Source organism: Wolbachia endosymbiont (group A) of Volucella bombylans (assembly GCF_964026965.1).
Lineage (GTDB): Bacteria > Pseudomonadota > Alphaproteobacteria > Rickettsiales > Anaplasmataceae > Wolbachia > Wolbachia pipientis.
In genome coordinates this window covers 461,371-692,056 of sequence record NZ_OZ034717.1, presented here as the reverse complement: position 1 = coordinate 692,056, position 230,686 = coordinate 461,371, and the positions used below count along the sequence as shown (strand labels likewise).

Genomic DNA, 230,686 nt, shown 5'->3' with positions numbered 1-230,686 from the left:
TTATTTTCTTTTTCTTCGTAACTGGTGTATTTTGTTGTACCATTATTATCCTCACGATAAACTAAATGTTCTTTATGATCAGCATGAATATTTTTATTTTCACAAACCTTTTCAGGATCGTGCTCAAGTACTTTTCTACCAACAATCAATAGCTTATAAGAAATTTCCTATGATTCCTTTTAAGCGAGTTTTGAATTTTTGAAATGTCATGACATTGTTGATACGGTTATCAAGAAACGATAAAGTATCCACAAAATCTTCTGAATAATCATTGATAAAAAAAAGTATCGTACTTAAGTACACTCCAGCTAATATTGCTCTTTTTGTATAGTAGTTAAAATCTGTTGATTGGTCATAAATGCCATACCAAATCGCACTAACAGTTCTGTATAAAAGTTTACTAGAAAAATATGTATTTTTTGGTGATACAGAGAATAATAAAACATTTTTTAAAAGTTCTCTATAATTTGGTAGCTTAGCGTAATTTGAAAGGCGTATTTGAATGGCTAACTTTACTCGCTCTCGCACTTTCATATCTTCTAAATTAGAATTCCTTAGTTCAGCTTCCATTGAGCTATTTAAGTCCTCTGCTATGTGCTCCAAAGCGCTATATATTCCATTCTGAAATTTGCAAAAGCTATTAGCTAGATTAAGGTCAGTGCACACCTTTAATAGGGTTTCATCGCTTATCCCTTCAAATGGAATAACCCTAATTAGCTTATCTATTATTAACTTTTGTTCCACGCAACATCATACTAAACAGCATGTGTGATTGTACCTGAGATTTTCAAACATTCTACAAAATGCTTCACCACGTTCCTCGAAATTTTTCCATTGATCAAAAGAAGCACACGCGGGAGAAAGTAATATTGTTACTTCTTCTGCGCTATTTAAGGCCTCTTCAAAAGCCAATCTGAATGCATCTTCTAGATTGCAACATTTAACATAATCTACTTTATTCTCCATAACATTTGCAAAAGCTTCGGTTGATTCTCCAATAAGAAAAGCTTTTCTAACCCTTGTAAAATGCTTGCTTAATGATTCTATTCCACCTTTTTTGCTTCTTCCACCAGCGATCCAATTTATGTTTTCATAAGATAAGATCGCCTTTTCGCTCGATTTTGCATTAGTTGCTTTGCTATCGTTCACGAAAAACACATTTCTTATTTTGCCAAGCAGTTCATTCCTATGCCTCAGTCCTGAAAAGGACTTGATTCCATTGATAATAGTGTTGCTATCTACTCCAAGTACCTTACATACGGCATATGTGGCTGCTATGTTTTCTGCGTTGGATATTAGGTTTATTTTCACGTCGCTTACTGATAAGCTATGATTCTCTAGTTTTAACGAGATCTTCTGGATCCCAGTGCCCCTTTTGTCATCCAAGTAGCTGACACTGGGATCCAGATAATTTCGATCTATACCAGTAATCTGTTCACTATAATCAAGCAAATTGTTACCTGCCAATGATATTAGATCTCTTGCACCACCTTCTGTCATCTGAGTAGTTGGCAATGGTTTTTCTTTTCTGGATTCCAGCGTCACGCGCTGGAATGACATCGGGGAATATGTTACTGAGATTGGAATTTTGTCTCCAGTGAATTTGTTGAATATATCAGCAGTAATCTCATTGTCACATCCTATTACGGCAACCTCACTACCGTTTATCAGTTTTAATTTAGTTGCTATGTAGTTCTCCATACTTCCATGCCTATCTATGTGATCTGGTGTAATATTGAGCAGTGCTGAAATGTCCACGTTAATTTCATTCATCAACTCCAATTGAAAAGAGGAGAGTTCGATTACATAAATTTCTGCATCTCTTTCTAGATCCAAAACAGGAACGCCTAAATTTCCACCAATAGCTACTTTTTTCCCTGCAGATTTTAATATGTGCCCTATTAGTGATGTAGTGGTTGATTTACCATTTGTTCCTGTGACGCCTATTACCTTCTGGTTCGTAGTTTTAGCTTCAAGAAATAGCTCAATGTCTGATTTTATTTTGCAATCAAATCTCCTTGCAAGTTTTACTATCCAATGTGGCTCTGTTGGCACTCCAGGGCTTAAAACCAATGCACTGATCTCATGCCAATTGTATTCCTTGGGATGAATAAAATTACATTTTTTATTCATCATTTTTGCATTTGCTATTTGCTCTTCATGATCATCCCATGCATATATTCTTGCACCACTCTTTGTTAGAGCGTTAATGGCGGATAAACCAGTTTTACCAAGACCAAAAACCGCGACGTTTTGATTTTTGTATTTGTTTAGTTGCACTGCTAGATAACTTATGCGAACCATTTTATAAAGATATCGTACAAATTACAACAGACTTCTTTCGTAGGTTACAACTGTCATTCAATAGAAACAAAAAACTTCCTTGACAAACTCCGCCAGCCCCCTTATCATGATAGTGAAGCTATTGTATTTGCTTTCGCCAATCTGCAGATTAAAAGGTAAGGATTACTTAATGTATCGGCGTCTTATGTTCAATTTTTTGCAGTATATAGATACTGTATGTCTTTACAAAACTTCATCTACATCTAGATTTTTATCTAAATAAGCTGAACGCGCTTATAAAGCGTTACAAGACATCAAAAAATGCCAATACTCGACAGAGATAGTAAAAGACTAGCTAACTCGGGGGTCCTTTGTCTTTTTTTCTGCTTAGTAAATTTCTTAAACACTTGCAGCGTAGGTTAGTTGCAATTAAAAGCAGCTGAATTTCGCTTGTCAAGCGTTTAAAACATAAAAAACGCCAATATTTTAAAGCGGATAATAACCCCAGGGTTTCTTTTGCCTTTTTTTTTATTTGGTAAATTCCTTAATATTTATGGCTAAACGACAATCGTCATCCCAGCGGGATCTAGAGATACCGCGGCAGTATGACGGTTAAGTGGGGTGTCATCCCAGTGTCAGCTACTCGGATGACAGGAGAAGGAGGCTACTTGCATGACACCATTCTTTTTTCTGGATCCAAGTAATCAGGGCACTGGGATGACAAGAAGAGGGCACTGCCGTCATAAAGGAACCAGTGTCAGCTACTCGGATGACAACAAAGAGCTACTTGGATAACAAGAAATATAGGTACTGGAATTGTAAAGAGTTTGCAAATATTAGTTATTACCTGTAGGATATAGAGAAATTAGTAAGGATTTTAATAGGAATAATATGCCATCTGTTACTTTTATTTTACCTGATGGGAGTAAGAAAAGCTATGAAGCTGCAGAGGGAGAAACTCTGCTCAATTTAGCCCACAGAAGTGATCCAGATCTGCTTGAAGGTGCATGTGAAGGTTCTCTTGCTTGCTCTACATGCCATGTAATTGTTGATCCAAAGTTTTATAATGCTGTAGAAATACATAACCCTATATCTGATGAGGAAAATGATATGTTAGACCTAGCTTTCGGCTTAACAGAGACGTCGAGGCTTGGATGCCAAATAAAAATCACAAAAGATATCGACGGCTTGTGTGTAACCATACCAAGGGGTACAAGAAACATATCATTAGATAAACAGGGGAATCATGCGTAAGATTTTTATCTATATTATCATCTCTTTACTTTTGTTTATTCCTGTAGCGTATAGTGGTTTTTGGTATTTTTCTGCATGTAAGGTAAAAAATCTTTTAGCTGAAACAATACTATACATTAACGACGAAAAATTTGATATTTCACATGATTTTAGTGGATTTCCTACTAACCTAATTTTCCGTGTGACAAACCCAAAATTTTCCAATGAGCAATTAACCATCTCATCTGATGCTTTATTGATAAAAAATAGATTGTTTGATAAATCAGTATATATCTACATACCAAGCAATGAAGTCAACATTGCTGTTCATGATGATGAGAAAAAGAATATAAAATGCCACACAAACGATAGCAGCCACTTTGTTGTTAGACTAAACGATTTACCATCTTCATTGCGATTCAACAGAAATAGTACCGTGATAGACTATATAGGTACACTTCGTTACGAAGATTATGGATTAAAATGTGATGTTTCAGAAAATCAGCAAAGTGTTATAACTGAAGTGAATGATAAAAGTAATTACATTCAATTTTACCTCGATAAAGAACTGAGTGGAAATGCTAAGCTAGGATTTGATTTGTATACTTATCGGTATAAAAATACTGCAAGTCCTGAAAGTTACCTTAGTATCGATACTAAATTTGATTATGAATTTGTAAACGACATCTCGGCTTCCAGAATTAATTTCAATATAGAGAAATTTTTGATTCAAAGTAATAATTTTTCTTTTGCTGCAGATGGTGGGGTAAACAATTACAACTTAGTTACTTATTCATTTAAAGACAAAATCAACGTGGCTATATCAAATTATAAAGAATTAATCTCGTTTATGATTGGTGACTCAAAAACTTCAGATGCGTTTGAAAAATTAATGTCTTCCTTATCAGAAAAAACAACTGATGATGGCATTCAATTTTCAATAAAGTACGATGATGATGTAGGGTCAAGTTTTATTGGAAAGTTATCCACCACTGATTTTATGAACCAGCTCAGTAAAATAACCCAATTAACCAAGGATGAGAGCAGTAGTTAGTTTACTTTTCATATTGATATTCCACTCAGGCGTAAACGCTTTTACTCTGGATAATAAACTCAGAGATAAAAGCATGGAAAAACGAGCAACAAGTTTATTTGAAATAATAAGGTGTCCAATATGTTCTGGCGAATCATTGTCTGAATCTGGATCTCAGATCGCGTATGATATGCGAGAAGCAATTCGTAAAAAAATCAATGATGGATACACAGATGAAGAGATAATCTCAGAGTTAAAAAATTCTTACGGCAATTCAATTATAATCGTACCGCCTATAAAATCTAGCACTTACATTTTGTGGTTTATTCCACTTACAACTCTGCTTATTGGGTGTTTTTTAATACAAAGATACATCAATACAACCACTTAAACCTTTTATATATAGCTAAAGTGACTTAGAGGTTGTCCGGAAACTAGTAAATTCAAGCATATTCCCTCTTTAACATAACCCTACTCATAGCTAGGTATATGAAATTCTCAGTGGATGTTGTGAGTAAATCATACTCCTTCGGTAGCCTTCTATTCCTATTAACCCAAGCAAAAGTCCTTTCTACAACCCATCTTCTTGGCTGTACTTTAAACCCTTGTTCTCTTGTTGGTAGTAGCTCAGGTGGCGTATCTTTGTGCACCCAAAATCTACATGGAGGCCTTGTAACAATTTCAATATCTATGTCATATTCTTCCTTTATGTGATTCTTTAAATTTCTTCCTTGGTATCCCATGTCAGCCCACATTTTTTTAACTTTAGTATATTTTGTTCTCATATTGTTTAATGCTATTTTAATACCATCTCTATCATTTTCGTTAGCAGCGCCTACGTAACAACCTAGTATAAAACCCTGAGTGTCTGTAATTATATGCCTTTTTCTACCCTTTACTTTTTTACTTCCATCATAGCCTTTGATCCCCCCTTTTCTGTAGTCTTTACAGATTGACTATCTACTATACAGGCACTCGGCTGCTCATTCCTTCCTATTTTTCTTCTACTATATTTTGTAATTTCATAATTCATTTTCTCAAAAATTCCCTGCTTCTTCCATTGCCTGAACTGCTCATACACAGTCTTCCATAGCGGAAAATCATTTGGTAAATACCGCCATTGACACCCTGTACGCAATACATAGAAAATTGCTTCTAATATTTCTCTTTTGCTATACTTTGGCGGCCTTCCTCCTTTCTTGTATGATACTCTGAAGTGTTTTTCTATTCTTGCCCATTCCCTTTCGCTTAGATCTGTTGGATACTTTTTTCTCATCTTTACCCCGTACTAAAATTTCAGATATTATAGCCTTTTACTTGTTTCCGGACAACCTCTTAGATGATAAGTGCAGAAATAAACTCTATAATAAGCAGCAGTCAATTAACAATAATGTAACTGCTTATGTAAAATATTCTTCTTATTCAAATCTCTTAGGAGTTCTTTTAGTATCCTTCACATCAATTGCATTTTTAATAATTAATGGTATTTCTTCTAATGTACCAATAGCAGTAGGTTTTCTTGCTCCCTTGTTAGCAGGATCTATTTTGAGTCTAGCTGTTAAGAGCATTTATACTAGAAATGGGAAAGAGTTTAATCATCAGACTAATATTTTATTATTGTTTAACTTTGACCAAGAATGCGAAAATTTTTCAAAGAGTGATAGGACTAAATTAAAGTGGCTAAAAAATTCAGTTATTTTGAGCAACACAATCTGTACATCTTTAATGTTTTTCGGTGTGGGATTAGATTTAGTTGCCAACGGCTTTGGTATAACTAACTCTATGATGTTATCCGGCTTATTACTTTCATTACCATTCACGCTTTTAATTGTTACTTCACCTATTTTAAATGCTGCAAGTAATTATATTCTCAAAAAGACAGCTATAAATTCAATTGAGGAGCAATTTAAAGGTGATGATCAGTTTATAGAAGTCGATAACGAAAAGCCAAGCAGTACTATGAGCAATCAAAGTTATTTCCCCATCGGTCAGTTAATATCATCAAAGTTAGCTATTCTCCATAGCGAAGTCTCTAGCTAGGAACAATGAGCCACAGATCAGTATGGTTTTGACGTTTTGGATAGAGGCTTTTAATATGTGATTTGATATTGCATCGCCAATTGACTCACACTCCATTGCTTTTATTCCTATGTTATTGGCTTTTTCCCTAATCAAGTTTGTATCTGTTGCTTTAGGCTCAGATTTAACACAAACCGCACATAATAACTTGATATATGGTTTTAAGTGTTCTAAGAACTCTTCTACATTTCTGTTACGAGTAACACCAAAAATTATATAGACATCTTCAGCAAAGTTATCTCTTACCCACTGAAATAGTACTCTAGCACCATCATTATTGTGCGCACCATCTAAAAATAATTGCCAATCTTTTGGTAGTAAAGAAATTAAATTGCCCTCTTTTATACGCTCCAGTCGTGCAGGCCAATAAGTGCACTGTAAACCTGAAGTGATATCCTCTTCTCCAATATCAAATCCATATTTTCCACTCAAAATGCTACATGCTGCAATAGCATTGCCTGCATTGATTATTTGGTGATCACCCTTTAAAGACGGCAAAGGAAATTCTATTGATTGAATAGCTGATTGGAAAACCATTTTGTTGTTCTTTTTTTTGCAATTCCATTCAAAACCTCCTCTATACAGAGGAGATTTCTTATTTATTGCATGGAATTCTAGTGTATTCATTATAGATTTTTCTTGTGGTGCTATTACGCAAGGAACATTAGGTTTCATTATTCCAGCCTTTTCACCTGCTATGGTCTCTACAGTAGGGCCAAGATATTCCGTATGATCAAGTGCAATGGAAGTAATTATTGTTAAAATCGGACTATCTATAACATTTGTTGTATCAAGTCTCCCACCCATACCCACTTCAATTAAAGTTATATCGGCTTTATGACGAGAAAAAGCTAAAAAAGCTGCAATAGTTGCAGCTTCAAACAGAGTGATAGGTTGTTCTGCAATTACGGCACGGCATTCTTCTAACAAGCTATATAATTCATTATCGTCGATATAACTGCCTGCAATAACTATTCTTTCATTAAAATTCACCAAATGTGGAGAAGTGTATGCGTGTACCTTATACCCTGCTGCTTGCATTATATATCTTATAAATGCTAGTGTTGAGCCTTTCCCGTTAGTTCCAGCTATATGAATTACGGGAGGCACTTTTTTCTCGGGATTATCTAGTTTACTAAGAAAGCTTTTTATGCGATCAAGAGAAAAATCATTCGGCCTGCTACCAAGTGGCTTAGGCCAATGAGGCATATATATCATAGATTATTGTTACATTTTAATTCACCTATCACACTTGCTATGCCATGCGTGTCAATCTTCTCACTAAATTGAGAACGTTGATTAATAGCAATACTTATTCCACTCATTACAACATCACTTATCAAGAAAGAACTGTGATTTTTAGTAACTTTAAAATCAATATTTGTAAATTCTTCATCACCGTAAGAGAACCTTGTGCCAATTAAGCAAGTTTCATCGTCAACTGCTTTTGTACTCATTATGATCATTTCACTATTACTCATGTATTTAGATAAAATTTTAACGCACAAACGTGTAAGATACACTTCATACTCTCTTAAGAAATCTTCCCTTTCCTTCTGGGTAGTCAAAACCCCATATTTTCCCATGACAAATCGAGATATTTCTTTGAGGTTAACATTATTCTGAATGACCTCCTGAAGCTTTTCGTGTACATGCTCTAGGTTTTTTCTATTTCCTTTTGTAGATATGCTGTCTACTTGTTGCTTCATAGTATGCACAAAAATTTTGTGATCTGTACAACTAGTGTAAGCTCTTGAAGAAATTACAATAAAAACAATAATGATTAAAACTTTAGTAATATTCATAAGATATACTTAAAATGCAAAGTTTGATAAAGATTAAATAATAATCGCTGACTTTTAATATACCTATAGACATGCCCTGTGTAAATCATCTATAATTCAAGTAGGGGTCTGTGCTATGCGTTATGAGTTAAGTTAAATTTCCCGAGCGATAATTTCTAGAGAAGGGAATTGCCTCTGCTGGTTTCGTTGAAACTAATATGCGATGCCCACCTTAACTTCAGGTCTCAGGAATCTACTAAGGCTGACGGTAGATACGGATCCTTTTTTGATTGGTACTAAATTTATGCTTCATCAATACAGAGAACAAGGTACCTTCCTATGTTCGCCTAATGAAGTATTCCAAATTGTAATTGATGTTGAAAGGTATCCTGATTTTGTTCCTTGGTGCAAAGCCGTTTATATAAAAGAAAAAATTGACAATCAAATGGTTGTGGACCTTCTAGCAGCTTTTCATGGAATTAAAGGAAGATATACATCAGAGGTAACCTTTCTTTCTCCAAGTAGAACAAATGAAGGTTGGATAAAAGCTGTATCATCAAATGGAATATTTAAACATCTATGCAATAAATGGCAATTCATTCCCATAGATGAAAATAAAACTATGGTAAAGTTTTATATAGAGTTTAAGTTTAAGTCCAACTCATTTTCAACCCTATTAAACTCAGTATATAAATATACACAAAGTAAAATAATTGCTGCATTTAAAGATAGGGCTGAAAGCCTTGCTAAACAAAAGTTATCTTGACATTATTAATATAAATGTATAATTTTTTTTAGTAAGTTAAGTGTTTAGATTGTAATGATTTTTAGACTATTGTTTTTATTAATTTTCATAAGTGTTAATTCTTATGCAGTTGTTAAGCAAGATTTATACGATAGCCAATACATTCAAAAAAAACCCAATGAAATAACATCAAATGAGCTATTATCGCCATTACCTGATGATAAATTATTAGGAGATCCAAAAGCACCAATTCTAATGATAGAATATGCTTCATTAACTTGCTATCACTGCTCTCTTTTTCATAGGAATGTTTTTCCTAAAATTAAAGAGAAATATATAGACACAGGTAAGATGTTATATATATTTCGTCATTTTCCTTTGGATTACAGAGGGCTAAAGGCTGCAATGCTAAGTCATTGCTACGAAAAACAAGAAGACTACTTTAATTTTAACAAAGCTGTTATACCAATTCTCATTGTTGTCCAGTCAAATAGGAAACATTGCAGAGTTGTTTAATTGTGGAGCTGGCAAGAGAAGTAATAAATTTGCACAAAGCACCCTCAAGTAGAGCAATTGTATCGTATATTTTATTGCGCAAAATGTTCTGTTTTATATATAACCAAAGCCTCTCAACAGGATTTAGCTCAGGTGAGTATGGAGGTAGGTATATAATGTCGATATTTTTAGGTACCTTTAAATTTTTTGACCTATGCCAACTAGCACAGTCCATAACGAGAAAAGCCTCTCGTGTTTCTAGATATTGCGAAATTTGCTCAAGAAATATGTTCATGCAATCAGTGTTGACATTTGGTGCAAATAAGCTAGAACTCTCTCGATTTCTAGGATTAACTGCACTATAGAGATAGAAATTTTGCCTACCTAATTTTGTTTTAACCTGTGTTCTAATCCCCTTTTTAAACCACCCATGTCCAACTTTTGAATGTGTGCCAAACCATGATTCATCAAAGAAAAATAGCTCTTTTTCTGGATACTTGCTAATAGCTCCATTGAGATTTTTTTTTGAATTCCTCTTGTTTGCTTTTATCTTGTCCATTATGAACTGGTCTTGGTGTAATATATGAGAATTTCATCTTTTGCATATGGCGGTGTACTGTAGATTTGCTGATATTTAATCCGAACTTTTCCTGGATTCTTATTCTCATTTCTTTAATGGTGATATTAGGATTTTCTTCTATCCACTCTTCAATTTGCTGTAGTTGAGCCTGATTTAATTTAGTTTTTCTACGACGTTGTGAAGGAGCAAACAGTTTTTCTTCTCTGCCAATTTTCAAGAGTTTTACCCACGAAGTTAGTGCGCTTCTTGAAATGCAATATATTTTTGCTACAGCCGTTATACTGTACTTTTTTGCTGCAATTACAGCATTTAGTTTTTTTGAAACATATGCATTATTCCTTACTTTCTTCAGCATTTCTTTTGCTGATTCTACTACTTTTTCATCCAATAATTTTGATCTTAATGCCATTTAAACCTCGCTATTTTACTTACTTCAGTATGGCTTTTCTTCCATCATTGTCCATCTGTTTGCCCTGTAATGGGAATTGGTATCAGAGGTTGTCCGGAAACAAGTAAAAGGCTATAATATCTGAAATTTTAGTACGGGGTAAAGATGAGAAAAAAGTATCCAACAGATCTAAGCGAAAGGGAATGGGCAAGAATAGAAAAACACTTCAGAGTATCATACAAGAAAGGAGGAAGGCCGCCAAAGTATAGCAAAAGAGAAATATTAGAAGCAATTTTCTATGTATTGCGTACAGGGTGTCAATGGCGGTATTTACCAAATGATTTTCCGCTATGGAAGACTGTGTATGAGCAGTTCAGGCAATGGAAGAAGCAGGGAATTTTTGAGAAAATGAATTATGAAATTACAAAATATAGTAGAAGAAAAATAGGAAGGAATGAGCAGCCGAGTGCCTGTATAGTAGATAGTCAATCTGTAAAGACTACAGAAAAGGGGGGATCAAAGGCTATGATGGAAGTAAAAAAGTAAAGGGTAGAAAAAGGCATATAATTACAGACACTCAGGGTTTTATACTAGGTTGTTACGTAGGCGCTGCTAACGAAAATGATAGAGATGGTATTAAAATAGCATTAAACAATATGAGAACAAAATATACTAAAGTTAAAAAAATGTGGGCTGACATGGGATACCAAGGAAGAAATTTAAAGAATCACATAAAGGAAGAATATGACATAGATATTGAAATTGTTACAAGGCCTCCATGTAGATTTTGGGTGCACAAAGATACGCCACCTGAGCTACTACCAACAAGAGAACAAGGGTTTAAAGTACAGCCAAGAAGATGGGTTGTAGAAAGGACTTTTGCTTGGGTTAATAGGAATAGAAGGCTATCGAAGGAGTATGATTTACTCACAACATCCACTGAGAATTTCATATACCTAGCTATGAGTAGGGTTATGTTAAAGAGGGAATATGCTTGAATTTACTAGTTTCCGGACAACCTCTTAGGCGGAAGTGGACGGCAACATATTTACCACGAAGTCTAACTAAGTTCTTGCTTGTCCCTTCCATCGGCATTGCTATCTTTATTTTCAATAAAATTATTGTCCTATGCTCTTTTGATGTTTATTGATAATAAAATTCTGTTTTATCAACCAACATCCTATGCATAATTACAGCTAATTTTCTTGCTACTGCTACGATTGCTTTTTTCATTCCTTTTTTCTTCGCAACCCCAGTTTTTTAATTTAAATGTCCTCTTGGTAACTGTAAGCATTGTTTGTGCAGCTTCATATAACATACTTCTACATTCCGCTGGTCCCATCTTTGATATGCTGCCATGCCGATCAACTTCTCCAGAAGAATATTGCCTTGGTGTCAACCCTATATATGCTCCAACTGTATCAGATTTCTCAAACCTATGTGGGTTATCAATTGCAGCTTTATACGTCATTGCTACTATAATCCCCACTCCTGGAACAGTAGTTAACAATTTACAATCATCGTCTTTTTCACCTTGTTCTGAAAGCATTTTGTCAAGCTTTCTTAATGACTTTTCTATTGCTTCCAAACTACAAACTAACGCTTCAATTGAACTCCTACTGATTTCATCCAAATTATTTATTGCCTCTTGTATTCTTAAAGCGAAAGTTTCAAATTTTGATCCTTTATCGACCATGTATCTTCAACAACCCTCTTATTGTTCCAATAACCTGCTGTTTGCTACACATTAGCTGTCTTCTGCTTCCAAGCGCTATTTTAATTTGACAACTGATTTTACTAACACTTCTCATCATCTGCGCTATACCCCTCGCATCGTTTTTATCATTCTTATTGATTCTTGCAGACAACGCTGCTGCCATATGCCTTGCATCTACACAAATTACTGGTAATCCAAAACTCCTTAACTCTTTGCACATTGATATTGACAACTATCCACTTTCTATTCCTATGGGTTCGTATTTTTTGCCTTGGCTAATCTGCTATTGCCTTACTTTCGCTTGCAACAACTTCTTCCTTAACAACTTTTCCTTTCTCATCAACGATACTTATAAAAGTTTCTTTTAATGAGATCGCTATAATATTTCATGACCTACTGTAAAAGTTTAAATTATTTTTGAAGAACCAATTCATTGAATTTGTTACTTCGTGCTAAAATAATGGAGTATGTCTCTCCATCATTCAATAGCAATTACAGTATGTTTAGCTATAATTTGAAAAACAAAAATTCGTCATTCCGCTACTAGTTAGCGGGATCTAGAGATACCGCGGCGGCATGACGTAGGATTGCTGTCATCCCGCTGCTTGTTAGTGGCTAAGAGATACTGTGAATAAATCACGGTATGACGGTTAAGTATCCCGCTACGTGTTAGCGGCTGAGATAACGCGAATAAATCGCGGGATGACGTGTTGCTTGGGTCAGCTATAGAAGCAAAACTCATCATTTTGAAAGAGGAGGAGATTTTTCCGGACCCTCAGCGGAGATTGATTTTGGATCTGATAATTCTGTATTTACCTTGATTGGCTCTAATGGAGTTTTCTGCTCTTCTGGTTTATCGTCTGGAATTGGAACAGGCCAATCCATAATGTTTTGCGGTATAATTTCTGCTTCTTTAGCTTCTTTTTGACCTGTTGAAGATGATGCATCAACGCCTGCATTTTTGGTAACTTCTTGTTTTAGTTGTTTATTTTCTTCTTGCAGTTGCTTTAAATTTTTCTTTAACTCGTCAATCTCTCTTATTTTTTGTTTTAATTGTTCAGATATAGTTAGTTTGTCTCTAGTCAATTTTTTGTTTTCTTGTCTTAACCCACTAGCTATTCTGCTTGAGTTGTTGTTTACAGCTTGTATACCTTGGTCTTGCTGCTGCATGCTTGTTCCTCTACTTTCATATTCAACTTCAGTTTGAGTTGCCTGACCTTTTTCCTGCTGTAATATGTTCTGCAGTTGCTCTAGACTCTCTTTGACAGATGCTAGCTCTTCCTGTGTACACGTTAACATCCCTTCCTTTTCCTTAAGCTGACGTTGAAGCTTTTCTATTTCCCCCTTCGTATTTTCTTCGCTTAGCTCATCTGCAAGTGATCTTCCAGGTTCAAGTTGTCGAATTTCCCTCTCTAAATCTTCCTTTTCTCTCTGTAATTCATTTAATTCTTTAGACAATTGGCTCGCCGTTTCAGCCAATGTATTGTTTTCCTTTTTTGTTTCCATTAACTGTTCTGCCAACTGCTTTTTATGATCATCGTTTAAACCTTCCACTATTTTCTTCAGGTCATTCTCCAAATTTGCATTCTTTTCCTTTAGTACAGTTAAATTAGCTTCACTTTGCTTCAATTTTCTCTGTAATTCTTTATTTGCCTCATTTGTTTCACCTTCCTTATCTTTCAACTTATCATTTAAGCTTTCTATTACATCATTTTTATCCTGCAGTTCTTTCTCTATCTTTTGTGTTAACTGCTCAATATTTTGATTCTTCCAAGCTAATTCTTGCGTCATCCTTTTTAATTCAGCTTTAAGTCTTTCAGCTTCTTCTTCCCCAGTTTGCTTTTCTTCACTTAATTCGCTTATTTGTGTATCACCTTCTTTTTCTATCTTTTGATTAAGTTCTTCTAATTTTTCGAGTTTCTCTATAAGTGACTTAATAGAAGCATCTTGCTCCTTTATTCTTTGATCTCTTTCAAATATCGCTCGCTGTTGTTCATTAACTTTATCTCTCAAGGAGTCACGTTCTAATCTTAGATCCTCAAGCTGCTTTGCCTGCGCTGCAAAATGTTGAGCAAATGTTTCTTTTCCTTCCTTTAATTCCTCAATTTCGTTTATAATTTCATCTACTTTATCTTTTAATCCTTCTTGCTCATACTCTTCTTCATCACCAGACATATCATCCTCAAATATTTCATCTTCATCACTAAATTCACTGCTGGTGGATATAGAACTTCTACGTGAAGAAGGTGTGCTAGGAGAGGAATACCCACTGCTGCTTGGTGTAGGCAATTGCGATGATAGATCTTGTGTGGGCTCGAGACTGTCCATATCTTGACCTATATCAGTAAAAGCTTGATACAGAGTTTTTCTGTTGATAAAAACTTCTTTATTTTGTCCAACTAACTTTAATACTTCTTCTGAACTCGTTATTCCTCCAAATTTTGGCTCACCAATAACACTCTGTATACCACCAGCATCCAATTTTACGGTCATGCTACAGTCTATGCTGTTACCTTCAGAATCCTTAGCCTGCCAATTAATGGTCATTTCACATGAGCTTGAACCAGTAAAATCATAGTGCCTCTCATTGCCATTTTTCTTGCTTGCGGTTATTTGACTATCTTTCCCTAAAGATATATTATAAACCTTACCTTCACTGCTGGTCCTTAAAATATTGCTAATTTCTATTGGTTTTTCTTCATTTTCAAATCTAATTTTGAAGTCATTATCCTTTGTTGGATACACTAAGAAATTTTGATTTGGTAAAGATGCTTCAAATTCTCTATGTGTTTCATTTATTGATTGCTCAAATTTTTGGAACTCCTTTTCCCACTTTAAATTTATCTGTCCTGTAATGTTCTCATCTTTGCGTAAAGGGCCAATAAAATACCAGATTAAATTTTTTTCCTCCAATTGTTTTATAGTCTCTTGAAAGCTGCTACAAGATTCAATCACATCTAAAATATCCTTTTTCTGCTGTTCATCTACATCTAAACTTTGACTTTCAGCTATAAATACATTTTCGTTTTCCTGTGGCATAATTTTACATTTTAAAAAATATACTATAATATTAACAGATTTCTTTAAAAAGTCAACTAATTGTTGGATAAATAAACTTGAGCATTTGGCCAAAATGTTATATAGTAGTCACTTCAAGAAGTACAGTATGGACAATACCATTATAAGAAAATACGATATTAGAGGTATAATAGGCAAAGACTTACAGATTAATGATGGGTACGAGATAGGTAGAAAGTTTGGCCAAACCGTAGCTAGTGTTTGTGTCGGCTACGACAGCAGAATAGATTCACCAGGTATAGAAAGAGAATTAATTAGGGGCTTAACTTTATCCGGTGCAAATGTTATACGCGTTGGACTATGCTCTTCACCTATGCTTTACGCTGCAACACAAATCACACAGGCGGATCTTGGTATCATAATAACTGCCTCTCATAACCCCAGCGAATATAATGGCTTTAAATTTTTTAGTAATAAAAAAGTCTTCTCAGATCAAGAGATAAAGGAAATTATAAGCAGTCCAATTAAAAACAGCACAAGAATTGGAAGCTTAATTAACATAAATATATATAGTGAGTACATTCGCATATTAAAAAGTGCAGTGAAGAATAATACTACACAGAAATTAAAAATAGCCTGGGATTGTGGAAATAGTCCAGCAAGTGGAATCATAAGGTATATTGAAAAGATCTTGCCTGGTCATACGCACATCGTAACCAATAATTCTATAGATGGGACATTTCCACTGCATGATCCAGATCCCATAGAGGAAAAAAATCTCGCTCAATTAATTGACGTTGTGAAGGAGTATGGATGTGATCTTGGCATTGCGCTAGATGGCGATAGCGATAGGGTGCGCTTAATTGATAATAAAGGCAACGTTGTTTCCAATGACCATTTATTTATAATTTTTGCACGTGAAGTGTTGGAGGAATATCCAGAAAGCAAAGTTATTGCCAACGTAAAAATGAGTATGAAAGTGCATGATTTTGTTAGTAAGTTAGGAGGGCAAGTTATTACCTGCGCTACTGGACATTCACTAGTTAAGAAGAAGATGGTAGAGGAAGAGGCAAAGTTTGCTGGTGAATTAAGCGGGCACTTCTTCTTTTCTGAGCTAGGTTTTGATGATGGGCTATATTCTGCTGTTAAAGCAGTTGACATTTTGCTTAAGAAAAACCAAAGCCTATCTCAGGTAATTGAGGATTTACCGAAGTTATATATCACTCATGAAGTAAAGATTGTAGTGAAAGATGAGAAAAAATTTCAAATAATTGAATCAATAAAGAAAACACTGGAGAAGCAAAATATTGTATTTTCAGATCTTGATGGTGTTAAGGTAACCGATAATAAAGGTTGGTGGCTTCTTAGGGTATCAAATACGCAAAACTGCATTACAGCAAGATGCGAAGGAGAGACTTTAGAGGGTTTTGAACTTACTAAAAAGGTTTTGTTCCATTACATTGATGAAGCAAGGTCTTTAAATTGTAGCTACTCACAGAAATAAATTTGATTTATAAAATTGACATGAAAGTATAAAGATAAATAGGCTAAATGTACTTATCACCTGGTCAGGCTGCAGCATTATTTCGTGTAACCGTTTGCGGGTCCACTTAATTCTGCAATTCTTTGATCTCACTCATGGAGAGGCCAGTAAACTTAACAATAGTGGTGACATCAACATTATTAGCCAGCATTGTTTTTGCAATTTCAATTTTTCCTTCCTTTTTAGCATCATCAAGTTTTTGTTCAAGAACAGCCCGTTCATCACGAATACGTTTTATTTCCTGTTCGTAGGCAATAAATTCTTTCTCTGACCAGTTGAATCTATTTAGTTCTTCATATGCCTTTTTAATTATTACATCACTACCTATTATCTTTTCCAATTCTTCTTCGCTAGTTTCATCTGCATATTTAAAATAATAGATCCATTTTTCAACTATACTCTCCAATTGGTCTTCTTTAGTTTTAGGAAATTTTGGTAACTCGATAAATGTAAAATAAAAATCTTTTAAATCATGTTCATAGCTATCTTTGTCTAACATTACATGATCTGACTTATACTCAGATTTATTAGGAAAGAGAATACAATCAGCAATAGCTATAAAAATGATTTCTTTAAGATCCTGATATTGATCACCTTTATCAGCTTGCCTTGAATAAGCTTTAGCAGCGTAATATTGAGCGCGTTTTTCAAAGCCTTTAGTTTTGGCAACTTGGTTAGGTAAGGAAGTAGTATTGCTACTACTCCCTCCCTTAGAAACGCAGCATGCAGGTTTCCCCACACTACGCTTGAGCCCCTTATCTAAGTCCTTCTTTTCTCGAACCGGCTTGTCCTTCATGATTCCTCAGAAAACATCATTCTTAATGGTGACACCAACAGTAGAGAACCTTCTCTTGAGAAAGAGCTTGCTAACATTTTTGTTTGTTTCACTCTTTCATCAAAATACTTTTTCCATTTTAAGTCAAGTGGATTTGCATCCGCCCTGATTTTAACATGTCGTCTGATAGGTATATCAATCAACCTAAGCAGTCTTAAATACCTTATCTCTTTCGGTTTGTTCTTGCATATGGGTGCAGCAAAGACCCATTGGCGTTGTTTCATTACCTTGAAGTAACGATTCTTTATCCAACGTAATCCTTTACGAGGATGTCTTTTCTTTGCCCATTTCCATAGAGCACACATAATTTCATGGTCTATTTTGTTAAAAGCTCTTTTCGCACACACATGGCTGTAGTAATTTCCCCATCCCCTTAATAGGGAATTGAGCAACTTGATTAGTACGGCCTGAGTGTTCGCTATGTTTGCCTTTATCAATGTACGTGCTTTATTAAGAAGTTTCTTAATACTTTCTTTTGAAGGTTTTATAATTAACTTCTTATTATACCTGCGTACATTACAACCAAGAAAGTCAAACCCTGTTGTAATAGATGTAATTTTTGTTTTCTCTTCGGAAAGGATAAGACCTCTCTCCTGAAGAAAGGACGATACTAGAGGTTTTACTTCATTTTCCAGTACTTCACGTGTGATTCCTGAAATGATAAAGTCATCTGCGTACCTGATTACATTTACTCCACTTCTGATTTTGCTTCTTCTTTTACTGCCAAGTTTACCAAATTGACTTTCCAATGATTTTTCAAGTCCATTTAGGGCTAGATTTGCTAGTATTGGAGAGATGATACTACCTTGTGGGGTACCTGCAGTTGTGGAATACAGAGTTTTTGATTCTAGGAAGCCAGCTTTTAACCAGCTATGAAGAATTTTCTTCTCCATAGGAATATGCTTCATGAGCCATTCATGGTTAATGTTATCAAAACACCCTTTAATATCACCTTCGAGTATCCATTGTAGTTGGTTACGGCTTGCCAGTAACAAGTGACAAGCCACAGTAGCGTCTGCGCAGGATCTTTTTGGTCTAAAACCATAAGAGTGACGATCACTGATCGTTTCAGCTATCGGTTCCAAAGCAAACAAGTATAATGCTTGCATGGCTCTATCTTTTATCGTAGGGATTCCAAGAGGTCTTCTTTTGCCATTAGACTTACTGATGTATATCCGTTTTAGCGGAGAAGGTTTGTATCCTCTTTGTTTTAATAGCTTTATTCCTTGAAATTTTGTGTTGCAAGTTGACCATATTTGACGATCTACACCTGCTGTGTTTTTTCCTTGGTTTTCAGTTACTCTCTTAACCGCCAAAGCTTTGCCGCTAAAAGAGCGTGTGAGAAGGTGTTGTAAAGTTTTCACCTTACCCCATCTGCCTTGTTGGACAGCCTTAACAATACGCCTCTGTAGCCTCATAACAACTTTTTGGCATTTCTTCCAGGGTAACTGGTTCCATGCTTCGGAGTTATTGGTAGGTGCACTTACAGTTGTACTTGTAATCATCTGCTTTCCTACCTTAAGTGGTTAACAAAGTTTCTTGTCATGAGGGACCAAATGGAAGTCTGCTCGTTTTCACGCGAATTAATGTTACAAATTCTATCCATTTCGTTACAAAATGGCATTCGCTTTCTCCATTATCCTTTACCTGCACATCCATCAGCATTCCTTGCGGGTTGCCTGCCATATAGGCGAAAATACAGGCTTATCCTGTTCCTTTTGTCATACAATAGTGGGTTAGGTGGCTTCTCTATACCGGTGGAATTATTATTTGCGTACATCCAGAAATGAAAAATGTAACTCATCCACATTACCTTTTGGTCGGAGCTTATCAGCATCTTTAGCTCTTTAATCGTTACGATACTTATGAAGCTTCACTTACGTTCACCATACCACTAAGCCTAGCCCTCCAACCACATGATGCTTGTAGTTTATGCTTTCTCTCACGATTGAGCATCTTCTTTATCAAGAGGAGGTTCATTGTCCGCGTCGCTCGGCACCAACTGGTTACCCAATTCGCACTGATGCGTAGACTCAGATGGCAAAACATCTGGTTCAATAAGCTTTAGAATCCTTTCAGTTTCTTTCTGAATGAATTCCTCTCCTTTTAAACAATATGACCGAAGGCTTTCAGGTCGCACCATTTCGACTATTACTTGCACCCCATTTTCATCCCTGCAAAGAACATCAACGATACTTTGTTTTTTAGAGGCAATTTCAGCATCTTGAATAGTGCTGAGGAATTCTATTTCTTTTATTTCATCTTTGCCAGTGAACCCCAAAATATCATTGAGAAAGTGAATGAGGATGTCTTTATTTTTTTCAGTACCAAAAATACGCCGGAACGCAACATCATTCTTGGGGTCGAGAAATTTAGAAAGAGCCATAAAAAAATTTTTAAATGTATCTTTATATTATATATTCTTATTGATAATAATTCAATAATTTGTCATCTTTTTTGTTAACTTTACTGATGTTGCCAGAAGGAACGTTGTTGCAAAATTTTGTAAAATTTATTATCCTAAGGTTTCAAGTTCTCACAGGTTTATTGGAACTATATGTACAATGTGTTTATCAGTGAAAATCCGGAGAAAATGATGGGGGAAAAGTTAATACATTACTTTAGCCAGGGTAAATGCGAAGGCAATGCAGAAATGAAAAATCTGCTGGGAGGAAAGGGGGCAAATTTAGCAGAAATGTGCAATGTTGGCATTCCTGTTCCACCTGGTTTCACAATTTCCACCTCTGCTTGCGAAGTCTATTATCAAGACAATAGATCTTCTGTTATCCAAGTAGCTGACTACTCGGATCCAGAAAAAAATGTGGTCACGCACTGGAATGACATATGTAGTGGAATCAAAAACTACATGGCGATGCTCGAAAATGACATCGGTTGTAAATTTGGGGATTTAAATAACCCCTTATTAGTTTCAATACGCTCTGGTAGTGTTAGTTCAATGCCGGGCATGCTTGATACTATTTTAAATGTTGGTCTAAATGATGAAACCGTTGTTGGGCTTGCAAAAAAAAGTGGCGAACGTTTTGCTTACGATAGCTACTGCCGTTTCATCATGATGTACTCCAATGTTGTACTACAGCTTGATCATCACCTATTTCAAGATGTTGTTGATAATAAGCAGCAAAAGAGTGGAGCAAAAAGCTTAGCTGATCTTGATGTTGATGTTTTAAAAGAAATTGTTAACAATTTCAGAAGGATAGTACATGAAAAAACAGGAAAACATTTTCCGCAGAACGTTGAAGAGCAATTGCTCAGCTCAGTGAATGCAGTATTTGCTTCTTGGAAAAATGATAGGGCTGTTTCCTATAGAAGAATACATAATATTCCTGAAAACCTTGGAACAGCGGTCAACGTGCAAGCAATGGTTTTTGGTAATTTAAATGATAATTCTGCAACTGGTGTGATATTTACACGAAATCCTTCAACTGGAGAAAAAAAGCTTTTTGGTGAGTTTTTGGTTAATGCTCAGGGTGAGGATGTGGTTTCTGGTGTTTATACTCCTATGCCAATTGACGGAGAGCAAAAAAACACCATGGAGAAGTTGCTGCCAAGTGTCTACCGAGAATTATGCGTGGTATGTGAAAAACTTGAAAGGCATTATAAAGACATGCAGGATATCGAATTTACTGTACAGGACGGTAAGTTATGGATTTTGCAAACTAGGTCTGGCAAGCGCACGGCTGAAGCTGCTATTCGCATAATAGTTGATATGGTAAACGAAGGAACGATTACAAAAGAAGAAGGAATATTGAGAATTGATCCAAAAACCTTTGACAATTTATTGCATCCAGTTCTTGACGTTAAGGGTGACCAGAAAGTAATAGGGAAGGGACTGCCGGCTTCTCCAGGGGTTGCTTCTGGATATGTAGTGTTTAGTGCAAGTGATGCTGAAAAAGCTGCAGAGCAGGGTAAAAAAGTGATTTTAGTAAGGTCAGAAACGAGTCCTGAAGATATTAATGGAATGAATGCTGCAAGTGGCATAGTAACAGCACGGGGAGGGATGACCTCGCATGCTGCTGTTGTAACCCGTGGAATGGGTAAGCCATGCATTTGCAGTGTGAGTGGACTTTATATCGATAAAGATGGAACTTTCTTTTCTGTAGGGGATACAAAAGTAAATAAAGGTGAACCAATTACCATCAACGGAGGAACAGGGGAGGTTATGCTTGGCATTCTTCCTACAATTTCACCTGAATTATCGCAAGAATTCAAAACGATAATCAACTGGATAGATGAAATCAAAACGATCAAAGTGAGAGCGAACGCTGATACTCCAAAAGATGCAAAAATTGCAAAAGAATTCGGTGCAGAAGGTATAGGCTTATGTCGCACAGAACATATGTTTTTCGCTAGTGATAGAATCGAATTCATTCAAAAGTTGATAATAGCTGACGATGAAAATGAAAGGGCAAATGCGCTCATTAAACTGGAAGAAATGCAAAAGTCTGATTTCAAAGAAATATTTTCTATTATGGAGGGCAGGGAAGTCACTATACGTTTGCTTGATCCACCTTTGCATGAATTTTTACCCAATAATCAGTCTACTATAGAAAAAATCGCCAAATCGCTTAGTAAGTCAGTTGAATCAGTAAAAAATAAAATAGCACAGTTATCAGAAAAGAACCCAATGCTTGGCCATCGAGGTTGTAGACTTGCCATTTCTCATCCTGAAATATATAGCATGCAAATCAGGGCAATACTTAGTGCTGCAAATGAGCTGAAGGAAGAGAAAAAGGTAGAAGTTAAGCCTGAAATCATGATTCCTTTTATCATGAGTGAGAAAGAGTTTGTTCTGATATGCGAGCTAGTGAAGAAAGAATTTTCTGTCATCTCAGCTAGGATCAAGAAGCGGATTCCAGCGTCACGCGCTGGAATGACATCAGACAAGGCTTATTCAATTGGAACGATGATAGAACTGCCACGAGCGGCACTGATTGCTGATAAGTTAGCAAAACATGCAGAGTTTTTTAGTTTTGGCACTAATGATTTAACGCAAACAACCATGGGACTTTCAAGAGATGATTCAGTTAATTTCCTCGATTCTTATAAGGAAAGCAACATATTCGGAAACGACCCATTTGAAGTGCTGGACATCGAAGGGGTAGGGGAGTTAATCAAGATAGCCATTGAAAGAGGCAAAAAAACCCGAAAAGAAATAAAACTGGGTATATGTGGAGAGCATGGAGCAGATCCAAAATCCATAGAGTTTCTCATCGAATCAGGGGTGGATTACGTTTCATGCTCACCCTATAGAGTACCGGTTGCAAAGTTAGTGGCAGCACAGTTTAGTGTTAGATCTAAATTTGCTAGGTAAGTATAGTGGCAGTGTTGGCTACTCATATGGTTTGAGCCCACCAGAGGGTGTCATTCCAGCGCGTGACGCTGGAATCTAGTTTTTATTATGGCCTTTTGGATCCCAGTGTCTGGGCACTGGGATGACATCCTGTTACATGTTCAACTTCATTCTCTCTCATCGTATCCGTTCAGCGGAGTGGCAGAATAAGGTAGACAAGGTGATCTAAAAAGATAATCATAGAGCAAAAGTGAAATAATATGGTAAACCTTTTAGAACTTTGCAAAAATTTACAGCAAAAAATAGAAAGGTTAGAAGCAAAAATAGAAAGATTGGAAAAAGAGAATGAAAGTTTAAAAGCAGAAAATAAGGCTTTAAAGATAGAAAATGCTGAGTTAAGAGAAAGACTCGGTTTAAGCTCAAAAAATTCATCAATACCAAGTTCCAAAGAGTTGTATAAAATAAAAAAGAATAAGCCGAAAAGCGAAAGGAATATTGGCGGTCAGGTTGGTCATAAAGGAAGTTTTCGCGCCAACATGGATGCAGATAAAGTAGTAAAGATAGAGTTGCCTAATACTTGCGAATGCGGAGGAGAAATTGCAATATGTGAAAAACCATATATTCATCAGAAAGTTGATCTTCCAGAAATCAAGCCTTATGTAGTGGAATATCAGTTAGAACATGGCCGTTGTCGGAGATGCGGAAAGAGAAGAAGTAGCAAGTTACCGGAAGGTGTTACGCCAGATACATTTGGTCCAAGGGTTAAGTCAATAATTGCAGCGTTCAGCGGATTCTACAAAAATTCAAAACGCGAAATAGCGAGTGTCGTAAATGATATCTTCAATTTGAACATAAGCGTCGGTAGCATATCAAATAGTGAACATAGAGTTGCTTCAAAATGCAAAAAAATGTATGAGCAGATCGAACAAGAGATAAGTAGGAGTAAAGTTCTACATATTGATGAAACGAGCCATTATAACAAAGGTAAACTCGCTTGGTGTTGGATGTTTGCAAGCAATACGGCAAGTTTTGTAAAATTTACAGAGTCAAGAGGAATGAAAGTTTTACAAAATAGTAAATTCTGCAATCGCAATAGCTTGGTAATAACTGACAGGTATGCAGCATACAATTATTTTGCCGATAAAAACAGGCAAATCTGTTGGGCACATTTATCAAGAGATTTTGAAAGATTAGCACATAGTTGGAATATTGAAGTTAAAGTTCTGGGTTGTTACTTGAGAAACGTGGCCACTGAATTATTTGCACTAAAAAAAGCTTTACTAAAAAGTGAGATAGATGTTTTGAGGTTTGTCAGACGTGCCAGAAAATTAAGAAAACGTACAAAGTATTACTTGAAGGAGATATCTCGTTTACCTGAAGCAATTGGAGCCTCTCGAGTTGCAAAAAATGTTCTGAGATCTGAAAGAATGATGTGGAAATTTTTAGATGACCCAGAAAATATTCCGCTGACAAATAACCACGCTGAACGGCAAATTCGGCATTATGTCGTTTATCGCAAAAACTCATATTTTACACAATCAAAGCGGGGAAATACATTCCTTGAGCGGATAATTTCATTATACTTAACTTGGAAACAAAGGGGTCTCAATCCTTTCCAAAATCTCCTATCTATTGTTTCTTAAACCACTCTCCTGAACGGATACCTCTCATCTCCCTATAACTTGGTAATGTAGAATTTTTTACATGCAACCCGGTATATATTGCAATCAAAGCAGCTATGACACTGCAAACTACTGCACCAGCTACAAATGGAACCATCACAGCAGCAGTAATGAATAATCCTGTAATAACAACTCCAACAACATCTTTTGTCAATGAGGTGTAAAAATCCTTTTTGCTCTCTTTATATTTAGTTTCTTGTTCATTTGGCATAGAAAATTGAGCATCTACAAAGCCGTTAGCTTTATTATCATTATTTGGTGTGGCAGTTTGGTCAATCCCTGTTACTACAGGCGTTTTATTTTCGTTATTATGATGCTGACCGTTACCACTATTTGGTGTAACAGTTTGATTGGTATTTGTCTTCTTTGTTAATATAGAAGGCACTGTTACTACAGGCGTTTCATTTTTGTTATTATGATGCTGACCGTTACCACTATTTGGTGTAATAGTATGATTTGATAGACCATCGCCGTGAGTTCTTATATTACTAGACTTATCATTACCGCTTGACATAGCGGATGTGCCGGCGTTTGTTGATACTACAGGAGATACTGGTTTATTAATAACACTCCTACCGTTACCACTATTTGGTACAGTAGTTGGATTTGTTTTTTTTGTTGATGTTGCTATAGATTTACTAGTGGCATTACTATTACTGCCAGATCCTACTTTAATTTCCTCATTAGATATTTTTTGCTTTTCTTGTTTCTCCTCTATCGCTGACACGAGTAACGTAACAAGTTTTTCATTGTTTTTGTCTATAGCCTTATCTAACGCATTACTCTTTAATTGTTGACACAACTTGTACAGCTTGCTTTTAGGTATTAGCTTTGATTGTTCTGCGTTAACATTTTGTAAGAGTAGATCTAAAATTTCGGTATTACCAAAATGGACAGCATAATTTAATATAGATTGACCATTTATAGTTTTGGGAATATGGCATGTTTCTTCTTGTTGGGAAATGATACTAATAATTTTTAGCTCATTTTTAAAGAGAAATTTTATAAAATCTAGATTACTTTTTTCAATTGCAAGTGCTAATAGTAAATCTCCCAACACACAGCCATTATGAAATTTTTGCTTTAGATCAATTCTTGCATTTAGCTCTTTACTTAATTCTTCAAGACTTGCTTGAGGCTTCTGTTTTACAGTCTCATTTATATTTAGATACAACTCTCTAATATCATCATTACTATATATCATAACTAACCCTACTACTATATGTTAGTTTATTATAGCAACTTTCCCACAACCAGTCAAGACATATTGCAGTTTCAAGCAGCATGATATATATTGAATATAGTTCTTAAAGCAAATGATGGAAGATTTAGCCTATAAATTAGTTAAAGTGACCGAAGCTGCAGCACTTGCTGCGTATAAATTGGCAGGCTTTGGTGATGAAAAAAGGGCTGATCAGGTTGCAGTTGATGCAATGCGTACAGTATTAAATTCAATGGAAATAAATGGTACTATCGTAATTGGTGAAGGTGAGAGAGATGAAGCGCCGATGCTATATATTGGCGAGAAGGTTGGCACTGGAAATGGTCCTGAAATCGACATTGCCGTTGACCCACTTGAGGGCACTACGATTTGTGCTCATTACAAACCAGGGGCAATGTCTGTTCTTGCTGCAACGAAAAAAGGTAATTTTTTACATGCACCTGATGTTTATATGGAAAAAATAGCGGTAGGAAAAAATCTTCCAGAGGGTGTAGTCTCACTAAAAAATAGCATTGAAAAGAATCTAGACAATTTAGCCAAGGCAAAAAAGTGCAAAGTGAATGATCTCGTGGTAACTGTACTTAAACGTGAAAGGCATAGTGAATTAATAGAGAAAATCAGGAAATTAGGAGCAAAAATTAAACTAATAGATGATGGTGATGTTGCGGCCATAGTTTCACTAATAAATGGCAATCATGATATGTATATCGGTATAGGAGGAGCACCAGAGGGAGTGCTTGCGGCTGCAGCGCTAAGCTCTATCGACGGACAGATGGAGGGAAGATTAGTACTTGATACGGATCAGTTAAGAGAAAGAGCAAAAAATTTAAATATTGATGACCCAGAAAAAGTCTACGCCGTAAAAGATATGGCAAGAGGTGAATCAGTGTTCATTGCAACTGGAGTAACAAGCGGAGAACTTGTGGATGGAGTTAAATTGAATCATAATACCTATTCAACTAATTCTTTAATAATTCTGCCTAATAGGCTGATAAAGCTGCAAACAATGCAGAACTTATGTTAGCTTTTTTAGTTTCTAATTTTAGCTTTACAACATTTAGCATTAAGATATAATTAAGTTTACTTATAACAATAGAGGTGTGAAATGTTTTCTAGTATTGTAAATCTATTGAATGGTTTTTACAAAAATTCGAGTACCAAGGAAAGTGAAGAAAAGTTGACTCTTCTATCTCCTCAAGCAAATCTTCAATTCGATGAGACTCAGGTACAAAGTGTGCTCTCAGATTTTGAGAATTGGAGTTTAAGGATAATAAGTGTTTTGACAAAATAGCAGACGATTATGAAAAGAAGGGGAAGAGTTCCCTCTTTAATTACGTGATATTGAATAAGCGGAAAGAAATAATTGATATATTAGATAGGAATCTTCCTCTTCTCGAAGAACAGGAGGAGTTTAGAAAGAAATATAGTCAATATGTTTTTCAAATTGACAAAGGAATGAGTTATGGAAAAGAACTTCAAGATAGACTTCGGTCTTTTAAAGATAGGGCAGAAGAAGTGTTATCAGATTTTGAAAAATTGAATTTCAATTTTAAGGATAATAAATGTCAAGATTCTTCTGATTCTGTAAATTATAATAACGGCCGGCCAGCAGATCCATTTGACAAAATAGCAAACTATTATCGACGGGAGAAGGAGAGCATTTTCCTTTTTAACTATGTGGTATTAAGTAAGCAAAGAGAAATAATGGATATATTGGATAAGAAGCTTACTTCTAAAGATCAGGAGGAGTTAAAAGAAAATTTTAAAAAGAGGTTGGGTAGATATCTTCTTCGAATTGACGAAGGAATGAATGATGCAAAAGAATTTCTAAACAAAGATGATCTAATTGGTTTCTTTGATGGATGTTATTGGCCAGACAAAAAGGCAGGACATCTTGTTAATCATTATGATAATCTTAGTATCAACATTACTAAACCTGGACAGAGTTTAGAAACTAGTCGTCTTTTTAGCGAAAAGACTAAAAGGATGGAAACAATTAAAAATGAGGCACAAAGAGTAAAAATATACAGTAATGATAAAAGAATAGTAACAATTGAGAAGAATGAGAAACAACAGAGGAACTACTCCTTTACAGAATTTGCAATATGTGACATCGAAATTAGTTGGGGTGCAAAAGATGAATCTGGAAAAGACCTTAACTGCGCTGTTGTTCTAAATATAAATTTAGGTCAAGTTAGTATTAAAAAATCAACTATTGACGGTAAAGATGTTGAACCAAAGGAAATTTTAGAATTAGCTAAGCAAAACGAGGCTGTGCTTATAAAAGGTAAAGCTTTACATGAAGTTTTAGCAGCACATTTCATTAAGCAAATACCATATGAGGAAAAGAAGAGTACGCAATCGCACGAAAATATTGTTGTACCTGGTTCCGGTGCACCTCGCTCAGCTATTGATGAAAGAGTAACTGTAGAGTGTTCGTTCAAGAGAGAGTCCGTTCAAGAGAGTAGCAAATAAGGTAGACGAAACAGGATAATAAAGATAATCATAGAGAAAAAGTGAGGTAAGATATTTTAGAACTCTGCAAAGATTTGCAGCAAAAAATAGAAAAGAGAATGAAAGTTTAAAAGCAGAAAAGATAATTTCATTATACTTAATTTGGAAACAAAGGAGGCTGAACCCTTTTCAAAACCTTCTATCTATTGTTTCTTAAACCACTCTGCTGAACGGAGACAGTTTAGGCGTATCCGTTCAGCGGAGTGGCAGAATAAGGTAGACAAGGTGATCTAAAAAGATAATCATAGAGCAAAAGTGAAATAATATGGTAAACCTTTTAGAACTTTGCAAAAATTTACAGCAAAAAATAGAAAGGTTAGAAGCAAAAATAGAAAGATTGGAAAAAGAGAATGAAAGTTTAAAAGCAGAAAATAAGGCTTTAAAGATAGAAAATGCTGAGTTAAGAGAAAGACTCGGTTTAAGCCCAAAAAATTCATCAATACCAAGTTCCAAAGAGTTGTATAAAATAAAAAAGAATAAGCCGAAAAGCGAAAGGAATATTGGCGGTCAGGTTGGTCATAAAGGAAGTTTTCGCGCCAACATGGATGCAGATAAAGTAGTAAAGATAGAGTTGCCTAATACTTGCGAATGCGGAGGAGAAATTGCAATATGTGAAAAACCATATATTCATCAGAAAGTTGATCTTCCAGAAATCAAGCCTTATGTAGTGGAATATCAGTTAGAACATGGCCGTTGTCGGAGATGCGGAAAGAGAAGAAGTAGCAAGTTACCGGAAGGTGTTACGCCAGATACATTTGGTCCAAGGGTTAAGTCAATAATTGCAGCGTTCAGCGGATTCTACAAAAATTCAAAACGCGAAATAGCGAGTGTCGTAAATGATATCTTCAATTTGAACATAAGCGTCGGTAGCATATCAAATAGTGAACATAGAGTTGCTTCAAAATGCAAAAAAATGTATGAGCAGATCGAACAAGAGATAAGTAGGAGTAAAGTTCTACATATTGATGAAACGAGCCATTATAACAAAGGTAAACTCGCTTGGTGTTGGATGTTTGCAAGCAATACGGCAAGTTTTGTAAAATTTACAGAGTCAAGAGGAATGAAAGTTTTACAAAATAGTAAATTCTGCAATCGCAATAGCTTGGTAATAACTGACAGGTATGCAGCATACAATTATTTTGCCGATAAAAACAGGCAAATCTGTTGGGCACATTTATCAAGAGATTTTGAAAGATTAGCACATAGTTGGAATATTGAAGTTAAAGTTCTGGGTTGTTACTTGAGAAACGTGGCCACTGAATTATTTGCACTAAAAAAAGCTTTACTAAAAAGTGAGATAGATGTTTTGAGGTTTGTCAGACGTGCCAGAAAATTAAGAAAACGTACAAAGTATTACTTGAAGGAGATATCTCGTTTACCTGAAGCAATTGGAGCCTCTCGAGTTGCAAAAAATGTTCTGAGATCTGAAAGAATGATGTGGAAATTTTTAGATGACCCAGAAAATATTCCGCTGACAAATAACCACGCTGAACGGCAAATTCGGCATTATGTCGTTTATCGCAAAAACTCATATTTTACACAATCAAAGCGGGGAAATACATTCCTTGAGCGGATAATTTCATTATACTTAACTTGGAAACAAAGGGGTCTCAATCCTTTCCAAAATCTCCTATCTATTGTTTCTTAAACCACTCTCCTGAACGGATACGTGTTTCTTTACTTAGATCCGATTCATTAGACGAAGAAGATAGTAGTGGTGGTCATTATAGTGCAATGAACACAGATGTGTAGAGTAATGCAAGAAGTCTACTCAATGTAAACCAGTTTCTCACACACACATTTTACTACGTGATCAGCACTGATATTAAAATGCTCATAAAGTGTTTTATAAGGTGCTGATTCTCCGAAGCTTTTCATGCCAATAAATATACCGTTTGAACCTATGTATTTATGCCAACCCATTTCACTTCCGGCTTCAATTGCAACTTTAATGCTGTCATTATTTAATATTGCCGCTTTATATTCATCGCTTTGCTCGTCAAAAAGCCTCCAGCATGGCATAGAAACAATCTTTGTACCTATACCCTTTTCCTGCAATTTCTCCCTTGCTTCAACTGCAATTTCAACCTCGGACCCCGTAGCAAATATCGTCACTTTTAATTCTTTTGAACATTCACACAAAATATATGCACCAAACTTCGATAAATTAGCAGATTGATCGATATCAGAGTAGAACTTGCGCATGTAACTTACGTTTTGCCTTGAGAGCGCAAACAGTGCTGGAGATTCTTTCTTTTCGAGTGCAATGCTAACACACTCCAGAGTTTCAACTGCATCGGCTGGCCTAAAAACATATAGATTTGGTATAGCACGCAAAGAGGCTAAATGCTCTATTGGCTGATGAGTTGGGCCATCTTCTCCCACTCCAATTGAGTCGTGAGTCATGACATACATAACCTGCTGCTTCATCAGAGCTGAAAGACGTATAGCAGGACGACAATAGTCGGAAAATACCAAAAAAGTGCCGCCATAAGGAAGAATCGCGCCGTGAAGTGCCATACCATTCATACATGCTGCCATAGCGTGCTCTCTCACTCCATAGTGGACATAAGAGCCACTATAATTATTGCTATTTATTACCTGCATGTGCTTATATTTAGTGCAATTTGACCCAGTAAGATCAGCAGAACCGCCGATTAATTCCGGCATAGACTCAGTTAAAAGTTCCATTACTCTGCCGAAAGAAGATCGAGTAGCTTCGTTTGGCATTAGCTCACATATTTGTTTCTTCAGGTCAGCTAAAACACCAGCGATATTATCTGGTAGATGTTTATCTAACCGTCTTTGAAGTTCTGCATGATACCCTGTCATCCCAGCATTCTCTTCTGTCATCCCAGTACTCTCTCTTGTCATCCCAGTGCTTGACACTGGGATCCATTCTTTTTCTTCTTTCCTGGATTCCAGCGTTACGCGCTGGAATGACATCGTGTAGTTTTGTTTTGCTCTCTCAACAGTTTTCTTCCAGGCATTTTTCACATCTTCTGGTACATGGAATGGTTCATAATTCCAGTTTAATTTCTCTCTCATCTGTTTTATGTCTTCCTCCGAAAAAGCACCACTGTGAGCAGAGGATGTGCCAGCACGGCTTGAAAATTTTCCGATAATGGTTTTGCAGCAGATCATTGTAGGTTTACCAGACTTTTTTGCTTGCTCTATTGCAAAGGATATGGCATCAAAATCGTGGCCATCAATTTTGTCAACATTCCATCCATACGCTAAGAAGCGTTTCTCTACATCATCAGAGCAGGAAAGGCAAGTAGCGCCATCTATAGAGATATCATTATCATCAAAAAGAGCTATGAGCTTATTCAATTTAAGATGCCCAGCAAGTGATGCTGCTTCATGGCTTATTCCTTCCATAAGACAGCCATCCCCTAGCATCACGTAAGTGTGGTGATTGATTCTGAATTGCTTTTTAAGGATTGATTCAGCAAGTGCCATGCCAACAGCAGCGGCAAACCCCTGACCGAGCGGGCCTGTTGTTGCCTCTACCCCGGAAGTCAAGCCGAACTCTGGATGACCTGGGGTCTTGGATCCCATTTGCCTGAAGTTTTTTAGCTCATCTATGCTAATATAACCTGTCAAATATAATATTGAGTATAGTAACATTGACCCATGACCGTTTGATAAAACAAAGCGATCTCTATTGAACCATTTAGAATCATCAGGATTATGATTCAGATATTTAGCAAACAAAACAGTTGCAACATCTGCCATGCCAAGTGGCATACCTGGGTGTCCAGAGTTTGCTTTTTGTACTGCATCAATTGATAAAAAACGGATGGCGTTTGCCATAGATTTTAAATGTGAATGATTCATGTGTTAATAGAAAAACTTAAAAATGAAGTATAAAAGATTATATCAGCAAAAACAAGTTGACACTGAGTGCTAAAATCCTTAATAATCTAAAGTTAAATCGTGAGAGTTTTTATATGACAACTGTTATCACTAGAAAGTATAGGATTAGCCGTAGACTTGGTGTAAATTTATGGGGTAGAGCTAAAGACCCAGTAAACAAAAGGAAATACCCTCCAGGTCAACATGGTATTCTTGGATTCAAGAAGTTATCCGACTTTGGTAAGCAGTTTGCTGCGCATAAGAAATTTAAGTTTTACTATGCGATTTCAAGTAAGCAGCTCAGACGTACATTTTTAGATGCTTATAACAGAAAGGGTTATACGGCTGATAATTTTATCGGTATCTTAGAATCGAGATTAAGTTCTGTTTTATACCACTCTGGTCTTGTTCCAACAATTTACTCAGCAAAGCAGCTCATATCTCATAAGCACGTTACAGTTAATGATAAGGTGGTTAACATATCGAGTTATCGAGTGAAGCCAGGTGATATAATAAAAATAAGAGAAAGGGCAGCAAAAATCCCTGTAGTAGTAGAGGCTGAACAAAAACAAGAGCGCAAGGCTCCGGATTATTTAGAAGCAGATAGTAAAGAGCATTCAGTGAAGTATTTGAGGTCACCTCAATATTCTGAGGTTCCTTATTCAGCAGACATGGAAGTCAATTTAGTAGTAGAGTTTTACTCTAGATAGATAAAAAAAGCCCGTGTGGCGGAATCGGTAGACGCAGCGGACTTAAAATCCGTGGGTTTTGCGACCTTGGGAGTTCAAGTCTCCCCATGGGCACCAATTTAACTTAGCAGATAAATACAAAAAAGTATGAAATGGTTTGATATAGAAGATATTGTAGAAGCTCTGGAGGAAAAATTTCCAGATGAGAATATAATTAGTATCAGATTCACTGAGCTTAAAAAAAAGGTCTTGAGTTTAGAGGAATTTGATGATGATGAAAAACGCTGTAACGAAAAAATACTCGAAGCTATTCAAGCAGCTTGGATTGAGGAAAGATTAACCGCATAGCAATAAACCATACGCAAACGTGATTTCTATTACAATTTGCATATTGATTATGCTATTTTTTGGATCTAGCCTGGCAAATTAATAATAATTTAACCAATTACAATTAAAACAGCTATAAGGTTAATTATGAGGCAAAACAAAAATTTTTGAATGGAACGACTTACTTGACAAGTGCTACGTTGAGATAAATTTTACATAAAAATACTGCTTTTATGGTGTGAGGCTAGAGGTTTGTAAAGCAGTTAGAAGGTTGTCATCCCAGTGTCAGCTACATAGCTGTACGAACATTTATTTTTGTTAAACACAGCAAATGGTGTCATGCCAGTGCTTGACACTGGCATCCAGCTTTTGATCGAAAATGTTGTATAGTGCACAATCAATTTTTCTCGATCCAAGTAGTCTGAGCACACAACTGTACGAACGTTGTAGTTTGGGAGCAATTCCCACCAGTGGGGTGTCATCCCAGTGCCCAGACACTGGTTCTATGCAACTTAATTAAAAACGTTTATTTTAGCGTAAGACAACTACCTTTAGCTCATCAGCTCAGTTATAAGCAAAATTTCTGGATTCCAGACTGGAATGACACCATTTGCTGTGCAATTTACCTTCAAAAATGAATGTTCGTACAGCTATGTGTCTGAGCACTGGGATGACATCCTCCCTGGTGGACTCAAATTACAATGTTTGTGCAGTACGCACTGGAATGACAGGGCTTTAAGAAATCCAATGTAGTGGTAAACCTTACTTATTTAGTTATACTAGAAACAAAACAGAAAAATGCTCAAACACAGCGGTCCAAAAAAATTAAAGTCTATAATTGAAAACTATGCATTAAAATGCATGAAAAATAAGATTAGTAAAAATGAAATACGTCTGATTTTAAACTGGCGAAATATAGTAGGGAAAGAAATAGCAGAGTGTACAAAACCGAAAAAGATCTCATATGCACAGAATATAAATTCGGGTGTGTTGCATCTGGTAGTAACAAATGGCAGCAAAGCATTGGAAATTCAGCATATGATTTCTCTTATAATAGAAAAAATTACGATATTTTTTGGCTATAAAGCAGTATATGGTATAAAAATTAAGCAAGAGAGTATTGACTATTTGACTATATAAGGTAATCTAAGTACATAGAATAATTTGGTATATTGAAGTGAGTAGAGTTTGTGAATTAACAAATAGAAAAAAATCTTTTGGTAATAAGGTATCACATTCGAATCGTAAAACAAAGCGTACCTTTCTTTTAAATTTACATAAGGTTACGTTGACAAGTGATATATTAAATAAAAAGTTTAGATTTCGTGTGGCAACAAGAACTTTGAGAACTATAGATTACAAAGGTGATTTAGATGCTTTTTTGCTCAACACAAGAACGATTAAACTAAGTGAGAAAGCGCAGAAGATAAAAAGAAGGTTGAAAAAAGTTTTAGTAAAGCAAGAGGTAGAGTTAGCCGTTTCAGATGCATAACAAACCTCAATGGCTCAGAGCAAAAGCTCCGACCGGTGAAGTATTCAATGAGACCTTAAACATCGTTAAACTGCATAACTTGCATACAGTGTGCGAAGAGGCTGCATGTCCAAACATTGGTGAATGTTGGAATAAACGTCATGCTACTGTAATGATTCTCGGTTCTGTTTGCACTCGTGCTTGTGCATTTTGCAACGTTGCAACTGGCATTCCTGATAAACTAGATCCTCATGAACCAGAAAATTTAGCAAAAGCAATAAAAAAGTTAAACTTAAAGCATGTTGTTATTACTTCCGTTGATCGTGATGATTTGCCAGATGGTGGCGCAAATCAGTTTATACAGTGCATAGAAGAAATTAGAAAGATAACTTCAGAAACAACAATAGAGATTTTAACTCCTGATTTTTTAAATAAGAAAGGAGCATTTGAAGCAATCGCTGTTGCATCACCTGATGTCTATAACCACAATATTGAAACAGTGCCGAGATTGTATGCAAAAATAAGACCACGAGCTCGCTATTTTCATTCACTATATTTACTGAAGATGGTAAAGCAGATTAATCCCAAAGTTTTCACAAAGTCAGGGCTTATGGTCGGTCTTGGAGAAACAAAAGAGGAAATACTGCAGGTTATGGACGATTTGCGCAGTGCTGAGGTTGATTTTATTACAATTGGTCAATATCTACAACCAACTCCAAAACATGCAAAACTTGATAGGTATGTTACCCCAGAGGAATTTGAGCATTATAAATATATCGCTTACTCCAAAGGGTTCCTAGTGGTTGCATCAAGCCCACTAACTCGGTCATCATACCACGCTGAAGAAGATTTTAACAGGCTCAAGGCCTGTCGTTGACATTTGTGTTAATTCAAATTAATTTTTACTAATTATAAAGGAGTTTTTACGTAATGTCTACTATAAAAATCGAGAAGAAATCACAATTAGTTAAAGAGGTATTCGATTCCGTGGCAAGTCGCTACGACACCATGAATGATATAATGAGCCTCGGAATGCACAGATTATGGAAAGATAAGATGGTAAATAGTGTGCATTTTACAAAAAACTCTCAGGTTTTAGATGTTGCTGGAGGAACTGGAGATATAGCAATAAGAGTAGTAAGAAAAGAGCCAAGTGCTAAGGTTACAGTATGCGATATAAATCAAAACATGCTAAACAGAGGACGTGATAAAGCTATAAATTCAAACCAAATTAATTTTGATTGGGTATGTGCAAGTGCAGAAAGTTTACCATTTGAAGACTCCGAATTTGATTATTGCACAATAGCTTTTGGTATTCGAAATGTTTCTGACCGCAAGAAGGCTTTAAATGAGGCGCACAGGGTATTAAAACCACATGGGAAATTTATCTGCTTAGAATTTGCCCCTATGCACTATCAAAATGAGATATTTACCAAACTTTATGACTTATATTCATTTAAAGTAATTCCTAAAATTGGCAGCATAGTTGCTAAAGACAAGAGTTCTTATGAATATTTAGTGAAGAGCATTAGAGAGTTTCCAACTCAGGCTGATTTTAAAATGGAAATTGAAGAGGTAGGTTTTAAGAATGTTGAGTTTCATAATATGAGCTATGGAATAGTGGCATTACACATTGGAACAAAATGAATATTAAACTCTGGTATAGAACGCTGGATTATTATCTCATCCTTCCAGTGTTTTTTTTGCTCACTATAAGCTTCATTCTTGTTTATTCAGCAAGCCCTGTAATTGCGCAGCGTCTTTCTTTACCACAAGATTATTTTATACGGCGCCATACAATTTATATAGTCCTGTCACTAATTACCTTGGTGACATTTTCTTTTCTCAACACAAGAACTATACTTAACCTCTCATTCGCAGGTTTCGCTTTATTTACTATTCTAGTAGCAACTGCGATAATACTTGGTATAGAGGTAAAAGGTGCGAAACGATGGTTACATATTGTCAAAATTTCAGTTCAACCATCTGAGTTCGTAAGGCCATTTTTTTCTGTTGTTATAGCTAGTATCTTGGCCAGCGAAATGAAGTTTAAAATACACATATCAATCATAATATTTCTGTTAGTTTTTGTGTTGTTACTTTTGCAACCTGATTTCAGTATGTCTATGCTTTTAACATATTCTTTTATTGGTCAAATGTTTATTGCATGTATACCACTTTTATACTTTCTATGCATAATAGGAATGGCCACAACTGGAACTACAATAGCTTACTTATGCCTCCCACATATAAAGCAAAGGATTTACAATTTTGTCTTTTTTACGCAACGCGATAACTTTCAAGTCACAAAATCATTAGAAGCATTCAAAAGAGGTCAATTAACTGGAGTTGGACCTGGTGAAGGTAGCGTAAAAGCCTCTCTTCCTGATTGCCATACAGATTTTGTGTTTTCTGTTTTAGCAGAAGAATTTGGTTTGATTACGTGCTTAGCCACATTGATGTTATTTGGCATCATTTCCGCCCGCTTGCTTTACATTGCATATAGGGAAAATGAATTATTTAATCTGTTGGTGATTCTCGGTATCTCAATTCAATTCATCACACAATTCATAATAAACATAGGGGTAACATTGAGTGTTTTTCCAACCACCGGCATAACCCTGCCATTACTTAGCTATGGTGGTTCTTCTCTTTTATCTTCGAGCATCGCACTTGGCATAATGCTGTCTTTCAGTAGAAACCAAGCTATCGCATTAAAGTTTTGTGAGCGTGTTATGCTTGGAAGGTATATGGACTAAACTTGTACCGCTCACAACTATTATTGGTATCCCTCCAAAATGGGTATCTGTTCAGATGAGTGGCAAGAGATATTATGAAATCTGAAAGAGTTATGTGGAAATTTTTCAGAAAATATTCCACTGACATGCTGAACAACAAATACATCACTATGTCGTTTATCGCAAAAACTTATATTTTTCGTAACCATTCACACTTAATTCTGCAATTCTTTGATCTCACTCATAGAAAGACCAGTAGTTTGAGCTATAATATTAAAAGAAACACCTGCTTTAAGTAGATTCTTTGCGACTTCAATTTCCCTCTCTTTTCTACCTTCCTCTTTAGCAAGATCAAGTCTGTATTCAAGAATGGCTTCTTCTTTGCGCAGATCCATTATTCTTTCTTCATAAGCTATTAGATCTTTTTCATTCCAGTGAAACTTATCTAATTCATCATATGCTAGCTTTATTATTGGTGATTTTTCCGCAATTTTTCTGAGATCTTCGTCCATTGTTTCATCTGCATATTTGAAAAAAAATAGCCAACGGTCTACTACACTTTCTAGTTGTTCTGCTCTACTCTTAGGAAATTTTGGCAGCTCTATGAAGATAAATTGAAAATCTTTTAAGTCATGTTCATTGGTTTTCTCATCTCTTATGGTATGGCTAGATCTAAGTCCTTCTTTTCTCGAACCGGCTTGTCCTTCATGATTCCTCAGAAAACATCATTCTTAATGGTGACACCAACAGTAGAGAACCTTCTCTTGAGAAAGAGCTTGCTAACATTTTTGTTTGTTTCACTCTTTCATCAAAATACTTTTTCCATTTTAAGTCAAGTGGATTTGCATCCGCCCTGATTTTAACATGTCGTCTGATAGGTATATCAATCAACCTAAGCAGTCTTAAATACCTTATCTCTTTCGGTTTGTTCTTGCATATGGGTGCAGCAAAGACCCATTGGCGTTGTTTCATTACCTTGAAGTAACGATTCTTTATCCAACGTAATCCTTTACGAGGATGTCTTTTCTTTGCCCATTTCCATAGAGCACACATAATTTCATGGTCTATTTTGTTAAAAGCTCTTTTCGCACACACATGGCTGTAGTAATTTCCCCATCCCCTTAATAGGGAATTGAGCAACTTGATTAGTACGGCCTGAGTGTTCGCTATGTTTGCCTTTATCAATGTACGTGCTTTATTAAGAAGTTTCTTAATACTTTCTTTTGAAGGTTTTATAATTAACTTCTTATTATACCTGCGTACATTACAACCAAGAAAGTCAAACCCTGTTGTAATAGATGTAATTTTTGTTTTCTCTTCGGAAAGGATAAGACCTCTCTCCTGAAGAAAGGACGATACTAGAGGTTTTACTTCATTTTCCAGTACTTCACGTGTGATTCCTGAAATGATAAAGTCATCTGCGTACCTGATTACATTTACTCCACTTCTGATTTTGCTTCTTCTTTTACTGCCAAGTTTACCAAATTGACTTTCCAATGATTTTTCAAGTCCATTTAGGGCTAGATTTGCTAGTATTGGAGAGATGATACTACCTTGTGGGGTACCTGCAGTTGTGGAATACAGAGTTTTTGATTCTAGGAAGCCAGCTTTTAACCAGCTATGAAGAATTTTCTTCTCCATAGGAATATGCTTCATGAGCCATTCATGGTTAATGTTATCAAAACACCCTTTAATATCACCTTCGAGTATCCATTGTAGTTGGTTACGGCTTGCCAGTAACAAGTGACAAGCCACAGTAGCGTCTGCGCAGGATCTTTTTGGTCTAAAACCATAAGAGTGACGATCACTGATCGTTTCAGCTATCGGTTCCAAAGCAAACAAGTATAATGCTTGCATGGCTCTATCTTTTATCGTAGGGATTCCAAGAGGTCTTCTTTTGCCATTAGACTTACTGATGTATATCCGTTTTAGCGGAGAAGGTTTGTATCCTCTTTGTTTTAATAGCTTTATTCCTTGAAATTTTGTGTTGCAAGTTGACCATATTTGACGATCTACACCTGCTGTGTTTTTTCCTTGGTTTTCAGTTACTCTCTTAACCGCCAAAGCTTTGCCGCTAAAAGAGCGTGTGAGAAGGTGTTGTAAAGTTTTCACCTTACCCCATCTGCCTTGTTGGACAGCCTTAACAATACGCCTCTGTAGCCTCATAACAACTTTTTGGCATTTCTTCCAGGGTAACTGGTTCCATGCTTCGGAGTTATTGGTAGGTGCACTTACAGTTGTACTTGTAATCATCTGCTTTCCTACCTTAAGTGGTTAACAAAGTTTCTTGTCATGAGGGACCAAATGGAAGTCTGCTCGTTTTCACGCGAATTAATGTTACAAATTCTATCCATTTCGTTACAAAATGGCATTCGCTTTCTCCATTATCCTTTACCTGCACATCCATCAGCATTCCTTGCGGGTTGCCTGCCATATAGGCGAAAATACAGGCTTATCCTGTTCCTTTTGTCATACAATAGTGGGTTAGGTGGCTTCTCTATACCGGTGGAATTATTATTTGCGTACATCCAGAAATGAAAAATGTAACTCATCCACATTACCTTTTGGTCGGAGCTTATCAGCATCTTTAGCTCTTTAATCGTTACGATACTTATGAAGCTTCACTTACGTTCACCATACCACTAAGCCTAGCCCTCCAACCACATGATGCTTGTAGTTTATGCTTTCTCTCACGATTGAGCATCTTCTTTATCAAGAGGAGGTTCATTGTCCGCGTCGCTCGGCACCAACTGGTTACCCAATTCGCACTGATGCGTAGACTCAGATGGCAAAACATCTGGTTCAATAAGCTTTAGAATCCTTTCAGTTTCTTTCTGAATGAATTCCTCTCCTTTTAAACAATATGACCGAAGGCTTTCAGGTCGCACCATCTCAATTATATACCTGTTCCCACTAGAATCCCTGCAAAGAACATCAACAATGCTTTGTTTATCAGAAGCAATTTCAGGGTCCATAATGGTGCTTAAGAATTCTACTTCTTGTATAGTGTTGACTTCAGTACATCCTAAAATATCGTTCAAAAAATGAAAAAGATTAATAATTATACACTATTATTAACAACTATTCAACCATATTTTTAAGTATAGCTATACCGCCGTGGCGCTAACACGTAGCGGGATGACGAGGTTATCGTCATACCACCGCAAACCGTCACACCGCCGTGGTATCTTTAGATCCCGCTAACACGTAGTGGGATGACGAGCTTATCGTCACGCCGCCACGAACCGTCATACCGCGATTCATTCGCGGTATCTCTAGATCCCGCTAACACGTAGCGGGATGACGAGGTTATCGTCATGCCGCCGCGAACCGTCATACCGCAACGAACCGTAATACTGCCGCGGTATCTCTAGATCCCGCTAACACGTAGCGGGATGACGAGCTTATCGTCACGCCGCCACGAACCGTCATACCGCGATTCATTCGCGGTATCTCAGCCGCTAACAAGAGATCCCGCTAACAAGCAACGGGATGACGAGCTTATCGTCACGCCGCCACGAACCGTCATCCCGCTAACACGTAGCGGGATGACGGTTGTCGTTTAGCCATAAACATTAAGAAATTTACCAAACGAAAAAAAAGGCAAAAGAAGCCCTAGTCATTGTCTATTTTCAGTATTGGCGTTTTTTAAGTCTTAAACACTGCAATTTAGCTGCTTTTAAATGCAACTCACCTTAGTTTAAATGTTTAAGAAATTTACTAAGCAGAAAAAAAGGCAAAAGAAACCCCGTGTTAGCTAGTTGTCACTCTCTAATCCTGCAAATTGGCGTACTATACTGTCTTAAACGACTTATAAGCGCGTTTCAGCTTATATAGGTAAAAACCTAGAAATGTTGTGAAGACATAAGGTGCACATAGTGCAAAAAATTAAAAATAAGGCGCCAACTACGTTGTTTTCTTGCTGTTTAATCTGCACAGATGAAGATAACTGAATACCTTCAATACCATGATAAGAGGACTGGCGGAGTTTGTCAAGCAAGTTTTTCGTTTCTGCGGGCTACTACCCTTTCTTGGTGGACTATAACAGCTGCAGAACCTAAATTGCTTCATACTACACCTTTCCCCTTTCCCCTGAAACTAAAATCTATATACTTAACTTTAGAAACTTTAAAATAAGATGCGATCTAATATTAGGCAGTTATTTTACTATATAAAGCCTAATCTATCCTATTTTGTCATAGCTTTTATTGCAGTTTTATTTTCAGCCTTAACGATCCTCCTCTTTGGCAGAGGCTTAAGCAATATAATTGATTCTGGCACAGAGCAAGATTTTACTACCAAACTATTAGTTGCAATACTTATAGTTTTAGCCATTTCTCTCACTGCATTTACTCGGTTATATTTCATTGGCATTGGCAGCGAGAAAGTTATCGCAAGAATCAGATATGACTTATATAGCAGTATCACTAACTTGCAACCAAGTTTCTTTGAGAACACAGGCGTACAAGATGTTATCTCAGCGTTAATTACTGATACCTCTGTGCTGCAATCAATAATAAACAGCAGCTTACTAACCATATTACGAAATTTTGTGATTCTGATTGGCAGTGTTGCTATGTTATTATATACAAATATACAACTAACTGCGTATGCAGCCGCAATAATACCTATACTACTCATTATCATGACCTCACTTGGAAAAAAAGTGCGTAGCTATGCACGCTTTGCTCAGGATAAATTAAGTGAGCTTGCGTCATTTAGTGAGGAAAATTTTAGATCTATAGTGACTATCAAATCGTTTGTACTCGAGGAAAACGAAAAAATCCGTTTTAAGGAACATTTAAACTCAGTATCAAAATCATACGTAAAATTAGTACTCTTGCGTGCTATTTTAGTAACTCTAGTTATCACGTGTGTGATAGGTTCACTAGTTGTTTTGCTCTTTTTTGGTATTAAAGAAGTCTTAAGCAATAATATAACTATTGGAGAACTCTCCTCATTTGTGTTTTATTCAGCGCTCGCAGCAGGAGCTATAAATAATTTGAGTGATAATATCAGTGATTTACAACGAGGTCTTGGAATAGTAGAGCGTTTATTTGAATTTAAAAATATGAAAAGCTCTATAGCAGATCCCGATGATCCTATAAAAATTTGTAGTGTTCAAAAAGGAATTTCGTTTAATGGTGTAACATTTTTTTATGAATCTCAGTCTGATAAGCCAGCGTTAAATAACGTATCATTTTCTATAGAGGCAGGTCAAGCAGTATCAATTGTTGGACCATCTGGCAGTGGTAAAAGCACCATTTTAAAGCTTCTGCTCCGTTTTCATGATCCAAACAAAGGTAGCATTACTATCGATGGGCACAACATTAAGTCAATTGCGCTAAATGACCTCAGATCGTTGTTTGGCTTAGTGCCACAAGATCACATGATATTCTCTTGCTCAATAATGGAAAATATACTATATGGCAAACCAGGTGCCGAATATGAGGAAGTGAAGCAAGCAGCCATCAGCGCTTATGCGATGGAATTTATTGATAAGCTGCCTGATAAATTTGATACATTTGTAGGAAAAAGAGGATTAAAACTTTCTGAAGGACAAAAACAACGTATTGTAATAGCAAGAGCCATACTCAAAAACCCTCAGGTTTTAATACTGGATGAAGCAACCTCTGCCCTTGATTACAAAAGTGAGAACCTCGTGCAAAAAGCATTGAGCAAGTTAATGCAAAACAGAACAACAATCGTAATTACACACAGGCTATCAACCGCACTCAAGACTGACAAGATTATAGTAATTAATCATGGAAAAGTAGAAGAAGTAGGCACTCATGACTCTCTAATAAGTAAAGACGGGCTATATGCAAAACTGGCGAAGATACAGTGGAATTGAAAGAAAATTTAAATCATACCGTTAGTTGATATGCTAGATTTATAATTAAAATTATTAAATTTTTAATTTTATTATTTTATAATGGTTCCATAGTTATCCGGAAATTTCGTGATCTGTAGTTTCTTTCATTCACGTTATATTCATAGCTTGTTCTATCTTAATGTAATTCCAATTTTGACTGTATAGGAGGTCTCTATGTTAAAACATAACTATAGTGATAAAATCAATAATCGCTATTCATATACTAACAAATTTTCTTATAGTGATGAGGGTGTAGACGAGACGATCAAGGATAAAATCACAACTGAAGATCAGGTAGTAACTGATGATGTTAAAGAACCTGATGCTGGTAATGATGGTTACAGTGAAGGTATGGCTTTCTCTTACCATGGTTACGGCAACGACTTAATATAAACTCTGATCCAGGAAGATAAAATAGTTAAGATAAACCTTCAACTAGCCCCACTTATTCGCTATATTGTTGGAGGTTTTCATAGTTTTTCTAGTTGATGAACATTTTCAAAAGGGCTTCTTCCTTAATTTTGAGTAAATTAAACGAGTTGAAGCAAAGGGGTATTATAAATACAGATACAACAAACTTTATCGTAGAACCCCCAAGTAACAGAGCACATGGAGACATTTACACAAACGTTGCTATGGTGCTCGCAAAGCATGAAAAGAAGAATCCCATTGAAATTGCAGAGGTTTTAGCCAAAGAATTTGAACTTTTTGATGAAGTTGCAAAAGTGGAAATAGCGGGCCCTGGTTTCATCAACATACACTTAAAAATAAAAGTATGGCATGGGATTTTAAAACAAATAAATGAGCTAAAAACAGAGTTTGGCACCCTAGATATAGGGAACAATCAGGCCATTAATGTTGAATTTGTATCTGCAAATCCAACTGGTCCACTGCATATTGGTCATGCAAGAGGGGCAGTATTTGGTGACGTTCTGGCAAATTTATTGAAAAAAGTTGGTTATAAAGTTACTAAGGAATACTATATTAACGATGCTGGAGCGCAGATAGATACACTAATAAAGTCAGTGTATCTTCGATATAAAGAAGCTCTGGGAGAGAAGATTAGCATCGAAAAAGGTTTATACCCAGGTGAATATTTGAAACCGATAGGGGAGGAGTTGGCTAAAAAATATGGCAAGGAGCTTCTAAAAAAGCAAGATAATCAGATAATTAGAGACTATACTTTAAGTTCTATCTTAGAACTCATAAAGGAAGACATGAACTTACTTGGAGTAAATCATGATGTTTTTACTTCAGAGTATGAGCTACAAAAAAGTGGCAAAATCGAAGAGAGTATAAAGATATTGTCTGACAAGGGTCTAGTGTATGAAGGGTACCTGGAGAAACCAAAAGGCAAAGAAAGCGAAAATTGGACTTCCAGAAAAGAGATGCTATTTCGCTCTACAAAATTTGGTGATGACGTTGACCGTGCATTGAAGAAAGAGGACGGCAGTTGGACTTATTTTGCCTCGGATATCGCTTACCATTTTGATAAGATATCACGTGGTTTTAACAATATGATTGTAGAGCTTGGTAGTGACCACGGCGGTTATGTCAAAAGACTTAAAGCAGTCGTCTCTGCGCTCAGTGATGATCAAGCAAAAATAGAGGTAAAACTGCATAATATTGTGAATTTTTTCGAGAACGGCAAACCTGTTAAGATGTCCAAAAGATCAGGAAACTTCCTAACAGCAAGAGATGTAGTGGAAGAAGTTGGCAGGGACATAACTCGTTTTATAATGCTAACACGCAAGAATGATATGGTCTTGGACTTTGATTTTGCTAAAGTTAAAGAACAGTCAAAAGACAACCCTATTTTTTACGTGCAATATGCGCATGCTCGTGCTCATTCGTTAATGCGTAATGCTCCAAAAGAGCTCCCAACAGCAGATCCTTCACTTTTAAGGACAGGTGGAGAGCTCTTCCTCATAAAAACCTTAGCAAAGTGGCCAGATGTGGTAGAAATTGCAGCAAGGCTTTGTGAGCCACACAGAATTACTTTCTACTTACTTGAAGTTGCAGAAGCGTTTCACGTTTTATGGGGGTATGGCAAGAGTGATTTAAACATGCGTTTCATACTGGAAGACAACTTAAACCTCACCGCTGCAAGAATGTTTCTCGTGCAGGCCTTAGCACACGTCATCGCTTCTGGACTTTCTATCTTTAATATAGAGCCTTTGGAAGAGATGAGTTGATTTTTTTATGCAAGATTGTTTTTTCAACGAATAGAGAAGTTGACAAAATTAAGTAAAAATGTTATAGTTTATAGTAGTATTTTCTGGTTAATATATGGCTCACAGTCAAAAAAAGCTCAATGTTAATGTAAGTTTTGACAGTAAATTGGCTCAGTATCTTACAGAAATGGCAGAGACTCAAAATAAAACTATTCCTGAAGTTTTAGTAGATTTAGTGGAAGAAGAGTTCGAAGAAGATGTAGAGCTATCCAAAATAGCTGACGATCGCCTCTCTGAAGGTGAAGAAGAAGTAGAGGATGATGAAAACATCTGGAAATAAAACTTACACTATAAAATTCTTAAAAAATGTTATTGAAAAAGAAATTCCAGCTCTTCCGGCAAAGATTAAATTAATGGTTCAGGAGGCCATAAAGAAACGCCTTACAGTTGATCCTTTTAATCTAGGAAAGCCTTTATGTCATAGCTTTAGAGGGCAATATAGGATAAGGGTTAGCAACTACTGTATAATTTACAGCATAAATCATTCAGAGCGCAGAGTACTTATTACTGCAGTGGGGCATAGAAAAAACATTTACAAACACAGGAGATTACACAATTAAAAATATAAGAAGACAACTTAAACCTTACCGCTGCAACTTGTCCAAGCCTTAGCACACGTCATTGCTTCTGGACTTTCTATCTTTAATATAGAGCCGTTAGAAGAAATGAGTTGATTTTTTTTGTTACAATATGTAATGATCAAAATATTATTCAAAGTAGGGTAAAGTTATGACAATCAGTTTTAGGGAGTATTCAACTGTATTCACTGAAGTTGCGGAACAGACAGATTTAAATGGAAATAACATAATTGAAAGAATAAAAGGGCATTAGCATAGATCCCGCTAACAAGCAGCGGGATGACGGTTGTCAGGGTGTCAGGCTAGTACCTTCTCTTGTCATCCCAGTGCCCAGACACTGGGATCCAGAAAAGTTTGCTTGTTCACAAGCAAACTAGCATGGAAAGTGGTTACAACATTTTCGATGAGATTATATGGAAAACTGTATTCCAGTGTCAAGCACTGGAATACATCACAGGGGCACTGGAATGACACCCTTTACGGGCTCTTAAATTGTAACTATAAATGTTTAAGAAATTTACCGTATCCGTTCAGCGGAGTGGCAGAATAAGGTAGACAAGGTGATCTAAAAAGATAATCATAGAGCAAAAGTGAAATAATATGGTAAACCTTTTAGAACTTTGCAAAAATTTACAGCAAAAAATAGAAAGGTTAGAAGCAAAAATAGAAAGATTGGAAAAAGAGAATGAAAGTTTAAAAGCAGAAAATAAGGCTTTAAAGATAGAAAATGCTGAGTTAAGAGAAAGACTCGGTTTAAGCTCAAAAAATTCATCAATACCAAGTTCCAAAGAGTTGTATAAAATAAAAAAGAATAAGCCGAAAAGCGAAAGGAATATTGGCGGTCAGGTTGGTCATAAAGGAAGTTTTTGCGCCAACATGGATGCAGATAAAGTAGTAAAGATAGAGTTGCCTAATACTTGCGAATGCGGAGGAGAAATTGCAATATGTGAAAAACCATATATTCATCAGAAAGTTGATCTTCCAGAAATCAAGCCTTATGTAGTGGAATATCAGTTAGAACATGGCCGTTGTCGGAGATGCGGAAAGAGAAGAAGTAGCAAGTTACCGGAAGGTGTTACGCCAGATACATTTGGTCCAAGGGTTAAGTCAATAATTGCAGCGTTCAGCGGATTCTACAAAAATTCAAAACGCGAAATAGCGAGTGTCGTAAATGATATCTTCAATTTGAACATAAGCGTCGGTAGCATATCAAATAGTGAACATAGAGTTGCTTCAAAATGCAAAAAAATGTATGAGCAGATCGAACAAGAGATAAGTAGGAGTAAAGTTCTACATATTGATGAAACGAGCCATTATAACAAAGGTAAACTCGCTTGGTGTTGGATGTTTGCAAGCAATACGGCAAGTTTTGTAAAATTTACAGAGTCAAGAGGAATGAAAGTTTTACAAAATAGTAAATTCTGCAATCGCAATAGCTTGGTAATAACTGACAGGTATGCAGCATACAATTATTTTGCCGATAAAAACAGGCAAATCTGTTGGGCACATTTATCAAGAGATTTTGAAAGATTAGCACATAGTTGGAATATTGAAGTTAAAGTTCTGGGTTGTTACTTGAGAAACGTGGCCACTGAATTATTTGCACTAAAAAAAGCTTTACTAAAAAGTGAGATAGATGTTTTGAGGTTTGTCAGACGTGCCAGAAAATTAAGAAAACGTACAAAGTATTACTTGAAGGAGATATCTCGTTTACCTGAAGCAATTGGAGCCTCTCGAGTTGCAAAAAATGTTCTGAGATCTGAAAGAATGATGTGGAAATTTTTAGATGACCCAGAAAATATTCCGCTGACAAATAACCACGCTGAACGGCAAATTCGGCATTATGTCGTTTATCGCAAAAACTCATATTTTACACAATCAAAGCGGGGAAATACATTCCTTGAGCGGATAATTTCATTATACTTAACTTGGAAACAAAGGGGTCTCAATCCTTTCCAAAATCTCCTATCTATTGTTTCTTAAACCACTCTCCTGAACGGATACAATTTACCAAATAAAAAAAAGGCAAAAGAAGCCCCATGGTGGTTGGCTATTTACTATGTACTAAAATATCGGCGTTTTTTTTATTCTAAAACGCTTGATTAAGAGCGATTTAGCTGCTTTTAACTTGCAACTAACCTACACCGCAAGTGTTTAAGAAATTTACTAAGCAGGAAAAAAGGCAAAGAAACCCCGTAGTAGCTAGCATTCAAATTCTCCCTTGTCAATTTGACGTTTTTTGCTGTCTTAAACGCTTTGTAAGCGCGTTTCGGCTTATATAGATAAAAACCTAAAAATTTTTAAAGACATGCGATGCACGTAGTGCGAAAAATTAAACATGAGACGCCAAATACCCTAAGTTTTTTGTCATTAACCTGCACAGATTGCGAAGATAAATAAATAGCTTCAGTTTCATGATAAGGGGGTTGGCGAAGGGTGTCAAGTAATTCCGTTCCTTATGGGTAAAAAAAGAGAAACTCTAAGTTGCAGCCGCACAATGTTTCTCTTTTCTGCTGTTGATGATTATTTCGCCTATTGTAACTGCCGCTAGAATAAAGCAATAATATACCTGTGTTAATAAAGAAATAGGTGATACAAAAGCTATACTCCCTGCTAGCAATAGTTGGGAACCATAAGGTAAGATACCTTTTGTAGCACAAGCAAAAACATCTAATAAGTATGCGCTGCGATGTGGCGCAATACTGTGTTTTTGTGCAAGCCTTTTTGCAATGCCACCACTTAGTAAAATAGCAATGGTATTATTGGCAACTAAGGTAGTAAACATAGACGCAATTCCTGCTATCACAAATTCAGCTTTAGTTTTTGTGATATTGCTTTCATCGATGAGTTTATGCAACGCTTTTTGACCTTGCTTGTACATTATATGGCTCAATCCACCGATAAATAGAGCAAATATCACTATTTCGTTTACTTTTTTGAAACCGTCATACACGTCATGAGGAAATTGAATGATAGCATAGTCAAAAAAAGTTATTCCTAGCACACCAGCAATAATTATGTTTATAGTTATTGTTACTAAAGTGGCGACTTCAAGCAGCCCCATGATTATTAAAGAAATGTAAGGAATAATTTTTATTATAGAATAATAATCTAAATTTGATATAGAAATAATTTTTGTACTATTTGAGGCAACTGCTAGGTAGATGAGTGTTATAATGCTGGCAATAAGTGCAACTTTAGAGTTCATTTTAAGTTTATCTTTTGCTGAAGCTTCCTGTGAAGAAACAGATGCAATGGTGGTATCAGATATCATCGAAAGGTTATCGCCAAACACGGCACCACCTACTACAGTTGCAGTTCCTATTTCGAGACCAAAAGCTCCACTTTTTGCCAGATTAACAGCTATAGGTACCATCAGAGCAACAACTCCCATAGATGTGCCAATTGCAGTTGAAATAAAAGCAGAAGCCAAAAATACTCCAGGCAGCAGTAATCTTGCTGGAAGGAAATTAAGAATTAAATTAGCAACAGTGTCTGCGCTACCGATTGATTGAGTCACCGCAGAAAATGCTCCAGAAAATAAAAAAATTAAACACATAGTAAGGGTGTTTTTGTCACCCATGCCCTTGATAACAGTATCGATGTTATGCTGAATTTTATTTGTACCACGTGAGACAGCAAAAAATAGTGCTGGTAATAAGCAGATTACTGGTGAAACCTGATGAAGTGGATTATCAGTTCCGATAAAAGAAAAATAAGCACCACTTCCAAGATACAAGATTAAAAAAATAATCAAGGGGACAAAAGCTGTCATTTTACTGTACCTAAACTTATAACTATAACTAATTAAGTGGTTTTAAGCAAGTTTGGTTTTCACTAGTTCTACAGGAAGTCAATAGCAGAGTTTTAAACTTCATATTTAATCTACTAAATAAATAGCACATGTAGCTTATTGCTTGACAATAGGATCTAATTGTTGTCTAGATTCCAGCATCACGCGCACAACTGTACGAACATTTGTTTGCGAAGAAATGTTATAGCTGGTTTTGCTTCAAACACAAAGATATCATCCGAGTAGCTGAATACTTGGATCCAGAAAATTTTGCTGCGAGTAAGCAAATTTGTTTGGTGAGCATAGAAAGTGGAATGTGTAAGCGCAGCCTCAACAGGTTGTCATCCAAGTAGCTGACTACTTGGATCCAGCTGAGTTGGTGAGTATAAAAGTATAGCTAACGCGAGCTCTACGTCATACCGCCGCAGAATAATTAACCGTCATACCGCGATTCATTCGCAGTATCCCTTCGCGGTATCCCTTAGCCGCTAACAAGCAGCGGGATGACGAGCTTATCGTCATGCCACCGCGAACCGTCATACCGCGATTCATTCGCGGTATCTCAGCCGCTAACAAGAGATCCCGCTAACAAGCAGCGGGATGACGAGCTTATCGTCACGCCGCCACGAACCGTCATACCGCCGCGGCGCTAACAAGAGATCCCGCTAACACGTAGCGGGATGACGGTTGTCGTTTAGCCATAAACATTAAGGAATTTACCAAATGAAAAAAAAGGCAAAAGAAGCCCCGTGGTTGGCTAATTACTTACATTATACTTTCAAGTATGGCGTTTTTTTATTCTAAACGCTTAATAACCGCGATTTAGCTGCTTTTTAATGCAACTAACCTTTAGTCATAAATGTTTAAGAAATTTACTAAACAGAAAAAAAGGCAAAAGAAACCCTAGGGTAGCTAATTATTCACTATCCATTTTTTAAGTTGGCGTTTTTTGATGTTTTAAATGCTTTATAAGCGTATTTCAGCTTGTATAGGTAAAAACCTAGAAATTTGATAAAGACATAGAGTGCACATAGTGCAAAAAATTAAACATGAGACGCCAGATACGTGAGTTTTTTTGTCATTTAATCTGTACAGAGAAGATAAATAAATAGCTTCAGTTTCATGATAAGGAGGCTGGCGGAGTTTGTCAAGTAAGTTTTTATTTCTAGCGGTTGTTGCCAAAAACTATACAAGAAGTCTATTGAAATCGCGTATATCAATCGTTGTAAAATCACACAATTGCTCTGTAGAGCTATGCCCTGTAATAATTACTATACCATTTTGCTCAGAGCGTATTGAGATTAGGTTCAGCACTAATTCACACGTTGCACTATCAAGATTACAAAATGGTTCATCTATCAGCCAAACGCTTGCATTAGAAATCAAGAGGCGAGCAAGTGCAACTCTTCTTCTCCAGCCTGCAGAAAGTTCGCCATATCTAATATTAAGTACAGGCTGCAACTGCAAACAACAAATAGCTGCCACAATCAGTTCTCTAGTATTTCGTATTCCTGCCCAGAATTCTACGTTTTGAGCAACAGTTAAGCTGTCCTTGCAGGCATTCTTATGGCCTATATAGACCATAGAAGATATATAGGATTTTGGATCATCATATATATCTTTTCCGCAGTGCCTTATATTGCCTGATACCGGCGGTAAAAGTCCAGATAAACTTCTAATTAAGCTGGTTTTACCACTACCATTTGGACCAGTGATTAGAATCTTTGATTTTAGCTCAGCTTTAAAACTGAGATTTTTAAATAATACTTTGTTATTACGAGCGCAGGATAAATTTTCACATTCAAGCATGGATTATCTGCCCTTCCCCTTATGTTTACCTTGAGTTGAAGCCTGAGCTTTAACAAACAGCTCCCAAAATCCTTTCTGTCCGCCTTCTCTATGTATCAATTGTGCAAAACGCTGCATTAAACCATTACCCATCATAACCATCTTTGTCCATTTACCTACCGGTTTTGCTATGTCAACTATTTCTGGATCTTCTTTATAAACTTGCACATCTTTTTGTTTCTCGCGTAGCGTTTCTTGTTGTTTCAGCAACTCTTTTTGCTTATTTTTTTGATATAATTCATTGAATTTTCTGTCTTCTTCCCACTCTTCTTTAAAAACTTTTCTAGGAAATATGATTTTTCTAATGCGATTTTTGTATATTTTTCTCAAAAAGAGAAATACTGCAGCTACAGCAAGTAATGTTACGCTATATAATATGATCTGTGTAAGTGGCATTTCCTGTATCTAATTCATTAAAAATACCCTTGCTGTTATACCATAATTATAGAAATTGTGCAATTTTTTTGCGGGTAAAGACAATATAAAAGCAGTACTGCTCTATTTCGAAAATTGCGCAAATATCTGACGAACGGGCTTGTATGTAATAAGGTTTATTTCTATACTTCTTAAAGAATTTAGAAGTAAAACAAATATGAACTGCTGTAAAACTCATACGTGCAATGAACTGAGGAAGAACGACGTAGAAAAGGAAGTTACCCTTTCTGGATGGTTATATCGTAAGCGCGACCATGGTAACCTAATTTTTGTTGATTTAAGGGACTTCTACGGAATCACTCAGCTAGTATTTAATAATGACAAAGACTTTTTTGATGAGATATCAAATTTAAAATTGGAGAGTGTAATTACTGTTACAGGAATAGTTGAAGCTAGAACTGAAGATACGGTAAACAGCTCTATTTCTACCGGAGAAATCGAGGTGATAGTCAACAATTTGCGCGTTGAGTCGGAAGTTGAGTTCCACTTTGATGAAGAAATAGCAAAAGAAGAAAGAAGTATATTGGCAAGCATTACCGGCGAGCAAGAATACCCAGAAAACATGAGATTTAAATATCGATTTCTTGACTTAAGACGTGAAAAAGTCCGCAACAATATTATTTTGCGCTCACAAATTATTGCAGAGCTCCGCAAGCTCATGATAGAGCGAGGATTTTTAGAGATTCAAACTCCAATACTCACTGCTTCCTCTCCTGAAGGAGCACGCGACTACCTAGTGCCAAGCAGGCTAAATCCTGGCAAGTTCTATGCATTGCCACAAGCTCCGCAGATTTTCAAACAGTTGCTCATGGTCTCAGGGTTTGATAAATATTTCCAAATCGCACCGTGTTTTCGTGATGAAGATGCAAGGGCTGACCGCTCTCCTGGGGAATTTTACCAGCTAGACCTTGAAATGTCTTTTGTGACTCAAGAGGACATATTTGACGTTATTGAATCTGCTTTATATAAAGTGTTCGCCAAATTTTCTCGCAAGTCTGTCGATAAAGATTTTCCACGCATTACATACAAAGAGGCAATGCTTAAGTATGGTTCTGACAAGCCAGATTTGCGTAATCCACTATTAATCAGCGATGTTACAGAAATTTTCCGTGATTCAGGGTTCAATATTTTCAAAAGCAATATTGAGCGTGGTATGGTAGTGAGAGCCATCCCTGCACCTAAAACAGCAGAGGAACCACGCAGCTTCTTTGATAAAAAGATAGAACATGCGCAAAAAGAATTCGGTGCTAAGGGTCTCGGATATATAACGTTTGATAAAGATGGAACTGCGAAAGGCCCAATTGCTAAATTTCTTGATGAAAATAGGCTAAACCACATAAGAGAAGCAACAAACATAGAGCCAGGAGATAGTGTATTTTTTGCTTCTGACAAAGAGAATGAGGCGGCAAACATTGCAGGAAAAGTACGCACTCTTTTAGGGTCAGAACTCAGTCTTATAGATGATAATATCTTCAAGTTTTGTTGGATCATTGATTTTCCATATTTTGTATATGACGATAAAAGTAAAAAAATAGATTTCTTTCATAACCCATTTTCTATGCCACACGGTGGTCTGAAAGATTTAGAGGAAAAGAATCCACTCGATATCCTTGCTTACCAGTATGATCTTGTTTGCAATGGAATAGAACTATCAAGTGGGGCAATTCGCAATAACAAACTGGATATCATGTATAAAGCTTTCGCCATTGCAGGCTATAGTAAAGAAGAAGTTGATACAAAATTCGGTGCACTTGTACGTGCATTCAGATTTGGTGTTCCTCCTCATGGTGGAATAGCACCAGGGGTTGATAGAATAGTTATGCTGCTTGCTGATGAGCCAAATATTCGTGAAGTAATCTGTTTTCCTATGAACCAGCAAGGTGAAGATGTTCTAATGGGTGCTCCTTCCAAGGTGGAGGATAAGCATTTACGTGAATTATCCTTGAAGGTTATTGAATGAAAAATTTTATAGCAAGGAGCACCGGTTAATGATATATTAGGTTATGTTAAATTGAAAGACCATGAATAATATCCAAAAAGCAATACTATCGGGCATGATCTGTAACATGATTGTGTGGTATGAACTCACTCTTTTTGGAGTATTAACAGATACAATCATCAACGTTTTTTTCCCATCAGAAGATCATTATTTGAGTACACTCAAATTCCTTGGTGTTTTTGCAATTGGTTTTGCGTTTAGACCAATTGGTGCAGTAATTTTTGGTTATATGGGAGATAAGTATGGCAGAAGAAAGACTTTACTTACTTCAGTAATATTAATTTCAATATCATCCACAATTATGGGAATTATACCTGGGTATAAAGAAATAGGGTTGCTTTCACCTGTATTGCTTGTGTTTTGTAGAATAGTGCAAGGAATAACTGCAGGAGGTGAAACAAGCATTAATACAGCATTTACGATAGAGCATTCAAAAGATAAAAAAAATCTAGGTTTCTTAGGAAGTATGAAGCCCTTTAGCGGAGCCCTTGGAACGCTCTTATGCATAACAATGATATTTATCTGCAAAAGAGTTACAGGTGAGAACTATGAAATATGGGGATGGAAGTTGCTTTTTTATTTTTGCTTTTTTTTGGGGACAATAGGTTTTTTAACTAGGTACATATTAAAAGAAAGCTTAGCATATAAAACTAATAAGTACGCTAATAATTTAGCACATTCACCATTGTTAGAACTAGTAAGAAACTATAAAAGACCGCTTATTATTTCAATCAATCTGGGAATTGCTCAGAATGCAATTGTCTACGCAGCAATAATGTTTTATAATATATCAATAAAAGAGCTAGTTATTTTATCTATTAGTGTTAAAGATTTAATGAGGATAGTAGTACAGGTTGTATTTGCAGCATCTGCGGTACTTTTTGCAATTTTATCTGATAAAGTTGGAAGAAAACGCGTAATGATTCCTGTACTGATTATGCTATCTCTGATTGGTACATGTGTATTACCATTATTATCTTCCGTTAACCACTATGTCGTAATAATAACTTACTTATTGATTACTATACCAGTAGGTGCATCTTTTGGAATATATGGCTCTGTTATTTGTGAACTGTTTCCAACAAAAGTAAGATGCACTGGCGTAAGCTTAGCAAATAATATATCTGCAGGAATTTTTGGTGGCCTTTCTCCATACATATGCATGTGGCTTATAGAAAAAACCGAAACAAAACTTGCAGCAGGCATTTATCTTACTGCCTGCGCATTAATTAGCCTAATATCTGTGCTTCAAATTAAAGCCAAAGACAGAAAAGTTGATTGGTGAAATCGTTTCAGTCGAAAAATAGCGCTTCAATGGATTTTTCGATGTGTTTAGTGATAGGAGCGGTGATAGTGATTTCTTTATTGTTTGGCAGTTTTAAAGATAAAGAATGCGAATGAAGGTGAATTTTATTTGCTATCCCATCAATAAAAGCTTTTTTACCACCATATTTACCGTCACCAAGAATAGGGCAATTTATATGAGCTAAATGTGCACGTAACTGATGGGTTCTGCCGGTAATTGGTTGTAATTTTAAATAAGCAACATTGTGTTTGGATTTTGCTATAATTGAAAAATGCGTAGTGGCATTCTGAGGTGAATTTTCATCAACGACCACTTTTTCTTGACCTGAAACATATTTTTTCACCAATGGATAGTCTATTGTTCCACTATCCTTGCTCGGTATGCCAGAAGTTAATGCTAAATAAGTTTTTTTTACTCTTCGTCCTTTAAATTCTTCCATAAGGTATCTGGCAACATTAGCGTTGCGTGCGAATATTATCACTCCACTCGTATCTCTATCTAGCCTATGGACAATTTTAAATGTTTCTCCCTCTCTTATTTGGTCAAGCAAATCACTCATGCTAATCTTTACTTTTACGCCACCTTGAACGATGACCCCTGCGGGTTTGTTTATAGCTAGTATATATTCGTCTTCATATAATATGTTCTCTCTTAGTAGATTCACTAACTTTTCATTATATTTGCGATCAGAATTAGCGTTTTCAATATAATTCAAGTGCTTCAGCGTTATAGTTTGCCCAGAATTTACTCTATCACTGGACTTTGCTTTGCAATCATCAACTTTGATTAATCCTTTCCTTAAAGATTTTTCAATTACAGATTGCTTTAGATCAGGAAAGATTCTTCTGATGTACCTATCCAGCCTAACGTTATCGTCTTCTATTAATATGGTTTTTATACTTTGTAGCATTCCATTATTTATAATGAATATCTAGTGAAATGTCAATTATTGGTGTCATTCCAGTGTCAAGCACTGGAATGACACCGAAGGGGCTACTGCCGTCATAAAGGAACCAGTGTCAGCTACTCGGATGACAGGAGAAGGAGACTACTGAGATGACAGCTAGCCTGACAACCGTCATCCCGCTGCTTGTTAGCGGGATCTAGAGATACCGCGAATGAATCGCGGTATGACGGTTCGCGGCGGCATGACGTAGAGCTTGCGTTAGCTATACTTTTATACTCACCAACTCAGCTGGATCCAAGTAGTCGGAGCACTGGGATGACAAAAAAAGGAGGGCACTTGGATGACGGGAGAAGGAGCTATTTGGATGACATCGTTTACTATACAATGTTTGTACAGTTCTGGATAAAAAAATTAGCTAACAAATTTATAAACATCAGTATACAGCTCATCAACGCTTGGTTCTTTACTATTTTTGGCAAAATCTTCCGACTTTTTTACTAAATCACGTATTTCCTTATCAATTACTTTGCACTCTTCTTCTGAAGCCATTTTATTATCTGTCATGTATTTCTTTAAAGTGCTTATAGGGTCATGATTTTGCTTCATATCTTCAACTTCTTCTTTTAAGCGATAAGTAGCAGGATCTGACATTGAGTGACCGCGATATCGATATGTCTTCATTTCAAGCAGGATAGGCCCTTTTCCGCTGCGTGTGTGTTCCGCTGCTTCGCTTGTAGCCTCATAAACAGAGAAAAAATCCATTCCATCAACTTGTTTTCCAGGAATACCAAAACTTTCTCCTCTTTTATATAACTCTGTTACTAAAGTTGATCTTTGCACGGAGGTTCCCATTGCGTATTCATTATTTTCTATGATGTAAACCACAGGCAACTCCCACAAAGATGCCATATTAAACGATTCATATACTTGTCCTTGATTTGCAGCACCGTCGCCAAAATATGTAAATACCACATTATCTTTTTTCTTATATTTATTAGCAAATGCTATTCCTGTGCCAATTGGAACTTGTGCTCCCACTATTCCATGCCCGCCGAAGAATTTTTTTTCAACGTCAAATACGTGCATCGAACCACCTTTACCTTTCGAGCATCCTGTTTCTTTGCCGGTAAGCTCTGCCATTACAACATTTGGATCAGAATCACATGCGAGCATTAAGCCATGGTCTCTATAACTTGTGATAAAAGCGTCACCTAATTTTGATGCAGCTTGAGTTCCAACTGCAACTGCTTCTTGTCCTATTGATAGGTGACAGAACCCGCCTATTAATCCCATCCCATATAATTGTCCTGCTTTTTCCTCAAATCTGCGTATGAGTAGCATTTTCCTGTAGAATCCAATTATCTGTTCTTTAGTGAAATTTTCTGCTTTCATATCGATTTCTTTTTCATTAAACTAACACAATACCAGGAATTTTAAATTTTTGCTAATGAACTATTACCACTGGCTTGAGGCTTTTCATGTTATCTCTGTTATCATGTGGATGGCAGGTATGCTTTATTTACCCAGGCTTTATGTCTACCATGCAACTGTAAAACCGGGATCGGAAAATGATAGCTTGCTTCAAACAATGGAAAAGAGGCTACTTAGACATATCATAAACCCTGCAATGCTTTTCTCACTTGGTCTTGGAATTACACTAATGGTTATTAGGGAAGCATATCGTGAAGGATGGTTTCATGTAAAAGCATTTGCAATACTTTTGATGTTAATTATTCATATGCTACTTGCAAAATATAGGAAAAATTTTGCAATGGGTTCGAATAAGAAGTCACATATTTATTTTCGCGTTTTAAATGAAGCAGTTACAGTATTGATAATAGTTATAGTTATTATGGTTGTTGTAAAACCTTTTTGACTGACCTTACCCAAAAAAAAGCAGAAAGCTCGTATCTGTTCAGATGCATGGCTAATGTACAATACTGAAATAAAAATTCCAGTGCTCCCTTTCTTGTCATCCCAGTGCGTGACACTGGGATGGCTTTGTTGCATCGCTCTTCGGATAGTAGGTAACGTACAATAAATTCATGAAGCTATCTCAAACTTAGCCATGCCTATTTCAGTAAATTTGTTAAGCAAATAACACTTGAGTAGCAGTTCCTTCTCACGATTAATTTCAGATTTGCTCCTAAAACTAAACCCAAATATTCGCTTCAACCTTGAGAAAAATCCTTCAATATACGATCTTTTTCCGTAATTTACTTCTTCTTTCCATCTTTTTATACCATTCTCACCATGTAATTTCATTAACTGAATAGCGGCATTTCTATCAAGCATATAATCCAATTTTGGATGCTCTGCTGCGTTGTTTTTCGGAGGAATTTTCGTTTTTATACCATATTGATTACACAGCTTATAGAGCTTTTCTCTGTCATATGCCCTATCTGCATATAGTACTTTTATGACATACTGAAAATCGACTTCTTTTAGCAAATCACAAGCTCCATAGTGATCAGACCGTTACTGTATTTTACAGCTATGGCTTTTTTGCTGTTTGTATTCAACATTACATGCAATTTTCTTGTCTGTTCATAGCTGCGATACTTTCTATCTTCGCTATTTTCTTTGCTATGACCAGGAGTGTTGTTGTATATACTAATTCCTGTACTGTCTATAGCAATTTCGATATCTTCCATATTATTTTTATCAATTCTGCAATCATTGATCTTAATATTGAGTTTCTTAAACCTTCTTGATGATTGTGAATAGCTGATAACTTGCAAATTTTTCCCAATTTGCTCAAGGTATCCTGCTATAAACCCAACTGTTTGCCTCAGGCCTATTCTAAATAAACAAGTTATTATGTGCACCAAAATTACAACTTTATCGCTATAAATATTGTTGCCACCTGGTATTTTTGGACCATTCTCGTACCACTTTTCTATGGCTTCGTTGATATAATGAAAAATATTTCCTCTTTTTTCTAGAAATTTGTTATATTCGCTATGGTTACTGACCCTCATTTTTTGTGGCATATTTTTTCTTTCAAGGTTAAATGGCTATTTTATAATGAATTTTGTCAGTAGCCACCAGATTTTTCAGTTGCTATGCAACAAAGCCCACTGGGATCCAGCTTTCTTTACAAATTCACCAAAAGTGCTTCATTCTATAACGCAAAACCCATACTCACCAAACTCAATGCATTACTTGCAATTAAGTTTCCTGGATGCCAGTGTAAAGCTACTCGGATGACACCATTCTTTTTCCTGGATCCCAGTGGGCTTTGTTGCATCGCTAGCTATGATGGATTAAAGATAAAAAAGATGGAGAATATCAGTAGCTTATTATTCTGGTATTTATAACAAGAACGGTCAGTGAATACCTAAATTTGAGTAAAAGAAATTTCACTACCACTCACTAATCCGGCTAAAATTCAAGAATTTCAATGCTTTAGCTATTTTCAATAGAATTAAATTTATTAATGTAAATAATAAATTACTATTCTTAAATTTGATCAGATTGATTGCAAAAAAACAAGATTTTCAATAGGTTACTTATAATCCTAACTATAGTTAGCCTTTCATAAGTAGCGATGCAACAAAGCCATCCCAGTGTCAAGCACTGGGATGACAAGAAGAGGGCACTGCCCTCTTGGATGGAAGCCAGTGTTAGCTACTTTCATGACACCCTGACAACCGTCATCCCGCTACTTGTTAGCGGGATCTAGAGATACCGTGATGGTATGACGTAGGGGTTGCCGAGAACTTGTCATCCCAGTGCTTGACACTGGGATCCAGTTTTTCGTATAATTTTGTCAAAATCTATTGTGCTAGCAAGTTCACTAGCGTCACGCGCTGGTCTGTTAGACATTTACGTGTAGGGTGAAGAAATTTTGAAAAAGACATACCAAATATGAAAGGCCTATATATTAAAACTTACGGCTGTCAGATGAACGTTTATGACTCCGTTTTAATGGAAAATGTAATTAAACCTTTGGGGTTCAACGTTGTTAGTGATGCAGGGAAAGCCGATTTAGTGATACTGAATACTTGTCACATTAGAGAGAAGGCAGCAGAAAAACTTTACTCAGAGCTTGGGAAGATTCATTCGTTACGAAAAGAAATGACTATAGTGGTGGCTGGGTGTGTAGCGCAAGCAGAGGGAGAAGAAGTGTTCAGAAGGGCTCCTTTTGTTGATATTGTTGTTGGTCCGCAGAGTATCGCTACCTTACCGGAGCTGATAGTCAAAGCAAGCAGAAGTAAAGGTCATGTAATAAACACTGATTTTCCTGAAGTTGCAAAGTTTGATAAATTGCCAGATGAATGCTATGGCAATAGCCAGGGGTTTTCTGCGTTTCTTGCCATACAAGAGGGTTGTGATAAATTTTGTACGTTTTGTGTAGTGCCCTATACTCGTGGAGCTGAGTATTCACGGCCAGTGAATGAAATATTTCATGAAGCATTGAAATTAGTTGCAAATGGGGCAAATGAGATCAATTTGCTTGGTCAGAACGTCAATGCTTACCATGGGGAGTGCGAAGGGGAAGTGTGGGATTTAGGAAAATTAATTAGTCATATTGCTAAAATTGAAAAGCTAGAGAGGATTCGTTATACAACTTCTCATCCAAGAGATATGCATGAATCTCTCTACTTGGCACATGCGGAAGAGCCAAAGCTCATGCCGTTTGTTCACCTGCCTGTGCAGTCTGGTTCGAATAAAATATTGCACGCGATGAACAGGAAACACACTGCAGAGGAGTATTTGGAAATAATAGACAGATTTCGCAAATTGAAACCTGAAATCGAATTTTCTTCTGATTTTATTGTTGGTTTTCCTGGAGAAACCGAAAAAGATTTTGAAGAAACTATGAAATTAGTAGAAAAAGTTAGATATGCTCAGGCTTATAGTTTTAAATACAGCCCAAGACCAGGCACACCGGGAGCGGAAAGAAAAGATCAAGTACCAGAAGAGGTTAAAACAGAGCGCCTTCTTCGTTTACAGAAATTAATTAGTAAGCAACAACTTGAGTTTAACCAGAGTATGGTAGGTAAAACTATACCTGTTCTGTTTAGCGATAAAAAAGGTAAACACCAAAACCAAATTATTGGTAAAAGCCCATATATGCAATCAGTGTGCATTGATGATTCTGAAGATAAATACAGGGACAAAATAGTAAATGTGAAAGTGTTGGAAGCTCGGCAGAGTAGTTTGCTGGGGTGTGCATTTCACTGATTTTAAGCAGCGTTAAATATAAATCTTAAGCAAAGAGTATTGAAAAAATGCAATCATAATCTTTTTCAAAAGTTACAAAGTTTAATTGCTACCTCTGCTGAACGGGTACCTTAAACCTACAAATTTGAGCTTACCTATATCAATTTTTTGTACAAGATGAGTTAGTAACAACTTTATGTATAAAATTGAAGAAGAATAAAAATACAATAACGAGCATTAAATTAAATATTCCCACCTTTAAAAAACCCTCTTTATATATTTCTAAAGATTCTAAATAATTTATTTTACCGTTTACTGAAGGAACTGACATAAATTTTGATATTGCAACTCCGGCTAGGTTAGAAAATGCTAACGACATCGTTGTTATACCCATTACTACTCCTTTAAAATTTGGGGGAGCTAGTGCAGTTGATTGTTCTAAAACTAAGGGAGCAATGCATAATTCTCCCAGTCCCATAAAGGAGATAGCAATTATTAAATATAAGTATTCTACTTTACCTTCGCTGTTAGAGTTTAAACATCCTATGTACAGTGTGAAAAAACACATAGCCATTGTCAGAAGGCCAAGGGTAAACATGGAAGTTGCATATTTTTGCTTAAACTTCATGTATGTTCCAAAAAGAAAGCCAAGTATTATAATTGATAAAGGATTTATGGCTTGAGAAACTGAAGCTGGAATTGTTATACCTAATACATTGTTAATAACGTTTCTTTCGGTGAATAAGTTAACCAAAGAGCCAAGCTGCATTTCTAAAGCAAAAAAACACAAGAAAAATACCACAAGAATAGATAATGCCACTAATTTTCGTCTTTGTTCTGCTGATAATTTAGATATTATATAAATAAATATGCCTAGAGCTGTTATTCCAACAAATATGAGCATATTAGTAAAAAATTCACTATGTATAAGCATTTTAGCAATTATTGATGATGACAGAAAGCTTCCTATCAATACTATACCAAAGATTTTAATCCCTAATATGCGCTTATTCATAAGCTCTGGATAAGGAGAAAGGCCGCTATCTCCTAAAAGACTCTGAAATTTGAGAAAAAAGATTAGCCCTATAGACATCCCAATGCCAGCTAAACCAAAGCCGTAGTGCCAACCAAATAAGTGGGCTACATAACCACATGAAATAGAAGCCAATATTGCTCCAAGGTTTATACCTACATAAAATAAAGTAAAGCCTCTGCTACGTTCAGGATCGTCTTTGCCATAGCATGAACCAAGTAAGTTAGTTACGTTTCCTTTAAACATACCAGTACCTACGGCTATTAGAGATAAACCTAAATATAATAAACCTGGTTCAAACTCAACCAATGACATGCAGGCATGACCTGCTATCATCACTATCCCTCCAAGCAATACCATGTTGCGGAATCCCATCAACTTATCAGCTAAAAAACCTCCAAGTATTGGTATAGCATAACCTGTTGCAGCAAATAATGAGTAAATAGTAAAGGCCCTCTCATCAGTGAAACCTAAGTGAGAAGTCAAAAATAGGACCAAAAGTGCCCTCATTCCATAGTAAGAGAAACGTTCCCACATTTCAACAAAGCACAACATTTTTAAAAATTGTGGAAACTTATCTGTCTTCTGATCCATAAAATACCCCTAAAGCTTGGGTTAATGTTAAGTAAAACAATAAAAACTGCAAGTAAAACTTAAAAAAAGGTATTGGAAACTCGGCAGAATAGTTTGTTGGGGTGTGAGCTACGGAAATATTTTTGAATTTGTAATTTTTCAGAAAGCCCTATATTCTTTAGTTTTACATAGCGAACATGAAGTCAAAGCATTATCCTGATACAGTAAGTAGTCCTGATTTTTCATCGTTAGAAAAGGAAATCATAAAATTTTGGCAGGAAAACAAAGTTTTTGAGCGGTCAGTTGAAGAACGTTCCAAGGATAATTGTTTTGTCTTTTACGATGGGCCTCCGTTTGCAAATGGACTTCCGCATTATGGACATTTACTCACTGGTTTCATCAAAGACGCATTTGCAAGATATCAAACTATGCTTCAAAAAAGGGTTGAACGTAGATTTGGCTGGGATTGCCATGGATTGCCGGCTGAGATGGGTGCAGAAAAAGAACTTGGAATATCTGGTAGAACTGAGATAGAGAAGTTTGGTATAGATAAATTTAACGATCATTGCCGTACTTCTGTGATGAAATTTTCATCAGAGTGGGAAAAATATGTCAATAGACAAGCAAGATGGGTAGATTTTCACAATGACTATAAGACCATGGATAAATCATTCATGGAGTCGGTCATGTGGGCATTCAAGCAGCTTTATGATAAGGGTCTAGTGTATGAATCAGTGCGCGTTGTTCCATATAGCTGGGCGTGCGAAACTCCATTGTCTAATTTTGAAACAAGACTAGATAACGCGTATAGAGAAAAGACTAGCAAAGCTGTAACTGTTGCATTTGAGCTTTTAGAAAACCCACAGCAGTTTAAAAGTGTTAAACGAAAGTGTAAATTACTTGCTTGGACTACAACTCCCTGGACGTTGCCGAGCAACTTGGCTTTAGCAATAGGAAAAGATATTAAGTATTGTGCAGTGTCAGTCCACCCTTTGATGTCATTCCAGCGCGTGACGCTGGAATCTATTTCTGGATCCCAGTGTCGAAGCACTGGGATGACAGGGGAGGGGGCTACTGGGATGACAGGGGATAATGCAAAAGATCTAGTTAACGATGAAGTTTACATCTTCGCTGAAAGTTATTTAGGGAAATTTGTCAGCCACTGTGAACAAAGCAATATTCCATATGAAAACTGCAATATAAAATTTAAAGCAGATGATCTTGTAGATCTTTCCTATAAGCCGCTGTTTGATTACTTTAAAGATACAAAGAATGCATTCCGTGTTTTTGTTGCTGATTATGTTACAGGAGAAGATGGTACTGGCGTTGTACACACTGCTCCTGGATTTGGTGAGGAAGATTTTTACCTTTGCCAAAGTCATGATATTCCAGTTATTTGTCCAATTGATAACAGTGGAAAATTTACTGCTGAAATTTCAGATTTGGCAGGGGTTCATGTTTTTGATACCAATGATACAGTAATAAAAAAATTAAAAGAGCAAGGGAATTGGTTTAAAACTGAACAATATATTCACAATTATCCACACTGCTGGAGAACTGACACTCCTTTGATCTATCGCACTATGCCTTCTTGGTATGTTGCTGTTACAAAATTCAAAAGCAGAATGGTAGAGCTAAATAAGAGAGTTAATTGGATACCAAACCACATTAGAGATGGTCAATTTGGAAAATGGCTTGAAGGGGCACACGACTGGTCAATTTCACGCAATCGATTCTGGGGTACGCCAATCCCTGTATGGAAATCAGATGATGCGAGATATCCAAGAGTAGATGTATATGGTTCAATAGAAGAACTGGAGAGAGATTTTAATGTTAAAATAGACGACTTGCACAGACCATTTATCGATACTTTAACAAGACCAAATCCTGATGATCCAACAGGAAAATCAGTTATGCGCCGTGTACCTGACGTGTTTGACTGCTGGTTTGAATCTGGCTCGATGCCATTTGCGCAAATCCACTATCCGTTTGAAAATAAGGAGTGGTTTGAATCTGCGGATTTTATCACTGAATACATAGCGCAAACCAGGGGGTGGTTTTATACGCTCTTTGTATTGTCCACTGCTTTGTTTGATAGGGAACCATTTAAGAACTGCATATGCCACGGTGTTGTTTTGGATGTAAAAGGGCAAAAGTTGTCCAAACGTTTGAATAACTATGCAGATCCAATGGAGGTTTTTGATAGATATGGTTCTGATGCACTGCGTTTTCTTATGCTTTCTGGATCTATTGTTTGTGGTGGTAATTTGCTGCTTGATAAAGAGGGAAACTCAATACGAGATGTTCTGAAAAACGTAATAAAACCTATTTGGAACAGTTATCACTTTTTTACTATGTATGCAAATGCAGATGGAATTAAAGCTGAAGTTTGTAAGGATTATCAAAGTACTATTGATCACTACATGATTTCCAAATGTTTTGAAGCTATAGAAAGTATCCAAGCTTCTATGAATAGCTATAACTCCCAAGAGGCTTGCAAAATTTTAATGAACTTTTTTGAAGTGCTAAATAATTGGTATATTCGTCGCAGTCGCGAGCGTTTTTGGAAAAGTGATTTGGATCAGGATAAAACTGATGCTTATAATGTTCTATATACGGTTTTTTATTACATACTAAGAGCTGCAGCTCCTTTGTTGCCACTTATAACAGAGAATATATGGCAAGGGCTTAAATATGAAGAAACATCTGTTCATTTGGCTAATTTTCCACAATTAGAGAAGTTTGATAGTCAGCTCATTGCCAAGATGGATCTAGTGAGAGAGGTGTGCAACTCTGCACTTTCGATCAGAAACACTTTTAATATACGTATCAGACAGCCGCTTGGCAGTATGATCATTTATCATCAGTCTTCCTGTAGTTTTCTTGAAGGTGAACCGCTTTCTGTCATCCCAGAGTTCTCTCCTGTTATCCAAGTAGCTGACACTGGGATCCAGTGTGCTGCAGATTCAAATGAGTACCAGGAGATGATAAAAGATGAGGTAAATGTAAAAAAGCTAGAGTTAGTAAACAGGCTCGAAGGTATTGCATCACTAGAGTTAAAATTAAATTTTCCTGTGCTTGGAAGAAGAGTTCCAGATAAAATTAAGAAACTAGTTCAATATGTCAAAGAGGGGAAATGGTGGCAAGTTGAAAATGAGCAAATATTCCTCGGAGATGAAACAGAGAACTATACTATAAAAAAAGGCGAATATGAACTATTGTTAAAAGCAAACAGTGAATTTTCCTCCGTGTTTGATAATAACAGAGGAATTGTGATTCTGAACACCACTTTAAATGATGAATTAATTCTAGAGGGGCTTGCAAGAGATGTCGTGAGACTTATTCAGGAAACTAGGAAACAAGCTGATTTTCATATATCTGATCGAATTAAGGTGATCATAAAAACAAAAGATGAGAAAATTAGGAAAGCGACAAGTAAATGGAGTGAATACATAAAAGAGCAGACTCTTTCCTTATCTTTAGAAATTAATACAGAAATTGGAACTAACTTTTATTCTAAGGAATATCAGGATTTAAGTGTTGGTATTAAGTTAGATTGTCAGTAGTTGAAAATCGTCAGTGTTTGTGCTATACTTAAGGTAATTGGATAAGGTTATGGTATGAATGCTGTTGTAGATTGTAAGAAAGTTGTTGACTTAAATAACAATAGTGATGATTTAGGTAAAGTAGAATCTATTTCCAATGTTACTTTGGAAGAGGAAGAGTCTTTTGATGCTATGGAAGCTGTTTCTAATGTAGAAGAAGGGAATGATTTAGGTCTTGCTACTTCAGAAGAGGAAGAAGAATTTTTTGATGCTGTGGAAGAACAAGAGCCGTTAGCTAATTTTAACGTTCCACTCAGTATATTTCATTATAAAGATTATAACTCTGATTTTTTTACTTCTTGGTATAATATATCAAGTAGAATATTTAAAGAGGTAAATCGAGCTTGCCCGGAGAAGAAAGTATTAAATTTAGCTCTATCAGTTTTAATGTTTCCTTATATAGTTTTCACTGCGTTAGGATTAGCCGTATATAATAAATTAAAAACAAATGATAAGACACAAATCAGTTCAGAGGAGAATAAAACAAAAAAAAGTGAAGTAAGTGAAAGTACAGCAAAAAGACTGGCATATGGTGTTCTTGCTGCAATAGTGATTCTTGTTAATATAGCTATGCTTGCAGCATTACTTATTCCTGCAACAATTGCTTTGGCTACTTTTTATCTTTTAAATAGAGATTTATCTCACTCTTTAGTTACTGCTCTTAAAATAAGTATGGGGCGGTATTCTAATAAGCATCAAAATATTGAGGTGTCTTTTCATGAAAAGGAAGTTACTGGACCAAATATTGCGTGGGATATGGAAATAGAATTTCCACCGCAATTTAAACGATTGCTTAGAGATTTGTATGAAAATGAAAATAACAAGTGGTTTGATGTGACGCGGGATTCAGAGCATAGCATCGTACTGAAATTGTCAACTAACATCAATTTAAAAAATGGTCTTAAGCCCTTACGCAATGAAATCAAGGATGTGCTTGCAACTTCTATTCAAGAATTTGCGAAGACTATGGAAGAACTGATAAAGCTAGAAAAGAAAGAGATTACATATGATAAATTGAAGGAATTGTTGGACGAATTCAGGTTAAAAGTGGTAAGTAGCATAGATTTTAAGTTGACAACTCACTTAATATACAACGCCTATCAAGTTGCCTTTATACAAGCAGTTAGGTTTCAGCTGGATAGACGGAAAGAAGGTTTTTCACTGGAAGATGAGATAAAAAATTCTTTAGTGAGACAGGAATTAGAGAGTCAAGGTAAGGAATTACCAGGTGAGAAAGAAGTGATAATAAGAGATCTGAAAAAAGCAGGAGCAAAAGTACCGGATGTTTTAGATGATAGTGAGCTTCCTATATTTAAAGCAGAATGGAAGCGGCTTAAAGAAGAAGGGAAGATAGCTAAGAGAACAATTATTGATGTTTATAAATATATACATAGTAGAGAAACAGAGACAGCTCTAGGTAATGCTAAAGAAGAGATTAATCTTTTAAAAAAAGAAGGACAAAAAAGATATATTAGGATACATGAAAAATTGAAAGAAATATATGGAGATGTAAAAAAGAATAATTTAGCAGGTGATGTTTTAAGAAGAAGGTTAGAAGGTCTTTTTAAGTTCGAGTATGATGATCAAGAAGTTGAGCAAAGGCTAGTAAAATCAGTAATGAAAAAAGCCAAGGGTGAGTTAGGCCTATTAGGCATGCTCAGCTTAATAGACCAGTTTCGGGATTTAGAAAAGGAGATAAAAGGTTCTTTGAGTGAGAATTTAAAAGAAGCTTCAGATAAAGTAAATGCTTTTGTAGCAAAGATATATTTAGAAATAACGAAATGCAAAAAACAAAATGTACTCAAAGGCCAAGCAAAGGGTATAGAGGATTCATGTAAGCTGTTAGAGGAAAAGGAGCCGGATTTAGTACAGAGGATTAATGCGCACCGAGCGGAAATTGCAGAATGCTTAGAGCAACCTATATCGTTAAGGAAAGTAATAGAAGAAAATGAGGATTTAAACAAATATTTAGAAGGTGAGCGAAATAGGAAAGGAGAACAGCATCCAAGTACAAAATTAATAGAGAAGCATTTGAAAAATAACCAAGAAATTCTCAAAGCATTAAAACAGTTAGAATTAGAAGAAAAAGGATTGTTGATAAATGAAGAAACAAAAAATGATTACATAGAAGAACTAGAATCTCGCGAAAAAATAAAGTTTGCAATAATAGAGGATGATTTACTGAAGGAGTTCGAGCGTGAAACTTTTAACGAAGAAGCAGTTAAGAAGTTGTTAGAGGAAGCGGAACTTGAATACTATTTGGCAGAAAAATGCATAAAAAGTCCTGTGATAAAAACAAAAAATAATATCAAGCACTTTTATCAAGGTTTATTGTCTCCTTTGATAGATAATTTGACAAAAGATATAATAAATAATATACCAGGAAATAGTGAAGGTTGTATACAGAAAGTTAAGAACTGGAGTAAAGTTATGTTTGGTGCAATAAAGATTGGAGCATCAAATGTTTATAAAGAGACTACAGAGAGAGAAGCGTTAAATGTGGCACATAATACTTATAAAGAAGGAGAGACATTTCTTCAATGTTTTCAGTCAAATTATGAAGGTATTGGAGCCTTTTTAGGTAATTTATTTTCTGATGATGGGGTAACATTTAAAAATGGTGTGTGGCCTAAAATAGAAGAGCATTTGCATGGAATGTGGGATAGATTTTTCAAGGATATTGAATTCAATATTGGAAATAAATTGGATGAAGTAAGTGTGACACAGCAACGGCAGGAAACTATGATTGTGACTCAACGATAAGTTCTCAAAGTTCCTTCGGTATTTTCACATACTAAATTAACTATAGCACTTGATTCTTTTTGGATCTCTTTTTCAGTTAAAGTGTGAGTTGGAGAGCAGAAAGTAACTGACAATGCTATAGACATCTTATTCGATTCTATATTATTTCCATGGTATACGTCAAATACTAAAACTTCTGTGATGAGCTCTGAGCTTTTTTTTACCACATTGATTATGTTACCTACTTTCACATCCTTATTTACAATAAATGCAAAATCACGTTTTACACTTTGGTATTTATAATCGATAAATTTCTTTCTACTTACAGGTAAATTTTCAATATTTTCTAATATCACCTCAAAACCTACAACTTTTTGCTTGATATCAAAAAGATCTAATATATTAGGATGCAACTCTCCAAAATAACCTGCTACTTTATTCTTAAAAGAGAGAGTGCCTGACTTTCCTGGGTGATAATGTTCTTTTTCTGCTCTCTCTATCGTTAAATTATCACAATTGACGTTAAAAAACTCCAAAGCTGCTATGCAATCAGCCTTTGCGTCAAAAACATCTACTTTTCTATCAGTATTATAATGGTTTCGCGGTAAATTATTTCCTGTTCTTATCCCACTTAAAACATGTTTAGACCGAGCTTCACCATCGTAAATCGGCCCAATTTCGAAGATTGCAAGATCAGATATTCCATGGGCAATATTATCAGCAGTAACTTGCAATAAATTTGGCATAATACTTGGTCTCATTATATTAAAGCTATTGTTAAACGGATTATCGATGATAAATAACTTATTCGAGTAACCAAATTTTTCAGCTGTTGATTCACTCATAAACGACCAGGTTAGCACTTCATGAAACCCTCTGTTTGTCATCAAAATACGCAAATTGTCGTATGTACTATCTACTTCTTCAACATTATTTGGTAGTGGTTCTTCTTTTATTTTGTCATAGCCGTATATCCTTGTTACTTCTTCGATTAGGTCAGCAGGTATTGTCACGTCCGGTCTCCAGCTTGGTACTTGTACATTCCAATTGCCTTCGGTTTTTTTATCAATACTAAACCCTAGTTTCGTTAAGATATCAAGCACCTCATCAGGCGATACAGACACACTTCCAAACTTGTTCACATCCTGATAATCAAAGCTCACCTTGGTGTCAGCACTATCTAAACTGCCAGCAGACACTACGCTTGAGGTTTCTCCACCACATAAGTCCAGAATCATTTTAGCTGCAAGGTTGAGTCCATCAAAAGTAAATCCAGGATCAACTGAACGTGCAAATCTGTAACTAGCGTCTGTGGAGATGCCGAGCTGCCTTGAAGATTTAGTAATAGAGATGGGATCGAACCAAGCAGACTCTAAAAAGATATCAGTAGTTTCAAGAGTACATTCACTGCACTTACCACCTATAATTCCAGCAATTCCATGAATATTTTTATCACCTGCAATAACGCTTATGTCTTTGTTTAATAAGTATTCTTTACCGTTCAAACCAGCAAATTTTTCTCCGTCGTTTGCTTTGCGTACTGTGAGCTCTCCTTCTATTTTTTTTGCATCATACGCGTGCATTGGGCGGCTGAAAGATATCATAATATAGTTCGTGATATCAACTATTGCAGAAATGGAGCGCATTCCTATCGATTCCAGCCTATCTTTTAACCATTTTGGGCTTTCTTGATTTTTTACATTGGCGATGTATATTCCACTAATAAAACTTTCCCCGTCAGTAACTTCAACATCGATTGGTGAATTTATGGAGCTGGTAAGTTGTGGAATGCTTAAAGTCTTTAATGTCCCAATTCCAGTTGCAGCAAGGTCGCGAGCTATTCTATAAATGCCTAAGCAATCTCCACGGTTTGGAGTAACATTTATATCAATTACAGGGTCACAATTGAAAAATTTATCCCCTACTTTATAATCATCGGAAAGCTCGATTATTCCTTCACTTTCCTCTTGAACCAGCGCAAGTTCAGAAGCAGAGCAGAGCATCCCTTCACTTAGCATTCCTCGTATTTTTGTGGACTTAATTGTGAGATCACTTTCTGGCAACGTGCTACCAAGAGATGCAAGTACAGTTTTCATACCTTCTCTAACATTGTTTGCTCCACAGACTATTTGTAGAATTTTACTTCCATCATTTACTTTACATAATTTTAATTTATCAGCATTTGGATGAGGTACGACTTCTAATACCTCTGCAACAATAAACCCAGTCAATCTGGAATTATCGATCACATCTTCTACTTCTAACCCTATGTGAGTTAATTTATCGGTAATTTCTTCTAAACTAGCATTGGTTTCTAAGTGTTCTAATAACCAAGATAATGTGAATTTCATGGACCTAAAAAGAAGTGAAAAAGTTATTGTAATGTAAAATGTAGTGATTTTAAAGCTTATTGTAGTGGAATGAAAAGTGACTTCTGTATCACAAGCAATGATGCAGAAGTTTTTGTAACTTTATATCTTCTTGTAAAGAGAATTTATCTTCTTTATATCACCTTTTAAATCTATCTCCGTAAAGGATTTAAGATTCATATTGTGGGTATCTGCATGGAAGCTATGAATGTAGCCATCTATAGTTAAGTCTCCTATCATATTATGGCTTTCATCTAGTATTTCGCTTCCTATTTGATAATGGCCAGTATATTCGTTAAAGGAACCATCTGTCAATTTGATGTATCCGTTACCAAATTCCTGCTCTAAATTTAAAGGATGATTAGCGTTAATAAAATCTATTTCGTTCATTATATACCTCACTAAAAATTAAATTATAATTAAAATAAGATGTTAAGTTAAATAATTTAATAAGATTAGTAAATTTTAAAATACAGAGCTGACTGTAATTAACACTCTAATTACATATTTTGTTAATGTATCAATGTTATAATAACACAGAGCTTTATCTTAACCCTTGACTTTGTCCTATAAAATTCATACTTTATTTACTGTTATAGTTCAAGTACATAGGGTCAAAATGGCGTTAAATCCGCTAGAGCAATTTAAAGTATATACAATAATAGAGTTACCTAGGTTATTTGGGTATGACGTAAGCTTTACCAATTCATCTTTTTTCACGATGATTTCGGTGATATTGATGATACTCTTTTTGCTTTTTGGAATAAAGAAGGGGTCAGTAATACCAGGATATTTGCAAGCTGCAGTTGAGTATGTATATGATTTTGTTATTTCAATAATAGAAAATAACACTGGAAGCAAAGGCTTGCAGCACATTCCATTGATATTCACAGTATTTATTTTCATTTTATCGTGTAATTTAGTTGGTGTTCTTCCTTATAGTTTCACGGTCACAAGTCATGTGATAGTCACCTTCGCTTTATCGATGGTGGTTTTTATTTATATAACGATTGTTGGATTTAAAGAAAGGGGAGTAGAATTTTTACGCATATTGCTACCAAAAGGAACTCCTTCGTGGCTTGCACCTATAATAATTATTATTAAGTTGTTTGCTTATTTAGTAAGGCCGGTTAGCCTATCAATAAGGCTTGCAGCAAATATGATTGCTGGTCATACAATCATCAAAGTGATAGCAGGGTTTATTGTAAATATGAACATATTTTTCACTCCTGCGCCGTTTTTGTTCATAATTGCATTGATAGGATTTGAAGTATTTGTTGCAATTTTACAAGCTTATATATTTACTATATTAACATGTGTATATTTGTCAGATGCAGTAAAGTAATTGACTTCCTTGTAGAATATTTTACAATTATATTATAAAGAAAAATTAAAGGTAATATATGGATTTAGTAGCTTTAAAGTTTATAGCAATTGGTTTAGCTGTGTTTGGAATGCTCGGTGCTGGTTTAGGTATAGCTAATATCTTTTCTGCTATGTTAAATGGGATTGCGAGAAACCCTGAATCAGAAGGTAAAATGAAAAGTTATGTTTATATTGGTGCTGCCATGGTTGAAATCATGGGATTGCTTGCGTTTGTACTTGCAATGTTATTAATATTTGCTGCTTAACAGATGCCACAGCTTGATGTTTCAACCTTCTTTTCTCAAGTTTTTTGGTTTTTAATTTTTTTCTCTTCACTTTTTTTCGTGGTAAGTTGTTTATTTTTACCAAAGTTAGATAAAATAATAAGCACTAGAAGTAAAGAAGTATTGGGTTCTTTTAATAGTTCTGTTCATCTTTTAAGACTCACGGAAGAGCAGATTGCCAAGTATAATGCCGCTTTAAACCAAGCTAGAATACAGGCAAAAAAAATCATAGATGATGCACTTGCTCAGGTAGAAGAAATGAGAGCTAATGTTAAGAATATATTAGAAGAGGAAGACAAAAAAAAGAGCAAGCTTATTGAAAAAAAAGTGGCAGAATTTAAATCTGAATATACTGATCAGTTAAAACAAATGGCTACTAGTATTGCTTTAATTTATTATACTAAATTGACTAATTCTGAAATTGAAGAGGAATTTATTGCTGACTTGGTGTCCAAAGAATTTTAGGGGTTTTTATGTCTACATCACTGATTATCGGTCTTGCCTTCTTGGTAAGTTTTGTCCTTTCGTATAAATTGCTAAAGAAAGTGATAAAAAATGCGCTTAACAATAAGCGTAACAAAAGCAAATTTTCAAGTGAAGAAACTGAAAAATTCAGGAAAGATATGTTGGAGTATTACAAAAAATCTTCTAAAAAATACAAAGAATTAGATGCAGAAGTTAATAAAATGATGAATGAAGCACTTGATAAAGCTAATAGTATCATTAAGCACAATAGACAGCAGCTAGATCAGACATTAGATGACAATGCCCATTCTAACTTGAAGAAAGTCACTGACCAAGTTGAAAAAGCTCTTGGGGATTTACAGACTAACACAGTGAATATAGCTGCTGATGCTGTAAAAAAAATAATGCATGAACGTAAAGATGATAAGCGTAGTAGCGAGGTCATATCTTCATTTTCACGTGACTTAAATAAAAAATTGCATTAGGTTCAATGCAACAATTGCCTATACTTCAAGCTGATAATGTAGAAAAAATTAAGTTTGATTCTAGTTTGTGCAAAGAGCCAGAGAAACTTTTTTACTATAAATTTAATATAATTCCTTGGCAAAAATTAAATAATACTACTTTTTTTATGGTTGAAGACACAAGCCGAGATATCAACCGTTGGGTCGAAGCTCATTACGGTATTGACTATGTATTAATAAAAGTGGATAGCGAACAGATTTTAAATCTTCTTAACTCGCACTTTGGTATTTCAGAATTTGCAAGCAACTACTTATATTACAAGAATCCTAATTTTTCAGCTAAAAGCATTAAACTAAGCTCAATATTTTTTGCTTCTTTCTTTATTGTAACTTCAATTTTAACACTAACAGAGAAATATACATATTTTGCTTTGATGTTGATATTTATAATCGGATGTTCTAGTTATTTATTCAAGTTTATAGCTACAGTTTTTAGCTTATGTGAAACCTCCAACCAAAAAGTGGATTATAGTAAGCTGAATGAAGAAGATTTTCCTATATATACTATTTTATTGCCTGCTTTTAAAGAAAGTGCAGTGATAGAGCAATTGATCGAAAGCATTGAAAGTTTGGATTATCCAAAATCAAAATTAGATGTGAAGCTTCAGGTAGAAAGTGATGACCAAGAAACGCTAGCAGCTATAGAAAAGTACACTTTACCGCAGTATTTTGAAGTAATAAAAGTGCCTCATTCTTTGCCTAGAACAAAAGCCAAGTCATGCAATTATGCTATGAGCTTTGCTAGAGGAAAGTATGCAGTAATATATGATGCGGACGATAAACCAGACCCATTGCAGTTAAAAAAAGCACTGATTGAATTTAATAAGGACGACGATAAGCTTGCCTGTGTACAGGCGAAATTAAATTACTACAATTGTGATTATAATTTTCTCACAAAATTCTTTTCTCTGGAGTATATGAACTGGTTTCAATACTTATTGCCTGGATTCCAAAAAATGAACATGCCGATGCCTTTGGGTGGTAGCAGTAATCATTTTTCAGTAAAAATTCTAAAAAAAGTGTTTTTCTGGGATGCTTACAGTGTTACCGAAGATGCTGACCTCGGTTTGAGACTTGCGCAAATGGGATATAAAACCAGGATGATTGACTCAGAAACATTGGAAGAGTCACCAATTGTTGTATTTGCTTGGATTAAGCAAAGAGCGCGCTGGATCAAAGGCTATATGCAAACTTATATTGTTCATTTAAAAAATATAAAGTCACTTTATAAACACACTGGATTTAAGGGAATTTTGCTATTGAATCTTTTTGTTGGCTCTGCAGCTTTTATATTTTTTACTACTCCATTTTTACTGCTTTCATTGATATTAACTAAAGTTTTAAATGAATTATTTTTGTACTACTTTGTAGTGGTATACGTTACTAACCTGATTCTTTTGGTAATAGCTGTCAAACAGCAAAAGATGCCTTTTTATTTTTATATAGTATCGATATTTTTTCCGGTCTATAGTCTGCTACATAGTGTTGCAGCTTTTCTTGCCTTATGGGAATTTATTCTTTACCCTGAGCGATGGAACAAAACTCAGCATGGTTTATGGAAGCAAAACCTGTAGCTATTTGGCTTTTTCTCTGCTCGGTCATGGTAATTCTCATGGTAGGGATTGGTGGATTTACCAGACTTTCAAAAGCAGGATTGTCAATCACAGAGTGGAAACCAATTACTGGAACATTACCACCACTGAGTGAACAAGACTGGCTACAAGAAAAATTAAAATACGAAGCTACACCTGAATATAAAGCACTTAACTATGGTATTAGTATGGAGGAGTTTCGCGCTATATACTTAATAGAATATGTACACAGATTGGTTGCAAGACTAACAGGTTTAGTTTTTGTCCTGCCATTTATATATTTCATATTAAGAAGAAAAATATCTAAAAAGGTAGTAATAAAGCTATGTGTGGCATTATTATTTGGAGCTTTACAAGCTTTTGCTGGTTGGTATATGGTAAAAAGCGGCTTGGTAGCCAAGCCTCATGTTAGCCACTATAGGCTCGCACTTCACTTATTATTAGCATTAGTTATCTTTGCATTATTGTCATATCAATTTTTTGATTATCAGATAAGGCCACAACAAACAAAACTTAAGGTTAGTGGTAACACTATATACTACGCAAGGATGATTTTGGTCCTAATTGTAATACAAATAATTTTCGGTGCATTTGTTGCAGGATTAAATGCTGGTTTGATTTACAATACCTTTCCACTAATGGACGGACAAATCGTTCCAGAAGATTTATTTTTCTTACAGCCTATATGGCTGAATATCTTTGAGAACAGAGCGACAGTGCAATTTATACATCGAGCACTGGCATTGCTAATACTAACTTTGGTAGTAATACTCACAATAAAAAATGCTAGCATAAAACCGGTATATATTATGCTGCTCTCCGTCGTCATTCAGATCATTTTAGGTGTAATTACTCTATTATTGCACATACCGATAGCCATTGCCATAGCTCATCAAGTGTTTTCATTTATCTTGTTTGGGTCAAGTTTATACTTCTTGTGTTATTTAAGGAAGCAGACTACATCACCAATCTGCACATTTTTTCCTTCTTGAACGGGAATATTTTTTATCACCATTGCTGCTTCAGCACATATGATATTTTCCATTTTCATTGCCTCCACCACAAATAAAGGTTGTCCTATTTCCACCTGATCTCCTACATTTACGTGCAATTTAACTAATAAACCAGATATTGGGGATTTTACAGCATCTGCTGAAATCCCTTCTGTTTCATTATTTAGCATTAACTTACTTAATTCAGCTACATGAGGTTTTAATATACAACACTCAGCTTTCATACCTGCATGTCTTATGAAGTACTTGCTGCCTTGTCTTTCTATTTTAAGTGCTATATTGGTATCGTCATTAATTGTGATATATAGCAATCTATAACTTGATTTCCACTTGCCTATAACGGAGTATTTATTGTGATTATATACCGTTATTAATATATTATCTTGGTATTTTGCATTTACGGAGTACTCATTGTCATTTATATTCACTATGAATAAATCTCTTGCACGGTCACCTGCCATCCGAGTAGCTGATACTGGTGCCCCTTCTTTTTTACTAGATTCCAGTGTCACGCACTGGAATGACACCTGAGATGTTTCATTCACTGCTTTATGATGGTACCTTTCTTCATTTTCCAAATGAACATATAACGCAGTGAAAATAAATATTTTAATATACTCCTCTGTAACAAAATCGCCGTGAAACCCACTAGGGTAATGATCTGGAATGAATCTCGTATGGAGCTTTGCTGCGATAAAATTTGGGTGATGGAAGATGGATTCTAGAAATTCTATATTATTTGTTACTCCTTCTATATAGCATTCAGACAATGCTTTTTGCATTCTGCTGATCGCTTCTACTCTATCTTTTCCATATGTTATCACTTTGGCAATCATCGAATCATAGAACATGCTAATTTCTGAACCTGCAGCAACTCCATCATCTATTCTTACATAATCATTTTCACCCGGTTTATCGTAATATTTTATTCTTCCGCTGGAAGGGAAAAATTTCTTCGATGGGTCTTCAGCGCAAATTCTACTTTCTATTGCAGAACCAGTAAGTTTAATATCATCCTGATTGAATCTCAATTTCTCTCCACAGGAAGTTCTAATCATTTCTTCTACTATGTCTATTCCAGTTATAAATTCTGTTACTGGATGCTCAACTTGCAATCTCGTATTTACCTCAAGAAAATAGAAGTTTTGGTCTTTATCTACAACAAACTCAACAGTGCCTGCTGAAAAATAGCCAACTTGCTTTGCCAGAGAAACACATTGAACATACATTTTTTGTCTTACTTCTTCACTAATGAATGGACTTGGCGTTTCTTCTATTATTTTCTGATTATTCCTTTGTATCGAGCATTCTCTTTCTCCAAGACAAACTATATTGCCATATTTATCTGCTATGATTTGTATTTCAATATGTCTTGGCAACTCTATATATTTCTCTATAAAGATACTGCCATCCTTAAAACTTTTCTCTGCTTCATTTGTGGCTGATGTAAATGCTAGTTCAATTTCTTTTTTGGAGTTTACAATTCGCATTCCTTTGCCACCACCGCCTGATGCAGCTTTAAGCATAACGGGAAAACCGATCTCTTTAGCAACTTGAGCTGCGTGGGCAACATCGCTGATCTTACCCATATATCCTGGCACTACATTCACTCCAGCTTTTTTTGCAGCTTCTTTTGCTGTTATTTTGTTGGCTGTAACTTCTATTGTTTCTGCACTGGGGCCGATGAAGTCTATATTATGTTTTTGAAGAGCACGTGGAAAATCTGGATTTTCTGCTAAAAAACCATAGCCAGGATGAACCGCCTCAGCACCTGTTTCAACTGCTACTTCACATATTTTTTCAATGTTTAAGTAACTGAGGCAAGATGGCGAAGGGCCGATATATCTTGACTCATCTGCTTGTCTTACATGCACAGAATTTACATCTGCATCCGAATATATGCATACACAAGATATACCCATCCTACGAGCAGTTCTGATAATCCTGCAGGCAATCTCTCCTCTGTTTGCTATTAAAATCTTACTGTACTTCTTTTCCGTCATCGTATGAGTATACTTTCTTAAGTTGAGAAAGTAAATTATTGCCTGCAAGTAATTTTTAGCTTCATGCTACAGCTAAATCACTATTTAAAAGTTGCATAACATCAGGATCTGTCACTATAGTACTTTCATCATACAAGCCGTATATCCCGTTACATGCCTTAAACAACAAACATGTAGATCCTCCAGAAGCTACTGTAGCTACTGAAGCTAGTGCAAGAGATTGAGAAACCAAAAATAAAAAGTACAAGGATAAACATAAGGCAGCAATACACGCTATAGCTCCTATTATGTATAAGCACAAATGAAATTTGCTATTACATATAAAACCGCCCTTTATACCTGCAATTTGCTTAGCTTCTTCCCGTTCTGCAGCATTTAAAAAATAAAGAGGAGCTACCGCTACTCTCCCATGAAGAATGCAGCTTTTATCACAGAGTGCTTCTTTAATATATCTCTTATTATCCTTAAGTTTCTCTTTTAATCTTTCTGATTCTTTCCAATTTTTAGCTTCTTCTGCTTTTTTAACCTTACTCTTAGTACCTTCTTCCAAATTTCTCATAATCTCTTTGAGTGCAGGTAGCAGAATTTCTTGACTTGCTGCTATATGAAATGGGTTCCCATTTTCATCAAGCCTATGCTTAGCTGCATAAGCAACATTCTCTGTGCAAATTCTGACAAATTCATCTTTATTTCTTGCTTTTGCAACTTCAAATAAGTCAGCCATAACATACCTCGCTATATTTAACCAACACTAAATTATACAACATAACTTACGAAAAACAAGTAGATTTTATCTCTCAGAATAAATAAATTCTAAATTGTTACAAACATAAATTTTAGCTATCATCATTTATATTATTGTAATAGACAAATATGCCAGACGTAGTCACTAGATTCGCTCCATCACCCACAGGGTTTTTGCATATTGGAGGGGCCCGCACTGCGTTATTTAATTGGCTCTATGCAAAGCATCATGGTGGCAAGTTTTTGCTGAGAATTGAAGACACCGACAGAAAACGTTCAACGCAAGAAGCAATTGATGCAATTATAGAAGGGCTAAGATGGCTCGGTATGAGCTATGATGGGGAAATAGTATATCAGTCAAAAAGAATAGAGCGGCATAAAGAAGTAGCAAACCTTTTAGTTGAGAAGGGTAGGGCGTATCACTGTTATTGCCCTGAGACAGAAAGGAAAATAAAAGCGAGAGAAGAAGGAAAAATATATAAGCACAAATGTATTAGTGTGACATCAAACGTAAAGCCTGTTGTCCGCTTTAAAGTGCCAGACTCGCAAGAGATCGTCATTGATGATAAAATATACGGCCAAATCAAAGTAAGTAGCGAGCAGCTTGATGATATAGTGATCTTACGCTCTGATAACACTCCAACATATATTTTTGCCGTAGTAGTTGACGATCATGATGCTGGAATAACTGATATAATACGTGGCTCTGACCATCTCACTAATACCTTTAAACATCTGCTAATATACCAGGCTCTTGATTTTGACATTCCACGCTTTGCACATGTGCCGCTTATCCATGGGGAAGATGGGAATAAGCTATCCAAAAGGCATGGTGCCACAAGCGTTTGCGATTATGAAAAGATGGGAATATTGCCAAAAGCGATGCGTAATTACTTGCTGAGACTTGGCTGGAGTCACGGCAACGATGAGATTATTAGCGATGAGCAAGCAATAGAGTGGTTTAATTTAGAAAGTATTGGTCGTTCACCTGCACGGCTCGATTTCAAAAAACTGGAGCATTTGAATAACCACTATATTAGTAATATGAGCAATGAAGATATTCTGACTCTAATGCTTAGAGAAAATACTCTAACTGACAAAAAAAAGGGCTATTTACTGCAGGGACTGACAGAGCTAAAAAAAAGAGCAAACTACCTGACCGAATTATTGGATTTAGCAAAATTTTATATTCAAGATCCGCCACTTGATTTAAGTGAAGAAGCTTGTCAAATTGTCAAATCTAACCTCAATATAATTAAGTTACTCGCATCATTTCTGTCAAAGATCGGTGATGAAAATTGGAATAAGGGTTTTTTATCTTCTCAGATCAAGGAATGTGCAAAATTGCACGATATGAAAATAAGCGATGTATACCACTCATTACGCGCCCCTATAACTGGAGTAATGGATGCACCTGGAATCATTGATATCATGGTGATTCTTGGTAAAGATGAGTGTATAAGAAGGTTACAAGCAATTTAAATGAAATAAGAAAATTACTTGACATCCTTCGCCAGCCCCCTTATCATGAAACTGAAGCTATTTATTTATCTTCGCAATCTGCAGATTAAAACGACAAAGGGAACTTTGTATTTGGCGTAAATCATGCTTAATTTTTTGCACTATGTGCACCTCATGTCTTTATAAAACTTCTGGGTTTCTACCTATACAAGCCGAAACGCGCTTATAAAGCGTTTAAGACATCAAAAGACGTCAAATAGAACAAGGGAGAATTTGAATACTAGCTACCCTAGGTTTTCTTTGCCTTTTTTTTATTTGGTAAATTTCTTAAATATTTATAGCTAAACGACAATCGTCATCCCGCTGCTTGTGAGCGGGATCTAGAGATACCGCGAATGAATCGCGGTATGACGGCTAAGTAGGGTGTCATCCCAGTGCTTGACACTGGGATGACATCATAGAGGCGCTGGGATGACATCATAGGGGCACTGGGATGACACCCTGACAACCGTCATCCCGCTACGTGTTAGTGGCTGAGATACTGCGGCGGTATGACGTAGGACTGCTGTCACCCCGCTACGTGTTAGCGGGATCTATTATGAAATACCGCAGCGATATAGCTACAGAAAACTTGTATAGATTTTTTCTACTTCTGTGATATCATAAGCCTGTAATGATAAAATAAGTAAATATGGATAAGTCAGCGTATGAGATCATAGAACATGAGTATGATGTGGTAGTAGTAGGTGCAGGTGGAGCAGGGCTCAGAGCAACGCTTGGGATGGCTGCAACTAATTTTTCAGTTGCCTGCATTTCTAAAATTTTCCCTACACGAAGTCATACAGTTGCAGCACAAGGCGGAATTAGTGCAGCTTTAGGTAATATCGGTGAAGACGATTGGCGCTGGCATGCATATGACACAATAAAAGGTTCAGACTGGCTTGGTGATCAAGATGCAATAGAATATATGTGTAAAAACGCTGCTAAAGCTGTTATTGAACTTGAAAATTTTGGCGTACCTTTTTCTCGTACAGAAGATGGCAAAATATACCAGCGTTCCTTTGGTGGAATGACAACTCACTTTGGTAAAGGAAAATCAGCTCAACGCACTTGTGCGGCGGCAGATAAAACTGGGCACGCAATCCTTCACACTCTATATCAGCAGTGTCTTAAATTCAACGCTGAATTTTTTGTTGAATACTTTGTGATTGATTTAATTATGGATAGCGAAACCGGAGCATGCTGCGGAGTTCTTGCTTGGTCGCTATGCGACGGCACATTACATAGATTTCGTGCGCATAGAGTGGTGTTAGCAACAGGTGGATATGGACGTGTTTATTTCTCTGCAACAAGTGCGCATACCTGCACAGGTGATGGTAATGGCATGGTAGTAAGGGCTGGATTACCACTTGAAGATATGGAATTTGTACAATTTCATCCAACAGGAATATATGGCTCAGGGTGCCTGATGACAGAAGGATGCCGTGGTGAAGGGGGGTACCTCGTTAATTCTCAGGGCGAGAAGTTTATGGAACGTTACGCACCAAAAGCAAGAGATTTAGCTTCCCGTGATGTGGTAAGTCGCGCAATAACAATTGAAATTAGAGAGGGAAGGGGAGTTGGACCGAAAAAAGATTACATGTATTTAACTATAGCGCATCTTGATCCGGAAGTAATAAAACTCAGATTGCCGGGCATCAGCGAAACCGCAAGAACTTTTGCTGGAGTTGATGTCACTAAAGATCCAATACCGGTCATTCCGACTGTTCACTACAACATGGGTGGCATTCCAACCAATTATCATGGAGAAGTGATTACGCTGAAGCAAGGTAAGGAAGAAGTGGTAGATGGACTATTTGCAATTGGAGAAGCTGCGTGCGTCTCTGTGCACGGTGCAAATCGACTTGGTTCTAACTCGCTTCTTGATCTTGTGGTTTTTGGCAGAGCTGCAGCGCTCAGAGCAAGAGAGAAACTAAAATCCGGTACACCACATAAAAAATTGCATTCAGACTGCACAGACTGGATAGTAGATAGATTCAATAAAATGCGATTTGCTTCTGGTGGGCTAAAAGTAGCAAAAATACGCAGTGAAATGCAGAACACTATGCAAAAATACGCATCAGTTTTCCGTGTTGCTGAAGTTTTAGAAGAAGGCAAAAAAGCTATAAAAAAGGTAGCAAAAATGATGCCTGATATTTCACTTGAGGATCGCAGTATGATGTGGAATAGTGATTTAGTTGAAGCACTGGAGCTTGCTAACATGATCCCACAAGCGGTTATTACCATGGAATGCGCAGCTAATCGCGAGGAAAGCAGAGGTGCCCATGCTCGTGAAGAATTTCCTGAACGTGATGACAAAAACTGGATGAAGCACACTATAGCGTGGCTTGAAGAAAAGAAAGGGCAAATTAACGTAAAAATTGATTATAAAAAAGTGGCTGAAAAAACTCTGAGCGGTGAGATTGATTTCATAGCGCCAGAGAAGAGGGTTTATTAGTCAGCCCATCTAGCTTATTCATGAATTGACGTAGTATTGATACATCGCTCATTTTAGTAGCTGGGTTTTCTGTATGCTCTGGTTGATTTGGTGACTCTTGTACTGCTTGATTTTTAGTCTCATTTCTTAAATTCTGTTGATCATTATTAACAAGGTTCTTCGAAGCTTGATTCTGCTCTGTTGTTGAATTAGAGCGGTTTTTGTCGTTAAATGTGTCCTGTGCTTTGTTGGTTGATTTTTCAAAAAGTTTCTTAATACCACTAAATCCTAAAGTTAAAGTAAGGCATATAACTCCAGCAACAGCTATGATAGGAATGGCTGCTCCAATTGCCATTTGACCCTGAAAGAAAGCAAATGTTACCATTGCAATAACAGTAATCGTTATCGTGATTGCTAACAGTTCGCGGGTCCTTTTTGCTGGATCTATGAATCCTGCTACAGCAGATACTCCTTTTTTTATACCAGAACCTGCTTCTTTAATGCCAGACTTGCATTTTTTTGAAGCAGTTTTACAGTGGTATTTTTCTTCAAGCTTCTCTTTTAGTTCTTTAGCTTTCTCCTGTGCTTTCTGTGGAGTCCCTGAATAATCTTTTAGATCTCGTAAAGTTAAATAGTACTTTTTAGTATGGAATTTTGGATCTTTCAGCTCCAGAGAACAGGGATCAGCGCCTATTTCTAGCAGCATTGTACAAAATTTTGTTGTATTGTCATAAGCAGTTGCTGTATCAAAAATTGTTCCTTGCGGTAGGTATTCGATACTTCTTTTTTCTGCTTTTTTCTTTAATGCCAATTCTAGGGGTGTGTTCCCTTCTCCATTCTTAGCATTTATAGCTTTACCTAATTTATCTTTAGATATTGTTCCATTTTTTACTAAACCTAAAATCAATTCCAAACATGTAACTTTTTGTTCTCCTTTGAATGAAGCAATATAGTGCAGAGCATTTTTTTCATCTTTATCTTGCACAGTAATATCTGCACCATTTTGTAGAAATAACTCTAAGGCTTTATACCTATTTGTTTTTTCAAATTTTCTATCTGTACATGATCGATCCTCATTCTTTCCTTTTATATGCTGAAGCAGCTGATGAAGAGGTGTTTGTTCTTCCTGATTTTCACTATTAATGAGTTGTGCTAAATCTTCCTCGGTGACCGTTTTTATTAGGGTACCTAGAAACTTGCATTTCTGTTTCTTTTCCAATGGCACGATAAGGTGTAAAATATTATTTCCTTTTTTATCTTTTATGCCGTTAACATTCGTACAATCTTTTAGATATTTTTTAAATTTCCTGTTATTTCCATTTTTGATCGCTTTTAGTAATTGAACATTATTATTCGTTATCCCGTTTATTTTATGATCATCTTCAACATCACTGCCGTAGCCACTTTCTGCTTCACTATTCCTACGATCATTTTGGTTACAATATCTGCTATTACAAGTAATTTTAAAAATTACTTGCTTTACTCGCTCTTTTGTTTCATTTGGTATTTTTTTCGATCGTTCTATTACTTCATCTAGCACTGGAAGAAAGCATTGGACATAATACCTATAATATTTTTCTTGTTCTCTAAGTGATTCTTCTAATTTAGTTAATACTTCAGGGCTAGCACCTTCCTTGAATAACCTTTTACACTCCTTGAGAGCTCCATCTTGACCTCTTGGTTTTTCACGCTTGTGTTCTTCTTTTTTTACCTTTCTCTCTATAATGCCATACAATTGTTCGTCTTTTCTATCCCGCTCTTGCTTTTCATTTTTATCTATGTATTCATCTAATTTTTTTGCATTAGTAGTTAGTGCAGTTATATCTATACCCATACTAAAACCTCAATATTAAAAGCTATTTAAGTTGTCAGCACTAAACTAACAACCAAGAAGTTTGACTTTTAAATTGAGCTAAACGTTGTATATGTATAGGTGGAAAGGCAGAAAACTAGTTTCTATTAGAAAATCTGTTATCATAGTCAAATCCTCACTTGAACAGTTGCTACTATTTTAACCATTTAATCTTAAAAAATAATAAATATAGCTAAACTGTGAAACGTGCTATTGGCTAAAATAGGATAAGAAACTATAGCTGCAAATATCCAAATTGATTTTTTATAAATCTTCCAGGCTTGGTTTTTCTTCTGATTTTTTAAGTCTTTCTTTATTTAGTATGGAGCTTATCTCTTCTACACTTTTATCAATATCATCATTGATTATTACATAATCATATTTATCACGTTTGCTTATCTCTTTTTGAGCTTCGGCTAATCTGCGCTCTATTTCGCTTGCATCATCACTATTACGCTTTTGCAAACGCAACCTAAGCTCTTCCATTGAAGGGGGAAGTATAAAAACACTTACAACTTTTTTTCTCATGAGCTTGAATAAGTGAAATGCTCCTTGCCAGTCTATGCTGAGTAAAACGCTTATTCCATTGCTTAAGTTTTGCTCTATAAAATTTCTTGGTATACCATAAAAATTCTCAAAAACTTTGGCATATTCAAGCATTTGGCCAGCTTTGCATAACTCGTGAAATTTTTCTTCGGTAACGAAAAAATAGTCTTTTCCATTTATTTCGCCGGGGCGAGGCTTGCGCGTAGTCATAGAAACAGACCTAACTAAATTAGTTGATCGCTCAAGTAATTTTGCTGATATAGTAGTTTTTCCAGCTCCAGAAGGGGAGGATAGAACCAATAATACGCCCTCACTTTTTATGGTCATTTTTCTTTGCATTTTTTAACATGGTGCTTTTTGGATCAGAGTTTAAAAAGCTAGAACCTTCTAAATTAGAATTTGATAAGTTGGTGCCAATGAGAGAAGAGTTATCAAAGACAGTATAGCGCAAATCGGTCTTTTCAAAATTTGCCTTATTCAAATTAACGTTTACAAACTTTGCTCTACTTAATGTTGAATTAGAAAAATCGGCATTTTCTAAATTCATATTCTTAAATTCAAAGTAAGAATAATTTACATTAAATTTTTCACCCTGTGATATTTTCTCTTGCAAATCTTTAATCGAAGTTATAGCATTTTCTGAACCTGCAAGTTTTTTCTGTCCTTTATTGTCAATCAAAATTGAATTATCAAATTTGCAACCTGTTAAGTGAGCATCAACAACTGAACTTTTATATATGCTTGAAGAGAGAAAAGACATATCACTAATTGTTGAATTGCTCAAATTGCTAAGAAAAAAGCTAGTTTTCCTAAAGGCATTAGCGTGAAGCAAAGAAGATCTGAAATCGCTTTCAATAAAATTTGAATTAGTTACTTTTAAATTAGACCAGCTTGAATTATCAGCTAATAAATTAAAGAATGTTGAATTTTCTATTTCACTGGAATCAATATTATGGCGAGAAAGTGTACTGTTATAAACTTGAGAGTCTTGGATTTTTATCTTATACATTGAAGTTGTAGAAAGGTCTGAATCTTCTATCTTCGCAGAGGTGAATAGTGAATGGTCAAAAAATGAGCCATTCATGTTAGAATTCGCAACTTTAGTATTATGAAACTTTCCGTGACGAATGTCAGCATTAGAGACATTAACTTGATGCAGTTCACTAAAACTAAAATCAATATTGGATAAATCAGCATCCTGAAGATTTGCTTCAGAAACATATGTATGCTTTATCTTGGAACCATTTAGTATAGATTGAACAAAACTTGAATTATCGTCATTCACATAGGAAATTTGTGTGTTGCTTAAATTAGTTTCGTCGAAGTTACTGTTAATTATGATAGAAGAATTAAGGTAGGCAGCGGAAAGATTGCTACCTGTAAAGTCTGATTCTTTTAACTCTGCACCATATATGTTAGCATTTTTTAATGAAGAAAATTGTATCTTTAATTTATATGCATCCACTCCAAAGAAACTTGCATTATCAAGGTTGTTTTTCTGCATAACAGTATCGTTTATTTCACTATCACTAAAATTTACGTGGCTAACATTCGAGTTTGATAAGTTGGAGAAATTCATTTTCACATTCGAGAAATTAGTATGCAAACCAATTACGTTGTGCATACTCACTTTTTTGAGATCGGAACTGATAAAATCAGCATAACTAACATTAGACTGATCAAATACGATATCTGTTAAGTTTGCAGAAACAAATTTTGTAAAACTCAAATTTGTACCTTTTATTTTAATGCCATGTAAATTAGCATTGGAGAAATTAGCACCACGTAAATCAACATCAATGAAAGACACGTCGGATAAATCGGTGTTAGAAAAATCAGCACCAATCAGACTTACTCCATCAAAAACAGATTTACTTAGGTACAGTTGGTTAAAATTAGCTCCATTTAAGTTAGAACCAAAACCTTTCTTAAAATCTTCTGGCACGCCCTCTTTGTGGCACTGCACCAAAAATTCAGCAAAGTCTTTTTTACTGTAAGATACGTATTTTGCATCACGCAAAGCGTTTAAAAAATCACTAATCTGATTTTTTTCATCATTTGTTTCGTTTCCATAACATAAATGACCAACTAAAATTAATATCAAAAATCTAATCATCTTGCTTATCGCACTGTATTTCTTTCGTTTTCACAGCCCAATCGTACATTGCTGAGCTTTCTTTATTGTCTATTTTTCTATCCTCCAAAAGATGTGGCATCATTTCGGCAATCGCATTTATTATATTGATCTGCTTTTTTTCGATTGCTATATCAATTGGGGATTGAAAATTATTGTTAACTACTCTAAGATCAGCACCTTGTAATAAGAGAAAGCGCACTATGTCTACCTCACCTTGTTTAACTGAATAAATGAGAGGAGTATCACCCAATTTATTTCTAAACCTTAGTATCTCTTGAATTGTTAATCCAATTTTTTCTAGCTTACTTATTACTCCTCTTAAGCAAGTTAAGTTGTTCTTCTTAATGCAGTAAAAAAATTGCTTACTGTAATCATCAATAAACACAGTTGTAGGAAGATGCTCATTAAGGCTATCATATTGTCGTTTATATATTGACTTGCTTTGTATGTCTTTATGACCCCATTCTTTTATTGGTTCTCTGTTTAGCTTTGTCCATTTTTGTAAACTTTTCTTTTCACTTTGCTCTTCTTCATCTTTTTTAGTTATAGGTTTTACTCTATTGCGGTCCTTGGAATTACTGTTTGTTTCTTTCACTTTTTTTTCTTCAGACTGATTCTCTACTTTTTCTTTTTTTCCCTCTAATAATTGACTCGCATCACTTTTTGAAAGTTCATTATCTTTTATATCAATCTTCTGATCAGCTTGTAGATTTTTTTGCGGGTTAGCTGTATTCTCATTTAAATCAGCACTTAAAGGCAAAGGCTCTGGTTTCAAATCTTTATTCACTTCTTTATTGGCCACATTTGGTAAATTTTGAGCAAATTTGTCTGTGCTTCCTTCTAGCTGGTCATTTGGCAAATCTTTATCAATCCTTTCACCTTCACTTATAGTTTTTTCAACCACGAAAGCTTTGTTCTCGTTGTGTTGCAGTTTCTCTTTATCGGTAGTGCCGTCTAATCTTTTGCTCTCAGCCTCTTGTGTTTGTTTAGCATCGACGTTGCTTTTTAACTCATCTTTTTGATTTGTGCTATCTTGCTTCCTTACACCTACATTTTCGTTTTTATGAACTGATTCAATTTTCTTTTCTTCAAATTGCTCTACAGCAAATAGGCTCAGTGATCCGAATACAACAGCTAATAATATAAAATATAAAATATTTTTCATAAATATCCCAAGCATAAGCTTAATTAAAATGATACTATAATCAAATGATTAATCTACAGTAAAAAATGCCTTAGGATTTAATTTATAAAAAAACAATAGATTTTTTGTATCTGTTCAGGGGCATCGCAAATATTGAAGCAAAGTGGTCAGTGCTTACTGTACGAACATTGTGATTTGAGAGCAATCTCCGCTAGGGAGGATGTCATCCCAGTGCTCCTTTCTCGTCATCCCAGTGCCCAGACACTGGGATCCAGAAAAAAGAATGGTGTCATGCAAGTAGCCTCCTTCTCCTGTCATCCCAGTGCCCAGACTACTTGGATCCAGAAAAGTTTGCTTGTAAGCAAGCAAACTAGCATAGAAAGTGGTTACAACATTTTCGATGAGATTATATGGAAAACTGGATCCCAGTGTCTGGGCACTGGGATGACAAAGGAGGACGTTATTCCAGTGCCAAGCACTGACCATTTGCTGTGCAATTTACCTTCAAAAATGAATGTTCGTACAGCTATGGAATGAATCGCGGTATGACGTAGGACTGCTGTCATTCCAGTCTGGAATCTAGTCTTTACTGGGGAGAAGAAACTCTCCTTCTACAGTGTATCCGTTTAGGGGAGGTATCTGTTCAGATGTATGGCTAATGTACAAATATTGAAACAAAAATTCCAGTGCTCCCTTTCTTGTCATCCCAGTGCCCAGACACTGGGATCCAGAAAACTTAACTTTAAATAAGTGGCTGCATAATAAACTACACATTAAACCTAAAGTGCATTATATCACCATCTTGCACGATGTAATCTCTGCCTTCAAAGCGAATTTTTCCTGCGTCTTTGCAAGCTGATTCACTTCCATACTTTATGTAGTCTGCAAAGCTTATTGTCTCTGCTTTTATAAAGCCTTTCTCAAAATCAGTGTGGATTACACCTGCTGCTTTATCGGCTGTTGACCCTATTTTTACTGGCCATGCCCGTGCTTCTTTGGGGCCCACAGTAAAGAAAGTTATCATACTCAGCACTTCATACATAATACGCGCTACTCCATCAAGGCCTGATTCTTGTAAGCCAAATTCTGATAAAAAACTCTGTTTTTCCTCTTCACTATCAAGATTTGCAATATCTGCTTCGAGTTTTGCTGAAATGCAATAAAATTTGCTTTTATTTTCCTCCGCCATCCTCTCTACCTTTTTAGATAATTCATTGCCAGTTATAACATTTGTATCTTCAACATTGCAAACGTACATAACGGGCTTTGTTGTCAGCAATTGAAGCAACTTCATCTCATCTTCATTGATATTCTCCAAACTTCTTGCAGGTTTACCTAATTTTAAAGTAGCTAATACCTCTTGCATTAATTCAAGTTGTCTCTTTAGCTCTTTATCACCTTGCTTTGCTTTCTTTTCCAATTGAGGAAGCCTTTTTTCTATGCTATCAATATCAGCTAGGATTAATTCCATTTCTACCACTTCAGCATCTGATATTGGATCTATTTTACTGTGTATATGGCTGATATCGTCATCCGTAAAGCACCTGAGCAGATGAACGATGGCATCAACTTCTCTGATATGGCTTAAAAATTTATTGCCAAGCCCTTCGCCTTTGCTCGCACCCTTTACCAGACCTGCAATATCTACAACTTCTAATTGGTTGTAGATTACCTTCTCTGAGCCTGCAATTGCTGCGATTTGTTTCAAACGTTGATCTTTTATCGAAATCTTGCCTATATTTGGCTCGATTGTGCAAAAAGGATAATTTGCAGCTTCGGCTGCACTTGACTCTGTAAGCGCATTAAATAAGGTTGATTTTCCTATGTTTGGTAACCCAACTATACCGCAGTTAAAACTCATATTTGCTATGTAAAATTATAACTATTGCATAATTTAAAAATTTCTGCTATACTTAATTAGTCGCTTATTGACAATTTTGTTGGTATAGTAATATATAGCTTAAATTAAGGTAAAACTATGACTACAGCTAAGAAACGGAAACTACCAAGTGACTTTCATGATGTTGAGGTTGGAATAAAAAGGCCCAGGATCTCAGGGCAAGAAATAACTCTTTTAAATAGTAACCCTTACCCTGACAATTTCTATGTAGGACAAGCAATTGGTAATGGAAGCTGTTTTTTTGACTCGTTCAGGCAAAGTCTAGAACAACAGACAGGAGAGCAAGTTACTGTCGAAAAATTAAGAAATGATTGTAGGGAATTTGCGCAAAAGAATCCACCAAAGTGGTTTACAAATGCAATTGTCAATAGTCATGATAACAATGGCCAGCACCGTAGTGAAACTGTAGATGATTATACAGCAGACATTATGCGTAACAGTAGGTGGGGTGATCCTGACGTTGAAGGCAGAATACTTTGTGAAAAGTATAAGGTAAAGCTACATGTTATAGAGAACCAGACTGTTGATAACCAAGATCTGTCTTTGCATGAATTAATAGACAATTCAGGTTCAAAAAGTGCAGGTGAATACAATAAAGTTGATTATGATGATAGTAGTATTGTGCATATAATAAACAAAGGCGGATTGCATTTCGAACCATTGCTTGATAGAAATAAAAGTTTAGCAAAACAACTGCAAGAGGAAACCAAACTTAAACAAGAGCAAGAACAAGAAGATTTCCTATTAGCAAAAAAACTGCAGCTAGACGAGATCTTAGAATATTGTAACCTTTCAAAGGATATCTCTGAGAGAGCAGAGGTTGAAAAGGGATTTGATAAGTTATTGGCAGAAAATGCTGATGGAAAAATTGGTGATGTTGTAGGGCAGTGCGTTAGTGATATAAAGCAGCGCATAGAGCGCTCTGAGAAGCAAAACCCTTCAAGCTCACCAAGATGTAGTATGGAGGAATCAAGAACAGAAAAAACATTTCATCAACAACAAATATCACAATTGGAAGTGTAAAATAAATCTTCATAGCTCTGTATATTTTTATATAGGGCTTTTGCAAGCATTTCATATAATATGAACTTGCAGTACGTACTAACCTAAATGCAAGTTGACCATGAGACTAGTTTAATTATTGATGCCATAGAGGAATTTGGCGGTGAGGCTAGGCTTGTCGGCGGATGTGTGAGAGACTCAATTTTGCAGCGTGATGTTCACGACATCGATTTAGCTACTAATTTGCTTCCCAATCAAACGATTAAAGCGCTAAAACTCCGTAATATAAAAACTATTCCAACTGGCTTAAAACATGGAACTATCACTGCGGTTCTAAATCAAAGATCTTTTGAGATCACAACACTAAGGCATGATGTGAAATGTGATGGTAGGCATGCAAAAGTAGAATTTACCAATAATTGGCAAGCGGATGCTTCAAGGCGCGACTTTACATTTAATGCTCTGTATGCAGATAAGCATGGCCATATATATGACTACTTTGGTGGTATAGAGGACTTAAAAGCGCGAAGGTTAAACTTTATAGGCAACGCTGAAGATAGAATTAAAGAAGACTATCTACGTATTTTAAGAGCATTTCGTTTTCATGCAAAAATATGTGCCGGAGATTTGAGTGATGAAATACTAAGCGTATGCAAAAAGCATTCGCATATGATTCAAAACCTCTCTGGAGAGAGAATAAGAGATGAAATACTTAAATTGCTGGAGTGCAATGATCCTTTTCCAACACTTAAGAGCATGCAAGAATCTGATGTTTTGCAAAAGATTATCCCAAAAGAAGTAAAATGCGAAATTCTGTCTTCGTCACTTCTTTTGGGCACTGATGCACTAGTAAAATTAGCGTTACTTCTTAGGACCACCAAAAATGACAGGCTAAGTCTTGGAGAATATGTAAGCAAATTTTTACGTCTTTCGAACAAGCAAAAGAAAAAGCTGCTATTTTTACTATCCAACGATATCAAAACAGAGCTTTCGGAAAAAGAGCAAAAAAAGTACATATCTTTATTTGGTAGAGAACTATATTGTGATTTAATAAAAATTTGTGGTGTTGAGTCTGGAGAAAATATTGACAAATACATTTCATTTGCTAATACATTCAATATTCCAAAATTTCCTTTATCTGGCGATGATTTAATAAGTATAGGTCACCAGCCAGGAAAAAGTTTAGGTAAAAACTTAGAATTGCTAAAACAACATTGGGAAGACAGCTCCTACACTTTAACAAAAGAGGAGCTGGTGCTTTATGCTAAGAGCCTACTTTAACTTGCTTTCCGACTGTTCAATGAATGTATGCTTACAGTATTAGTGTGACTCATCGAGGAATTAGGTGTGTATTCTTTTTTAGCTTTTTCTGTTAATTGGTATTCGTTTACTCCTCCTTGAGTTTGATTACACATTCCCTGATCTGTAGATAAAAATTTATCTCTTATGCTTGATGTCAGTTGTAACTCTTGAATCTTATCTAAAAAAAATCTCATTCTAGCTTCTACTAGCTCTTTCACAACAATTTCTTTAAGTAATTCTACTGAGTCGTTATTATTATTATTCTTGCTATTAAAGCTGTGCAAGATAGAGTCTACAATCTTATTTACCCCTTCTTGTTTGTTAAATTCTAATTTTTTTACGCATTTTCTAACAGAAGGTGACAACTTGGCTTTTAACGTGTCATCTCGTAGTTCTTTACCCATATTTTTTCCAATGTTACAATGTTCGTTGACAACTTCTTTAACCTTAGCTTCTATGATCTCCCTTGCGGATTGTTTCAAATTACTTTCTAATAATTCAAGCAGCTTACTGCTTTCAAATTTGCCATCATCTTGATTTGATAGAGACTTTATAGTTTCATTAAGCACGTTATGGCAAAAGTGTTTCTCTTTAAATTCAGGAAAACCTTTTTTTAACTCCTCGTTTTTCCCAGATAAAAAGTTATTGAGACCCTTATCCCTAGAAAGCTTATTGGGCAAGTTTCGTAATTTTGAAAGAGTTGATTTTGCAGTAGATACTGTACTCACTGCACCTGCCTTTTTAGCCAATTGACCTTCTTTTGCTTCCTGTAGTTTCTTAGTGTCAGCTTTCAATTGACCTTCTAAATCAATCTCCAATTGTTGTTTAGATTCTTGAACACTTTGTAATTGCTTCCCCAAGTTCTCCATTTCACCCAATTGAGCAGTCAATGTATTCACACTTAATCGTAGAGCTTTGTTTTCATGACCTAAGTCACTGACTTTATTTTCTAATTCAGTATTTTTGTCTTTAGCCTGACACAATTTATCAGTCTGTGATTTAAGTAAAGCCACTAATTTGCTAGCTTGCCATTGTTGATTCAATTCAATTAATTTATCCTCCTTGTCCTTTAACCTACTCTTAAGTTCTATTATTTGTGCTTGCAGACTTTCATTATCTTTCCTAGTAGCTTCAATTTCTTCTCCTTGCTCTCTTATTATCATGTATTGATCAAATATAGTTTTCTGTTGTTCATCAACTTTATCCTGCATTGCTTTTTTATCTTGTTTGTATTTGGTTAGTTCCTCTTCTCGTTCGCCTGCATCTTCTGTAAGTCCCTTATAACTCTTTTCAAGTCCTTCAATTGCAGATCGTAATTCTCTATTTTCTTCTTTTAAGGAAGCATTTTGTAAACGTTCAAGTTCTAATTCCTGATTTATGCCCTCCAGCTGTTCTTCTAATGCTTCATCATCTTCCTCTGTTATCAATGCTACTCCATCAGTCTGAACCCCTCCATCTTTGTTTATCACTACACTTTGGCTCTCTTTCTCTACAACTTCAGGTTTTAAGTCAACTTGAACACTTCCATCTATTGTCTTAAAAGCATCAGTTTGAACTTCATTGTTTGCAGTAGTTTTATCGTAGTACAAAATATTTTCTGCCCATCTATTCCATCTCTTGGGCAATATTCGTCCAATCGTTTTTAGATATAACCAAGCAAATACAGTAGACCAGCTGTATTTTTTTTCCTTTCGCTTAATATTAATTTCATAATTAACCTTATTATTAATATTTAGCATAAAATTACCTCATTTTTTAACTTTAATTTACAGAAAATTTTAATAGTAATAAAGTTATATATATTAGTATAAATGTTAAACAAATACTAACACAGGTGTCAAATTATGGTAAAGTCTTTGCCCGCCTAATACACTTTAAGCAGAAATGTACATGTCTGCAAGTACAGCATTTGCTTTTTCTATCGCTCTTGCTAACACTTCCTGTTCATTGTTCTGATTTTTCACATTGATTACCTGAGCAGCCAAGTTTGCAGGAAAAGTGACCAAACTGACTTCCCATAATTCCACTTGTTTTAACACTCTAGCTCCGCTTTTATGATCAACATCATACTCTATAGGTATATAGCCGATGGAAAGTCCATTGATTACTCCAGTTTTGAGCATTAAGTACGCTTCCTTTGCTTTTTGGATGCCCAAAAGTAAGTGTGCGGTTATATACAGGCCAACATCATTTTCGCAAATATCTATGATGCTACCTATAGGCTCACCTGGATTGTGCTGCCAAAGGAGTTTTATTTTATTTCTGTTTAAATTTTCCTTAAATGCTCCAGGCAATATCAGATCATTTTGTTTATCAACTATATTAAAAACGCTAGCATAACCAGAAAATACACCGTTTTCTTCTATACTTTTTATTGACAATGGTGAATAGAGAAATTTCTTATTCATAAAGCCTCCTGTAGTATTGGGAATTTTGTTTCGCAATGCACTGCGATATAATTCTATTATATGCAGTGCTCTAAAAGGGGGAAGCACTTTTCTTAGTTACTAAAAACGCTAACTAGAATCCAGATTGGACACTGGGTTATAAAATTCTACGTCATACCACCGCGGCGCTAACAAGTAGCGGAATGACGATTGTCAAGGTGTCATCCTAGTGCCTCTATGATGTCATCCCAGTGCCCTGACTACTTGGATCCAAGAAAAAGAATGATGTCATGCAAGCCCCTATGATGTCATTTCAGTGCTTGACACTGGGATCTCATTTCACTCTATAATAGCAGTGCTCCTTTCTTGTCATCCGAGTAGCCTCTTTTTTGTCATCCCAGTGCGTGACACTGGGATCCAGCCTTTCCATAATCATCAAAACATTGTATTGTAACGTAAAATGGCTACTTTTATGCTTACCAACTTAATAAAATTCCTGGATCCCAGTGGGCTTTGTTGCATCGCTAGCTATGATGGATTAAAGATAAAAAAGGTGGAGAATATCAGTAGCTTATTATTCTGGTATTTATAACAAGAACGGTCAGTGAATACCTAAATTTGAGTAAAAGAAATTTCACTACCACTCACTAATCCGGCTAAAATTCAAGAATTTCAATGCTTTAGCTATTTTCAATAGAATTAAATTTATTAATATAAATAACAAGTTACTATTCTTAAATTTGATCAGATTGATTGCAAAAAAAACAAGATTTTCAATAAGTTGCTTATAATCCTAATTATAGTTAGCCTTTCATAAGTAGCGATGCAACAAAGCCATCCCAGTGTCAAGCACTGGGATGACACCCTACTTAGCCGTCATACCGCGATTCATTCGCGGTATCTCTAGATCCCGCTCACAAGCAGCGGGATGACGATTGTCGTTTAGCTATAAATATTTAAGAAATTTACCAAATAAAAAAAAGGCAAAGAAAACCTAGGGTAGCTAGTATTCAAATTCTCCCTTGTTCTATTTGACGTCTTTTGATGTCTTAAACGCTTTATAAGCGCGTTTCGGCTTGTATAGGTAGAAACCCAGAAGTTTTATAAAGACATGAGGTGCACATAGTGCAAAAAATTAAGCATGATTTACGCCAAATACAAAGTTCCCTTTGTCGTTTTAATCTGCAGATTGCGAAGATAAATAAATAGCTTCAGTTTCATGATAAGGGGGCTGGCGGAGTTTGTCAAGCAAGTTTTTAGCCCTGTCTCCTTGCTATAATGTTCATATCGATAGAAAAGCAAAAGAATAAAATGAAATATCAAGTGATATCCTCTATAATTAAATTTTTTGAATGAAGAGATGACGATTCGTGTAGGAATTAATGGTCTGGGTAGAATAGGCAGAGGCGTATTGCGTGCTATTTTCGAAATAGAAGAATATAGCAAACAAATAGAAGTTGTAGCTATCAATGGATCGCTCAGTGCAAAGCAGCATGCACATTTGATTAAATATGATTCTGTTCATGGCAAATTCAGTGGTGATATTGATTTTAATGAGTCTCAAAATTGGCTATCCATAAATGGCAGAAAGTTTTCTTTGTATAGAGAACGGAGCCCTGAAAATATTCCTTGGAATGTTGATGTAATACTTGAATGTACTGGTGCATTCAACAAACGTGAAGAAGCAATAAGGCACAATGCAGAGAAAGTAATTGTCTCTGCTCCAGTTCCAGATGCTGATGTCACTATAGTTTATGGTGTGAATAACGATATGCTCGAAAAAGAGCATAAAGTGATATCAGCAGGTTCTTGCACTACAAATTGCCTTGCTCCGATTGTGAAAGTCCTACATTCTAGTTTAGGCATAAAAAGCGGTTTTATGACTACTATACATGCCTACACGAATGATCAAAATGTTCTTGATGGTAATCATAAAGATTTGCGTAGAGCAAGGGCTTGCGGATTATCTATGGTGCCAACTACAACCGGGGCAGCAAAAACAATTGGTTCTGTCATCCATGAATTAAAAGGAAAACTAGATGGCACTTCCGTCAGAGTTCCAGTTAGCAATGTTTCTATGGTTGATTTTAAATTTACGACTGATAAGAAAGCGACCGTTGAAGAAATCAATGAAATATTTAAGGATGCAGCTCTCTCCTCTACGTCATTCCAGCGCGTGACGCTGGAATCTAATTTCTGGATCCCAGTGTCAGCTACTCGGATGACATCAGAGGGTACTAGGATGACAGAGGGTTATCCAATGTCAAATGTACTTTCTATATGCGAGGAACCTTTAGTCTCAATAGATTTTGTGCATAACCCTTATAGTGCAATTGTGGATTTAACTGGTACATATGTTACAGGTGATATATGCAGGGTTGCAGCGTGGTATGACAATGAGTGGGCTTTTTCGCTGAGAATGTTAGACATAGTATTATTGAGCTATAGTAAAGTATGAACTGGAACTCAAACAAATACGCCTCATTTTATGAGCACTTTGCGGAACTCAGAAAAAGAGTTATCTTTTGCTTTCTATTTTTTTGCGTTGCTTTGGGTTTTTGTTATTACTTTAAGGAAAATATATACCGTTTTTTACTCGCACCTTTAATAGAAGCAACAAAAGGTAGCGAAGGTTTTTCTTTAATTTACACAGACTTAACAGAGGCATTTTTTGTGTATCTTAGAGTTGCAATGATGAGTGCACTTTTGCTCTCTTTTCCTGTGTTTGCATGGCAATTCTATATGTTCTTAGCACCTGGGTTATATAAAAGTGAAAGGGCAGTGTTGTTGCCATACTTAATTGCAACACCGGTTTTATTTGTAACGGGAGCTACTGTAGTCTATTACTATATATTTCCTTTAGCCTGGAAGTTTTTTATCAACTTCGAACACAGTGGTAAATCCTTCGATATACCGATAGAGTTTATGCCATCAGTTAGCGAATATTTAGACCTCGTTCTCCAATTTATGTTTGCATTTGGCACTGCATTTCAAATTCCAGTCATACTCACATTAATGGTGAGAGTTGGGCTACTGACTGCACAAAGTTTGTCAAATAAACGTAGAATCGCAATAGTGGTAATTTTTATTATTGCTGCAATCTTAACTCCACCTGATGTATTAAGCCAAGTAGGGCTTGCAATACCTATGCTGATTCTATATGAATTGTCCATTCTGATATGTAGGTATATTGAAAAAAAGAAGACAAAGATTTAAACAAAGAAATCCCTCTTATCTCCTTTATATCACATTTTTAACTTACAACATTCTTATTCAGGACTTAAATATGGAAATGTTTCATAAATTGATTGTAATACTTTGTTAAGTTCAGCCTTACTTTTGATGATCAATAATACTGTATCATCACCTGCTATAGTTCCTATAATTCCTATGTTTTTGCTATTATTTAATGAATAAATAACATATTTCTGATCTAGAAAGTAAGCCAGACTGCTAGCTTGTCCTGGTTGAGTGTGTAGTACTATTAAACCAAAATCCGAAATTTGCATATTAAGTATTAATGGTAATCGATATTGGTTGATGTCAATTACTTTATACATACCAGCAACTTTGGCAATTTTAAGTTCTTTCAATTTTCTTGATAAAGTAGCCTGAGAAATGTTATACCCTCTTTTTTTGAGTAAGGTCTGTAAATCGCTCTGTTCTAAAATTTCATGATTTTGAATAATATTTAAAATATGTTCACCTAGTGTGTTGTCATGCATTATGCATTTTCCTCATATTGAATATGTAATAAGTATATTTGAAATTATATTCATTATTTCTTGACTATTCAATTTTTAATGTCTATATTCACAAGATGAATAAAATATGAATATAAATTAGTAATATGAAAAAATACATTTTAAATGCTATTATAGCGATAAGTATTCTATTAACAGGATGCAAGGAAGATAAACACGATAATATCATTAGATTTGCAATTTCTGCAGATTATCCACCTTTTGAATATTATGAAAATGGTAAATTTACTGGCTTTGACATTGAGCTTGCTCAATTAGTAGCAAAAGAGTTAGGTAAAGAAGCGATATTTAAAGATATGCAGTTTAGTACTATATTTGCAGCATTGCAAAGTAATTCTGTAGATGCTGCTATATCTACTATTGGTAGCACAGAAGAGCGTGAAAAAAATTTTGATTTTTCAAATAGTTATTATACAGGGGAATTTGGTATTCTATATCACAAAAATAAACCCATAGCCGGTATAAACAACTTAACTCACAAGAAGATAGCCGTTCAACTAGGAACTGTCATGGAAATTTGGCTAAAAGAGCATGTTCCTACAACAGCTCAAATTATTGCTATAGACAATAATAATCAAGCTGTAGAAACATTAAAGTCTGGTCATGTTGATAGCGTCCTAATTGATGAATTCCAAGGTAAAGTATTTAGCAAAAAAAATCCTGGTCTATCATGGTCAGCCATCGCTAAGTCAGATAATGGTTATTCTATTGCTGTGAATAAAGGATCTGATTTAAAGGATAAAATAAACGAGGCGTTAAAAAGTTTAGAAAGTAAAGGTGTAATACAAAAGATAGCAGAAAAATGGCTAGGAGATAACTGATGCAAGAATTAATTTCTAATTTCTTGTTTGTTGGAACAGGCCTTGCCTTTACTTTAAAATTATTGATTGGAGGACTGCTTTTAGGTATGAGTCTAGGAGGGTTATTTTCAGTACTCAGATATAATAAGATCTGTATTCCATTAATTAATGGAATTATATCTGTAATACGTGGCACCCCCCTTATATTACAGTTAAGTGTTGTTTATTTTATGACTCCAACCATTGCAGGAACTAAATTAAACATATTTAGTGCTGGCATTATAGCATTTGGTCTAAATAGCTGTGCTTATATTGCTGAGATTTTACGAGCTGGTATTGAAACTATATCAAAAAACCAGTTTGAAGCAGCTAAAACTTTACAAATACCTAGTTTCTATATGTGGAGAGATATTATATTACCACAAGTTATTAAAAATATTCTTCCTGCAATGATAAATGAGATCATTGCACTCCTTAAAGAAACGGCATTAATCTCTACTATTGGTGGTGTTGATATTATGCGCTCTGCGCAAATGCTTGCAGCAGAACAATTTACTTATTTTATACCACTTTGTCTTGCTGGGGCTTATTATTACGCTCTTGTATTACTAATTGAATATATAGGCAAAAAGATTGAACAGAAAGGTATATATGATAAAAATGCATAATGTTTGTAAATTATTTAATAATATTCCAGTACTTAATAATATTAACCTGATTATAGAACAATCTATAGTTGGTCTTGCTGGTCCTTCTGGTAGTGGTAAATCAACATTGTTACGTTGTATACAAAAACTCGAAGTTTTAGATTCTGGTAGCATTGAATGCAATGATAGTACTGGTTTTGTATTTCAGGATTTTCAACTTTTCCCACATATGACTGTCTGGGAAAATCTTACATATGCTCCCAAACTTAAAAACAAAACTCAGGATCAAAGTGATTCACTACTTGAGTCTTTGGGTATTGCCTCTAAAAAAAATGATTACCCTAGTAATCTATCCGGTGGGCAAAAACAGCGGGTTGCGCTTGCCAGAAGCTTAATGATGAATCCAAGGATTCTATTATGCGATGAGCCAACGTCTGGTTTAGATGTAGCAACAATAGTCGACGTTGTGGAACTACTACAATCAGTTAGAGATATGGGTATTACTATGATTATCGCTTCTCACAATTTGGATTTTTTAACAAAAATATCAGATCGGATTATTCTGTTAAAAAACGGAAAAATAATTGTAGATATCAATCCTAAAGAAATTGATGAACCAACAAACTATTTAAAAAATAATTATTAAAAGAGAATCACTCATATCATACTGAGAGCTATAACAGATCTTAGCATCGAAAATTACATAATGTATATTATGGAAAATAAATTACATAATATAAGAAGCAACGCTAAAAATAAAATCACATAATATAGCAAACTATAGCTAACCCAAGAAAGGTTTTCCTACGTCATACCGCCACGATATCTCAGCATAGATTCCGCTAACAAGTAGCGGAATGACGAATTTTTGTTTTTCAAACTGTCGGTAAATCTAAGTCAGTTTAGCTATATGTGTCAAGCACTGGGATGACACCCTCCTGATGGGCCAAAATCACAATGTTCGTACAGTTATGGAATGAATCGCGGTATGACGTGTTGCTTTGATCAGCTATAAAGATGATGCTGCGGAAGTTTTTAGTACTTGCTCGCAACTTTCAACAATTTAATAGCACTGGTGTTTACAACCTCTCCGCCGACACGCTTAGTGACAAAAAACCTCACATAAGGTTTATTCGTATAAGGGTCTCTTAATATTCTCATTCCTCTGTTATCTACAATCTTATAAGCTTGTTTGAAATCTGCCATCGCAATTACTGGTAGCTGATTGTTTGGCGCTGGTGGCATATCGGCAGATTGATATACTGGTATTCCCATTAAGGTATCTGGGGCTTTAAGCGACAAACTTGGTTGCCAGAGATATTGACCTGTTTGAGCTTTTAGTAGCCTAATGTCCTTCAACGTACTCCTGTTCATCAAAAATGACGCATTTTTGGAATAATATTCGTCCAGAGAGTAATACAACATCATTATTGAATCACTATCTAATTTTTCAGTTTTAACTTGCTCTATTTTATTATAACTGTTTCCATTTTCATAAGCTAAAATTCCTTTTGGTTGAAAAGTGCCCTCACCCTTAATGAAGGCTTCGCTTTCTTCCTTACTAAAAGTCTCGGCAATCTTTTCCACCAGCCAACTCTCAACATCGACAAACGCATCATCGAGTAACTTTTGTGATATTTGTGGTTGAGCATATAACTCGTAAGTTGTGACGGAAATCTTTTGGATTTTGGGCGTGTCCGTATCTTTTGCAAAATCATACTTAGACTTATTGCCACCGTCCTCATCATCTACTGTTTCACTGCTCCAACCTGCACCGGCGCGGTCAAAATCTTCTATAATGTAATCCAATGTTTCAGTAGAGATTCTTTGACTGGAGCATATTTGTCGCATTGGGGACGAATCAGTTACGCGCTTGTTTATGCGTTTTACAATATGCGGAGTAACTAGATATCCCCCGATATCACTGTCATCTCCACTGAGGGTTTTGTGTGATAAACCGCTTTCCATTCCCTTGCGGATATAATCAGAAAAATATTTATCGCTTGTGCTAAAATCTGTATTTACTTCTGGGCGTTGAGCTGCAGTTTCGATCAAGTCTAAACGCTCTTTGCAACTATCAATGGCATTATTTACCTTGCATAGCTGCTCAATTGTTGCAGAATCAGCACGCCCTTTGCTTTCAATTTCTTTTAGTTTGCGATCATTTATTAATTTAAATTGCTCCCATGATGAAGCGAGTTCATTGATACGGTGAGCGATATCGGTAAGTGACATAATAGCCTCCTTTGAAAATGAAATAAAAATGGAAATAAGGTAATAGGAATGGCATCCATAGATGTTTCCCACAGTTGTACGAATATTGCAATATGGTACATAGTAAACGATGTCATTCCAGTGCTCCCTTTCTTGTCATCCCAGTGCTTGACACTGGGATGGCTTTATTGCATCGCTAGCTATGATGGATTAAAGATAAAAAAGGTGGAGAATATCAGTAGCTTATTATTCTGGTATTTACAACAAGAACGGTCAGTGAATACCTAAATTTGAGTAAAAGAAATTTCACTACCACTCACTAATCCGGCTAAAATTCAAGAATTTCAATGCTTTAGCTATTTTCAATAGAATTAAATTTATTAATATAAATAACAAATTACTATTCTTAAATTTGATCAGATTGATTGCAAAAAAACAAGATTTTCAATAGGTTGCTTATAATCCTAACTATAGTTAGCCTTTCATAAGTAGCGATGCAACAAAGCCCACTGGGATCCAGCTTCTATGCAACTTAATTAAAAACGTTTGTTTTAGCGTAAGACAACTACCTTTAGCTCATCAGCTCAGTTATAAGCAAAATTTCTGGATTCCAGTTTCAAGCACTGGAATGACATCATCTGTTGTGCAATTTACCTTTAAAAATGAATGTTCGTACAGTTATGTGCTTGGCACTGAAATGGCATCATTTTTTATCTGTTGAAAATGTAAACCGAAAAATAGCGTGGCACTTTGTGCCACGCTTAGTACTGTAAGCTTAATCGAGTAATTGAATTAAGCGAGGTAAAATAAAAGATAATGACACTATATAATGTTCGTTCTTTTATGTCAAGCACTTTTTTGAATTTTTTTGGTGATAATTTTTATCCAGTTATTTTATTATTGTAGTATAATTTCAATGCCAGATACTATCATTATGATCACTATCTAAATTTCAATCGTAATTATCATCAAATTTATATATCCCCTCCATCTCTTCTCTATGCAATTCATGTGAATCACCTAAAGCTTTTTGATTAGAAACGTCAACACAATACTGTAACAGTGCTCTTAATGCTCCAGCACTATCTTGATCTAAATTAAAATTGCTAAAATCAAATTTCTGCATATTCTCCACATGTCCTTCTCTACATAACCTACATATCTTAGCAAAAGCCCTTTCACTTTCTCGACTCCAAGCATTAAGAAAGTAAGGATCTACTACTTTGCTAAATTGTTTCTCTATCTCTTCAAGAGAGCTCTCTGGATTAAGTTCTAATATTACTTTGAAAATCCCACTGCCATGGAATCTATAAAATTTACTAGATAAGCTATCTTTTACAAAATTAACTGCATCATCTATTGTAACACCAGAGCGAGATTCAAATATCATCTCAAATGCTCCATAACAACTATCAAGACCAAAATTAATTATTTTTTCCATAAAATCAATTACCTCTTCTAAGGAAATTTGTGGCTTATTCCTCAAGATAACTTCTAAACTCTTGACAAAATTATGCCCATGCTGATCCATAGCATGGGTTTTCCCATTTATTGTATAATGATATAGCTTCTTATTTTCTATTATATGCTTATTGCACTGGTAGATATGTAGCTTATTCAATTTGCCAGAATATTCCTCTATTTCCTTATCTGGTAATTTTGAGCGGAATTCCTTGATTACTTCGCGTATTATTCTATTGATATTACTCATGCTTATTCCTAATTAATATGTTAGTATTTTTATAAATTAAGTTATTATATTAAAATTCTTTCATGGATTTCAATATTAGCTCCGCACTACTTGTAGTTTTTGTAATGGGTCTGCCAATGACGATATAATCAGCTCCTGAATTTATTGCTTCTTTTGGCGTTGCTGTTCTTTTTTGGTCGTCATGACCTGGATCTATACGAATTCCTGGAGTAATAATTTTAAAGTCTTCACCGCACTCTCGGCGCACTTCTTGAGCTTCTAGTGCAGAACAGACTATTCCATGGAGTCCAATCTTTTTTGCAAGCTTTGCAAGCAAAATTACCTGTGATTTTGCCTCTCTTGCTACTCCAAGCTCGTTTAAATCCTCATTGCTCATACTAGTTAGCACTGTCACTCCAATCAGCTTTATTTTTGTGCCTTGCACTACACTTAGCGCTTCTTCAAGCATTTTTGTCCCACCGCTGATGTGCAGAGTTAACATTTCAACGTTCAGAACTTTTATTACTTCAACTGTTTTGGCTACAGTGTTTGGAATGTCATGCAATTTCAGATCTAAAAAAATTGGTACATTGCATTTTGCAACTTCTTGCACTCCAGAAAGACCTTGAGCAGCAAAAAATTCTAATCCCAGCTTTACCATGCCAACTTTACCACGCAGAGCATTAGCTAGAGAAATAGCCTTATTTAAGTCTTGTGTATCCAGTGCGCATATTATTGGGTTCATTATCTTGCATGATTTATCTTATAATAAGACTCATTGTTGTGTTTTGCAAATACTTTCACTCTGATTGAACTGACTGCGTTCATAAGATTCTGTCAATAGTGAATTTGGCAACTTGGTCGGGGTGGATGAGCGACTGACAAATAATGATTCATATCCAAGATCTTCCAGCGAAGAAGAAGGCGTTTCGTCTGGCAAAAGCCGTGCAATTTCTCCTTGTAACGCAGACTTTAATATTTGAATCGTATCTAATATTGCTTTTCCATCATTATTTCTTATTGGTTCTTCTATATTGTCTGTTACGCATCTTATCAACAGTTGCGCAAAATTCACTTGTTTTTCTTTCTCTTTCAAAAAATCTTCTATTTGACTGTCTCGTTCTAAAAGTGAATTTCTTAAACTTTTTACTTCATTATTACAATCTTTTCTTATCCCATCTAACTCAAAAGATTGATTTTTAATTAAACCATTTGCTTCATCTAACTCTTCAAATTTCTCTTTTAATTCTTTAGATAAATTTTTCTTTTCTTTGTTGACCTCTTTAATTTTACATTGTAGCTTATCTAAGTTTGCATGCAGCCTTTCTTGTTCTTCACGTAATTCCTCTACTTCTTTAGAAAGTTTATTTTTTTCCTTATTCAATGCCTCTACTTTTTCACTAAGTTCATGTTTTTTCTCACGTAGTGCCTTTTGTACTTCACGTAACGTTTCTATTCTATCATTCAACCCCTTATTCTCTAGCTCTAAATGTTTATTATCATCCACTTCCATCTTCAGCTTTGCAATAAATCTACTTCTTTCTTCCAACTGTTTCTTCAAACATGAGATTTCAAGTTTTAATTTCTCTTCCTGCTCATTAAGCTTACCTATTTCCTTTCTTGTTTTGTCCAATTCATTGTCTATTTCAAACGTACGATTCTTTGCTGTTTCTAATTTTTTCTCTAAAGATTTTTTTTCTTCAAGAAGAGATTCTCTCTCAGCTTCTGACTCATTTACTTTCTGATCCAATCTTTTTGCTCTCTTGTCTAAATTTTGCTTCTCTCTAGTTAATTCATGTAATTGATTCTTCACTTCTTTGTTTGCAGCTTCTTCAGCTTCTTTTTCCAGAGTTATTTTATTTTCTAACTCTTGCTCTTTCTGAGCGAATTTATTTCTCTCAACCTCTATTTTTTTATTATTACTAATTATTTTATACGAAAGTGCAAGCACCAAAATAGATAATGTAGCTAAAGCAAGAATTAGAGGAAGAGGCACATTAGAAGTTACAATAAGCGCTAAAGATGTAAGTAACGTAAGAGTAGCTAAGGAACTAGCTACAAAATAAAATGCATTAGCCTCACTAAGCAAATTGCTCATTACTCCCCTCCCACCACGGACAAAACTCCAGCAGTCTTGTATATATTTATTAAAATTCTCTTATCTGTGGAGGAATTATAGTGCTGCACCTACAACAAACTTTCCTTTTTCAGCCTGCTAGCTAAAAAATGACTTAGACCTTGTGTATCGAGTGTACCATTGTACTTATAATGTCTAGTTAGCTATTGATCGGGGTAGAACATATACTGGTATATCCAGAATCACATGAAGCATCATTCAGCTTTTTACATGGCGATCTTATTGGAGTGGATATATAAGGTGGTTTTGGTTTCGGGAACTGTTTATTAACAGACTCATTTTCACCTATTCCTTCAAGTTCTGATAAATGTTCACTGCTTATATCTGAAGAAATGGAATGACTTTGCTCGTCTTCCTGCTCAATTACTGCTTGCAGACGTTTAACTTTTCTTTCCAAATCAGAATTACGTATTCTTAATTTACTGCATTCGTCATCCAAATCTTTTTCGCTACTTTTCAACTGACTGTTATTATCGCGCAACTTTTCATTAAGTTTTTTTAACTCTCTGATCTTATCAAGATTTTTAGTTTTTTCCTCTTCTAATTCCTTGCATAGTTTTTCTTTTTGTTCTAAATCTTTAGCTGGCTGGATCGTTTCTTGCACTTTTTTACTTAACTTTTCTTTCAATCGTATTTCTCTTTTTACTACTTCCCCTAATTCAGATTTTAAACAAGAAGTTTTGTCTTTTTCTAACTGCACTGCTAATTCTCCTACTTTTTTCCTTCTCTTTTCTAAACATGTTTCCAATTCTGTTATTCTTTCTTTTAATAAAAGAGCTAAAATTCCTTCATATTTTAATTCATCTAACTGCCTTTTTAAGGAATCTATTTCTTTTTGAGGTTGAGATAATTCCTCCATTAAAGAATCCACTCTTTCATTCAATCTTACATTTTCATCATGTAACTCTTGGTATTCAAGAGAAAGCATCTCCTCCTTATGTTTTAACTGACCTTTTACTTTTGCACTCAATTCTGTATTTTCATCGTGTAAATCTTTGTTCTTATTATTAAGGGCACCTATCTTACCCTCTAATTCTCGGATTTGATTACCTTTATTATTTAACTCTTTTGTAGCATCATCTAATTTTTGCTGTGCATCATCTTGTTGTTTCTTTAACTGCTCTATTTCCTTATTTAACCCTGCAATTTCGCTTTCCAAATCTTGCTTTTCTCGAGTTAATTGATCTTTTAATTCCTTCACTTCTTTATTTACAGCTTCTTTAGCTTTTTCTCCCAGAGCTATTTTACTTTCTAACTCTTGTACCCTACTCTCTGATTGTTGTTTTACGCTTTCTAACTCTTGCTCTTTTTCAGCAAATTTATTTTTCTCAACCTCTATTTTCTTATTATTACTAATTATTTTACATGAAAGTACAAGCACCAGAACAGAAAGTATAGACAAACTCAAAGCAACAGGAAGAGCTACATTAAAGGCTGCAACTGAAGACAAGAACTTAACATAAGGGGCAACAGCAAGTGTCCCAGACGCAAGCAATACCAAAGTAGCAAGAGCACCAGCTATAAGATAAGGTGCATTGGCTTTATTATATAAATCCCCTATTATTATTCCCTCATACTAATAATGATTACAATAGCATGGATATTAAAGGAAGTAAAGCTATAAAAATCAGTATAAGTCTATATTCACTATGTATTTTCCGTCTTCAGTTTCAAGCTCAGACTGCATCCACTCTATCGTTTCCGCATTGCAAACTGCCTGCAAATCATCCTGTGCAGATTGATTCAATTTATCCTCTCGTAGATCTGCTTTTATCATCAACTTTTTTATCAGATGCTTAACTGATACATTATTATCTGCCTTTATCTTTCTGATAATGTTTAATATCTGAATAACATTATCTCCCATTTCCTCTGAATATTTATCGTAGATAAGTTCTTCTTTGCTCGGCCAATTACTTTGATTGTGTACAGAATTATAACTATACAACTGGTGGTATATCTCTTCTGTAATGTAAGGCAAGAAAGGTGCAAATAACCGCAAAATAATATTCAGTACATATGCCAAACTTTGCTTTGCACTTAAGTTTGTTTCGCTGTCTACTTTATCTCCATATGCGCGCTTTTTTGCTAGTTCCAAGTAGTTATCACAAAAATCCTTCCAAAAAAATTCTTCTACTGCACTCAAAGCTTCGCAGTATTCAAACTGTAATAGGTTGTTCGTTGCTCTTTCTATAACTTTGTATAACTTAGACAATATCCACTTATCCATTGTCTCGTGAGCAGAATTTATGCTCATCACTTGATGCTTTTCCATGAACATGGAAACGAACTTGCTAGCGTTCCAAAGTTTTGTAACGAGGCGCTTGCCAATTTTGAATGTATTTTCAGAGTAGACTGTATCAACTCCAAGCCTTGAGTTCGCTGCCCAATAGCGCACTACATCAGCTCCATAAGTTTCAAGTATTACATGAGGAGTGATGATGTTACCCTTTGATTTACTCATCTTTTTCTTATCATCGGTTAAACACCAACCGCTGATCATAATGTTTTTCCAAGGTAAAGAATTTGCATGATAATGTGCCTTTAAAATAGTATAAAAAGCCCAAGTTCTGATTATCTCATGGCTCTGGCTGCGCAGATCTGCAGGAAATATCGTATCATAGCGATGATTTGGTAAACTAAACTCACTGTTTACTGCCAGTGCACTCAGTTGAGGAGTAATTGAACTTGTGGCCCAAGTATCCATTACATCTTGATCTGGGATAATCTCTTCTTTGCTATACCCTTTTGGCAAATCTTTGAGTGGATCAATAGGTAGGGCCTTTACTTCAGCTAGAATAATTTTACCTTCTTCTCCCTTACGTTTAGAATACCACGCTGGAAATGGCACACCAAAATAGCGCTGCCTTGAGATGCACCAGTCCCAATTTAGCCCTTCTATCCACACTTCCATACGTTTACGCATAGTAGCTGGATGCCAATTGCATTCTTTTACTTTATCTAATACTTGAGCTTTTTGCTCTAAGGTCTTGATAAACCATTGATAAGTAGGTAATATCTCAAGTGGTGCACCAGATCTTTCTGCGCACTTAACAGAATGAGAAATGTTAGTGCTTTCTATCAAAAGTCCTTTTCCACTCGAGATTTCAATCATCCTCTTTCTTGCTGCTGTAACTTTCAATCCATTTATTTCATCGTAGATTCCAGTGTCAGCTACTTTCATGACGCCGGGGTGTGGTGGAATGACATCATCTAGGTTCATCCTCCCATCCTGATCGATGATAATTTTCATCGGCAGGTTATGCTTTTGCTGCCAATATATATCGAGTTCATCACCGAATGTACAACACATAACAAGCCCGGTGCCTTTATCTATTTTAACCTTATCATCTGCTATTATTGGAACTTTCTCCTCTGTTATTGGCACTACCGCTGTTTTTCCGATCAGATGAGTGTAGCGCGTATCCTCTGGATGACAAAAAACTGCAACGCATGCTGGAAGTAGTTCAGGTCGCGTAGTTGCAATATTGATCTGCTCATTTTCTTGAGTAGAGAAAACTATCGTGTTTAAGGATGACTCAAAAACTTTATCTTCTATTTCTGCTTGCGCAATTGCTGTTTTATCAACCGGGTCCCAAAGGATAGGCTGCATTTTTCTATATGCATATCCCTTGTTATATAGATCAATAAACGACATCTGTGAAAGCGTCACAGTTTCCTTGCTGATCGTGTGATATTCCAAATCCCAGTCATAACTAATGCCGACCGATTTAAATAGTTCCTTGAATTCTTGCTTTGATTTTTCAATAACCTCATGGCACATCTCTATAAATTTTTCTCTGCCAACTTCTTTTGCACGGGTTTTATAGGTTTGTTCAACCAATCTTTCAGTGGGAAGCCCATTATCATCAAACCCAATTGGATAAAACACATCTTTTCCCAGCATGCGCTGAAACCTTGCAATAAAGTCTGTATGGCAATAGCTGAATATATGGCCAATATGGAGTTTTCCCGATATTGTCGGTGGAGGCGTGTCTATAGTGAAAGTGTTATCCTTTTCACCATTCCATTTATAAACTTTACTGCCTTCCCATAATATGTTGCATTTGTCTTCAATTTCTTTAAAGCCGTATTTTTCTTTTAACATAAATATTTCTCAATTTTAAACCTTAAGCTAGCAACGTCATACCGCGATTCATTCGCGGTATAGATCCCGCTAACAAGCAGCGGGATGACGATGGTCGGTAAACCTAAATTACTTTAGCTATAGCACAATTAAGCAAATACGGCAATTTTACGCCAAAATTTTTTGTTTACGAACATAAATTTTCTATGCTATGATAAAAATATTACTTGACCTTAGGTTCTAAGGGTATTATGTAATGTTAATTATATATATTGGGGTTTAATATGTTGAACTCAAATGAAAATCAAAATTCTTCACCTGGAGCAACTTCACCAACTGATATAACATCTGATCAAGAAGGAACTATAAATAAAAACTCTATTGAATCAGGAACAGAGCAGTCGTTACAAGGTTCTTCAGTTGGTAATCAAGATTCTTTAAATGATTATGTTGATGCGAGTAGCACGCCTGTGTCTGAAGGGATTAATGATACAATGCAGGTTGCCGATGATAATGAGGTTACGTCGGGCAATAAAGGTAATCGAAGTGTTGTTTCTAGTGATAGCACGCCGTTAAGTGAAGGTTCTGTTAATGAGCAAGAAGATGTTACTGAGTCAAAAAAAAGAAGAAGATCAGCAAGTAGAAGACTACAACAGAGTAAAGAGCTTGTTAACAGCTTAGAGCAACAGTTAAAAGCTAAAGACGATGAAATAAAAGATTTACAAGAACAGCTAAACAACCAACCAAATGCTACTCTGTTAAAAGCTAAAGACGATGAAATAAAAGATTTACAAGAACAGCTAAACAACCAACCAAATGCTACTCTGTTAAAAGCTAAAGACGATGAAATAAAAGATTTACAAGAACAGCTAAACAACCGACCAAGTGCTGCTCAGTTACAAGCTAAAGATGAGGAAATAACACAATTAAAAGCTCAAGTTCAGCAGTTGCAAGCTAAAAATGCTGAAGTTGTGGAGTTAAATAAACAATTAGAAGAGAGTAAAAGTCTTGTTGATAAATTACAGAAGGAAAAACAAACATTAGAAGATAAAAGCAAAACAACTGAGCAACCAAAACAAGGCAATGGAGCGAAGTACACCGCTACTGTTGGTGTTGGTCTTGCTGCTGGACTGATAGCATTTACTGCACTTGAACATACAGTTAGGTTAGAGATGTTAGTAATAATTGGTATAGCAGTAACATCTGCACTCGTAGCTGGTGGTATTACATATGCAGTATTACCTAGTACTCAAGTAGATGGGGCAAAAGAACAAGAAGTAAATGAGATGGGAAAAAGAAGTAACAAGGGTTAAGCCGAAATGTACGTGTCAAGTAAAACACTTGACGCGAACTTCAGTTTTTGTATTCCTTCATTAGCATAATATAATTTTGTGCTGATTGTGTAATATGTTTAATTTCTTCATTCGACATTTTTTTGAAGAATTTTGCTGGCCTGCCAGCCCATATTTCCCCACTTTTTATCACTTTTCCGTGTGTTACCAGTGAGCCAGCAGCTACCATAGCTTCAGGCTCCACAACTGCATGGTCCATCACGGTAGAGCCCATACCAATAAACGCCTTATCATGCACCGTGCATGCGTGCAACACACAAAAATGTCCCACTGTTACCATGCTGCCAATAATTGTGTCACCACCTGGGTTTCTATCCACATGAATTACCGTTCCATCTTGAATATTTGTTCCATCACCTATTTTTATTGATCCAACGTCCCCTCTGATTACACAATTAAACCAGATGCTTGCATCTCTTCCTATTTCAACCTTGCCTATGATATGCGAACCACCTGCGATGAAAGCACTTTCGTCTATTTTTGGTTCATAATCTTTATATTTTAAAATGTGATACATATTAAGCCCAAAGTCTTATGCATATGTTAATCAAAATAAGGTAAGCAGTAAATACATACTTAGAGGTTGTCCGGAAACAAGTAAAAGGCTATAATATCTGAAATTTTAGTACGGGGTAAAGATGAGAAAAAAGTATCCAACAGATCTAAGCGAAAGGGAATGGGCAAGAATAGAAAAACACTTCAGAGTATCATACAAGAAAGGAGGAAGGCCGCCAAAGTATAGCAAAAGAGAAATATTAGAAGCAATTTTCTATGTATTGCGTACAGGGTGTCAATGGCGGTATTTACCAAATGATTTTCCGCTATGGAAGACTGTGTATGAGCAGTTCAGGCAATGGAAGAAGCAGGGAATTTTTGAGAAAATGAATTATGAAATTACAAAATATAGTAGAAGAAAAATAGGAAGGAATGAGCAGCCGAGTGCCTGTATAGTAGATAGTCAATCTGTAAAGACTACAGAAAAGGGGGGATCAAAGGCTATGATGGAAGTAAAAAAGTAAAGGGTAGAAAAAGGCATATAATTACAGACACTCAGGGTTTTATACTAGGTTGTTACGTAGGCGCTGCTAACGAAAATGATAGAGATGGTATTAAAATAGCATTAAACAATATGAGAACAAAATATACTAAAGTTAAAAAAATGTGGGCTGACATGGGATACCAAGGAAGAAATTTAAAGAATCACATAAAGAGGTTGTCCGGAAACTAGTAAATTCAAGCATATTCCCTCTTTAACATAACCCTACTCATAGCTAGGTATATGAAATTCTCAGTGGATGTTGTGAGTAAATCATACTCCTTCGATAGCCTTCTATTCCTATTAACCCAAGCAAAAGTCCTTTCTACAACCCATCTTCTTGGCTGTACTTTAAACCCTTGTTCTCTTGTTGGTAGTAGCTCAGGTGGCGTATCTTTGTGCACCCAAAATCTACATGGAGGCCTTGTAACAATTTCAATATCTATGTCATATTCTTCCTTTATGTGATTCTTTAAATTTCTTCCTTGGTATCCCATGTCAGCCCACATTTTTTTAACTTTAGTATATTTTGTTCTCATATTGTTTAATGCTATTTTAATACCATCTCTATCATTTTCGTTAGCAGCGCCTACGTAACAACCTAGTATAAAACCCTGAGTGTCTGTAATTATATGCCTTTTTCTACCCTTTACTTTTTTACTTCCATCATAGCCTTTGATCCCCCCTTTTCTGTAGTCTTTACAGATTGACTATCTACTATACAGGCACTCGGCTGCTCATTCCTTCCTATTTTTCTTCTACTATATTTTGTAATTTCATAATTCATTTTCTCAAAAATTCCCTGCTTCTTCCATTGCCTGAACTGCTCATACACAGTCTTCCATAGCGGAAAATCATTTGGTAAATACCGCCATTGACACCCTGTACGCAATACATAGAAAATTGCTTCTAATATTTCTCTTTTGCTATACTTTGGCGGCCTTCCTCCTTTCTTGTATGATACTCTGAAGTGTTTTTCTATTCTTGCCCATTCCCTTTCGCTTAGATCTGTTGGATACTTTTTTCTCATCTTTACCCCGTACTAAAATTTCAGATATTATAGCCTTTTACTTGTTTCCGGACAACCTCTAAGAAATGTATAATGAAAAATAAAAGCTCAAGTTTAACACTTGCAGTTATTTTTACACAATTAAGTAATCATAAAAGTTAGTGTAGGACGAGGTTATACAGTTTGATTTCTTTTAATATATGTTAATTGGTATAATATAAATATAGTTAAGGAGGCGTATTATGACTGGAAGTTTGGCTAAGGAAGAAAAAACAGCAGAGGCAGGAAAAACAAGTAATCAGTCAGAGAATTATGATGTTGAATCAGTTATAAGGGTAGCATCATGTGCTTGGAATGCAATACATTGCTTGTTGGCATCTTATGAATACGATCTATATTCGTCATGGCTTGAATCGCATTTTACATCCCTCAAGGACTGTATCAATAAAATGGAAAAAGACAATTCTTTCACTAAGGACTCTGCTATAATAAAGTTCTGCCGCTCAATTGCAGAAAATAATAAATTATACAAAGAGTTAAAAAATTTAAATAATCCTGCTGAAAATTTTTCTCAATTAGAGAAGATAATAACAGGCTTTAAACTAAAAGACCTAGAAGACAAGGTAAGCTTCTTAATGCTTTTGAAAGAAGAAAGTGACTTCACTGCTATACAGAAGGCTTATAGAGATGAGTGGAGTTTTTATGACCTAATAAATGATAGAGATTTTAAAAAAACGTACATAGATAAAGCAGTAACAGAGTCTGCTAATAAGAGCTTTAAGAAAGATATAGATAAATGCATAAAGTTGGCAGAGCAGGGAAAAAAAGCTGCAAGTAAATATCTTGGAAGGAAAGGCGTAGAGCTTCAAGCTTATTACACAGAAACTGATAACGCTTATAGAGTTTTGAATATCAACTCTATTAATTACAATAGAAGTGAGCCAACCAGGATTAGTGACATTTTACAGCAAGAGAAAGATATTAAAGAGCTGAATATCTATTGCAATAAAAAACATGAAATACACGCTCATCGGAAAGGTAAGGAAAGATATTATGAATTTAAAGAGGGCGCATATTATGAAATGAAAAGCACTTGGCCTGTAAAGGATGGATCCGAAATGTGTACCATGATTATGAATGTGAGTAGCGATGGCATAACTGAAGTACTAAAATTTAATGATGAAGATTTTGTGCTATCGGATGAGATCTTAGAATTAATAAAGCAAAACGATGAATTATATATTCAAGGTCTCTCCTTATATGATGCTGTACTAGAAAAAGGTAAGGCTGCTGATGTTGTACCTACTGCTAATAATAATTTTCAAAATGAGTCTATAGCGGCCTATCGCGAGGAACCAGAGGGGGAATTAGACCCTAAAGTTGATGCTGACAATAGCCTTCCTCCTTCTATTAATAGCAATGCATCAACTCAAACGGAAGTCAATTTACAACACACTGAAACTCAAACAGAAGTTGCTTCACAACAAATTGAAACTAAAACGGAAGTCAATTTACAGCACACTGGAACTCAGACAGAATTTGCTTCACAACAAATGGATGAATTGATTTTAAATAATCAGATGCTGTCCGAAAAAAACGTTGAATTGAAGCAAGAAATGTCAAATTTGAAAAAAGAAGCTGTTGAATTGAAGCAAGAAATAGAAGCAGGGTTGCAAGTGATAAATAAAAAGCACCATGAATTAATACAAGAAAATCAGCGACTACAGGAGAAACTAGAAACAACCCAAGCAGAAGCTAATCAAACAATTGTAAAGTTAGAGAAGCAGGATAGCAATTTACAAGATACACTTGGAGAAGAGAGACTAAAACTCAACATTGAAGAGCTAGAAAACGAGTACGAGGAATTTCCAGGAGATAAGGTGCTTACACTTGAACTCACTAAAGATGAAGATAAAGTCGAAGAGTTAAGAAACGAGCTAGAGCGTGAGAAAGAAAAGTGTAAACAATTATTAGAAGAAGAAAATGAATGGGGTGATGAATTGGTAGGAATACTTGATGGACTGGAAGAAAAAATTCGTGCTGATGAACAAAGGAGCTTCAACAATCAATTAACGGGAGAAATTTCTAATGAGTCTGGTAATGCTCCACGACAGAAGAAAAGGTTATCCAAATCTTCAAGCGTTGATAATGAGTCTTATGTTCCACTGAGAGAGAAGACAACATTACTCAGATCTTTAAGCGTTGATAGTGGACTTGATAGCGATGAAGAAAATTGTGATAATGATTTATCTTTCAACATAAGTCCTATAAGTTCTATTGAGAAGGTGGCAGAGAGTAGAAACGTAGGTAGGGTATCATTGTGAAGATGGTTGGGGTTAAGTTGCAACTTAAGTGGGGCGCAAAAGGTCTTTTGTGTTGATAATAATTTAAAATCTATAGTAGACTAAAAAAGATTATTAAATTATAATATAACATATGATAAAAGACGAGAAATCGAAAACAATTTTTGAAGTGGAAGGGGCAGTAACTGCTTTACTACCTGCAGCAGAATTTAGAGTGAAACTGGACAATGAACATGAGATTATCTGTCATGTATCAGGGAAAGTGAGAAGAAGTAAAATACGCATCATTATAGGGGATAGGGTGTTAGTTGAGATGAGCATTTACGATAGGAATGCGAGAAAGGGTAGGATCATTAGAAGGCTTAAAGGTACAAGTGACAGAACGATCTCTAAATAATCTTATTCTTGCTTCATCATCGAAAAGGCGTATAGCTTTACTAAAACAAATAAACATTGAGCCAGGTTTAATTTTGCCAGCAGATATAGATGAAGCCCCTTTAAAAAAGGAACTTCCGAAGGATTACTCAATCCGTATGGCAAAAAGTAAAGCGGAGAAAATACAAAGCTCAAATCCAAATTACTTTGTGCTTGGTGTTGATACAGTTGTTGCTTGTGGTAGAAGGATATTGCTCAAAGCTGAAAACGTTGAGCAAGCAGAAAAATGTATCCGCTTGTTATCAGGAAGAAGGCATAGAGTATACACCAGTGTATGTCTATTAACTCCCGATCAATCTAAACAACATATCAGGACTGTGGTTACAATAGTGAAATTTAAACGTCTCAGTGAACAAGAAATTAAGTATTATTTAGCATCAGAAGAGTGGAAAAATAGGGCGGGGGGATGCAATATACAAGGCCTAGCTGGAGTGTTCGTATTGTTCTTACGCGGCTCCTACTCTTCCGTTATAGGGTTACCATTACATGAAACCTATTGTTTGCTAAGCAATTATTTTAACTTCAATTTATATTGAAATACCTTTATTAGTATCTTTTTTTTGTTGTGACTCAGCAACCTGTTTAGCCCAATCTAGTGGTCTTTTATTTCTGTTAGCTAATGCAATTCTATTGCGATCATAACCATCAGTGTGTTCTGTTAAAGTATCTCCTCTTTCTTCTTCTATTACTCCAGCTTTCAGTTGTGCTTCATCTTTCTCTAGTAATTTATATAGTTCGCTATTTTTATCTACAGTTGGATTAGTGTCATTATTTTCTCGTTCTGCCACTGTTTTTTCTAACCACTTACGTATAGGGTCATATTGTTTACCTTCTCCTATCTTTTCTAAAATGTTTTCTGAGAATGAATCTTTAGGAATATTTTCTTTAGTAGCCTGTTGTGCCGGTTCTCTTAACCCTTTATCCGGGTTTCCCAATGCTCCTTTTAACTCACTCGTATCTCCGATTTCTTTTGGTTCAATGTTTTCTAAGCTCTTCTTTAACTGTTCAGGATTTACTTGAGATTGTTCATTATTGTCATGAGTTGGAGATGAATAGCCCGAATCGTTTGCTTTTATGTCTGTTGAGCTGTCTTTTAGCAACCCAACTTCTCTCAAGCGTTTTTTAGTTTCTTCGCTAATCTGACTCTGATCAGCTGGTTTTAACCCGAGATTTTCTTGACCTAATGTATTTTTAAGTTCTTCAAATAGAGTTAGATTACTTTGTCTAATATGTTCTTCTAATTTCCTTCCTACCTGTTTTAAATCTGTTTGAGATTTACTATCACTATTAGTTGGAGATATATAGCCTGAATCACTTATACTATTTGGTGTTGAAGCAGAGACACTAACAGTTGGACCTTCCACTATTTTTACATCTGCTAAATCGTCTTTTTGCAATCCATCTTCTTTATCTTGTGACAGTTTATCAGTAGGATCAACTTGCCTTAATCCTCTATTATCCTGCTGTGATCTATCTCTGATTTCTTTAAGAAGATTTTCAGGTGGAGTTTGATCACTTTGTTCAATGTTCTCTAAGCTCTTCTTTAACTGTTCAGGATTTACTTGAGATTGTTCATTATTGTCATGAGTTGGAGATGAATAGCCCGAGTCACTTTTATTATTGAGTGCTGTAGCAGAGAGCGGCTGTTCACTTTCTTTCCACTTAGCATCACTAGCATCTTGGTTATCACTGTTATCTGGAGAAGATGAATAAGGAATTATGTCCTTTAATGTCTCTAACGGTGATGGGTTATTTTTTCTACTTCCTGCAATTGATGCTTTTCTATCATCAACATCAATGTGCCGTAAGTTGTTTTTCTTGAAATTTCTGATGTCTTGTAACAGATCGCCTTTGCTATTTCCTTCTTGTTGCTGGGTTTTAGGTTGTTGCTGATCATTAGGTGTTTGCTCACTTCTATCTGGTTTTTGGCTTCCAGGTACAGCATGTCCAAATGTAGGATTGTCATACCGTTCATCTTCTTGCCTATTATCTTGATTGTGGCTTACAGACTTGGTGAAAGTAGAACTATCTGAAGAATCAGAAGTTGCACCTTTTTGCTGATTATTAGGTGTTTGCTCATTTTCGCGCAAGTCATCTGGTTTTTGGCTTCCAGATTTGGCTCCCCCTTGCTCATCGAAAACACCTTTTTTAGGTGGTAGTGAACTAGTTCTAGGTGGAAGTGGCGGAGGAGTTTTTTTGTTCTGAGGATTCTCCTCAAAAAGCGATTGTAGGTTATAAACTTGACCTCCCGAATTTGCTTCTCGTGCTGCTTGTCTAAGCTCACGCTTTTCTTTAGCCTCCTGAGAATTAATTTTATCGTCAAAATCTTTTCCAATTCCGCTATCGTAAGACTGCCTTCTGCTGTTAGATTGTAGTCCAAAATGTGAATGGTGGTCTTCTTTTTTTTGAGTTATATCAGTAGCTTGAACGCTAACACCTCTATTAACATCAATTCTTGTTGTAGTTTCAGATGATAGCTCGTTACTGTCTTTATTATGTTGCATCTCATTCGCTTTTCCTTGTCCTTTCTCCCTGAATTGTATTTCATGCAAGAATAAACCACCTATTTTTACATCTCTGTTTACTTCTAACCGTTCTAGAGAAAAATCATCACCTTTAACAAGGTCTACACCGTTAGCATCAATCTTAATTTTGATCTTACATTCCTTCCCCTCCGCATACCACTTTAAAGTCATTTCATATGAACCATCAGTTACGACATAATGTCTTATTTTTTTCCCTTCTTCCTCGGCAACAAAACCATGCATTCCGCTCTTTCCATCACTATGCAATGTTGAAAATCCCGAGATTTCATTCTTCTCACAAAAATCACTGTTTAAAAATTCGCTGATTTTAAACTCTTTTTTGTTATTTCCCAGCGTAATACTTGCGTGATTACCGTATATTGAAACTCCTGCAACATCATCAACATACTCTTTCAACCTTTCTTTAACTTCACTTTCAAGGTCTTGTCCAGCTTTCTTTGTCTTGTCGCATTTCTGAAGAATAACTCCATATGCTTTATCTTTGTTTTCTTCTTCGTCCCAATTCCAGTTGGCGTGTTTTGTTAAAAACTTTACTGTGTTAATATCAACTCTAGCATTATAAATTGGGTCGTCTTCCTTTTTTATTTTATCAAATAAAGGAAAAATTTCTTGAATGCGCTCATTATAAATGTGTTCTTGTTGTGTATCGTTAGTGCCCATATATCCCTCACTAATAACCCTCTGCCTTTAGTTCTAGCTAATACTAGCTAATATAATTATCACAAGCATTGGTTGAATTTTTATTAAGGAAGGTTGTGTTACTAATGTGATGACACAAGCTATTTTATGGTAACATCAAACGATTTAAGTTGTCATTCCAGTCTGGAATCCAGCCTTTCACGAACCCCATCAAAAATGTTGTGTTTTAACATAAGATTAGCTACTTTTATGCTCACTAACTTAGTGCCAATCAAGATTCCTGGATCCCAGTGTCTGGGCACTGGGATGACATCCTTCTTGGCGGAAATCACTCTTATATCACAACAGCTGCATAGCCTAAATTGCTTTAGCTATAGCTCTGTTTTTGCAACTTCAAATATCTGCTACTCATAGTAAACACTTCTGGATCTTGAGAGGTTAGCTTGAGTATAGCGAGTATGTTGATAAACAACAAAGCAGCAATCGAGATATCAGCAACATCCCATAGCAACCGGACTTTACCTATCGCACCAAGCGGAATGATCATGGTAAAAATTACAATCCAGATTTTAGTGTATTTATTATCCATAGACACATAGCGTATTGTCTGTTTTGAGCAAAAAAACCAAGTAAAAATAGTAGTAAAAGCAAAACAAAACATTATGGCCATAATTAAATAGTCAATATAAGGCCAATTCATTGCCTTTCTAAAAGCAAATATGCACATGTTAGTGCTCTCTAAATCAGTGACCCAAGAATCTGTGACAAGCAGTACCATTGTTGTAATAAACACTATAAACGCAACTATAAAAGGCGATATTATCGTAATTAGACTCTGCTCAATAATAAATTTATTATTATTTTTCTTAGGAACAATTGAAGAATGTACGATTCCTTCAAGGCCAAGCCCTATATCTGTTGCAAAAATACCTCGCAAAGTTCCGACTTGAATAATAGTCAACATTTCTAGAATCAAACCTAGAGATAAACCAGAGTTAAAGCTACTGGTTGTAAAAAAACTGCTTGTTATTAGTTTTAGAGAAGGAAGAATATTTTCACTAAATTTAAATAATATGATACCGCAAAGTGTGAGGTAACTTACCGTCATTATCGGTATCATAGCCGATATAAAAATTTTAATTTTTTTTAAGCTGAGAGCTGCAACAACAAAAAATATTATGGCCATTACAATGCCACCAACAACTACAGGCACATCTATCATATTAAGTGGTATTGATAGAGAATTTACCTGAACAAGGTTACCAACTGTTATTGAAACCATCATCATGATAACTAGAAAGACAATTGTGGCCTTCCTAGAGTTAAACGCATCAGTCATGTAGGCTACAGGGCCACCTATAAACCTTTCGTTCTTTTCCTTTCTGGTTTTTATACTTAGATAACAAGTGACATATTTTATCACAGAAGTGATAACAATAATTATTGCCATCCATAAAATAGAGCCCGGTCCTCCGGTTTTTAGAGCAACAGCAGTTCCTGAAATATTTCCTACTCCTAAATTTCCCCCTAAAATTGTAAACAGAGCGGCTATAGAAGAAAATTTATTTTCTCCTTTTTTAGCTCCAAGGAGTGAAAGGGCGTATGGTAATCTAAATACCTGTAGCCATTTTAGTTTAATCGATAGGTAAACACCAGCAACTAGCATGAGTAATATTGTTGGCAGTAATAAAACAAACTTTACTGTATCCATCTGTAAAAGTGAGATTTTTATTTGAGTATACAACAAAAATTGAAAATACCTAACCTATTTTCTATGTATGACTTCGTTTCCGTCATTCTAGAAACCTTTTCTTGTCATCCAAGTAGCGTGACACATAACTGTACGAACATTGTAATATGGTACAATGTTAAGACGATGTCATTCCAGTGCTTGACACTGGAATGGCTTTGTTGCATCGCTACTTATGAAAGGCTAACTATAGTTAGGATTATAAGTAACCTATTGAAAATCTTGTTTTTTTGCAATCAATCTGATCAAATTTAAGAATAGTAATTTGTTATTTATATTAATAAATTTAATTCTATTGAAAATAGCTAAAGCATTGAAATTCTTGAATTTTAGCCGGATTGGTAAATGGTAGTGAAATTTCTTTTACTCAAATTTAGGTATTCATTGACCGTTCTTGTTATAAATACCAGAATAATAAGCTACTGATATTCCCTATCTTTTTTATCTTTAATCCATCATAGCTAGCGATGCAACAAAGCCCACTGGAATCCAGCTTTTAATGCAACCCCTCACCAAAAATATTGTGTTTTAACATAAGGTTAGCTACTTTTATACTCACCAACTTAGTGTCCAATCTGGATCCCAGTGGGCTTTGTTGCATAGCAGCAGAAAAATTAGTGATTACTGACAAAATTCATTATAAAATAGCCATTTAACCTTGAAAGAAAAAATATGCCACAAAAAATGAGGGTCAGTAACCATAGCGAATATAACAAATTTCTAGAAAAAAGAGGAAATATTTTTCATTATATCAACGAAGCCATAGAAAAGTGGTACGAGAATGGTCCAAAAATACCAGGTGGCAACAATATTTATAGCGATAAAGTTGTAATTTTGGTGCACATAATAACTTGTTTATTTAGAATAGGCCTGAGGCAAACAGTTGGGTTTATAGCAGGATACCTTGAGCAAATTGGGAAAAATTTGCAAGTTATCAGCTATTCACAATCATCAAGAAGGTTTAAGAAACTCAATATTAAGATCAATGATTGCAGAATTGATAAAAATAATATGGAAGATATCGAAATTGCTATAGACAGTACAGGAATTAGTATATACAACAACACTCCTGGTCATAGCAAAGAAAATAGCGAAGATAGAAAGTATCGCAGCTATGAACAGACAAGAAAATTGCATGTAATGTTGAATACAAACAGCAAAAAAGCCATAGCTGTAAAATACAGTAACGGTCTGATCACTATGGAGCTTGTGATTTGCTAAAAGAAGTCGATTTTCAGTATGTCATAAAAGTACTATATGCAGATAGGGCATATGACAGAGAAAAGCTCTATAAGCTGTGTAATCAATATGGTATAAAAACGAAAATTCCTCCGAAAAACAACGCAGCAGAGCATCCAAAATTGGATTATATGCTTGATAGAAATGCCGCTATTCAGTTAATGAAATTACATGGTGAGAATGGTATAAAAAGATGGAAAGAAGAAGTAAATTACGGAAAAAGATCGTATATTGAAGGATTTTTCTCAAGGTTGAAGCGAATATTTGGGTTTAGTTTTAGGAGCAAATCTGAAATTAATCGTGAGAAGGAACTGCTACTCAAGTGTTATTTGCTTAACAAATTTACTGAAATAGGCATGGCTAAGTTTGAGATAGCTTCATGAATTTATTGTACGTTACCTACTATCCGAAGAGCGATGCAACAAAGCCATTCCAGTGTCAAGCACTGGAATGACATCACAGGGGCACTGGAATTTTTGTTTCAATATTTGTACATTAGCCATGCATCTGAACAGATACTGTAAATTAGCTATATTACATTAGCCCATCAGATGAGTTGTAATGGTTATAATTGTCTGATAAGTGATCTCTAACATCGTGACCTAACTCATTGGCATCAGGCTTAACTTCGTGATCTAACTCATTAGCATCGAGCTTAAACAAAGAAGGATTATCATCAGATTGTTGATTAGACTCTTTCTCTTTCGACCCAAATAACCATGAAAAGAGTGATGAGATAGAATCAATAATGGATTTAATTGCTGAAAAAATATTGGATAAGAAATTACTGGGTTGCTGAGTGTCTTGCTGGCTACTTTTTTCTTCTTCTACATTACTTTGTTCTACTTCATTTGATTTTTCCACATCTTGTTCAGGTTTACTTCTGCTTATAAATGTCTTATCTAGCTGTTTGAATATATTTTTGTCGGAGTTTTGAAAATACATTCGACTTATCTCCTTATTTTCATCAATGTAAATCACTAAAGTTGTATTATCGTTCCCCAATCCATCACATTCACTAACGAGCGATTCATGAGAGTTCTTAATGTCTTTGATAAATTGAAATTTTTCTTCTTCTGAAAAGTCCTTGCATCTTACGTTATAAGTGGTGCCTTTGTATTTAAAACTAAATATCGATCCACGATCTTCATATTCATCTAGTCCAGAATTCTTGACACGTTGTATAATTTGAAATTTCTCTGCTTCTGAAAGATCTTTGCGGTATATACTACCAGTTGTGTCCTTATATTTAAATTGAAACATCCATCCACGGTCTTTATATTCATCTACACCCATCTGCTTGCAAATAGCTTTATAATTTTTTTCTTCTACCTCAAGTCCAATTGCATTTGCCATCAGCTGACTATTTTTATAGTCCAATTCTCTTACTTTTGTTGGGGAAAACTTGAATTGAAATACGTGACCAAATTCATGGGCTAAAACGTTGTCCGTATAAGCGTTTTTATAGAGCAATACGCTTTCTCCATTTGTCATCCCACCAGAAATATTGAGCGAAGATTGATTCCATGAAAACCCAGGAACCAAAGTGCCATATCCCTTATAATCATATTTATTATTAAAAACATAGGTATGCACAGTCACTTGAGTATCACTATCCATACAAAACTTTGCTTTATATGCCTCATAGGCATTTTGAATATCAAGCTTTATTTGATCTTGCTCCCGTTGCGATACATTGTCATAATGTATTACGCAATTCAACTTTCCATATTCAAAATTGAATTGATTAGGTAATACATCTTGTAATCCTACGTATTTTGTATTCTCACCAAAGTTTTTTGATTGTGCAATTTTATATAAATTATTACGGTATGTAATAGAGTTTCCGTTAGGCAACTTAGGTATCTGCGCAATCGCTGTTCCATTACTATCATAGAAGAAAATATCAGAATCACCAATCCTAAAATCCTTTATAGATTGCCCGCAAGTGCCATCATTTGCACAATCGTGATGATTTGGGTCAGTCTTCTTATAAAACCATGCGTTAGTGTATTTTCCCATTTTGATACCTCACTACCAAACCTTACTATATTATTATCTTGGTAAAAATCATAATAATTCGTTAACTTGTATTTTAAATCTGTATCAAATGTGCTTTTCTCGTAAGGTATCAATTGTGAAGTAATTAACTTTATTTGTTTAAAATTTTGCTAAAATAGCTCTTTTTATACTATGTTTTATATAGCTAAACTGACTTAGATTTACTGACAATTTGAAAAACAAAAATTCGTCATTCCGCTACTAGAGGTTGTCCACAAACCAAGGAATACGTAGTATATAAAGAAAGAATATTGAGGTAAGAGATGAGGAAAAAATATCCAACAGATTTAAGTAAAAGGGAATGGGCAAGAATAGAAAAACACTTCAGAGTATCGTACAAGAAAGGAGGAAGGCCACCAAAATACAGTAAGTGTGAGATAGTAAATGCAATTCTTTATATACTGCGCACAGGATGTCAATGGCGCTATTTACCACACGATTTTCCGCCGTGGAAGGCTGTGCATGAACAGTTTAGAAGATGGAAAAAGCAGGGAATTTTTGAGAAAATGAATTATGATATCACTAAATATAGTAGGTCAAAAATGGGAAGCCGAGCGCATGCATAGTGGACAGTCAATCGGTAAAAACCACGGAAAAAGGGGGGGCAAAGGTTATGATGGTGCGAAAAAGGTAAAGGGGAGAAAAAGACATATAATCACAGATACTCAAGGATTTGTGCTTGGTTGCTATGTAGGAGCTGCAAGCGAAAATGACAGAGATGGGGTGAAGATGGCATTGGACAATATGAAGGAAAAATACAGCAATATTAAGAAAATGTGGGCTGATATGGGATACCAAGGAAAAGATTTAAAGGATTACGTAAAGAGAGAATATGGGATAGATATTGAAATTGTCAAAAGGCCTCCATGTAGGTTTTGGGTGCATAAAGATACACCACTAGAACTATTGCCACAACGGGATCCTGGATTTTCAGTACAGCCGAGAAGGTGGGTGGTAGAGAGGACTTTTGCTTGGATCAATAGAAATAGAAGGCTATCAAAGGAGTACGATTTACTTACAACATCTACTGAAAGTTTCATATATCTGGCTATGAGTAAAGTTATGTTAAGTAGGGAATATGCTTGATTTACTGGTTTGTGGACAACCTCCTATAGTATTTTCTAAAACGAATGATAAACGTCTAAAATGGTATTACCAACTAAAAGGTGTAAGTCTGTACATTGATGCATTAGAGGTCTGAGGCGACTTTTGATGGTGTGCCAACAATGCTCTATCGGATTTAGATCTTACTATTACCCACAAATATAAATGTTTGTTGCATAGCTCTTAATGGCATAACTTTTGCTTGAAATAACTGTTTATATGGTGCAATTTACAGCTTTTAGTTGCTAAAATTATAACTCTTAGTTTAATAATTTTAATCTAATAAGCTTTCAGGTTAATAAAATTAAATTATTTGAGTAAATACAATACTATGTTTTTATTTGTGGGTAATAGTAAGGCTTAAAGCAAAATGTAGTACGAACGGTAGGTGGATCTAAAAGATCGAATTACAATCCTGTATACAGCATTTTGCATTATTGTTTGATTATATTTATAGGTACAAAAATGGCTAGAATAATTTTCATGGGAGTAGATGTTTCCAAGGAAGCATTGGACATCTCAATTAATGGCAAGCATAAGCGCATAGCAAACGTGAGTGATGCTATATCTAAGTTTATAGAAACAAATATAGTCGATTTACCCATCAAGTTATATGTAAACTGGTGGCTATGAAAAGCTCATTATAAAATTGTTGCAAGATAACTGTCCATAAAGCTCACCCGAATCGGGTATATGCATTTGCCAAAGCTTGCAATCATTTTGCAAAAACTGACAAGTTAGATGCTAAATTACTGGAAAAATACGCTGAATTTGTCAGTAAAGACGGTGAAGTAAAAGGATGTATAATTTCACAAAAGCAAGAGGAATTAAAGGAGCTGGGGGCAGTTGAGCGTAATTTAAATGATGCAATTCATGCAAACAAGTGTCGCCTGCAAAGTGCGACGGGAAAAGCTAGAGAATACATAGAAAGACAGATAGGGTTTGCTGAAAAACAATTGAAAGAAATTAGGCAAGACATAGAAGACGCAATAGCTGAATTGAAAGGAAAAAATGAGCTTTTAATCAGCTATAAAGGTATTGGATCAAAGACGGCGAGCGTTCTACTGACAGAGGTGCCTGAGCTTGGTAGATTAGAGAATAGAGAAATTGCATGCTTAGTTGGAGTTGCACCTAAAACTAGTGAAAGTGGAAGAAAAGTTGGCAAAGCTCAAATCAAAGGAGGCAGGTTTTATGCAAGGAAAGCACTATACATGTCAGCTCTTGTTGCTATGCGCCACAACAGAAAAATGAAAGCGTTTTATCAGCGTTTGGTTGATTCTGGCAAAGCTGCTAAGGTTGCATTAGTTGCTGTCATGAGAAAAATTATCGTTTGTTTAAATGCCATGATAAAAAATAACAACTTTTATCTTGACTCTTAAGACGGTAGATGACAGACCATTGATTGTATGGGTTCCATCTGTTATATATAATCTTTTTGAGTACGAAGAAAACTGATGAATGAGTATGATATTACGGTTATAGGTAGCGGTCCTGGTGGTTATATAGCGGCAATTAGGGCGGCACAGCTTGGGTTTAAAACTGCAATTGTGGAAAAAGAAAAAAATTTAGGCGGTATATGCTTAAATTGGGGATGTATACCAACAAAATCACTGCTTAGAGCATCTGAGGTTTATAGGCTAATAAAAAGATCAAAAGAGTTTGGTATAGAAGTAAAGGGAGCGAATTTTGATATACAATCAATAGTGAAATACTCAAGAAACGTTGTTGATAAATTGTCAAGCGGTGTTGCATATTTGATGAAAAAAAATAATATCAAAGTTCATCAAGGTTTTGGTAAACTTGCAGGCAATGGTACTATAAAAGTTGCTGGCGATAAGGAAGAACAAGAAATTGTTTCCAAGCATATCATTTTAGCAACAGGCGTGAGGGCACGGAATCTGCCTGGAATAGAGGCAGATGGAGATTTAATATGGAATGCGCAGCATGCTATGATGCCGGGCAAATTACCAAAATCACTACTAATTATAGGGTCTGGTGCAATTGGAATAGAATTTGCAAGTTTTTATAGTACTTTGGGGGTTGATGTAACAATCATAGAGATAAAGAGCACTATTTTGCCGCTGGAGGATAAAGACATTTCAGATTTAGCACAAGAAATATTCACAAAACAGGGGATAAAAATATATACAAATAGTAGCGTAAAAGCTTTGACTAAAAATAAAGACTCTGCTCAAGTGCTACTAAGTAGTGGTGAGAGCAAAGAATTTGATAGGGTGATTGTTGCGGTTGGCATTCAGGCAAATACTGAAAATATAGGTTTAGAAAATACAAAAATTAAATTAAGCCCTTCTGGTTTTATTGAAATAAATGAATGGTATGAAACTAGTGAATCAAATGTGTATGCAATAGGTGATGTAGCTGGCCCACCATGTTTAGCACATAAAGCGAGCCATGAAGCCGTGATCTGCATTGAAAAGATTGCTGGTAAAGGTACTCATGCGTTAAAAAAAGAGTGCATACCAAATTGCACTTATTCTCATCCACAAATAGCGAGCATCGGCCTTACTGAGGAACAGGCAATAAAAGGTGGGTATGATATAAAAATAGGAAAATTTCATTCTAACTTTAATGGTAAGTCTGTTGCACTCAGTGAAACTGAAGGGTTAGTGAAAACGATTATAGATAAAAAAACCGGAGAAATTCTGGGTAGCCACATGATAGGTGCAGAAGTAACGGAGTTAATTAGCAATTTTGCTCTTGCAAAGCAACTAGAAGGAACAGACTTCGACATAAAATCTACGATTTTTCCTCATCCAACCATTTCAGAGATGATACATGAATCAGTGCTTGCTGCAGATGTTAAATAGTTGAACTAACGTTCCATCGTTTTAGAGTTGTCAATGTCTTGAGTAGTAGTTTGATTAGGCACTTTAGTTTCAATAGATTGATTACCACCAGCATCAGAATTCTGTAACTCTTCTTTCAATCCCTTAGCTGCTTCTTTAACTTCAAGCTTTGCCTTTGGATGAAGATCTTCTGGGCCTTTTCCTTTAGTATCCAAACCTTGTTGTAGATTAGTGCTTTTCATTTTATTATGCTGCTCGTGCTCAGGTAGGTCAACGACCGAATTGAAAAGAATTTTTATTATATTTTTTAGCAGTTCTAAAAAACCTCCGCTTCTGCCTTCTCTTTGTTCTTGAGGTTTATTTTTCTCATTAGGTTCTTTTTTACTATTACTTTTAGGCATTTTTAACTCAACTATCATAACGCTTAATAAAATTCTACGTGCAAATTGTTAAATAACAGTTAACAATCTAGGATTTATTATTTACAGATGGATATTATTTTAGCAACAGGTGGCACAGGTGGGCATATCTTTCCGGCCATAGCTTTAGCAAAAGCACTAAAGACACAAGGATACAATTGCATATTATTCACTGATAAAAAAACAAATAAAAATACCGACATAGAAAGCTACACCTTACCATTACGTAGACCAAGCAGCAACAAATTTAAGTTTTTCCTTTTCTTGATATACAGCTCTATGTTAGCACTGTATCAAGTAAGAAAATTAAAACCAAAATCGGTCATTGGTTTTGGTAGCTATGCTTCTTTTCCAACTCTTCTTGCAGCAAGAGTTCTTTCTATACCTATAATTTTACATGAACAAAACACAGTTTTAGGGAGAGTAAATAGATTCTTTTTCAAGAGTGCAAAATTAATTGCAACCAGCTTTCCGGAGACTAAATATGCAGAGGGCAATAAATGTATTTTTACAGGAAATTTTGTTGATATAAAAGCACAGAGCCATTCTAGCACTGAGAAAATCCTAAATATATTGGTCATAGCAGGCAGCCAAGGTGCAAATTTTTTTGATGATGTAGTAAGCAGCGTAATTTGTGATTTACCTATTAAAATGAAAAAGAAAATTAGAGTGACGCAGCAATGTACGAAGAAAAATGTAAACAAGGTCAAAAGTCTATACAAAAGTGAAAAGATCGATTGTGAATTGAGTGAATTTTTTGATGATATGGAGAATAGACTGGCCAATGCTCACTTGGTAATTAGCAGAGCAGGAGCAACTTCAATAGCAGAGATCACTCTTGCTAGGCGTTCTGCTATATATATTCCTTACCCTTACTCAAAAGATAATCACCAATTTTATAACGCAAAATATATTGAAGACTCGAGAGCAGCTATAATAGTTGAGCAGAATAGTGAAGCAAAAAAAAATCTAACAGAGGTACTATTTGATCTATTAAATAATTCTCAAAAATTGCGTGATATGACCAATAGTACAGAAAAAACAGGGATAAAGAATGGGACTACTGAGTTTGTTAAGGTGATTGTTCACAGGTTTAGTTGATGGCTGCTTGCTTTTTCTTCAAACACGTCCCAAAGATCCTTTTCTAGCGATATATTATACAATTTATTGATATAAACTACTCCCGTGGGTGAAGTTGTGTTAATTTCGAGCAGGAAGTCATCTATAATATCAATACCAACAAATATTAGCCCTCTTTTCTTTAATTCAGGACCAATTTTGTTACATATTTCATTGTTTCTATCGTTCATTTGAGCGGGCTCAAAACTTGCTCCAAGTCGCATGTTTGTTCTGATCTCTCCACTGATTTTTGGAATTCGTTTCATTACACCAATTGGTTGGCCATAAAGTAGCAATATTCTTTTATCTTTATCTATGTTTTTACAAAATGATTGTGCAATCACAGGGCATTCGTATTTTGCTATCATGAGATCCACTACTACTTGAATACTATTCTCATCTTGTATTCTTATCACATCGTTTCCTCCATAACTATACAATGGCTTCAGAATAATATCTTGATAGTTGTAGTAGAAATCTCTAATCATTGATATATTTTCAGTAATCAAAGTTGGCGGAATTAGCTCTGGAAATAATGAAGTTATCAATTTTTCAGGACAATTTCTTATTTCTGTTGGATTGTTAATTACCAATGCGCTGGTTTTTTCTAAGATATATGTTGTTGTAATATAACGCATATCAAAGGGTGGATCCTGTCTGATAAATATGATGTCCATTTCATTCAAGTTGATTGCTACATCCTCTTTAGAGATAAAACTAAAATCATCAACGCTGACTTTCTGAGCCAGAGCAATTGGATGGTTTAGCTTTAGTGCTAAATTGTTAGGAGCATAGACAAAAACTTCGTGCTTCCTCCTTTGTGCTTCCTTTATTAGCACGAATGTAGTGTCAGTTTCAAAATTTATATTTTCATCCATCTGAAAGGCAATTTTCATTTATGTTCTCTACCTATTGTCACAACTGTACAAATGTTATAATTTGAAAGCGATTTTTGCCTAATGGCGTAACTTACTGTACCTGTATCGTACATAACTTACAACTTGTTTTACTCCCTTTACTTTTCTTGCAATTGCTATTACAGCTTTTAATTCCGCTTTATTTTGGGCTATACCCATCAAATAAACAACTCTATCAACCGTATTAACGCTATAATTAATTGACTTAATATTTCTTTTTCCCAGGAGTCTTGTTCTTATTTCCGCTGTTATCATGCCATCTACAGTGGTGTCTAGCATGGAAGCCATTTGAATTGGTATTACTCTTATTTCATTTATCACTTCTTTAATTTCTTTTTGCTGCCAAGCTATTTTTTCTGCTGTAAGTTGTTTTTCAGGAGTGTCAACACTTCCAATGAGCAATACTCTTCCTTCACTTACTTTAACCTTTATGGATGAAAATAGCCCATGTTTTAAGAGCCCCTTATTAATTCTGATGACCATAGTCGTATCATCAATGATATTTCCCAAGGATTTGTCCTGCATTGTTATTGCTGTTGCTGTAGCCACCACACCACCTATTATAAGGGTTGTGCAACCACTTTGTGTAATCAAAAAAATTGCGAGTAAGAAGCTTGTTATTAATCTCATTATTGATTTTCATGGTTTAGAGCTTTCATTAAGAAATGTTAATAAGCTTTTTTGATTGTGTAAATACCATAAATTAAGTAAGACTTTAAACCTTGAATATTTTTAATGGAATACCTATAATAGGGTACTGAAAATTTCTTGCGGATATGGCGGAATTGGTAGACGTGCCAGGTTTAGGTCCTGGTGAGCTTGCTCGTGGGGGTTCAAGTCCCTCTATCCGCACTTTAAAGTCATGTAACTTAGGTTTTAAGGGAAAATTTATAATCACTAAATACACTTTTGTTTGTGTAAAAACCTGTTCTTAAGGATTGTGTTTAACTTAAATTCTGGTAAAATGACTCTATTAAGATATGAATTAAAATGTTAATAAATGAATTATGATGTCTAATAATATACCTCAAAATACAGTCGAAGTAAGTAGCGTATATACCTACAAAGAGCTTAGTATAGATAAACTAAAGTATGAGTATGAAATCACAGTTGGTAGTGATTATATAAAACAAAAGGTAAATTCCAGGTTGCAAGAGATAGCAGAAAATGCAAAATCACCTGGGTTTAGGGCTGGAAAGATGCCCTATGACCTTGTTGTTGCAAATTATAAAAACGAGGCTTTGGAATATGTGATAAATAATACAATTGATTATTGCTCAAGTGATTTGATGAAAAAAATTGAAGTCAAGTCTCACATTTATCCTAAGGTTGATGTTATATCATTACCAGATCTGGGCAAAGAAAATGAGGAGGGCAATTTTGTATACAAGCTATCTTTTGAGTCGATGCCTGAAGTACCAGTGATAGATCTTGACAAAATAAACTTAAAGAAAATTGAAGCAAAGATTGAAGAGGAAGATATAAAAGAATTTATTGATTCTATTAAAACAAAGTTCCCCAATTTCGCCTCTGTTGATGATGCTTCTTATCAAGCGAAAGATGGGGATAAATTGATAATTGATTTTGAAGGGCGGATTAGGAATAAGCTCTTTCAAGGTGGAAGTAGCAAAAATTTTGCCGTTAATTTAGGGTCTGGCACATTTATTAATGGTTTTGAAGATCAATTAACTGGTATGAAAAAGGGAGAAACAAAGAACTTTAAGTTGAAATTTCCTGAAAATTACCAAGCCATTTCCCTTGCAGGACAGGAAGCTGATTTTTCTGTGCGAGTTAATGAGATTCAAATTGCCAAAGATTTTGAAAATGATGATGAAATAGCTAAGAGTATTGGGTTTAAAGATTATTCTTTGCTAATAAATCATGCAAAAAAAATGATTGGTGATCAGTGCACCGAAATGAGAAATCTCTTAATTAAAAAGGAGCTGTTTGATTATTTGGATGCTAATTATAGTTTTGATTTACCCACAGACATAGTAAAACAGGAGCAACAAAGAATGGAAGGAGAATTGGGTGCTCAAAATGATTCTCGTAAAGAAGCTGAAAAACGTGTAAAGCTTGCTATGTTATTTATGAAATTTAGTGCAGAACATAAAATATCATTAACTCAAAATGATGTTTTGAGTGTTATTGTAAATCAATATGTCAGTAAAGATGTGCAATTTGACAGAGTACTTAAGCATTTTGAATCAAATAAACAATTTCAAGAATTAGTTAGAGGGCAAGCGCTTGAGTATAAAGTGACAGATTATATAATAGAAAAAGTTAGTAAAGAAGAGCAGATTGTTTCTGTGAAAGAATTAAAGGAATTATTTGATAATATTTAATAGGAAAAGGTATGACTCTTATACCAATTGTAGTTGAACAAACTAGTCGCGGTGAGCGCGCTTATGACATATATTCAAGACTAGTGAAAGAAAGAATAATTTTTGTAACAGGTCCTATTGAAGACAATATGGCCAGTGTAATAGTAGCACAGCTTTTATTTTTAGAATCGGAAAATCCCGATAAAGACATTTGTATGTACATCAACTCACCAGGTGGTGTTGTAACTGCTGGTTTGTCGATCTACGATACAATGCAGTATATAAACCCAGACGTTTCAACTTTATGTATAGGTCAAGCTGCGTCTATGGGTTCTTTATTGCTTGCAGCTGGTACAAAAGGTAAGCGCTACTCTCTACCTCATTCAAGAATTATGATACATCAGCCATCTGGTGGTTATCATGGTCAAGCAACTGATATAGAAATACATGCTAATGAAATTTTGCGGGTTAAGAAAAAACTAAATCAAATTTATGAAAAACATACTGGAAATTCACTGAAGAAAATTGAAGGAATGATGGAAAGAGATAAATTCATGGATCCTGAAGAAGCAAGGAAAATTGGCTTAATTGACAGGGTGATAGCTGAGCGTACAGATATTGAAATTGAAAATATTAAAGTTAAACAAAAGGTGGGTTAATGGATAACAATAATGATTTACACTACTGTTCTTTTTGCAACAAGGCGCAAGATGAAGTAGATAAATTGATTACTAACTCTTCGGATGGTTTAAAGGTGTTTATTTGTAATGAGTGCATAGAATTATCTCATAAAGCAATAAGTCAAAAGAAAGATAGATCTTTTAATTCAGATCGTATATCTGATATGAAGCTATTACTAAAGAAACCTGAGGATATAAAAAACTTTCTCAGCAAGCATGTTGTAGGTCAAGAACACGCGCAACACGTTTTATCTGTAGCTATGTATAACCATTGTCAATCCATGGTACAATTTCATGCTATAAGTGATATTGAAATCGAGAAGTCAAATATAATGCTTATTGGTCCCACTGGTTCTGGTAAGACTTTGCTAGCCAAAACACTTGCTAAAGTTTCAGATGTGCCATTTGCTATGGCTGATGCGACAACTTTAACTGAGGCAGGTTATGTGGGTGATGATGTAGAAAGCGTGTTGTCGCGTTTATTACAAGCTGCAAATTATGACGTTGTAAAAGCACAGCGTGGTATAGTGTTTATAGATGAAATAGACAAGATTACAAGAAAATCTGAAAGCACTTCAATAACCCGTGACGTTTCAGGTGAAGGGGTCCAGCAAGCTCTGCTTAAGATTATGGAGGGTACAGTTGCTTATGTTCCGCCACAAGGAGGGCGAAAACACCCACAACAAGAGTTTATACAAGTGGATACTAGTAACATACTGTTTATTTGTGGAGGAGCTTTTGAAGGCCTCGATAAAATTATTGAAGCGAGAAAAAAGGGAACGTCAGTTGGCTTTGGAGCAGATATAAGTCAGTCTAAAGAGCAAAAGAAAAAGAATGCTTTACATGATGTTCAACCTGAAGATTTAATCAAATTCGGTTTAATACCCGAATTTGTAGGGCGGGTTCCAATAACTGCTGTTTTAGATGAGCTGGATCATGAAGATTTAATACATGTGTTGACAGAGCCAAGGAATGCACTAATAAAACAGTACAAAGCATTGCTTGCGTTTAGCAAAGTAAACCTTGAGTTTTCAGATGAAGCAATATCAGCTATTGCTAAAAAGGCTATAAGCTACAAAACAGGTGCAAGAATGTTACGTGCTATCTTGGAGTCACTTTTGCTTGACATTATGTATACATCTGGAAACGGAGGCTTTGAAGGTAGCACTATAGTAATCACTAAGAAAATGGTAGAATTAGGAAAAGCAACGGTTAATCATAATAACAATGGCAATGTTATAACGGTTAATGATTAATTTGAGGCATATATTATGAACATTGAACGTGCTGTAAGCTCTAGTTTTACTGCATTGCCAGTATTACCTTTAAGAGATGTAGTAATTTTTCCAAATATAATGGTGCCTTTATTCATAGGCAGAGAAAAATCTGTTAATGCACTAGAGTATGCAATAAGTAGTAGTAATCACCAAAATGAGATTTTTCTTGTAGCACAGAAAGATGGCTCTGTTGATAATCCAGAGCCTGAAGATCTTTATGAAGTAGGTGTGTTAGCAAGCATTGTACAACCGTTAATAAAATTACCTGACAATGCAGTAAAAGTTATAATCCGGGGGATAAGAAGGGGAAGAGTTGTAGAATATATTAGCTCTCATACTTTATTACAAGCCAGGGTAGAGTTAGACAATCATTATAAAGAAGATGAAGACAATATTGATTTAGAAGCTTTAAGGCGGTCTGTTGTAGACGCGTTCGATAGCTGGTGTAAGCTAAACAAGAAAAATCAGCCCGAGGTTGCCATTAACTCCATTGATCAAATCAAAGAAGTTGATCAACTTGTAGACACGGTAGCTTCACATTTAAATATAAAAGTATCAGATAAACAAAGCATACTTGAGGCTTATGACCCAGAAGAGCGTTTAAAAAAAGCTTTTGCTTTTATTGAGAGAGAAATGAGTATTTTGAACGCACAAAACCGTTTATATAAGACAATTAAATCGCAAGTTGAAAGCACTCAGAAAGTTTACTACCTTAACGAACAATTGAAAGCTATACAGAAAGAATTAGGCGAATTTGAGAATGGTGATGAAGGGAATATACTCAATGAATTTGAAAAAAAGATAAATGAAACAAAGCTTTCTCAGGAAGCAAGAGAGAAAGCTATAACTGATTTGAAGAGATACAAGAAAATGAATCCCATTTCTCCTGAAGCTACAGTTATATCTAGTTACTTGCATTGGTTGCTTGAGTTGCCATGGGGAAAGTACAAAGATGCAAAAATTAACTTAAATGCAGCTAAGAAAATCTTAGATGAAAATCATTATGGCATAGAGAAAGTAAAAGATAGAATAATAGAATTTTTAGCGGTATTAAAAAGAGTAAAAGAGATAAAAGGTCCTATATTTTGCTTAGTTGGACCGCCAGGTGTTGGTAAAACTTCTTTAGCTAAGTCTATGGCAAGAGCAGTAGGAAGAGATTTTGTTCGCATAGCTCTTGGTGGTGTGCGTGATGAGTCTGAGATACGAGGGCATAGGAAAACTTATATTGGCTCAATGCCTGGTAAAATCATTCAACACATGAAAAAAGCTAATTCATGCAACCCGCTTTTTCTGCTTGATGAAATAGATAAGATGGGTTCTGATTCGCGTGGCGATCCTGCATCTGCATTACTTGAGGTTTTAGATACTGAGCACAATAAACACTTTACGGATCATTACTTGGAAGTTGAGTTTGATCTTTCAAGTGTAATGTTTGTAGCTACGGCAAACAGCTTAAATTTACCACATCCTTTGCGTGATAGGATGGAAATTATACAATTGTCCGGGTATACTGAAGATGAAAAAATCAGTATTGCTACACACCACCTTATTCCGAAGTTAAAGAAGGAGCATGGTTTGTATCAGAAGGAATGGGACATAACTAATGAGGCGTTATACGAGTTGATACGTTTATATACACGTGAAAGTGGTGTGCGGAGTATGGAAAGGGAGCTTGCAAAGCTCATGAGAAAGGCAGTTAAAGAAATATTGACTGATAAAAATAAGAAAATATCCGTAGGGGTTGACAATTTACAAGATTATTTAGGGGTACGTAAATATACCTTTGGCATTGCAGAAAATGAGAGTTTAGTAGGAATAGTAACTGGGCTCGCCTATACTGAAACAGGTGGTGATATTTTGATGATAGAATCAGTCCTAATTCCGGGCAAGGGAGAAATAAAATACACAGGAAAGCTTGGAGAGGTTATGCAAGAATCTATAAAAGCTGCGTATAGTTATATTCGATCAAATTGTTTGTTTTTTGGTATAAAGCCCGAAAAATTCCAAAATAATGATATACATTTACATGTACCTGAGGGTGCAGTACCAAAAGATGGCCCTTCTGCTGGCGGCGCGGTATGTACGTCTATTGTTTCTCTTATGACAAATATACCAGTTAACAAAAATGTTGCTATGACAGGCGAAGTGACATTGCGTGGTAGAGTTTTAGCTATCGGGGGCTTGAGAGAAAAATTGCTTGCAGCGCTCAGAGGATCAATCAAAACTGTGATTATACCAAGTGAAAATGAGAAAGATATGCAAGAAATTCCGGCAAGCATCAAAGAAGGGATCAACGTAGTTTTTGCTAAGAATATTGATGAAGTTATGAAAGTTGCTTTAATGCACCCTACTACTCCAATTAATGGTGATGATAATCAAAATAGTGTGCCTTCCTCTATAGAAAATAAAGATGATACTTTTCCTATGTCGGAAACATTGAAGCATTAGATTAAAAAAATATTATCAATCTCCATTTCTCTTTTATCCGGCAAAAACCCACCAACTTGTGTGTCCCATAAGGATATGACTTGCTTTGTTGTTATGTCATTCATATTTTTTACTTATTCTATCTCCCAGTTTTATTCAAGTAGATGATATATTATAATAGTCCTTTTCATGGAAACCTTTTCTGGTAGATTGCTTTCTAGAAAAACCTTGGTCAAGGTGCTAACTGTGGTTTATAATAATATAAATCATATCATAGTTGATTTGCGTTTATCAGAGCTGGAGTAGAGGTATGTTTTATCTTACAAATTTTTTGCCTATTTTACTGTTCCTATTTCTTTTTGTAGGAAGTGGTATATATTTTACTGTTCTTGGCGTGTCAAATGCTTTTTATCAGTTATCTCCACTGGTAGCCATTGCTCCTGCCATAGCTCTGGGCTGGATTTTATACAAGGGCAATACTGAAGAAAAAATGTATGCCTTTCTAGATGGGGTAAGAGATCGTAATATTATCACTATGTGTATCATTTTCTTACTTGCAGGTGCATTCAGTGAAGTAACTAAAGCAATCGGTAGTGCTGATGCCACAGTTAATTTGGCTCTTTCATTTATACCAACACAATTTTTACTCATAGGATTATTTTTTGTAGCAGCTTTCATCTCCACTGCTATTGGTACATCAATGGGCACCATTGCAACAATTGCTCCTGTTGCAGTTGAACTGACACAAGCTGGGATTTCTTCTTCCTTAGGAGTGGCAACCGTTGTAGGAGGAGCAATGTTTGGCGACAATTTATCTATTATCTCTGATACTACAATTGCATCTGTGATGTCTCAAAAGGCTGATATAAAGAAAAAATTAAAACTGAATGCAAAAGTGGCACTAATTGCTTCTATATTCACAATAATTATATTATTTTATAGCTCAAGCAATAGTGCTGCTATTTCAGTTAAGGAGTATTCTTTATTGCTTGTGGCTCCTTACATCATACTTATATTGCTTGCAAACTTTGGAATAAATGTATTTACGGCATTGGTTTTAAGCATAACTTTTGCTGGAATCATTGGATTTATAAATAACAACAATTATGGTTTATTGTTTTTAAGCCAAAACATCACTAAGGGGTTTATGAGTATGCATGAAATTATGCTACTGTCATTGATGGTTGGCGGGCTTTCAGGACTGGTAGGTAAAAATTCTAAGGAGTTTGCAGATAAACTTTCATCTTGGGTTATGATACAACGTGGTGGACAAAAAACTGCGCAATTATTTATTGCAAAAATAGTCAGCATATTTGATATTTTACTTGCAAATAACACCATCGCTATAATTTTTAGTGGTGAAATTGCTAGAGATATTGCTAAGAAATATGAAATACCGCCTCACTATAGTGCAGCATGGCTAGGCATATTTTCTTGTGTATTTCAAGGATTAATACCGTATGGCGCTCAATTGCTTTTGGCTAGCACTATTGCTGGAGTTTCACCTTTGGCAGTCGTGCCACACGTATACTATTGCTATGTTTTAGGTATTATTGCAGTGTTATATATTGTATTGAACAAAATTGAGAAAAAAGATTGTGCTTAATATACAAGACAACGCTCCGCTCTGTAGAAAATGGATGTTCTTGGCAGTATGTGCTCTTGCTTGCTCTGGGTTACTGTCAATAATTGTTATTTTTCTACGATTGCCTTTTATCTCCTCTCTTGTTCCTTCTGCACAATATATTTTTGATAATGCGCTGGTAATACACGTGAACTTGTCAATTTTAGTGTGGATGTGCTCTATAATATCTCTGCTCTTTATCATAAACCTACAAAATACCAATAGTTGGTTTAACTTTTCATGGGTTCTATCAACCCTTTCGATGCTGCTCATGTTTATATCTGCATTCGTTCCAAACACTGAAGTTATCAAAAGTAACTATATTCCCGTATTACAAAACAAATTATTTTTACTTGGACTCAGTTTATTTATTGCCAGTATATTAGTAAATACAATGCTAGCATACACATCAAAAAAAGAGGTTTCATTTCTCTCTGTTGGACAAATTGGGCTAGTTATTATACTTGTATCGTCATTTCTTTGCTTTGTTTTAGCATATAATAATATGCCTCCAGGTCTATATCACTCAGATAATAATTTATTTTACGAATATCTCTTTTGGGGAGGCGGACATTTATTGCAGTTTGCTTTTACTCAAGGAATGTTTTTAGTCTATTTAATAATGCTAAGTTCCAATGATATTAGTTTAGCTTCAAACAATAAAATTACTATTTTACCACTATTTATAAACACGATTTTAGCTGTAGGCGCACCGTTTGTATATTTTGTTTATCCAGTTGATAGTGCCAAGTTAATACAGTTTTTTACTTGGCATATGAGGATTGCTGGAGCAGTTTTGCCGTGCTTTTTGATAATATTAGTGTGCTACAACATCAGAACTTTTATTAATGATAAAAGCAACTATTTATTACATTCATTTTTGTTGTTCACTTATGGAGATGTGCTCGGAGTGTTGACTATTGAAGGGAATGTCACCATTCCCGCTCATTATCACGGTTCTGTAGTTGGGATCACTATAGCTTTTATGAATTTCATTTATTGGCTGTTACCCAAATTAAACTTTAAAGAGGTAAAAAACTCCATGGTAAGATTACAGATTTATGCCTACAGTGTAGGGCATTTTCTCCATATTACTGGCCTTGTTTGGCTTGGTGGGTATGGTGCTTTAAGGAAGGTTGCAGATCTGCCAAGTATTTCATCAATGTTAGCACGCACGTGCTTCATTATAGGTGGCGCTATATCAGTTGTTGGTGGAATGTTGTTCGTAATAATTGTGCTTTTACATCTGTTAAAAGGCAAAGCGCGTACCAACTGACCCATAGAAACGAAAAAACTTACTTGACAAACTCCGCTAGCGCCCTTATCATGAAACTGAAGCTATTTATTTATCTTCTCTGTACAGATTAAATGACAAAAAAACTCAACGTATTTGGCGTCTCATGTTTAATTTTTTGCACTATGTGCACCTTATGTCTTTATCAAATTTCTAGGTTTTTACCTACACAAGCTGAAATACGCTTATAAAGCATTTAAAACATAAAAAAACGCCAACTTAAAAAATGGATAGTGAATAACTAGCTACCCTAGGGTTTCTTTTGCCTTTTTTTCTGTTTAGTAAATTTCTTAATGTTTATAATTTAGATTAGTTGCGGCTTAAAAGCAACTAAATCGCGGTTATTAAGCGTTTAGAATAAAAAAACGCCATACTTGAAAGTATAATGTAAGTAATTAGCCAACCACGGGGCTTCTTTTGCCTTTTTTTTCATTTGGTAAATTTTTTAATATTTATACGGAAGGTAGCGCGTGACGCTGGAACCCCAAAAAAAGGATGACAGGAGAGGGAGGCTACTTGGATGACATCATAGGGGCACTGGGATGACACCATTCTTTTTCCTGGATCCAAATAGTCAAGGCACTGGAATGACAAAAAAAGGAGGCACTGGAACGACAAAGTGGAGTGTCTGCTTCTGTCATCCTATGATAGCTAAAAAGACCTGGTCACGCGCTGGAATGACACCGAAGGGGCTACTGCCCTCTTGGATGGAGACCAGTGTCAGCTACTTAGATGATACCTTTTTTCTACTTAGTTTAGGTTATGCAGAAGTCTAATACAATTATAGAACAAGCTTAAAAATTCTGGTAAAGTAGTTTTATTTACAAAGAAAGAATATGCTACTTGAAATTGAAAAGCGCAGCATAACAAATGCATTGTGGAAGTTGCAAGAAGCAGATCAAAGGCAAATCTTAACTCTTACACAGAGATTTGAGTTACCAGAAATATTAGCAAGAATATTGGTTACTCGTGGTGTTAACATAGAAAATGCAAGCGACTTCTTATATCCACTAATCAGATCGCTATTACCAGATCCCTTTCACCTTCTTGATATGGATAAAGCTGTTTCTCGTATAATATGGGCAATAAAAAATGATGAAAACCTTGCAATATTTGGTGACTATGATGTTGATGGTGCAACGTCGTCAGCATTGATTAACAGGTACCTGAGAGCAATCGATATACACTCTATAATCTACATTCCAGATCGTGTTGATGAGGGTTATGGATTAAACACAGATGCTTTATTACAACTTAAAAAGAATGGAATTGATTTATGTATTTCCGTTGATTGTGGTACGCTTGCATATCAACCAATAGAAGATGCAAAGGCTTTTGGTCTTGATATTATAGTTGTTGACCATCACCTTGGTACGGAAAAATTACCAAGCGCCGTAGCAGTTGTGAATCCAAACCGCCTTGATGAGAGCTCTCCTTATAATAACCTAGCAGCAGTTGGAGTGTCATTTCTGCTAATTGTTGCTCTTAATAAAAGCCTACGTGAGCAAGGATTTTTTACCAACAAAAAAGAACCAGATTTATTTGATCTGTTGGATTTGGTTGCCCTGGGAACTGTCTGTGATGTTATGCAGATCACAGGCCTCAATAGAGCACTTGTCTCACAAGGATTAAAAGTTATGTCAACAAGAAAAAACGTTGGCTTGCGTGTTTTATTTGATGCTTTGGGAATCCTTGAAAAACCAAGTGTTTCTCGATTAGGGTTTAGTATTGGGCCATGCATAAATGCTGGAGGAAGAATTGGAGAAGCATCGCTTGGTGCAAGGTTGCTTTCCACCGATGATGATGAAGAGGCACATTCAATCGCGCTAAAATTAATAGATTTGAATAATGCAAGAAAAGTGTTAGAAAATGAGGCTCTCTTGGAAGCTACAGCACAAGCGGAAAAGTCTGCCCAATCAGGTGCGAATTTTATAATGATAAGTGGCAATTGGCACCAGGGAATAATTGGTATAATTGCATCAAGGCTAAAGGAGCAGTTTCACTTGCCAACAGTAGTGATATCTTTAAATAATGGAATAGGAAAAGCAAGCTGTAGATCAATTTTGGGAGTTGATATCGGTGCTGCAGTCCTTTCCGCAAAGTTTATAAATTTGATTATTGAAGGTGGTGGCCATAGTATGGCGGCAGGATTTTCAATTAAAGAAGACAAAATAAATGATTTGCATGATTTTTTTACTGAAAGATTTTCAAATTCTATAAATGAGAAAACTTTAAAAGCTGATAGTATAGTAACTGCTAAAGCAATAAATTTGTCTTTATGGAATCAATTGCAACGCTTGGGACCATTTGGAGTTGGAAATCCTGAACCAAGGTTTATTATCCAAGGAGCAAAGATAAGAAAGCCTGAAGTTATAGGAGTTGACCATATAAAATGTTTTATTGCTGATGATAATGTTATGGTAAGAGCTATTGCATTTCGTTCTGCAAATACTCATCTTGGCTCTGCTATCATGCAGGGTAATGTTAAAGCTATTTTGGGTAAAATCTCTATGAATTACTGGAATGGCAATGAATTTGTACAATTTTTAATAGAAGATGTATTGACCATTAGTTGAGTGTATCTGTTCAGCAGAGTGGCAAAATAGGTAGACAAGATAAACCAAAAAATCAAGAAGAAGTGAGTGTGCACTTGTCCGTAAAGTCTTTCCATTTCTCCCATTTCTTCGATTATTCTCTTCACTTTCAGCTAATAAGTGATTTTCTATTTCACCTTCCAAACTTGCCTCCAGCAGCTTTTTTATAAATGGTGTAAATGCTCCATCCCTTCCTGTTAATGGTCTGCCTTCCCTTATTGATGACAGTATATTTGCTTCCAGTTCTTTGTAATCTACCAAACCGGTAGTTCTGTTTACTACTTTCTGACTCATTGTCAAACCTCCATTTTTTTATATCAATTTATTACTTTTTTTTCGGTTTGACACACTTTTTTGAACCATACGCGTCAAGTTAAGAGATTGTGAGCAAATTTAGAGAGGTTAAAGTGGATACTCTAGCCCTTCTACGTTTGTCTTTTAATGAAAATCGCGACCAAGTTATAGTGAGTTTTTTAAGAAATGCTTTTAAACTATTAATCTTGGTTAATACTAAAAATAACTCTCTAACCCGTCTTTTTAGCTCAATAAATGCCTTTGTTAAGCTAAGTTCTGTATTCTTTTTCACTTCTGTGCAACCAACTATGCCGTGAAATATAAGAATTGCGCACAATTTAGCATATAGTTCACATAATACTCTGCATGGCTTTCCTTTTAGCTTATCAAGTCTGATATGGCTTTTATACAATTTAAATAATTTGCCACCTTACTCTGTAAATCGTTAATACTTGCTCAGCACTAATTTTATTTTCTGGAACATTAGTTATAAATATTGACCAGTTCAACAATTTTTGATTTCTTTTAGAGGATCCTGCGATCTTGCTAATCTATTAGCTTTCCTTCTTCTGGCTATAGACTGTTCTTCAGTTAGTTTCTGACATATAATTCTTACTCTAATTTTTGCTTCTTTTCCTAACAATACCTCGTTTTCTAAAAATCTCTAAACATTCTAATAACTCCATTTTTTGATTTGTTTCTACATCATATACGTTGGTATCGACGACTTATGAAATAAGCTCCTATTTCATTGATTTGTTTAAAAGAACTTGGCACAAAATAACCGAGATCAGATATTAGCAAATCATTGCTTGATATATTACTTAAATGTTTCCTATATCCCTGGTCTGATCTTATTCCCTCCGTTAAATTAAGTTGGTCTATTATCTGATTCATGTAATCGAAAACTAATTGTAACTTTATTCCAGACTTAGTATTGCTTTCATAGCCACTGTAGCTAGTACCATAACCTTTATACATCTCTTCCATACTGTTAGGTAGAGTAATATAGCTACTGTCCAATAATTTAACACTATTAAATTGCTGTAAGATTTTGCAATCAACTTGCAAGATATTTTTAAAGAGAACCACAGATTCATTATACATCCTTTTCATAAATTCCACTGCTTCTTCAGTAAATCTAAAATCCAAACCTTGTTTTGTTATATCTCTCGTTTAGTAATTGACACATTGTTTCTACGCTACAATTATCAACCCCTATATTACCCAAGACTATGGCTTTTACGAATGATGAGCCTTTTAGCTTTCTCTTTCTTTTTATAAACCTTGTTGTAATTGAGATTTTGTCTGCTTTTTCATTAAAAAATTCTTTGAGCTTTTTTGATAAGCAAGTTATTTTATTCATTGGTTCTCTCACTAAAAGTATATCTGGGAGAACTTATACCTTATTATTCTATCTCTTTCATACCTTTATTTCCTTAACTTGACGCGTATGCTTTTTTGAACATTCCCGGAAATGCAGAAAAAAAATGTTCAACATTATATCAGGAGTCCTTGTCGTTTTAATCTGCACAGATTGCGAAGTTAAATGAAATAGCTTCACTGTTATGATAAGGGCGCTGGCGAAGGGTGTCAAGCAAGTTTTTCGTTTCTATATGTGCTACCTTAAGACTTCAACGTCTTAACGCACCTAACTCCATCTGCATATAAATTTGCATGGCTCTTTCCAGTATTAAGCAATGCAAATCCAATGTTGTCTACACTAGAGCGCAGTTCCCCTATTTCCTCATTGTTTTCATTTGTCACTTTAGTGCCAATATCTGGAAGTGCGTTATCCCCCTCAACAAGGTAAAGTTTTCTTCTGAATATTTCTTGTCTGCTCATTCGATTTACAACTTCCTGACCTATATAACACCCCTTATTAAAGCTTATACCGTTTACCTTATCGATTAAAAATTGCAGCGGAAACGATGAATTCTGCACCATATCTTTCGCTCCATCTGGAACGAGATTTTGAATTCTGACTTTTTCATACTGAGTAAAATCCCCAACCGGCTCTTTTATTTCATCTTTATGTATGATCCTCATTCCTAGCAGCTTGTGCCTTGGATCTTGAAAAATAACTTGTGACTTACTACTACACTCCGCCAACTTAGTATTAAACAAAACCCCAACCTTATATAGTGCACTAACGTCTTTAATCTTTACCCTCAAATAAGTTTTAAGTAAATCTAGTTTCTCGATTATTTGCTGCAAGTGTATGTTTTCGCACTCTAAGAGGGTGTATTTACCATATTCAATAAGAAAAAAATCATATAGATATTTTCCCTGAGGGCTAAGCAATAAAGAGTAAATGGCTTTTTGGCTATCCAACTTATTAATATCATTGGTTATAATACCCTGCAGAAAATCTCTAGTGTCAGGCCCATATAGCACTATCACACCACGACTTAAAAATGGTATATAACTCATGAAATCTCTATAAATAAATCTAAATTTTATTATATAACATTAGGCTCTTTTAGAAACTGCTTTTAGCGTGCATATTTTATAATGGCGTGCATATTTTACAAGCTCCAGCCCTTGAAATCTAACTTACGAGTATATATATATAAACTTATAAGTTAATTTGTTGATGAGGAAAAACAAATGTCAAGTATAAGTTTAAATGTATTAGATGATAGCGTGCTGATCAAGCCTATTAGCGAAGAAAAGCAAGGTGGAATTGTGCTTCCATCAAGTGCTGAAAAGAAACCTACTAAAGGTGAAGTTATAGCAATTGGTGAAGGTTCACGCAATTCAAGTGGCGAACGCGTAACTTTAACTGTGAAAGCTGGTGATAAAGTGTTCTATCGCCAATGGGCTGGTACAGAAATAGAACATAATAATGAGAAGCTTATCGTGATGAAAGAGTCCGATATACTTGCTGTCATTAAGTAGCAGTCTTTATTTTACTAAACTGAAACAAAGCGCAACATAGCGCATTGTAAATGATTTTATTATAGTTTTCTAAATTTTTTATTAACAAGAGGTGATAAAAATGACTAATGTAGTAGTATCAGGTGAGCAGTTGCAAGAAGCCTTTCGTGAAGTTGCAGCAATAGTGGATTCAACGGTAGCAATAACTGCAGGACCTAGAGGAAAAACAGTAGGGATTAATAAGCCCTATGGAGCACCAGAAATTACAAAAGATGGTTATAAGGTGATGAAGGGTATCAAGCCTGAAAAACCATTAAACGCTGCGATAGCAAGCATCTTTGCACAAAGTTGTTCTCAATGTAACGATAAAGTTGGTGATGGTACAACAACGTGCTCAATACTAACTAGCAACATGATAATGGAAGCTTCAAAGTCAATTGCTGCTGGAAACGATCGTGTTGGTATTAAAAACGGAATACAGAAGGCAAAAGATGTAATATTAAAGGAAATTGCGTCAATGTCTCGTACAATTTCTCTAGGGAAAATAGACGAAGTGGCACAAGTTGCAATAATCTCTGCAAATGGTGATAAGGATATAGGTAACAGTATCGCTGATTCCGTGAAAAAAGTTGGAAAAGAGGGTGTAATAACTGTTGAAGAGAGTAAAGGTTCAAAAGAGTTAGAAGTTGAGCTGACTACTGGCATGCAATTTGATCGCGGTTATCTCTCTCCGTATTTTATTACAAATAATGAAAAAATGATCGTGGAGCTTGATAATCCTTATCTATTAATTACAGAGAAAAAATTAAATATTATTCAACCTTTACTTCCTATTCTTGAAGCTATTGTTAAATCTGGTAAACCTTTGGTTATTATTGCAGAGGATATCGAAGGTGAAGCATTAAGCACTTTAGTTATCAATAAATTGCGTGGTGGTTTAAAAGTTGCTGCAGTAAAAGCTCCAGGTTTTGGTGACAGAAGAAAGGAGATGCTCGAAGACATAGCAACTTTAACTGGTGCTAAGTACGTCATAAAAGATGAACTTGGAATCAAGATGGAAGATCTCACGCTTGATGATCTTGGTACGGCTAAAAATGTTAAAATTACTAAAGATAATACCACAGTTGTCAGCGAAAATAGCGATTCTGACAGTGTGAAAGCTAGAATCGAGCAGATTAAATCTCAAATTGAAACTTCAACTTCTGATTATGATAAAGAAAAGCTAAGAGAACGTTTAGCGAAATTATCAGGTGGCGTTGCTGTGCTCAAAGTTGGTGGAGCAACTGAAGTGGAAGTTAAAGAACGTAGAGATAGAGTCGAAGATGCGCTGCATGCAACAAGAGCTGCAATTGAAGAAGGTATAGTTCCAGGTGGTGGGGTTGCGCTTCTTTATGCTTCATCTGTTCTCGACAAATTAAAAGGTGCAAGTGACGAGGAACAAATAGGCATAAACATTATCAAGAAAGTTCTCAGTGCTCCAATTAGAAGGTTAGTCAAAAATGCTGGTCTTGAATCTGCTGTTATAATTGACTATTTGATTAAGCAGAATGATAAAGAGCTTATATACAACGTTGAGGCTATGAATTATGCTAATGCGTTTACAGCTGGTGTGATTGATCCAGCAAAAGTGGTGCGTATTGCTTTTGAAACAGCGGTATCTGTTGCGAGTGTGCTGATAACTACTGAATCTATGATAGTTGATGTACCAAGCAAAGAAAATGCTTCATCTCCTATGGGTGCAGGAGAAATGAGTGGCATGGGTGGATTCTAAGTAGAATGAAACCGTGGAGCAATTGCTCCACGGTAGTTCCAAAAAATCTCACATTTTACTATTCGTTAAAGGTAATACGTTTGGTGCAGAAATGCACTACTGTTTGCATCCGTTTCACTCCTTTATATTGTGGTTGTCTAATAACAAAAAGGCAGCATAAGAAAACTATAACCCCTAGTATATTTATACTATAGCTGACCCAAGCAACACGTCATACCGCGATTCATTCCACAACTGTACGGTATCCGTTCAGCGGAGTGGCAGAATAAGGTAGACAAGGTGATCTAAAAAGATAATCATAGAGCAAAAGTGAAATAATATGGTAAACCTTTTAGAACTTTGCAAAAATTTACAGCAAAAAATAGAAAGGTTAGAAGCAAAAATAGAAAGATTGGAAAAAGAGAATGAAAGTTTAAAAGCAGAAAATAAGGCTTTAAAGATAGAAAATGCTGAGTTAAGAGAAAGACTCGGTTTAAGCTCAAAAAATTCATCAATACCAAGTTCCAAAGAGTTGTATAAAATAAAAAAGAATAAGCCGAAAAGCGAAAGGAATATTGGCGGTCAGGTTGGTCATAAAGGAAGTTTTTGCGCCAACATGGATGCAGATAAAGTAGTAAAGATAGAGTTGCCTAATACTTGCGAATGCGGAGGAGAAATTGCAATATGTGAAAAACCATATATTCATCAGAAAGTTGATCTTCCAGAAATCAAGCCTTATGTAGTGGAATATCAGTTAGAACATGGCCGTTGTCGGAGATGCGGAAAGAGAAGAAGTAGCAAGTTACCGGAAGGTGTTACGCCAGATACATTTGGTCCAAGGGTTAAGTCAATAATTGCAGCGTTCAGCGGATTCTACAAAAATTCAAAACGCGAAATAGCGAGTGTCGTAAATGATATCTTCAATTTGAACATAAGCGTCGGTAGCATATCAAATAGTGAACATAGAGTTGCTTCAAAATGCAAAAAAATGTATGAGCAGATCGAACAAGAGATAAGTAGGAGTAAAGTTCTACATATTGATGAAACGAGCCATTATAACAAAGGTAAACTCGCTTGGTGTTGGATGTTTGCAAGCAATACGGCAAGTTTTGTAAAATTTACAGAGTCAAGAGGAATGAAAGTTTTACAAAATAGTAAATTCTGCAATCGCAATAGCTTGGTAATAACTGACAGGTATGCAGCATACAATTATTTTGCCGATAAAAACAGGCAAATCTGTTGGGCACATTTATCAAGAGATTTTGAAAGATTAGCACATAGTTGGAATATTGAAGTTAAAGTTCTGGGTTGTTACTTGAGAAACGTGGCCACTGAATTATTTGCACTAAAAAAAGCTTTACTAAAAAGTGAGATAGATGTTTTGAGGTTTGTCAGACGTGCCAGAAAATTAAGAAAACGTACAAAGTATTACTTGAAGGAGATATCTCGTTTACCTGAAGCAATTGGAGCCTCTCGAGTTGCAAAAAATGTTCTGAGATCTGAAAGAATGATGTGGAAATTTTTAGATGACCCAGAAAATATTCCGCTGACAAATAACCACGCTGAACGGCAAATTCGGCATTATGTCGTTTATCGCAAAAACTCATATTTTACACAATCAAAGCGGGGAAATACATTCCTTGAGCGGATAATTTCATTATACTTAACTTGGAAACAAAGGGGTCTCAATCCTTTCCAAAATCTCCTATCTATTGTTTCTTAAACCACTCTCCTGAACGGATACACTGTACGAACATTACAATATGGCACATAGTAAACGATGTCATGAAAGTAGCTGACACTGGAATGACACCCTTTTGGATGGAAACCAGTGTCACGCACTGGCATGACACCCATTTGTTCCTATAGTTGTCTTTTCTCGTCTACCTTATTTTGCCACTCTGCTGAACAGATACAATTTACAACCACCCCCTACCCTTTTTAGTTGTTCAGCAAATATAGAGAGGTTAAAGGGAGTGGTATTACTTAAACAACTAAATAAAAAACCAGGTAGATCATTCTGAAATTCTTGCATTTTTGTCCATAATTTTGTTAAATAACTTCCCTTTTGGTCATATCGAACCAAATTTCTTTTTCACACCACCTTTTAAGCCACTTTCGTTAGTTTTTGTCATAATGCGATCAAACACTCCCAATAACCTCTTTAATAGGTTTGGAGTTAGCGAAGAGATAAGATCAACAGATACGTTATTGTTTTTGTCATCACCACTTGCTTTATAGTCTATTGAAACGATTCCCCTACTTTTCCCACCAGTAAGAAGTTTTCCAATTATAGGAATTTTTAACAAAGATTTATTAATTGAATATGCTGGTATTACTTGTCCTGCAACCTGGAATTTATAATCTTTAATATCGAGCTTACCACCAGTGCTAATACCTAACTCCGCCCCTTCAAGCCAAGATTCTTCAATTTCAATAGTGCCATCTTTGTATGAGAAAGGTGCATTACATTTATAAAAGTATACACCTTCGTTCTTTATGGCATTTACGATACCAGGCAATGAAGACATCGACAATAAAGTAGTAAGTAGTGGAGCATCTTTGATGTAGAAATTGCTAATGGATAACGTACCATAATGTTCTCCACTTTCTCTCTGAGGAGAGATATAAAAAGACAATTTGCCGTTTTTAATTGATTTACTAATGCCTAAGGAACGCGAAAGTATACCTGCATTATCCGCATATATTTCGAGCCCTATTCCACTGTATTCCGCTAGTATGTTGCTGCTATCTTCTAGAAACTGTCCTGTAAATTGACTTCCATCGCAATTACCTTTAGTACAGGTTACATTCAGCTTAGCATTTTTGATAACGATGCCTTCTTTCATGATTACATTGTCAACATTCATACTAATCTCTATATCTTTGTTTAATCCATTACTGTTTTTGCCAAGCAAGCCTAAAATATCACTTAAGTTAATTTCCTCACCATAAATAGTTATGGCATTTTTTTCCTTACCTGATTCAATTTCTATACTAAAATCATTATCAGGCAATTTAAAACTACTAGAATTTAAATATAAATTTCCATTTTCTACTCTTCCGCTGAATTTTATATCTAGGTCATTTCCTACAACATCTAATTTGTCTATTAACAATTCACCTGCTCCTTTTAACCTTGTAGAAAACAAAATTTTATTGTGATCTTCAAAACGATTTTTCCATCCTAAATAACTTGAACGTGATTCAAGCTCTGATAAATCCATATTACCATTAACATGCCCCGTCTTATCTTGATTTATCACCGATTCTATATTTGTATTGACATAGCCACCTATATTTTCATCAAAATTAAGTATTTGAGCGGGTAAATCTCCGGTCAAATTCCAGGCGAAACTTTCATTCCTATTGCTACTTTTCAGGTCAAATAATAGCTGTGTGTTATTCACCATACCACTACCATTTAAATCTATAAAGTCACTGCCAAAACTAAGCTTAATATCATATTTACCAAGACTTGCATTATAGACGGCCAAATTGTCAATTTCAGAATGAAAATTTGCTGAGAAGTCTACTTTTTTGTCATCAGCATTTAGATTAAAAATGCGAAAATTAAATACGGATTTTGCCATTCCACTTACTTTATCCCTTTCAACCTTCACCACATCATCCAGCTTAAATCTTATAGGCTCATATAAACCATACGCATCACTTACAGCTTTGCCATTAATGGTTAGAACTGAATCTTCCTTATTTAGAGATTTCATTTCAATATCACCACCATTAACAGTGAAATTCTGAAACTTAGCGCTATTTACAGTAATTTCAAGATCGTTATTCTTGATGATCAAATCACCCTTTAATTCCTTTACTTGCTCAAAATCTTCATCAAATTTTACGCTACCGTTTTCTATATCAGCAACAATTACAATGTCTGACAGATCGTCATCAACCAAATTGTTAATTTTGCCATTGAAACTTACAATGGTATTTAAAACATCCCCTTCGATATTATCACAATACCAGCTTTTAAATTTACTATTTACTACACTATCTGGTATATAAGTACATAAATCCTTTGCAGCAAACTTACTAATATTAATTCTAAGCAAAGCATGACTTGTACTAAAGTTCATTTTGCCTATTAAAGAGAGATACGTGTCATTTAACTTAAAATGGAAGTTTTTTACACTAATAATTCCATTACTATATGTTAAATTTATATTTACATTAGTTAAGGCCAAATTTTTGTTCAAATAATTTTCTGTATTTAATACGTATATATTTCCATCTACAATTTCATCCTTTTTATTAATTTTCACTGAGAAGCTTCCTTTGAATCCTATATTTTTGTCCAAATTGTAGCTTTTAACTAATGTAGAAAACTTGCTCAATAGTCCCAATTTTAGATCATAAAATGTCCCGTACACATTTAGCAAATTGTTGCGATTTTTTATCGTAATTGATAAATCATCCAAAAATCCCTTTCCATCTTTTGTATTCACATGAATATCTAAAACATTAAAATCTTCCCCCTTCCCTATATATAATTTATCAATAAAAAATTCATCTTCTGTGCTTTTATCAATAGCGATGTTAGTAAATTCAATTTTTGAATCCGCATTTAAGTCAAAAAAAAATTCCCTTATTGTTTTTAATAGATTTTTTGCACTGCTTTCTGTCATCTTGAAATTCTTCCCTGTCATCCCAGTATCTTTTTTTCCTGTCATCCCAATATCTTTTTTTCCTGTCATCCCAGTGCTTGACACTGGGATCCAGGTTTCTTTTTTTCTAGATTCCAGCGTCACGCGCTGGAATGACACCGAAGGAAGGCGGTTATTACTTAAATAATGATTATCCAAAAGGTCTAATGAGTTTTGCGGATTAACATTAGTTTCTTCTCTCTTGATATATACATGCACATTATCAGCTGAAACCTGAGAGAGATTTGTGCTAGCTTTAAATAAGGAACTTAACTTAAAATGTACAAAAAGCTCAGGAACTTTTATAGTAAAATTAGGATTTGCTATTGCCAAATCTGTAATGACTAAATACGGATCTTTACTACCTTTCTGCCAAACAACTGAGGTATTCTCCATATTAACGCTTGAGCCAACAAATATCTTTGATATTTTATGTTTAACATAAAAATTAATATAATTAATATTGATTTCTAAAGGACTCTCACCCTTAAAAAAGACAAATAAGCAGAATACAAACAATAGAACTATGGAAAGTGATATAGTGATTTTTTTAAGCATCGATTATTGCTTTTCTTGCTAAACTATCAGCCTCCTCATTATACTTATCGCCACTGTGTGCTTTAACCCACTTCCAATCAATTTCGTGTTGTGAAGCAACGTTGTCTAGCTCTTTCCACAATTCCATATTTTTTACTGATTTTTTATTACTTGTTTTCCAGCCATTCATTTTCCACTTATTTATCCACTCTGTTATGCCATGTTTAACATAAAGACTATCCATATATAAATTAATATTACAAGAAAATTTCAATACTTTCAGCCCATTGATCACCGCTGTTAACTCCATTTTATTGTTTGTGGTATTTTCTTCTCTACCATAAATGTCTTTTCTGTAATCTTGAAATAATATGATAGCTGCCCATCCTCCCGCTCCAGGATTACCAGAACACGCCCCATCCGTATATATTGTCACTTCTTTTTTACTCATCTTTGTTTATATCGGTTAACAAAGTATATAGTTGCTTTTATGAAAGCACAATTTCTAAAGGTAGTTTAAGCTGCACCTTTAAATTTTATTATAGAAACAAAAAAAAGTGTGACAACGAGCATTACCAAAAGGAAAAGGAAAAAATAGTTTTTATGTTTCTGCCGTTCTTTCATAACTAAAATAAATCAATAGAACAAAAAATAATACTGGCAAATAGGGAAAATAGATAAGAAATTGAGTAAGAAAACATTTGTTTCTGTGAGTTGTGGTTCTTGAATCTGAGAATTGATATAGCGTACCAAATAAAGATGCAACCTGCAAAAATTGCCATGCTTAGATAAAGTAAAGCCTTTTTCAAGAATAGAGCTGGAAGCAAGCTAGTTAGCACCAGCAAGACACTATAAATTAATATATATTTTCTTGTTTTTTCCGGACCATAAACAATATTGAACATTGGAATCGATGCCTTTGCATAGTCTTCAGACTTATTTAAAGATAGGGCCCAAAAGTGTGGCGGAGTCCACATAAAAATTACTAAAAATAAAATGAAACTTTCCCAACTGACAGAATTAGTTACAGCTGCCCAGCCAATCATTGGAGGAAAAGCACCTGCTGCACCACCGATAACGATATTCTGCGGAGTACGCCTTTTTAGCCAAATTGTATATACGAAAACGTAAAATAATATGCTAACTGCAAGCAAAGCAGCAGAAATATAATTTACTGCTATTGCCATGATAAATACTGACAATATTCCAAGAGTTATACCAAATTCAAGCGCGCTTTCTGCAGAAACTCTACCTGAAGGTATAGGGCGGTTTTTTGTCCTTTCCATGAGCAGATCTATGTCTCTGTCATACCACATATTTATAGCACCTGCAGATCCTGAGCCAAGAGCAACACATATAAGAGATATTAGTACTAGAAAAGGGTGCATACTACCTGGTGCAGTAACCATACCAGCAACTGCAGTAAATACCACAAGATACATTATCCTTGGCTTCAGCAAACGCCAAAAATCCAGTATTGTTGATTCAACATTTAGCAAAACACTTGTGTACATTCTATTTTACCACTGGTGGTTTTTCGAAAGTATGAAAAGGCGGTGGTGAAGATACCGTCCATTCCAAGGTGTCACCTCCCCAAGGATTATCTCCAGCTTTCTTGCCCCATTTAAAAAGATGTATAACTATAAACACAAAAAACATAACTGAAACAAAGGACATATACGAACCAATTGAGGATATATAATTCCAAGGGATAAACGCATCAGGATAATCAGGTATACGCCTTGGCATACCAGCTAATCCTAAGAAATGTTGAGGTAAAAAAGTGATATTGGTGCTAATAAAAGTAAGCCAAAAGTGGATTTGACCTAAGCGCTCATTATATTGTTTACCCGACATTTTACCAATCCAATAATAAAAGCCAGCAAAAGCTCCAAATAATGCAGCAAGTGACATGACATAATGGAAGTGAGCAACAACATAATAGGTGTCGTGCAGGAGCTTATCTATTCCACCATGAGAAAGAATTATTCCCGTTATGCCACCGCCAACAAACATAAAAATAAAACCTAGTGCAAATAGCATAGGGGTCTTAAACTCAATTGCTCCGCCCCACATAGTTGCAATCCAACTAAAGACTTTTACACCAGTTATAACACCGATAAAAATTGTGGTGGTGCTAAAAAATGCAGCAGCGTCAGCACTAAGCCCAACAGTGAACATATGGTGAGCCCAAACCATAAAGCCAAATACTGCTATACCTATCATTGCATAAACCATCCCTATGTAACCAAATACAGGTCTGTGAGAAAAAGTTGATACAACCTGACTTATGATGCCAAATGCAGGAAAAATAATTACGTAAACTTCTGGATGACCAAAAAACCAAAATAAATGTTGAAATAACACAGGGTCACCACCACCTGCAGGATCAAAAAAGGAAGTACCAATATTGCGATCAGTAAGAAGCATAGTTATAGCACCGGCAAGCACTGGTAAGGCAACAATCAACATAAATGCTGTTAGCAAGACAGACCAAACAAACAGTGGCATCTTAGTTAATGACATTCCTTTTGTGCGCATGTTAAATATAGTAACTATAAAGTTGATCGCCCCAACAATTGACGACATACCAGCAACATGAAGTGCAAGTATAGCAATGTCAACTCCTGCACTTGGATGGGACATTACCTGTGATAAAGGTGGATATAAAGTCCAACCTGTACCTGGACCTTCACCAATAAACACTGAGAGAATGAGCAAAATAAAAGATGACACTAATAACCAGAAACTCAAATTATTCATACGAGGAAACGCCATATCTGGTGCGCCAATCATGAGAGGTACAAACCAGTTACCAAATCCTCCCATGAGGGCTGGCATTATCATAAAAAACACCATTATCAACGCATGCCCTGTAACCATTACGTTATATAATTGATAGTTATTGTTAAGTATATTAATGTGCATTAGCTGAGTGCGAATAATCACCGATAATAATCCACCAATAATTCCAGCTAATATGGAAAAAATAATGTACAGTGTCCCTATATCTTTATGATTGGTGGAAAACAACCAACGCTTTATGCCCTTTGGTACGTCACTCATATCTATACTCCAAATTTAACTCACTAATTTTCTATTTTCAATCCACTTATTAAAATCTTCTTTGCTTACTGCTTCAACAACAATTGGCATAAATCCATGGCCTTGACCACACAATTCGTAGCACTGCCCATAATAAACACCAGGCTTTTTGATATTAAACCACGCCTCATTCAGCCTACCTGGTATCGCATCAATTTTTACACCAAAAGCCGGTACTCCCCAACTGTGTATCACATCTCCTGCTGTAACTTGTAAACGAACGTTAGTATTAACGGGTAAAATGATGTTGTTATCAACAGAGAATAGCTTTAAATCTCCTTCGATAAAGTCTTCTTTTCCCTTAATATAACTATCAAATGACACACCTTGATATTCTGGATATTGGTAGCTCCAATACCATTGATGGCCAATAACTTTTAGTGTTATGTCAGCTTTCGGTATTTCTTCCTGTAGCTTCAGTAATTTAGCGTTTTCAAAGGCTAATATTCCAACAATGATAGTTGGTATAACAAACCAAATAATTTCTAAAGGAACACTATGGGTAGTTTTACTTATGTTTGTTACTTTGCTTTTACGAAAGCGAAACGCTATATAAGCAAGCAGCGCCCACACAAAAAGCATTATTGTAACCATCACAAGCATCACAAACGAATGTGACCTAACTACAGCCTCCATTACTTCAGTTGCAGGAGCAGGAAATCCAAATTGCCAGGAAGTAGGAGCAGAGGCAACAGATATATTTGAGTAAAATATTATCAATAGTGCAAATAACTTCACCATATCTTTTGTTTGTTTGCTATAAAACTAAGTGATATACTGTATAATAGTATATATAAACTTACTATGCAAATAGAGATTAGTGATGGTTAATAATTTTTTAGCATTCAACAAGTATAATAGTACAATACTAATTTGAGGAAAAAAGCATTTACATAAATCTATTGTAAGTAAAAATATTATAATATTTTAAATTAAGTATTTACTTTAAGTAAATTCTATAATAAGTTTAATAGTGTCTGTTACTGCTAATAACCCTCTAGCCTCACACCTAAAAGCAGTAACAGACACTATTAAACTTTATGATAAGTTTATGATTTGCAAGATCAAAATCTTGCAAGTGTCTTTATTTCATTATCCATTGCAGTTTGTTAATTAACTTTTAATGCCTATGGTAGCATTTACTGAACCAAAGGTTTGCGTATTATAGAAAATAATTACAAAAAAAACACACTATTTATATACCATACAAACTTTTTTCATTCTGCATAGCTGAGTTACTAGATTCTGTAAACGAAATCTTTAGAGAAGCCAAATGGGCAAAGTTTCATGAAGGTCTTTGGCATCTCTTAGCATAGATCCCTTACTTAACCGTCATACCGCGATTCATTCGCAGTATCTCAAAGCATAGATCCCGCTAACAAGTAGCGGGATGACGGTTGTCAGGGCAGTGTCCCTATGATGTCATTCAAGTAGCTGACACTGGTTCCTTTATGATGGCAGTGCCCCTATGGTGTCATTCCAGTGCTTGACACTGGAATCCAGCCTTTCCATAATCATCAAAACATTGTATTTTAACGTAAAACAGCTATTTTTATGCTCACCAACTTAATAAAATTCCTGGATCCCAGTGGGCTTTGTTGCATCGCTACTTATGAAAGGCTAACTATAGTTAGGATTATAAGTAACCTATTGAAAATCTTGTTTTTTTGCAATCAATCTGATCAAATTTAAGAATAGTAATTTGTTATTTATATTAATAAATTTAATTCTATTGAAAATAGCTAAAGCATTGAAATTCTTGAATTTTAGCCGGATTGGTAAATGGTAGTGAAATTTCTTTTACTCAAATTTAGGTATTCACTGACCGTTCTTGTTATAAATACCAGAATAATAAGCTACTGATATTCCCTATCTTTTTTATCTTTAATCCATCATAGCTAGCGATGCAACAAAGCCATCCCAGTGTCAAGCACTGGGATGACAAGGTATAAACCTTATCGTCATACCGCCACGAACCGTCATACCGCGATTCATTCGCGGTATCTCTAGATCCCGCTAACACGTAGCGGGATGACGATTGTCGTTTAGCCATAAACATTAAGAAATCTACCAAATAAAAAAAAAGGCAAAAGAAGCCCCGTGGTAGTTGGCTATTTACCATGTACTAAAATATCGGCGTTTTTTTTGACCTTACCCAGAAAAAGTGGAGAGAAAGTTTGGAATGTTTTTCACAAAGAGAATGATGAATCAAAATGCTCAGGAATGCAATAGTTAATAGTGACGTTGTTTGTTATAAAAAATTTCTATATATTCAAATATAGCAGTTTTGATATGCTGTTTAGAGTGCCGAGAGGTGTCTATTGGTAACTCCCTTTTTAGAGAACTGAAGAAGCTTTCCACAACAGAATTGTCGTAACAACAACCTTTATGACTCATCTATGTTTTTTATGGATAAGAGATATTGATAACCTTGCGAAGTATATTGTGAACCTTGATCACTATGTAATAGTAGATTTTTGGCAGGTTTACGCTTGTTAACGGCCATTAATAAAGAGTCCATAACCAATTGTTTATTTATTGAACTGCTCATTAACTACCATGCGTGAATATAGATCGATTATTGTTGCCAAATATAGCCATCCTTCTTTGGTTTTGATGTAAGTAATCCCATACTTTATTTGGTTGATCGACAATAAAGTTTTGGTCTAATATATTGGGAGCTACTGTCCGTTTGTTGTTTCTTAATTTTAAATTTTCTTCTCAATATAGCCTGAATACCATTTTTCTGCATAATACTTTGCACTGTTTTTAAGTTGCAACTTTTACCCAAAGCCTTTAATTCAGCATGAATTTTAGGAACTCCATATCTACATTTAGAAGCTTGATATATTTTTTGAATATCTGCTAATAACTCTTTATTTGCTGATTCTCTACTGCTTATTTTCCTTGTAGTCCACTTATAGTAGCCACTAGCAGAAAACCCTACATAATTCCTGCACTTTATAGTGTTTACTATGCTCTTTTATGAAAAAATATTTTACTCTTTTTGACTGGCCAGGGCTTTTTTTAAAATGTCTCTTTCTCTTGTTACTTTTGCTAACTCTTTCTGTAAATCAAATCTCTCTTTGTCATAAGGTGCTACATCTGGAAATGCATTTGCCGCTGACTTTTTTTCGTTATATTTCTTCATCCATTTTCCTAATACACTATCCCTTATTCCTAGATCTCTTGCTACTTTTGCAACTGGTTGACCTACCTTTCTTTGTTCATTTGCCAGCTTAACAGCTTCCAATTTAAATTCTGCCGTATATTCTCTTGCCATTTCTAATCCTCCAAAATTTTATTTTACCCGAAAAAACTCCTTTCTTTCTCTCCACTTTTTCTGGGTAAGGTCAAGAAGCCTATTGTCTAATTATGTACCTAAATTTTATTACGGCACTTTCACTACTACTTTAACGAGTGAGCTACCTTTCTATAAAAGACCTATCGACTGTTGCAATTATAGGCGTAAACAAGAATGATAAAAGAGTACGAGATTGAGTAACTATGTACACTTCTGCTGGCATACCAGGGTATAGGTATACGTTTTTAAACTGAGCAAGCTCTGGTTTTGGTATCACTACACGTACTGAATAATAACGCCCTAGCCTTGGATCATCAAGGGCATCGGGAGAAATATTGCTTACTATACCATTAATTAAACTTAAACGACGTGCACTGTAAGCACTTAAACGAACTTTAACCTTTAGCCCTTCTAGCCCATCAATAGAGACTATATTGCTATCTTTCTTTTGTGCTGACAGTATCTCTTCTATGTTTCTGGTCTGAATTTTAGCATCTATTATTAGGTCATCATCCGATGGCACTACGCTCATGATCGGAACTCCAGATTGTATAACACCACCTTCAGTATGGTATCTTATATCTGTGACTATCCCATCTTGAGGCGATTTAATTATTGTACGTGCTAATGAATCTTCAGCAACCATCAGTCTCTCTTTCAAGTCTGCAATAGACGTACTAACTTCCTTAAGTTCAGCGTTTGCTCTTTCTTGAGAATCATTTCTCACGTTTATAATTTCTAATTCGTTCTCTCCAATTTTTTGCTGCACTTGAGATATTGCAGAACGGTAATGTCCAACTCTGCCTTCAATTTCAGCAAACTGCTTTTCTAAAGCTAAAATGTGTGGTTTGCTTATATGGCCACTATCAAGTAATTGTCTTTTTGTTTCCAACTCCTCAGTTATCAAGTCATATTGCTTATGAGCTGCATTTAGTTGAAAGTTTAGCCCCGCTAATTCATCATTTAACTGCTTTATACGTTGTTGCAGTATGTCTGTTTTTCCCAATATGCTCTTTCTCTGAGAGTTGAACAACTTTACTTGATTCTTTATCGCTTTATTTACAAGTTCATCGTGAGATAATTTTTTAACCTCATCAGGAAACTCGAGCGTGTCCAAATCTACTCTGATTGCAAGAAGCCTTGCTTCTGTTGCTAAAAATGATAAGAGCTTCTCTTTGATGATACTTAAATTCGCCTTCTCGTTAACATCACTCAACAAAACTAGAGGCTCATCTTTTTTAACTGCTTGACCCTCTTTTACTAAAATTTTGCTTATTATTCCTCCGCCCAAGTGTTGAACTATTTTTCTATTTGAAGATACAATAACTTCTCCACTTGCATGCACCGCACCGTCAATTGGAGCTATAGCCGACCAAATACCACCTATCCCAAAAAAGATGAGTATTACTACCAGACCAAAAAATAGTGGTCCCCATGTTACTTTCAGGACTTCATTTACGTTATTACTTTCGCGTTTTAAAATAAAATTTATCACTGCATCAATCAATGCAAACGTCTTATCCAAAAATTTTGGGTACTTCTTCTTTTTATTTTTTGCTCCTTGCATATTTATATTATCACCATGGCCAATCAAGCCTGTCAAAGAAAATCCAGCGCTAAGCTTTTTTAACTTACTTATCATAATACTACTGTGAATTTGTGTTAACTCAAGATAACACACAAAAACAAAGAATCTATAATTTAAGCATTCCATTTAGACTGTAGAGCACCAGAATAAACTATTTAGTAACAATTCCTGCATCAACTATGTTTTTAAAATTTTTTGACGTTTAACTTTATTATAACTTTTTCTTTACTTTGTGAATATCTGAGTTACTTATATTATGTAAGAAATCTATTGCCAACTAGTCAATATTCTGTTAGGAATTAAGATAATATAAAGTTATTATGCTTAAATTGGAAAGCAGAAAGTTCCTGATTACTGGCGCATCAGGCGGAATAGGGCAAGCAATTGTAAAAATTATGCACAAAGCCGGAGCAACTTTATGTATTTCTGGCACAAAAAAAGAAGTGCTCGAAGAAGTTGCTAAACAATATGAAAAAAATATGCACGTACTCCCTTGTGATTTATCAAATGCTGAGGAAGTAAATCAACTAGTAAACAGAGCAAGTGAGTTGATGGAAGGCTTTGACGGGCTTGTATGCAACGCGGGCATTACGCAAGACAGTTTATTATTGAGAATGACAGATGAAGCATGGCAAAAAGTAATTGATATTAACTTGAGCTCTATATTTAAGCTGAGTAGAGAAGCATGCAGGAAACTAATTAAGAATAATTGGGGAAGAATTATAAATATTTCCTCAATAATAGGGCTAACAGGAAACGCCGGGCAAGCAAATTATGCAGCGTCTAAAGCTGGAATAATAGCCATGAGCAAATCTATAGCAAAAGAAGTTGCAAGTCGTAATATAACAGTAAATTGTATTGCTCCTGGGTTTATAGATACTAAAATGACTGAAGTTTTAAATGAAGGACAAAAGGGAAAAATATTAGATAATATTCCAATGAAAAGAATGGGAACAGGGGAAGAAATAGCAGCAGGGGTCTTGTTTTTAGCAAGTGATGAAGCAAAATATATAACAGGGCATGTGCTCAATATTAATGGTGGGTTATTTATGTAGCAACACTTATGTATGGACAAATTATAATTTTTACTTTAAAATAAAAAATGTGTAGGTTTAGGTTTACGTTAATTTATTACTTAGAGGCAAAAAAATGAGCTCTATAATAGGATTTTTTGGTGTCTTGTGTGTAGTATTGCTTTTCTCTTTCTCAGGTTACGCAGCTATCACTGGTCCTGATATGGATGATACAACACAAGTAATATGTAATATTATTGGTTATGTTTGGGGGATAGGCGGTCCACTTATGACGGTAGTAATAATTGGTGCAGCTTTGCTTGCAATATTTGGCAGGATGCCGTGGCCAGCCCTCTTTGCTCTAGGCGTGTTTTGTGCTGTATTTTTTGGCGCTAAGACGATTATAATAAAAGTTATGCCCAATGTAAGCGATGAAGCAAAAGCTATGTTGGAAAAGTGTGGAAAGAAATAACCCATAAAAGTACAGAAATGCTTTTTTGGTATCCGTTCAGCGGAGTGGCAGAATAAGGTAGACAAGGTGATCTAAAAAGATAATCATAGAGCAAAAGTGAAATAATATGGTAAACCTTTTAGAACTTTGCAAAAATTTACAGCAAAAAATAGAAAGGTTAGAAGCAAAAATAGAAAGATTGGAAAAAGAGAATGAAAGTTTAAAAGCAGAAAATAAGGCTTTAAAGATAGAAAATGCTGAGTTAAGAGAAAGACTCGGTTTAAGCTCAAAAAATTCATCAATACCAAGTTCCAAAGAGTTGTATAAAATAAAAAAGAATAAGCCGAAAAGCGAAAGGAATATTGGCGGTCAGGTTGGTCATAAAGGAAGTTTTTGCGCCAACATGGATGCAGATAAAGTAGTAAAGATAGAGTTGCCTAATACTTGCGAATGCGGAGGAGAAATTGCAATATGTGAAAAACCATATATTCATCAGAAAGTTGATCTTCCAGAAATCAAGCCTTATGTAGTGGAATATCAGTTAGAACATGGCCGTTGTCGGAGATGCGGAAAGAGAAGAAGTAGCAAGTTACCGGAAGGTGTTACGCCAGATACATTTGGTCCAAGGGTTAAGTCAATAATTGCAGCGTTCAGCGGATTCTACAAAAATTCAAAACGCGAAATAGCGAGTGTCGTAAATGATATCTTCAATTTGAACATAAGCGTCGGTAGCATATCAAATAGTGAACATAGAGTTGCTTCAAAATGCAAAAAAATGTATGAGCAGATCGAACAAGAGATAAGTAGGAGTAAAGTTCTACATATTGATGAAACGAGCCATTATAACAAAGGTAAACTCGCTTGGTGTTGGATGTTTGCAAGCAATACGGCAAGTTTTGTAAAATTTACAGAGTCAAGAGGAATGAAAGTTTTACAAAATAGTAAATTCTGCAATCGCAATAGCTTGGTAATAACTGACAGGTATGCAGCATACAATTATTTTGCCGATAAAAACAGGCAAATCTGTTGGGCACATTTATCAAGAGATTTTGAAAGATTAGCACATAGTTGGAATATTGAAGTTAAAGTTCTGGGTTGTTACTTGAGAAACGTGGCCACTGAATTATTTGCACTAAAAAAAGCTTTACTAAAAAGTGAGATAGATGTTTTGAGGTTTGTCAGACGTGCCAGAAAATTAAGAAAACGTACAAAGTATTACTTGAAGGAGATATCTCGTTTACCTGAAGCAATTGGAGCCTCTCGAGTTGCAAAAAATGTTCTGAGATCTGAAAGAATGATGTGGAAGTTTTTAGATGACCCAGAAAATATTCCGCTGACAAATAACCACGCTGAACGGCAAATTCGGCATTATGTCGTTTATCGCAAAAACTCATATTTTACACAATCAAAGCGGGGAAATACATTCCTTGAGCGGATAATTTCATTATACTTAACTTGGAAACAAAGGGGTCTCAATCCTTTCCAAAATCTCCTATCTATTGTTTCTTAAACCACTCTCCTGAACGGATACCTTTTTTGTTATCCATTAAATCGCTTCATATCTTCAACTTGCAACAAATAAGGGCTATCTTTTGGTAAAGTTTTAACAGCTAGCTCAGCATATTTTGTAAATTGCTTTAAATCACCTTCAATACAAGCCTTTTTTGTCAAGGCAAAATAATGCATTGCCGTATCAGCTTCACATTTATATGCAATGCTTAAATACTTCCAGACAAAAGCGTTATTTGGTTCTATATTCAAAATCTGCTCCAGGTAAAAAATCGCCTTTTTTGCATCACCGTGTAATAATAAAGTATGAGATAATGCAAGTTTCACTAAATAACTGTTTTTCTCAGATAAATACCTAAGCGATTCCTCATACATTTTTATTGCTTCACTTAAATTTCCGGCCTTGTATAGCATTTCTGCTTTTAATTCATATAGGTATGGGTCATTGCGTGACTCTTGAATCAATGAATTAACTTTAGCAATAGCCTCTTCTATCTTTCCTTGCCTATAGCAAACTATAGCATTTACATACTCAGAATTATTTTCATATTTATTAGATAACACATGAATAGGAGCAAAGAAAGAGTCTAGCTTGGCAACCACACGCTCAAACTTTAGTAACTTATCCGCAAAAATTGGTTTTACGTTGTTTTTAACCTTATAATTTTGTACAGCAAATATACGTTTCTCACTAAGTGGGTGAGTGCGGAAATATTCCTCGGTGTTCTCATGCTCAATACTTTTAAAATAATCAAAAATCTCTTTCATACCTGAATTATCATAGCCAGATTCATCAAGATACCTTAAAGCATAGCTATCTGCTACACTTTCTTGCTCTTGAGAATAGTTAAAAAATAGCCTTGAACTAAACGCTACACCACTAAGCAAAATTGCACCAGCAACCTGAGGGTTAATGATAATACTAGAAACTAATCCTACCATATAACTAATCATTGCTATCGATTGAAAATAACCCATAGCACTACTCATTTGCAATATATGACCAGCAGATATGTGAGCAATCTCATGTGCTAATATACCAAGCAGGACATAAGGTTTAGCCGAATATTGTAAAAGTCCTAAATGAATGAAAATACTGTTATTGTTAATTACAAAAGCATTAATCGAATTGTCATTAATTATAAAAACTTTTATTTGCTCATGATCAATATCCGCAGCAGAAAATAAAGGTTGCGCTAGCTCTTTCACTATTGCTTCCACTTCACTATCTCTAATAATGTTAATAGAGTAAGCATTATTATAATATGCAAAAAAGAACAATAAGGTCAAAAACTTAGCAACTCTAAACATGAAAATTCTGTGCTTGTATAATTTATAGAAATTCTATATTTTAACACTTAAATTATACAAATTTATAAACGCTAGTTTAAATTTTTAACGTAACTGATAAGTTTGTCGATGGTAGTTAACTTAATTTTATGTTGTTCAGCAAATTTAAGTAACTGAGGTAAGCGCATCATAGAGCCATCATCATTCACTAATTCACAAATAACTGCTGAATGATCAAACCCTACTAACTTCGCCATTTCAACACTCGCTTCAGTATGACCAGCACGTTGTGCCACCCCACCTTTATGTGCAATTACAGGAAAAACATGACCTGGAGTTATGATGTCATCCTGAGTACCATCCTTGTTGATAGCAGCATGTATAGTTTTCGTTCTATCCTCTGCTGAAACACCGGTTGTAATGCCATAACGTGCATCAATTGATGTAGTAAATGCGGTATGATTTTCACCAATATTTTTCTTTTCCATGAAATTAAGGCCCAACCTTTTCATGTGAAATTTAGTCATTGCTAAGCAAACAACCCCTGTACCGTACCTAACCATAAAAGCCATATGTTCCGGCTTTATTTTCTCAGCTAAGACAATCAAATCGCCTTCATTTTCTCTATTTTCATCATCAACTAAAATGAATAATTTACCGGAACGAGCATCCTCTAATACATCTTCCACAGAAGAAATACCTGGTAGACTCATTGAAGCATAAGTGGCCTGTACCATAATAATTTACTTAAATTCAATCTTAACTATTTTATACAATTTCTCTCCATTTGGCACTGTCACTTCCACATATTCACCGACTTTTTTGCCGATTAAGGCACTCCCAAGTGGTGAACTAGTAGATATTAACTGCTTTGAAACATCAGCTTCATATTCGCCTACAACCTTATAAACATATTCCACTTCACCGTTATTATCACTTAACATGCTTAATGTCACAGTTGCACCAAACATTACTGAATCACCAGACAAATTTTTTACTTCTATTACTTCCGCATGTGAGAGCTTACTTTCTATCTCCATTATACGGCCTTCAATAAAACCTAACCTTTCCCGTGCTGCATGATACTCTGCGTTTTCAGACAAATCACCTTGATCACGAGCATCAGAAATAGCCTGTATCACAGAAGGTTTTTCTTCCTTTAATTTTTCAAGTTCGGCTTGCATATTCTCAAAACCTTCACTCGTTATAGGAAATTTATTAATAATGGATGAAGCCATAATCACCACCTAAACGCAATTAAATTGAGTAACGAAATTACTCACAATGTTAAAAATATCACCTTTTATATCATCACTCATGTCATTTGACAACTTTTTTAAAACCCCAGGATGCACAGTATGAAAATAATTAATAAGATCATGTTCAAATTTATTAATGTAACTTATTTGTATTTTACTTAACTGATTATATAGGTTAGAAAAAATATACATCAGCACTACTTGTTCTTCTATTGACATAGGTAAATGTTGTTTTTGCTTTAATAACTCGACAAGATATTTACCCTTATTCAAGGATAATTGAACACTAGCATCAAGATCAGAACCAAATTTTGCGAAATCTTCTAATTCTCTATACTGAGCTAAGCTTAGCTTTATAGAACCAGCAACTTTCTTCACAGACTTTAGTTGTGCAGCAGAACCAACCCGTGAAACTGACAAACCTATATTTACTGCAGGTCGAAATCCTTTATAAAATAATTCAGACTCAAGAAAGATCTGCCCATCGGTAATTGAAATAACATTTGTTGGCACATATGCAGATACATCACCAGCTTGAGTTTCGACAATTGGCAAAGCAGTTAAAGAACCCTGCCCTTTTTTATCAGACATTTTAGCAGCTCTTTCAAGCAAGCGAGAATGTACATAGAATATATCTCCAGGGTAAGCTTCACGACCAGGAGGACGTCTGAGCAATAAAGACATCTGCCTATATGCCACAGCATGCTTAGATAAATCATCATATATAATCAAACAATGCATTCCATTGTCACGGAAAAATTCCCCAATAGTGCAACCAGCATAAGGTGCTAAAAATTGCATAGGCGCGCAGTCAGATGCACTAGCCACAACTACAGTTGTATACTCTAATGCTCCGCTTTCTTTCAGCTTATTTACCACTTTTGCTACTGTTGAAATTTTTTGCCCAATAGCAACATAAACACAGTAAACTTTTTGATTTTCGTTTACCTCATCGTTAATCTTCTTCTGATTGATAATAGTATCAAGCGCAATAGTAGTTTTACCAATTTGTCTATCACCAATAATTAATTCACGCTGCCCTCTACCTATTGGAATTAGCAAATCTATAATTTTAATTCCTGTTTGCAGTGGCTCATGCACAGACTTACGATCAATAATGCCTGGCGCTTTAGATTCTATATCCATTCTGTTTTTGGCTCTAATTTCCCCACCGTCGTCCATAGGATGGCCCAACGCATTTACAACTCTCCCTAACAATTCATGCCCTACAGGCACCTGCACAACATCACCACTACATTTTACAACGTCCCCTTCTTTCACATCACGGTCATTACCAAGCACAACTATTCCAGCCGTATCATGATCTAAATCGAGAACTATTCCTTCTACACCACTTGCAAAAAATACCTTTTCACCGAATTTTGCTTTTTCCAGCCCATAAACCAATGCGATACCATCTGTTACTGAAATTACTTCACCTATATTTTCCCGCTTTATAGGATTATCAAACGTCTCAACCTTTTCTCTTATTATACTTGCTATCTCAGAAACATTCATACTGTTCTTCATACAAAATTCCTTACTTTTAATATTTCCATTTTACTTAAGTCAACTAACCTATCCAAGTAACTTTTTAGCGAAGCATCGATCAAATTAAAACCATACCTAACTACGAAGCCACCTAGTATAGAAGGGTCAACCACATTGCTTACTTTTATTATTTTACCAAGAAAGCTCAAAGATTCAGTAATTATTTTTATATCAGATTCCTTTAAAGTTTCTGCTGACTTTATAGTAATTTCGAATTCATTTTCATTTTCTCTTGCAAGACTTAAGAATTTTTCTAATATAAGGATCAATAAACTAGAGCGTTTATTTGCAAATATAACCATAATAAATTTTACTAAATTCTCACTCAAGTGCTCATTTATAGAAAGCATCACTTCTTTTTTGTGTGCAAAAGAAATCATAGGATGAGATAGGTACACAAAAACATCACGTTGATCCTTAAAAAAAGCCAACAAAAATTCTACTTCTTTCCTTATAATACCTAACCTGCTTCCTGAGACATGAAATAGCACTCTAGCGTAAGATGAAACTAAATTATTGTATTGGGTCTTTTTCATATTAAATCCAGTAAATCTAAATTAATTCAGCTACAAATCTTTCATTCTTCAATCCAAGCATTTTTTATATAAACAGGTCTTCTCTTTAAGGAAAGAAAATATAAATCATATCTGACTGAATAATCTAAAAAACTAAGGTTTTTACTTAAGAAATACTTAGAAGAATTTATAATAGACTGACATTGAAGATGAGATATCGGTATTTCTTTTCCAAGTAAACTTGTTTTAACTTCTATAAAAATCAGCTCCTTTTTTTTAGATACAATCAAGTCAATTTCACCGAACTTACAACGGTAACGGCGTTTTATAACATTATACCATTTCAGTTTTAAATATACTAAAACTAATAACTCGCCAAAGTAACCTACAAAGTAGCGTAACCTACTTACCACAAGAAGAACAATTATGATAACAATTAACTTTGTGTAACTACTTTGCCTCCTTCTTTATTTTTACTATAAACCTTACCTCTTGCTGCAATATCCCTATCAACCAGTTCTATCACTGCCATTGAAGCGCAATCACCCTTTCGAGTGCTAAATTTTATTATTCTAGAATACCCACCTTTACGATCTTGATAACGGCTGGCTAAGACGTTTAATAACTTATCAACTGCTAACTTACTATTATGAAGGCGTGAAAGCAAAAGTCTTCTACCATGTAAAGTATTCTTATTCTTAGCAATTGTAATAAACTTTTCGACATATGGACGAAGTTCCTTAGCTTTTGGTAAAGTAGTTACAATCTGCTCATGGTTAATTAATGAGATAGATAGATTCTTTAACGTCGATAATCTATGTTCAGTACAACGAGATAGTTTACGTTTTTTTATTCCATGTTTCATATATCACCTAATCTTCATCAGTATGTTGTTTAGCCAACTCATCTATATCCTTAGGTGGCCAGTTTAGCACATTCATACCCAAAGACAAGCCAAAATTAGTCAAAACTGCCTTAATCTCATTCAAAGACTTTCTGCCAAAATTAGCAGTTCTTAACATTTCACCTTCTGTCTTTTGCACAAGATCACCTATATAAGTGATGTTTTCGTTTTTCAGACAGTTATGAGACCTGACAGATAATTCCATTTCATCTACCTTACGCAATAAGACAGGGTCATAACCCAAATCTTTAGCACCACTAGACGAAGAAACCTGCGATTTTTTATAACTTACATCAGAACTAATAAAGGGCTGAAGTTGCTCCTGTAATATTCTTGCAGCAGAGTCAACAGCTTGACTCGGAGAAATTGTACCATCAGTTTCAATTGACAATATCAGCTTATCCTTATCAGTCACTTGGCCAACACGACTGTTCTCTACCCTGTACGAAACCCTGTTGACAGGGCTATACAAAGCATTAACTGGAATAAAACCAATTAAATCCTGTTCACTCATAAGCTTCAAAAGTTCGTTTTCTTTATACTTAATTACAGGAAGATAACCTTTTCCGCTAGCCACATATATGGTCATGTTAAGCTCTACATTTTGCCCCAGCGTACATATTAATAAATCCTTATTCACAATAGAGCATTGATCATCAGTTTCTATCATCCCAGCTAATACCTGGCAAGGCCCTTTAGCGTTTAAATTTAAGCATTTATTAGAAGCACCATTTAATTTACACCTCAACATACCCATATTTAATACTATATCAGTTACGTCTTCTCTCACCCCTTGAATTGAAGTGAACTCATGAGTTACACCTTCAATTTTTATTCCATAAACAGCACTACCTTTAAGAGAAGATAACATTACACGTCTTAATGCATTACCTAATGTTAAAGCAAAACCACTTTCCAACGGTTCTAGCACTATATCACTTTTTTCACTTGAATCATCTGATATTACCTTAACTGAACTAGGTTTAATCAATTTATCTAAATTGCTACAGAGAGAAACATCATTATTATAATACATAAAACAACCTTTTCAAATATCCTATACTCTTCTTTTTTTTCTTAACCTGCACCCATTATGAGGAATTGCGGTTTTATCTGCAATTGAAGTCACAGTCAACCCACAGCTCTGAAGTGCTTTAACCGCAGCTTCGGTACCAAAGCCAGGACCGCGAATTATTACAGAGACAACCTTCATACCAAATCTCTCCATTGCGTTCTTCGCAGCAGACTCCGCAGCCTTACCTGCAGCATAAGGTGTGGATTTTCTCGAACCTGAAAAACCACATGCACCCACAGAAGTTTGACATAGCGTATTACCATGAACATCAGTTACATTTACAAAAGTATTATTAAAAGTTGCACGAATATGGACAACACCAGTAATAAACTCCTTCTTACTCTTACTAACCGTTTTGACTTTTTTCATTAAAACTCACAATAATAATAAATTTTATTTTTTCCCAGCAATAGGCAACCGAGATCTACCTTTACGAGTCTTAGCATTAGTATGAGTCCTTTGCCCTCTCACAGGTAAACCTTTTCTATGTCTCACCCCTCTATAGCATCCCATTTCCACTAAAGATTTTATGTTCATAGCCACTTCTTTTCTGAGCTCACCTTCTATAACATAATTTTGTCTAATGAAACCGCTGATCTTTTCTATATCTTCATCTCGTAATTCTGAAACACGTTTGCGCTTATCAACTTCGCAAGCGTGACAAATTACATTCGCAGTAGCAATACCTATACCATATATATAAGTTAATGCAAAAGGAACACATTTCCTCACTGGAATATTTATGCCTGCAATACGTGCCACTGGTACCTCGATACTTTATTAATAACAACTCTTAATTTATACCATAAAACAACTCAGAGTCAAACCAAATTACAAGAAATTTTACTTTCAATCTCTTGCGTTACCTCATCAACACTCAAATTAGCGTCAATTGTTAATAATTTGCCTTTATAATACTCGCGTAAACCTTTCATTTGAAGGTGATATTCACTTATTCTCTTATTAATTGCAGACATATCAGCATCATCAATTCTTTTCTCTAACCTCGTACTTTTACATTTAGCACAAGTAGTACTCTTAAAAGAAGATACACTATATATGCTTTTACAGTCCAAACACGCGAGACGATTTTTTAACCTATCGATTGCAATATTATCGTCAAGCTGCAGCTCAACTACAATGTCAACATCCCTATTATATTTTTCTTGCAAAACTTGAGTCAAAAAATGAGCCTGGTTTAAATTTCTCGGAAAACCATCTAATAAGCAATTATCATCCACTAATGCAATCTGGTCACGTAATAATCCACATATAATTTCATCTTGAATTAAATTACCAGATTCCACGGTACCCTTTATTTTTTTACCTAACTCACTACTGCTAGATATAATATTCCTTAATAAATCCCCTACTGAAATTAATTTTAAATTATATTTTGCTATTAACAAGCTTGACTGAGTACCTTTACCAGAACCTGGAGGACCAAAAATCGTAATGATCATCTTACTTTCCTCGTTTTAGACTCATATTTCTTTATCCAGTTGTCGTACCTATTTGAAAAAATATAAGATTGTATTTGCATAATAGTATCAGTAATAACGTTCACTATAATCAGTAAGCTCGTCCCACCAAAAATAAATGGTATATCATAATAATATCTCATAACTTCAGGTACAGTACATATGACTACCAAATACGCAGAGCCAATGAATGTCAACTTAAAAACTATATCTTGAAGGTAATCAGAAGTATGTTTCCCAGGCCTTCTACCAGGTATAAAACCACCATTTTTTTTAAGAAAATCTGCGTTTTCCTCTGGATTAAATATAAAATTGGTATAGAAAAAATTAAAAAATACTATCAGCACCAAATAGGCTACAATATATACTACTTTATTTGCCATAAAGTAATTCAAAATAAAATCAGAAAAAGCGTGCCCCTTATAGAAATTTGCAATTGAAATAGGTGTCAATAAAATTGCATTAGCAAAAATGGTTGGTACTACACCAGATAAATTAATCTTCAATGGAATATAAGTAAAATCGTCATTATGTAATCTTTTAAATTGCTTTTTAGGATGTTGAACAATAACCTTTCTATAAGAAGACTCTACAAAAATGACTAAGAGTAGCAGCAAAAAAAACAATACCAAAACAAAAAGGATAATAAATAACGATACGCTACCGTTTTTATTTAACGTTAACAAAGATGACAAAGCGCTGTGTAACTCTGATATTATACCCGTGAAAATGATTAATGAGATACCATTGCCTATACCGCTAGCGCTGATTCGTTCACCAAGCCATATTAAAAGCATAGTTCCACCTAAAAGGCTGAAAACACCTATTGTACGAAACATAACACCAGGTTCGATTACAACCAATACCCCTTCCCTATTCATCCCTTCCAATCCAACCAAAATTGGAATTGATTGAAATACACAAATTACTATGGTCAGATAGCGTATATAAGAATTCATCTTTCTACGGCCTGACTCTCCATCATTCTTAACTTCCTTCATTCCTTTAATCGCAGAAGAAAGTAACTGAATAATGATAGAAGCCATTATATATGGCATAACGTTCAATGCTAGAATTGTCATTCTAGCCAATGCACCACCAGAAAATAAATTAAATACTCCAAAAACGCCTGAGCCATCTTTGGGAAATATATCATTAATTACATCAAGATTAATTCCAGGAATAGGCACATAAGTACCCAAGCGATAGCAAATTAAAGCTATTAGCGTAAAAAATATACGCTTTAATAAATCGCCTTTATATAACAACGTAGGATCCAAGCTATTAAATGCTGATTTATTGCCCATGACTTACGATAGTATTTCCACACTACCACCAACTGAAGCTACAGATTTTTTTGCAGCTTCTGACGCAAAATCAACATGAAACACAAATTTTTCGCTCAACTTACCTTTATTAAGAAGTTTAATTTTATCCTTAATAGACTTTATAAAACCTAATTTATACAGCCTCTCCTTATCTATAACAGAGTCTTTCACTATTTTTTTAGCTTCCATTAAGCGCTGTATATCGCCAACATTAATTATAGAGTATATGCTCCTACGTATAGGCTTAAAACCTCTTTTAGGCAAACGAGTATATATAGACTGTTGTCCACCCTCAAAACCATTTATAGAAACTCCACTTCTAGCCTTCTGCCCTTTATGCCCTCTACCGGATGTTTTACCTTTACCACAACCGATACCTCTACCCAGCAACTTAGGCTTCTTTTTCTTAGATAATTTAGTAAATATAGAGTTTAATTTTACAGCATTATTCATACTTTACCTGTTTCCAACTATCTCGCTAATCTTTTTGCCTCTTTTGCTTGCTACCTGACGAGGAGATAACATACTATCAAAAGCCTTAAACACTGCACATATAACGTTATGAGGATTATTTGATCTAGTGGATTTAGCTACCACATCCTTTATACCTAACACCTCAAAAACTGATCTAATCGCTCCACCAGCAATAATACCTGTTCCGGCTCTTGCGGTTCTTAAAACTATCTCACCAGAACAAAATTTAGCTTTAATATCATGATGCAAAGTTCTACCTTCACGCAAGTACACTCTAATCATTGATTTCTTTGCAGCATTTACAGCTTTGACTCTTGCTTCAGCAACTTCTGCGTGCTTACCTATTCCACACCCTACCCTACCCTTCTCATCGCCAACAACAACCAAAATTGAAAATGAAAATCTTCTACCACCTTTGGTAACCGTTGTCACTCTTCGTACCGAAACTAAAAGCTCTGATAAATCATTATTATTTTGTAAATTCTTTATAGCCATATTCAAAACCTTCTAAAATTCAAATCCAGAACTTCTTAAAGCCTCAGCAAATTGAGAAACTAATCCTGTGTATTTATACGCTCCACGATCAAACGTAAGCTGCTGCTCTAATTTCATGCCAGACAGACGCTCAACCATTAAAGAAGAAACCTGTTTTATAGTTTCAGCGTTGACTTTCCCTTTACATACATCCTTAATTTTAGCATCCAAAGTAGAAGCTGAAGTGAGAGTTATTCCTTTTACATCATTAATTAACTGGACATAAAAATGCCTATTAGATTTAAATATGGATATACGTAAACGTTCAGCGCTCTTGTCAAGCTTCGCTCTATTACGTAACTTCCTTTTTTCAGAATTACTTAAAAAATTATACGATCTTTTCATTTTTATTACTTCTTTTTACTTACAACCTTACGCAGCATAAATTTGCCTTTTATTACAACACCCTTACCTTTATAAGGATCATATTTTCTAATTTTGCATATATCAGACGCCACCATATAGACCTTCTGCTTATCCATACCACTAACTACTAAGTGAGTTGGCTTTATGCACTTAATCTCAACATCTTTAGGCACTTTATATTTAACATTATGGCTATAACCAAGATATAAAGTCAAATACTTACCATCACACTCTGCCTTATATCCCACACCGTTAATCTCAAGATTAACAGAAAAACCATCAACCATGCCGTTAATGATATTATTAATATTACTCCTATAAGTGCCCCACATAGGCTTTATTTTATCATAATTATCTTTATCTTGATCAACAGAAAGCAATAGCTGATTATCAATAATCTGACACACAACATCCCTGATCAAGCTAACTTCCTTTTCAGCCTTAGCACTCTTTATTAACATACTACCATTATTATATTCAACTGAAACACCAGCAGGAATATTGATAGGAGCAGCACCTATACGAGACATGAATTTCTCCTATTATTTAAAACACACGACACAAAACTTCTCCACCAACCTTTAACTTATGTGCATTATAATCAGTCATCACTCCTTTGGGTGTCGATATAATAAAAATACCAAGACCATTATATGCTTTAGAAATGTCCTTATACTTAGAATAACGACGACAACCAGGCTTTGACACCCTAACTATGTCACTAATTACAGGTGACTTCTCATAATACTTCAATTTTACAATGAAAGAAGGTAAATTATCTACAACTTGCTTTTCATAATCAAGGATATACCCTTCCTCTTTTAAAATCTCCAATATAGAAGAATTCATCTTAGAAAATAGTACCCTTGTTGCCCTATGCATTGCCAATTGAGCATTACGTATCCTTGTTAAAAAATCACCAATACTATCAGATAACGCCACAATATACTCCTTATATTATATTTACCAACTAGACTTTGTAACTCCTGGAATTTGCCCAAAAGAACATAAATCACGCAAAACAATTCTACATAAACCAAATTTTCTATATACTCCTCTTGGTCTCCCAGTTAAAGCACACCTATTTCTAATTTTGGTTTTAGAAGAATTTCTAGGCAATTTTTTAATTAATTTATTTTGAGCTGTAAACCTTTCTACAATAGACAAATTCTTATTATTTATTATAGATTTCAATTTTTCTCTTTTTTCTTTATATTGATCGCACAACTTTATTCTGCGAAGATTTCTTTCTATCATAGATTTTTTTGCCATATATTTCTCCTCTCAATTAATCAAAAAAAGGAAATTTAAGAGCCAGTAATAATTCCTTTGCTTCCTTATCACTAACTGCACTTGTTATAATATTAATATCCATACCTCTAATTTTACTTATTTTATCATAGTCTATTTCTAAAAACGAGATATGTTCCTTTATACCAAAGGAAAAATTACCATTACCGTCAAATTGCTTCACACTAAATCCTCTAAAATCTTTTTCCCTTGGCAAAGCAATATATATCAATCTTTCTAAAAACTCATACATTTTATCTCTACGCAAAGTTACTTTGCAACCTACTGTAGCACCTTTTCTGATCTTGAAGCCAGAAATAGATTTTTTTGCAAAAGTTGATAAAGGCTTCTGCCCAGCAATCAAATATAGGCTATCAAGTGGTTCATTTATTGCTTTACTATCTGTAGCAGCATCTCCAACGCCCATATTGATACACACCTTGACAAGTTTAGGCACTTGCATTATATTGCCGTAATTAAACTTATCCTTCAAGGACTTTACTATGCTATCTTTATACAATTCTTTAAACATATCAACCTAATCTATCACTTCTCCAGAAACTTTTGCAAAACGCACTTTTCTACCGTCTATAACCTTAAACCCCACTCTAGTTGGAGTTTTATATTTAGGGTCCAATGTTGCAACGTTGGATATATCAATAGCTAACTCTTTATTTAATATACCACCACTACTACCAGCTTTTGGTTTAGTATGTCTCTTATGCACATTCACTCCAGAAACAATTACTTTCTTTTTAGCATCACGTGCTATAACTTTGATTACCTTACCAATTTTTCCCTTATCTTTACCAGTTAAAACTATAACGTCGTCACCACTTTTTATTTTAGCACTCATTATAAAACCTCAACAGCTAATGACATTATCTTCATAAAAGAACCAGATGATAACTTTTTTACCGGACCAAACACCCGAGTGCCAAGTGGTTCACCTTGATCGTTAATCAAAACTACAGCATTGCTAGAAAAACGAATTACAGAACCATCAGATTTTCTAATAGGGCTTTTCACCCTCACCACAACTGCTCTATATACTTTTCCCTTCTCAACTTTCCCTCTTGGAGTAATAGATTTAGTAGATACAATAACTGTGTCACCTATAGATGCAGACTTTCTACCACCCAATAAACCAATACAAAGCACTGCACGCGCGCCAGAATTATCAGCTACTTCCAACAATGTATTTTTTTGAATCATATAAATATCCTATTCAATGTGAGCTATTAACAATAACCCATTTTTTAGTAGTAGAAATAGGCTTGTGTTCTTGTATTAAAACCTTGTCCCCTTCTTTACAACTATTATTCTCATCATGTGCTGTATACTTCTTGTATTTTTTTATAACCTTTTTATACAGCTCATCCTTATACACTTGTAATACCGAAACCTTTACAGTCTTATCACACTTAGCCTTAGTTACAGTACCACAAAAAACCTTTTTAGGCATTCTTTTCCTCTCTTCTTCTTTTATTTAATGTAGTTAAAATACGAGCTATGCTCTTTCTTATTAAGCTAAAACGCGAAATATTGTTGCACTGGCCCAGCTTCTTTTGAAAAACCAAATTAACAAACTCTTTTCTCAAATTCACAAGAATTTCATGCAATTCTTGCGAGGACCTCGATTCAATGTCAGCTATATCCATTGCAACTCCATTTAATTATGATTAGATACAAATTTACACTTCATAGGAAGCTTAGCAGTTGCCTTTTCAAGCGCCAATCTTGCTAAATGCATGGGAACATCACTGCTAATTTCAAACAACATTCTACCGGGCTTAGCTTTAAATACCCAAAACTCAACACTACCTTTCCCTTTACCCATACGCACATCCGCCGGCTTTTTACTAACAGGGGTATCAGGAAAAATTCTTATCCACACTTTACCAGAGCGTTTTAATGTTCTAGATATTACACGCCTTGCAGTTTCAATATGCTTAGATTGAATCCTACCTGCTTCCATAGCCTTTAGACCATAATCTCCAAAAGATAATGTGCTACCACCTTTCGTGTTACCCTTAATTCGTCCTTTAAATACTTTTTTATATTTACTTTTTTTAGGAATAAACATTTCAATATACCTAATTAGTTACCAATATAAACCCAGACCTTAACTCCTATGATGCCATATATAGTTTTTGCTTCAGCAAAAGCATAATCTATATTAGCACGTAAAGTATGCAAAGGCAAACGGCCTTCTTTATACCACTCAGTACGAGCTATCTCAGCTCCGCCAAGGCGCCCAGAACAACTTACTTTAATACCTCTAGCACCCATCCTCAAACAACTTTGAATAGCTTTTTTCATCGCTCTTCTAAATGAAACCCTTTTTTCTAACTGCTGTGCAATGCTGTTTGATATTAAAACTGCATCTATTTCAGACCTTTTAACCCCTACTACATTCACTTCCACATTATTTTTTACTTTTTCAGCTATCTTTTGCTTTATCTTCTCAATATCCGAGCCTTTCTTACCTATTATCACTCCAGGTCTAGAAGAATGTATTATTACAGATACCAAATCGATCGTACGCTCTATAATTACTTTAGAAACACCAGCATGCTTAAAAGATTCATTTATATAACTGCGAATAGATAAATCTTGATGCAACCCTTGTTTATAACCCTTCTCAGCATACCAAATAGATGACCAAGTATTAATTATTTTTAACCTAAATCCTTTAGGATTAACGTTTCCCATATTTTTGCACTTTCCTTATTAATTTTCTATTTTTATGAATCATATAATTTCCCCCAATTTTACAGTTATATTACTATAACGTTTACTAACTCTATTAGCCCTACCCATAGCTTTTGGACATACCCTACGCAAAGTAAGAGAATTACCTATTAAAATTTCTTTTATATATAAATTATCGATATCCAATCCATAATTTTGAGCATTAGCAATCGCAGAATTTAATACCTTCCTTATAAGACCTGCAGCTTTCTTTTCACAAAATCTTAATTGCACAGTGGCAAAAGAAACTTTTTTATTACGTACTAAACCAGCAACCAAATTCAATTTACGAGGAGTTGATTTTAAAACCCTAGAACCAGCTTTAACTATTACATCTCTGTTTTTCATATCAATTACCTTCTTGTCGCCTTTTTATCACCACTATGCCCAGTAAATTTACGAGTGGGTGAAAACTCACCAAACTTATGACCTATCATATTCTGATCATTAACATTCACAGGAATGTAATCCTTACCATTATAAACAGCAAACTTTAAACCTAAACAATTAGGAAGAATTACAGAAGCCCTGGAATGAACTTTTATAGCCATGTTAACAAACCCCTTGTTTAAAGCATTATTCACCGACTTTAATATAGAAGGATGACAAAAAGGAGGCTTCCATGCAGATCTACTCATAAACTAACCTTTCAATTGTTTTATATACTTATCACTAGATTTATTTCTCCTTCGAGTTTTCTTTCCTTTTGTTGCAACACCCCAAGGAGTAACAGGATGACGACCACCAGAGGTTTTTCCTTCCCCGCCTCCATGAGGATGGTCAACCGGATTCATTGCAACTCCACGTACAGTAGGTCTAATCCCAAGCCACCTACTTCTCCCAGCTTTACCCAACTTTCTATTCTTATGGTCAGGGTTAGATACTACACCAATAGTAGCCTTGCAAGAAGATAAAATCAACCTAATTTGACCAGACCTGAGTCGTAATAAAACATATTGGCCATCACGACCAACGATTTGTGCATAACAACCAGCAGCTCTAGCAATCGCAGCACCATTACCTGGCTTCAGCTCAACATTATGAACGAAAGAACCAACAGGTATATGCTTGAGTAGTAAACAATTCCCTGGCAAAATATCAGCATCATTCCCAGCTGTAACAACATCACCTGGCTTCATACCTTGAGGAGCTAATATATAAGACTTAATATCATCTTCCTTATATGATATTAACGCCAAAAACCCACTTCTATTTGGGTCATACTCTATTTTTTCAACTATACCTTGACCACTTCTATTACGCTTAAAATCTATCACTCTATACTTCTTTTTGTGACCACCACCCCTATGACGAGTTGTAATTCTACCATGATTATTTCTTCCACCACTGGACTTTTTACCGGATGTAAGAGACTTTTCTGGCTCATCTTTTGATAAACCAACTTTACTTACTAACACAGTCCCACGAGAAGACGGAGTAACAGGATTAAAAAATTTCATACCCATACTAAACGCTCATTATATCTAATTTTTGACCATCCATCAAAGAAAAATAAACTTTCTTTTTCTGTTTTTCACAACCAATCACACCCCTAAAACGCCTATATTTAGGCTTAATTCTAACAACATTTATAGAAGAAATTTTAACATCAAATAGAGACTCTATTGCCAACTTTATTTGACGCTTATTTACATTTACAAAAACATACAAAGAATATTTATTAAACTTCTCCCTCAAAAAAGAGGCCTTTTCTGTAATTATAGGAGATTTTATTATATTATTATATTTGATCATAACAATCTACCTTCAAGATGCTTTAAAGTATCCTTTGTCAACATCACGCATTCGTGATTCAATATATCAAAAACATTTAACCCAATAGGTTTGATTAAGTCTACATAGTGCAAGTTTTTAGCCGCACGCAACAAATCATCTCCATAATCACCAACTATCAAAAAGGAAGAAAATTTAAAATTTTTAATACATTTACACATTTCAGACGTTTTCTTCACATCAATATTTAAATTATCCAGAATAATTACTTGATTATTTAAATACTTTAGAGATAAAGCAATTTTTAAACCAAATTTGCGTACCTTCTTATTAAGAGAATAAGTATGACTCCTCACAACAGGGCCGAAAATAATCCCACCACCTCTAAATTGAGGAGATCGCAAGCTCCCTTGTCTTGCCCTACCGGTACGTTTTTGACCATAAGGTTTAGCTGTTGTACCAGAGACATCACTAATACCTTTTGTTTTATGAGTACCAGCTCTTCTCTTCGCTAATTGCCATCTCACTATATCATGCAAAATACTCAATTTTTGCTTAGCAGAAAATATCAAAGGATTGAGCTGAGCAGTACCTACATTATCATTAGATAGATTAACTAAATTACATTCCATAACTAACTTACCAAATTACTAGCATCATCATTTACATCTAACAGTAAACCTACCGGAAAAGGAACATCTTTATGTAAAGATTTTTTAACTGCATCTCTTACAAAAACATAGGAATTTTTAAACCCAGGAACATTATTACCCTTCACAGCAATTATACTATTTTCATGATCAATGGATAATATCTTCATATTTTGTGCAGTTATCCTGCTGTTACCTAAATGACCAGCCATTTTCTTTCCTTTGAATACTCTACCAGGATCCTGACATTGGCCAGTGGAACCTTGTGATCTGTGAGCAATAGAAACACCATGAGATGCCCTAAGCCCACTGAAATTATGCCGCTTCATCACACCAGCAAATCCTTTACCTATAGAATAACCCGTAATATCAAGATATTGACCAACCACAAAATGATTGATTCCCACTTTTTTACCACATTCTATTCCCGACAGGTCATTTAATCTACTTTCGTATAACTTACATTTATTATTTATACCCTTTTTCTTTAAATATTCCAACTGAGGTTTTGCTATATTTTTAAAATCTCCTGTGCCTAAAATGACTGAATTATAGCCACATTTATCTTGTCCTTTTATATCAATAATATAAGTTTCGCTGAGATGCAATAAAGTTACAGCCATGCGACTATTGTCAGAATACATAGCAGTATGACCAATATTCATCATTAGTAAACCAATTCTCCTCAGCGAATTTATTCTCTTCATTTCCTTCTCCTAAACCTTAACTTCCTTGACTTTTAAATCCACTTCTACGCCAGCAGAAAAAGATAAACCTGTAAGCATCTGCATCATAGTAGGAGTAAGATCATGTAAAACAATCAAACGCCTAGAAGTTCTCATTTCAAACTGTTCACGAGATTTTTTATCAACGTGAGGAGATCTATTAACAATAAATTTAGAATCTTTCCTTGGCAACGCAATCGGACCAGATAATTTTGCACTGGACCGCTTTAATTCATCAACAAATTTTCGAACACACTCCTCCAATAAAGAACAATCGAAAGCCTTAATGTTAATATATATATCTTGCTTCATCTTAGTTACTACACTCACTCCAAAATTTCAGAAACAACACCAGAACCAACAGTTCTACCACCTTCTCTTATCGCAAAACGCAATCCCTTATCCATCGCTATCGGTACTTGCAATTCTACTTCTATACTCACATTATCTCCTGGCATTACCATCTCCTTCCCATCTAGCAATTTTACGCTCCCAGTTACATCTGTTGTCCTTAAATAAAACTGTGGCTGGTAATTCGCAAAAAATGGTGTATGCCTTCCTCCTTCCTCTTTCTTTAATATATAAACCTCCGCCTTAAACTTTCTATGCGGTGTTATCGTCCCCGGTTTCGCTAATACTTGCCCTCTCTCCACTTCTTCTCTTTTTGTTCCTCTTAACAATATTCCTACATTGAGTCCTGCACTTCCCTTATCCAGCAACTTCTTAAACATCTCAACACCTGTGCATATCGTCTTTTGCGTCGCTTTCAGACCTATTATCTCTATCTCTTCTCCCGTCTTTATCTCTCCCTTCTCTATTCTTCCTGTTACCACTGTTCCTCGCCCCGATATCGAAAATACATCTTCGATTGGCAATAAAAATGGTAAATCCACAGGCCTTGGTGGAACCGCCACATATTCATCTAACTTTTCCATCAATTTATCTATTGATTTCTTTCCATATTCGCTGCTGTCATCCTCCAGCGCTTTCAATGCAGATCCCACTACCACAGGAACTTCATCCCCTGGAAATCCGTATTTATTCAGCAATTCCCTCACTTCCATTTCTACTAAATCCATCATATCAGCATCAGCAACATCAGCTTTATTTATATACACCACGATATATCCAACACCTACCTGCTTCGCCAGCAATATATGCTCTCTCGTTTGTGGCATTGGCCCATCAACCCCTGACACTACCAATATCGCCGCATCCATCTGTGCTGCACCTACTATCATGTTCTTTACATAGTCAGCATGTCCAGGACAATCAACGTGTGCATAATGCCTTTTTTCCGTCTGATATTCAACATGCGCTGTTGCTATCGTTATCCCCCTCTTCCTTTCTTCTGGCGCCTTATCTATCTGATCATACGCTACAAAATTTCCATAATGCTTTGTTATCGCCGCTGTTAACGTTGTCTTCCCATGATCCACATGTCCTATTGTTCCCACATTTACATGCGGCTTTCCAAATGCTTCCACTATTGCTGTCATAATTTAAACTTTTCTACCTAAAATACAAATACATCAATAAATAATATGTTGATTTTATAAAAATACAACAAAAAAAAGAGCGGATAGTGGGAATCGAACCCACGTCACTAGCTTGGAAGGCTAGAGCTCTACCATTGAGCTATACCCGCACAATGGAGGAGGTAGGATTCGAACCTACGTACGCTCACGCGGACAGATTTACAGTCTGTTACCTTTAACCACTCGGTCACTCCTCCGCAAAAATTTGTTAAGAGAATACTATTTTAGCATCTTAACTTAAGCTCTTATTGTATTTAATACTAAACGCCTAAAATTAAAAAATCAAGCAATAAAACCTACCCTGATTAAAATCACGCAGATTTCATTTTATACAACACAATATTGTCAATAAAACGTTTAAACAAATAATGCGAATCATGCGTACCTGGCGCTTCTTCTGGATGGTATTGCACAGAAAAGACTGGGTAATCCTTCATCATTATTCCCTCTACACTATTATCAAATAGAGAAATGTGAGTAATTTCAACATTACTTAGAAGAGAAGCTGAATCAACAACGAAACCATGATTTTGGCTAGTGATCTCAACTTTTCCACTAATTACATCATAAACTGGATGGTTACTCCCTCGGTGACCTATATCCATCTTGATGGTCTTTGCCCCCAAAGTAATCGCAAGTAATTGATGGCCCATGCATATGCCAAAAATTGGTATTTTAGATTTTATAATAATGTCTATTTCTGAAACTACACTTTCTCCTATTTCTTGCGGATCACCAGGACCATTTGAAAGCACTATACCATCTGGATTCATACTCAACACTTTTTGAGCAAAACCTGTGCTTGGTCTGATTAATTCAACTGTACAACCAAGTTCTATTAAGCGTGAAACTATACTGATTTTTACGCCAAAATCAACGATTACAACCCTATATTTTGCATTAAGGTCTCTTTTAAAATTACTATGCAAGCTAACTTTATTGGTTATTTCTATCCCATTTACAGGTTTGTATTTCTTCAATTCATCCAACACATGCGTCTCGCTTGACGGGTATATCATTCCATTTTGAGATCCATGTTCTCTCAAATGTCTCGTTAAAGCTCTAGTATCAACTCCTGATATCCCAATCACGTTATTTTTCTCTAACCAATCATTTAAACTGATATATGAAGAAGAGTGGGACATAGAAGAAAGTTCACGCATAACCACACCACTTGCAAAAATTTTCTTTCCTTCATTATCTTTATGGTTTACTCCAATGTTACCAATATGAGGAAAAGTGAACGTTATAATTTGATCGGCAAAAGAAGGATCAGTTATAGTATGCTGATACCCGGTCATACCAGTGGTAAAACAGATCTCACCTATGCACTTGCCTTTTTTACCTACTGATTTTCCCCAAAAGCATTTACCATCTTGTAAAATTAAAACTGCGTCCTGCACTTCATTATCTATTTAACTGATTCAAAACAGTATACAAGAATTTCAAATAATACGTAACTCTTTCTAAAACTCCAAATTCAACCATAAGGCGGCGAAGAACAATATGAAAAAAATTTTTAACACGCCCTTCCATAAAATATGTTGACTATCTCCGTATTTTATATTAGATATATTTAGTAGTTAAAAAATAGAGAGGTTAGTTATTATGCTAAGTGGGTTTCAGTCTAAAAATAAGTTACTAATTGCAGGAGCTGGTTTACTATTCTTTACGATGGTGTTGCCATCATTTTTTCTCTTAGCAAAAATAGCCATAGGATTAGCTATGACCGCAATTGCAATAATCGCGGTAAAAATTGTCTCAAAAATAATATCAAACGTTCTTGAAGAGAAGGAAGCAGGTCAAAATCAGGAAGCACAACAAACAACACAAAGTAAAATTATAAACCTGGCTATTGGATTAACATCTATATTGGTAGGAGGATTATCAATGCTCATTATAGCAAAAACTGGCTTGATTGCAGCATGTGCAGCTATAACTGCTTTAGCTCTACACGAATATGTTAAAAATGAAGAAATAGGAAAAGATATAAACAATAAATTCGATAAGGTAGCTGACGGTATCACTGACTTTATTGTTAGCAGTGTTGAAAAACTTATTCCAACAAAGCCGCCAGGCATAACAGCCTAAACGTATCCGTTCAGGAGAGTGGTTTAAGAAACAATAGATAGGAGATTTTGGAAAGGATTGAGACCCCTTTGTTTCCAAGTTAAGTATAATGAAATTATCCGCTCAAGGAATGTATTTCCCCGCTTTGATTGTGTAAAATATGAGTTTTTGCGATAAACGACATAATGCCGAATTTGTATCCGTTCAGGAGAGTGGTTTAAGAAACAATAGATAGGAGATTTTGGAAAGGATTGAGACCCCTTTGTTTCCAAGTTAAGTATAATGAAATTATCCGCTCAAGGAATGTATTTCCCCGCTTTGATTGTGTAAAATATGAGTTTTTGCGATAAACGACATAATGCCGAATTTGCCGTTCAGCGTGGTTATTTGTCAGCGGAATATTTTCTGGGTCATCTAAAAATTTCCACATCATTCTTTCAGATCTCAGAACATTTTTTGCAACTCGAGAGGCTCCAATTGCTTCAGGTAAACGAGATATCTCCTTCAAGTAATACTTTGTACGTTTTCTTAATTTTCTGGCACGTCTGACAAACCTCAAAACATCTATCTCACTTTTTAGTAAAGCTTTTTTTAGTGCAAATAATTCAGTGGCCACGTTTCTCAAGTAACAACCCAGAACTTTAACTTCAATATTCCAACTATGTGCTAATCTTTCAAAATCTCTTGATAAATGTGCCCAACAGATTTGCCTGTTTTTATCGGCAAAATAATTGTATGCTGCATACCTGTCAGTTATTACCAAGCTATTGCGATTGCAGAATTTACTATTTTGTAAAACTTTCATTCCTCTTGACTCTGTAAATTTTACAAAACTTGCCGTATTGCTTGCAAACATCCAACACCAAGCGAGTTTACCTTTGTTATAATGGCTCGTTTCATCAATATGTAGAACTTTACTCCTACTTATCTCTTGTTCGATCTGCTCATACATTTTTTTGCATTTTGAAGCAACTCTATGTTCACTATTTGATATGCTACCGACGCTTATGTTCAAATTGAAGATATCATTTACGACACTCGCTATTTCGCGTTTTGAATTTTTGTAGAATCCGCTGAACGCTGCAATTATTGACTTAACCCTTGGACCAAATGTATCTGGCGTAACACCTTCCGGTAACTTGCTACTTCTTCTCTTTCCGCATCTCCGACAACGGCCATGTTCTAACTGATATTCCACTACATAAGGCTTGATTTCTGGAAGATCAACTTTCTGATGAATATATGGTTTTTCACATATTGCAATTTCTCCTCCGCATTCGCAAGTATTAGGCAACTCTATCTTTACTACTTTATCTGCATCCATGTTGGCGCAAAAACTTCCTTTATGACCAACCTGACCGCCAATATTCCTTTCGCTTTTCGGCTTATTCTTTTTTATTTTATACAACTCTTTGGAACTTGGTATTGATGAATTTTTTGAGCTTAAACCGAGTCTTTCTCTTAACTCAGCATTTTCTATCTTTAAAGCCTTATTTTCTGCTTTTAAACTTTCATTCTCTTTTTCCAATCTTTCTATTTTTGCTTCTAACCTTTCTATTTTTTGCTGTAAATTTTTGCAAAGTTCTAAAAGGTTTACCATATTATTTCACTTTTGCTCTATGATTATCTTTTTAGATCACCTTGTCTACCTTATTCTGCCACTCCGCTGAACGGATACCTTCAAGAGCACCAAATATTTTCTTGTGATTAACATTAGTCTTTTTATTCCGATCTTTACTAGTCATATAAACCTCATATTAAAAATACTTTTTAAGCGTACAATAAACTTTATACATCTTACTACTCATTATAAATTATAATGAGTAGATTTGCAAATACTTTCTACTATAACAATCCATTTTCTCGAAAGCTGAAATAGCCTCCACTTGTGATGATAATATGGTCAAACAATTTTACGCTTACAGTACTACATGCTGCTGCTAAGCTCTTCGTTACTGCTTGATCTTCTTCTGATGGCTCTAAGCTCCCTCCAGGATGGTTATGTGACATTATTATTGATGTTGCATTTTTCATTAATGCCTTTCTTGTAATTTCCTTTATGTATACTGGTGCTTTTTCCATTTCACCAATATAGGATTCTTCTCCAATTAGTTGACGCCTTTTATTCAAGTACAGTATTTTTACACATTCCCTTTCTGAGTGGCCTATACTTACGTTTAAGTACTCTACTATCCCTTGTAAGTCCATGATTGGCTCACTCTTAAGCTTTTCTTTCAGTACCCTTTCTAGTGTTTCCTTAACACACATAATCATTGCTACTGCAGAATCAGTTACTCCTTCTATAACTTTCAGGTCATCCATTTCTCTACCTAAAATCCTTCCTACTCCTGTATAAGTATTCACCAAATTTTTAGCAATTTCTTGAGCCTGTGGGCTTTCATGTACTGCACTTAGAAACGTTTCCATTATTTCACGATCAAGTAGTGCTTTGCCTTTGCTTTCTAATATTCTGAATTCGATTTCTTCTTTACTTTTATTCATATAATTTACCTTTCACTAACAACAAACTTTTTTTAGATATTTACTGCTGTTTTTTATCAGCATTGGCATAAAGCCATAGCTTTCGAGTGAAGTCAAATCAATTTCTCAATCTTTTTTACTTATTTTTTCATCTAAGAGTAAAGATATTAATATATACTGATTTTTTATTTTAAATCTGTTGAATTTCGCCTAAAGAGAGGCCTGTTATTTGCAAAATAATATCGGTAGAAATTCCTCCTTTCACTAAATCCTTTGCAATTTTCATCTTTTCTGCTCTTTTCACTTTTTCTTCGCAAATTTGTATGCTTTCAAACAGAGATTTTATTAGCGCATAGCGTAATTCTTGACTCTCAATTTTTTTGTATTCTTTTATTAAATCAGGTAGCTCACTTTCTACTATCTCATCTTCCTCTATGAGCAGATCTGTAATGCTAATTGATAATGTTTCTGCTATTGCATATAATTTTTCCAGTGGAATGGCCACACGTCCTTGCTCATAGTTGCTTATTTCATCACGTGTTGTATCCATTTTCTCAGCCAAATCCTTTTGAGTATACTCTCTCACTAGCCTCCATTCTTTTATCTTTTTTCCTATTTGGTAGTAGATAGAACCTGTTTTTTCTTCAACACACTCATTAGCAGAGAGGCCAATTGCTTGTGAAACAATATCAACAGAAATTCCTGCTTTAACCATACCCTTTGCAATTTTTACCTTCTCTGCTTTTTTACTACTTTTCTCACCAACTCGGGTAAATTTTGTTAGCAAGTAAAACACCTTGCGCAACTCTTGATCATTAATCGTTTTATATTTTCTTACTAGATTTAATATTTCCTCTTCTTCGTTTTTAAGGCAAATTTTTTCACTTGATACAGGAATAAGATCTATGATGCCAACCGATAACACTTCTGCTATAGCATACAATTTCTCAATCGAAATTTTACGTGTTCCTTTTTCATATTGTAGTACTACTTGATACGTTACGCCAATTTTTCCCGCTAAATCTTTTTGAGTATAACCTCGCTTTAACCTCCAGCTCCTTACTTTTTGTGCTATTTTGTACCTTATCGAGATATTTGCCATAAATATTATACAGGTTAATACTACCAAATAAAGATATACAAAAGGGATGCTTCTTTCTATGTTTGAATTTTAGTTGAATATTTCTTCACAATTGTGTATAATTATTAATGCTTTTTAAGTGGATTTCCTATGGCTCTTTCGAAGTTTCTCGATCCCAAGAATGATATATCGTTCAAGCGCATCTTTGGTACTGAAAAAAATAAAGATATCCTTATTCACTTTCTTAATGATATTCTCGGCTTTGCTGGAACAAATGCAATACAGGATATAGAGTTTTTAAGTACTATTCAAGATCCTGATATTGCTTCTAAAAAACAAAGCATTGTTGATGCTCTTTGTAGAGATAAAAATGGGCTGCAAGTGATAGTCGAAATGCAGGTCGCTAAAACTAAGGGCTTTGAAAAACGTGCTCAATACTATGCTGCTAAAGCCTATTCAAGACAGGCTGACAAAGGCGATCAATATCATGACCTTAAGGAAATTATCTTTATTGCTATAGCAGACTGTATTTTATTTCCTGATAAGTCTGAGTATAAGTCAAAGCATACCATTCGCGATGAAGATACTAATGAACATGATCTAAAAGATTTTTACTTTATATTTATTGAGTTGCCTAAATTTCCAAAAACCAAAGAAGATCAGCTTTCAAGTATTGTTGAGAAATGGGTCTACTTCTTTAAATATGCAGATGAGACTAGTGAAGAAGAGCTGGAAAAAATAATAGGTAGTGATCTAATAATTAAAAAGGCCTATGAAGAACTAAATAGGTTCAACTGGTCAGAAAAAGAATTTATTGCCTATGAACAGGAAATAAAACGTATTCTTGATGAACAGGCTGTCCTTGCTCAAAAACTTGATGATGCTACTGCAAAAGGCATCCTCATCGGACATGAAAAAGGCAGAAAAGAGAGGGAAATTGAAGTTGCAAAGAATCTACTTAAAGCAGGAGTTTCTATTGATATCATAGCTCAAACTACTGGTCTTACAGCTAATGAAATTAAAGACTTAAGCTCTTTGGATGTTTAGATGAACATCTTTGTACTAGATGAAAACCCAGAGATTGCGGCAAAAATGTTATGTGATAAGCATATAGTAAAAATGCTATTAGAAACTGCTCAGTTACTGAGTAATGTTTTTTCAATAGCATTAAAAGTGCCAAATCCTTTAGTCAGCATCACAGACCAGAATATAGAAGTTCCATATAAACTTACTCACAAAAACCACCCTTGTTCTCTATGGGCTAGACAATCCAAAGGGAACTTTTTCTGGTTAATAAAATACGGAAGGGAGCTGTGCAAAGAGTATACTTGGCGATATAAAAGAAAACATAGATCAGAAGAAGTTATAGATTGGTGTGATAGTAATAAGAATTTGCTTGTTTTTCAATCAACCGATATAAAGCCTTTTGTACAGGCGTTACCAGATCAATATAAGTCTAGTCATTCAGTAAAAGCTTACAGAGAGTACTACCTAAAAGAAAAGATGAGGTTTGCTAAGTGGGAAAAGGGTAGAGAAGTACCGGATTGGTTGCTAAGCAGAATCGTACGTCTGAAAAGCCGCAAATAAAAAGAACGCCTTAATTAGTAGAGAGGAAGGTGCATAAAAACTAAAACATCTTCTCACTTTAACTCTTAATTAGATTTGAGGTAAATCATTAAAATCTCCACTCTTTTAACTGAGTCTGATAAAATTTAAAAACGGCAGTTTATTGAATACTTTACATGATTAAACCATTAAAACTCTTCAATTTTACTGAATTGATGGTAATTTCAAGGTATTTGCTGCTCAAATTTAGATACATGCTAATTTCTCTATTATAAATACTTAAATTATAAACTATTTACTCTTTAATTTTGGTTATTAGTACTGCGATCCAGAGGTATTCCAACATCACTCACTTCAGAAGAGCAAAGTACTCTGATAATCTGGAATTTCAAAGTAAGGTCTCGATATTACTTCTTTTATAACCTAACGAAAATCTGAGTTCAGAACATAAAACCAGTCCCTTAATATAACTACTTTGCTGTTCCCTTACTATCATTTACAAAGAAGCCCTTATATTTTTCTACTAAATCTGGTCTTTTCTTCATCTATATCTCCTTCTACACCTAGAACTCTATTCGCCAATTCCCTATTCTCTAGAGAAATAAGTAATGCTCTATATCACCGTCAGAAATTAATCTGCCGCACCGAGAACTGATAGACCTTTTTATCTTTCCCATTATCTCTTTTCTTGGGGTGAGTAAAACAATATATTTTTCCACATAGTTATAAGCTGGGAACCATAAAAACAGCTTCATGATCAGCCATTTTAAAAGTTCGATCAAGTTCAATATTCCTAAGCGTTGTACTTGCCTTATATGAACAATAACATCCCAATGTAAGGAAAGTTAATGCAGTCAAAGCAAGTGAAATAGATATTCCTAAATGAGACATTGTTAAACTTGTGCCAACAGCAAATACTCCAGATAATATAAGAGAAGCAGAGGCATAAATTATTTGCTTTCTACTCTGAGCTCTTGCTTCTGAGAATTGAGATTTTACTGCTGAACTTTGTTCAGAGACTCGAGATAGGTTGCTAGTCCTTTTACTATAACCTTGTTTTACATTAACACCCACAGACTCAGTGGCAACTTTTGAATCCATCTCATCCTGGATTGATATATCAATATTTTCCGGCTGTTCATTAGCTAGAATAAGCTCATCATGCAAATTTTTTACAGAGCAAAAATGTGAGGGATCGATACTAAAGCTTTCTTCAATGCCTTCTAATCGTTTATTCTCTTCCTTTAATCGTTCTATATTTCCTCGTAATATACTATTTTCTAATAGCAATTCCTCACATTGTTTCCCTTTTGCATCTATCTCTTGTTCCAGCTTTACTAGTTTAATTTCATAGTCTTTACATAACTCAGCTTTTCCTTCCGGTATATCTGCATCCTCCACTTGTATACACGAATCTTCGGTTTCTCTTTTTGTCTTTTCCGCTCTTAACAAATACTCATAATCATCTTCTAACCCATTTATTTTTTGCATTAATCGTTGATTGTTCTCATTCAGCCCATTTATAACTTCCTGCATCTTTTCTTTTTTATTAAATAGCAATTCCTTTTCTTCTTTCGCTGTAGCAAGTTTTTCCTTAAGTTCATCATTTTCTGCTAGAAAATCTTTATTCTCTTTTTCAAGTTTATCTACTTTTTTCTCTAACTCTTGAACACTGTTATCTAAGGATTCATTCATCTTTTCCAATCCCTTCAATTTTTGTTCAAGATACATGCTTTTAGAATCACTTTGTGGTAATCTTGTACCAATATCTACGAGAATTTCTCCTACAAAATCCATAAACTTTTTGAAATGTCTCTCATGAACTATCACTTCTTCACTTAGTGTAGTATTACCCAGCTTTTCCACAATTTCTTGGATTTTTTTTAAACTATTGGATAATAGCTCCATTCGTTCAACAATTTTAGTTACTTCACTTACGTTCAATTCATCACTCAGATCTGCATTACTAGTATAATTCTCACCAGTGGTAACTAGGTTAGATGGATTGGCAGGTTTAATCGGGGTACTCGTATCAACAGAAGCTCCAAATGGCATAAACAGTGCACTTCGGCTGCTCTTAATCGATCTACCTAGTGAAGGTATATCACTATTATAAAGTGTTCTATCACCACTAGAGGCAACTTGCTCTTGTCTATAATTTGTAGAAGTTCCTGTTGGACTAGTACCATTTTTCTGATCTTCTCTACTGCTTTCATTCGTAAAGCGCTTCACTCCCATTACCCTCCTAACATTCTCTCCAAGTTCTTCTCTTTCGATTATAATACGAGATTCATTTTTTTCATAGTTAATTTTATCATATAATTGTTCACATTCTTTGTAGGACAATATTGGTTGTAGCGTCTTCTTCTTTACTTCTTCATCGTAGAAAGCTCTCAGCTTATCATTTGATAATATTGCTATAGCTTCTTTTACATCAGGATGCAATTGAGAATGCCCATTTTTGCATGAATGAACACGGTTCAGTAGAAAAATCTTAACAGAGTGTTGCTTGTATTCCATAATTTCCTCTAATGTAATCCCCATAACTTTTTCTTGTGATTCTATGTATCCTAGAGCTTCTTCAAAGTCTTGTCTGTTAGAGGTGAGAGGTTGAGCTTTTTTTAACTTTTTGATCTCACTATCTTTTGGATGCACACCATTAACTTCAATAACAGGGATAACACTTGCAGAGTCAATCGCATTTAACACAATACTACAATCATCTTGATTTTTTAGGAAAGCTTTTAGCTGTTTTTTAAAGTTCAATAAATTACTTAATTTATCTTCATTAGTTTTAGATTTTTTGATTTGATCATAAACGTTTCTGGCTGCTTGGTTATTCTCTTTATCAGTCCTTATTTTACTTTCTAACTTACCAAGGAGTTTGCTCAGTGGTTTTTTAAGTTTCTTATAATCGTTAACAAGCAGTTCTCTTATCCGTCTTTCAAAATCTCCTTTTTCTTTGAATCTCAAAACAGTATATAGATCATCTTCAGCCCTCTGCTGATCGGATTTTGTATTTACAACCATAACCTTACCTAACACTAACAGATACTGCTGAACAGAACTTAAGGGCGAAGTTAAAACACACTTAGTTAAAGTCATAAGCACTTCTCCAATTAATCTTACTAATATTCTTCTGGAAAACAACATATCTACTGACCTTATTCTTGGGAATATAAATAGAAAAAGTGCATCACCTATAGTCTCCAGAAAACCTGGTGTTAGCTGTCAAATTAAGATTTCTAGAAAATACTCAATAATTCCAGACAGATTTCTCTAGGCCTGACCAGAACGTTTGGGTATCAAATAGGTCTTTCTGGAGTAATTAGGTGTTGTAACTTAGTTACAAATTTAGTACCATAGCGTTGTTTTCATGATATAGGGAGGTTTAAATGCCAATAGAAACAAAACGTCAGGCTGAAGTGCTTAAAAAGCTACAAGATGTGATAAAACATACAGATCGTGACATTGCGGCTGGAAGAAAGTTAGCTATTAAAAGGTGGGTCGAGACCTATATAGAGTATATCAAACTTTTTAAGGATGATAAGCTGGAATTCTTATATAATGTTTTTCGAGATGAAGGTTGTTGGTTAGGTACAAGGTTAAATAATACTGTTTTAGGTCAGAAATTGACTGAAGAGAAAATAGGAGAAATCGATAACCCACTACCAAGGTATGGTATGGCATCTAGGTACTGTATAACGGGCAAGATAGGTGATTTTTTCAACAAACAGTTTGTACTCTCTAGAGGTCAATTTACTTCAGAAGAGGTAGATAGTCAAGGTAATCCGATCAGTGATCAATATGTAAGAAACATTCTGCTATCATCCATGAAGAGAAATGGTCCTGTGTTTGATTTCTGGATCGATAGAGAATCTGGGGAATTAAAGAAGTATGATGCAGTAGAAGGTTTTGACAGTGCTGTAAAACTTAAGTGGAGCGAAGGGGTAGAGTATTTTTATAATCAGTTAGAGGAAAAAGATAAGGAGAAGAAGCTTACAGAAGCTATTGTTGCTCTTTCTCGTCCTCAATCTGTTGAGAAAGACGCTCCTATTTTAGATTTTTGTGTAAGGAATATAGGCGATAAAGATACTCTTTTACAGAAATTATTGCAGAAAGATAAGGGAGTATATTCCCTTCTTGCTGAATTAATAGAGTCATGTTTTTTTGATACGGTTCATGATTTGGTACAGTGCTGGTGTTATAAAGGCGTTTCAGCAGGAGGAGACTGTTCGGACAAGATATTCTCACAGCAAGACTATGAACTTTTTCTTTATTCACTTTCAAATGTGATGTTGAAAAATCCTGAGTTAAGTGTTCAAGCTAGATCCCTTATTATGGAGATTTGGAAATGTGAACGCTTTGCTGAATACAGAGAGACCTCTGTTAATACTTCTAATTATACAGTTCCTATAAAGAGTGTACTTGGGGGATTAATCATTAATTGGAAACGAGAAGATGTTTGTAAGCCCGATAGGGAAATAGAGAAAGAAGAAATATTAGATATGATTTCATTTGCCAAAGGTTGCTTTCCTGAAAAGTTTGACCTTTTTAAAGAAGTCATGATAGAAAATCTTAGAATATGTGGTAGGGAAGGAAAGAGGAAAGGTGTAGATTACGGCAAGTTTGCAGAAGAGTTATTTCTTCAGTTAGAGAAAGTAACTTTACCTTCTGTAGGTGATGGTCCTTGGAATAATTTGCGGTCTCAATCTAAGGTATCTTTGCCACTTGATGGTTCTGGTGATGGCCCACAGTCTGAGTTTGAAGCTCCTAGTGTGAGTGGTATTTCTGGTTCTCATAAGAAAAGAAGAATCTAGTCTACTCATTAATGTGAGTGGTTTTTCTGGTCTTAGCAAATAGAGAGGTGCTTTGTGTCTTTAATAAGAAGTTTAGTGGATGGAGATCTTGATGGTTTTAGACAAGAGTTTGAATCCTTTTTAGATCAATGTCCATTTTTCTTGTATCATGTAAGTACAGGACGTTTCCTTCCTGTATTCTTTTTCAGTATGTTTGCTACTGCTCATGATGCTAATATCTTAAAAGCAAATGAGAGAGTGTATTTTCGTTTTGATAATCATGGTATTGATACAGGTGGTAGAAATAGAAATACAGGGAACCTAAAAGTCGCTGTTTATCGTGACGGACAGCAAGTTGTCAGATGCTACAGTATTTCTGATCGTCTTAATAGTGATGGGTTAAGGTTCAGTACAAGGGAAAGAAATGCTCTAGTGCGAGAGATTAGAGGGCAAAATCCAAATTTAAGGGAAGAAGACCTAAATTTTGAGCAATACAAAGTATGCATGCATGGAAAGGGCAAGAGTCAGGGAGAGGCGATTGCAACAGTATTCGAGGTGATTCGTGAAAAAGATTCTCAAGGTAGAGATAGATTTGCTAAATATTCAGCGTCTGAGATTAGCCTTCTTAGGCATATAGAACGCAATAGGCTTAATGGGATTAATGCGCCTGCGCCACGCAGTTTGTTGACAGTTAAGGAAATAGGAAGTATACGACTCAATCAAGATCAGAGAGTACAGCTTGGTCATTTGGTCAATTTTGTGCAAGTTGCACCGGGTCAGCAAGGGATTTTCAGTTTTATGGAAGTGCTAGCAAGTAACCAAAGAATAAATATAGAACGTGGAATAAATGAAGGAATTTTGCCATACATAACTCGAATCTATCGTAGTTACCTAGGCAGCCTACAAAATGACATTCAAAATCGCAGTCAAAAGTTTGAGAGTCACGGATTTTTCTTAGGTTTGTTGGCAAATTTTATTCATCTCTACACAATAGATATTGACCTTGACTTGTCTCCTGGAAATTCATATGTTGCTTTTCTTATATGTCATCAGGCAGAGAGAGAAAACATTCCTATCGTTATTAATGTTACTAGATGGAGGACATCGTCTGATATTGCATTAAACCGCGCTAGAGCTGATGCTAAAAGATTACATGCTTCTTCATTTATATCTATTCACACTGAATCAAGAAATGCTGTTTGTATTGGATTAAATTTTAATCTGAATATAGATCCTTTTAGTATTGATACAGTAGAGTTTTTAGAGAATAGATTTCCTTTGGTACAAAGATTATTTGAGTGTTTGGAGGATGAAGGAATTAGAGAAAATATTAGAGATTTCTTGCTTCAACATCTTCCTAACGAAATACCAAGAAATGCAGAGAATTATAACAGAATATTTGATTGCATAACTGGTTTTGCTTTTGGGAATAGTATTTTAGAAGAGTTCAGATTAGTAAACGCAGTTCAACAACGTGTAAGAAAGTATATATTTAGATATGGTGATGAGAATCATGCTTTAACCATGGTCTTCCATACTCAAGGTTCTGATATAGTTATACTTCATATTAGAGATAACAACGCTGTACAACAAGGAGCCATCAATTTACAAGATCTTAATGTTGACGGAAATAATGTTCATGTACGGGAAGTTTCATGCACACTTAATAATCAACTTGGCCTTAATATTCATACAGATAACCTTGGTTTATATCACAATTACCAAAATAATAATGCAAATAATTTTCTTGGTGGTAATCTTGTGCAAGTGCCTAATGCTGGAAATGTGCATAATGCTTTAAATCAAGTTATGAATGATGGCTGGCAAGATAGATTTCAGCATCAAGAATTATTTAGAAACATTTCTGCAGTATTAATGCCAGAAGATACGCATGGCAATATGATAATAGATGTAAATAGCAAAGATAAGTTTCGCTCTATACTACATGGTACATTTTATGCTAGTGATAATCCTTATAAAGTGCTTGCTATGTATAAAGTTGGTCAAACATATAGTTTAAAAAGGTGGCAGGAAGAAGAAGGAGAAAGGGTAATACTTACAAGAGTTACAGAACAGAGACTAGGTCTTCTATTATTAAGACAACCTACAGCAGATACTCACCCAATTGGATATGTATTAGGATTTGCTGATAATGCAGAAGAAGTAGAACAGGAGCAAGACGAGGCAAGGTACAAAATAACAGAATTGATGAGCAAACAAAGGGGATATTTGCCTATTACTTCTGGAAATGAGGTGGTTTTGTCTTATGCTGTATTTAATAGAGGTGCACAGAGAGCAGAAGACTTTATATCTCTTCCACAACAAGCAGTGTATGTACATAGACTTGATCGTCGTGGTCATGACTCAAGACCAGAAGTATTAGTGGGACCTGAAAGTGTTATTGATGAAAATCCACCAGAAAATCTATTGTCAGATCAAACTCGTGAAAATTTCAGGCGCTTTTACATGGAAAAAAGACCAGGACAGAACTCGATTTTTTTGCTTGATATAGATGATAATCTGCACGTTCCATTTAGTTACTTGCAAGGTACTAGAGCACAGGCAATAGAAACATTAAGGTCAAGAATAAGGGGAGGTGGTACTTCTACAGCACAAGGAATATTACAACAAATAAACACTATCCTTCGTAGAAACAACGCTCGTGAAATAGAAGATGTGCATAATCTACTTGCACTAGACTTTGCAACAGAAAATCAAAATTTCCGTTATTGGCTACAAACTCATGACATGTTTTTCGCTGCACGACAATATACTTTCCATGATGATCGATCTAATCCAACTAATGATCGTCATGATTTTGCAATAACTTCAGTAGGAGTCGATGGAAATCAAAATGATCCAACAGGTAGGGACTTATTAAGTAGTAACATAGATAACTTTAAACAAAAAGTAGATTCGGGTGAAAAAGATAGATTAACTGCTATTATTAATGTAGGTAATCGTCATTGGGTTACATTAGTTATTGTCCACCAAAATGGAAATTATTATGGGTATTATGCTGATTCACTTGGTCCAGATAGTCGTATTGACAATAATATTCGAGGAGCTTTAAGAGAATGTGATATTAGCGATGATAATGTCCATGATGTTTCCGTTCATCAGCAAACAGATGGCCATAATTGTGGCATATGGGCATACGAAAATGCTAGGGATATTAACCAAGCTATTGATCAAGCTTTACAGGGAAATAGTAACTTTGGAGAGAAAGGTGAAGGTATTATAGGTTATATACGTGGTCTTCTTAGTGCAGGAATTGGAAATGACACTAGACAACCTCAAAGAAATGAACAATACTTTAGAAATCGGAGAAGAAATATTTCACAATTATTCCAAAATGATTCTCTATCTTCTCCTAGGGGTAGATTGATTCAAGGTCGTCCAGGAATTCAACATGAAATTGATCCATTACTATTACAATTTTTAGAACTCCAATATCCACAGCGTGGAGGTGGGGGAGCATTGCAATTAGGCGGAGAAAGAGTGATATCAATTGATTTTGGTCCGCAATCTGTATTGGATGAAATTGATGGAGTGAATAGAGTTTATGATCATAGCAATGGTAGAGGCAGTAGGTAGAGGTTAATAGGTGAATGAAGTATTTCTTTACTCCATATTTACGCGTTGGTTGTAATGGGTCTTTTAATTTATTTCTGCATATTTTTTTTGGGGGGTTGTTTATTAACAATAATATAGAAGATATTAATAAAGCTTTTGTCCGTAAAGCACATTCATGAGAGCGATATTTTCTTAAAATCAGCTAGCTTTAGATGCTGAAGTTGTGTACCGTTTAGAATAACTTCCTTAATTTTGGATATAAAATAATTTAAACGTAAGATCCACTGTAAAAGATAAGATTTAATTTGGAAGAAAAATTGATGTGATTAGAACTTGACCTTACATAGTATAGGAATATTTTTTATAAAAAGAACAATATCCATTTGAAATGTAAAATTATCATAAATTTTTCTTTTTGTTCTCAAATGAATTACTATTAATTTAGTATTATATATTGCTAATAACTTAAATAATCCAACCATTTCCAGCAACAAAAACCGCTACCCGTGAGAACATTTTTCTTTGGGATGGGATGGTCTAGCAAAAATTACATTACTAATTCCAAGAAAGCGGAGCATTTGGATCATCTGGAATTTCATAAAAAGGCAGCCTATCAATTAACAGACTTTCTTCATCTCTACTAAGATCTCTTGTTACAATATTGCAAAAATCTCTATTGCTCCCAAAATTAGCTGTTACTGCAGTCCTTAAATCTTGATTTCCTGCCACAGCTTCCTGAAAGCTGCTGTTATTGGCAAGATGAGTTTCCAGCACAGGTTTTGCGTCATTACCAAATTTGTTTTTCACATTCAGAATAGCTTGTCCCAATTTATTTGTGTTGCTACTAATTAATTTTTCTGCCACTCCTTCCTGCAAAATACGACTACCTGCTAAGATCTCTCTATTTTCATTATCCTTCACAACCGCTTTCCCTATTTCATCTACCTTGGTATTCAAAAGGTGCTGAGTTACGTTATTGACTAACGTCTTCGACTCATCTATATTATCGCCTAAGCCACTTGCATTAAACAAATATTCAGCTAATTTTTCAGGGCTAACCTTCCCTTCAGTAATTCTTTTTGCTTCACCTTTCTCTATACTGCCAGCATTAAATAACAACTCAGCTAACCTAGAAGTGCCGACATTTTTTATTATATCTTCAATAAAGCTCTTTTGATCCCACTGATAATTCTCTGCTAGTGCATTCTTAGCATCGTTAAATACTAGTTCAGAAATCTTATACGAGCTAACTTTATCTTCGGCAATCTTTTTGGCTGCAAATTGATCTAAGTTACTTTTATTAAAAAGCAACTCAGCGAGTTTTATTGGATCAGCTTTATTTATAAAATCCTGCGAATTAAGATTTATTTTATTAGCAACATGAGTAGCAAGATTTTGACCAGTGCTATCAGTTATATCAAGTACTGTTTTTCCCAATATATCTTTATTTTCATCAGTAAGTAGCTGTACAGCGACTTCCTCAATTGATGGGCTTTTTCCATCTCTACCTGCCGGACCTTGAGGACCATCTGCACCTTTTGATCCCTGCACCCCCTTGTCTCCTAAAAAAGCTTTTGCTATCTTACCATCATAAGCATTTTCGTTATCAGCAGTTTGATCAAGAAATCTGCCTAATTTCTCCACTAAAATTGATTTCTTTTTCCCATCTCCTATATCCTCTGTTGCATCAAGTATTTTTTTCGTGAATTCTAAAATTTTTATATTAGAGCCATCAGCTTTAGCAAAATTACCCTTTTCTGCCAAAAAATCTTTTGCTGTTTTATTATCACCATATATTTCATATTTTTCATCAAGAAGCTTCCCTAATGTATTAACTAAAATTGAAGTTGCATTGGGATCATGTTTATAAAATAATTCCCTTGCTAATCTATTGATTCCGTCACTGTCACGAGAAATAAATCCTCTATCTGTATCTTCCTTAGTATATACATTTTCAACATCAACCTTTTTATTTAATCCTTCATCTACTTCTTCCTTAGTATATACATTTTCAACATCAGCCTTTTTATTTAGGTAAGCAGGCAGAACATCTCGCCTAGAAAATGTACTATCTAGTATCAAGTTAGAGATTCTATCACCCTTATCAAAATCTTTTGCATAAAATATCGCCTCCACTATGGACTTTTCTGCTAACTTCTCTTCAAGTACTGTATGTTCATCATTGTTAGTACTTTTCATATCAAGTAGACTTTTAAAAGCTGCCGCTAAACCTCCTACTTTATAGCTTATTTCACCTTGACCATCTTGTTTATATTTTAATTCCAGACTACCATTGCTTGCATCTAAAGTATACTTATTACCTTTCTCATCGCTCAAGGTTATAATTTTAACATTTTCCAAATTTGATATTGATGTGCCGTGATTATCTTTAAACTCTACATTAGGTGTCATATCACTTCATATTAATTAAAACGAAAGGATACGCAAAAAAATATATTTTTTTATTAATACATGATGCAAAAAGAGCTTTATTCTATTTTAAATATAGAATTGCAATGAATTTTCCTTTTATTTCCAAATAAACTAATTTTCACTCTTTAACATTAATTACCACTAACTCAAATAACACAACCATTTCCAGCATTCAAAACCAAGGGTCGTGAGAAGAGTTTGTTTTGGGATGGATTGGACTACCAAGTGTACCGTTCGAACTTTTCTTTATAGTGATTCTACTATATCCTAAAACCAGCTATATTAGCCTACTTTTACTACATTTACATACGAACTAACTTACCTAACTTTGTTGCAAAGATTGCAAGTTCCTATTTTCATAACCCTACTTTTACGTAGCTTGTTCTCACAAAGATACGATCTTTTTGGGATCTTTGAAGAAGTAAATAATTGAAATCTTTGTAATACTTGGTTGCAATGTTTTTTAGAGACAAAAGGTATTTTCCTATATCTGAATACAATAAATTTGTAATTCTGAAAAAAATATAAAACTATTGCTAATTATAATAATTGTGTAATAATTAAAACATAAGTTTTTAAGTTAAGGTAGTGTCGTGGGTAATCAATTGGAAGAAGTATCTAGTCCAATAAATATTCAAGCAGATTTAGAAGAGAACAGTATGGTTGATGGAATAGAAAAGCGGTCAAAAGAACAAGGTTTTTATGCAACACAGACCATACCAATTTATCAAGTTAATCAAAATATTACGTATTCATATTTAGCTACGCTCGATAGTCACTTAAAAACAGATGAGCATTGTGTACACGAAAGTAATATACATACTGACTTACTTAATTTTGCTTTTCATGGTTCCTTAGAGAAAGTTCAAGATCTATTAAACAAAGGAGCTAGTGTTGAGATAAAAGACAACAATGGTAACACGCCTTTGCATCTTGCTGCTGGCAGGGGCCACTTCGTAATCGTTGGAACCCTGTTAAAAAAAGGAGCTACTGTTGAGGTAATAAACAATGAAGAAGCTACTCCGCTGCATATCGCTGTTCAGATGGGTCACTTAAACGTAATTCAAGTTCTACTAGATAATGGTGCTGATGTTGATGCGCAAAAAGATAATGGTGACACTGCCTTACATATTGCTGCTAAAGCAGGCCACTTAGAAGTAGTTCAAGTTCTATTAGGAAAAGGGGCTAGTGTTGAGGCACGAAACAAAGAAGGATGCACTGCTCTTCATTCTGCTACTGAAATGGGTAAATTAAAAGTGGTTGAGTACTTTATAAGTGAAGAAAAAATCAATATTAACCAAGCAACCTATGATAATGACACTCCTTTGCATATTGCCGCTGAAATGTGTCACTTAGATGTAGTTCAATTTCTGTTAGAAAAAGGAGCCAGTGTTGAGGCACGAAACAACGAAGACTGTACTGCTTTGCATATTGCTGCTAGCGAGGACCACTTAGAAATAGTTAAAGCTCTATTGGGCCAAATGAATAATGCTGACATACGAAAGAATAGTTTCAAATGTGTATTGCATATTGCTGCTCGAGAGGGTTACTTAAAAATCGTTAAAGCTCTATTAGACAAAGGTACTGATATTAATGCAACAAACTATGAAGGCGATACTGCTTTAAATGAAGCTGCTGGATGTAGTCATTTGGAAGTAGTTCAATTTCTGTTAGAAAAAGGAGCTAGTTTTGAAGCACGAAACGAAGAAGGATGCACTGCTTTGCATATTGCTTGTGAGGTGGGCTGTTTAGGCATAGTTAAAGCTCTGTTAGAAAAGGGATCTGATGTTAATGTAGTAAGCGAAAAAAATGGCGATACTCCATTACATGAATCTGCTAGAATGAATTGCTACGATATAGTTGAATATCTTGTAGAGGAAGAAAAGGCTACTATTGATGTAAAAAACTTTAGAGGTGAGACTCCTTCCGATTTGGCAGATTCTAATGGTTACAAAGATATAGTTAAGTATCTTAGTCTTCGAGTAAGGGAGTGTCCCAAAACCTCGGGAAGTCTGGCTGATGATAAAAATGTGATACAGTATCAAAAAGTGACAGAAAATAAACACCTAACTATAACTAATAGAGCAATAAAGACCAGTTTCTGTGTAGGGATAATGACCATGTTGACAAGTGTGGCTATTGGATGTACTGCTATTCATCTTAGTTTATCAATATCAGCTACTGCTGCATTGATTGTTGGGGCCATTGCTGGTGGCATTACATATGCAGTATTAAAGCCTAATAGTAGGCTAAATGAATGTGAAGTGAATAGGCAAAGCTTACCTCAAATGCCTAAGGACGAATGTTGCATGTCATATTAGTTCTTGCATTTTATGTCATGCGTGTGAAAATGGTGTGTAGTATTTTTAACCGAGGTGGAGTTATGGAATTGAATAAATTGCAGGAAGTATTAAATTCTGCTAACGCTGATGTTGGTTTCAGTAAGAGTAATGTAGTTAGTAAAATAGAAGAGAGATTAAAGCAAGTAGATCCAGGTACATTGTGCCAATTAAGTTTTGCTGTTTTAAAAAACAACAAACAAATGGTAGAAACCCTTATAAAAGGAGGAGCTGATGTTAACACAATTGATGCGTACAATCGTGATCCATTATATTATGCTATCTCACAAGGGAACACAAGAATGGTAGAGATCCTAATAAAAAATGGAGCAAGTGTTAATAAGAAGTATAATGACGGAAGCACTCCTCTACATCATGCTGTCTTGAGCCAAAAAATAAAAATAGTAGAGTATCTTATAAACAATGGAGCTGATGTTAATGCGTTAGATGAAAAACGGCGCACTCCATTATACTTAGCTGGACGAAGTACAAAAATGGTCTCGATTCTCATGAAGAAGGGGGCATTACCTTTACTGGAAAACAGAGATATTGAATTTTTAAAGGATCTAGCTAAACGCATTAAAGATGATGATACAGAGTATTTAAAGGAGGTAAAGGTAGAACAGAAGGAGGGGCGGGTAGATGATAAGTATGAGTCAATTAAATACTCGTTGCTGCTTAGTGATAACAGCTCTTTGACCTCTATTATTAAAAGGGGAAAATTCAAAAATTTAATATCTGATTGGTCTTTCAACGTACCTGATTTAAAAGATAACCAAAAAAATTTGAATAAGGCACTGTTAAATCTTCTTACAGACTTTCCATTTTGTGACATTACAAGGTTTGAGGACTTTTTACACAATAACAAAGGTGATGATCTAAAAGCTGTTCTCAATCTTCAAAGGGGAGAATCCAAATTGACAATACTACATGTAATACAAGGTATGGAGTATTTAGCAGTGGAAAAAGACATAGGTTGTGCAGTTAGTGCATTTATGACTTTACTTTTAAAATCTGGTGCTGATCCTAACATAGTTAACAGTGAAGGGCAAACACCTTTGCACTATGCTGCTTATTATAATACTTTAAATATACCTTTGCTTCTGAAAAAAGGAGCACGTGGTCAAACTGACAGACAAGGAAAAACTCCTCTAGACATTGTAATTATTAACAAAAAACCTTTTGAAGTGAATCTTTTAGAACAGATCTTTTTAACTCAGGAGCAATTGGAAGCAAAAAATGATTTAGAAGGTATTTGCGGTCATAGCTTTAACACTAATCGACTAAGAAAGTTTTTCAATCAGCACAAAGGAAATGAAGGTCTTAAAGAGATTCTCAATCTTCGTGATTGCGAAGGAAAGTCTCGAGTTTTTCAAAAGATTAGGGAGGCTTGTTATGGTAATGAAACTCATTTCAAAGAAGCAAAAAAGTTGCTGCTAGAAGCAGGAGCGATTGATTACGAAGAGTGGAAGGACAAAAAACGTTTGCCTAAGCTTAGAACTCTATGGGATGATTTAATATTAGATCAGTCGGAAAAGTTGAAAATATTTTTGGGTAGGGTAAATAAATCCAAAGATATAGATGAGTTAAAACGCGTTGTAAACGAAGCTATAGAACTTGGGGTAAGGCTGAACTTTCCTAACCAGGGTAGTATATACGGAAAGGTATATGAAAAGGAATATAGTTTTACAGATTTTGTGATAAGAAAGATTAGTGAATTAAGAAAGAGTTCCGAAGGTTCAAGGAATATAGAGGTTGCTAGTGGTATAGTATGTCAATTGATATCAAAAGGGGCAATTTTGTACAACATAAGCAGTATATATGTAATTGACGAACTGGAAGAGTTTGAAAGCCACAAAGCTAATATGAAAAACGCTTATGCAGATTATGAGAATCGTGCTTTAGATTTCATAACAATCGTTCAAAGCGCAACAAGTGGTAAGGTAAGAGACGTAAAAATCGACAACTCTACTCTCTGTCTTGAATATTCACAGGATAGTAAAGTAGATGTTGCAAAGATTACAAATGGAGCAAGGGGTTTAGGTATCACTCAGGAAGGTGTACAATACGGAAGAAATATAATAAAGATAGGTAAGAGTGAGGTAGAAATTATAACGGAAAACGCTATAAGGAATTATGTAGGCCTAGCAGATGGTAGTAATATAGTATTGACTTTCGATACTGGCTTGGGAGAGTTGGAAGTGAGATTATACCCTGATAAGCAAAATCTAATAAAGGTAGAAGTAGAAGATCAAGAAAAGTGGAAAAAATTACAGAATTGTGAGGAACGAATAGGGGAAAAATGTTTGCTTGGTGGGTGTTCAGTACGTGATGCTATTGAACGAGGTTTTTTTACTAGATCTGGAGAGTTGATTCGTTCTGAAACAATTAATCAATCTGATGCAACAAAAGTGGACTCTTGGACAAAGCGCGAAAAAATGAGAAAAGCTTCAAGTCTTGAAGAAACAGTAGGCCGTTTTCTATAATGAAGTGAGGGAGTGTTAAATAAACCATACGCGTCAAGTTAAGGAAAAGTGTAAGTAAAGTTGATAGAGTGAAGGAAAATAATAAGGTATAAATTCTCTTGGATATATGAATGAGAGAACTTACAATGGACAGAATAGCTTGCTTATCAAAAGACCTCAATGAATTCTTTAATGAAAAAGCAGACGAAATATCAATTGCAGTAGGTTTTATAAAAAGAAAGAGAAAACTTAATGGCTCATCATTCATAAAAGCTATGGTTTTTGGTAACATAGGAGTTGATGATTGCAGCATAGAAACAATGTGCCAATTGCTAAATGAAGACTCGATAGAAATTACAAAACAGGGTTTAGATTTTAGGTTTAGTGAAGAAGCAGTTGAGTTCATGAAAAAAATGTATAACGAAGCTTTGTGTTTATTTAAAAAAAGTCTACAGATTGATTGCAAAATTTTACAGCAATTTGGAAGCGTTAAATTATTGGATAGCAGCTACATTAGCCTGCCCAGTAGCATGGAAGATATGTACAAAGGATATGGCAGTAGCTATAGAGATTGTGAGAATAATACCAAATCAGGAATAAAGCTACAGTTAGTCTTTGATTACCTGAATCAAGCGCTAGATAAGTTAAATTTTATGGAAGGAATAAGGTCGGATCAAGGTTATAGGGATTATCTGAACGGTTTATCAGCCAATGATTTGCTAATATTTGACTTGGGCTACTTTGTGCCTAGTTCTTTTAAACAGATTGATGAAGCAGGTGCATATTTTGTTAGTCGTTATAAGTCTGATACCAATATATATGATATAGAAACAAATCAAAAAATAGAGCTATTGGAGTATTTAGAAGGTCAATTATCTTCAGAAAAAGAAGTATTATTAGGAAAGGAAGTAAAAATTAAGGTAAGAATTATATGTCAAAAGCTAACTGAAGAACAGTCTATGGCTAGAAGAAGAAAGGCTAATAAATTAGCAAAGTCACATGGATATACATCTTCTCAAAAGAATCAAAAGTTATTAGATTGGTCAATATTTATAACTAATGTTCCAGAGAGTAAAATTAATGCTGAACAAATATTGACGGTTTATAGAGTAAGATGGCAAATCGAATTACTATTTAAACTATATAAAAGTCATATCAATCTTGATAAACTAAAAGGAAAGACAAATCCATTTAGAGTATTGTGCGAGCTATACGCAAAATTATGTGCTATTCTCGTATTTCACGGAATGATTGGCTGTGTAAAACTAAAAAAGAACACGGAGCTCAGTTTAACAAAGGCATTTATTGAATTGAAAAGGCGGGTTAGAGAGCTCTTTTTGATATTAAACAATATTGTCAATAATTTAAAAATTTTTCTAAAAAAGCTTACTATAATCTGGTCAAAGTTTTCTTTGAAAGACAGATATAGGAAGACCAGGGTATCTACTTTAAGCTCTCTACATTCCTTAACTTGACGCGTATGGTTTATTTAACACTCCCCCACTGGACATTAGGTTTGGGACAAAAGGCTGAATAATGGGAGCTGTGTGAGTCGAGAGGGTGCGCCGTGGTACGCATTAAGAAATATAGCTCTTTTTACAATAATCCGAACAGATCATAATATGCTACTGCTCTACCATAGCCATAAGCACATATCTTATCCTATTCGGACTATTGCGAGAAGTGCTATACTTAGCGGAGCTAAGCGGGGTTCAGAATAAATGGCCTCGAGGTGAACAACTAACTTTAACCCGAAAGGGAAGGAGGACAAGAGCATGTATGTAAAGCGAGAGTTATCTGAAGATGTGTAAGGTAACGGCTTGCAACACCTGATCAATATGGTTAAAGCTAAACTGCTTGAATTCTAATCTTCAGGGGTGGGATTTCACATCCATGGGTATCACATTTAAAACCCCATGTCTACAGTAAGCACAAATTAAACTTTCGTTTGTGTGACATTCTGGCTGTAGAACGATAAGTAGTGAACTTATTTAAGAGCATAATAGATGTCGCAAAGATAACAGATGGGGCAAGGAGCTTAGGGTTAACTCAAGGAAAAATAGAATACGGAAGAGATATAGTAAAGATCGGTAAAAGTGAGGTAGAAATTATAACGGAAAATGGCATAAGGCATTACACTAATCTTGCAGACAATAGTAATATAGTGTTAACTTTCTCTACTAGTTTAGGAGAATGAGAAGTTAATTTGTACCCTGACAAGCAAGATAAAATAATAGTAGAAGTTAGTAACAAAAAGGAAATACTGGAAAAGTTCAAAAATTGTAAAGAAGAATTAGGTGAGAATTGCTCGCTTGGTGGATATTGGGTCTACGATGCTATTAAACAGGGATATTTTGAAAGGTCTGGAAAACTTTGTCAATCTTTTGAAACAATTAGTCTATCTAAAAAAGTCTCAGAAGGAGTCAAAGCAGCGGTAAAAGGTTTAAAGTGTGGTGATATAGTGAGTTCTTCATCCAGTAATATATTTCCTCCAAAAGCGATTATGCAGGAAGGTAAAGCAAGAGTACCAGGAGCATGAACTCAAAGTTGCTTAGGGTCAAGTTTTGAGTATTTCACTAAAATAGCTTTAACATTTTTTGGGGAATGTTTTAAATCCTATGGTGATGTTAAGTTAATAGCTTAAGAGATATTCTAAAGGAGTTATCTTATTTAAAAAATTACTTGGACGCTTATAGTTTTTTGAGCATAGCCTTTCATGTTAGATTCAAAGAAGACTGAATAGGCTGCTCCACACTTTCTACTTTCTCGAGCTTGGTGTTGGGCTTAAAGGTATTGACCTTACCCAGAAAAAGTGGAGAGAAAGTTTGGAATGTTTTTTACAAAAAGAATGATGCATCAAATTGTTCTGGAATGCAATAGTTAGAGGTTGTCCGGAAACTAGTAAATTCAAGCATATTCCCTCTTTAACATAACCCTACTCATAGCTAGGTATATGAAATTCTCAGTGGATGTTGTGAGTAAATCATACTCCTTCGATAGCCTTCTATTCCTATTAACCCAAGCAAAAGTCCTTTCTACAACCCATCTTCTTGGCTGTACTTTAAACCCTTGTTCTCTTGTTGGTAGTAGCTCAGGTGGTGTATCTTTATGCACCCAAAACCTACATGGAGGCCTTTTGACAATTTCAATATCTATCCCATATTCTCTCTTTACGTAATCCTTTAAATCTTTTCCTTGGTATCCCATATCAGCCCACATTTTCTTAATATTGCTGTATTTTTCCTTCATATTGTCCAATGCCATCTTCACCCCATCTCTGTCATTTTCGCTTGCAGCTCCTACATAGCAACCAAGCACAAATCCTTGAGTATCTGTGATTATATGTCTTTTTCTCCCCTTTACCTTTTTCGCACCATCATAACCTTTGCCCCCCCTTTTTCCGTGGTTTTTACCGATTGACTGTCCACTATGCATGCGCTCGGCTTCCCATTTTTGACCTACTATATTTAGTGATATCATAGTTCATTTTCTCAAAAATTCCCTGCTTCTTCCATTGCCTGAACTGCTCATACACAGTCTTCCATAGCGGAAAATCATTTGGTAAATACCGCCATTGACACCCTGTACGCAATACATAGAAAATTGCTTCTAATATTTCTCTTTTGCTATACTTTGGCGGCCTTCCTCCTTTCTTGTATGATACTCTGAAGTGTTTTTCTATTCTTGCCCATTCCCTTTCGCTTAGATCTGTTGGATACTTTTTTCTCATCTTTACCCCGTACTAAAATTTCAGATATTATAGCCTTTTACTTGTTTCCGGACAACCTCTTATAGCACTTCTCGCAATAGTCCGAATAGGATAAGATATGTGCTTATGGCTATGGTAGAGCAGTAGCATATTATGATCTGTTCGGATTATTGTAAAAAGAGCTATATTTCTTAATGCGTACCACGGCGCACCCTCTCGACTCACACAGCTCCCATTATTCAGCCTTTTGTCCCAAACCTAATGTCCAGTGGGGGAGTGTTAAATAAACCATACGCGTCAAGTTAAGGAATGTAGAGAGCTTAAAGTAGATACCCTGGTCTTCCTATATCTGTCTTTCAAAGAAAACTTTGACCAGATTATAGTAAGCTTTTTTAGAAAAATTTTTAAATTATTGACAATATTGTTTAATATCAAAAAGAGCTCTCTAACCCGCCTTTTCAATTCAATAAATGCCTTTGTTAAACTGAGCTCCGTGTTCTTTTTTAGTTTTACACAGCCAATCATTCCGTGAAATACGAGAATAGCACATAATTTTGCGTATAGCTCGCACAATACTCTAAATGGATTTGTCTTTCCTTTTAGTTTATCAAGATTGATATGACTTTTATATAGTTTAAATAGTAATTCGATTTGCCATCTTACTCTATAAACCGTCAATATTTGTTCAGCATTAATTTTACTCTCTGGAACATTAGTTATAAATATTGACCAATCTAATAACTTTTGATTCTTTTGAGAAGATGTATATCCATGTGACTTTGCTAATTTATTAGCCTTTCTTCTTCTAGCCATAGACTGTTCTTCAGTTAGCTTTTGACATATAATTCTTACCTTAATTTTTACTTCCTTTCCTAATAATACTTCTTTTTCTGAAGATAATTGACCTTCTAAATACTCCAATAGCTCTATTTTTTGATTTGTTTCTATATCATATATATTGGTATCAGACTTATAACGACTAACAAAATATGCACCTGCTTCATCAATCTGTTTAAAAGAACTAGGCACAAAGTAGCCCAAGTCAAATATTAGCAAATCATTGGCTGATAAACCGTTCAGATAATCCCTATAACCTTGATCCGACCTTATTCCTTCCATAAAATTTAACTTATCTAGCGCTTGATTCAGGTAATCAAAGACTAACTGTAGCTTTATTCCTGATTTGGTATTATTCTCACAATCTCTATAGCTACTGCCATATCCTTTGTACATATCTTCCATGCTACTGGGCAGGCTAATGTAGCTGCTATCCAATAATTTAACGCTTCCAAATTGCTGTAAAATTTTGCAATCAATCTGTAGACTTTTTTTAAATAAACACAAAGCTTCGTTATACATTTTTTTCATGAACTCAACTGCTTCTTCACTAAACCTAAAATCTAAACCCTGTTTTGTAATTTCTATCGAGTCTTCATTTAGCAATTGGCACATTGTTTCTATGCTGCAATCATCAACTCCTATGTTACCAAAAACCATAGCTTTTATGAATGATGAGCCATTAAGTTTTCTCTTTCTTTTTATAAAACCTACTGCAATTGATATTTCGTCTGCTTTTTCATTAAAGAATTCATTGAGGTCTTTTGATAAGCAAGCTATTCTGTCCATTGTAAGTTCTCTCATTCATATATCCAAGAGAATTTATACCTTATTATTTTCCTTCACTCTATCAACTTTACTTACACTTTTCCTTAACTTGACGCGTATGGTATTAGCAAGAGCCTTAATCACTAAATGAACAATGTCACGCAGAGTTTCATCCTCAATTTTTCTATATTCCCTCACTAGCCTTGATATTTCTTCGCTGCCTACATCGCTATGGAAGGCCTTATCATGTAAGTCTTCAGAGGCTTTGGTAAAAAAATACGACATATCAACCGATAGTACTTCTGCTAATTTATATAACCTATCAACTACAAGCCTAATCTCTCCGCTTTCATATCCTTGTACATGCTGAAATGAAATTTCAAGCTTTTTTCCTAAGTCTCTTTGACTAAAACCACACATTAGCCTTCTTTTCCTTATTCTTTCACCTATTTGTTTATCGATAGGATGTTGTATAGTCATTTTACGTATCAGGTAATATTAACTATGTATTATCACTTTGAGAAAAAGATTTTACCAATATATAAACTGCACTACGTAACCTTTTGCTCTTAATTTCGTTATATCCTTTGACTAACTTTAGTATTTCTTCATCATAAGCTTCATGTGAGTCAGTGTGCATATCAGTAAAAAAGTTAGCAACATCTATCGATAGTGCTTTTGCTAAATCATATAATCTACTGGCCAAAACACAATTTGAACCATTTTCGTACTTTTGTATCTGTCTATACGAAACACCTATTCTCTTTCCCAATTCGGTCTGTGTCAAAGCACGATCTAACCTAAGTTGTTTTATTTTTTTACCTAATTGCACTTTTCACCTCTTATTCAAATTTACAACAAATTTTATGAAGTGGAAAAAAAGCTAGCAAAGTAATTGCTTTAATAATTTCTGCCTCTCGCTAATTAAATCGTTTGGCCTTACGTATTTTTTCTCAATTTCCCTCATCTCTTTTTCTCGTTCTGCAATGCTATTTCGTATTACTTCAGCCAAGTATCTGCTTTTGCCACTTGCAAACTCTGATCTTAATCTTCTAACCTTGTATTCGAGCTCAGCAAATCTTTCGTGTTGCTCAAGAAGTTCTATCATATGACTAATTTCAGAGTTTAGCTTTTTTTCCTCAACATCTCTTACAATAAAAGAAAGTAGAAGCTTATCTATTTGGTAATCAATATTTGGTTGAGCAGCAAATAGATCAATTATGGCTTTTACGTCAGTAGGATTTGTAACTAGTAAGTTAAAATTACTACATAAAAAACTATAGAACTTTATCGTCTTCTCAAGATAATTTTTCATATCTTGTGATAATTGCAATTCTTTGTGAATTCCTGACAGCAATATTTTCAATTCTTCCAAGTATTTCGTGTCAAAATTACTTACTTCTGTAGGTGAAAGGATCATTAGCAGCTTTTTTACAAGCTCAACATCATTTAACTTTACTGCATTATAAAGAGCTTTTTCTTTATCTTCTTTTAAATCATAAAGCTCTGATGAGTTATCTATGCTGAATAGATATTCAGTATTTCCTTGAGGAGAGTAGATTAAAATGTCCACTTCTCTTAGCGGGTGATCATCATTAAACTTTTCTAGTAACTGCTTATCGGTAGTTTCCTCTATTGCTACAACTGCTTTGCTTACCTCTTTCAACTTTGCAATATCATCTCTTGAGTTTTCAAGTATATCTTTAGCCTTGTCTAGCAGCTGCTCATATAGAACTATTTTTTCTTCATCATCAAGTAGCTGACAATGCTTTTTCAGCTTTTCAGTAGAGTAAGATAGGATATCCATTTTTTTCAATTTTACGATTACGATACCCCATTTTTGTTGAAACTGAAATAATTTTTATAGGATGTGTTTTTCTAGTGTAGATGCCCGCAAAACTTGTTATTATAATATACAGTAAATCAATAAGTCGTATAATATTAACAATTAAATAATATTTATCACGATATGATCGAATAGTAATGAAATTAAGTGAGGGTTACAATGAAAAAAATAAATGGTAAAAAATTGTCTAGTAAAATGTTAAAAGCGGTAGAGCGAATAGCAAAAGAAGGGTTATTACCTAATTTTATAAAAGCTGCTCCAACAGCAAATAAAAAGATTAGTAAATTACCTGTCTTAACATATCCTGAGGAGCTCAATCCATTTCGATCAGCTTTATGCAAGATAAGGCTAAGTGAATATGAAAATGTGAAATTAAATGAATTCTTGGAAAAAGCTATTGCAGCTGAAAATCTAGACAAATTAAGTAAAATCGTCGATGAAGCTTTGGATTTAGGAATAAGAGTAAACGCTCGCAACGAAGATGGCTTTAGCTTCACTAACGTTACAATGTTTAAGATGTATCGTGATGAATTCAAAGAAAATAAACAAGAAGATATAATCAGAAAGTTAGCCTTACATGGAGCAGATTTTAATGTACAAGTTGATAAGAAAATAGCTGAAATGTATCAAAAAGTGCAAAAAGAAATTGAGCCACAAATATATAGTAGGCTCAAGAAACTTAGGGAAGTTGGAGAAGACGCTACTATAGAAGGAACTGTTGAAGATGTAGAAATCGATAATAAGACCTTCTATATTGAATTTTCACATAGCTGCATAGTTGATGTTGCCAAAGTTGTAGAAGGTGCAAAAAATTTGGGCTTAAGTAAAGGAGACTTAAACCTTGGCGGTAGTATCATAAAAATAGGTGATGGTGAAGTTGAGGTCAAAACTGGGAAAGACGGTAAAAGAAATTACGTAGATATATCCGATAACAGCGCTTTTACAGTAACACTTTGCACTAGCCTAGGAGAGCTAAATTTAATGGTATATCATGACACAGAAGACTATCATCAAGTACAAGTTGAGGTAGAAGATGAAGAAATGTGGAACGAGTTGCAAGAAATAGGAGAAATCGTAGGAAAGGGTTGTTTATTTGGTGGAATGTCTGTTAAAGAAGTAGTGGAAAAAGGCAGCTTTACTAGATGTGGAAGGTGGGGCGACCAAAATTCTAAAAGTAGTGAGACCTTTTCTTGGGTGAGCAAATTAAAAGATACCAAAACGACATCTGTAGGACGTTCTTGATTGGTGGCTATGTTTTTACATAGCCATAATTATTGCAAAGTAAAGTAGTTCTTGAAATTTAATCAAAATTACCATAAAAAATTTACCTTAACTAGCATTGCTTGTAGAAGTGGATTGAAGATATATTCAGGCAATATTATTTATTGGCAAGCGCTTTTATCACTGAATGCACAATATCACGCAACGTTTCATCCTTAATTTTCCTGTATTCCCTCACTAGCCTTGATATTTCTTCACTACCCACATCGCTACAAAAGGCCTTATCGTGTAAGTCTTCAGAAGCTTTGGTAAAAAAATATGACATATCAACGGACAAAGCTTCTGCCAAATTATACAATCTATCAATTACAAGCCTTACCTCTCCAGTTTCATATCCTTGTATATGCTGAAATGAAATTCCGAGCTTTTTTCCTAAGTCTCTTTGGCTAAAACCGCATATTAACCTTCTCTTCCTTATTCTTTCACCTATTTGTTTATCAATAGGATGTTGTTCATCTTGTACAATCATTTATTAATATATTAACTGAGGTATTGAAGCAATACTAACTCTCATTGTAACTTTGAGAAAAAGATTTTACCAATATATAAACTACGCTACGTAACCTTTTGCTTTTAATTTCATTATATCCTTTGACTAATTTTAGTATTTCTTCATCATAAGTTTCATGTGAGTCGACATGCACATCAGTAAAAAAATCAGCCACATTAATCGATAGTGCTTTTGCTAAGTCGTATAGCCTACTGGCCAAAATTTGGTTTGAACTATTTTCGTACCTTTGTATTTGTCTATACGAAACGCCTATTTTCTTTCCCAACTCAGTTTGTGTTAAACCACAGTATAATCTAAGTTCTTTTATTTTTTTGCCTAATTCCACCTTTCATTACTAATTTTAGCTGTTCAAGCTTATATTGAATTTTTTAATTTATGAAGTGAAAAAAAAGAAGGAGAGCTAGAGAACTCTCCTTCCAGTCTACAGATTACAATAAACCACTGTCATAAAAACTAAAGTGGCTCTTCTGTGTTACGATTATATGATCTATCAATTTCATCCCTACATTTTCACAGGTTGCAGCTAATGTAAGTGTGTTATCCTCATCCTCCTTTGATGGTTCTGTATCTCCACTTGGATGATTATGTGAAATTGCAATAGATGATGCATCGATCAGTAATCCCTGTTTGATTATTTCTCTCACATATAGAGGTACTCTGTCTATAGTTCCACAGTCTTGAATATACTCGTATATCAAATGACCACTTCGATCTAAGTATATTACTCGCAAGCTTTCCTTTCGTGACTGCCCTATTGCTGTTTTAAAGTATTTTAGTAGCTCTTCTCTGTTATCAAGAATCGACAGCTTTTTTAACTTACCTTTCAGTATCCTATCGAAAATCTCTTTCAGACAAAAGATACTTGCTATTGCTCCATCATTCATTCCTGTAACATTTTTTAGCTCATGAAAGTCAGCGTTAATTACCCTTCCTAAACTACTAAAGAGCTCTATTAGCTTTTTGGCCACTTCTCTTCCTTCTTCACATTCAGATAGAGTACGTTCCAGTAGCTCATGGTCAAGTAAAGACCTGCCTCTACTTGATAAAATGCGAGTTTCCAATTTTTCTTTTCTCTCACTATTATTCATAAAAACCTCCAAGGTCAACATTATATACAAATTCAACGCCAGCTTTCTGACGCAGTAGTTCTCGAGGAATAACCCTTTTGAACTCTAAATTTGCAATGTTGTCCTTGTTGCTTTAAAAGCTGGAATACCATTTGCCATATGAATTTGTGCATTGACATTTACTGTGCTAATTCCCTGAAGCGCAACGGTATTTATATTTGCAATCATAATATATTATATAAAATTGTTAATACAATATATTAAAGAAGCGATGAAGTAAAGGCTACAGCAATTAAAGATGGCTTAACTTAGCAAAAAAGTGTAGTATTCTATCACTTTGCTGATTACAAATGTTTATAAGGATAATCACTTTTTTCTTACTATATTCAAGTACGGCTTTTTGTAGTGATTGTAATTTTAATTTACCATACTGTGGGCTCAGTTGTAATCTAGATCTATCATATAGAAATTTAAGTAATATAAAAAAATTATTGAATAACGACGATAAGTTTGTTGCGCTTACGTTTGATGATGGACCGTCTAACAATAGAGTAAACGATATTATTAATGTTCTGGAAAGCTATGAAGCAAAAGCAACATTTTTTGTGCTTGGTGAACGTATAAATGAAAAAACGTCTGAAATAGTAAAGAAAATTCATGAATCAGGTCATGAGTTAGGCAATCACTCTTGGTCGCATAGGAAGTTGACATCACTTTCAAGTGAGGAACAATTGCAAGAATTGGAAAAGACAAATACAGCAATTAAAAATGCAATAAAACAAGATGTAAAATGGTTTCGTCCGCCATATGGATGTTATGACGATAATCTGATTGAAAATACTGATCAATTAAATATGTATTCAATATTATGGACAGTTGATTCGCTAGATTGGCAAGGTGATAAGCCAGAAACTTTAGTTGAAAGAGTTTTAAGTAATGTACATAATGGAGCAGTTATACTGTTTCATGATCACAATAACAGGTCAAACACAATTGAAGCTTTACCTCATATTATTAAAATACTAAAAAAATCAGGTTATAAGTTTGTGACCTTAAGTGAGTGGGAAAAAAGGGTTTGTAATACGGTAAAAGCCAGAAGTGTAACAATAAAAGAGGGGAAAAAAGTGTGTTTTGAAGGAATGTTATGTGGACAAAAAACAAAGTCTTTAACCGCAGAGCATTCATATTAGGTGGTATTCAGCTTACCATTTCTGCGGTTTTTAGTTGCAGGTTATATAATTTACAAATACGAAACAGACAAAAGTACGAAGCACTATCTAATAGTAATAGAATAAGAGTTGCTACTATTATGCCTAAGCGGGGCAAAATTTTAGATAGGAATAGCATTGAACTTGCGGTAAACAAAATTTCGTATGTTGTTTTGTTTGATGGTTCTGGTAAGGAAGTTGATTTGCAGACATTATCAGAAGTCGAGTCTAAAATAGCAAAATCGTCAGAAAAAATAACTGCTCTTTATAAACGTTATTACCCGTTTGGTTCAATGTGTTCTCATGTAATCGGATATACAAAAAGACAGCAAGGCATAAGCGAAGTAGGAATCAGCGGTATTGAATATACATATGATCATATATTGAAAGGCAAGTCAGGAAAATCTGAGCAGGAAATAAATTCTAAAAAACGCGTCATAAAAGAATTATCAAGCATACCACAACAAGACGGACAAGATGTACAACTGACAATTGATATTAATCTGCAAGAGAAAACCGCAGAGGTATTTAAAGATCACCAAGGCTCCGCAGTGGTAATTGATGTAAATAATGGAGAAATTTTAGCATTATATAATTCACCTTCTTACGATAATAATCTTTTTGCTAGCAGGCTATCAAATGAGACTTGGGAGAGCTTGAATGCTCCTTCATTGCCGCTCGTGAATCGTGCGTTATCATATCAAATTCCACCTGGTTCAATATTTAAAGTAATAGTTGCGCTTGCGGGTTTAAAAGACGGGATAATAACACCAGAAGAGAAATTCTCGTGCAAGGGCTATATGAAAATAGGTGAGCGGAAATTTCGTTGTCTGAAAAGCAAAGTCCATGGGTATGTATCTTTAAATGAGGCAATGGCATTATCATGCAACACTTACTTTTATAATATAGGGAAAAAAATAAGTGTAGACTCTCTAGTAGAAATGGCCAGAAAATTTGGTATTGGAAGTGGGCCACTGATTGGAACGTTTAAAGAAGAAGCTCCAGGGTTGTTGCCAGATAGAGATTGGCGTACACGAAAGCTATATTCGCAGTGGTATTTAGGTGACACTATCAACTTAGTTATAGGACAAGGGTATATGCTTACAACACCACTACAGCTTGCAGTTCTTGCAGCGAGGATTGCAACAGGAAAAGAGGTAATTCCCCGCATTAAGATGAATGAAACGATACAAGATTTTCCCGATATTGATGTGGATTGTGAGCATCTTAGCATAGTTCGAAAAGCTATGTTTGATGTGGTGAATTCTAAAACTGGAACCTATAAGAAAGGGCTAAGCGGTATACAAATTGCCGGTAAAACCGGTACACCAGAGATAAACTCTAAGGGCGAAAGTCATAAGTTATTTATCGCCTATGGCCCTTACCATAACCCGCGCTATGCAATCTCTGTGTTTATAGAACACGGCAAAGCCCCACGCCAAGATGTTGCTATAGCTAATGAAATATTTCAGTATATGCTTGAAACTATGAGTATTAAACTTCTTGCATAACCATATAACAAACTTTTATTGGGAATAGAAACGAAAAAACTTACTTGACACCCTTCGCCAGCGCCCTTATCATGATAGTGAAGCTATTGTATTTGCTTTCGCCAATCTGCAGATTAAAAGGTAAGGATTACTTAATGTATCGGCGTCTTATGTTCAATTTTTTGCAGTATATAGATACTGTATGTCTTTACAAAACTTCATCTACATCTAGATTTTTATCTAAATAAGCTGAACGCGCTTATAAAGCGTTACAAGACATCAAAAAATGCCAATACTTGACAGAGATAGTAAAAGACTAGCTAACTCGGGGATTCTTTGTCTTTTTTTCTGCCTAGTAAACTTCTTAAACATTTGCAGCGTAAGTTAGTTGCAATTAAAAGCAGCTTAATCTTGCTTGTCAAGCGTTTAAAACATAAAAAACGCCAATATTTTAAAGCGGATAATAACCCCAGGGCTTCTTTTGCCTTTTTTTTCATTTAGTAAATTTCTTAATATTTATAGCTAAACAACAACCGTCATCCCTAAGTATCCCGCTGCTTGTTAGCGGGATCTCTTGTTAGCGCCGCGGTGGTATGACGTAGGATTGTTGTCATTCCGCTACTTGTTAGCGGCTGAGATACCGCGAATGAATCGCGGTATGGCGGTGTAGATGATGGTTAAGTAATTCGTCATCCCGCTGCTTGTTAGCGGGATCTATGTTAAGGTATAGTAGGGGATCTATGTTAAGAGATACCGCGAATGAATCGCGGTATGACGGTGTAGATGATGGTTAAGTAATTCGTCATCCCGCTGCTTGTTAGCGGGATCTAGAGATACCGCGACGTCTCACCTATAGCCTTCAGTGCTCCTTTTTTTGTCATCCCAGCGTCACGCGTTGGTTTCAACATTGTATCATGAACTTTCTAAAATTCATTGAGTTATGCTTTCAAACGGTAGTGCCGGGGTGTGAGTATAACGATTATCAGTATATAAAAGTCATAGCAGACAGGCTGGAAGCAGCGAGCGCTGGTGAAGTGAAACGAATAATATTCAATATGCCTCCGCGTTCAATGAAATCCCTGTGCGCTAGTGTTGCGTGGCCCGCATGGATACTGGGAAACCAACCAACTGCGAGAATAATAGTTGCAAGTTATTCTCAGCGGCTCAGCGAAAAGCACTCACTCGACACCAGGTGCGTGATGCAGTCTAGTTGGTATAGAGCGCTATTTCCAGAGATAGAACTATCCAAAGACCAGAATACCAAATATAAATTTCAAACAGTGCAGAGAGGATACAGAATCGCAACATCAGTTGGTGGAACACTAACTGGTGAAGGTGGTGATTTTATCATTGTGGACGATCCGCTCAGTTCTGCTCAAGCTTTGAGTGAAACGCTTAGAAAGCGTGCCACAAACTGGTTTGATCAGACTTTAGTAACCAGGCTGAACGATAGAAAAAAAGGAGTCATCGTTCTTGTAATGCACAGGCTACACCAGGAGGACTTAACTGGACACCTTCTCTCCAAGCCAAAAAACATATGGCATCATATTTGTTTGCCAATGATTTCTGAAAATAAGCAGGTTATTTATTCAATCAAAAAGCCAATACCTCCCGTTCCTATCATCCGAGTAGCTCAGCACTGTGCGACCAGGCGATTATATAATAAACCAGCGTCACCTGTAAGGATATTATATTCAAGAGAAGAAGGTCAGTTGTTATATCCCCTCGATGGAGGAAAAGAAGAAGTTGAGATAATAAAAGCTGAACTTGGGAGTTACGCTTTTGCTGCTCAATATCAACAAAACCCTCTGCCGCTTTCAAGTGGTATAATTAAACCAGAGTGGTTGAGAGGTTGTCCGGAAACAAGTAAAAGGCTATAATATCTGAAATTTTAGTACGGGGTAAAGATGAGAAAAAAGTATCCAACAGATCTAAGCGAAAGGGAATGGGCAAGAATAGAAAAACACTTCAGAGTATCATACAAGAAAGGAGGAAGGCCGCCAAAGTATAGCAAAAGAGAAATATTAGAAGCAATTTTCTATGTATTGCGTACAGGGTGTCAATGGCGGTATTTACCAAATGATTTTCCGCTATGGAAGACTGTGTATGAGCAGTTCAGGCAATGGAAGAAGCAGGGAATTTTTGAGAAAATGAATTATGAAATTACAAAATATAGTAGAAGAAAAATAGGAAGGAATGAGCAGCCGAGTGCCTGTATAGTAGATAGTCAATCTGTAAAGACTACAGAAAAGGGGGGATCAAAGGCTATGATGGAAGTAAAAAAGTAAAGGGTAGAAAAAGGCATATAATTACAGACACTCAGGGTTTTATACTAGGTTGTTACGTAGGCGCTGCTAACGAAAATGATAGAGATGGTATTAAAATAGCATTAAACAATATGAGAACAAAATATACTAAAGTTAAAAAAATGTGGGCTGACATGGGATACCAAGGAAGAAATTTAAAGAATCACATAAAGGAAGAATATGACATAGATATTGAAATTGTTACAAGGCCTCCATGTAGATTTTGGGTGCACAAAGATACGCCACCTGAGCTACTACCAACAAGAGAACAAGGGTTTAAAGTACAGCCAAGAAGATGGGTTGTAGAAAGGACTTTTGCTTGGGTTAATAGGAATAGAAGGCTATCGAAGGAGTATGATTTACTCACAACATCCACTGAGAATTTCATATACCTAGCTATGAGTAGGGTTATGTTAAAGAGGGAATATGCTTGAATTTACTAGTTTCCGGACAACCTCTAATTCCTGTACTGTCTATAGCAATTTCGATATCTTCCATATTATTTTTATCAATTCTGCAATCATTGATCTTAATATTGAGTTTCTTAAACCTTCTTGATGATTGTGAATAGCTGATAACTTGCAAATTTTTCCCAATTTGCTCAAGGTATCCTGCTATAAACCCAACTGTTTGCCTCAGGCCTATTCTAAATAAACAAGTTATTATGTGCACCAAAATTACAACTTTATCGCTATAAATATTGTTGCCACCTGGTATTTTTGGACCATTCTCGTACCACTTTTCTATGGCTTCGTTGATATAATGAAAAATATTTCCTCTTTTTTCTAGAAATTTGTTATATTCGCTATGGTTACTGACCCTCATTTTTTGTGGCATATTTTTTCTTCAACAGTTAAATCGCTATTTATAATGAATTTTGTCAGTAACTGCCAGTTCTTTTCACTTGAGCGATGCAACAAAGCCATTCCAGTGTCAAGCACTGGAATGACACCGTTATAAAGAAACCAGTGTCAGCTACTTGAATGACACAGTCTTTGCTTAAACCCGTAACGTTCGTACATTTTGCTAAAAGTTCAAATATCAACATCATGCACGTTGAGTGCATTGCTATTAATAAAATCACGGCGTGGTTCAACTATATCACCCATTAGTATTGAAAATATGGAATCAGCTTCTTCACAATCTTTTATTTCAACCTTTAGTAAAGTTCTAGCCTCAGGATTTAACGTAGTATCCCATAGCTGATCAGCATTCATTTCACCAAGACCTTTAAATCTCTGCAGAGTTAAACCTTTTTTACCATAGTCCATTATTATTTTTGCAAGCGTACTTGGAGAAGTGATTCTTATTTCAGTTTCTTGTGACTTTAAAAATGAATCACCATTAAATAAATTACTTATACCATCAAGCAAACTTAATATGTTTTGCATATCTTTGCCTTCAAGCATACTAAGTGCAAATATATATTTGTCTGCCAATCCTTGAAACAATTTAGAGATATGAATTTCTTTTTCTTCATCTTTTATTTCCACTTCCCAAGTGTATTCGCTGTACATTAACTTCAAATACTTTAATATCTCATCAGCCGATGATAGAGCATTCTTTTTACTTAAAATTAGCAATGACTCTAAGAGATTTTGTGGTATTTCTCTATCATAATTTTTGCTAATATTAGAAATGCTAACGCATTTATTCAAAATAAGGCGCAAATCGTTAAATTCTGTAGCTGTACTACTTAGTGTTAATCTTTTAACTGCTGAGTTTATTATATACTCTTCAAAAGTTTCGTCATCTTTAATATAAGTGTCTTTAGCATTCTTTGTAACTTTATAGAGGGGTGGCTGTGCTATGTATAAGTAGCCTTTTTCAATAACTTCACGCATGTGTCTAAAAAAGAAAGTCAGAATCAAAGTTCTTATATGTGAACCATCAACATCTGCATCTGTCATGATGATAATTTTATGATATCTAGCTTTTTCAATATCGAAGTGTTCACTCCCTATTCCAGCACCAATTGCAGTAATTAAAGAGCCTATTTCTGCAGATGAAAAAATACGATCTAAACTTACACGTTCTACGTTTAGAATTTTTCCTCTTAAGGCAAGCACTGCTTGTGTTTTACGATTACGCCCCTGCTTTGCAGTACCACCTGCTGAATTACCCTCTACTATAAATAATTCCGATAACTCAGGGGCTTTTTCCTGGCAATCAGCAAGCTTTCCTGGCAGAGTTGCAATATCAATATTGTTTTTGCTTTTAACTAGCTCTCGTGCTTTTCTTGCGGCTTCTCTTCCTTTTGCTGACCTAATTGCTCTTTCTACTATGCTTGCCGCCAATTTGGGATCAGTTTCAAGGATTATGCTCAATTTATCAGAAACTATACTTTCTACAACTGCACGTGCTTCAGAACTAACTAGTTTATCTTTTGTTTGTGAAGAAAACTTAGGGTCAGGCATCTTGAGAGATAAAACACAAGTTAAACCTTCTCTAACGTCCTCTCCAGTTAAATTTACTTTTGCTTTCTTTAAAAACCCTTCATTAGTTGCATAGTTATTGATACATCTAGTTAGTGCAGATCTAAATCCCGCCAAATGCGTACCACCATCTCGTTGCCGTATATTATTAGTGAAACACAACATATTCTCATAGTAGGAATCATTCCATTCCATCGATATTTCCAAGCTGATGCCAAGATCTTCTGCATCTCCTTTCATACTGGCAATTTTAGTTACATGTGTCTTATTCTTATCTAAATACTGCACAAAATTTGCTGTACCAAAATTGTCTTTAGATTGATTGCTCTGATTGAAATGAGATTCTGTATATGGTTCATTGCGCAGATCACGTAAAGTAATGTCGATATTTGAATTTAAAAATGCTAATTCTCTTATACGACTTTCAAGCGTTGAGTAACTGAAATTAATGCCATTAAAAGTCTCTGTTGATGGCATGAACGTGACTTTAGTTCCTCTTTTGTTTGTATTTTCGTTGACTACCTTTAAAGGTTCAATAGACTCACCATCTTCAAAACGCATAAAGTGTTCTTTCTTATTGCGCCAAATAGTTAATTCCAACCAGCTTGATAATGCATTCACAACTGAGATTCCAACACCATGTAATCCCCCAGAAACCTTATAGGTATTGCTGTCAAATTTACCACCAGCATGGAGTTGAGTCATTATTACCTCTGCTGCTGATATTCCTTCTTCTTCATGAATGTCAGTTGGAATGCCACGACCATTATCAGTTACAGATACTGAACCATCTGCATTTATACTAACTTCAATTTTATCACAATATCCAGCTAAAGACTCATCTATTGCGTTGTCAACAACCTCATATACCATGTGGTGCAAGCCAGATCCATCGTCAGTGTCACCAATGTACATACCTGGACGTTTCCTTACAGCATCAAGACCCCTTAAGATTTTTATTGCATCGGCATTATAACTATTTTCCATGGTATTGCTTCGTTTATGAATGTTAATTAATATTACATTCATATATGCTGATTAGCAACATTTTTAAACTGATAACCCATATTAAAAGCACAATTTTACGAATGTTTATTTTTGAAGACAGCAAATAGTGTCATTCCAATGTGTCTTCCAGGTGGAGATTAAATTATAACGCTCATGCAGTTGCGTAATTAACAGAAGAATCTATAATTCAGTTTACGTATTTTCTGATCTCAGCCAAAATCTTATCAGATTGACTTTCGTCTGAATTTAAATCGGCTGCAAAGTGTGTAACATATTTTCCTCCAGGGCCAATAAGATATATTATCGAAGAATGGTTGATTTCTTCTTCTCCACCAACTTTGCTTGCATATACTTTGTATTTCGCAACTACTTCGTCTATTTTTTCTCTTTCACCAGTTAACATTTGTATTCTGTGGTCAAATTGCTGCTGAAATTCTTTAAGTCTTTCCGTGCTATCGCGCTCAGGATCAACTGTGATAAAAAATGTTTGTAGCTTGTTGTTAGTTTTCTCATCTAACTTTGCAAGTGTTTCTGAAATTATTCCAAGGTTCATAGGGCAAGTTCTTTTGCATGAGGAAAACCCAAAGAAAATCATCATGTATTTATCTTTAAAATCACTACTGCGCAGGATCTGTCCGTCCTGATTAATTAAAGAAAAATCTCCGCCTATCTTAACTTCTGCGTTGTGAATCGCTACTGGGGCAAATATGCCTTTTTTAGTGAAATAACAATAACCTAAAAAAACAACTGCTAATGCTGCTAGCACATTAGATAACAATCTTACAAACCTTACCATTAGAATGCTCTCAGTAAAATTAAATTGTATCTTTATTGGTTGATCTATTCAATACATTTATTCCAAAGTGTATTGTTAATTTTGTCTAACAGTTTCTTATGTTCATCAATTTCTTCACTATTTGGTGAATGTTCTCTGGGAGTTAGATTACGCACTTTATGCTGAACGAATGTAGAGTTACTGTCCTGATTGCATTCATTATCAAACAGAAAGGTTTGTAACCCTCCTGTAAGTTCAACATATACCTTTGCAAGCAATTGAGCATCAACTAGTGCTCCGTGCAATTCTCTATTCTCTAGCGATATATCAAAACGCTTACATAATGCATTCAAAGAAGCAGGTGATCCTGCGAATTTTTTCCTCGCAAGAGGTAATGTATCTAGCACTCTATCTGAGGAAATTAACCCAGCATTCAGCTTGCTTAACTCCATGTTAAGGAACTTAACATCGAATTCAGCGTTGTGAATTACCAAAATATCATTAGATATAAAGTCAAGAAATTCAAGTGCAACATCTGAAAATAATGGTTTATCTTCTAAAAATTCTTCACTAATACCGTGAATCTTAAATGAGTGATAAGGTATATCTCTTTCTGGGTTAAGGTACCGATGGAATACTTTACCTGTTGGAATGCGGTTAATTAATTCCACACACCCTATTTCAATAATTCGATGACCAGATCCAGTGTCAAGACCTGTCGTTTCAGTGTCAAGTACTATTTCGCGTAGCTTGCTTTCCATTTCAAAAAAAACTCATCTTACTTGTCATTTGTCTTATCGTTACTTGTCTTTTTATAGTGAATAGAAACAAGCAACCAGCTTGGGTCTGATGAATTAACATTTTTTTTGAATTGCCATACATCCTCAACTTTATTAATGGTGGATGTACTACCTGATATGATATCCCCTTTATTATTCTTAACGAAGTTAATTTGCTCTGAAAGGAAATATACTGCAATAAACACTGCGTTTTTTACTAGCTTTATTTCTAAAATCTTTTGTGAAACAATAGAAACAATTATAGACTCGTGCACCTCTTTACGATGTTTAATCTTCTCTGCAAAATTATCATATAAGTCTTTATCGAGAAGTGGTTTTAACTGAGACAAATTTCCTTGATTGAAACATTTTATTATTAATTCAAAAGCTATGCTTGAACCTTCTATAAAGTGGGAAATAGAAAAATCTTTGTTTTTTTTTAATATTTGTTTATAAGTAACTTTTATTGAATTTTCATCATTGCTATCAATGTAACCCTCAATGTTTTCTACTACATCTTCTCTACTTCGGCTTACATCCAATACATTAGTTAGCTTTTTTAGGTTGAGGTTGGCTGACCTTCCTAAAGAATTATACAAACGTGAAAAAATGAACGCCGCTAATAAAGCATATATTACAAGCTCTATCATAGTAACTCAACTCCTTGGCATATAAAGTATCCGAACATTATTAATTATTAATGAAAATATGTTTTTCATATCAACTTATAATCAGGTTTGCTATTCGTTTGTAAATGAATATATTATATAAGAAAGTATTAAATATCTCAACTTAATTAAAGGAGACGTAAGAAATGCCACAACAAAAAATGAGAATTCACGGTCAATATGTTAAAGATCTATCATTTGAGAATCCGAATTCGCCATTCCTTTCTTCTAGTAAAGCTCCAGATATTAATGTAATGGTTAATATCAATTCAGCAAAATTAGAAGGGACGAAAAACAAAGAAGAAGTGAATGAAGAAAAATCTTTCCATGAAATTACTTTGCATATAGAAGTCAAAGCAACGGTAAAAGATGAAGGCATAAAAGATGGCGTAGCTTTCATTTGTGAGACGAAATATTGTGGTATTTTTTCAATAGAAAATTTAAAAGAGTTGAGTGAGGAAGAGGTAAGACAAGCTTTGTTTATTGGCGGACCTACTTTTCTTTTCCCTTTTGCAAGAGAAATAATTGCAAGAGTTACAAGTAGTGGTGGATTTCCCCCACTGATGCTAGATCCTATAGATTTTGAAACTATGTATGAGCAGCAAGGTCAACAACAAAAAAGTAACGGTAGTAATTCCAATTTTAACTAATATGATGTAACTTGATGAATAATTCTTTAAACGCAAAAACGACTTTAAACATTGACGGGAAGTCATACAACTATTTTAGCCTAAGTAGTGTTAGTGAATTTTTAGGAATAGATGTGACTAAATTGCCCTGCTCACTTAAGGTTCTGCTTGAAAATTTATTGCGCAATGAAGATGGAGTAAACGTAAAGCTGGATGACATAAGAGTGCTAGCAGACTGCGTTAATAAACACACTAATCACGAAATTAGCTATAAACCAGCAAGGGTGTTGATGCAAGATTTTACAGGGGTTCCTGCTGTTGTTGATCTAGCTTCAATGCGGAGCTATGTTAAGAAAAATGGAGGAAACCCGAGCAACATAAATCCGTCTGTACCGGTTGATCTTGTGATTGACCATTCTGTTCAAGTAGATAGTTATGGAAGTGTTTCCGCATTCAGTAAGAATGTTGAGCTAGAAGTAAAAAGAAATTTGGAGAGATATCAATTTTTAAAGTGGGGGGAATCGTCCTTCACAAATTTTAGAGTAGTGCCGCCTGGCACAGGGATTTGCCACCAAGTGAATCTTGAATATTTAGCGCAAGTTGTGTGTAATAATGATGGAGTCATATATCCTGACACTTTAGTTGGTACTGACAGCCATACTACAATGGTTAACGGATTATCAGTTCTTGGTTGGGGTGTTGGAGGCATAGAAGCTGAGTCTGTGATGCTTGGTCAACCAATTAGTATGGTGATTCCAGAAGTAGTTGGATTTAAATTAATTGGCAGATTGCCGGAAGGAGTAACTGCGACTGATTTAGTGCTGACGGTTACCAATATCCTAAGAACAAAAGGCGTTGTTGGTAAGTTTGTAGAATTTTATGGTGATGGTTTAGATTATTTATCTTTGGCAGATAGAGCCACTATAGCAAACATGGCCCCAGAGTATGGTGCAACTTGTGGGTTTTTTCCAATTGATCAGAAAACACTCGATTATTTACATTTAACAGGGCGACCAGAAAAGCTGATTAAGTTAGTTGAGGCTTATGCGAAAGAGCAAGGATTGTGGCGTGGCAATAATGAGTTAGCATTTTTTGACGCACTAGAACTTGATTTATCGAGCGTGAAGCCAGTAATGGCTGGTCCTAAAAGACCACAAGATAAGGTTTTTCTTTCACAAGTGGCAGAGTCTTTTTCTAAATCATTTTCAGTTAATGAGTCAAAGGAAAGCGATAAACTCCAAGATGGAAGTGTAGTTATTGCAGCAATAACAAGCTGCACTAATACCTCAAATCCAAGTGTGATGATTGCTGCAGGTCTTGTAGCTCGTAATGCAATTAAACTTGGATTAAAATCAAAGCCTTGGGTTAAAACTTCTCTTGCTCCAGGGTCACAAGTTGTAACAGAATATTTAGAAAAGTCTGGATTGCAGGTAGATCTAAATGCTTTGGGTTTTAATCTAGTTGGATATGGTTGCACAACTTGCATTGGGAAT

211 protein-coding genes, 4 tRNA genes, 1 other RNA gene and 12 pseudogenes (2 of these 228 running past the window's edge) are annotated in these 230,686 nt (G+C 35.2%); 100 read left to right on the top strand and 128 right to left on the bottom strand.

Features of this window, described 5'->3' with window-relative positions; genetic code table 11:
* The 3 genes in view from AAGD51_RS03415 to AAGD51_RS03405 are tightly spaced (at most 6 nt apart) and all read right to left on the bottom strand, a layout consistent with a single transcriptional unit that may run on beyond the window.
* A protein-coding gene (locus AAGD51_RS03415; RefSeq protein WP_006279274.1) for a hypothetical protein crosses the window boundary here: on the bottom strand, positions 1–149 show its 5' portion. It extends 184 nt beyond the left edge of the window; 149 of the gene's 333 nt are visible here — the first part of the coding sequence; it begins with the start codon at positions 147–149; the stop codon falls past the left edge of the window.
* Between the two features lie 4 nt (positions 150–153).
* Complete coding sequence (locus AAGD51_RS03410; protein WP_064125504.1) at positions 154–744, bottom strand: COQ9 family protein; 591 nt, start codon at positions 742–744, stop codon at positions 154–156.
* Between the two features lie 6 nt (positions 745–750).
* Positions 751–2,304 (bottom strand): Mur ligase family protein, encoded by a 1,554-nt coding sequence (locus AAGD51_RS03405; protein WP_077188203.1) that lies wholly within the window; start codon positions 2,302–2,304, stop codon positions 751–753.
* A gap of 651 nt (positions 2,305–2,955) precedes the next feature.
* On the opposite strand from AAGD51_RS03405, the gene AAGD51_RS03400 reads away from it, so the two are divergent.
* The 4 genes from AAGD51_RS03400 to AAGD51_RS03385 all read left to right on the top strand — a co-directional run bounded on the left by AAGD51_RS03400 (position 2,956) and on the right by AAGD51_RS03385 (position 4,940).
* Positions 2,956–3,078, top strand: coding sequence for a hypothetical protein (locus tag AAGD51_RS03400; RefSeq protein ID WP_007549233.1), 123 nt, complete (start codon positions 2,956–2,958; stop codon positions 3,076–3,078).
* A 96-nt stretch (positions 3,079–3,174) separates the two neighbouring features.
* Entirely contained in the window at positions 3,175–3,537 is a 363-nt protein-coding gene (locus AAGD51_RS03395; protein WP_077188202.1) for a ferredoxin family 2Fe-2S iron-sulfur cluster binding protein, read from the top strand.
* Positions 3,530–4,570: a hypothetical protein gene (locus tag AAGD51_RS03390; RefSeq protein WP_077188201.1), complete on the top strand. Its 1,041-nt coding sequence runs from the start codon at positions 3,530–3,532 to the stop codon at positions 4,568–4,570. The genes AAGD51_RS03395 and AAGD51_RS03390 overlap by 8 nt, the downstream gene beginning before the upstream one ends.
* Positions 4,554–4,940 (top strand): cytochrome c-type biogenesis protein CcmH, encoded by a 387-nt coding sequence (locus AAGD51_RS03385; protein ID WP_015589263.1) that lies wholly within the window; start codon positions 4,554–4,556, stop codon positions 4,938–4,940. Before AAGD51_RS03390 ends, AAGD51_RS03385 begins: the two co-directional genes overlap by 17 nt.
* Positions 4,941–4,992: 52 nt before the next feature.
* Here the strand turns inward: AAGD51_RS03385 and AAGD51_RS03380 are convergent.
* A protein-coding gene (locus tag AAGD51_RS03380; RefSeq protein ID WP_341810373.1) for an IS5-like element ISWpi1 family transposase occupies positions 4,993–5,825 on the bottom strand; the annotation gives its coding sequence in 2 pieces (ribosomal slippage) (positions 4,993–5,456 and positions 5,456–5,825; 834 coding nt in all).
* Positions 5,826–5,866: 41 nt separating this feature from the next.
* On the opposite strand from AAGD51_RS03380, the gene AAGD51_RS03375 reads away from it, so the two are divergent.
* Positions 5,867–6,589, top strand: coding sequence for a J domain-containing protein (locus AAGD51_RS03375; RefSeq protein ID WP_236514371.1), 723 nt, complete (start codon positions 5,867–5,869; stop codon positions 6,587–6,589).
* Here the strand turns inward: AAGD51_RS03375 and AAGD51_RS03370 are convergent.
* Both AAGD51_RS03370 and AAGD51_RS03365 read right to left on the bottom strand, forming a co-directional pair.
* Positions 6,557–7,846, bottom strand: a complete 1,290-nt coding sequence (locus AAGD51_RS03370) for a folylpolyglutamate synthase/dihydrofolate synthase family protein (protein ID WP_341810461.1) — start codon at positions 7,844–7,846, stop codon at positions 6,557–6,559. The genes AAGD51_RS03375 and AAGD51_RS03370 overlap by 33 nt on opposite strands.
* The gene (locus tag AAGD51_RS03365) at positions 7,843–8,433 is read right to left on the bottom strand and encodes a phospholipid-binding protein MlaC (RefSeq protein ID WP_186809128.1); all 591 of its coding nucleotides are present in this window, start codon (positions 8,431–8,433) and stop codon (positions 7,843–7,845) included. The genes AAGD51_RS03370 and AAGD51_RS03365 overlap by 4 nt, the downstream gene beginning before the upstream one ends.
* A gap of 102 nt (positions 8,434–8,535) precedes the next feature.
* On the opposite strand from AAGD51_RS03365, the gene ssrS reads away from it, so the two are divergent.
* The 3 genes and pseudogenes from ssrS to AAGD51_RS03350 form a co-directional block, all read left to right on the top strand.
* Positions 8,536–8,697, top strand: a non-coding RNA gene (ssrS, locus tag AAGD51_RS03360) — 6S RNA.
* Position 8,698: 1 nt separating this feature from the next.
* Positions 8,699–9,178, top strand: coding sequence for a type II toxin-antitoxin system RatA family toxin (locus AAGD51_RS03355; protein ID WP_265029970.1), 480 nt, complete (start codon positions 8,699–8,701; stop codon positions 9,176–9,178).
* 54 nt (positions 9,179–9,232) lie between these two features.
* Positions 9,233–9,619, top strand: a pseudogene (locus AAGD51_RS03350) (thioredoxin domain-containing protein); the annotation flags it as partial.
* A gap of 10 nt (positions 9,620–9,629) precedes the next feature.
* On the opposite strand, the gene AAGD51_RS03345 reads toward AAGD51_RS03350, so the two are convergent.
* A protein-coding gene (locus tag AAGD51_RS03345; protein ID WP_236514338.1) for an IS630 family transposase occupies positions 9,630–10,641 on the bottom strand; the annotation gives its coding sequence in 2 pieces (ribosomal slippage) (positions 9,630–10,178 and positions 10,180–10,641; 1,011 coding nt in all).
* A gap of 144 nt (positions 10,642–10,785) precedes the next feature.
* Here AAGD51_RS03345 and AAGD51_RS03340 point away from each other — a divergent pair.
* Positions 10,786–11,618, top strand: a protein-coding gene (locus tag AAGD51_RS03340; RefSeq protein ID WP_236514306.1) for an IS5-like element ISWpi1 family transposase whose coding sequence is annotated in 2 segments (ribosomal slippage) — positions 10,786–11,155 and positions 11,155–11,618 — 834 coding nt in all. Because the reading frame shifts where the segments join, the coding sequence is not laid out codon by codon here.
* 182 nt (positions 11,619–11,800) lie between these two features.
* Here AAGD51_RS03340 and AAGD51_RS03335 read toward each other — a convergent pair.
* From AAGD51_RS03335 to AAGD51_RS03325, 3 genes are all read right to left on the bottom strand, one after another.
* Positions 11,801–12,316, bottom strand: coding sequence for a transposase (locus AAGD51_RS03335; protein ID WP_236514749.1), 516 nt, complete (start codon positions 12,314–12,316; stop codon positions 11,801–11,803).
* Positions 12,306–12,569 (bottom strand): hypothetical protein, encoded by a 264-nt coding sequence (locus AAGD51_RS03330; RefSeq protein ID WP_007552904.1) that lies wholly within the window; start codon positions 12,567–12,569, stop codon positions 12,306–12,308. Before AAGD51_RS03330 ends, AAGD51_RS03335 begins: the two co-directional genes overlap by 11 nt.
* Before the next feature lie 509 nt (positions 12,570–13,078).
* Positions 13,079–15,376, bottom strand: a complete 2,298-nt coding sequence (locus tag AAGD51_RS03325) for a hypothetical protein (RefSeq protein ID WP_265040542.1) — start codon at positions 15,374–15,376, stop codon at positions 13,079–13,081.
* A gap of 127 nt (positions 15,377–15,503) precedes the next feature.
* On the opposite strand from AAGD51_RS03325, the gene AAGD51_RS03320 reads away from it, so the two are divergent.
* A complete protein-coding gene (locus tag AAGD51_RS03320) occupies positions 15,504–16,859 on the top strand; it encodes a phosphomannomutase/phosphoglucomutase (protein WP_236514753.1) in 1,356 nt (451 codons plus the stop codon).
* Between the two features lie 106 nt (positions 16,860–16,965).
* On the opposite strand, the gene AAGD51_RS03315 is transcribed toward AAGD51_RS03320, so the two are convergent.
* The 4 genes and pseudogenes from AAGD51_RS03315 to AAGD51_RS03300 form a co-directional block, all read right to left on the bottom strand.
* Positions 16,966–17,694 (bottom strand): Rpn family recombination-promoting nuclease/putative transposase, encoded by a 729-nt coding sequence (locus AAGD51_RS03315; protein ID WP_341810510.1) that lies wholly within the window; start codon positions 17,692–17,694, stop codon positions 16,966–16,968.
* Positions 17,691–19,238: a group II intron reverse transcriptase/maturase gene (gene ltrA, locus AAGD51_RS03310; protein ID WP_006280223.1), complete on the bottom strand. Its 1,548-nt coding sequence runs from the start codon at positions 19,236–19,238 to the stop codon at positions 17,691–17,693. The genes AAGD51_RS03315 and ltrA (AAGD51_RS03310) overlap by 4 nt, the downstream gene beginning before the upstream one ends.
* A gap of 37 nt (positions 19,239–19,275) precedes the next feature.
* The gene (locus AAGD51_RS03305) at positions 19,276–19,419 is read right to left on the bottom strand and encodes a hypothetical protein (protein WP_173862902.1); all 144 of its coding nucleotides are present in this window, start codon (positions 19,417–19,419) and stop codon (positions 19,276–19,278) included.
* A gap of 454 nt (positions 19,420–19,873) precedes the next feature.
* Positions 19,874–20,119 (bottom strand): annotated as a pseudogene (locus AAGD51_RS03300) (PD-(D/E)XK nuclease family transposase); the annotation flags it as partial.
* Positions 20,120–20,329: 210 nt separating this feature from the next.
* Here AAGD51_RS03300 and ppdK point away from each other — a divergent pair.
* Both ppdK and AAGD51_RS03290 read left to right on the top strand, forming a co-directional pair.
* A complete protein-coding gene (ppdK, locus tag AAGD51_RS03295; RefSeq protein ID WP_236514754.1) occupies positions 20,330–23,065 on the top strand; it encodes a pyruvate, phosphate dikinase in 2,736 nt (911 codons plus the stop codon).
* A gap of 239 nt (positions 23,066–23,304) precedes the next feature.
* The gene (locus tag AAGD51_RS03290) at positions 23,305–24,687 is read left to right on the top strand and encodes an IS66-like element ISWen3 family transposase (protein ID WP_007548562.1); all 1,383 of its coding nucleotides are present in this window, start codon (positions 23,305–23,307) and stop codon (positions 24,685–24,687) included.
* Here AAGD51_RS03290 and AAGD51_RS03285 read toward each other — a convergent pair.
* The gene (locus tag AAGD51_RS03285; RefSeq protein ID WP_341810509.1) at positions 24,674–25,930 is read right to left on the bottom strand and encodes an ankyrin repeat domain-containing protein; all 1,257 of its coding nucleotides are present in this window, start codon (positions 25,928–25,930) and stop codon (positions 24,674–24,676) included. The two genes, AAGD51_RS03290 and AAGD51_RS03285, sit on opposite strands and share 14 nt — an antisense overlap.
* Before the next feature lie 115 nt (positions 25,931–26,045).
* Here AAGD51_RS03285 and glpX point away from each other — a divergent pair, with 115 nt between their 5' ends.
* From glpX to AAGD51_RS03270, 3 genes are all read left to right on the top strand, one after another.
* Complete coding sequence (gene glpX, locus AAGD51_RS03280) at positions 26,046–26,972, top strand: class II fructose-bisphosphatase (protein ID WP_077188185.1); 927 nt, start codon at positions 26,046–26,048, stop codon at positions 26,970–26,972.
* A 230-nt stretch (positions 26,973–27,202) separates the two neighbouring features.
* The gene (locus AAGD51_RS03275) at positions 27,203–28,423 is read left to right on the top strand and encodes a hypothetical protein (protein WP_341810508.1); all 1,221 of its coding nucleotides are present in this window, start codon (positions 27,203–27,205) and stop codon (positions 28,421–28,423) included.
* A 304-nt stretch (positions 28,424–28,727) separates the two neighbouring features.
* Positions 28,728–30,110, top strand: a complete 1,383-nt coding sequence (locus AAGD51_RS03270) for an IS66-like element ISWen3 family transposase (protein WP_341810507.1) — start codon at positions 28,728–28,730, stop codon at positions 30,108–30,110.
* A gap of 119 nt (positions 30,111–30,229) precedes the next feature.
* Here the strand turns inward: AAGD51_RS03270 and tkt are convergent, their stop codons facing one another.
* Positions 30,230–32,302, bottom strand: a complete 2,073-nt coding sequence (tkt, locus tag AAGD51_RS03265) for a transketolase (protein ID WP_236514759.1) — start codon at positions 32,300–32,302, stop codon at positions 30,230–30,232.
* A gap of 113 nt (positions 32,303–32,415) precedes the next feature.
* Here tkt and rpsD point away from each other — a divergent pair, with 113 nt between their 5' ends.
* The 3 genes from rpsD to iscX all read left to right on the top strand — a co-directional run bounded on the left by rpsD (position 32,416) and on the right by iscX (position 33,357).
* Entirely contained in the window at positions 32,416–33,030 is a 615-nt protein-coding gene (gene rpsD, locus AAGD51_RS03260) for a 30S ribosomal protein S4 (RefSeq protein ID WP_010962555.1), read from the top strand.
* Positions 33,031–33,039: 9 nt separating this feature from the next.
* Positions 33,040–33,126 (top strand) — tRNA-Leu (locus AAGD51_RS03255).
* A 30-nt stretch (positions 33,127–33,156) separates the two neighbouring features.
* Positions 33,157–33,357 carry a Fe-S cluster assembly protein IscX gene (gene iscX / locus AAGD51_RS03250; protein WP_077188100.1) on the top strand — a complete coding sequence of 67 codons (201 nt, stop codon included), beginning with the start codon at positions 33,157–33,159 and terminating at the stop codon, positions 33,355–33,357.
* 242 nt (positions 33,358–33,599) lie between these two features.
* Here iscX and AAGD51_RS03245 read toward each other — a convergent pair whose 3' ends face one another.
* A complete protein-coding gene (locus AAGD51_RS03245; protein ID WP_236514764.1) occupies positions 33,600–33,818 on the bottom strand; it encodes a hypothetical protein in 219 nt (72 codons plus the stop codon).
* 118 nt (positions 33,819–33,936) lie between these two features.
* Here AAGD51_RS03245 and AAGD51_RS03240 point away from each other — a divergent pair, with 118 nt between their 5' ends.
* From AAGD51_RS03240 to AAGD51_RS03215, 6 genes are read left to right on the top strand one after another with little or no spacing between them, the layout of a single operon-like run.
* Positions 33,937–34,089, top strand: a complete 153-nt coding sequence (locus AAGD51_RS03240; RefSeq protein ID WP_341810506.1) for a hypothetical protein — start codon at positions 33,937–33,939, stop codon at positions 34,087–34,089.
* Between the two features lie 45 nt (positions 34,090–34,134).
* Positions 34,135–34,476: a DUF721 domain-containing protein gene (locus tag AAGD51_RS03235; RefSeq protein ID WP_064125521.1), complete on the top strand. Its 342-nt coding sequence runs from the start codon at positions 34,135–34,137 to the stop codon at positions 34,474–34,476.
* Positions 34,477–34,513: 37 nt separating this feature from the next.
* Entirely contained in the window at positions 34,514–34,828 is a 315-nt protein-coding gene (rpmB, locus tag AAGD51_RS03230; RefSeq protein WP_006279619.1) for a 50S ribosomal protein L28, read from the top strand.
* Positions 34,821–35,684, top strand: a complete 864-nt coding sequence (gene lipA, locus AAGD51_RS03225) for a lipoyl synthase (protein ID WP_077188099.1) — start codon at positions 34,821–34,823, stop codon at positions 35,682–35,684. Before rpmB ends, lipA begins: the two co-directional genes overlap by 8 nt.
* A 53-nt stretch (positions 35,685–35,737) precedes the next feature.
* Positions 35,738–36,454, top strand: a complete 717-nt coding sequence (gene ubiE, locus AAGD51_RS03220; RefSeq protein ID WP_006279624.1) for a bifunctional demethylmenaquinone methyltransferase/2-methoxy-6-polyprenyl-1,4-benzoquinol methylase UbiE — start codon at positions 35,738–35,740, stop codon at positions 36,452–36,454.
* Positions 36,451–37,566, top strand: a complete 1,116-nt coding sequence (locus tag AAGD51_RS03215) for an FtsW/RodA/SpoVE family cell cycle protein (protein ID WP_341810505.1) — start codon at positions 36,451–36,453, stop codon at positions 37,564–37,566. The genes ubiE and AAGD51_RS03215 overlap by 4 nt, the downstream gene beginning before the upstream one ends.
* 194 nt (positions 37,567–37,760) lie before the next feature.
* On the opposite strand, the pseudogene AAGD51_RS03210 reads toward AAGD51_RS03215, so the two are convergent.
* The 4 genes and pseudogenes from AAGD51_RS03210 to AAGD51_RS03195 form a co-directional block, all read right to left on the bottom strand.
* Positions 37,761–38,216 (bottom strand): annotated as a pseudogene (locus tag AAGD51_RS03210) (Rpn family recombination-promoting nuclease/putative transposase); the annotation flags it as partial.
* A 34-nt stretch (positions 38,217–38,250) separates the two neighbouring features.
* On the bottom strand, positions 38,251–39,798 hold the full coding sequence (gene ltrA / locus AAGD51_RS03205) for a group II intron reverse transcriptase/maturase (RefSeq protein WP_006280223.1): 1,548 nt from the start codon (positions 39,796–39,798) through the stop codon (positions 38,251–38,253).
* Positions 39,799–39,835: 37 nt separating this feature from the next.
* Positions 39,836–39,979, bottom strand: a complete 144-nt coding sequence (locus tag AAGD51_RS03200) for a hypothetical protein (RefSeq protein ID WP_173862902.1) — start codon at positions 39,977–39,979, stop codon at positions 39,836–39,838.
* A 454-nt stretch (positions 39,980–40,433) separates the two neighbouring features.
* Positions 40,434–40,598 (bottom strand): annotated as a pseudogene (locus AAGD51_RS03195) (PD-(D/E)XK nuclease family transposase); the annotation flags it as partial.
* A gap of 1,085 nt (positions 40,599–41,683) precedes the next feature.
* On the opposite strand from AAGD51_RS03195, the gene AAGD51_RS03190 reads away from it, so the two are divergent.
* From AAGD51_RS03190 to AAGD51_RS03160, 7 genes are all read left to right on the top strand, one after another.
* Positions 41,684–43,399, top strand: coding sequence for an ABC transporter ATP-binding protein (locus AAGD51_RS03190; RefSeq protein ID WP_236514767.1), 1,716 nt, complete (start codon positions 41,684–41,686; stop codon positions 43,397–43,399).
* A 195-nt stretch (positions 43,400–43,594) separates the two neighbouring features.
* Positions 43,595–43,813 (top strand): hypothetical protein, encoded by a 219-nt coding sequence (locus tag AAGD51_RS03185; RefSeq protein WP_077188094.1) that lies wholly within the window; start codon positions 43,595–43,597, stop codon positions 43,811–43,813.
* Between the two features lie 95 nt (positions 43,814–43,908).
* Positions 43,909–45,615, top strand: coding sequence for an arginine--tRNA ligase (gene argS, locus AAGD51_RS03180; RefSeq protein WP_077188093.1), 1,707 nt, complete (start codon positions 43,909–43,911; stop codon positions 45,613–45,615).
* Between the two features lie 94 nt (positions 45,616–45,709).
* Complete coding sequence (locus AAGD51_RS03175; RefSeq protein ID WP_010962565.1) at positions 45,710–45,934, top strand: hypothetical protein; 225 nt, start codon at positions 45,710–45,712, stop codon at positions 45,932–45,934.
* On the top strand, positions 45,915–46,214 hold the full coding sequence (locus AAGD51_RS03170) for a type II toxin-antitoxin system RelE family toxin (protein ID WP_077188096.1): 300 nt from the start codon (positions 45,915–45,917) through the stop codon (positions 46,212–46,214). Before AAGD51_RS03175 ends, AAGD51_RS03170 begins: the two co-directional genes overlap by 20 nt.
* A 333-nt stretch (positions 46,215–46,547) precedes the next feature.
* Entirely contained in the window at positions 46,548–46,703 is a 156-nt protein-coding gene (locus AAGD51_RS03165; RefSeq protein WP_167347043.1) for a hypothetical protein, read from the top strand.
* A 129-nt stretch (positions 46,704–46,832) separates the two neighbouring features.
* Positions 46,833–48,215, top strand: coding sequence for an IS66-like element ISWen3 family transposase (locus AAGD51_RS03160; RefSeq protein ID WP_341810490.1), 1,383 nt, complete (start codon positions 46,833–46,835; stop codon positions 48,213–48,215).
* Positions 48,216–48,711: 496 nt separating this feature from the next.
* Here the strand turns inward: AAGD51_RS03160 and AAGD51_RS03155 are convergent, their stop codons facing one another.
* From AAGD51_RS03155 to AAGD51_RS03145, 3 genes are all read right to left on the bottom strand, one after another.
* The gene (locus AAGD51_RS03155) at positions 48,712–50,007 is read right to left on the bottom strand and encodes a Na+/H+ antiporter NhaC family protein (protein ID WP_236514769.1); all 1,296 of its coding nucleotides are present in this window, start codon (positions 50,005–50,007) and stop codon (positions 48,712–48,714) included.
* A 1,203-nt stretch (positions 50,008–51,210) separates the two neighbouring features.
* Complete coding sequence (gene ccmA, locus AAGD51_RS03150; RefSeq protein WP_006279892.1) at positions 51,211–51,834, bottom strand: heme ABC exporter ATP-binding protein CcmA; 624 nt, start codon at positions 51,832–51,834, stop codon at positions 51,211–51,213.
* A gap of 3 nt (positions 51,835–51,837) precedes the next feature.
* Positions 51,838–52,269 (bottom strand): hypothetical protein, encoded by a 432-nt coding sequence (locus tag AAGD51_RS03145; RefSeq protein WP_006279891.1) that lies wholly within the window; start codon positions 52,267–52,269, stop codon positions 51,838–51,840.
* Positions 52,270–52,465: 196 nt separating this feature from the next.
* Here AAGD51_RS03145 and aspS point away from each other — a divergent pair, with 196 nt between their 5' ends.
* Positions 52,466–54,268, top strand: coding sequence for an aspartate--tRNA ligase (gene aspS / locus AAGD51_RS03140; RefSeq protein ID WP_006279890.1), 1,803 nt, complete (start codon positions 52,466–52,468; stop codon positions 54,266–54,268).
* Between the two features lie 61 nt (positions 54,269–54,329).
* Positions 54,330–55,592: an MFS transporter gene (locus tag AAGD51_RS03135; protein ID WP_236514771.1), complete on the top strand. Its 1,263-nt coding sequence runs from the start codon at positions 54,330–54,332 to the stop codon at positions 55,590–55,592.
* Positions 55,593–55,599: 7 nt separating this feature from the next.
* On the opposite strand, the gene AAGD51_RS03130 is transcribed toward AAGD51_RS03135, so the two are convergent.
* Together AAGD51_RS03130 and pdhA are read right to left on the bottom strand one after the other, a co-directional pair.
* Positions 55,600–56,523 carry an RluA family pseudouridine synthase gene (locus tag AAGD51_RS03130; RefSeq protein ID WP_006279888.1) on the bottom strand — a complete coding sequence of 308 codons (924 nt, stop codon included), beginning with the start codon at positions 56,521–56,523 and terminating at the stop codon, positions 55,600–55,602.
* 408 nt (positions 56,524–56,931) lie between these two features.
* Positions 56,932–57,912 carry a pyruvate dehydrogenase (acetyl-transferring) E1 component subunit alpha gene (gene pdhA, locus AAGD51_RS03125; RefSeq protein WP_006279887.1) on the bottom strand — a complete coding sequence of 327 codons (981 nt, stop codon included), beginning with the start codon at positions 57,910–57,912 and terminating at the stop codon, positions 56,932–56,934.
* 55 nt (positions 57,913–57,967) lie between these two features.
* Here pdhA and hemJ point away from each other — a divergent pair, with 55 nt between their 5' ends.
* Positions 57,968–58,396, top strand: a complete 429-nt coding sequence (gene hemJ / locus AAGD51_RS03120) for a protoporphyrinogen oxidase HemJ (protein WP_006279885.1) — start codon at positions 57,968–57,970, stop codon at positions 58,394–58,396.
* A gap of 167 nt (positions 58,397–58,563) precedes the next feature.
* Here hemJ and AAGD51_RS03115 read toward each other — a convergent pair whose 3' ends face one another.
* Positions 58,564–58,971 carry a transposase gene (locus AAGD51_RS03115; protein WP_049973602.1) on the bottom strand — a complete coding sequence of 136 codons (408 nt, stop codon included), beginning with the start codon at positions 58,969–58,971 and terminating at the stop codon, positions 58,564–58,566.
* Positions 58,965–59,513, bottom strand: a complete 549-nt coding sequence (locus AAGD51_RS03110; protein WP_236514710.1) for a transposase — start codon at positions 59,511–59,513, stop codon at positions 58,965–58,967. Before AAGD51_RS03110 ends, AAGD51_RS03115 begins: the two co-directional genes overlap by 7 nt.
* A gap of 72 nt (positions 59,514–59,585) precedes the next feature.
* Here AAGD51_RS03110 and AAGD51_RS03105 point away from each other — a divergent pair, with 72 nt between their 5' ends.
* Both AAGD51_RS03105 and miaB read left to right on the top strand, forming a co-directional pair.
* Entirely contained in the window at positions 59,586–59,840 is a 255-nt protein-coding gene (locus AAGD51_RS03105) for a hypothetical protein (RefSeq protein ID WP_341810504.1), read from the top strand.
* Between the two features lie 550 nt (positions 59,841–60,390).
* A complete protein-coding gene (gene miaB / locus AAGD51_RS03100; RefSeq protein WP_341810503.1) occupies positions 60,391–61,710 on the top strand; it encodes a tRNA (N6-isopentenyl adenosine(37)-C2)-methylthiotransferase MiaB in 1,320 nt (439 codons plus the stop codon).
* Positions 61,711–61,849: 139 nt separating this feature from the next.
* Here the strand turns inward: miaB and AAGD51_RS03095 are convergent, their stop codons facing one another.
* Positions 61,850–63,316, bottom strand: a complete 1,467-nt coding sequence (locus tag AAGD51_RS03095; protein WP_265030161.1) for a peptide MFS transporter — start codon at positions 63,314–63,316, stop codon at positions 61,850–61,852.
* A 176-nt stretch (positions 63,317–63,492) separates the two neighbouring features.
* Between AAGD51_RS03095 and AAGD51_RS03090 the strand changes: the two genes are divergently transcribed.
* Positions 63,493–66,861, top strand: coding sequence for a class I tRNA ligase family protein (locus AAGD51_RS03090; protein WP_077188076.1), 3,369 nt, complete (start codon positions 63,493–63,495; stop codon positions 66,859–66,861).
* 54 nt (positions 66,862–66,915) lie between these two features.
* Positions 66,916–69,663: a hypothetical protein gene (locus AAGD51_RS03085; protein ID WP_341810502.1), complete on the top strand. Its 2,748-nt coding sequence runs from the start codon at positions 66,916–66,918 to the stop codon at positions 69,661–69,663.
* Here AAGD51_RS03085 and pheT read toward each other — a convergent pair.
* Both pheT and AAGD51_RS03075 read right to left on the bottom strand, forming a co-directional pair.
* A complete protein-coding gene (pheT, locus tag AAGD51_RS03080; protein ID WP_236514775.1) occupies positions 69,654–71,993 on the bottom strand; it encodes a phenylalanine--tRNA ligase subunit beta in 2,340 nt (779 codons plus the stop codon). The two genes, AAGD51_RS03085 and pheT, sit on opposite strands and share 10 nt — an antisense overlap.
* 120 nt (positions 71,994–72,113) lie before the next feature.
* Positions 72,114–72,401 (bottom strand): hypothetical protein, encoded by a 288-nt coding sequence (locus AAGD51_RS03075; RefSeq protein ID WP_077188073.1) that lies wholly within the window; start codon positions 72,399–72,401, stop codon positions 72,114–72,116.
* Between the two features lie 229 nt (positions 72,402–72,630).
* Here AAGD51_RS03075 and AAGD51_RS03070 point away from each other — a divergent pair, with 229 nt between their 5' ends.
* From AAGD51_RS03070 to AAGD51_RS03045, 6 genes are read left to right on the top strand one after another with little or no spacing between them, the layout of a single operon-like run.
* Entirely contained in the window at positions 72,631–73,356 is a 726-nt protein-coding gene (locus tag AAGD51_RS03070) for a F0F1 ATP synthase subunit A (protein ID WP_022626288.1), read from the top strand.
* A gap of 58 nt (positions 73,357–73,414) precedes the next feature.
* On the top strand, positions 73,415–73,642 hold the full coding sequence (locus AAGD51_RS03065; protein ID WP_006014985.1) for a F0F1 ATP synthase subunit C: 228 nt from the start codon (positions 73,415–73,417) through the stop codon (positions 73,640–73,642).
* Between the two features lie 3 nt (positions 73,643–73,645).
* Positions 73,646–74,125: a hypothetical protein gene (locus tag AAGD51_RS03060; RefSeq protein ID WP_077188072.1), complete on the top strand. Its 480-nt coding sequence runs from the start codon at positions 73,646–73,648 to the stop codon at positions 74,123–74,125.
* A gap of 8 nt (positions 74,126–74,133) precedes the next feature.
* On the top strand, positions 74,134–74,610 hold the full coding sequence (locus tag AAGD51_RS03055; RefSeq protein WP_077188071.1) for a hypothetical protein: 477 nt from the start codon (positions 74,134–74,136) through the stop codon (positions 74,608–74,610).
* A gap of 14 nt (positions 74,611–74,624) precedes the next feature.
* Complete coding sequence (locus AAGD51_RS03050; RefSeq protein WP_320157282.1) at positions 74,625–76,223, top strand: glycosyltransferase family 2 protein; 1,599 nt, start codon at positions 74,625–74,627, stop codon at positions 76,221–76,223.
* Entirely contained in the window at positions 76,205–77,233 is a 1,029-nt protein-coding gene (locus AAGD51_RS03045; protein ID WP_077188070.1) for a COX15/CtaA family protein, read from the top strand. The genes AAGD51_RS03050 and AAGD51_RS03045 overlap by 19 nt, the downstream gene beginning before the upstream one ends.
* Here the strand turns inward: AAGD51_RS03045 and AAGD51_RS03040 are convergent.
* Together AAGD51_RS03040 and AAGD51_RS03035 are read right to left on the bottom strand one after the other, a co-directional pair.
* The gene (locus AAGD51_RS03040) at positions 77,182–79,257 is read right to left on the bottom strand and encodes an acetyl-CoA carboxylase biotin carboxylase subunit (protein WP_077188069.1); all 2,076 of its coding nucleotides are present in this window, start codon (positions 79,255–79,257) and stop codon (positions 77,182–77,184) included. The two genes, AAGD51_RS03045 and AAGD51_RS03040, sit on opposite strands and share 52 nt — an antisense overlap.
* Positions 79,258–79,318: 61 nt before the next feature.
* On the bottom strand, positions 79,319–79,981 hold the full coding sequence (locus AAGD51_RS03035) for an ankyrin repeat domain-containing protein (RefSeq protein WP_341810501.1): 663 nt from the start codon (positions 79,979–79,981) through the stop codon (positions 79,319–79,321).
* A gap of 149 nt (positions 79,982–80,130) precedes the next feature.
* On the opposite strand from AAGD51_RS03035, the gene gltX reads away from it, so the two are divergent.
* Entirely contained in the window at positions 80,131–81,483 is a 1,353-nt protein-coding gene (gltX, locus tag AAGD51_RS03030) for a glutamate--tRNA ligase (protein WP_077188067.1), read from the top strand.
* A 670-nt stretch (positions 81,484–82,153) separates the two neighbouring features.
* Positions 82,154–83,959, top strand: coding sequence for a succinate dehydrogenase flavoprotein subunit (gene sdhA / locus AAGD51_RS03025; RefSeq protein WP_341810500.1), 1,806 nt, complete (start codon positions 82,154–82,156; stop codon positions 83,957–83,959).
* Here sdhA and AAGD51_RS03020 read toward each other — a convergent pair.
* The 5 genes from AAGD51_RS03020 to AAGD51_RS03000 form a co-directional block, all read right to left on the bottom strand.
* Complete coding sequence (locus AAGD51_RS03020) at positions 83,931–85,772, bottom strand: ankyrin repeat domain-containing protein (protein WP_236514782.1); 1,842 nt, start codon at positions 85,770–85,772, stop codon at positions 83,931–83,933. The two genes, sdhA and AAGD51_RS03020, sit on opposite strands and share 29 nt — an antisense overlap.
* A gap of 282 nt (positions 85,773–86,054) precedes the next feature.
* Positions 86,055–86,663 (bottom strand): guanylate kinase, encoded by a 609-nt coding sequence (gmk, locus tag AAGD51_RS03015; protein WP_236515176.1) that lies wholly within the window; start codon positions 86,661–86,663, stop codon positions 86,055–86,057.
* Positions 86,647–88,452, bottom strand: coding sequence for a pentapeptide repeat-containing protein (locus AAGD51_RS03010; RefSeq protein ID WP_077188063.1), 1,806 nt, complete (start codon positions 88,450–88,452; stop codon positions 86,647–86,649). The genes gmk and AAGD51_RS03010 overlap by 17 nt, the downstream gene beginning before the upstream one ends.
* A complete protein-coding gene (locus tag AAGD51_RS03005) occupies positions 88,445–89,638 on the bottom strand; it encodes an ankyrin repeat domain-containing protein (RefSeq protein ID WP_077188062.1) in 1,194 nt (397 codons plus the stop codon). The genes AAGD51_RS03010 and AAGD51_RS03005 overlap by 8 nt, the downstream gene beginning before the upstream one ends.
* A 153-nt stretch (positions 89,639–89,791) precedes the next feature.
* Positions 89,792–89,935, bottom strand: coding sequence for a hypothetical protein (locus tag AAGD51_RS03000; RefSeq protein WP_197907209.1), 144 nt, complete (start codon positions 89,933–89,935; stop codon positions 89,792–89,794).
* A gap of 33 nt (positions 89,936–89,968) precedes the next feature.
* Here AAGD51_RS03000 and AAGD51_RS02995 point away from each other — a divergent pair, with 33 nt between their 5' ends.
* Complete coding sequence (locus AAGD51_RS02995; protein WP_197907208.1) at positions 89,969–90,154, top strand: hypothetical protein; 186 nt, start codon at positions 89,969–89,971, stop codon at positions 90,152–90,154.
* A gap of 42 nt (positions 90,155–90,196) precedes the next feature.
* Here the strand turns inward: AAGD51_RS02995 and AAGD51_RS07215 are convergent, their stop codons facing one another.
* Positions 90,197–90,391, bottom strand: a complete 195-nt coding sequence (locus AAGD51_RS07215; RefSeq protein ID WP_410529736.1) for a hypothetical protein — start codon at positions 90,389–90,391, stop codon at positions 90,197–90,199.
* Positions 90,384–91,478 (bottom strand): redox-regulated ATPase YchF, encoded by a 1,095-nt coding sequence (gene ychF / locus AAGD51_RS02990; protein WP_010962597.1) that lies wholly within the window; start codon positions 91,476–91,478, stop codon positions 90,384–90,386. Before ychF ends, AAGD51_RS07215 begins: the two co-directional genes overlap by 8 nt.
* Before the next feature lie 117 nt (positions 91,479–91,595).
* Between ychF and AAGD51_RS02985 the strand changes: the two genes are divergently transcribed.
* Together AAGD51_RS02985 and AAGD51_RS02980 are read left to right on the top strand one after the other, a co-directional pair.
* A complete protein-coding gene (locus AAGD51_RS02985) occupies positions 91,596–92,540 on the top strand; it encodes a hypothetical protein (protein WP_341810499.1) in 945 nt (314 codons plus the stop codon).
* A gap of 87 nt (positions 92,541–92,627) precedes the next feature.
* Positions 92,628–93,800, top strand: a complete 1,173-nt coding sequence (locus tag AAGD51_RS02980) for a CCA tRNA nucleotidyltransferase (RefSeq protein ID WP_006279937.1) — start codon at positions 92,628–92,630, stop codon at positions 93,798–93,800.
* On the opposite strand, the gene AAGD51_RS02975 is transcribed toward AAGD51_RS02980, so the two are convergent.
* Positions 93,797–95,560, bottom strand: a complete 1,764-nt coding sequence (locus AAGD51_RS02975; RefSeq protein ID WP_338976539.1) for a hypothetical protein — start codon at positions 95,558–95,560, stop codon at positions 93,797–93,799. The two genes, AAGD51_RS02980 and AAGD51_RS02975, sit on opposite strands and share 4 nt — an antisense overlap.
* Before the next feature lie 135 nt (positions 95,561–95,695).
* The gene (locus AAGD51_RS02970) at positions 95,696–96,229 is read right to left on the bottom strand and encodes an HK97 family phage prohead protease (RefSeq protein ID WP_077188057.1); all 534 of its coding nucleotides are present in this window, start codon (positions 96,227–96,229) and stop codon (positions 95,696–95,698) included.
* Positions 96,230–96,524: 295 nt separating this feature from the next.
* Here AAGD51_RS02970 and AAGD51_RS02965 point away from each other — a divergent pair, with 295 nt between their 5' ends.
* The 3 genes from AAGD51_RS02965 to tatC all read left to right on the top strand — a co-directional run bounded on the left by AAGD51_RS02965 (position 96,525) and on the right by tatC (position 99,424).
* Positions 96,525–96,662, top strand: a complete 138-nt coding sequence (locus AAGD51_RS02965; RefSeq protein WP_186809111.1) for a hypothetical protein — start codon at positions 96,525–96,527, stop codon at positions 96,660–96,662.
* 906 nt (positions 96,663–97,568) lie between these two features.
* Entirely contained in the window at positions 97,569–98,666 is a 1,098-nt protein-coding gene (locus AAGD51_RS02960) for a type I glyceraldehyde-3-phosphate dehydrogenase (RefSeq protein ID WP_077188141.1), read from the top strand.
* Complete coding sequence (gene tatC, locus AAGD51_RS02955) at positions 98,663–99,424, top strand: twin-arginine translocase subunit TatC (RefSeq protein WP_341810498.1); 762 nt, start codon at positions 98,663–98,665, stop codon at positions 99,422–99,424. The genes AAGD51_RS02960 and tatC overlap by 4 nt, the downstream gene beginning before the upstream one ends.
* A gap of 53 nt (positions 99,425–99,477) precedes the next feature.
* Here tatC and AAGD51_RS02950 read toward each other — a convergent pair whose 3' ends face one another.
* Positions 99,478–99,933 (bottom strand): arginine repressor, encoded by a 456-nt coding sequence (locus AAGD51_RS02950; protein ID WP_064125001.1) that lies wholly within the window; start codon positions 99,931–99,933, stop codon positions 99,478–99,480.
* A 125-nt stretch (positions 99,934–100,058) separates the two neighbouring features.
* Here AAGD51_RS02950 and AAGD51_RS02945 point away from each other — a divergent pair, with 125 nt between their 5' ends.
* The 3 genes from AAGD51_RS02945 to AAGD51_RS02935 are packed head-to-tail and all read left to right on the top strand — an operon-like array spanning position 100,059 to position 102,065.
* The gene (locus AAGD51_RS02945; RefSeq protein ID WP_077188142.1) at positions 100,059–100,793 is read left to right on the top strand and encodes a substrate-binding periplasmic protein; all 735 of its coding nucleotides are present in this window, start codon (positions 100,059–100,061) and stop codon (positions 100,791–100,793) included.
* Entirely contained in the window at positions 100,793–101,440 is a 648-nt protein-coding gene (locus AAGD51_RS02940; RefSeq protein ID WP_077188143.1) for an amino acid ABC transporter permease, read from the top strand. Before AAGD51_RS02945 ends, AAGD51_RS02940 begins: the two co-directional genes overlap by 1 nt.
* Positions 101,424–102,065 carry an amino acid ABC transporter ATP-binding protein gene (locus AAGD51_RS02935; RefSeq protein WP_077188144.1) on the top strand — a complete coding sequence of 214 codons (642 nt, stop codon included), beginning with the start codon at positions 101,424–101,426 and terminating at the stop codon, positions 102,063–102,065. Before AAGD51_RS02940 ends, AAGD51_RS02935 begins: the two co-directional genes overlap by 17 nt.
* 389 nt (positions 102,066–102,454) lie before the next feature.
* On the opposite strand, the gene AAGD51_RS02930 is transcribed toward AAGD51_RS02935, so the two are convergent.
* Positions 102,455–103,654: a phage major capsid protein gene (locus AAGD51_RS02930; RefSeq protein WP_236514794.1), complete on the bottom strand. Its 1,200-nt coding sequence runs from the start codon at positions 103,652–103,654 to the stop codon at positions 102,455–102,457.
* A gap of 48 nt (positions 103,655–103,702) precedes the next feature.
* Here AAGD51_RS02930 and AAGD51_RS02925 point away from each other — a divergent pair, with 48 nt between their 5' ends.
* Positions 103,703–103,921, top strand: a complete 219-nt coding sequence (locus AAGD51_RS02925; RefSeq protein ID WP_236514795.1) for a hypothetical protein — start codon at positions 103,703–103,705, stop codon at positions 103,919–103,921.
* Positions 103,922–104,585: 664 nt separating this feature from the next.
* Here AAGD51_RS02925 and AAGD51_RS02920 read toward each other — a convergent pair.
* From AAGD51_RS02920 to AAGD51_RS02900, 5 genes are all read right to left on the bottom strand, one after another.
* Entirely contained in the window at positions 104,586–105,344 is a 759-nt protein-coding gene (locus AAGD51_RS02920; protein WP_236514796.1) for a hypothetical protein, read from the bottom strand.
* Between the two features lie 49 nt (positions 105,345–105,393).
* Positions 105,394–106,068, bottom strand: a complete 675-nt coding sequence (gene pyrF, locus AAGD51_RS02915; RefSeq protein WP_006279404.1) for an orotidine-5'-phosphate decarboxylase — start codon at positions 106,066–106,068, stop codon at positions 105,394–105,396.
* 30 nt (positions 106,069–106,098) lie between these two features.
* On the bottom strand, positions 106,099–107,421 hold the full coding sequence (locus AAGD51_RS02910; protein ID WP_077188148.1) for a hypothetical protein: 1,323 nt from the start codon (positions 107,419–107,421) through the stop codon (positions 106,099–106,101).
* Positions 107,422–107,599: 178 nt separating this feature from the next.
* On the bottom strand, positions 107,600–108,955 hold the full coding sequence (locus AAGD51_RS02905; protein ID WP_341810496.1) for a hypothetical protein: 1,356 nt from the start codon (positions 108,953–108,955) through the stop codon (positions 107,600–107,602).
* 132 nt (positions 108,956–109,087) lie between these two features.
* A complete protein-coding gene (locus AAGD51_RS02900) occupies positions 109,088–111,568 on the bottom strand; it encodes a valine--tRNA ligase (protein ID WP_236514798.1) in 2,481 nt (826 codons plus the stop codon).
* A gap of 263 nt (positions 111,569–111,831) precedes the next feature.
* Here AAGD51_RS02900 and AAGD51_RS02895 point away from each other — a divergent pair, with 263 nt between their 5' ends.
* The gene (locus tag AAGD51_RS02895; protein ID WP_341810495.1) at positions 111,832–112,860 is read left to right on the top strand and encodes a hypothetical protein; all 1,029 of its coding nucleotides are present in this window, start codon (positions 111,832–111,834) and stop codon (positions 112,858–112,860) included.
* A 40-nt stretch (positions 112,861–112,900) separates the two neighbouring features.
* Here AAGD51_RS02895 and AAGD51_RS02890 read toward each other — a convergent pair whose 3' ends face one another.
* A complete protein-coding gene (locus tag AAGD51_RS02890; protein WP_236514800.1) occupies positions 112,901–113,416 on the bottom strand; it encodes a gamma carbonic anhydrase family protein in 516 nt (171 codons plus the stop codon).
* Between the two features lie 121 nt (positions 113,417–113,537).
* On the opposite strand from AAGD51_RS02890, the pseudogene AAGD51_RS02885 reads away from it, so the two are divergent.
* Positions 113,538–114,109: pseudogene (locus AAGD51_RS02885) on the top strand (IS5-like element ISWpi1 family transposase); the annotation flags it as partial.
* A 23-nt stretch (positions 114,110–114,132) separates the two neighbouring features.
* Here AAGD51_RS02885 and AAGD51_RS02880 read toward each other — a convergent pair.
* Positions 114,133–114,965: pseudogene (locus AAGD51_RS02880) on the bottom strand (IS5 family transposase).
* A gap of 221 nt (positions 114,966–115,186) precedes the next feature.
* Here AAGD51_RS02880 and AAGD51_RS02875 point away from each other — a divergent pair.
* From AAGD51_RS02875 to AAGD51_RS02865, 3 genes are all read left to right on the top strand, one after another.
* On the top strand, positions 115,187–117,268 hold the full coding sequence (locus AAGD51_RS02875) for a hypothetical protein (RefSeq protein ID WP_341810494.1): 2,082 nt from the start codon (positions 115,187–115,189) through the stop codon (positions 117,266–117,268).
* 112 nt (positions 117,269–117,380) lie between these two features.
* Positions 117,381–117,644 carry a translation initiation factor IF-1 gene (gene infA, locus AAGD51_RS02870; RefSeq protein ID WP_007550159.1) on the top strand — a complete coding sequence of 88 codons (264 nt, stop codon included), beginning with the start codon at positions 117,381–117,383 and terminating at the stop codon, positions 117,642–117,644.
* Positions 117,622–118,218, top strand: a complete 597-nt coding sequence (locus tag AAGD51_RS02865) for a Maf family nucleotide pyrophosphatase (protein WP_007550161.1) — start codon at positions 117,622–117,624, stop codon at positions 118,216–118,218. The genes infA and AAGD51_RS02865 overlap by 23 nt, the downstream gene beginning before the upstream one ends.
* On the opposite strand, the gene AAGD51_RS02860 is transcribed toward AAGD51_RS02865, so the two are convergent.
* The 3 genes from AAGD51_RS02860 to AAGD51_RS02850 form a co-directional block, all read right to left on the bottom strand.
* Complete coding sequence (locus AAGD51_RS02860) at positions 118,210–120,888, bottom strand: hypothetical protein (protein WP_265040874.1); 2,679 nt, start codon at positions 120,886–120,888, stop codon at positions 118,210–118,212. The two genes, AAGD51_RS02865 and AAGD51_RS02860, sit on opposite strands and share 9 nt — an antisense overlap.
* 152 nt (positions 120,889–121,040) lie before the next feature.
* Positions 121,041–121,199: a hypothetical protein gene (locus AAGD51_RS02855; RefSeq protein ID WP_153296804.1), complete on the bottom strand. Its 159-nt coding sequence runs from the start codon at positions 121,197–121,199 to the stop codon at positions 121,041–121,043.
* Positions 121,200–121,234: 35 nt separating this feature from the next.
* Entirely contained in the window at positions 121,235–122,578 is a 1,344-nt protein-coding gene (locus tag AAGD51_RS02850) for an alanine:cation symporter family protein (RefSeq protein ID WP_038198671.1), read from the bottom strand.
* A gap of 711 nt (positions 122,579–123,289) precedes the next feature.
* Here AAGD51_RS02850 and AAGD51_RS02845 point away from each other — a divergent pair.
* Positions 123,290–123,838: a transposase gene (locus AAGD51_RS02845; protein WP_236514710.1), complete on the top strand. Its 549-nt coding sequence runs from the start codon at positions 123,290–123,292 to the stop codon at positions 123,836–123,838.
* On the top strand, positions 123,832–124,239 hold the full coding sequence (locus AAGD51_RS02840) for a transposase (RefSeq protein WP_049973602.1): 408 nt from the start codon (positions 123,832–123,834) through the stop codon (positions 124,237–124,239). Before AAGD51_RS02845 ends, AAGD51_RS02840 begins: the two co-directional genes overlap by 7 nt.
* Positions 124,240–124,390: 151 nt before the next feature.
* On the opposite strand, the gene AAGD51_RS02835 is transcribed toward AAGD51_RS02840, so the two are convergent.
* Entirely contained in the window at positions 124,391–125,878 is a 1,488-nt protein-coding gene (locus tag AAGD51_RS02835; protein ID WP_236514815.1) for a hypothetical protein, read from the bottom strand.
* A gap of 302 nt (positions 125,879–126,180) precedes the next feature.
* On the opposite strand from AAGD51_RS02835, the pseudogene AAGD51_RS02830 reads away from it, so the two are divergent.
* From AAGD51_RS02830 to lpdA, 4 genes and pseudogenes are all read left to right on the top strand, one after another.
* A pseudogene (locus AAGD51_RS02830) lies at positions 126,181–127,003 on the top strand (IS5 family transposase).
* 483 nt (positions 127,004–127,486) lie between these two features.
* Positions 127,487–127,654, top strand: a complete 168-nt coding sequence (locus AAGD51_RS02825; RefSeq protein ID WP_153296805.1) for a hypothetical protein — start codon at positions 127,487–127,489, stop codon at positions 127,652–127,654.
* A gap of 323 nt (positions 127,655–127,977) precedes the next feature.
* Complete coding sequence (locus AAGD51_RS02820; protein WP_049973639.1) at positions 127,978–128,400, top strand: IS110 family transposase; 423 nt, start codon at positions 127,978–127,980, stop codon at positions 128,398–128,400.
* 75 nt (positions 128,401–128,475) lie between these two features.
* A complete protein-coding gene (lpdA, locus tag AAGD51_RS02815; RefSeq protein WP_077188576.1) occupies positions 128,476–129,849 on the top strand; it encodes a dihydrolipoyl dehydrogenase in 1,374 nt (457 codons plus the stop codon).
* A 5-nt stretch (positions 129,850–129,854) separates the two neighbouring features.
* On the opposite strand, the gene AAGD51_RS02810 is transcribed toward lpdA, so the two are convergent.
* Entirely contained in the window at positions 129,855–130,247 is a 393-nt protein-coding gene (locus tag AAGD51_RS02810; protein ID WP_006279962.1) for a hypothetical protein, read from the bottom strand.
* A gap of 69 nt (positions 130,248–130,316) precedes the next feature.
* Here AAGD51_RS02810 and murG point away from each other — a divergent pair, with 69 nt between their 5' ends.
* On the top strand, positions 130,317–131,348 hold the full coding sequence (gene murG, locus AAGD51_RS02805; protein WP_015589119.1) for an undecaprenyldiphospho-muramoylpentapeptide beta-N-acetylglucosaminyltransferase: 1,032 nt from the start codon (positions 130,317–130,319) through the stop codon (positions 131,346–131,348).
* Here the strand turns inward: murG and gshB are convergent.
* Both gshB and AAGD51_RS02795 read right to left on the bottom strand, forming a co-directional pair.
* On the bottom strand, positions 131,333–132,262 hold the full coding sequence (gene gshB, locus AAGD51_RS02800; protein ID WP_015589118.1) for a glutathione synthase: 930 nt from the start codon (positions 132,260–132,262) through the stop codon (positions 131,333–131,335). The two genes, murG and gshB, sit on opposite strands and share 16 nt — an antisense overlap.
* 60 nt (positions 132,263–132,322) lie before the next feature.
* A complete protein-coding gene (locus AAGD51_RS02795) occupies positions 132,323–132,913 on the bottom strand; it encodes a BON domain-containing protein (RefSeq protein WP_236514819.1) in 591 nt (196 codons plus the stop codon).
* A gap of 140 nt (positions 132,914–133,053) precedes the next feature.
* Between AAGD51_RS02795 and AAGD51_RS02790 the strand changes: the two genes are divergently transcribed.
* The 9 genes from AAGD51_RS02790 to recJ all read left to right on the top strand — a co-directional run bounded on the left by AAGD51_RS02790 (position 133,054) and on the right by recJ (position 144,485).
* Positions 133,054–133,135: transfer RNA gene (locus AAGD51_RS02790), tRNA-Leu, on the top strand.
* 158 nt (positions 133,136–133,293) lie between these two features.
* The gene (gene tig / locus AAGD51_RS02785) at positions 133,294–134,628 is read left to right on the top strand and encodes a trigger factor (protein ID WP_010962514.1); all 1,335 of its coding nucleotides are present in this window, start codon (positions 133,294–133,296) and stop codon (positions 134,626–134,628) included.
* An 11-nt stretch (positions 134,629–134,639) separates the two neighbouring features.
* Positions 134,640–135,266 carry an ATP-dependent Clp endopeptidase proteolytic subunit ClpP gene (gene clpP, locus AAGD51_RS02780; protein ID WP_006280254.1) on the top strand — a complete coding sequence of 209 codons (627 nt, stop codon included), beginning with the start codon at positions 134,640–134,642 and terminating at the stop codon, positions 135,264–135,266.
* A complete protein-coding gene (clpX, locus tag AAGD51_RS02775) occupies positions 135,266–136,543 on the top strand; it encodes an ATP-dependent Clp protease ATP-binding subunit ClpX (RefSeq protein ID WP_006279985.1) in 1,278 nt (425 codons plus the stop codon). The genes clpP and clpX overlap by 1 nt, the downstream gene beginning before the upstream one ends.
* A 15-nt stretch (positions 136,544–136,558) precedes the next feature.
* A complete protein-coding gene (gene lon, locus AAGD51_RS02770) occupies positions 136,559–139,012 on the top strand; it encodes an endopeptidase La (protein ID WP_265040533.1) in 2,454 nt (817 codons plus the stop codon).
* 289 nt (positions 139,013–139,301) lie between these two features.
* A complete protein-coding gene (locus AAGD51_RS02765) occupies positions 139,302–140,597 on the top strand; it encodes a Na+/H+ antiporter NhaC family protein (RefSeq protein ID WP_236514824.1) in 1,296 nt (431 codons plus the stop codon).
* Between the two features lie 34 nt (positions 140,598–140,631).
* On the top strand, positions 140,632–141,891 hold the full coding sequence (locus AAGD51_RS02760; protein ID WP_006279990.1) for a cbb3-type cytochrome c oxidase subunit I: 1,260 nt from the start codon (positions 140,632–140,634) through the stop codon (positions 141,889–141,891).
* A gap of 560 nt (positions 141,892–142,451) precedes the next feature.
* The gene (locus AAGD51_RS02755) at positions 142,452–142,685 is read left to right on the top strand and encodes a hypothetical protein (RefSeq protein ID WP_010962507.1); all 234 of its coding nucleotides are present in this window, start codon (positions 142,452–142,454) and stop codon (positions 142,683–142,685) included.
* Positions 142,686–142,745: 60 nt separating this feature from the next.
* Complete coding sequence (gene recJ / locus AAGD51_RS02750) at positions 142,746–144,485, top strand: single-stranded-DNA-specific exonuclease RecJ (RefSeq protein WP_236514826.1); 1,740 nt, start codon at positions 142,746–142,748, stop codon at positions 144,483–144,485.
* Positions 144,486–144,539: 54 nt separating this feature from the next.
* Here recJ and AAGD51_RS02745 read toward each other — a convergent pair.
* The 3 genes and pseudogenes from AAGD51_RS02745 to AAGD51_RS02735 form a co-directional block, all read right to left on the bottom strand.
* A pseudogene (locus AAGD51_RS02745) lies at positions 144,540–144,797 on the bottom strand (IS256 family transposase); the annotation flags it as partial.
* Positions 144,798–144,876: 79 nt separating this feature from the next.
* A pseudogene (locus tag AAGD51_RS02740) lies at positions 144,877–146,163 on the bottom strand (IS4 family transposase).
* Between the two features lie 260 nt (positions 146,164–146,423).
* Positions 146,424–147,230, bottom strand: a complete 807-nt coding sequence (locus AAGD51_RS02735) for a YgfZ/GcvT domain-containing protein (protein WP_077188580.1) — start codon at positions 147,228–147,230, stop codon at positions 146,424–146,426.
* A gap of 186 nt (positions 147,231–147,416) precedes the next feature.
* On the opposite strand from AAGD51_RS02735, the gene AAGD51_RS02730 reads away from it, so the two are divergent.
* The 3 genes from AAGD51_RS02730 to AAGD51_RS02720 all read left to right on the top strand — a co-directional run bounded on the left by AAGD51_RS02730 (position 147,417) and on the right by AAGD51_RS02720 (position 151,150).
* Positions 147,417–147,698: a co-chaperone GroES gene (locus AAGD51_RS02730; RefSeq protein ID WP_173862895.1), complete on the top strand. Its 282-nt coding sequence runs from the start codon at positions 147,417–147,419 to the stop codon at positions 147,696–147,698.
* A gap of 100 nt (positions 147,699–147,798) precedes the next feature.
* Entirely contained in the window at positions 147,799–149,448 is a 1,650-nt protein-coding gene (groL, locus tag AAGD51_RS02725) for a chaperonin GroEL (RefSeq protein WP_341810493.1), read from the top strand.
* 319 nt (positions 149,449–149,767) lie between these two features.
* On the top strand, positions 149,768–151,150 hold the full coding sequence (locus AAGD51_RS02720) for an IS66-like element ISWen3 family transposase (RefSeq protein WP_341810490.1): 1,383 nt from the start codon (positions 149,768–149,770) through the stop codon (positions 151,148–151,150).
* Here AAGD51_RS02720 and AAGD51_RS02715 read toward each other — a convergent pair.
* The 12 genes from AAGD51_RS02715 to AAGD51_RS02675 form a co-directional block, all read right to left on the bottom strand.
* Entirely contained in the window at positions 151,147–151,284 is a 138-nt protein-coding gene (locus tag AAGD51_RS02715) for a hypothetical protein (RefSeq protein WP_341810492.1), read from the bottom strand. The two genes, AAGD51_RS02720 and AAGD51_RS02715, sit on opposite strands and share 4 nt — an antisense overlap.
* Positions 151,285–151,499: 215 nt before the next feature.
* Positions 151,500–154,649 carry an AsmA-like C-terminal domain-containing protein gene (locus tag AAGD51_RS02710; RefSeq protein ID WP_236514830.1) on the bottom strand — a complete coding sequence of 1,050 codons (3,150 nt, stop codon included), beginning with the start codon at positions 154,647–154,649 and terminating at the stop codon, positions 151,500–151,502.
* A complete protein-coding gene (gene rnhA, locus AAGD51_RS02705; RefSeq protein WP_077188167.1) occupies positions 154,642–155,079 on the bottom strand; it encodes a ribonuclease HI in 438 nt (145 codons plus the stop codon). Before rnhA ends, AAGD51_RS02710 begins: the two co-directional genes overlap by 8 nt.
* A 175-nt stretch (positions 155,080–155,254) precedes the next feature.
* Complete coding sequence (locus AAGD51_RS02700; protein ID WP_077188168.1) at positions 155,255–156,142, bottom strand: heme o synthase; 888 nt, start codon at positions 156,140–156,142, stop codon at positions 155,255–155,257.
* Position 156,143: 1 nt separating this feature from the next.
* Positions 156,144–157,694, bottom strand: coding sequence for a cytochrome c oxidase subunit I (gene ctaD / locus AAGD51_RS02695; RefSeq protein ID WP_236514833.1), 1,551 nt, complete (start codon positions 157,692–157,694; stop codon positions 156,144–156,146).
* Positions 157,695–157,709: 15 nt separating this feature from the next.
* Positions 157,710–158,474, bottom strand: coding sequence for a cytochrome c oxidase subunit II (coxB, locus tag AAGD51_RS02690; RefSeq protein WP_010962498.1), 765 nt, complete (start codon positions 158,472–158,474; stop codon positions 157,710–157,712).
* Between the two features lie 1,093 nt (positions 158,475–159,567).
* Positions 159,568–159,756 (bottom strand): hypothetical protein, encoded by a 189-nt coding sequence (locus tag AAGD51_RS02685; RefSeq protein ID WP_236514835.1) that lies wholly within the window; start codon positions 159,754–159,756, stop codon positions 159,568–159,570.
* Positions 159,757–159,965: 209 nt separating this feature from the next.
* Positions 159,966–160,130 carry an IS3 family transposase gene (locus tag AAGD51_RS07210; protein WP_081600772.1) on the bottom strand — a complete coding sequence of 55 codons (165 nt, stop codon included), beginning with the start codon at positions 160,128–160,130 and terminating at the stop codon, positions 159,966–159,968.
* Complete coding sequence (locus AAGD51_RS07205; RefSeq protein ID WP_394356550.1) at positions 160,120–160,239, bottom strand: hypothetical protein; 120 nt, start codon at positions 160,237–160,239, stop codon at positions 160,120–160,122. Before AAGD51_RS07205 ends, AAGD51_RS07210 begins: the two co-directional genes overlap by 11 nt.
* A gap of 129 nt (positions 160,240–160,368) precedes the next feature.
* Positions 160,369–160,584 carry an IS3 family transposase gene (locus tag AAGD51_RS07200; RefSeq protein WP_369409729.1) on the bottom strand — a complete coding sequence of 72 codons (216 nt, stop codon included), beginning with the start codon at positions 160,582–160,584 and terminating at the stop codon, positions 160,369–160,371.
* Positions 160,585–160,731: 147 nt separating this feature from the next.
* Positions 160,732–161,016: a transposase gene (locus AAGD51_RS02680; protein WP_038198869.1), complete on the bottom strand. Its 285-nt coding sequence runs from the start codon at positions 161,014–161,016 to the stop codon at positions 160,732–160,734.
* Between the two features lie 142 nt (positions 161,017–161,158).
* Entirely contained in the window at positions 161,159–162,679 is a 1,521-nt protein-coding gene (locus AAGD51_RS02675) for an HlyD family type I secretion periplasmic adaptor subunit (protein ID WP_174516815.1), read from the bottom strand.
* Between the two features lie 266 nt (positions 162,680–162,945).
* Here AAGD51_RS02675 and fabG point away from each other — a divergent pair, with 266 nt between their 5' ends.
* The 3 genes from fabG to AAGD51_RS02660 all read left to right on the top strand — a co-directional run bounded on the left by fabG (position 162,946) and on the right by AAGD51_RS02660 (position 165,599).
* Positions 162,946–163,680 (top strand): 3-oxoacyl-[acyl-carrier-protein] reductase, encoded by a 735-nt coding sequence (fabG, locus tag AAGD51_RS02670; RefSeq protein ID WP_077188170.1) that lies wholly within the window; start codon positions 162,946–162,948, stop codon positions 163,678–163,680.
* Positions 163,681–163,774: 94 nt separating this feature from the next.
* A complete protein-coding gene (locus AAGD51_RS02665) occupies positions 163,775–164,110 on the top strand; it encodes a TrbC/VirB2 family protein (protein ID WP_236514837.1) in 336 nt (111 codons plus the stop codon).
* Between the two features lie 106 nt (positions 164,111–164,216).
* Positions 164,217–165,599 carry an IS66-like element ISWen3 family transposase gene (locus AAGD51_RS02660; RefSeq protein WP_341810490.1) on the top strand — a complete coding sequence of 461 codons (1,383 nt, stop codon included), beginning with the start codon at positions 164,217–164,219 and terminating at the stop codon, positions 165,597–165,599.
* A 29-nt stretch (positions 165,600–165,628) separates the two neighbouring features.
* On the opposite strand, the gene AAGD51_RS02655 is transcribed toward AAGD51_RS02660, so the two are convergent.
* From AAGD51_RS02655 to carA, 36 genes are all read right to left on the bottom strand, one after another.
* Positions 165,629–166,909: a M48 family metalloprotease gene (locus tag AAGD51_RS02655; protein ID WP_236514838.1), complete on the bottom strand. Its 1,281-nt coding sequence runs from the start codon at positions 166,907–166,909 to the stop codon at positions 165,629–165,631.
* A 71-nt stretch (positions 166,910–166,980) separates the two neighbouring features.
* A complete protein-coding gene (ribB, locus tag AAGD51_RS02650; RefSeq protein WP_007549343.1) occupies positions 166,981–167,625 on the bottom strand; it encodes a 3,4-dihydroxy-2-butanone-4-phosphate synthase in 645 nt (214 codons plus the stop codon).
* 6 nt (positions 167,626–167,631) lie between these two features.
* Positions 167,632–168,126: a transcription elongation factor GreA gene (gene greA / locus AAGD51_RS02645; protein ID WP_077190318.1), complete on the bottom strand. Its 495-nt coding sequence runs from the start codon at positions 168,124–168,126 to the stop codon at positions 167,632–167,634.
* A 9-nt stretch (positions 168,127–168,135) separates the two neighbouring features.
* Complete coding sequence (gene atpA / locus AAGD51_RS02640) at positions 168,136–169,677, bottom strand: F0F1 ATP synthase subunit alpha (RefSeq protein ID WP_012673176.1); 1,542 nt, start codon at positions 169,675–169,677, stop codon at positions 168,136–168,138.
* Positions 169,674–170,234, bottom strand: a complete 561-nt coding sequence (atpH, locus tag AAGD51_RS02635; RefSeq protein WP_010962742.1) for an ATP synthase F1 subunit delta — start codon at positions 170,232–170,234, stop codon at positions 169,674–169,676. The genes atpA and atpH overlap by 4 nt, the downstream gene beginning before the upstream one ends.
* Positions 170,235–170,275: 41 nt before the next feature.
* A complete protein-coding gene (locus AAGD51_RS02630) occupies positions 170,276–170,626 on the bottom strand; it encodes a YraN family protein (RefSeq protein ID WP_012673177.1) in 351 nt (116 codons plus the stop codon).
* Positions 170,627–170,649: 23 nt separating this feature from the next.
* Complete coding sequence (gene rplQ / locus AAGD51_RS02625; protein ID WP_007550873.1) at positions 170,650–171,078, bottom strand: 50S ribosomal protein L17; 429 nt, start codon at positions 171,076–171,078, stop codon at positions 170,650–170,652.
* A 7-nt stretch (positions 171,079–171,085) separates the two neighbouring features.
* Complete coding sequence (locus AAGD51_RS02620) at positions 171,086–172,153, bottom strand: DNA-directed RNA polymerase subunit alpha (RefSeq protein ID WP_077188176.1); 1,068 nt, start codon at positions 172,151–172,153, stop codon at positions 171,086–171,088.
* Positions 172,154–172,174: 21 nt separating this feature from the next.
* Positions 172,175–172,561 (bottom strand): 30S ribosomal protein S11, encoded by a 387-nt coding sequence (gene rpsK / locus AAGD51_RS02615; protein WP_015589137.1) that lies wholly within the window; start codon positions 172,559–172,561, stop codon positions 172,175–172,177.
* Positions 172,562–172,585: 24 nt separating this feature from the next.
* Positions 172,586–172,954, bottom strand: coding sequence for a 30S ribosomal protein S13 (gene rpsM / locus AAGD51_RS02610; RefSeq protein ID WP_010962745.1), 369 nt, complete (start codon positions 172,952–172,954; stop codon positions 172,586–172,588).
* A gap of 59 nt (positions 172,955–173,013) precedes the next feature.
* Positions 173,014–173,655 carry an adenylate kinase family protein gene (locus tag AAGD51_RS02605; protein ID WP_077188177.1) on the bottom strand — a complete coding sequence of 214 codons (642 nt, stop codon included), beginning with the start codon at positions 173,653–173,655 and terminating at the stop codon, positions 173,014–173,016.
* Complete coding sequence (gene secY, locus AAGD51_RS02600; RefSeq protein ID WP_010962747.1) at positions 173,652–174,980, bottom strand: preprotein translocase subunit SecY; 1,329 nt, start codon at positions 174,978–174,980, stop codon at positions 173,652–173,654. The genes AAGD51_RS02605 and secY overlap by 4 nt, the downstream gene beginning before the upstream one ends.
* Before the next feature lie 3 nt (positions 174,981–174,983).
* A complete protein-coding gene (gene rplO / locus AAGD51_RS02595) occupies positions 174,984–175,454 on the bottom strand; it encodes a 50S ribosomal protein L15 (RefSeq protein WP_006279863.1) in 471 nt (156 codons plus the stop codon).
* A 3-nt stretch (positions 175,455–175,457) separates the two neighbouring features.
* On the bottom strand, positions 175,458–175,970 hold the full coding sequence (gene rpsE, locus AAGD51_RS02590) for a 30S ribosomal protein S5 (RefSeq protein WP_010962748.1): 513 nt from the start codon (positions 175,968–175,970) through the stop codon (positions 175,458–175,460).
* Between the two features lie 12 nt (positions 175,971–175,982).
* Positions 175,983–176,354 (bottom strand): 50S ribosomal protein L18, encoded by a 372-nt coding sequence (gene rplR, locus AAGD51_RS02585; RefSeq protein ID WP_006279867.1) that lies wholly within the window; start codon positions 176,352–176,354, stop codon positions 175,983–175,985.
* 5 nt (positions 176,355–176,359) lie between these two features.
* Positions 176,360–176,905 carry a 50S ribosomal protein L6 gene (gene rplF, locus AAGD51_RS02580; protein ID WP_007551152.1) on the bottom strand — a complete coding sequence of 182 codons (546 nt, stop codon included), beginning with the start codon at positions 176,903–176,905 and terminating at the stop codon, positions 176,360–176,362.
* Between the two features lie 16 nt (positions 176,906–176,921).
* Positions 176,922–177,317 (bottom strand): 30S ribosomal protein S8, encoded by a 396-nt coding sequence (gene rpsH / locus AAGD51_RS02575; protein ID WP_007551150.1) that lies wholly within the window; start codon positions 177,315–177,317, stop codon positions 176,922–176,924.
* A gap of 21 nt (positions 177,318–177,338) precedes the next feature.
* Positions 177,339–177,647 (bottom strand): 30S ribosomal protein S14, encoded by a 309-nt coding sequence (rpsN, locus tag AAGD51_RS02570; RefSeq protein WP_006279345.1) that lies wholly within the window; start codon positions 177,645–177,647, stop codon positions 177,339–177,341.
* A gap of 16 nt (positions 177,648–177,663) precedes the next feature.
* Positions 177,664–178,197 carry a 50S ribosomal protein L5 gene (gene rplE, locus AAGD51_RS02565; protein ID WP_010962750.1) on the bottom strand — a complete coding sequence of 178 codons (534 nt, stop codon included), beginning with the start codon at positions 178,195–178,197 and terminating at the stop codon, positions 177,664–177,666.
* Positions 178,198–178,203: 6 nt separating this feature from the next.
* Positions 178,204–178,521: a 50S ribosomal protein L24 gene (gene rplX, locus AAGD51_RS02560; RefSeq protein WP_006279347.1), complete on the bottom strand. Its 318-nt coding sequence runs from the start codon at positions 178,519–178,521 to the stop codon at positions 178,204–178,206.
* A complete protein-coding gene (rplN, locus tag AAGD51_RS02555; protein WP_006279348.1) occupies positions 178,521–178,880 on the bottom strand; it encodes a 50S ribosomal protein L14 in 360 nt (119 codons plus the stop codon). Before rplN ends, rplX begins: the two co-directional genes overlap by 1 nt.
* 13 nt (positions 178,881–178,893) lie before the next feature.
* The gene (gene rpsQ, locus AAGD51_RS02550) at positions 178,894–179,130 is read right to left on the bottom strand and encodes a 30S ribosomal protein S17 (RefSeq protein ID WP_007549925.1); all 237 of its coding nucleotides are present in this window, start codon (positions 179,128–179,130) and stop codon (positions 178,894–178,896) included.
* Positions 179,123–179,326: a 50S ribosomal protein L29 gene (gene rpmC / locus AAGD51_RS02545; RefSeq protein WP_006279350.1), complete on the bottom strand. Its 204-nt coding sequence runs from the start codon at positions 179,324–179,326 to the stop codon at positions 179,123–179,125. The genes rpsQ and rpmC overlap by 8 nt, the downstream gene beginning before the upstream one ends.
* A gap of 11 nt (positions 179,327–179,337) precedes the next feature.
* Positions 179,338–179,751, bottom strand: a complete 414-nt coding sequence (gene rplP / locus AAGD51_RS02540; RefSeq protein ID WP_010962752.1) for a 50S ribosomal protein L16 — start codon at positions 179,749–179,751, stop codon at positions 179,338–179,340.
* Between the two features lie 14 nt (positions 179,752–179,765).
* Positions 179,766–180,380: a 30S ribosomal protein S3 gene (gene rpsC, locus AAGD51_RS02535; protein WP_010962753.1), complete on the bottom strand. Its 615-nt coding sequence runs from the start codon at positions 180,378–180,380 to the stop codon at positions 179,766–179,768.
* 39 nt (positions 180,381–180,419) lie between these two features.
* The gene (gene rplV, locus AAGD51_RS02530; protein WP_341810491.1) at positions 180,420–180,767 is read right to left on the bottom strand and encodes a 50S ribosomal protein L22; all 348 of its coding nucleotides are present in this window, start codon (positions 180,765–180,767) and stop codon (positions 180,420–180,422) included.
* 5 nt (positions 180,768–180,772) lie between these two features.
* A complete protein-coding gene (gene rpsS, locus AAGD51_RS02525) occupies positions 180,773–181,057 on the bottom strand; it encodes a 30S ribosomal protein S19 (RefSeq protein WP_006279181.1) in 285 nt (94 codons plus the stop codon).
* Positions 181,058–181,060: 3 nt separating this feature from the next.
* On the bottom strand, positions 181,061–181,885 hold the full coding sequence (gene rplB, locus AAGD51_RS02520) for a 50S ribosomal protein L2 (RefSeq protein ID WP_015589143.1): 825 nt from the start codon (positions 181,883–181,885) through the stop codon (positions 181,061–181,063).
* A gap of 1 nt (position 181,886) precedes the next feature.
* Positions 181,887–182,174 carry a 50S ribosomal protein L23 gene (locus AAGD51_RS02515; RefSeq protein ID WP_015589144.1) on the bottom strand — a complete coding sequence of 96 codons (288 nt, stop codon included), beginning with the start codon at positions 182,172–182,174 and terminating at the stop codon, positions 181,887–181,889.
* A complete protein-coding gene (rplD, locus tag AAGD51_RS02510; RefSeq protein WP_012673183.1) occupies positions 182,171–182,785 on the bottom strand; it encodes a 50S ribosomal protein L4 in 615 nt (204 codons plus the stop codon). The genes AAGD51_RS02515 and rplD overlap by 4 nt, the downstream gene beginning before the upstream one ends.
* A gap of 2 nt (positions 182,786–182,787) precedes the next feature.
* Complete coding sequence (gene rplC, locus AAGD51_RS02505) at positions 182,788–183,510, bottom strand: 50S ribosomal protein L3 (RefSeq protein ID WP_006279218.1); 723 nt, start codon at positions 183,508–183,510, stop codon at positions 182,788–182,790.
* Positions 183,511–183,519: 9 nt separating this feature from the next.
* Entirely contained in the window at positions 183,520–183,840 is a 321-nt protein-coding gene (rpsJ, locus tag AAGD51_RS02500) for a 30S ribosomal protein S10 (RefSeq protein ID WP_012673184.1), read from the bottom strand.
* Positions 183,841–183,854: 14 nt separating this feature from the next.
* Positions 183,855–185,027 (bottom strand): elongation factor Tu, encoded by a 1,173-nt coding sequence (gene tuf / locus AAGD51_RS02495; RefSeq protein WP_236514841.1) that lies wholly within the window; start codon positions 185,025–185,027, stop codon positions 183,855–183,857.
* 78 nt (positions 185,028–185,105) lie between these two features.
* Positions 185,106–185,176 (bottom strand) — tRNA-Gly (locus AAGD51_RS02490).
* Positions 185,177–185,180: 4 nt separating this feature from the next.
* Positions 185,181–185,263 (bottom strand) — tRNA-Tyr (locus tag AAGD51_RS02485).
* Positions 185,264–185,377: 114 nt separating this feature from the next.
* Entirely contained in the window at positions 185,378–186,469 is a 1,092-nt protein-coding gene (gene carA / locus AAGD51_RS02480) for a glutamine-hydrolyzing carbamoyl-phosphate synthase small subunit (RefSeq protein WP_236514842.1), read from the bottom strand.
* A 205-nt stretch (positions 186,470–186,674) separates the two neighbouring features.
* Between carA and AAGD51_RS02475 the strand changes: the two genes are divergently transcribed.
* Positions 186,675–187,157, top strand: a complete 483-nt coding sequence (locus AAGD51_RS02475) for a hypothetical protein (protein WP_077188183.1) — start codon at positions 186,675–186,677, stop codon at positions 187,155–187,157.
* Positions 187,158–187,180: 23 nt separating this feature from the next.
* Here AAGD51_RS02475 and AAGD51_RS02470 read toward each other — a convergent pair.
* From AAGD51_RS02470 to AAGD51_RS02455, 4 genes and pseudogenes are all read right to left on the bottom strand, one after another.
* Positions 187,181–187,333, bottom strand: a pseudogene (locus AAGD51_RS02470) (IS66 family transposase); the annotation flags it as partial.
* Positions 187,334–187,353: 20 nt separating this feature from the next.
* Positions 187,354–188,736, bottom strand: coding sequence for an IS66-like element ISWen3 family transposase (locus AAGD51_RS02465; protein ID WP_341810490.1), 1,383 nt, complete (start codon positions 188,734–188,736; stop codon positions 187,354–187,356).
* A gap of 245 nt (positions 188,737–188,981) precedes the next feature.
* A complete protein-coding gene (locus AAGD51_RS02460; RefSeq protein ID WP_006280787.1) occupies positions 188,982–189,638 on the bottom strand; it encodes a RadC family protein in 657 nt (218 codons plus the stop codon).
* 169 nt (positions 189,639–189,807) lie between these two features.
* On the bottom strand, positions 189,808–190,719 hold the full coding sequence (locus AAGD51_RS02455) for a helix-turn-helix domain-containing protein (protein ID WP_010962718.1): 912 nt from the start codon (positions 190,717–190,719) through the stop codon (positions 189,808–189,810).
* A 129-nt stretch (positions 190,720–190,848) separates the two neighbouring features.
* On the opposite strand from AAGD51_RS02455, the gene AAGD51_RS02450 reads away from it, so the two are divergent.
* Together AAGD51_RS02450 and AAGD51_RS02445 are read left to right on the top strand one after the other, a co-directional pair.
* Positions 190,849–191,745, top strand: coding sequence for an Rpn family recombination-promoting nuclease/putative transposase (locus AAGD51_RS02450; protein WP_265017944.1), 897 nt, complete (start codon positions 190,849–190,851; stop codon positions 191,743–191,745).
* The gene (locus AAGD51_RS02445) at positions 191,746–192,285 is read left to right on the top strand and encodes a pyrimidine dimer DNA glycosylase/endonuclease V (protein WP_010082266.1); all 540 of its coding nucleotides are present in this window, start codon (positions 191,746–191,748) and stop codon (positions 192,283–192,285) included.
* 702 nt (positions 192,286–192,987) lie between these two features.
* Here AAGD51_RS02445 and AAGD51_RS02440 read toward each other — a convergent pair.
* A complete protein-coding gene (locus AAGD51_RS02440) occupies positions 192,988–195,417 on the bottom strand; it encodes a hypothetical protein (protein ID WP_208571664.1) in 2,430 nt (809 codons plus the stop codon).
* Positions 195,418–195,659: 242 nt separating this feature from the next.
* On the opposite strand from AAGD51_RS02440, the gene cifA reads away from it, so the two are divergent.
* Together cifA and cifB are read left to right on the top strand one after the other, a co-directional pair.
* Positions 195,660–197,084, top strand: coding sequence for a cytoplasmic incompatibility factor CifA (cifA, locus tag AAGD51_RS02435; RefSeq protein WP_155968735.1), 1,425 nt, complete (start codon positions 195,660–195,662; stop codon positions 197,082–197,084).
* Between the two features lie 75 nt (positions 197,085–197,159).
* The gene (cifB, locus tag AAGD51_RS02430) at positions 197,160–200,660 is read left to right on the top strand and encodes a cytoplasmic incompatibility factor CifB (protein ID WP_182365082.1); all 3,501 of its coding nucleotides are present in this window, start codon (positions 197,160–197,162) and stop codon (positions 200,658–200,660) included.
* A 534-nt stretch (positions 200,661–201,194) separates the two neighbouring features.
* On the opposite strand, the gene AAGD51_RS02425 is transcribed toward cifB, so the two are convergent.
* A complete protein-coding gene (locus AAGD51_RS02425; protein ID WP_341810489.1) occupies positions 201,195–203,051 on the bottom strand; it encodes a hypothetical protein in 1,857 nt (618 codons plus the stop codon).
* 614 nt (positions 203,052–203,665) lie between these two features.
* Between AAGD51_RS02425 and AAGD51_RS02420 the strand changes: the two genes are divergently transcribed.
* The 5 genes from AAGD51_RS02420 to AAGD51_RS02400 all read left to right on the top strand — a co-directional run bounded on the left by AAGD51_RS02420 (position 203,666) and on the right by AAGD51_RS02400 (position 210,415).
* Positions 203,666–205,393: an ankyrin repeat domain-containing protein gene (locus tag AAGD51_RS02420; RefSeq protein WP_236515005.1), complete on the top strand. Its 1,728-nt coding sequence runs from the start codon at positions 203,666–203,668 to the stop codon at positions 205,391–205,393.
* A gap of 62 nt (positions 205,394–205,455) precedes the next feature.
* Complete coding sequence (locus AAGD51_RS02415; protein WP_236515004.1) at positions 205,456–207,897, top strand: ankyrin repeat domain-containing protein; 2,442 nt, start codon at positions 205,456–205,458, stop codon at positions 207,895–207,897.
* Positions 207,898–208,022: 125 nt separating this feature from the next.
* Positions 208,023–209,351 (top strand): IS4-like element ISWosp9 family transposase, encoded by a 1,329-nt coding sequence (locus AAGD51_RS02410; RefSeq protein WP_041573564.1) that lies wholly within the window; start codon positions 208,023–208,025, stop codon positions 209,349–209,351.
* Between the two features lie 506 nt (positions 209,352–209,857).
* Positions 209,858–210,073 (top strand): hypothetical protein, encoded by a 216-nt coding sequence (locus AAGD51_RS02405; protein ID WP_320157276.1) that lies wholly within the window; start codon positions 209,858–209,860, stop codon positions 210,071–210,073.
* Between the two features lie 9 nt (positions 210,074–210,082).
* Entirely contained in the window at positions 210,083–210,415 is a 333-nt protein-coding gene (locus AAGD51_RS02400; protein ID WP_320157275.1) for a hypothetical protein, read from the top strand.
* A 368-nt stretch (positions 210,416–210,783) separates the two neighbouring features.
* Here AAGD51_RS02400 and AAGD51_RS02395 read toward each other — a convergent pair.
* From AAGD51_RS02395 to AAGD51_RS02375, 5 genes and pseudogenes are all read right to left on the bottom strand, one after another.
* Positions 210,784–211,606 (bottom strand): annotated as a pseudogene (locus AAGD51_RS02395) (IS5 family transposase).
* Between the two features lie 276 nt (positions 211,607–211,882).
* Complete coding sequence (locus tag AAGD51_RS02390; RefSeq protein ID WP_041573564.1) at positions 211,883–213,211, bottom strand: IS4-like element ISWosp9 family transposase; 1,329 nt, start codon at positions 213,209–213,211, stop codon at positions 211,883–211,885.
* A 33-nt stretch (positions 213,212–213,244) separates the two neighbouring features.
* Positions 213,245–213,670: a helix-turn-helix transcriptional regulator gene (locus AAGD51_RS02385; RefSeq protein ID WP_341810488.1), complete on the bottom strand. Its 426-nt coding sequence runs from the start codon at positions 213,668–213,670 to the stop codon at positions 213,245–213,247.
* Positions 213,671–213,692: 22 nt separating this feature from the next.
* The gene (locus AAGD51_RS02380) at positions 213,693–214,022 is read right to left on the bottom strand and encodes a helix-turn-helix domain-containing protein (protein WP_007549995.1); all 330 of its coding nucleotides are present in this window, start codon (positions 214,020–214,022) and stop codon (positions 213,693–213,695) included.
* Positions 214,023–214,073: 51 nt separating this feature from the next.
* The gene (locus tag AAGD51_RS02375; protein WP_281508734.1) at positions 214,074–214,997 is read right to left on the bottom strand and encodes a hypothetical protein; all 924 of its coding nucleotides are present in this window, start codon (positions 214,995–214,997) and stop codon (positions 214,074–214,076) included.
* A gap of 198 nt (positions 214,998–215,195) precedes the next feature.
* Between AAGD51_RS02375 and AAGD51_RS02370 the strand changes: the two genes are divergently transcribed.
* Entirely contained in the window at positions 215,196–216,278 is a 1,083-nt protein-coding gene (locus AAGD51_RS02370; RefSeq protein WP_012673224.1) for a hypothetical protein, read from the top strand.
* A gap of 136 nt (positions 216,279–216,414) precedes the next feature.
* On the opposite strand, the gene AAGD51_RS02365 is transcribed toward AAGD51_RS02370, so the two are convergent.
* The 3 genes from AAGD51_RS02365 to AAGD51_RS02355 all read right to left on the bottom strand — a co-directional run bounded on the left by AAGD51_RS02365 (position 216,415) and on the right by AAGD51_RS02355 (position 217,916).
* Positions 216,415–216,786, bottom strand: coding sequence for a helix-turn-helix domain-containing protein (locus AAGD51_RS02365; protein ID WP_041582616.1), 372 nt, complete (start codon positions 216,784–216,786; stop codon positions 216,415–216,417).
* Positions 216,787–216,820: 34 nt separating this feature from the next.
* Positions 216,821–217,153, bottom strand: coding sequence for a helix-turn-helix domain-containing protein (locus AAGD51_RS02360; RefSeq protein WP_041582615.1), 333 nt, complete (start codon positions 217,151–217,153; stop codon positions 216,821–216,823).
* A 103-nt stretch (positions 217,154–217,256) separates the two neighbouring features.
* Positions 217,257–217,916 (bottom strand): RadC family protein, encoded by a 660-nt coding sequence (locus tag AAGD51_RS02355; protein ID WP_012673223.1) that lies wholly within the window; start codon positions 217,914–217,916, stop codon positions 217,257–217,259.
* A 329-nt stretch (positions 217,917–218,245) separates the two neighbouring features.
* Between AAGD51_RS02355 and AAGD51_RS02350 the strand changes: the two genes are divergently transcribed.
* The 4 genes and pseudogenes from AAGD51_RS02350 (at position 218,246) to AAGD51_RS02335 (ending at position 223,333) form a co-directional block, all read left to right on the top strand.
* Positions 218,246–219,085, top strand: coding sequence for a polysaccharide deacetylase family protein (locus AAGD51_RS02350; RefSeq protein WP_010962787.1), 840 nt, complete (start codon positions 218,246–218,248; stop codon positions 219,083–219,085).
* A complete protein-coding gene (locus AAGD51_RS02345; protein ID WP_006280388.1) occupies positions 219,040–220,614 on the top strand; it encodes a penicillin-binding transpeptidase domain-containing protein in 1,575 nt (524 codons plus the stop codon). The genes AAGD51_RS02350 and AAGD51_RS02345 overlap by 46 nt, the downstream gene beginning before the upstream one ends.
* 893 nt (positions 220,615–221,507) lie before the next feature.
* Positions 221,508–222,443 (top strand): annotated as a pseudogene (locus tag AAGD51_RS02340) (terminase); the annotation flags it as partial.
* Between the two features lie 57 nt (positions 222,444–222,500).
* A protein-coding gene (locus tag AAGD51_RS02335) for an IS5-like element ISWpi1 family transposase (RefSeq protein WP_236514306.1) occupies positions 222,501–223,333 on the top strand; the annotation gives its coding sequence in 2 pieces (ribosomal slippage) (positions 222,501–222,870 and positions 222,870–223,333; 834 coding nt in all).
* Here AAGD51_RS02335 and AAGD51_RS02330 read toward each other — a convergent pair.
* The 5 genes from AAGD51_RS02330 to AAGD51_RS02310 form a co-directional block, all read right to left on the bottom strand.
* Positions 223,308–223,736: a transposase gene (locus tag AAGD51_RS02330; RefSeq protein WP_236514418.1), complete on the bottom strand. Its 429-nt coding sequence runs from the start codon at positions 223,734–223,736 to the stop codon at positions 223,308–223,310. The genes AAGD51_RS02335 and AAGD51_RS02330 overlap by 26 nt on opposite strands.
* 197 nt (positions 223,737–223,933) lie before the next feature.
* The gene (gyrB, locus tag AAGD51_RS02325; protein WP_236514419.1) at positions 223,934–226,321 is read right to left on the bottom strand and encodes a DNA topoisomerase (ATP-hydrolyzing) subunit B; all 2,388 of its coding nucleotides are present in this window, start codon (positions 226,319–226,321) and stop codon (positions 223,934–223,936) included.
* Positions 226,322–226,529: 208 nt separating this feature from the next.
* On the bottom strand, positions 226,530–227,138 hold the full coding sequence (locus tag AAGD51_RS02320; RefSeq protein WP_236514420.1) for an SCO family protein: 609 nt from the start codon (positions 227,136–227,138) through the stop codon (positions 226,530–226,532).
* A gap of 44 nt (positions 227,139–227,182) precedes the next feature.
* A complete protein-coding gene (gene dnaQ, locus AAGD51_RS02315) occupies positions 227,183–227,878 on the bottom strand; it encodes a DNA polymerase III subunit epsilon (protein WP_006279763.1) in 696 nt (231 codons plus the stop codon).
* Between the two features lie 17 nt (positions 227,879–227,895).
* Positions 227,896–228,546: a Tim44/TimA family putative adaptor protein gene (locus AAGD51_RS02310; RefSeq protein ID WP_006279762.1), complete on the bottom strand. Its 651-nt coding sequence runs from the start codon at positions 228,544–228,546 to the stop codon at positions 227,896–227,898.
* Positions 228,547–228,710: 164 nt separating this feature from the next.
* Here AAGD51_RS02310 and secB point away from each other — a divergent pair, with 164 nt between their 5' ends.
* A complete protein-coding gene (gene secB, locus AAGD51_RS02305) occupies positions 228,711–229,214 on the top strand; it encodes a protein-export chaperone SecB (protein WP_006279761.1) in 504 nt (167 codons plus the stop codon).
* Between the two features lie 14 nt (positions 229,215–229,228).
* Positions 229,229–230,686: the 5' portion of an aconitate hydratase AcnA gene (gene acnA, locus AAGD51_RS02300; RefSeq protein WP_236514421.1), read on the top strand. Its footprint extends 1,128 nt past the window's final position; the window shows 1,458 of its 2,586 coding nt (coding positions 1–1,458); it begins with the start codon at positions 229,229–229,231; the stop codon falls past the right edge of the window.

What these genes read in the sequence shown, in the direction of transcription:
- AAGD51_RS03395 (WP_077188202.1), top strand. Translation starts at nt 3,175, where the DNA reads ATGCCATCTGTTACTTTTATTTTACCTGATGGGAGTAAGAAAAGCTAT.
- AAGD51_RS02910 (WP_077188148.1), bottom strand. Translation starts at nt 107,421, where the DNA reads ATGAGCAATTTGCTTAGTGAGGCTAATGCATTTTATTTTGTAGCTAGT.
- atpA (WP_012673176.1), bottom strand. Translation starts at nt 169,677, where the DNA reads ATGAAGAACAGTATGAATGTTTCTGAGATAGCAAGTATAATAAGAGAA.
- AAGD51_RS03020 (WP_236514782.1), bottom strand. Translation starts at nt 85,772, where the DNA reads ATGGGTATAGATATAACTGCACTAACTACTAATGCAAAAAAATTAGAT.
- AAGD51_RS02365 (WP_041582616.1), bottom strand. Translation starts at nt 216,786, where the DNA reads ATGATTGTACAAGATGAACAACATCCTATTGATAAACAAATAGGTGAA.
- AAGD51_RS02665 (WP_236514837.1), top strand. Translation starts at nt 163,775, where the DNA reads ATGAGCTCTATAATAGGATTTTTTGGTGTCTTGTGTGTAGTATTGCTT.
- AAGD51_RS07205 (WP_394356550.1), bottom strand. Translation starts at nt 160,239, where the DNA reads ATGGCCGTTAACAAGCGTAAACCTGCCAAAAATCTACTATTACATAGT.
- AAGD51_RS03315 (WP_341810510.1), bottom strand. Translation starts at nt 17,694, where the DNA reads ATGAAGGACAAGCCGGTTCGAGAAAAGAAGGACTTAGATAAGGGGCTC.
- AAGD51_RS02330 (WP_236514418.1), bottom strand. Translation starts at nt 223,736, where the DNA reads ATGCCACAAAAAATGAGGGTCAGTAACCATAGCGAATATAACAAATTT.
- AAGD51_RS03215 (WP_341810505.1), top strand. Translation starts at nt 36,451, where the DNA reads ATGAATATTAAACTCTGGTATAGAACGCTGGATTATTATCTCATCCTT.
- dnaQ (WP_006279763.1), bottom strand. Translation starts at nt 227,878, where the DNA reads ATGGAAAGCAAGCTACGCGAAATAGTACTTGACACTGAAACGACAGGT.
- AAGD51_RS02950 (WP_064125001.1), bottom strand. Translation starts at nt 99,933, where the DNA reads ATGCATGACAACACACTAGGTGAACATATTTTAAATATTATTCAAAAT.
- AAGD51_RS03385 (WP_015589263.1), top strand. Translation starts at nt 4,554, where the DNA reads ATGAGAGCAGTAGTTAGTTTACTTTTCATATTGATATTCCACTCAGGC.
- AAGD51_RS02850 (WP_038198671.1), bottom strand. Translation starts at nt 122,578, where the DNA reads ATGGATACAGTAAAGTTTGTTTTATTACTGCCAACAATATTACTCATG.
- AAGD51_RS03240 (WP_341810506.1), top strand. Translation starts at nt 33,937, where the DNA reads ATGACACCATTTGCTGTGCAATTTACCTTCAAAAATGAATGTTCGTAC.
- AAGD51_RS03035 (WP_341810501.1), bottom strand. Translation starts at nt 79,981, where the DNA reads ATGGCTGACTTATTTGAAGTTGCAAAAGCAAGAAATAAAGATGAATTT.
- AAGD51_RS02875 (WP_341810494.1), top strand. Translation starts at nt 115,187, where the DNA reads ATGACTGGAAGTTTGGCTAAGGAAGAAAAAACAGCAGAGGCAGGAAAA.
- ltrA (WP_006280223.1), bottom strand. Translation starts at nt 19,238, where the DNA reads ATGATTACAAGTACAACTGTAAGTGCACCTACCAATAACTCCGAAGCA.
- AAGD51_RS03075 (WP_077188073.1), bottom strand. Translation starts at nt 72,401, where the DNA reads ATGAACGAAATAGATTTTATTAACGCTAATCATCCTTTAAATTTAGAG.
- rpsD (WP_010962555.1), top strand. Translation starts at nt 32,416, where the DNA reads ATGACAACTGTTATCACTAGAAAGTATAGGATTAGCCGTAGACTTGGT.
- AAGD51_RS02440 (WP_208571664.1), bottom strand. Translation starts at nt 195,417, where the DNA reads ATGTTGTTTTCCAGAAGAATATTAGTAAGATTAATTGGAGAAGTGCTT.
- AAGD51_RS02765 (WP_236514824.1), top strand. Translation starts at nt 139,302, where the DNA reads ATGTTTTATCTTACAAATTTTTTGCCTATTTTACTGTTCCTATTTCTT.
- AAGD51_RS02675 (WP_174516815.1), bottom strand. Translation starts at nt 162,679, where the DNA reads ATGATAAGTAAGTTAAAAAAGCTTAGCGCTGGATTTTCTTTGACAGGC.
- rplR (WP_006279867.1), bottom strand. Translation starts at nt 176,354, where the DNA reads ATGAAAAGATCGTATAATTTTTTAAGTAATTCTGAAAAAAGGAAGTTA.
- AAGD51_RS03110 (WP_236514710.1), bottom strand. Translation starts at nt 59,513, where the DNA reads ATGCCACAAAAAATGAGGGTCAGTAACCATAGCGAATATAACAAATTT.
- AAGD51_RS03245 (WP_236514764.1), bottom strand. Translation starts at nt 33,818, where the DNA reads ATGACACCCCACTGGTGGGAATTGCTCCCAAACTACAACGTTCGTACA.
- aspS (WP_006279890.1), top strand. Translation starts at nt 52,466, where the DNA reads ATGAACTGCTGTAAAACTCATACGTGCAATGAACTGAGGAAGAACGAC.
- AAGD51_RS02935 (WP_077188144.1), top strand. Translation starts at nt 101,424, where the DNA reads ATGATAAAAATGCATAATGTTTGTAAATTATTTAATAATATTCCAGTA.
- AAGD51_RS02450 (WP_265017944.1), top strand. Translation starts at nt 190,849, where the DNA reads ATGGCTCTTTCGAAGTTTCTCGATCCCAAGAATGATATATCGTTCAAG.
- pyrF (WP_006279404.1), bottom strand. Translation starts at nt 106,068, where the DNA reads ATGAACCCAATAATATGCGCACTGGATACACAAGACTTAAATAAGGCT.
- AAGD51_RS02925 (WP_236514795.1), top strand. Translation starts at nt 103,703, where the DNA reads ATGGCATCCATAGATGTTTCCCACAGTTGTACGAATATTGCAATATGG.
- AAGD51_RS02385 (WP_341810488.1), bottom strand. Translation starts at nt 213,670, where the DNA reads ATGACTATACAACATCCTATCGATAAACAAATAGGTGAAAGAATAAGG.
- miaB (WP_341810503.1), top strand. Translation starts at nt 60,391, where the DNA reads ATGAAAGGCCTATATATTAAAACTTACGGCTGTCAGATGAACGTTTAT.
- AAGD51_RS03405 (WP_077188203.1), bottom strand. Translation starts at nt 2,304, where the DNA reads ATGGTTCGCATAAGTTATCTAGCAGTGCAACTAAACAAATACAAAAAT.
- AAGD51_RS03060 (WP_077188072.1), top strand. Translation starts at nt 73,646, where the DNA reads ATGCCACAGCTTGATGTTTCAACCTTCTTTTCTCAAGTTTTTTGGTTT.
- AAGD51_RS03155 (WP_236514769.1), bottom strand. Translation starts at nt 50,007, where the DNA reads ATGACAGCTTTTGTCCCCTTGATTATTTTTTTAATCTTGTATCTTGGA.
- recJ (WP_236514826.1), top strand. Translation starts at nt 142,746, where the DNA reads ATGCTACTTGAAATTGAAAAGCGCAGCATAACAAATGCATTGTGGAAG.
- lipA (WP_077188099.1), top strand. Translation starts at nt 34,821, where the DNA reads ATGCATAACAAACCTCAATGGCTCAGAGCAAAAGCTCCGACCGGTGAA.
- AAGD51_RS02375 (WP_281508734.1), bottom strand. Translation starts at nt 214,997, where the DNA reads ATGGATATCCTATCTTACTCTACTGAAAAGCTGAAAAAGCATTGTCAG.
- AAGD51_RS02970 (WP_077188057.1), bottom strand. Translation starts at nt 96,229, where the DNA reads ATGAATAAGAAATTTCTCTATTCACCATTGTCAATAAAAAGTATAGAA.
- greA (WP_077190318.1), bottom strand. Translation starts at nt 168,126, where the DNA reads ATGGCTTCATCCATTATTAATAAATTTCCTATAACGAGTGAAGGTTTT.
- AAGD51_RS02425 (WP_341810489.1), bottom strand. Translation starts at nt 203,051, where the DNA reads ATGACACCTAATGTAGAGTTTAAAGATAATCACGGCACATCAATATCA.
- AAGD51_RS03085 (WP_341810502.1), top strand. Translation starts at nt 66,916, where the DNA reads ATGAATGCTGTTGTAGATTGTAAGAAAGTTGTTGACTTAAATAACAAT.
- ltrA (WP_006280223.1), bottom strand. Translation starts at nt 39,798, where the DNA reads ATGATTACAAGTACAACTGTAAGTGCACCTACCAATAACTCCGAAGCA.
- AAGD51_RS03070 (WP_022626288.1), top strand. Translation starts at nt 72,631, where the DNA reads ATGGCGTTAAATCCGCTAGAGCAATTTAAAGTATATACAATAATAGAG.
- AAGD51_RS02860 (WP_265040874.1), bottom strand. Translation starts at nt 120,888, where the DNA reads ATGGGCACTAACGATACACAACAAGAACACATTTATAATGAGCGCATT.
- AAGD51_RS02715 (WP_341810492.1), bottom strand. Translation starts at nt 151,284, where the DNA reads ATGGGTGTCATGCCAGTGCGTGACACTGGTTTCCATCCAAAAGGGTGT.
- AAGD51_RS02810 (WP_006279962.1), bottom strand. Translation starts at nt 130,247, where the DNA reads ATGATAGTTGAGTTAAAAATGCCTAAAAGTAATAGTAAAAAAGAACCT.
- AAGD51_RS03200 (WP_173862902.1), bottom strand. Translation starts at nt 39,979, where the DNA reads ATGGCAGGCAACCCGCAAGGAATGCTGATGGATGTGCAGGTAAAGGAT.
- rplE (WP_010962750.1), bottom strand. Translation starts at nt 178,197, where the DNA reads ATGTTTAAAGAATTGTATAAAGATAGCATAGTAAAGTCCTTGAAGGAT.
- AAGD51_RS02825 (WP_153296805.1), top strand. Translation starts at nt 127,487, where the DNA reads ATGGCTAGAATAATTTTCATGGGAGTAGATGTTTCCAAGGAAGCATTG.
- AAGD51_RS02795 (WP_236514819.1), bottom strand. Translation starts at nt 132,913, where the DNA reads ATGAGATTAATAACAAGCTTCTTACTCGCAATTTTTTTGATTACACAA.
- AAGD51_RS03090 (WP_077188076.1), top strand. Translation starts at nt 63,493, where the DNA reads ATGAAGTCAAAGCATTATCCTGATACAGTAAGTAGTCCTGATTTTTCA.
- AAGD51_RS02345 (WP_006280388.1), top strand. Translation starts at nt 219,040, where the DNA reads ATGTGGACAAAAAACAAAGTCTTTAACCGCAGAGCATTCATATTAGGT.
- murG (WP_015589119.1), top strand. Translation starts at nt 130,317, where the DNA reads ATGGATATTATTTTAGCAACAGGTGGCACAGGTGGGCATATCTTTCCG.
- AAGD51_RS02930 (WP_236514794.1), bottom strand. Translation starts at nt 103,654, where the DNA reads ATGTCACTTACCGATATCGCTCACCGTATCAATGAACTCGCTTCATCA.
- rpsN (WP_006279345.1), bottom strand. Translation starts at nt 177,647, where the DNA reads ATGGCAAAAAAATCTATGATAGAAAGAAATCTTCGCAGAATAAAGTTG.
- AAGD51_RS03105 (WP_341810504.1), top strand. Translation starts at nt 59,586, where the DNA reads ATGCAACAAAGCCCACTGGGATCCAGCTTTCTTTACAAATTCACCAAA.
- gyrB (WP_236514419.1), bottom strand. Translation starts at nt 226,321, where the DNA reads ATGGAAAATAGTTATAATGCCGATGCAATAAAAATCTTAAGGGGTCTT.
- AAGD51_RS03320 (WP_236514753.1), top strand. Translation starts at nt 15,504, where the DNA reads ATGGACAATACCATTATAAGAAAATACGATATTAGAGGTATAATAGGC.
- gshB (WP_015589118.1), bottom strand. Translation starts at nt 132,262, where the DNA reads ATGAAAATTGCCTTTCAGATGGATGAAAATATAAATTTTGAAACTGAC.
- AAGD51_RS03305 (WP_173862902.1), bottom strand. Translation starts at nt 19,419, where the DNA reads ATGGCAGGCAACCCGCAAGGAATGCTGATGGATGTGCAGGTAAAGGAT.
- secY (WP_010962747.1), bottom strand. Translation starts at nt 174,980, where the DNA reads ATGGGCAATAAATCAGCATTTAATAGCTTGGATCCTACGTTGTTATAT.
- AAGD51_RS02920 (WP_236514796.1), bottom strand. Translation starts at nt 105,344, where the DNA reads ATGAGTAATATCAATAGAATAATACGCGAAGTAATCAAGGAATTCCGC.
- AAGD51_RS03190 (WP_236514767.1), top strand. Translation starts at nt 41,684, where the DNA reads ATGCGATCTAATATTAGGCAGTTATTTTACTATATAAAGCCTAATCTA.
- AAGD51_RS02680 (WP_038198869.1), bottom strand. Translation starts at nt 161,016, where the DNA reads ATGGCAAGAGAATATACGGCAGAATTTAAATTGGAAGCTGTTAAGCTG.
- rpsQ (WP_007549925.1), bottom strand. Translation starts at nt 179,130, where the DNA reads ATGCCTAAAAAGGTTTTTTGTGGTACTGTAACTAAGGCTAAGTGTGAT.
- ppdK (WP_236514754.1), top strand. Translation starts at nt 20,330, where the DNA reads ATGGGGGAAAAGTTAATACATTACTTTAGCCAGGGTAAATGCGAAGGC.
- gmk (WP_236515176.1), bottom strand. Translation starts at nt 86,663, where the DNA reads ATGACCATAAAAAGTGAGGGCGTATTATTGGTTCTATCCTCCCCTTCT.
- AAGD51_RS02985 (WP_341810499.1), top strand. Translation starts at nt 91,596, where the DNA reads ATGACTACAGCTAAGAAACGGAAACTACCAAGTGACTTTCATGATGTT.
- AAGD51_RS02890 (WP_236514800.1), bottom strand. Translation starts at nt 113,416, where the DNA reads ATGTATCACATTTTAAAATATAAAGATTATGAACCAAAAATAGACGAA.
- ubiE (WP_006279624.1), top strand. Translation starts at nt 35,738, where the DNA reads ATGTCTACTATAAAAATCGAGAAGAAATCACAATTAGTTAAAGAGGTA.
- rpsK (WP_015589137.1), bottom strand. Translation starts at nt 172,561, where the DNA reads ATGAAAAAAGTCAAAACGGTTAGTAAGAGTAAGAAGGAGTTTATTACT.
- AAGD51_RS02465 (WP_341810490.1), bottom strand. Translation starts at nt 188,736, where the DNA reads ATGGTAAACCTTTTAGAACTTTGCAAAAATTTACAGCAAAAAATAGAA.
- pdhA (WP_006279887.1), bottom strand. Translation starts at nt 57,912, where the DNA reads ATGAAAGCAGAAAATTTCACTAAAGAACAGATAATTGGATTCTACAGG.
- hemJ (WP_006279885.1), top strand. Translation starts at nt 57,968, where the DNA reads ATGAACTATTACCACTGGCTTGAGGCTTTTCATGTTATCTCTGTTATC.
- AAGD51_RS03005 (WP_077188062.1), bottom strand. Translation starts at nt 89,638, where the DNA reads ATGAAAAATATTTTATATTTTATATTATTAGCTGTTGTATTCGGATCA.
- AAGD51_RS02370 (WP_012673224.1), top strand. Translation starts at nt 215,196, where the DNA reads ATGAAAAAAATAAATGGTAAAAAATTGTCTAGTAAAATGTTAAAAGCG.
- AAGD51_RS03045 (WP_077188070.1), top strand. Translation starts at nt 76,205, where the DNA reads ATGGAAGCAAAACCTGTAGCTATTTGGCTTTTTCTCTGCTCGGTCATG.
- argS (WP_077188093.1), top strand. Translation starts at nt 43,909, where the DNA reads ATGAACATTTTCAAAAGGGCTTCTTCCTTAATTTTGAGTAAATTAAAC.
- AAGD51_RS03270 (WP_341810507.1), top strand. Translation starts at nt 28,728, where the DNA reads ATGGTAAACCTTTTAGAACTTTGCAAAAATTTACAGCAAAAAATAGAA.
- clpP (WP_006280254.1), top strand. Translation starts at nt 134,640, where the DNA reads ATGACTCTTATACCAATTGTAGTTGAACAAACTAGTCGCGGTGAGCGC.
- sdhA (WP_341810500.1), top strand. Translation starts at nt 82,154, where the DNA reads ATGGATAAGTCAGCGTATGAGATCATAGAACATGAGTATGATGTGGTA.
- AAGD51_RS02720 (WP_341810490.1), top strand. Translation starts at nt 149,768, where the DNA reads ATGGTAAACCTTTTAGAACTTTGCAAAAATTTACAGCAAAAAATAGAA.
- atpH (WP_010962742.1), bottom strand. Translation starts at nt 170,234, where the DNA reads ATGAAAAAGACCCAATACAATAATTTAGTTTCATCTTACGCTAGAGTG.
- AAGD51_RS02355 (WP_012673223.1), bottom strand. Translation starts at nt 217,916, where the DNA reads ATGAATAATAGTGAGAGAAAAGAAAAATTGGAAACTCGCATTTTATCA.
- rplB (WP_015589143.1), bottom strand. Translation starts at nt 181,885, where the DNA reads ATGGGTATGAAATTTTTTAATCCTGTTACTCCGTCTTCTCGTGGGACT.
- AAGD51_RS07210 (WP_081600772.1), bottom strand. Translation starts at nt 160,130, where the DNA reads ATGAGTCATAAAGGTTGTTGTTACGACAATTCTGTTGTGGAAAGCTTC.
- tatC (WP_341810498.1), top strand. Translation starts at nt 98,663, where the DNA reads ATGAACTGGAACTCAAACAAATACGCCTCATTTTATGAGCACTTTGCG.
- AAGD51_RS02975 (WP_338976539.1), bottom strand. Translation starts at nt 95,560, where the DNA reads ATGCTAAATATTAATAATAAGGTTAATTATGAAATTAATATTAAGCGA.
- AAGD51_RS02620 (WP_077188176.1), bottom strand. Translation starts at nt 172,153, where the DNA reads ATGTATTATAATAATGATGTTTCTCTCTGTAGCAATTTAGATAAATTG.
- fabG (WP_077188170.1), top strand. Translation starts at nt 162,946, where the DNA reads ATGCTTAAATTGGAAAGCAGAAAGTTCCTGATTACTGGCGCATCAGGC.
- AAGD51_RS02310 (WP_006279762.1), bottom strand. Translation starts at nt 228,546, where the DNA reads ATGATAGAGCTTGTAATATATGCTTTATTAGCGGCGTTCATTTTTTCA.
- AAGD51_RS02515 (WP_015589144.1), bottom strand. Translation starts at nt 182,174, where the DNA reads ATGATCAAATATAATAATATAATAAAATCTCCTATAATTACAGAAAAG.
- AAGD51_RS02660 (WP_341810490.1), top strand. Translation starts at nt 164,217, where the DNA reads ATGGTAAACCTTTTAGAACTTTGCAAAAATTTACAGCAAAAAATAGAA.
- clpX (WP_006279985.1), top strand. Translation starts at nt 135,266, where the DNA reads ATGGATAACAATAATGATTTACACTACTGTTCTTTTTGCAACAAGGCG.
- rpsS (WP_006279181.1), bottom strand. Translation starts at nt 181,057, where the DNA reads ATGAGTAGATCTGCATGGAAGCCTCCTTTTTGTCATCCTTCTATATTA.
- AAGD51_RS02945 (WP_077188142.1), top strand. Translation starts at nt 100,059, where the DNA reads ATGAAAAAATACATTTTAAATGCTATTATAGCGATAAGTATTCTATTA.
- rpmC (WP_006279350.1), bottom strand. Translation starts at nt 179,326, where the DNA reads ATGGATATAGCTGACATTGAATCGAGGTCCTCGCAAGAATTGCATGAA.
- AAGD51_RS03325 (WP_265040542.1), bottom strand. Translation starts at nt 15,376, where the DNA reads ATGCCACAGGAAAACGAAAATGTATTTATAGCTGAAAGTCAAAGTTTA.
- rnhA (WP_077188167.1), bottom strand. Translation starts at nt 155,079, where the DNA reads ATGAGTAAAAAAGAAGTGACAATATATACGGATGGGGCGTGTTCTGGT.
- lon (WP_265040533.1), top strand. Translation starts at nt 136,559, where the DNA reads ATGAACATTGAACGTGCTGTAAGCTCTAGTTTTACTGCATTGCCAGTA.
- tuf (WP_236514841.1), bottom strand. Translation starts at nt 185,027, where the DNA reads ATGACAGCAATAGTGGAAGCATTTGGAAAGCCGCATGTAAATGTGGGA.
- rpsJ (WP_012673184.1), bottom strand. Translation starts at nt 183,840, where the DNA reads ATGAAGCAAGATATATATATTAACATTAAGGCTTTCGATTGTTCTTTA.
- rplX (WP_006279347.1), bottom strand. Translation starts at nt 178,521, where the DNA reads ATGAGTGCTAAAATAAAAAGTGGTGACGACGTTATAGTTTTAACTGGT.
- AAGD51_RS02755 (WP_010962507.1), top strand. Translation starts at nt 142,452, where the DNA reads ATGACACCATTCTTTTTCCTGGATCCAAATAGTCAAGGCACTGGAATG.
- lpdA (WP_077188576.1), top strand. Translation starts at nt 128,476, where the DNA reads ATGAATGAGTATGATATTACGGTTATAGGTAGCGGTCCTGGTGGTTAT.
- coxB (WP_010962498.1), bottom strand. Translation starts at nt 158,474, where the DNA reads ATGGTGAAGTTATTTGCACTATTGATAATATTTTACTCAAATATATCT.
- AAGD51_RS03145 (WP_006279891.1), bottom strand. Translation starts at nt 52,269, where the DNA reads ATGCCACTTACACAGATCATATTATATAGCGTAACATTACTTGCTGTA.
- AAGD51_RS03010 (WP_077188063.1), bottom strand. Translation starts at nt 88,452, where the DNA reads ATGATTAGATTTTTGATATTAATTTTAGTTGGTCATTTATGTTATGGA.
- ribB (WP_007549343.1), bottom strand. Translation starts at nt 167,625, where the DNA reads ATGGTACAGGCCACTTATGCTTCAATGAGTCTACCAGGTATTTCTTCT.
- rplN (WP_006279348.1), bottom strand. Translation starts at nt 178,880, where the DNA reads ATGATTCAAAAAAATACATTGTTGGAAGTAGCTGATAATTCTGGCGCG.
- AAGD51_RS07215 (WP_410529736.1), bottom strand. Translation starts at nt 90,391, where the DNA reads ATGTGTAGTTTATTATGCAGCCACTTATTTAAAGTTAAGTTTTCTGGA.
- rplO (WP_006279863.1), bottom strand. Translation starts at nt 175,454, where the DNA reads ATGAATAATGCTGTAAAATTAAACTCTATATTTACTAAATTATCTAAG.
- AAGD51_RS03000 (WP_197907209.1), bottom strand. Translation starts at nt 89,935, where the DNA reads ATGACAGGAGAAGGAGGCTACTTGCATGACACCATTCTTTTTTCTGGA.
- AAGD51_RS03160 (WP_341810490.1), top strand. Translation starts at nt 46,833, where the DNA reads ATGGTAAACCTTTTAGAACTTTGCAAAAATTTACAGCAAAAAATAGAA.
- AAGD51_RS02460 (WP_006280787.1), bottom strand. Translation starts at nt 189,638, where the DNA reads ATGAATAAAAGTAAAGAAGAAATCGAATTCAGAATATTAGAAAGCAAA.
- AAGD51_RS03290 (WP_007548562.1), top strand. Translation starts at nt 23,305, where the DNA reads ATGGTAAACCTTTTAGAACTTTGCAAAAATTTACAGCAAAAAATAGAA.
- rplV (WP_341810491.1), bottom strand. Translation starts at nt 180,767, where the DNA reads ATGAAAAACAGAGATGTAATAGTTAAAGCTGGTTCTAGGGTTTTAAAA.
- AAGD51_RS02350 (WP_010962787.1), top strand. Translation starts at nt 218,246, where the DNA reads ATGTTTATAAGGATAATCACTTTTTTCTTACTATATTCAAGTACGGCT.
- rpsC (WP_010962753.1), bottom strand. Translation starts at nt 180,380, where the DNA reads ATGGGAAACGTTAATCCTAAAGGATTTAGGTTAAAAATAATTAATACT.
- AAGD51_RS03040 (WP_077188069.1), bottom strand. Translation starts at nt 79,257, where the DNA reads ATGACGGAAAAGAAGTACAGTAAGATTTTAATAGCAAACAGAGGAGAG.
- ccmA (WP_006279892.1), bottom strand. Translation starts at nt 51,834, where the DNA reads ATGCTTGAATGTGAAAATTTATCCTGCGCTCGTAATAACAAAGTATTA.
- AAGD51_RS02655 (WP_236514838.1), bottom strand. Translation starts at nt 166,909, where the DNA reads ATGTTTAGAGTTGCTAAGTTTTTGACCTTATTGTTCTTTTTTGCATAT.
- AAGD51_RS02390 (WP_041573564.1), bottom strand. Translation starts at nt 213,211, where the DNA reads ATGGACAGAATAGCTTGCTTATCAAAAGACCTCAATGAATTCTTTAAT.
- secB (WP_006279761.1), top strand. Translation starts at nt 228,711, where the DNA reads ATGCCACAACAAAAAATGAGAATTCACGGTCAATATGTTAAAGATCTA.
- AAGD51_RS03055 (WP_077188071.1), top strand. Translation starts at nt 74,134, where the DNA reads ATGTCTACATCACTGATTATCGGTCTTGCCTTCTTGGTAAGTTTTGTC.
- AAGD51_RS03130 (WP_006279888.1), bottom strand. Translation starts at nt 56,523, where the DNA reads ATGCTACAAAGTATAAAAACCATATTAATAGAAGACGATAACGTTAGG.
- tig (WP_010962514.1), top strand. Translation starts at nt 133,294, where the DNA reads ATGTCTAATAATATACCTCAAAATACAGTCGAAGTAAGTAGCGTATAT.
- AAGD51_RS03285 (WP_341810509.1), bottom strand. Translation starts at nt 25,930, where the DNA reads ATGATATATAGTAATGATGATATTAGAGAGTTGTATCTAAATATAAAT.
- AAGD51_RS02980 (WP_006279937.1), top strand. Translation starts at nt 92,628, where the DNA reads ATGCAAGTTGACCATGAGACTAGTTTAATTATTGATGCCATAGAGGAA.
- AAGD51_RS02605 (WP_077188177.1), bottom strand. Translation starts at nt 173,655, where the DNA reads ATGATCATTACGATTTTTGGTCCTCCAGGTTCTGGTAAAGGTACTCAG.
- rpsE (WP_010962748.1), bottom strand. Translation starts at nt 175,970, where the DNA reads ATGGCTATAAAGAATTTACAAAATAATAATGATTTATCAGAGCTTTTA.
- rplD (WP_012673183.1), bottom strand. Translation starts at nt 182,785, where the DNA reads ATGGAATGTAATTTAGTTAATCTATCTAATGATAATGTAGGTACTGCT.
- AAGD51_RS03365 (WP_186809128.1), bottom strand. Translation starts at nt 8,433, where the DNA reads ATGAATATTACTAAAGTTTTAATCATTATTGTTTTTATTGTAATTTCT.
- rplQ (WP_007550873.1), bottom strand. Translation starts at nt 171,078, where the DNA reads ATGAAACATGGAATAAAAAAACGTAAACTATCTCGTTGTACTGAACAT.
- rplF (WP_007551152.1), bottom strand. Translation starts at nt 176,905, where the DNA reads ATGTCTCGTATAGGTGCTGCTCCTATCAATATTCCTGCTGGTGTTTCA.
- AAGD51_RS02415 (WP_236515004.1), top strand. Translation starts at nt 205,456, where the DNA reads ATGGAATTGAATAAATTGCAGGAAGTATTAAATTCTGCTAACGCTGAT.
- AAGD51_RS03390 (WP_077188201.1), top strand. Translation starts at nt 3,530, where the DNA reads ATGCGTAAGATTTTTATCTATATTATCATCTCTTTACTTTTGTTTATT.
- pheT (WP_236514775.1), bottom strand. Translation starts at nt 71,993, where the DNA reads ATGAAATTCACATTATCTTGGTTATTAGAACACTTAGAAACCAATGCT.
- AAGD51_RS02475 (WP_077188183.1), top strand. Translation starts at nt 186,675, where the DNA reads ATGCTAAGTGGGTTTCAGTCTAAAAATAAGTTACTAATTGCAGGAGCT.
- AAGD51_RS02960 (WP_077188141.1), top strand. Translation starts at nt 97,569, where the DNA reads ATGACGATTCGTGTAGGAATTAATGGTCTGGGTAGAATAGGCAGAGGC.
- AAGD51_RS02710 (WP_236514830.1), bottom strand. Translation starts at nt 154,649, where the DNA reads ATGCTTAAAAAAATCACTATATCACTTTCCATAGTTCTATTGTTTGTA.
- AAGD51_RS02835 (WP_236514815.1), bottom strand. Translation starts at nt 125,878, where the DNA reads ATGGGAAAATACACTAACGCATGGTTTTATAAGAAGACTGACCCAAAT.
- iscX (WP_077188100.1), top strand. Translation starts at nt 33,157, where the DNA reads ATGAAATGGTTTGATATAGAAGATATTGTAGAAGCTCTGGAGGAAAAA.
- ctaD (WP_236514833.1), bottom strand. Translation starts at nt 157,694, where the DNA reads ATGAGTGACGTACCAAAGGGCATAAAGCGTTGGTTGTTTTCCACCAAT.
- rplP (WP_010962752.1), bottom strand. Translation starts at nt 179,751, where the DNA reads ATGTTTATTCCTAAAAAAAGTAAATATAAAAAAGTATTTAAAGGACGA.
- tkt (WP_236514759.1), bottom strand. Translation starts at nt 32,302, where the DNA reads ATGAATCATTCACATTTAAAATCTATGGCAAACGCCATCCGTTTTTTA.
- groL (WP_341810493.1), top strand. Translation starts at nt 147,799, where the DNA reads ATGACTAATGTAGTAGTATCAGGTGAGCAGTTGCAAGAAGCCTTTCGT.
- AAGD51_RS02895 (WP_341810495.1), top strand. Translation starts at nt 111,832, where the DNA reads ATGTTGAACTCAAATGAAAATCAAAATTCTTCACCTGGAGCAACTTCA.
- AAGD51_RS03400 (WP_007549233.1), top strand. Translation starts at nt 2,956, where the DNA reads ATGACACCATTCTTTTTTCTGGATCCAAGTAATCAGGGCACTGGGATG.
- AAGD51_RS02410 (WP_041573564.1), top strand. Translation starts at nt 208,023, where the DNA reads ATGGACAGAATAGCTTGCTTATCAAAAGACCTCAATGAATTCTTTAAT.
- AAGD51_RS03095 (WP_265030161.1), bottom strand. Translation starts at nt 63,316, where the DNA reads ATGGATCAGAAGACAGATAAGTTTCCACAATTTTTAAAAATGTTGTGC.
- AAGD51_RS02845 (WP_236514710.1), top strand. Translation starts at nt 123,290, where the DNA reads ATGCCACAAAAAATGAGGGTCAGTAACCATAGCGAATATAACAAATTT.
- AAGD51_RS02900 (WP_236514798.1), bottom strand. Translation starts at nt 111,568, where the DNA reads ATGTTAAAAGAAAAATACGGCTTTAAAGAAATTGAAGACAAATGCAAC.
- AAGD51_RS03135 (WP_236514771.1), top strand. Translation starts at nt 54,330, where the DNA reads ATGAATAATATCCAAAAAGCAATACTATCGGGCATGATCTGTAACATG.
- AAGD51_RS02940 (WP_077188143.1), top strand. Translation starts at nt 100,793, where the DNA reads ATGCAAGAATTAATTTCTAATTTCTTGTTTGTTGGAACAGGCCTTGCC.
- cifA (WP_155968735.1), top strand. Translation starts at nt 195,660, where the DNA reads ATGCCAATAGAAACAAAACGTCAGGCTGAAGTGCTTAAAAAGCTACAA.
- AAGD51_RS03335 (WP_236514749.1), bottom strand. Translation starts at nt 12,316, where the DNA reads ATGGTCGATAAAGGATCAAAATTTGAAACTTTCGCTTTAAGAATACAA.
- glpX (WP_077188185.1), top strand. Translation starts at nt 26,046, where the DNA reads ATGGAAGATTTAGCCTATAAATTAGTTAAAGTGACCGAAGCTGCAGCA.
- AAGD51_RS02320 (WP_236514420.1), bottom strand. Translation starts at nt 227,138, where the DNA reads ATGGTAAGGTTTGTAAGATTGTTATCTAATGTGCTAGCAGCATTAGCA.
- AAGD51_RS02445 (WP_010082266.1), top strand. Translation starts at nt 191,746, where the DNA reads ATGAACATCTTTGTACTAGATGAAAACCCAGAGATTGCGGCAAAAATG.
- AAGD51_RS02760 (WP_006279990.1), top strand. Translation starts at nt 140,632, where the DNA reads ATGTTCTTGGCAGTATGTGCTCTTGCTTGCTCTGGGTTACTGTCAATA.
- AAGD51_RS03185 (WP_077188094.1), top strand. Translation starts at nt 43,595, where the DNA reads ATGTTAAAACATAACTATAGTGATAAAATCAATAATCGCTATTCATAT.
- AAGD51_RS02700 (WP_077188168.1), bottom strand. Translation starts at nt 156,142, where the DNA reads ATGTACACAAGTGTTTTGCTAAATGTTGAATCAACAATACTGGATTTT.
- ychF (WP_010962597.1), bottom strand. Translation starts at nt 91,478, where the DNA reads ATGAGTTTTAACTGCGGTATAGTTGGGTTACCAAACATAGGAAAATCA.
- AAGD51_RS02735 (WP_077188580.1), bottom strand. Translation starts at nt 147,230, where the DNA reads ATGAGTTATATACCATTTTTAAGTCGTGGTGTGATAGTGCTATATGGG.
- AAGD51_RS03065 (WP_006014985.1), top strand. Translation starts at nt 73,415, where the DNA reads ATGGATTTAGTAGCTTTAAAGTTTATAGCAATTGGTTTAGCTGTGTTT.
- AAGD51_RS03235 (WP_064125521.1), top strand. Translation starts at nt 34,135, where the DNA reads ATGCTCAAACACAGCGGTCCAAAAAAATTAAAGTCTATAATTGAAAAC.
- rplC (WP_006279218.1), bottom strand. Translation starts at nt 183,510, where the DNA reads ATGAAGAGAATAAATTCGCTGAGGAGAATTGGTTTACTAATGATGAAT.
- infA (WP_007550159.1), top strand. Translation starts at nt 117,381, where the DNA reads ATGATAAAAGACGAGAAATCGAAAACAATTTTTGAAGTGGAAGGGGCA.
- AAGD51_RS03370 (WP_341810461.1), bottom strand. Translation starts at nt 7,846, where the DNA reads ATGATATATATGCCTCATTGGCCTAAGCCACTTGGTAGCAGGCCGAAT.
- AAGD51_RS03175 (WP_010962565.1), top strand. Translation starts at nt 45,710, where the DNA reads ATGGCTCACAGTCAAAAAAAGCTCAATGTTAATGTAAGTTTTGACAGT.
- AAGD51_RS02455 (WP_010962718.1), bottom strand. Translation starts at nt 190,719, where the DNA reads ATGGCAAATATCTCGATAAGGTACAAAATAGCACAAAAAGTAAGGAGC.
- gltX (WP_077188067.1), top strand. Translation starts at nt 80,131, where the DNA reads ATGCCAGACGTAGTCACTAGATTCGCTCCATCACCCACAGGGTTTTTG.
- AAGD51_RS03170 (WP_077188096.1), top strand. Translation starts at nt 45,915, where the DNA reads ATGAAAACATCTGGAAATAAAACTTACACTATAAAATTCTTAAAAAAT.